The sequence below is a fragment of the Pedobacter zeaxanthinifaciens genome (assembly GCF_003313335.1).
Taxonomy (GTDB): Bacteria; Bacteroidota; Bacteroidia; order Sphingobacteriales; family Sphingobacteriaceae; genus Pedobacter; species Pedobacter zeaxanthinifaciens.
In genome coordinates, this window is sequence record NZ_QMHP01000001.1 from 114777 (window position 1) to 345462 (window position 230686).

Sequence of the window (230686 nt, forward strand, 5' to 3'; positions counted from 1 at the left end):
TACGTTGTTGAACTACATTTATTTCCGTTATGCAGAGGTATTACTAAATTATGCAGAAGCGCAAAACGAATACCTTGCCGCACCAGACGCAAGTGTGTACAATGCTTTGGTAGCCATCCGTCAAAGGGCAGGTATAACTAAAGGAAGCGGTATTTACGGCTACGGTTTAAAAGATAACATGACAACCGCAGAAATGCGTGAAGTAATTAGACACGAACGTGCCATTGAACTTGCTTTTGAAGATCACCGTTGGTATGATATTATGCGTTGGAAAATTGGTGCAACTACCATTGGGGTTCCAATGAAAGGGGTTGATGTGGTAAAAAATGCCAATGGTACTTTTACTTACAACTTCATTACGTTGGGCAATAACTTCCAAAAAACTTGGACCGAAAAGCAGAATCTGTATCCAATTCCTAGAACAGAGATTTTCAAAAGTAAAGGTGTGCTTACCCAAAACCCAGGTTGGGAGTAGCAGTTCATTAAATTTTACGCAAAAGATTTTATTCGATCATGAAATTATCAAAATCAAAATATATAGTTTGCCTTCTGTTTTTATGGATGGCGGTGCTTCAGGCTTATGGGCAAAACCCAGATGAGCAAATAGCTGTAAAAGCAAAAGTTTTGGATCAGGACAATAAGCCGCTTGCCGGAGTGGTAGTAAGTATCCAAGAAGATAAAAAAAATAGAACGGTAAATACCGATGCTAACGGTGATTTTAGTTTAGATGCATCTACTAGTGATGTACTGGTGTTTAAAATGGTAGGTTATGGCACTTTAACAAAGCCAGCTGCCGAAATTAACAATAAGACATTGATGCTTAAAAAGACATTAGTTGACGCAGGTGATGACGACCTAGTTTACATCCCATTCGGTGTACGCAAAAGGAGAGAAGTATCGGCATCAATTAGTACTATCACTGCAGAGCATCTTCCTCAAATTCCTTCATCATCGTTAACTAACGTTTTTACTGGTCGCCTTGCGGGCTTAAACATCTATCCAAGTGGCTCACAACAGCCAGGTTATGATGTTTCCAGCTTTTTAATCAGAGGCCGTTCCTCTTATAATAGCAATCAAGAACCATTAGTTTTAGTTGATGGTATTGAGCGGAGTTTTACTTCGATGGACCTAGGCGAAATTGAAAGTATCAGCGTGTTTAAAGATGCGGCTACCCTTGCTTGGTATGGCATGTACGCTGCAAATGGAGTAATTTATGTAAAAACTAAAAGGGGAAGCGCAACTGCAACTAAAGTAACATTTGATGCGCAGGCTGGCTTACAAGCTCCAATGCGTATCACAAGTCCGCTGGATTCATACACCTACGCAACGTTGTACAACGAAGCGTCAATTAATGGTGGTGGTACCGCGTTTTACGATGCTACAGCGCTTCAAGCATATCAAACTGGTTCCGATCCTATCAAATATCCAAACAATAATTTTGTGAAGGATTTTACCAAAGCCGTGGCGCCAACACAGCGCTATGTAGCAAGTGTTTCTGGTGGTAACGCCTTTATCAAATACTACACTTTGCTAAGTGCCTATCAACAAGGCGGTTTTTACAAGGGTGGATATAATGAAACCTACGATGCAAATACCAATTTTACAAGATATAATCTTCGTACTAATATCGATTTGCATGTCAACAAAAATTTAGATGTTGCTTTAGATATTGGTGGTAGAATCACCAACCTTACTTTCCCTAACCAAGGAACTGCGGCATTCTTAAATGCAGTTTACAGCACACCTGCAAATGCGTTTCCAGTAATTAATCCTGATGGTTCTTATGGTGGTACATCTATTTTTCAAACAAGTAATCCTAAAGCCATGTTAGAGGCTCGTGGAGCAAGTACTGATTTGGTGAGGAATATGATTGCTACTATCAGCGCCCGACAAAAAATGGACGGAATTTTAAAAGGATTATCGGCAGAAGTATTTTATGCCTATGATATTTCTGGAGCTTATCGTTCGGGTTTTCAGCAAACTTACGCTACCTCTGAGTTATTGCCTACAGGCTTGTACGCCACTTACGGCACAGCTAACAAGGTAGATTATTTACCAAATAGCTTTTCAGGAAATGTTCGAAAAAGCGAATTTTGGGCTGGTTTTGATTATGATCGCACTTTTGGTAACCACGATATTAAATTTAGTGCCCGTACATCCAGACAAATTTACGCCACTTTCGGTAACCTTGATATAAGAAGAGAGGGGCTTTCGGGCAGGTTAACTTACGGTTTCAAACAGCGTTACTTTATGGATTTAACTGCAGGCTATTCAGGTTCTGAAAACTTTGCAGTAGGCCGAAGGTTTGGGTTCTTCCCGGCGGTATCGGCAGGCTGGATTGTATCAGACGAAGATTTCATGAAAGGTAGCGCATCATTTCTAGATTTATTGAAAATCAGAGGCTCTTACGGTTTGGTAGGAAATGATGCTATAGGTAGCGCCAGACGTTTTGCATTCAACGATTTCTTTGCAAGAAGCACTACGGGTTACACTTTTGGTACAGGTTACAACGGCGTTGGCGGTTCAGGACAGTTGGCCTTGGCTAATCCTTATTTAACTTGGGAGAAAGCTCGTAAATCAAGCATCGGCTTTGATGCCAAAATGTTCAAACAGTCAGTTGCTATCAGTGCCGATTATTTCCACGAAAACAGAAAAGATTTGGCAACAAGCTCTTTATTGCCAAATATTTTAGGTCAAACTTTAATTTTCGTGAATGAGGGTGAAGCATCTTATAAAGGTTTCGAAGCAGATATTCATTACAACAAAAAGCTAGGAGCAATAAACCTTAATGTTTTTGGAAACTATACTTATCAGGTGAGTAAAATTTTAGCTATTAATGAGGCAGCTAATTTACCTGAATATCAAAAGTCTTTGGGTCGTCCAATTACAAGTGTAATTTCTCCTGCTGCTACTGCTAACTCTAGTGCGGGTTACATCAACAGTATGTTAATTTCCAATGGGATTTTTAAAACGCAAGCTGAAATTGATGCTGCACCTGTTCAATTGTTTTCAAGGAGTGTAAAACCAGGCGACATCAGGTATGTTGACCAAAATGGTGATGGTATAATTAACGATTTGGATAGGGTTAAAACTGATTTTAACTTCGTTCCTAAATCTGTGTTCGGTTTTGGAGCCGGCGTTTCTGTTAAAAATTTCGATTTAAACTTTTTGCTACAGGGTACGTTGGGTAGTTCTATCACCATACAGCAATTGGTTAATGCAGGTAATACTAACAATGGTTTCCTAAATCAATTTAGTGTAGATAGATGGACGCCAGAAAATCCTAATGCGCCTTTCCCTAGGTTATTACTTTCAGATAGGGGTAACAATACGGTAAATTCTGATTTCTGGATTAGATCAGGCGATTTTTTAAGGCTTAAAAATGTGGAGCTTGGTTATACTTTGCCAAGTGCATTAACCAAGAAGTTAAAACTGCAGCAATTGAGATTTTACGTTGGTGGTTTAAACCTACTTACTTGGGATAAGCTAGGCAATTTACCTATTGATCCTGAGTTGCCTGAATCGGGTTACAACTCATCATACCCATACATGAAGATTTATTCCTTCGGTTTAAACTTGAAATTTTAATTATTGAAGAACATGAAAAAAAATATATGTTACGCATTTTTTGTTGCGATGCTGGTTACAACAGGGTGCGAAAAGGATAAATTCTTAAAAGATGGATCATTCAGCGGTACTAATGATATTACCGAAGCTCAGCTATGGGCAAATCCAGACTATGCAAGAAACTTTTTAAACAACGTTTATTCTACACTTTCAGATAGATACGATTTGGGTGATGGTGCTCTGCTGGCTTCGGCTACTGACGAGGCGGTAAACTCTAATTTGAACTCAGGGATAAACACGTTTACCAATGGAACTTGGAATGCGGCAAGAACAGTGGACGATGTTTACACGGCCATGTACACCGGCATAAGAAAAGCAAATATGTTTTTAGAGAAAGCCAATGGCAGTGCAATTATCCCTATTGACGAGGTTTTGCCAGCCAACGTAGCTGCTAATCAAACCTATGATGCTCAAATTCAACGCTTACTAGGGCAGGCTTATTTTTTAAGAGCATTTTTTGAGTTTGAATTACTTAAACGCTATGGCAGTTTTGTAATTGTAACGCGTACTTTAACTGTGAATGATGAGCTGGATTTGCCAAGAAATACTTTTGACGAATGTGTAAAGCAAATTTCCGATGATTGCGAAGCGGCAATTTCACGACTACCACTTTCGCCAACTGAATGGAGAACGGTAGACCGTGGAAGGGCAACGCAAACCGCCGCAATGGCATTAAAAGCCAGATTGTTGTTGTACGCAGCAAGTCCGCAATACAACCCATCAAATGATTTAAGCAAATGGCAGGCAGCTGCAGATGCAGCAAAACGCGTAATGGATACCGGAAAGCATGGCATTTATTCCTCTTATCCTAATATTTGGCTTTGGAATACTGGAGGGGCATTCAACAATGAAACAATTTTTGCTACGGCTACATTAAACACCACGTCAATTGAGCAAAACAATGCACCTATAAGTTACGATGGTGCTAATGGACGCACCAATCCAACGCAGGAGATGGTGGACGCTTTTGAAATGAAAACTACCGGCCGTCCAATTGCAGATGCGGCTTCTGGTTATAGTGCGGCCAATCCGTACACCAATCGTGATCCTAGGTTAGGCTTTTCTATTTTGTTCAACTCTGCTTCAGTTCAACCAGCTGTTGCTGCAAATAATTTTAAGTCTAAACCAGTGGAAACTTTTGTGGGCGGTAAAGACGGTTTGGGCTTAAATGTTAATGCTACAAAAACTGGCTACTATTTAAGAAAATATCTTAGCGAAAGTGCATCTTGGGCGGGTACTACTACCAATATCCGCAGACCATGGATTTTCTTCAGATATGCTGAAGTGCTTCTAAATTATGCAGAAGCATTAAATGAGGCGCAAGGTACGGCAGCATTAACTCAAATCTTGTCTAGTATCAATTCAATACGAGCTAGGTCTGGGGTGGCAATGCCAGCATTACAAACCACCAACCCAACAGGCAATGGTTATGTTGCGCCTACTCAGGCTGAGTTGCGTAAAAGAATTCGCAATGAACGTAGGGTAGAGCTTTGCTTTGAAGAACACCGCTTTTACGATGTGCGCAGATGGAAAGAGGGCGAAACTACCTTTAACGGTCCGGTTACAGGTATGAGAATTACAGCAAATAGTCCAACTACATTTACCTATACCCGATTTACGGTTGACAATCGAGTGTTCTCAGCTAAAAATTACTTGTACCCAATTTCACAAAATGAATTAAACAGAGCACCTAAGTTGGGACAAAATCCAGGTTATTAATGTTAATTTAATTTGTAGATGTTTCATCTAAAAATGATAAAATATAGTCATGTATTTGACAAGCAAAACAGCTAGTCGATTTTCATACCTCGGTTAGTTGTTTTTGGGGCATCCGCAAGGATGCTCCTTTTTAAAACTTATAGCGCCCAAAACCAATTTTTAAAACGATAAAGTAAAATTCTTGAAAACAAATATTCTCCTTATTCTTTTCGTACTTAGCTTTAAACCCTTATTTTCTCAGCAGAAAGTTCATACGAGTTCTCGTACAATTGTATCGATAAATAAAGATTGGCAATTTGCTAAAGATCCAAACGCAAAAGGAAGCACACAGTTGAAATATGCTTCCGTAAATATTCCGCATACTTGGAATGCATTTGATGTTTTAGATGATGAACCCGGTTATTATCGTGGAATTGGCTACTATAAGAAAAAATTAATAGTACCGTCTGGTTGGAAAGGCAAACAAATTTATTTGGATTTTGGTGCGGCTAATCAAGAAACAACGGTAATATTAAACGGAAAGGTAATAGGGAACCATAAGGGTGGATATACTGCTTTTATGGTGCTGTTAAACAATTTAAAATTCAATGGGAACGATGAATTGATAGTGGAAGTGGATAACAGCTATAATGAGCATATCCCACCATTAACAGGCGATTTTACTTTTTTCGGAGGCATTTATAGAGATGTTAAATTAATTGCGGTAAGCAAAGCTCATTTTGCAGACGAGAAATACGGCAGCACAGGTGTATATGTAGCTACAACTGACGTAAGTGATGAAATCGCCACAATAAACATTAAAGGCAAGCTAAATAATTCGGCAGATAAAAAAACACTACTAATCACTTCGCATATTTTAGATGCAAAAGGAAAGACGGTTGCATATACCAAGCAAACTAGCAACGCAAACGCAGGTCAAAAAATTGATTTCGAACTTCCATCAGTTAGCTTAAAAACACCAAATTTATGGTCGCCCGAAAATCCTTACCTATATCAGGTAACTACCAAATTAGCCGATGCGCAAACAGGGCGAATTTTGGATGAAGTGAAAACCGAGATTGGTTTGCGTTATTTCAGTTTTGATGCAGAAAAAGGTTTTTTTCTCAATGGCAAATCGGTAAAGTTAATTGGTGCAAGTAGGCATCAGGATTTTGCAAAAATGGGTAATGCAGTTTCAGCTGCTTTGCAGGTGAAAGATGTAGAGTTGCTTAAGCAAATGGGAGGTAACTTTCTGCGTGTTGCACACTATCCGCAAGATCAAGCGGTACTAAACGCCTGCGATAAACTGGGAATACTAACTTCTGTTGAAATTCCAATTGTAAACGAAATTACCGAAAGCCAAGCGTTCTACGACAATTGTAAAAACATGCAGTTGGAAATGATCAAACAAAATTTTAACCATCCGAGTGTGATCATTTGGGCATATATGAACGAGGTACTTTTGAAAATGCACTTTGGTAAGGAGCCTGATAAAAAGAAAATCTACCTTAAAAACATCGAAAACTTAGCGCAACAACTAGAAGATTTAACAAGAAAGGTTGATCCTAGTAGGTTCACCATGATCGCTAACCATGGTGATATCAATGGTTACACCAATGCAGGTTTAACAAAAATACCGATGATTGTTGGCTGGAATTTGTATCAAGGTTGGTATGGAGGTAAAATTGAAGATTTTGGTCCAGGTTTGGATAAAATACATGCAGCAATGTCTGATAAACCGATAATTGTTACCGAATACGGTGCTGATGTTGACCCTCGCATACATGCCGAAAATCCTATCCGTTTTGATAAAAGTTTGGCTTACGGCATAAAGTACCATCAAGTATACATCAATGATATTTTAAAACGACCTTTTGTGGCCGGAGCAGCTGCTTGGAATTTAGCTGATTTTAGCTCCGAAACTAGGATGGAAACCATGCCATCAATTAACAACAAAGGATTGCTTACACTGGATAGGCAACCAAAAAACACGTATTTCCTTTATAAAGCTTTTTTTAGCAAAACTCCTTATTTAAAAATTGGAGATGGATCTTGGAAAAACAGAAGCAGCTTAACAAGTAAGCAAACCATCAGTGTAATGAGCAATTTAGATAGCGTGACATTAGTGGTAAACGGAAAAAGATGGCCTAAAAAAGCAGTGATAGATCATGTGGCCGCTTGCGAGGTGGAGCTTAGATCGGGAAAGAATAGTATTGAAGCAATTGCAAATCAAAACGGAAGTGTTTTTCACGATCGTGCTGAAATCAATTTCGTTTTACAACCAAACGATTTTTACAAAGGCATTAGTTCGCTTAATTTATTAATGGGTTCGCAACGCCAATTTACTGATGATAAAAATCTTGTTTGGTTACCTACCGAAAGCGTTGACCAATTAGGTTGGGGCAGCATTGGAGGTGAAGCATTTAAAATTAAAAACAGCGGGAGGCAACAGTATGGCTCTGATAAAGACATCAAAGGGACGCAAAATGACCCTGTTTATCAAACACAATTAGTCGGCATCAAAGGGTATCAAATCAATGCTCCTAAGGGTAAGTACGAAATTACCTTGCATTTTGCAGAACTGATGGGTAATGGCATCCAAACCGTGTTGCCCTACAATTTGGATAGTTTAATTGCCGAGGGAAAAGAGGTACCGCCGCAACGCATTTTCGATGTTTATTTGAATGATAAGCCGATTATCAAAGGTTTGAACTTAGCTGCAAAATATGGTGTAGCTCGCAGTGTACAAATGAAATTTGAGTGTATTGTTAGTGATGATAAAGGTTTACGGTTAACTTTTAAAGGAATTGCTGGTCAACCTGTGCTGAACGCATTGCAAGTTAGGAAACTATGATAACATGCTTTAAACTACAACGATTAAAGGTAATGAAGCTTGTGAAAATTTTAACGGCATGCTTGGTTATAGCAATAGCTATTGCAGCTAAATTTCCAGAAAAGCGGAAATTTAATCCTGTTGTAATTGGTTATGTGACAGGTTATAACGGTTTGGTCGATCCCAATAAAATAAGTGCTGAAAAGTTAACGCACATTAACTATGCGTTTGTAAACATAAAAAATAATCAAGCTTTTTTGGATAACGCAAAACGAGATTCTATCAACTTTGTGCGTTTGAATTCACTAAGAGAAAAAAATCCTTCACTTCAGCTGCTAATTTCTATCGGTGGTTGGTCATGGAGCGAAAACTTTTCTAATGCAGTATTAACGGATTCGTTGCGCAAGGTTTTTGCAAAAAGCGCAGTAGCGATTATTCGTAAACATCAGTTAGATGGTGTTGATATCGATTGGGAATACCCAGGTATGCCAGGTGAACAGGGAAATGTGTACAGGCCGCAGGATAAAGAAAACTACACCCTAATGTTTGCAGAGTTACGTAAGGAACTTGATCAGTTGGAAAAAGAAACAGGGCATAAAAAGCTGCTTACAACAGCAACGGGAGGCTTCCCTTATTTCTTGCAAAACACTAACATGGCTGAGGCTGCCAAGTTTTTGGATTACATTAATTTGATGACCTACGATTATTATTCCGATAAAAAAGCAAAGCACCATACCAATCTCTACCATTCTAATGCATATAGTCCTGATAACTCTGCCGACAATGCCGTTAAAGCGTACCTGAATGCTGGTGTTCCTGCTGCTAAACTTGTAGTTGGAATTGCATTTTACGGTCGTAACTTCAAATTAAAAGCTAATTCATTGAAAGGCCTGGGCGATACCATTGCGTCTAGCGCAAATAGCTACGGGAAAGGCTATACTTTTTTAAAAGATAGTTTAGTGAATAAAAATGGGTTTGCAGCTTACCGCGATGAAGAGGCTAAAGCACCATTCCTATTTAATATAACTTCAAAGGAATTTATTTCCTATGACGATGAGTGGTCTGTAGCGCATAAATGTCAGTATGTACTTCAAAACCAGCTGGCGGGGGTGATGTTTTGGGAATATGGTGCGGATGAAAAGGAATATCTTTTAAATCAAATTGTTAAAAGTTTTAAATGAATTTAATCACTTATTTAGTAGGGAGTTGGAAAAAAGAAAATCAGTTTTAATAAGGCTTTCGCAAACGTTTCCGTGATTTTTTAAAATGCAACTGTTTGCTAAGCCAACTGAGTTTCGTAGCTTCATAGCTTGTAATTGGTTAACCAAATATATTTTTATGTTCAGAGGGGTCAAAATAGTATTGCTATTCTTGTTTGCTATAACTTTTAGTTCATCGGCACAAACAACCAAACGGTTAAACACTGGTTGGGAATTTGTGCGACAAGATTTAGGCGGAATTTGGGAGGCGGTGAGGCCTGTAGGGAAAGGGAATCCGGAGGAACTTCCATTTTGGCAAGCGGTGAATTTACCGCACTGTTTTAATGCAATTGATGCAGTTGATCCTGATGTGAACTATTACCAAGGACCAGGCTGGTACCGCACCACTATCGATGTTGAAAATCCTTATGCTAATGGCCGTACCTTGCTCCATTTTGAAGGAGCGGGACAAAAAACAGAAGTGTACATTTATACCACCAAAGTAGCTGCCCACGTAGGTGGTTACGATGAATGGACTGCCGACATCACCGAAGCAGTAGCCGCGTTCAAAAAATCACCCATATTTAAAACGCAATTTAAGGGCAAAATTCCTGTAATTATCCGCTGTGATAATTCTCGTGATTTAGAAATGATGCCGTCTAGTCTTTCCGATTTTAATGTGTATGGTGGTATTTATCGTTACCTCAATTTAGTTTACAATCCTCAGTTGGCCATTGATAAAATATTTGCCCATGCCACAGTTGATGCCCAAGGAAAACAGGGTAAAGTAAGCTTAAAAACTCGCTTTTTTCCAACAGATATAACGGCCAACGCTGTGGTTAAAATTAGCTTAATAGATCCGCAGGGCAAATCTGTTTTTAACGCTAGCAAAACTATTGACAGCTTCAATGGTGATATCAGCTTAGATGAGATTGCTATCAAATCTCCAAAACTTTGGTCTACAGATTTGCCTCAGCAGTACGAATTGCGCTTAAGTGTTGATGCCAACGGGCAAACTTTTAATGCTACTCAAAAAATCGGTTTCCGAAACTTTGAGTTTGTTAAAAAAGGGCCTTTTATGCTCAATGGAAAGCGTTTGTTGTTACGTGGTACGCATCGCCATGAAGACCACGCCGGAGTTGCCGCGGCCATGACCGAAGAAATGATGGTGACTGAAATGAAGATGATGAAGGAAATGGGAGTCAATTTCATTCGCTTAGGCCATTATCAGCAATCTCGAATCATACTTAATTTATGTGATAGTTTAGGGATTGTAGTATGGGAAGAAATTCCTTGGTGCAGGGGTGGTTTAGGCGGAAAAATTTACCAGGAACAGGGCAAAAGAATGCTGACAAATATGATTGAACAGCATTACAATCATCCATCCATAATTATTTGGGGTTTAGGGAATGAAAATGATTGGCCTGGAGATTTCAGTGAGTTCGACAAGGAAAAAATCAGAACTTACATGAAAGAATTGAATAATCTTTCACATCAGTTAGATCCATCTAGGAGTACCGCAATAAGGCGTTGTGATTTTTGTAGAGATATTGTCGACGTGTATTCTCCATCCATTTGGGCAGGTTGGTACCGTGGAGTTTACACAGAATATAAAGACGTTTCAAAGGCTGAATTTGATAAATCGGATAGGTTTTTACATGTAGAATGGGGTGGAGATAGCCATGCCCGTAGGCATTCTGAAAATCCAGATAATGCGTTAATGAAGATTAAAACTGGTGGTGGCGCCGATGAAAGAGCGGGGGATGCCTCACTTTATGGTGGCGGTGCAAGGGTAAGTAAGGATGGCGACTGGAGTGAAAGTTACATTGCTAATTTGATTGATTGGCACCTAAAAGAACAAGAAACCATGCCTTGGCTAAGTGGCACAGCTTATTGGCCATTTAAAGATTTTAGTACGCCAATTCGTCCAGAAAATCCAGTGCCTTATGTGAATCAAAAAGGCGTGGTGGAACGTGATTTCACCAAAAAGGAGTCTTACTATATTTTCCAATCGTATTGGACCACTCAGCCTATGGCACACATTTATGGTCATAGTTGGCCGGTGCGCTGGGGAGCTGATGGTGAAGAAAAAATGGTGAAGGTATATTCTAATTGTGATGAAGCTGAGTTATTTATCAACGGTAAAAGCTATGGCATTAAGAAACGAAATAGCCAAGATTTTCCGGCTGCGGGCTTACGTTGGGCAGTGCCTATGCAAAAAGGAACTTACCAAATCAAAGTGGTAGCGAAAAAAGGCAAGGTTGTAGTTACCGATGAAATTACACAGGAATACCAAACTGAAAAATGGGGAAAACCAGCAAAATTAGTACTTCAAAAAATAGCTGATGAAAACGGATTGGCAACCATAGAAGTTAAGGCTTACGATGCCGACGGAGTACTTTGTTTAGATGCGGCTAATGAGGTGAGATTTAATTCAGTTGGCGATGGTGAATTAATTAAAAACCAAGGTACATCAACTGCTTCAGCTAAAGTGCAACTTTACAATGGTAGAGCTACAGTTAAGTTGAAAACTAATGCAGCCAAAAACGTAGTTTCAGTTAGTGCTATAGGTTTAAGCACTCAGTTTTTAGTGGTAGAAAAATAAGTTCAGATAAGGAAGATAAATGGCATGAAAAAACAATATTTACTTTTGGGGATTTTGCTGTTAACAGTTTGCAATACTTTTGCGCAGCAGTACTTCAAAGCACAGGCAGTTACAGCACTTAAAGATCAAATATTAACCGAGGCCAACTGGGCTTTGAAGCAACAACCGATTACAGTTACTGCAAGTACCTCGCCCTACAGCAGCGGTGGTAAGCATGATTTTTTTTCGGAAGGTGATTATTGGTGGCCAAACCCTCAAAATCCAAACGGGCCTTATGTCACTAGGGATGGAGAGACCAATCCGAGTAACTTTGTTGCGCACCGCAAGGCGATGATCCGCTTTAGTGAAATTATTGGTGCTTTAGCTTCTGCCTATCAAATTACTGGCGACGAAAAATATGTGAAGCACGCATTAGCGCACTTAAAAGCTTGGTTCGTAAACCAAGAAACACTGATGAATCCTAATTTGGCATACGCTCAAGCAGTACGAAATTTATATACGGGCAGAAGCTGGGGAATTATCGATTCCATCCATTTAATGGAAGTAGCGCAGGGCGTAATAGTGATGCAAAAAGCGAAATCTTTCAATAAAAATGACCTACAAGTAATTAAAAAGTGGTTTGCCGACTATATCCTTTGGCTCAACACCAGTAAAAATGGAATTGCGGAAAAAAATGCAAAAAATAACCACGGTACTACATGGGGAATGCAAGTTGCTTCGTTTGCAAAGTTGGTAAATGATCAACCTATGCTTGATTCATTAAGGATGCGTTACAAAACCATTTATCTGCCTAATCAAATGGCTGCAGATGGTAGTTTCCCGCTAGAATTGGCGAGAACAAAACCTTATGGTTATGCCATTTTCAACCTTGATGCCATGGTGATGTTATGTCAACTGTTATCTACACCAACTGATAATTTGTGGACTTACCAAACAACTGACGGAAAATCAATTAAAAAAGGTATCGATTACCTATATCCGTATATTGTAGATAAATCGAAATGGCCATTAAAGCCCGATGTAATGTACTGGGAGTATTGGCCGGTAGCACAACCATTTTTATTTTTCGGAGCTAACTATTTTGGGCAGCAAACTTGGTTCGATACTTGGAAAAGCCTCGATTTAAAACCTACCAATGAAGAAGTAGTAAGAAACCTTCCAATCCGACATCCCATAATTTGGCTATAAGATGAAGTTGAAATCTGTTTTTATCGCTTACTTGCTCATGCTTATACATGGTCAACTTGCTGCGCAACAATGGCAATCGAGTTTTGTGAAGATTGATGATAATGGTAAGCTTACTTACATTGCTGATAGCAAAGGGGATATCATTCCTGATTTTAGTGCCGTTGGTTATCATCAAGGCGCAAAACCAATCCCTTTGGTGAAAGTAATAATGGAAGTTAGTCCGTCTGGAAATAATCATCAACAGCAAATCCAAGATGCAATTGATCGCGTAGCGAAGTATCCGCTAGATCAAAATGGTATAAGAGGCGCAATTCTTTTAAAGAAAGGAACTTATCAAATTCCAGGTGCCATTAATATCAACACTTCGGGCATTATTTTAAGGGGAGAAGGCTTATCCACTAAATTGATAGCCACAGGTGCAGGTCAGCGTAAGTTAATTAATGTGAATGGCAACGGAAAACCCAAAGAAATACCCAATACACGAACAAAAATTACGGATAATTACGTTCCCGTAGGAGCTAAATCTTTTCACATAGAAAAGCCAAGCAACTTTAAGGTAGGTGATGCGCTAATGATTTACAGACCAGGAACCGATCAATGGATTAAAGATTTGAAAATGGATCAAATTGATGCTAGAGAAGGTACGGTGCAATGGAAAGCTGCTGATTACGATCTGTTTTTTGAACGGAAAATTACTGCCATTAAAGGTAACGAGGTGTTTTTGGATAACCCTGTAGTAATGGCTATGGAAACGCAGTACGGTGGCGGTGAAGTTTACAAATTTACTTTTGATGGAAGAATTAATGAGGTTGGCATTGAGGATATGCTGATAGAATCTGAATATCAAAGCGACACTGATGAAGACCATGGATGGGACGCAATCTCCATGAACAGGGTGGAAAATGCTTGGGTTAGCAATGTGAGCAGCAAATATTTTGGATACTCCTGTGTTAATTTGGGAGGCATGAGTAAGCAAGTTACAGTTAAGCATTGCACCTCTCTATTTCCAAAATCCAAGATTGAAGGTGGCAGGAGATATTCCTTTAATAATGATGGTCAGCTAAATTTAGTGATGAATTGCACTGCTGACGAAGGTAGGCACGACTATGTTACCGGTGCAAAAGTAATGGGGCCTAACGTGTTTTATAATTGCAGGTCAACACATGCAAAAGCAGATATTGGGCCGCATCATCGCTGGGCTGCAGGCACACTCTACGACAACATTACTACCGATGGTGAAATTAACATTCAAGACCGCGGTAACTGGGGTACAGGACATGGTTGGGCGGGTGTAAACCAAGTGCTTTGGAATTGCATTGCTGCAAAAGTCACTGTTCAAAACCCGTATGTGAGTGGTAAAAATTATGCTATCGGCGTTACAGCGCAAAAAACAAATGGCCGCTTAAGTGGCAGGCCTGATGGCGTTTGGGAAGGTCTAAATCAAAAAGGTACACTAATGCCAAAATCGCTATTTGAAAAACAAATGGCTGAGGCTGGTAAAAAAATACAACCCTAATTAACAAACTAATAAAAGCTAGCGCTAACCAAATAAAATTAAATCATGAAATTTAAAATTACGACTGCATTACTTTTAACCGTTTTAGGTGCTCAGGCACAAAAAGTTGATGTACCTACATCTTTTAAAAATGCAGCAATACAAACTGGTATTTTAATAAAGAACGTAGATTCTGCAAGAAAAGAAAAGCCAAACTTCGTATCTCCGCGAACGGTTGAAAATGGTAAGTTGAAAATGGTGGTGTCTAGAGATTGGACAAGCGGTTTTTTTCCAGGGGAGCTTTGGTATTTCTACGAATATAATAAGGATTCAAAGTGGCTTGAGCTAGCTAAAAAATATACTGAAGATATTAAAAAGGAGCAATTTACCACTACTACCCACGATTTAGGTTTTATGATTTACTGTCCTTTTGGTGCGGGATACCGTTTAACTAAGGACACCGCTTATCGTTCCGTGATCGTTCAAGCGGCAAAATCTTTATCCACTAGGTTTAATGCTAAAGCTGGCGTAATTCGCTCTTGGGACCACAGCGGAACCAAATGGAAATATCCAGTAATTATTGATAACATGATGAATTTGGAATTGCTTTTTGAAGCGAGCAAATTTACCGGCGATTCATCTTTCTATAAAATTGCGGTAACCCATGCCAATAATACCATTAAAAACCATTACCGCCCAGATTTCAGTTCTTTCCACGTGGTTGATTACGATACGGAGAACGGCGGCGTGTTGCAAAAAACAACCGCTCAGGGCTATGCTAATGAATCTTCGTGGGCTAGGGGACAAGCTTGGGGACTTTATGGTTTCACTTTATGTTATCGATATACTAAAAATCCAGTTTATTTGGCTCAAGCTGACGCAATTGCTAAATATATCCTGAACAATAAAAGCACCCCAGCTGATGGCATTCCTTACTGGGACTATAACGATCCTCAAATTCCTAATGTTTCAAGAGATGCTTCGGCAGCAGCCATCACCGCTTCAGCACTTTACGAATTGGCGAAGTACAGTAAAAATGCTAAGACTTATAAAGCAGCAGCTGATAAAATTCTTTACTCGCTAAGTACGGCCTACACCAGCAAAATTGGTGATAACTATGGTTTTATTTTGGAGCACAGCACCGGACATAGGCCAAATAACTCAGAAATTGATGTGCCAATTAACTATGCTGATTACTATTATTTGGAAGCACTTTTAAGATACGACGGTAAGTTTAATTTTAAATAGTTCATTGGTTCATTGGTTCATTGGGTTCATTGGTTCAATTGTTCATTTGTTCACTACGAGTGGTTTGACGTTGAAAATTTGCTAGGTCTAAAGTAGGGAAACTTAATGCCGTTCCTATTTTCACTCGTATTGAAGATATTTTAGACCTACTTTTCCATAAACAACCTTTTAAAAGCTAAGTTTAATTGCTATAAATTTTTATTGTCGGATAAACAAGACATGAATTTTGAACTGACACATTAAGGGGTAGCCAGTAAATTTACACTCGTCATGCTGAATTTAGTTCAGCATCAGCTTTTACATGTTTATTAGTCGGCCCATAATTAAAGCACTTCCATCGTAAATCGCCATTCTCTCCCTCTAAGGGAGAGATGCCCACAGGGCAGAGAGGGTATATGCTAAAAAACAACATCAACAATCTCTCTCACTTCCACGAAATAATTACAAAATTCAAGCATTTAATTGCTGTTAAATGCGAACTTTGCGCCCTTAATAAAACATAACACAAAATGAAAAGAGTTGTAGTTACTGGTTTGGGAACTATCAATCCATTGGGGCATAACATTGCCGATTTTTGGGAAAATATTGTTAACGGCAAAAGTGCTTGCGCCACAGTGACAAGATTTGATGCTTCGCGTTTTCGTTCGCAAATGGCCTGTGAAGTAAAAAACTTCAATCCAGCGGATCACCTAGATAGAAATGAAATTAAGCGTACAGATTTGTTTACGCAATACGCATTATACGCAGCCGCACAGGCTATTGAAGATTGTGATATTGATTTGACTACTATTGATCCATTTGATTTCGGAGTGATTTGGGGCAGTGGGCAAGGCGGTATGCAAACCTTCGAAACGGAAGTTGAAAATTACGTCACCGGCGATTATAACCCTAGGTTCAATCCTTTTTTTATACCAAAATTATTGGTTAACATGGCGTCAGGATTGATATCTATGAAATTTGGCTTGCAGGGTATTAATTATACGCCGGTATCAGCCTGTGCAACAGGTAACAATGCCATTATGGATGCCTTCAATTACATCCGTATGGGCAAGGCGAAGATGTTTGTTACTGGCGGTTCAGAAGCAGGAATTACACCTGCTTCATTTGGTGGTTTCGCTGCGCTAAAAGCAATGTCGCATCGAAATGATGATCCTGAAACTGCAAGCAGACCGTTTGATCAAGATAGAGATGGTTTTGTAATGGGCGAAGGGGCAGGGGCGCTGATTTTGGAGGAGTACGAACATGCAAAAGCTAGAGGCGCAAAAATCTATGCTGAAGTAGTAGGCGCTGCAATGACCGCCGATGCTTATCACATCACCTCACCACATCCTGAAGGTATTGGTGCTGCTAAAGCGATGAATTTAGCCTTAGAAGAAGCAGGCATCAAACCTGAAGAGCTGGATTATTTAAACTTACACGCTACATCAACTCCTGTGGGAGATTTGGCAGAGCTTAATGCAGCTCATTTGGTTTTTGGAGCATCTGAAAATTTGCATATCAGCTCAACAAAATCGATGACAGGTCACCTATTAGGTGCAGCTGCAGCAATTGAAGCTATTATTGCCATTAAAAGTATCAATGATAATATTGTTCCACCAACAATTAACGTAAGCAATCCTGACCCTGCAATTCCGGCAGGTATGCAGTTAGTTTTCAATCAAGCAGTGCGCAAAGAGGTTAAAACTGCTATGAGCAACGCTTTCGGGTTCGGCGGTCATAACAGTACTGTTGTTTTCAAAGAGTTGATTTAAGATTCAGATAATACAAAAAACACGAAAGCCCCGAGTGTACATCGGGGCTTTCGTGTTTTATAATGGATGTGAAAACTATTATTTCACACCATGCATTAATTTCTTCATTAGTGGTGTAAGCAACATGATAAACAAGCCTAACCCAAAAGGAATTAGTGTAAAGATTAAGAAGAAAGTCTTCATCGAATACTGTGCGGTAATTTCATCAATCATACCACCCATTTTTCCAGCAATTTTATTTCCTATCGCAATAGCTAAATACCAAATACCGAACATGATAGCAATCATTCGGCCTGGTACAAGTTTACTTACATAAGATAAACCAACTGGAGAGATGAAAAGCTCACCTAACGTATGGAAAAGATAGGCTAAAATTAACCAAATCATACTTACTGAGGCTACTTTTGCTCCCGGAGGAATAGCACTAGAACCATAAGCCAATGCAGCAAAACCAATTCCAAGTAGGATCATACCAATTCCATTTTTGATAGTAGCAAATGGAGAATACTTGCTTTCCCAAAGCTTAGATACTATTGGCGCTAACGAAATAATAAACAGTGAATTGAGTACACCGAACCAAGTTGCTGGTACTTCAGCTTTTACATCTGAATACTGCTCTTTAAGCATATAGATTACCAAGCCCCAAATGATCACGAAACCAAAAGCCAAAATGATATTTCCTAAAGCGAACCTTGAAAAAGTTTTGGTGAAAAGCTTAAACAGCACAAAGGAAATGATAATTAAAGGAACAACTGTAATTAAAGTATTAGCCACATTGAACATCAATTTCTCGTTACCCTCTAAAATTCTTGCTGTATAATCCTTGGCGAAAATGGTCATTGAACCACCTGCTTGCTCGAAAGATGCCCAAAAGAAAATGGTGATGAAAGCTAATATAATTACAGCAACCATCTTGTCTCTTAGAATAGGAGTGTACTGGCTGATTCTCTTAATCAATACGAAAATAAATAAAACCAGTGCTGCTAAAATGGCAAAGTTACTACCTGATAGGCCACCTACATTAAAATCAAAGAAGTTAACCGAGGTAATTTTTGAAAGTGGATCGTTAATGGTCCAAAGTAAACCTACTACAGAAATAATTGAGATAATAGTAATGTCGAATTTAGAGAAAGGATTTCTTGTAGCTTCTTCTGGACTTTCGTTTTCGTCAATTACTTCGCCTTTTTCTGGTTTAGTGCCAATATCGCCAAAAATGTTTCTGGTAAAGTAAAACTGAAGCATTCCTACCAACATGAAAATTCCGGCTAAACCAAAACCATAGCTCCAACCCCAATTCGGACTTTCACCGATGTATCCGCATAGCAGCATACCTAAAAAAGCACCAGAGTTAACACCCATATAAAAGATGGTGTAAGCGCCGTCTTTCTTTTCAGGATGCTTTTTGTACATGTGTGATAAAATTGAAGTCATGTTTGGTTTGAAGAAACCATTTCCAACTACCAAAAGGGCTAAGCCTAAGTACATGAAAATTGGGCTAAACTCAAGTGCCATTGATAAGTGACCTAAGGTCATCAAAAGTGCACCAACAATAACCGCAGATCTATAACCTATGATTTTATCTGCAACATAACCACCTAAAATAGGGGTTAGGTACGCCAATGAAGTGTAAGAACCGTAAATGGCTAAAGCAGTTTCTCTAGGCCATCCCCATCCTGGGTTGGCACCCATTACTGATGAGGTAAGGAACAAAACTAATAAGGCCCTCATCCCGTAATAGGAAAATCTTTCCCACATTTCTGTGAAAAAAAGCACAAAAAGCCCCGCTGGGTGACCAATCACTCGGTCATTGAAAAAATCATTATGATTTTTTGCAGTAGTTGTTTGCATAAAGTTATTTAATAAGTTAGTCTTAGTTTTTTATAAAAAAAAATTGAGTGCAATATAGCCTAATACATTCATATTTCCTCAAAAAATTAATGTCGGCCTTTTTGGAATAAGGTAGTTGCTTTTCGTGGTGTGCTGTACAATTCGTCTAAACTTGATGCATCGTTTCGCAGCTCTACATTCTCTTTTAAATATAGTCGCTGGTAACTAATGGTGTAACCATCAAAGCTCGAGTCCGATACGTAATACGCTGCATTGCCTTCCATATTCGCTTCGTAAGGTGCAAGATGATCGAAAACAATCATATTCACCTGCTTATCAAAAGTCAGCGTCATAGAATTTTGCTTGTTGTATTCGAATACAATTCTGTTTTTATTAGCCGCTTTTTTCTTTACCTCAAATATGTTTTTGCCGAACACCGCGTCCTCTTTCTCAAATGAAAGTACCTCGATGACCTTCTTTGTGGTTTTTTCATCGTTACCTTTCCAGCCCAGTAAAATGTAGTAAGGATTTTTTCCAGGATAAGTAACTGGAATCATTTCGTAATAACGTGCGCCGTACCATTTTTTTTGATTGGTAACTAAATTATCATCACTAAAATTTTTACCATCATCATTTAATGGAATCAGCTTCAATGAACCATCTTTAGTGGCCATTTGTATGGTGCCATAAAATTTATAGGTGCCATCGGTAAACGGTACCGACCATGTGATGATCCGGAAAGATTGATTGGGTGCGGTTAAAATGGAAACGTTGTTTACAAGCGAATCAAATTGATACTGGAAAGAATGCGGCGTTTTTAAAGCGCCAATTAGCTTTTTCACAAACATCGTATTGTACGCCATTCTATCCACGTCATCTTTAACACTTACTGTCGAATCACTATATGCCGATAAACTGTCTTGTAGTAAATTCAGCTTGTCAATGTTGGCCGCAGTAAGCGCAGTTTGCGCCCTTAAGCCAACTAAGGGTAGGTGCAAAAAGATAATCAGTACAAAAATGAAGTTCGAAAAGATGGTACGCATTTAAAATCGTTAACGAAGATTTTCCACAACTATTGCGCTAGCGCCGCCACCGCCGTTACAAATGCCGGCAACGCCTATTTTACCATTGTTTTGTTGTAGCACAGCAAGCAGGGTAACTACAATTCTCGCTCCCGAAGCACCAAGTGGGTGACCGATAGCAACAGCACCACCGTTAACATTCACTTTTTCCCCATTTAAACCAAGCGCTTGGTTGTTGGCTAATGATACTACCGAAAATGCTTCGTTGATTTCAAAATAGTCTACTTGCTCTTTACTGATATTAGCTCTTTGTAAAGCCAAAGGGATAGCCTTTGATGGAGCGGTAGTAAACCATTCTGGCGCCTGTTGTGCATCGGCGTAGGCTAATATTTTTGCTAGTGGATTTAAGCCCAGTTCAGCCGCTTTTTCTGCACTCATTAATACCAGTGCAGCTGCGCCATCATTTAAAGTTGAAGCATTGGCGGCAGTAACTGTACCGTCTTTTTTAAATACAGGTTTTAATGTTGGTATCTTGTCGAATTTTACGGCAGCAGGCTCTTCGTCGGTATCCAATAAAGTGACATTGCCTTTTCTGTCTTTAATTTCTACCGGAACAATCTCCACTTTAAATTTTCCTTCACTTTGTGCTTTTTGCGCCCTTTTATAGGATTCAATAGCAAAATTATCTTGGTCTTCGCGACTGATCTGGCATGTTTCTGCACATAGTTCTGCTGCCGATCCCATATGGTAGTCGTTGTAAACGTCCCAAAGTCCATCTTTTACTAAGCCATCTGTAATTTGTCCGTGCCCTAGTCTGTAACCGTTTCTGGCCTTGTCAAGATAATAAGGCACATTGCTCATACTTTCCATACCGCCAGCAACTACAATGTCATTTTGCCCCAAAGCAATACTTTGAGCAGCTAACATAATTGCTTTCGTTCCCGAAGCACAAACTTTATTGATGGTTGTTGTGGGTAAATCTGGCAGTCCAGCAAATTTAGCAGCTTGTGTTGCCGGTGCCTGTCCTAGGTTTGCCGATAAAACATTGCCCATATAAACTTCCTGAATTTGATTTGGCTCAACACCTGCTTTCTCTAAAGCGCCTTTAATGGCAATGCCACCTAATTGTGTCGCCGAAAATCCTGATAGCGAGCCGCCAAAGCTGCCAATAGGCGTCCTAACCGCCGATACGATAACTACTTCTCTCATTTGTAATGTTTAAAATATATTTGGTTGGCCGCAATTTAGGGATATTTGCGCAAATTAAACCACTTTCTTGAGTGATTATTGCAATTGAATTAGTAAGCATCAAGCATCTTTTTTGCTCACTTTTCTTTTTCTAGCCTTTAAAGCTTCGTTAAGTAAATATTCAATTTGCCCATTTGTACTCCTGAATTCATCTGCCGCCCATTGCTCAATTTCTTTCAGCAAAGCTGGATTAATTCGAAGTGCAAACGCTTTTTTATCTTTATCTGACATCAGTCTCAATCATTAATAGTTGATGTTTTTGCTTTAGCGTTTCTAAAGATTGGCGAAGTTGTTCTTTTTTTGCTGTGCTAAAAAGTAGTTTTTTTCCATTGTTAAGTACAATTTGAAGCCCTACTGAATCTCCATCAAATAGGAAGGCCTTGTCATTCCACTTAAACCAAAGTCGATAACGGAATCCCCATCCGCCGTATTCTCCCAAAGCGTCATAATGTCTTAAATAGGCCTTTTCAATTTCATTCCAAGTAATTTTTTTAGTTCTAGAGAAAGGCCAATATTTATAAGTAATCCCGTCGTTATTGATGTATAACAGCAAGTAATTTTGGTTGATGAAATAAGCCAAAAGGAATATAAATATAACTACAATAATAGGTAGGTAATAGATTTGTTGGAGTTCCACTAAGCTCATGCCGGTATCTCCCAAAAAACTAATACTTAAAATAATGATGGCCTGTATACCAAATAAGATATACAGCCACCATAAGTTGAGTTTTTGTTTTTCTTCGAATATCATTAGTTATATAAAGTTCCTGCATTAACCACAGGCTGTGCATTTCTATCTCCACATAAAACTACCAATAAATTACTTACCATGGCAGCTTTTCTTTCTTCGTCAAGATGTACAATTTCTTTTTCCGATAAGCGCTCCAACGCCATCTCCACCATACCAACCGCACCCTCTACAATTAGCTTTCGAGCTGCAATTACCGCTGCCGCCTGTTGTCTTTGAAGCATTGCGCTGGCTATCTCTTGCGCATAGGCCAAATGAGAAATTCTCGCTTCTATCACGTCAATTCCAGCTCTCGAAAGGCGTTCGTTAAGTTCTTCTTCCAATAGCGAATTTACTTTCTCCGCACCATCTTTTAACGTGATTTGGGCATTTTCGTCCTCCAAATTATCGTAGGCAAAGCTGTTGGCTAAATGCCTAACTGCCGCTTCGCTTTGTATGTTTACGTATTGCAAGTAATCTTCTACAGCAAAACTGGCCTTGGCGGTTTCGTTCACCTGCCAAACTATAACTGCAGCAATTTCTATCGGGTTACCCATCTTGTCGTTCACTTTCAGTTGCTGGCCGTTCAAATTTCTTGCTCGTAGCGATAGTTTTTTCTTTGTAGTAAGTGGGTTAACCCAAAAAAAGCCGTCTGATTTAACCGTGCCAACGTATTTCCCAAATAAAGTCAATACTTTCGATTCATTTGGGTTTACGATAATCAGCCCTGGTAAAACTAGTATAAAATCAAGCGTTAATAGGATGGCACCAACAGCAAATTGTTTGATTGCCAATAGGTATATGCCGGCAATAAGTAATACAATGGTGATGGCTAAGGTTAAATAGCCTGAAGGTGGTTTGATAATTTTTTCTGTTTGCATAATGATATTATTTTGATATCAATTTTAAGAAGAAATTTTCAGATATCCAATAGTTTATGGCGTAATTTTTAACTGTCAAATTTTAGCTTCTAGGCTATTGCCGAAATAAATGTTAATTTTGAATGAAACTAATGCATACTACAATTGGCAAAAATTAAAAAGAACTCACACAAAGTACTGTATCGCAAATATTCATCTAACTTTAAATATGTGATGATGGTAGTTTGCGTGCTGGTTATTACCCTTTACTTACCAAAACAGCCTAGGTTCAGATATGAATTTGAGAAGGGCAAAACTTGGTTAAATAAAGACTTGGTATCTCCATTTAGTTTCGCTATTTTAAAAACACCACAGCAAATTGCCGCTGATAAAAAGTTAGTGATAGATAACATTCTTCCCATCTATCAATATAATGAGGAGGTTTTTAAAGATCAAAGTGATGCTTATTTAAGTGAGTTTGATGTGAAGTGGAAATCGAATACGTTAAACGATGCCGAAAAAGAGATTAATCGACAACGATCTTTGGATATCCTTAAACTAGTTTATAATAAAGGTATCATCGATGTAAATCCTAAGCATCAAAAAAAGGAGCGCTATTATGATTTCTCGTTGTTAAAGAACAATGTTTCTACTAAAGTAAATTCGCAAGATGTGTTTACGGTGCAAAGTGCATTGGCTTTTCTAAAGGAAAACTTCAAATCTGGTGATGAAAGTATCAAAAAAACGGTGTTTGATTTAGCCGAAAGCCATATTAAACCCAATATCAATTTTGATGAATCGCTTACTGCAACCGTACAAGCCAATGCATTGAAAAGCATCTCTACCACTAAAGGGATGGTACAAAAGGGAGAGCTGATTGTTGCTAACGAAACTGTAATTGATGAGGAGGTCTACCAAAAATTGGTTTCATTCAGAGAAACTTACGATGCGCAAACCAAAACCGTAGGGGATGATAAGCTGGTATTTTTTGGGCAAGTTTTGCTAGTTGGATTTATTGTTACATTATTAATGGTGTTCTTATTTCTTTTTAGGAAAGATATTTATGCCGATAATAGACAATTGTCGTTGCTGATTTTGGTGATCACTTCCATGTTGCTGGTGCTCACTTGGGCTATTAAGTTCAATCTTTCTAACCTTTATCTTATTCCCTTCTGCATCGTTCCAATTATCATCCGCATTTTGTTTGATACCCGTTTAGCGCTTAACCTGCACTTATTGGTGATTTTAATTGCTGGATTTTTTGTGCCTAACAGTTTCGAATTTGTGTTTTACCAAACCACTGCGGGTATGGTAGCTATTTACAGCATTAAAAATTTGGTTAAGCGAGAGCAGTTGTTAATTTCTGCAGCATTTATATTAAGCGCTTATTTCATCTCGTTTTTAGGTATCACTTTGTTAAGGGAAGGCTCATTAACTGATATCGAATGGACCAATTTTTTGCCTTTCGTTTTTAGCGTACTACTATCATTGCTGGCTTATCCATTAATTTATGCATTTGAAAGGGTTTTTGGTATCACTTCTGACGTTGCGTTAATTGAGCTAACCAATACTAACAATAAGTTGCTAAGGGAGCTGGCTTTTAAGGCGCCAGGTACATTTCAACACTCGCTTCAGGTAGCTAATTTGGCCGAAGCAGCGATCTTTAAAATAGGCGGTAATGCGTTATTGGTTAGGGCGGGGGCATTGTACCACGATATTGGTAAAATGGAAAACCCTCAGTATTTCATCGAAAACCAAACTGGCGTTAGTCCACACGATAAAATGCCTTATGAACAAAGTGCGCAAGTGATCATCAGACACGTGCATAAAGGCATTGAAATCACTAGAAAAAATAAATTGCCAGAGTCGGTAATTGATTTCATCAGGACGCATCATGGCAACACAAGGGTAGATTATTTCTATCAATCGTTTCTTAAAAATTCACCCGAAAAGTTTATCGATGAAAACATTTTTCGTTATCCTGGGCCTATTCCTTTTTCTAAAGAAACCGGTGTTTTAATGTTGGCAGATTCGGTTGAAGCGGCATCAAGAAGTTTGAAAAATCCGGATGCTCAAAACATCAATGACCTTGTTGAACGCATAATTGACTATAAATTGGAGCAAAATCAGTTAGATAACTGCGATTTAACGTTAAAAGATTTAGAAACTATCAAGTTGATATTCAAGACGATGCTAATGAGCATCTATCATGTTCGCGTAGATTATCCAAAAACAGTGTAATTTTTTTTTTGCAAACATCAATGAATTGCTATATTTGCAACCTCGAAACGCAGTAATGCTGATCGAAAGGAGAGGTGCCTGAGAGGCCGAAAGGAACAGTTTGCTAAACTGTCGTACTGGTAACGGTACCGCGGGTTCGAATCCCGCCCTCTCCGCAAAACAAAGGTGATACCACCATCGGGGTGTAGCGTAGCCCGGTATCGCGCCACATTTGGGATGTGGAGGTCGTAGGTTCGAATCCTGCCACCCCGACAGAGACAATTTAAAAGTCGATTAAAACCCTTCAGATACAACATTTGAAGGGTTTTTTGTAAAATTCTATTTCAAGTAATTTCAAAGAAAATCAAGTTTATCATAAATAGCTGGCCTTCAAGTTAAGTATCATTCCTTTTGAATTTCTGATAGCAATTTATGCCGCTAATGCAATTCAATAACTGAAACCCGCCATTCACTTGTTGAGTATGCGGATTGAATGGTTTTTTGTATTTTTATTGCTAAAGCCATGAAGAATTGAACCGCACTAAAATCCATTTCTGCTACAGCGCTATGCTGCTATTTTATGTTCTCCTGCCTTTGCTGGCTCATGGGCAGGCCAACGGTTTGGTGGATACACTTTTAAAGAGACTTGAAAAGCCAAACCTGCCAGATACGGCGAAGGTAAATGCGCTGATTAAGTTGGGCAGTGCCTATTATGGTGCCAATCCTAAAAAAATGTTGGATTTTGCGCAACAAGCAACCTTACTTGCCGAAAAAGTGGGCTACCAGCAAGGGCTTGCTCAGGCTTACCGCCAATTGGGTATTGCCCAGTACACCATGGGTAATTTTGAGGCGGCTGAAAAGGGCTTTTCCAGCTCCTTGCTGGTTAATAGAAAGATGGGTGATCAAAAGGGTATTGCTGCCTGTCTCTCCAACTTGGGAAGTGTGAACATGGTGAGGAACAATTATCCTGTGGCACTAGACTATTACCAAAAGGCCATTCGTATCTCAGATGGGATGAACGACCAGCTGTCCAAGGGCATTAGCTACGGGAATATGGGTGTCATCTATAGCGAATTGCAAGATTACGACATGGCACTCAAACATTTTCAAGGGGGACTGGCTATCCATCAACAGATAAATTACGGCATCGGTATCGCTACTGCGCTCGGTAATATTGGCAACGTGTACTTTAAGCAGAAGAACTTTGCCAAGGCACTGGATTTTTACCAACAGTCCCTTGATAGGAATATAAAGCTTGGCTTAAAATTTAATGTTGCAAGGGAATATGGAAACCTAGCCAACACACAAACCGAATTACGGGATTATGACAGTGCCTTTGAAAATTACGCAAAGGCTTTGGAAATGAACGAAGACCTGAAGAACAAAAAAGGTGTCGCCGTAAATTTGCAGGGTATTGCCAACTACTATTTTCTTACCAGAAACTATCAGCAGGCGATCAACTATGCATTGCGAGCAAACGTGCAATCGGAAGAAATCAATATCTTCGATGTACAGAAAGAGAGTTTCAATACCTTGGCGGACAGTTACGAGAAGTTGGAGAAAGCCGATAGCGCTTATTACTACTACAGAAAATTTGTTGCTGTTAAGGATAAGATTGAGGGTGATGCCAATCGCAAGCAGGTGACTCGTTTACAACTGAAATATGAGTTCGATACTAAGGAGGAAAAATATAAAACTGCACAGCTTTTGGCAAACGAAAGGCTAAATCAGCAACAATTAATGCTATCGCTTAACCAAGCCAAGCTGATTGCCAGCAATAAGGAACGTGACCTGGTAAGGCTCAACTACCTTAAAACGCAGGCAGAACTCCAAAACCAAAGACTACAGCAAAAAGCGCAAGATAAGCAGCTGACCTTGGTACAAAAAGAAAAGGCCATACAAGAGCAGCGGGCCCTGTCTTTGCTGCAAGACCAAAAGCTGAAGGCATTGCATATTAAGCAGCTATGGTTGTACGGTATCATCGCTATTATTGGGGTAGTTGCCGTGCTAAGCTTCGTCATCCATAGATTGCGTATTGCTTCGCTAACCACTAAAAATGAGCTCGGACAGCAAAAGGCCCATCAACTACAGGCTGAAACACAGATGAAAAGTGACCTTAGGGAAGCCGAGATGCAAACCTTACGTTCGCAGATGAACCCGCACTTCATTTTCAATACCCTCAACTCAATCAACAGTTATATCATCCAAAGTAGGAGCGAAGCGGCCAGCGGCTATTTGACCACTTTTTCTAAACTGATGCGCAATGTGCTGGAACTCTCCAGAAATAAGTCAATTACGCTTCAGGCCGAACTGCAGACGCTTGAGCTCTACCTGCAATTGGAGGCATTGAGGCTGGAAAATAAGTTTTCCTACACCATCGCTTTGGCAGATGGTATGGAAGTGGAACTTCTCAGGATTCCGCCGCTCATCATACAACCTTTTGTAGAGAATGCCATTTGGCATGGGCTGCACAATAAGGCAAATAGCGGCCATCTACTTATTGGTATTAGTGAATTGGACGATGGACTCATCAAAATTGTGATTGAGGATGATGGTGTGGGGAGATTGGCCTCCTCCAAATTAAAACAGGGACAAAACAGCCATAAATCCTATGGGATAGATATTACCATCCACCGAATCCGAATGCTCAACGAAGCAAATCAGGTGAAGATCATAGATTTGTACGATCAAGAAAAAGCCGTTGGAACGAGAATAGAAATTTTTTTAAATACCTGACCCTAATGATCAAAACCATTATTGTTGATGACGAAAAGCATTGTATCGTAACGCTTACCCATCTTTTGGAGAGTTTTTCCGATGTGCAGATCGTGGCCAGTACGCAAGATAGTACCCAGGCAGCATCGCTTATTAGCAAGCACAGTCCCCAACTCGTGTTTTTAGATATCGAAATGCCTCAAATGAACGGTTTTGAAGTCATCGGTCAATTTCCATCACCTGATTTTAAAGTGGTGTTCACTACAGCTTATAACCAATATGCCCTTCAGGCCCTTCGGCTCAATGCTTTAGATTATTTGCTGAAGCCGATTGATAGGCAGGGCATTGCGGAAGCATTGGACAAATTTAACAAACACGAATTGAGCATCAACAATGATCAGGTGAAGAACCTGCACCTGTTTACCAATGGCAAAATGCAGGACACCATTGCCCTATCTACCACTCAAGGTTTATTGTTTGTTAAAATTGAGGATATCATGTATTTGGAGGCAGATAGCTGCTATACCCACATCGTAATGAATGATAAGTCAAGACACTTGGCCAGTAAAACCATGGCGACCTTTGAGGAAGTATTGACGGATGATCCATTATTTTTCAGGGCGCATAAGTCGAGTATAGTTAACCTGAAATACATTAAGCAATACATAAGGGGCGAAGGTGGAGACCTCATTATGCAGGATGGAAAAGCCATTGCCCTAAGCCGTAACCGTAAACAGGATTTTTTGGGATTGTTCAAAAAAGTTTAAATGGTGGTTGGCAACAGCAAATCAATAGGATTTATTACACTCGTTGTTGGTCTCGCCGTAATCCTGTTTTGGGGAGCAAATCTGTATAAAATCTGTTTACTACCCTTTACGGGCGTAACGGCCAATGCAAAAATAATTGGCTACAAAGTAAGTAGCAATGGCGCACGTAAGGTACAAAAGCCATCATCTGCCAAAAGATTTGCTTCGGGCCGCAGTCCGTTTTTTAGTTTTGTTGCAGCCAAAGGCGATACCGTGGTGAGCTATAGCGATGCGCCCCAATTATTCATCCTGTTTAATTATCATATAGGCGACGAGGTTACCATTGCCTATAGTCACGGAGCGCCAAATAAAGCCGTAATTGTAAATTGGCGAGAGTTTCCAGGTATTTTGCTAATGTTGGCCTTTGGTTTTTTGCTTTTGTTTGTTGGTAAAGATTATTTGTTTAAATAACCGAAGTGGTAGGTATATCGAAACCATCTTTTTATTGCTTCACACTTTATAAACTGCTTGTTGTCTGACGGTAACTAACGCCAGAATACGCATTTCAATAAGCCAATTTCGCGGTTTACTTACTAGCGTAAATGTAACTCATTTTAGTGGGCATCTTTGATAAAAAATATTGAGATGCAACGTTTGGCACTTATTTTATTCGTTTGTTTGGGTACGTTGGCATGCAACACGCCTTTTTACAGCACCGTAAATAACATGGCTGGCCAGCCTGCAACGTTGACCTTAAATAACGGGCAAATCCTGCATGGAAAAATCAGTATAAATTCTTTTGACAACTACAGTACTGTTAGCCATGTTGCTTTTGCAGAAGGTGTAAGTAGATTGTACGAAACCTATCGCTTAAACGACATTCGGTTCCTATTTGTGAACGGCAGCAGCTACAATGTGAGAAACCTGAAAGGGAATGAAATGTGGGGAGGTAACGCCCTGCGTTTCGTAAAGGAGCTTACACCGGCCAATAGCAGTCTGCAGTTGTTCGAAAATGAAGTGCTATGCAAAAGTGCCGACGGAACGCTGCACAGGGAGCAGCAGCTTTTTGTGCAATTACCGGGCAACGAATTTGAGGTGTACAATGCACAGAGTGATAAGTTTATCCCCAATTTTGATGTCAAGGTGCCAGCTTTTCTTGTCGCTTGCCAATCGCTTTGCGAAAAAATAAACGCTAAAAATAAAGACTTTTTCTATGCTTTCGTCAATCAGGGCGAAACCCGCCGTAAGCAGGTATGGATGAATATTGTTAACGCTTACAACCAATGTCAATAGCTTTTGTTATGAAAAAAAACTTCCAATTATTTTACGTTATTGTTTTGTTGATTACCACAGTAGTTTCTTGTAAAAAAAATGAAACGGTAACACCCAGTCCTGCACCACAGCCCACACCCATATTAAGCGAGGCAAAACAGCTGACTACCTTCGGTTTTTCCAAAGCAGACAATCCCAGTTTAAGTATAGATGTGGCAGCTGTAGTAGATGAAACAGGTAAAACGATTAAAGCTACTATGCCTTACGGCACTGATTTATCTGCACTAAAGGCCAGCTTTACGATTTCTGCCAAGGCTACGTTAAAGATTGGAGGCGTTGTACAGGTAAGTGGAGCTACAGCTAACAGTTTTCTACAAACACTTACAGTAACTGTTACTGCCGAAAATGGTACAACACAAAATTACACCATTGACATATCGGTTGCTCAACCACCAGCGGGAGGCAGCAATATCGTTGTTAAAAGGGAAGAATTTGCCCCGGGGCCACCGGTGCAAACCATACCTACTTTAACGGCAGATTATACTTACAATACATCAAATTTGCTCATAAGCTACAAGGACAATTATGGTACCTATTTATTTGACTATGATGCCAATGGGTTGCTGAAATCGCAAATTGTGAAGGACAACAATGGCAATACCAGCAACACCTATACCTATACGCTGAATGCGGCAAAACAAGTAACCATCATTGCTGGAACATATGGGCAAACCTTGGAAAACTTTACCTATGGTACTTCTGGAGCGCTAACCAAGTACACCAAGAGTTATTACGGTGTGGTTAAGGATACTTACGAATACACCACCGACAGTAAAGGGCGGGTAAAAACGGCAAAATATATAAGTGCTAATGATGCCGCAGGAACCTATACGCTGTACAATTATGAGTATTTTGATACCATTTATGATCCTGATCCAATGATCAGTGTGTTTATCAGGCCTGGAGTTCTTTACGGCATCGAACCAGCAACGGGCAAAGCTTATGCACTTAAAAGCTACAGCTCTCAGAAATACGATTTAAACGGCGCCATAGGTAGCAATACCACAAGAGTTTATGCCTATACCACCAATACCAATGGCTACATCGCCAGTTTGCCCGATGGCAGTGGGGGAGCGCTTTACAAATATACTTTTAAATAAAACTTAAATTTTAGTACAATGAAAAAACTATGCTACATTATGATCTTTTGGCTTGCAACAACAGTTGCGGTACAGGCACAAACTACGCCAGTCCAATCTAAATCTACAACGCCAAAAACCGTAAACAAAGATGTAAAGAAACTTGAAACGAAAAGTTCAAAAGCAGAAACTTTGATGGAGCGGGAACAAGAAGAAAAGAAAACAGAGGAGCAGGCCAAACCTAATCCTATGAAGTCAAAAGGTGGCGAAAAATCCTTAAATCCTCAGCCATTTCCACCGGCAAACGCTCCAGCAAAAAAAGTTCAAAACAGTAAGGTTAATAATTAGGCAGCAAAAAAATGAATTCAACATCAATAACTATACGTAGTTTAATACTGTCTGTGGTACTTTTTTTTACAATTTCGAGCTGTAAGAAAAAAGATGATCAAACTCCCGCTGCTAATTATCCGGAGGAAAATCCGCTTACTGCGTTTTTGGCTACCACAGGCCTGAACCAAAATAATGTTTCCTTCACCAACCCTACTTCTTTTGAAATGGGCTTTGGTTTTAAGCCAAAGGTTAAAGGCGTAATCAAGGGAATCACGGTAAAATTACCTTATGTAAATAGCTCGCTAAAGGTAACCATTTGGGAAAAGGCAACTGCAAATGCCATTAAAACGGTTTATGTAAATGTACCTAATGCCGATCAGGAAGTAAGCGTGGCCATTGCTGATTTGGAGCTGGTTAAAAATGCTGAATATGTTCTGTCCATTAATTCGAACAAGTTCTACAACCATAGGCGTACAGACATTGCCACAATAGTTTACCCTGTAGATGCTGGAAACATCAGCATTACAGGTTCTTACACCAGTAGTACAAACCCCGTAACCATTCCTTCAAATGTCCGTACAATAGAATTTACCGGCGACTACAGCTTTATTTTTAAGCAGACGGAATAGTACCAAAATCTTGCGAAGATGAAAAATAGCATAAATTGCCTAACCCTGTTAATACTTTTAGGCACAACACAAGTTTACGCACAAGCGGATATCCGCAAGAAAGCGGCAGTAGAAATCACAGCTGTGATGCGTAAAAAAGCTGACGCCGTTGGGATGCGGCCAATGTACGAAAGTGCCTTGGAAGCAGATAATGGCTACATCTATACTAAAAAAACGGCCCTCGACCAATTAAGTACCGATGCAATTTACATGAGTAAGGCAAAAAACATTCCCTTTGCTGTATATGGTGCCATTGCCTTAAAATACAGCGAGTTGGGTGCCATCCGCTCAGAAATTGGTTACCCGCAAATGGATGAGGTTAAAATGAAAGACGGAGCCTACCAGTTTTTTGAAAGGGGTGCCATTTATTGGAGTCCAAAAACCGGAGCCCACGTGGTCCGTGGAGATGTATTACAGCGTTACATGAACGAAAAATATGCTAATGGTTTTTTAGGATTTCCCACTGAAGATCTTAAAATTACGCCAGATGGTAAAGCCGCCTATTGTTATTTTGAAGGTGGTTGTATTTATAACAACAAAAAATATGGAGCGTTTGTGGTGGCTGGTGGAATTTTGCACAGGTGGAGTGAAGAACGTTACGAACGTGGTTTCTTGGGCTATCCGATTGCTGAGGCTAGGGCTGCTAGATTAGGCAGCAAAACAAATGAAATTACCCACTGGAGCCAAGAATTTGAGGGCGGCATGTTGGTGGCTAAAGCCGATGCTTCCCAAGTGCTGATGGTGCCCGGTATGAACATTCAGAACCCCAAAGACTTCCCTGGAATTTATGCCACCTACCGTGCCATGGGCGGCGTGGGAAGCTGGCTGGGCTGCCCCGTAGAAAAGGCCATACACGGCAGTGGCGTTTGGCTCCAACAATTTATGAGGGGCTACATTTACCGCAAAGATAATGATGCCATTGGTTACACCATTCGCAAAGGGCCCATTTGGAACGAGTTTGCAAAAAGAGGTTGGGAAAAAGGCTGCGGATACCCAACTGATAATGAAGTGGTGAAAGGAAATACCACTTATCAGGTATTCAGTAAGGGAACTATTTATTATTTAGGCGATGTAGCCCAAACGCTATGGAAAGAAGGAGACAACGGGCAGTGGTATCTTGACGGTAAGGGTAATAGCAAAGGTGCCATCTCCACTTATTAAAATTAAAAAATGAAGAAAAGCAAAATTCTTTTTTTGGCGAGTTTGGCCATTGGCCATTTCGCCCTAGCACAGAATAAAATCGATGCAAATTATAAGAAACCATCACTGGGCGGCAAAACCAACACAATCATTGCTAAAGTTCCATTTAATAGGGAGTTGATGATTAAGGTCTACGGTAAAAGCGAATCTGAAAAAGTTTTCGACAGGTGCCAAGCTGAATATGATGCTTTTGACCAAAACGGGGATGAGGTGTGGATTTATTCAGACGAGTTTTTCAACGGAGAAAAGAAAATTTTAAAAGTGGGCGATTATACGCTGTTGGGCAGTGCCACCACTAGGGAACTCGGTTCTAACTGGAACGACCGCATCAGCAGTATGCTTATTCCGCTTTCGCTAAAAGTGACGATTTTTATGGACGATCAATTCAAGGGATTGACCACATCCACGTCCGGCTATGGCGTTACCAGTATGGAAACAGGTGCTATGGGCTTCAAAGGGGATTACTATAGCTTCAAATCAGGGGGTAAATATAGTAAGGGCGGATTGTATTTTGTCGGTAGTCAGCCAGGTGCTGATTGGATCCTAGCTAATGATAACATTTCCAGCATCAAAGTTTATCGCTAAGCTGATGAACAAGGTATGGTGGCCGGCAATGTTACTTTTGCTTTATGGTACAGCTTGGTCGCAAACAAGTATTTGGAAAAAGTATGGGATGGACAATACCCAGTTCTATTTTGTCAAGTTACCGAACGGTGTCGATAACCATTCACTACAAGTGCATATAGTGAGCGCTTCAAACAAAAGACTGCCGAAGCAGATGTACTTTAATGGAGAGCAAATAGCGCAACAAAACCAGTTTATCCACATAGATAAGCAAACCAATATGCTTTATGGCCAAAGGCTGCCTTTCTTTTTTCCTGCAAATACATGGATATTCGCATTTAATTATTCCGATAATTTTTTATTAGTGGATAACGATATTAAAATCAAGATCACTACGAAGAATAGGGGATTAAGCGAAAGGTGGAAACTGCCGGCAATGTTTGACATGCGGCCCGATATGGTGCTTTCTATGAAGAAATATAACTCATTGTCACCAAATGAGCTGTCAGGAAAATACATACCCACCTTATCGCTGCAAAAAATAACCGAAGCTACTTTTTCTGATACTACCTTGGTTTACAATATTAAAAAGATACCAGTTGGAATAAAAATGATCTGTACCGGTATAAATGCCCAATCCCATTCTACTCAGGAGTTTGAGGTTAACGGTGCGCTACTTTATAAAAATGAGCTGTTCTTTTACGTGCCGTTACCAACTGTAACTAAGCCGTTGGCAAAATATCCAGACCAATGTAATGGCAAAATGACCGATGTAGCTGGCAACATTGGCTTTGCTAGCGGTTGTATCACCGGCAACGGAAGTGGGAAATGTGCGGGTATTTTGCAGCATGAAGCTACAAAGAGATATAGGGTTTCTATTATCTTAGAGCCATAAGCTAATTATGCGCCGTCTGCCATAGAATTAAAGTTTGCCGTTCCACGTACGAAAGCTTTTTAACAAGGTTTGTTATCGCTGGATACTTGGTAAATTTAGCTATATTAGATTGATGAAGGTGGAAGTGCAACTGGGATAGATGGATAAAAGCACCAATGACTTAATGAAACGGTAATGTTGTTAAAAGAGATCAAACCGAGCCCGCAGGTAGCTGAATTTGTCAGACTATACCGCATCATTGATTTCACATTTCCTGACAATGGGCCTATTCCTCCAAAATTGTACACCCCCAGACCAGAGCATTGCCTGCAGTTTTTTCTAACCCCTACCAACATTGATGTGATCGGAAAGCATACCAGTATTCAGCCAAAAAATGCATTACTTTCCGGGCAGCATACTTTTGTGAATAGCAGGACGGTATACAGGAATTTTCTGTCGCTACAGGTTGTTTTTGTGCCAGGGGCACTGTATCGTTTGTTTGGCCTTTCTGCAGTTGAATTAACAGATCACTTCATCGAGGCTGAGGATATTTTTGGCCTTGCAATAGAAGAAATAACACAGCGCCTTTACGATGCTGCCGGCCATCAGGAGATGATCGATATTGTTGAGGAATTCATCATGAAATTGGCCAGAAATACTAAACGTGTTGTTGCAGCTATTGATTTGGTTGCCCAACAAATGCTTAGTCTAGGTAGTTCGCTGGATGATTATGTCTCTGCTGCATTTCTTTGCCATCGCCAGTTTGACCGTCAGTTTATCAGAGGAATGGGGATTACGCCCAAGGAATATTTGAGGATCGTAAGGTTTGACCAGGCCTTCAGGATGAAAAATGCTTCGCCGCAAATGAGCTGGTTCAACATTGCCATCGCCTGTGGCTACTATGACTACCAGCATCTCAGTAAAGATTATAAGTCTTTTACCGGATATTCCCCTTCCAAATTCTTCGCCATGGATTCTCCCGAACGACAACTTGGATCGGAAGAGATTTATTAATGTCCATTTCTTACCACTAAGTTGATGGGTGGATTTTCGACTTTTATACCATCAAATCACAAACATGATGAAAAGGAGAAAATTTCTATTGCACAGTTTGGGTGCTACCATGCTCTTTATGCCTGGAAAATCAGCGTTGGCAAAATTTAGGTCTGATAAAGTACCGTTTAAGGTGTCAGCCGGTAGGGGACGTTTTAACGAGTCGTTCTTATACAAGGGCAAACATCCAAATGATATTAAGATTTCCGGTAAAGACACTGACGGGAAGTTGGCCATGTTTGAATACATAGGCTACGATAAGGTTGGTCCCTCGTTGCATGTTCATTTTGACCAGGACGAGGTTTTCTATGTAGTTGAGGGAAAATATCGGTTTGTAGTGGGGAAGCAAACCATTTTAATGGATGTTGGAGATACTATTTTTTTGCCGCGTAATGTGCCTCATACCTGGATACAACTGACCGACATAGGAAAGCTAGTCTACTTTGTACAGCCGGCGGGCAAAGCGGAAGAGTTTTTCAGAACGATGAATAACCTGAAGCAACAGCCTTCCAAAGAGGAAATTGATAGGATACATGAAGAATGCGGGATGAAAGTTGTAGGGCCACCCCTAAAACTATAGGCTGTAAAAAGTAGTATCACTGTTGATCTCCATCCACAAAAAATCGCATTTTGATAAGCCAAAGTCGCACTTGACTTATTGGAACTTTTGCTTATTAAAATGTGGTGTAGATTAGTAATACAAATTTAGGCTGCGGTATGATGGTATGTTAAATTAACTATCATTTCATAAAGCTAAATGTTGTCGAAATCTAAATATATAATGACATGAAGTTCAGTACCTCTTTGCTCTTATTGCTGTTAATTGTGAACTTTTCTTGGGCACAAAAAAAATGGTTCAGTCTTTATACTGATAGTGCGGTAGAGATGACTGCCGCCACGGCGATGACCAAAAAATTTCTGGCCGATGTTCAAAAGGTTAGCCCTGGGACGAATATAAAGGTTGTCCCCATTTTAAACACCACACCATACCTGATTTACTATGACGGTGAAAAGGGAACGGTAAATCTACCAATTTGGGGTAAGGTAATTGATCCAATAAAGCAGTTTTTTTTCAAATTGGGCGGTAGCGAAACGGAAGGAAAGCGAATATTTGGGCTGTTTTTTAATGGGTTTTACCTTCCTCACGAACTTGGCCATGCCTTGCAATATACGGTGAAAGGTAAGTTTTCGTCGCCGTATGAAGATGAGGTTTTCGCTAACCAAATTGCCATATTGTGGTGGCGCAAACAGGGCCGACACAAAGAATTGGAACAATGTTACCAATATGCCAAAAAAATGTATGCCCAATTGCCGAATCCGGTTCCGGCAGGGCAGCGGATAGAAGAATATTTCGGTAAAAATTATGAGGCGGCCGCAAAGGATCCATTTGTTTATGGTTACATGCAGTTTGGGCAGTTTATCAATGTGTATGAAGATCGTTCGCTGCCCAATTTTGACAGTTTTTTGCAGCAGTTCTTGAAACAACAAAGTAATATTAGGTAAGATGAAACGCTTGTTGTTTACACTCACCATCGCTCTCTGCGCCCAAATTGCCTTTGCGCAAATTGCCAAACCAGTGGTTTTGCCCCAAAAGTTAGTGTTAGAAAATCCGGAGATTATCAAATTCAAGCGCCTAAAGCCCGAGGGCGAGGCTTGGTTTTACGAAAATGCCAATTATCAGGGAAAGAAATTCATCCTAAAACGTGGATTATATACCCTCAAAAACCTCGGTATAGATGCTAATGATTTTTTCTCTTCAGCAATTATACCCCAGAATTTGAATGTATTGGTTTTTGAAGATGATGATTGCTTGGGAGATAATTATAGTCTACAGAGCGATATCGTTTATGAGCTTCCAAGTCCGTCCACATTCAATGCTAATTTTGAAAGGGTACTCATCAAAAGCGGAAAAACGACACTGAACCAAGAATTAAGTGGCTATAAAAATATCAACGACAAAATCAGCTCTATTTTGATCTGGTCCGAACAGGATGAAGTGGTGTTTTATTTTGACTGTAATTATAGTGGCACCAAATTATCTGTAAAACCGGCCAATACCAGATTTACAACGAGCTCATCAAGCGCCTATAATTATGCCTCAGGGGTATGGGGGTATAACAATTTGCATAATCAAAGCTTGGCAGATCAAATCAGTTCATTTCAATTGAAAGGGATGGTAGAAAGTGTAACCATTTATTCCAGTGCAGCATATAATGTTAAAGATGGTGGTAAGCTAAAAACCATTAGGACAGACGTTCCCTGCCTAACCGATTTGAGTTATACTACTGAAAACAGCCTATTTGTAGGTAATTCCAATTGGAACGACAGGATATCTTCGTTCCGCATCCACTTAAAGCTTGGACCTGTCATTATTGAAAATTAAGTATAATCGTTAAAATTGAATTGTATGAGAATTTTGATCACTGCCTTTTTATTCCTCTTTTTGGTAAGGGCCCAAGCTCAGGACAAAGCTAAAAGCATTGCCGAGGCTCAAGCTAAGATGCAGGCGTTGGCGGCAAAAATGCAACAGTCTCCCATAAAAGCAAAAGGCAATATCACGTACATTGTAAATGGAAAAACCTACCGGGTAACCAACGGTATCTCCACTGCAATCATTAATGGTGAAATTGGAGATATTTCCGATGATAAGCATACCATAGTCATTGGCGATGGCACGGTACGCCCCTTCAAAAAAATGCGCCCCTACAATTGCAAGGTGTTACAGGTAGTGATAGATGGACTGCCATATGCCAAGCGCAGTAAGTCCAATACGGCAACGATTACTTTCTACGACAGAAAATCCATCAAAGGGAATTTTTCAGGCTCCGTATACAATGAGCAGACAAAAAGAACATATGTGGTCTCTGGGGCTTTTGAATTGCACCACATCACGGCAATCTAAGATTGGCCCGGCATTAAAATTCCTGAAAATATATAGTTTTTCTCACTGCTTCTTACAGGTTCAGTCGCCGATAAAGCTTGCCTGAAATATCATTGGGCATTTGCGGCTATGTTGGGTCATTCCGCTAAAGTTGGATAGTGTGGTTTATTAACGGTTAAGCTGTTCATAAAAATTAGGTAGTAACGTTTTGAAAGTATGCTATTTATCATTTTTTTTAAAAACTAATTCAAGTATTAACAATTAAAAACGACAAATAATTCTATCACGGGAAAGTATAAAAGTTAGGTTTATTGGTTGATATAAAAGTCCCACAGTTTTAATGCCGTGGGACTTTTTAGTGTTTACTGTCCGCTAACAGTTTAATTTAATTCCTCATCATTAAAAAACCTTTTCTTTGATCACCTTGCTTTTTCCGTTGATATTGATGGTTACGCTTAGTAGGCCTTTTTCCAAATCACAGTCTTTATTTTTAACCAAGCTGATTGCGGGAACTTGATCACCTTGATAAGGGTACATGATGCTGATGAATTGGCTATCGCTTGTACTTTCCTTTACTTTTTGGAAGCTAAGTGCAGGTCTGGGCATCTCTTTTTGGTAAAAATAAGATACTTTGGTTTCCTCCTGTATCAACTTACTTTGGCCGTTAATATCTAAATTTTGGATGAGCAGATTGTTTCCATCTGCATAATTCGTGTTAACAGCTCGCTTTTGTACGTTGTAATACGGTTTGCTGTCCTCTTTTAAGTGGAAGTGTTGATCCAAGGTTCCAGTAGTGCTCCCTTTTGCAATATCCACAATGATGAAATACTGTTGGTCTATAAATAAAACCGTTCTTTGGTGTTGAAGCGAACTGTAACTTGGGTTATTGTAGCTAAGTATAGTTAGGTTAGGCTTGCTTTCCCATTTCAGCAATTTAGCATCGGTGATGCGCATATTTTGATTATCAAGCGTAAGGGTGTTGTGCACTCGGGTTTGTCTGAACCAATTACGTTGCTTCGTGATTTCTGCATCGCCACTGTACACAAAGCAACCTGCATCCGGTGTGAAATTACGACCCTCTTTCCAGAGTTCGAAAGTGCCGTTATCGGGTTGGGCATGAAACTCTCCGGGAGGACTTGCTTTTAATACCATTACCGTTGACTTGTTGTCCCAGCCATTTCTAAAGGTGTAAAATCCAGCGTTGGTTAAGCCTTTTGATAGGAAATTAGGCTTTTTTCCCTGTTCTCCTTCAGTAGCAAAAAAGCGGATACTTTCGTTAGCTGGAAATGCTTTGCTCCATGAGGCAAACTGTTTTTTTCTAGCTTCCTTTTCCATCAGCCACGAATCGCCGAACATGGGACTATTGTAATCTGGAAAAGTAAAACTGATAAGCGCCATGATCATATTTTCGATGGTTTGGCTATAGCTGGCTGGAAATTCTGCTTCGAGCTTCGACATTTTTGCCGCATTGTAAGCCTTTAGGAAAATATCTATGGCTGCCGCGTGGTAAACTGGCGATAGCTCAAACTGTACACCATCGGCATACACCTGTTTTTTTATTTCGGTGTTTAGCACTGCAATTCCGCTTTTGCGCCATTGTTCGGCATCGTTAAATTCTGGAAAGAATGCGCCGGCAAATAAAACCCGTTGTGCCTCAAACAAAAGGTGATTGCCTTTATCGGAATATCTAGGAGGGATGTAGGCTGCCTGTTGATGGTAGCTATTTAAAAACTCCATTAAGAAAGCAGGTGTAAAGCTAGGCGAATTGAGGAACAGGTTGAAGGTTCCGGGTAGGCTTTGCACACGTTCCGAAACTTCCAACGGTCGCCAAGCAAACTTGTCATTATCTGAAGATAAGCCGAGCGGATTTTTTCTGTTCCAATCACGGAATTGAAAAATCCATTCTTTGGCGTATTTTTCATCGCCGCTGCTGCGGTAAGCCAATCCCATGGGCTGCCACCAGGTTACACGGTGTAGCTGCCAGCGCACCTCATTATCTTTTACGGGCCAATATTGCCAGTTGATATCCTTGCCATAGTCGAAAAAGCCATAACCTTTTTGAGGTTGAAACTGGTGCAATAATGCCTTTTCAGCTTTTTCCAGATTGGCCTTTCCAATATCCTTGCCCCTGAATCTTGCCTCTTCGCCCTGGTTAAACTCTGGATGTTTGATGCTTTTTCTATGACGGAAATAGCTGAGTAGGGCAGTTGCCGCATTGTTATAATCGCCGTTGGTATAATATTGATTTACTTTTTCCAAGCCTGGGTAGGAGAGATTGAGCAGTTGGAAGCTTTGCTTGGTGATGGGAGCTTCCTGTGCCTTTGCCATTTGTAGGCAAAAGATAAATATGGTAGCGATTTTAATGATCGTTTTCATGGTGCTACAGGGTAGTTTTGAGGTGCTTGGTTTGGCCGTTGATGGTGATATTGACATCAATTTGCCCTTGATTGTAGTTGTTGCCTTTGTTTGCTGTAAGGCTAACTTTTGGCGCAGTTTTTCCCGAAAATGGATACACTATGGTGATGAAATTGGAGGTTTGCTCAGTGTTCTTCTGCTTTTCGAATACAAAAGCTGGTCTGGGCGTTTCCACCTGATATTGATAGGAAACAAAGCTTTCCTGCGGCGCAAGGCTTACAGCATCTTTGTTCAGGTTTTGTATCAATAGGTTATTTCCATCAGCATAGGTGGTGTAAAACAGTTTGTTCTTTTCATCGGTAACTGGCTCACTTTTTTCCTGAAGATTAAAGTGTATACCTAATTTACCTGTAGCAGAACCTACCGCCCTGTCGATAATTAGGAAATAAGTTTGATCTATAAACAAAAAACTGCGTTGATGGCTAAGCGTTTTGTAGCTAGGGTTAGTGTAGGAGAGTAAGGCTACATTATCGTTTGGTTCCCATTTTTGAACCTTGGCATTGTTTTCTATGTTCTCATCGTTTAGTGTAAGTGTTTGATGTGCTTTAGTGGACCTATACCAATCACGTTTGGCATTTTCTTGATCGCCCACGTTGGCATAGATGAAACTGCCGGCATCCGGAGTAAAATTTCTGCCTTTTACCCAAAGTTCAAAATTTCCGTTATCGGGATGCGAATGGAAAAATGCAGGTGGTCCTATCTTAATTTGCATCACTGTAGCTTTTTGATCTAACCCATTTCTAAACGCATAAAAACCAGCGTTGGGTAGGGCGGTCGACAATTCTTTTGGCTTCTCTCCCAATTTACCATCGCTTGCGAAATAGGCTATTAGCTGGTTGTTGGGGAATACACTTGCCCATAATTGATAATTTTTGAGCATGGTTTCTTTATTGGTAGCAAAAGAGTTTCCGTAAAGTGGATAGGTATAGTCTGGAAAAGAGTACTTATGCACTGCCATAACCATTTTTTCAATGGTATTGCGGTAACTTTCTGGAAATTCGCTAGCTATTCCTAGCGTTTGTGCCGTTTTTAAAGCGCTCAAAAAGGTTGCAATGGTACCTATGTGATAGGATGTAGATAGTTCATATTGCATGCCGTCCGGTAGCGCTTGTTTTGTAATTTCCCTGTTCAGTACCGCTATACCGCTTTTGCGCCATACAGGAGCCTCTTTAAATTCGGGAAAATAGCTGCCAGCATACATCAAATGTAGCGCTTCATAAAGGAGATGGTTGCCCACATCCGAATAGTTGTGGATAACATAGTTGGCCTGCTCGTGATATGATTTTAGGAACTGCATCAATACGCTAGGCGTAAAGTTGGGCGAGTTCACAAATTGGTTGAAATAGGTGGCCCAATGGTTCAATCTAAAAGACACCACAAAGGCTTTCCAGGCAAAATCTTTATCATCTGCGTAGGCGCCCTGCGGATTTTTCTTGATGTAATCCAATAACTGGAAAACCCATTCTTTCGCATATTTTTCATCGCCCGTACCTAAATATGCTGGTCCTAATGATTCCCAAAACGCGGTACGGTGCAAAAAAGTAGTTAAAATTTGATCTTTTACTGGCCGATATTGCCAGTTGATTTCTTTGCCATAGTCAAAAGTAGGATAGCCGCGGTGTGGCTTAAATTTGTGCAACAAAATATCATCCGCTAGTTGTAGTGTATTTGCGTTCGGTTTTTTAGCAGGATTAGGCTTTAGTGCCTCCTTTTTATTTTGGTAATAAGCTAAAAGCAAAGCTGCAGCCTGCTCGTATTTGCCGGAGCTTACCGCTGCATCTACTTTCTCCAAGCCTGTATGCTTTAAATCGATGAAACTAAAATCATCCTTAGTGATGGTGTACGACTGTGCATACAAACTGGCACAGCTTGCAAAAACTAAGCATAAGAGCGAGATTAATCTTTTGAATTGTGGGATAATTTCCATGCCCATGATGATTTGATGTGCTAAATTTTCTTGATTTCCCTGTAACGTTTTAGCGCTTCAAGATAGTAATAGTCTGCGTAATCTAGCGGAGTGTCAATTTCCGAATTGTACAGCATTGCTCCGGTGCTATGTTTTAAGATGAACAGCCCATTTGTGCCAGGTTTTGCCAAATAAGCATCAGAGGAAAGGGAAGCCAATATATCTTCTGCATAATCCAGATATTTTTGTCCGTCTTTCACTTTAGTACTTAGCTCAAGCAAAGCTGATGCAATTACAGCTGCCGCAGATGCATCTCTAGGTGCTCTTTCATCAGTGTCGAGTGCATTGTGTACATCGTAGTCCCAAACTGGAATTTTGTCCTTAGGTGTTCTGGGATGATTCATAATGAATTTGGCGATGTTTTCAGCCTGAGCCAAAAATTTAGGATTATTGCTGTTGGCAAAGCACATCGTGTAGCCGTACAGCCCCCAAGCTTGTCCTCGAGCCCAAGAAGAATCGTCTGTTAAACCCTGATGTGTGGCTTTGCGATAAACCTGTCCCGTTTTAGGGTCGTAATCTACCACATGATAAGAACTAAAATCTTTCCTAAAGTGGTTTTTTAAGGTAGTTGAGGCATGTGCGTTGGCTACTTTTGCAAAATTTTGATCCTTAAATTGGGTGGCTGCCCAATAAAGGTATTCCAAGTTCATCATGTTATCGATGATTACCGGATATTTCCATTTGCCGAAATCCCAAGAACGGATGGCGCCAACTTTAGCATCAAAACGTGCCGCAAGGTTTTTAGCACCATCTTTCAATGCTGGCAAATAGGCTTTATCGCCAGTAATACGGTAGGCGTTACCATAGGAGCAAAACAGCATAAAACCTAGGTCGTGTGTATCTTTAATATATCGGATAGAATCCAATGCCAAGGTGAATTGTTTTGCTGCAGCTTCCAGCTCTTTGTTGCCCGTTAGTTCGTAGCCGTACCATAAGCTGCCCGGAAAAAAGCCGGTAGTCCAATCTTTCACACCAACTATACGTACGGTGCCATCGGGATTTACCGAACGTGGATTTTTGCCGGGTTGATAAGTTTGTGCCGCTTTAGTAAGTTGGTAATTGATAACTTCTGTAGTTTTCTTTAACCACGCCGGCGCTGGTGTTTCCTGTTTTTTGGCACCAAAACTAAGGTTGCCAAATAATAGGCTAAAAGCTGTGGCCAATATGCAAAACTTCTTTTTCATGAATGCGCTGAGTTTATATTTTTATTTGGTGATTTTTGAATAGTGAAGGTAGTTCAGAAAATTAGCGACGGCTTTTAATAAACGTTTTAAATATTTCGATTTTGATTAATTACGACGTTTATATTTTACCTTCAGATTTGCTATCTGCGCTGCTTAAAGAAAGTCCAAAGGCTATTTTTGATTTTTTTTACGTTCATCAAAACTTAAAGTATTTTAACTGAAAATGAAATATTGGCTTATTACTTCTGCCTACATTCGTTTTGCTAACTAATCAAATATAAATTGCACCAATAGCTAAAGTAAGTGGGTTTGTGTACCGCATTAAATACTTCGTTTGATTTTACTAATGCACAGTTCAACACCTACTTTTGCACATATTTGGTGAGCAATAATTAAAATTGAAACCTAACTAAACTTAAGGATGAAACAAGCTTTATTATTGATGCTGTTCGCTTGTTGGTGTGTAAATATTTACGCACAGGAGCAAACGGTAAAAGGAACGGTAACCAATTCGCAAAACGAGCCTCAAGTTGGTGCAACCATTTACGAAAAGGGTACCAACAAAGCGGTAATTGCTGATGCTAATGGTAAATACCAGATTAAGGTAAAACCAACGGCAACTTTGGTGTTCTCTTACCTCGGTACCAAATCAGTGGAACAAGTAGTCGGTAATCGCACTACCATTGATGTTAAATTACTTGATGATCAGAATAACCTCAACGAAATTGTAGTGTTGGGCTACGGCCAGGTGGTGCAACGGAAAGATTTAACCGGAGCCATATCTTCCGTTAAAGGGGAGGAGTTGGAAAAAGTTCCCGTGCAAAATGTAGCTCAGGCTTTGCAAGGTCGTATAGCTGGTATGCAAGTGGCCATGCCTGATGGTACACCTGGCGCTACGCCCAGTATCGTGATCCGCGGGGGAACTTCAATTACGCAAAGTAATGAGCCCCTATATGTTGTGGATGGAGTACCGCAAACCGATGGGCTGGCTTTTCTTGATCCTATGGATATCGAAAGCATTGACGCACTGAAGGATGCCTCTGCCACGGCGATGTATGGCGCTAGGGGAGCCAACGGAGTAATATTAGTAACCACCAAACAAGTAAAGGAAGGCAAGGTAACGATCAATTATGATGGCTACGCCGGCACAAAAAACATCACAAAGTTTTTGGATGTGATGAATCCACTTGATTATACCACAATGCTTTACGAACGCTCATTAGGCGATGTGGCGAGGATGGCAAGGTTTACCGCCAACTACGGTGCATTTGATCAGTTGAACGCTAATTTTGGAAACAAACAGGGCATTAACTGGCAACAAGAAACGCTTGGTGGTACAGCCATTAACCAATATCATAAAATCAGTTTTGCCGGTGGGAACAAAGAAACCAAGTTCAATTTGTTCTATGTTTTAAATAAAGATGATGGTTCGTTGTTAAATAGCGGCGCCGACAAGCATATTGCCAAGTTGAGCATCAACCATAATGTGAGCAAGAAGTTTGCTATCGCTGGAATTGTTAATTATTCCAACCAAAAAATTACTGGATTAGGTGTTCAGGAGGGCGGCGTAAGAACGAGTATCATCCAATCGTTGTTACAGTATAGGCCAGTTATTGGATTAACTGGATCAGATCAGGATTTGGTTGATTTTGAACTTGATCCTTTGGATCCTAGCGGTTCAGCCGGAAGTGCCTTGTTCCAAAGCCCAGTGGTTACATTAAATACGCAAAGACGAGAAACAATCATTAGTACCTTAAATGCCAGTGCTACTGCACAATATAATCTTACTAAAAAATTGGTATACAAAGGTTTAGTTAATTACACACAGGCTGATAGAAAGGCAAAGGCCTTTAACGATGCTTCCTCTATTTTGGCAATTCGTACTGGTGGCGCTTTTGGAAGTGTGTCGGATCTAAAGACTAACAGATTTAACTACAACAACACTTTAAGTTATAACGATACTTTTAACAAAGCGCACAAGCTTGAACTGGCAGTTGGACAGGAATATATCTATGGCTATTCGGAAAGTCTATCTACCGGTGATATCAAAGGTTTTCCTGTGGTAAATCAAGGATGGAATAATCTATCACTAGGTACCATTGCTGCCATTCCAAGCACTTTTGCTGAGGATGATAAATTGCTGTCGTTTTTTGGAAGAGCGAATTATAGCTACAAAGGAAAATATTTACTCACAACCAGCTTGCGTTACGATGGGTCTTCCAAGTTTGGCATTGATAGCCGATGGGGATGGTTTCCATCTGCGGCATTTGCGTGGAGGGCCATCGAAGAAAATTTCGCAAAGCAAGTTAAACCGCTTTCTGATTTGAAATTACGCTTGAGCTATGGTGAGGCAGGTAACAACCGAATTGCAAATTACGCTGCCTTGGGTATTTTCACCAATGGTGTTTATCCTTTGAACAATCAGGTGGTGGTAACCGCTTATCAGCAAAATTTGCCTAACCCAGTACTTAAATGGGAGGCTGTACAATCTTTAAATGCGGGTATCGATGTTGGATTTTTAAAGCAGCGCATCACCTTAACTGCAGATTGGTATGATAACCGTTCGAAGGACCTACTTTACCAATCGCGTATTCCGGCAAGTTCTGGCTTTGTACTGCAACTGCAGAATATTGGTACAACCAGTAGCAGAGGTTTGGAATTTACACTCAACACAGCCAATATCAAGAAGCCAGATTTCACTTGGAACACTAATTTCAACATCGCTTTCAACAAAACAAAAGTGTTGAATTTAAGTGACGGTGAAACATCCTTGCTTACTACCAGCTACACGGATAAAAGCGACTTTATTTTGAAGGTGGGTAGACCTGTTGGTATCATGTACGGTTATGTACGTGATGGCCTATATCAGGTAAGTGATTTCGATTACAATACCACCACAAGTACTTACACCTTAAAATCGGGGGTGGTAAGGGATGCCGAGGCTAATGCACAGCCGGGCTTCATCAAATTTAGAGACATTAGCGGTCCCAATGGCGTTCCAGATGGTATTATCGACCAATATGACCGAACAGAAATTGGTAATGCCAATCCTAAATTTACCGGCGGTATCAATAACACATTCAGTTACAAAGGATTTGATTTGAGCGTGTTCTTGAATTTTAGCTATGGCAACGATGTGTATAACGCTAACGTGTTGCACAATGCACGTCTGGATTTAGAGTATCCGAACTCCTTGGGACAATTTGCCAACCGTTGGATGAGCATTAATAGCGCAGGTGTAAGGGTAACAGATCCTGTTGAACTCGCAGCTTTGAATCAAGGAAAAACCAATCCGGTTTACAATGGAAACAGCACTGGTCGTTTGTATACGGATATCATTGAGGACGGTTCTTTTCTTCGTATCAACAACGTCAGCTTAGGTTATAACTTTAATAAGAAATTATTGAATTCCCTTAAAATTAGTCGCTTAAGAGTTTATTTGACTGCTTACAATTTACATGTGTTTAGTAAATACTCCGGATATGATCCAGAGGTGAGCGTAATCCGCACCGCTTTAACACCAGGTGTTGATTACAGTGCCTATCCGCGTGCCAAATCTTTCGTAGCAGGAGTTAACTTATCTCTTTAACCAAAAATCGAACAAGCATGAAAACTAAGATATTTCAATTTAAGGTAATTGCTTTGGGAAGTGTAATGGCACTAATGGGCGTTACCTCTTGCAAAAAAGCATTGGATGTAAATCCATATTCCACTTTTACGTCCGCTAACTTCTTTAATGATCCCAATGAGGCCTACATGGCTACTTTGGGTGTTTACGAGGTGATGTCGTCATTAGATACGTATGGCTGGTACATCCCACAGGTAATGGATAACGACACTGATATTGGTCAGGTAAGCGGAGACACCTCCGATGAATGGCGCATGGTGCCCCATTACAAGGGAATTCCCACTACCAGCATTTTTTATGCGGTTTGGAACTCGCTGTATAAAGGCATAGATAGAGCTAACGTGGTGATTGAGAAAATACCTCAAATGAAACAGTTTACCAACGGCACCGCATCGGAGAAAGTAGAACTTAATCGAATGCTTGGAGAGGCTAAATTTTTGAGAGGCTTCTATTACGCTGAATTGGTACGTTTATGGGGCGATGTACCTTTTAAAATTAAAAGTTCGCAAACCGGCGATGACCTAAGGCTGGGCCTGACTGATAGGTACGAAATTTACAAGCAGGTTATCAAAGACATGACCGAGGCAGCAGACTTACTCCCTGCTACTTTGTCGAGCAACGAACGTGTTAATAAATGGGCGGCCAAGGCCATGTTGGCAAGGGTAGCATTATTTGCTGGCGGATATTCATTAAGGGCGGATAAAACCATACAAAGGCCAGATAATTATCGAGAATACTATCTACTAGCACAACAACAGCTTAACGATGTTATTGGTAGCAACCTGTACAAGCTTAATACTGATTACGCACAGGTTTTCAAAAATCAGTGCCAGCATAAATTGGAGCCTACCGAGAATTTATTTGAAGTTGCTTTCTACAATCCGTCAGGCAACAGGGGAAACTCTTCCTATATCGGTATTTGGAATGGTGTACAAACCACAAACGGTGTTTACGGTGCGGTTGCAGCGAGGTGTTTGGCTACAAGGACTTTCTATAACAGTTTCCAAGCTGGCGATACCAGAAGAGATTTTTCTATTGCTACCTACAGTTTAAGTGCCACAGGAACTAGGACACCACTTACCGGGAACCAAGATCAAAATTGGACTGCAGCGAAATGGAGCCGCGAATATCAAGTAAATACCACCACAACAGAGCGACAATATACGGCCATCAACTATGTGGTTTTGCGTTATTCGGATGTATTGCTGATGAGGGCAGAGGTGGAGAATGAACTGAACAACGGTCCTAACCTCATAGCTTACGATGCAATTAATGCAGTGAGAAGACGTGGCTTCGGTAAAGATCTGTACGGCAATCGAGTGAATTTAACCTTGGCTACGGCTGGTACGGGTTACACCACTGCACCAACGGTCACCATTACTGGTGGCGGTGGTGCTGGTGCAACAGCTACTACAACAATTTCCTCTGGTAGGGTTACGTCAATTGTGATGACCAATTTTGGCTCGGGGTATACTTCTGCACCAACCGTAAGTATCACCGGAGGCGGGGGTAGCGGGGCAACTGCAACAGCGGCTATCATTCAAACGGATTTGCCAACGGGATTAAATAAAGCCGATTTCTTTACTGCCGTGTTTAATGAACGTGCTTTTGAACTTGCTTTTGAAGGGATGCGACGTTCGGATCTGATCCGTTGGAACATGCTAGCTTCTAAAATCAAGGAAACTAATGATGCTTTGAAAGCTTACCGTGCAACCTATTTTTATGTTGCTTCTACCAATTTTATAGCTGGCAAGCATGAGCTTTACCCTTTTCCACAAAATGAATTGGACGTAAATAAAAACATCAACAGACAAAATCCAAATTACTAACCTAAATCAACCAATGATGAAAAAGATTGTATTCACATGCTCATTGCTAATAATGGCAGCCATTGCTTCGGCACAAACTAAGCCCAAGCCGATGAAAGAACTCCGCGATTCGATGTTTACCGTAATGAAACTTTCTGATGAAAACCGAAAAGCAATGCATGAACTAATTGCAGAAAGCGGTAAGGGGCAAAAAGCCATTAAGGAAGATACTTCTCTATCGGATGAAGAAAGAAAAGTGAAGTTGGTAGAATTCTTAAAAAACATAAGGGAACGAGAGAAATCGCTACTTACAAAAGAACAACAGGAAGCTTGGAAGAACTTTGGAGAAGAGCTTAAAAGAAAGCGCAATGCTGGATAGTGCCGTTAATCCGTATGGAATATGAAAAAATCATCTTACAGAATAGCTATTTACGCCTGCTGCTGTGTTTTACTATCTACAGCTTGCAGTAAGCGTAAGGAAAAGTCTATTTCAGAACCAACTAGCCAGCCGGTGGTAACACCAAAAGTGGTCAATACGGACACGATCTTAAATGTCACTTACGAGAATGGTGAGCTGAGTTCAGGTATTGCAGGTGTACGTGGAACGGTAGCTATTGCCCCAGATGCCGCTTACCTTATTTCGCCCGGTAGGACAGGCAACAAGGCTATTGCGCATAAAGTAGTTTTGGGCATAGCGGGATATTACTCTGCAGAGGCATACCGTAGTGAAGCGGATGCCTTAGAATATGAACCTGCATTATTTTTTCCTGGTATGGAAAGGCGTTACGAGTTTAGCGTTTATCTAAAAGATTGGGAACAATGGAATGCTGACAATCCGCCATATGGTGATAATATTTTCCAGCTAAAAGTAAGTGGTGGAGATCCGGTTCCCGTGAGGATATTAACGAGAAGAAATACGATTGTGGTCAGATACGACGCTAGCGGTAATGCGGTACTCATCAATGATTTTAGACCACAGATTAACAAATGGATAGATTTTAGGATAGACGTTAAATGGACCTTGGACAATACAGGATATTTTAAAATCTATTCCAAATATGAGGGAGAACAAGATTTTACCTTACGTTTCCAAAACTTGGATGCCCGAACGTTTACCGGAAACCAGTTGGCCAATGGGCAAAAGGGATATATCAAGTGGGGCGTTTACAGGGAAGCTGGAACAGATGCAAACGATAATTTGATTACTACGGACAACGTACTTACTAGAATCGCTTATCATGATAACATTAGGATCATTAAATTGCCGTTAAATTAAGTGTTTATGGGAAGGACTAGGTTTTTTAACATTTTTTTATGCGTCATCTGTTGTGTTTTTACTTTTTTGTGCCAAGCACAAGAACGTCCAAATATTCTCATCATTATGACCGACCAACAAACGGCTGATGCGATGAGTATTGCTGGAAATAAAGATTTGAAAACCCCGGCAATGGACAAATTGGCCAAAAATGGAGTTCGTTTTACGAAAGCCTATTGTGCCCAGCCTTTGTGTACGCCATCGCGAACGGCCATATTTAGCGGAAAAATGCCATACGAAACGGGATTTGTAGGCAACGCACCCGAAAAGGATGGGCAATGGCCAGATAGTTTGCTGATGATGGGCAAGATATTTCAACAGGGCGGATATCAAACTGGTTATGTTGGGAAATGGCATCTGCCTGTGCCGGTAAAAAAGGTAAGTCAGCACGGCTTCAGCTACATAGAAAACACCAACTTTTTAGATTACAACGATGGCGCTACCCCTTCATTTTGCGCAAGGTTTATCAAAGAAAATGCGAAGAAGCCGTTTTTGCTGGTAGCTTCGTTTTTAAATCCACACGACATTTGCGAATGGGCAAGAGATGAGGCTTTAAAAATGGATGTTTTGGAAGATGCACCTCCGCCCGAACAGTGTCCCGCTTTGCCTGCTAATTGGCAAATTCCTGCTAATGAACCCCAAATCATCCGCCAACAACAGCAACAAGTGGGATTACGTACCTATCCATCAGTAAACTACAGCCCCGAGAAATGGAGACAATACCGCTGGGCTTACAATCGTTTGGTTGAAAAAGTGGATCAATACATCGATCAAGTACTCTATTCACTGAAAAAATATGGGGTAGAAAAAAATACCATCATCATTTTTACAGCCGACCACGGAGATGGCTACGCTGGGCATAGCTGGAACCAAAAGCAAGTGCTTTATGAGGAAGCCGCCAAGGTTCCTTTTATCATTTCGAAAATGGATGGCTCAATTGCTCCACATACCGATGATATGTTGGTTTGCAATGGAATAGATATTATCCCTACCATTTGCGGCCTAACGGGGGTGCAAAAACCTACGTATCTTAAAGGATTGGATGTAAGCCAGCGCATCGCCGAGCCTGCTAAACAATTGCGTGATACTTTGGTGATAGAAACAGACTTTGCCGATAATGAGGAGCTTTTGGGCATCAGTGGTAGAGCTGTAATTACTCAAAATTTCAAGTATATCGTTTATAACAAAGGCGTAATTAAGGAGCAGCTTTTTAACTTAAGTGACGACCCTGGAGAGATTACAAATTTGGCGGTGCTAAACAGTCAAAAACGAAAACTACAAGAGTTGAGAAACTATTTGAAAAAGTGGTGCAAAACTAATGGCGATTCATTTATCAACACCATCAATATCAAAGGGTATTAACTCAATTAAATTTCATTATTCAAGTTTTAGTAGGATGTCTTTAAGCAATTAAAGTCATTTTTTATTGCGTTTTTGAGCTTTAAATGCAGTATTAGACAAAATTGAAACAAGTTTGTACAAAATCGAAAGCATTTCCATTGGAGGTTCTGCAACTTGCTGTATCAAATTTTTTAAACCTTAACGTATGAAAAGAATTTTACCGATTATTTTAGCGCTGTTCCTATCTGCAAAAGTGAATGCGCAACTAAGTGCCAATAATGTAGTGGTATTGAAGTTGACAAGTTTGTCTGGATACGGCAGGGTTGCTACCGTCAGCTTGGAGGAATATGCTACCGCAGGTGGTACTGTGGTGTCGTCAACCAATATATCCAATACAGGTGGAGGCAATGATTTTTATTTGCCTTACGGAGCCGTAGGCAACCAATGGAACGGCTACATCAACCTCTCTTCCGATAAACAGCTAATTACACTTTATGGTTACAACACTTTACCGACTTCAACAGGAAATACGGAATTGCCAGCTGTTAATGCCCCAAATAGGACATTTGTAGCAATTAATGCCGCTGGCAACATTAAAAAAGTTATTACGGATGCCCACAGCTTGGCAAATGTTAACCGTGGCGCCATTGCTTATTCTTTAGGATCAGGTAACTATGGCGTTTATTTGTATGGTCATGGTTCTGGTATTAAGTATGCAACATTTGATGCAAACGCAACAACTCCAGCACTATCAACCGCAATTCCGATAAGCACCCTCAATACGTTATCGGCAAAAATTTACGAGGATAAATTGTATGCCACCAGCCAGGTTGCGGGTGCAAATCTAGGGCTTAATAGTTTCGATACCAGTTTGCCAACGGCTAGCGCTACAGCTTCGCAAGCATTAAATTTAACCGATTCACACGATTTCATAACCTTTAATTTGGGTAACAATATCAAAGTGATGTACGTTGCGGTTGCTGCAGGTTCAGGTGCAACAGGATCTACAGCTGATGGAGTTTTTAAATATTATTCTAACGATAATGGTAGCACTTGGACGGCAGCCGGAAAGGTGAACGGAAATAGTTCAACACCAGCAGATAATGGCTTCAGGGGACTAACTGGTAGGTTAGAAAATAACAAGATATCTTTATATGGAGTGACATCGGGCAACAGCCAAAACAGTTTAGTTAAAATCGTAGATAATGTGGCCTATAACGCTGCTATAAGCGACGCTAACGCTACAGTAAATATTTTGGCTACTGCACCGAGCGGATCAGGATTTAGGGGTGTGGCATTTACGCCAGGAAGTATTGTGACCTTGCCGGTGAGTTTCAATAATTTGTCTGCAAAGTTATCAGGTGCTGGAGTTAATATAAGTTGGTCAACGGCTAGCGAAACAAATAACGATCATTTTGAAATAGAGGCATCAACTGATGGCAAAACTTTTAAAAAAATCAAAACGGTAGCGACTAATAACGGAAACTCTTTAGTTGCCCAATCTTACCAAACTTATGTTGCTATCAATGATGTGGCAATAGTGTTAGCATTTCCATTACTTTTAGTTTTTGTTGGCTTTAAATCCTTCTCTCGACGCCGTAGAGCGGCAATGCTGTTCATTGGAATGTTGGCTTTGGCAAGCAGTTTTGTGGCCTGCCAAAAGGAGAGTGAGGCGTTAATTTCAGAAACAGATCAGCTAGGCAACAGTATCATCAACGGCCAAAAGAAGATATATATTCGAATTAAGCAAGTGGACAAGAATGGCGAGTTCAGTTACTCGGATGTTGTAGTAGCGAAATAAGTTGCGCTATTAATAAGTACTGGATACTGTCTCCACCTGTTGGAGGCAGTGTTTTTTGTTTAGGGTTTTACCCAAAAAGCGCTAATGAGTGTTGATTTGAAGTTAAGGATAAAGGAGCAGTTACACATGTGTAATGCTTAAATACAAGAAGTTTAAATCGTAAATAATCGTTAATTTGCTAAATTTAACTGGTTAATGAAGTTGTCGAGGCTTAATTTGTCGAATTTGCCGAAAGTAGTATTGTTCTGCTGCTGTGTTTTCCTTGCCCAAATTTTAAATGCCCAAGATAAAAAGTTCAGGAATATCTCCGTAGATAAAGGCCTGTCGCAAAGTACTGGATTTACCATTGCTCAAGATACCTTGGGTTTTATTTGGGTTGGAACTCAAGATGGTCTTAACCGGTATAACGGCAATGATTTCAAGGTCTATCGTCCGATAAAGGGCCAACCTCGAAGCCTGCAATCGTATTACATTAGAAGCCTACATGTAGATCAACATGGTTCGTTGTGGATTGGTGGTAACCAGGGAATCAGCAAATACGATTACAAAACTGATAATTTCGTTAACTATAAATTGCCTAAAAGCGTAGGAGAGTGGTATATTTCCTCTATTGCAGAGGATAAGAATGGTGTTATTTGGGCGGTTTCCATTTCTGGAGATATCTTTAAGCTCAACATCAATGAGCAGCAGTTTGCAAGACTCAACGTTAACACCCTCGATCAAGGCATCAAAAAAATAGCTTATGTAGGCGTGTGGAAAAGCCAAATCCTTTTAGGCACGGATGTAGGTTTGTTCTCGCTATCTAATCAGAAAAATTTAAAAAAACTAGATATTGGCAAGCCCCGTCCATTCATCAGTGATGTGTTTGTTAACCACCAATATTTGTGGATCGCTACCGAAGGTGATGGATTAATTAGATATGAGCAAAAAAGCGGTAAACTGGATTTTTTCGAGAATAACCCGCTTAAAAATAGCGTTGCCGATAATAATATCCGTTGTATAAGTAATGACAGAGATGGAAATATTTGGCTCGGCACTTTCAAAGGGCTGTCAATACTTAACGTTAAAACACTCTCGTTCGATAATTACCAGCATCAAAGCTCACAACCATTTTCTATCGGACAAAATTCCGTTCGATCTATTTTTAAGGATAAACAGCATGGCATGTGGCTGGGTACCTATTATGGTGGTATTAGCTATTACCATAAAGACGATATCAAATTTAATTTGTTGAGTCAAAATACCGGAAAGTTGGCCTTAAATGATGAAGTGGTTAGTGTAATAAAGCAAGATAAAGCTGGTAATTTCTGGATTGGAACCAATGACAAGGGTTTGAATTATTGGAACAGATCAAAAGAAACGATTTTATATTTTACTTACAAACCAAGCAATGCCAACAGTTTAGCTTCTAATAATATCAAAGCAATAGCGTTTGACAATAGCGGGAATGTGTTGGTTGGTACGCATAATGGTGGTTTAAATTTGTTAAATCCCCAAACTGGAAATATCAAGAGGTTTTTGCATAATGCCAGCAATCCCAATAGTATAGCCGGTGATTTGGTGTACAGTTTACTGAAAGATGCGAAGGGAAGAATATGGGTAGGCACACGTTCCGGGTTGGATGAGTTTATGCCCAAGGAACAGAACTTTAAGCATATCACTATCGATAGGGCAGGTAAACGTCTAGTATCTGATGACATTACGTATCTATATGAAGATAGTCAGCACAGGATATGGATAGGTACCACTAATGGCGTATCACAGTTTTACCCCGATAATTTGCTGTTTGGAAATATAGAAGAAAGCGCACTGAAAGAGGAAGTGGTTAACTGTATAGTGGAGGATGCTAGGAAGCGAATTTGGATAGGAACTCGCGGCGGTTTGTGGCTTTATGAAGAGAAACGCAACGCTTTCGTACCTTTTAAAAGCAGAAATGATTTTGTTAAGGGAACAATCTATGGCATTTTGCCAGACGAGATGGGTAACCTTTGGATATCAACCAACAGTGGTTTGGTAAAGTTTAATCCCGATACTAAATACAGCCAAACCTTCTACGATAGCGATGGATTACAGAACAACCAATTCAATGAGTATGCTTTCTGTAAAGCAAACGACGGAATGATGCTCTTTGGAGGAATCAAAGGTCTGTCGTACTTTTACCCCAATAGTTTAAGGCAGGCTGAAATTCCCATTAAATTGTACTTTACTGGCGTTGAGGTGTTCAATAAGCAAGTGGCGGCTGATGATGGCACAGATGTATTGGCCAATCATGTTGATCAGGTAGATGAGCTTCGCTTTGCTGCCGATCAAAAGCAGTTTAGTATTTCGGTTAATTCCTTCAACTATATATCGCCAAATAGAACGCTTTATTATTACAAACTTTTAGGTATTGATAAGGATTGGCAACGAGCTGTTGGACAAAAAATTAGCTATAGCAATTTGCCTGCGGGGCATTACGAGTTGGAAGTTAGGGCCGAGGGGCCTAATGGAGAGCGAAGCAAAATCAGGAAAATTGCTATTGTGATTTCTCCCCCTTGGTATAAAACAGTTTGGTTTTACCTATTCATGGTAATGTTGCTGGGCTGTGCTGGTTATTTTGCCTATAAAATTTTAAGGGAGCGCATTAGGGCAATTAATCAGTTAAAATTGGAACGATTGGATAAAGAACGTGCCAAGGAAATCAACCAAATTAAAACGGATTTTTTTACCAACGTATCTCATGAACTACGTACGCCGCTTACACTGATATTGGCACCTTTAGAGGAACTGATGAACACGCCCAAAGTGGACAAGCCGATCAAACAAAAATATGAGTTGATGTTTGCTAACGCTAAACGCCTGTACCATTTGGTCGATCAGCTTTTTGAATTCCGAAAAACCGAAATGGGAACTAGGAAATTGCGTGTTAGTAAAACTGATTTGGTAAGTTTCTTGGCCCAGATTTATGAATCGTTCAAGCCATTGGCTAACCGAAAAAATATTGGCTTTAGTTACCGATTTGATGTAGCGCAACTTTCTTTCTTTTTTGATGACGATGCCCTAGAAAGAGTGCTTTTCAACTTGCTTTCCAATGCTTTTAAATATACTAAAGACGGAGGTAATATCGTGATCCAAGTTTCAGCTGAGCAAGGAAATGCAGTGATAGAAGTGGTTGATAACGGTTTAGGCATCAAAGCAGAGGATTTGGAAAAGGTGTTTGAAAGGTTTTACCAAGTGAACGGTACAGAAACTAATTTAGGCTCCGGTGTAGGCTTGGCATTTACAAAAAGTTTGGTTGAACTGCATCATGGCACTATTTCGGCCAGTAGCGATGGGAAAACAGGCAGTGTTTTTACTGTGAAGCTGCCTTTGGCCGATGTTCATTACAGTGATGATCTTAAACTGGACAGTGAATTAGCGCAGACGGTGGAGGCCGATCAGCAACAAATAGAAGCCAATGTTTTGGACGAAAGAAATGTTGATGCAGCTGAAAGTTTGCCGCAAAAGCTGAAGCTTTTAATAGTCGATGATAATGTCGATATCGTAAATTATCTGAGAGATTTTTTTGAGCTACAATATGATGTAGTTACTGCTTACAATGGCAAAATGGGAATTAAAGCTGTTGAAGCTGAATCGTTTGATCTCATCATCAGTGATGTCATGATGCCGGAAATGGATGGTTTGAATTTCTGTAAAAGAGTGAAGCAAAATATCAATACCTCTCACATTCCATTGATTTTGTTGACTGCAAAAGCAGATACCAGTCATCACATTAAAGGATTAGAAATGGGTGCAGATGATTACCTCACTAAACCTTTCTCGGCTGAATTGTTAGCTGCAAAAGTCGAAAATTTGTTGCGCTCTCGTAAACGTCTAAAGGATTATTACCTATCAAATAAGGCTTTGGTGCCAGAAAATATAGCTTTTAATACGTTAGATGAGGAGTTTTTAAAAGAAGCAATCGAAATTATAGAGAAACATCTTTCGGATTCTGATTTTTCAGTAGATAAATTCAGCAGGGAGATTGGAATGAGCAGGTCAAATCTTTATTTAAAGCTAAAGGCCATCACCGGGGAATCGGCAACCGATTTTGTAAAACGTATAAAATTTAGCAAAGCGGTGGAGTTTATGAAGTCGAATCGTTACACCATGGCACAAATTGCATATATGTGTGGTTTCAATTCGCCCTCTTATTTTTCTACAGCATTTAAGCAATATTTTGATTGTATGCCAACCGAGTATTTGGAAAAGCTAAAGCAGAAGGAGTAAATAGTGAAAAAAGTAACATTAAAGCAACTGGCGCAAGAGCTCAATTTGTCCGTATCTACTGTTTCCAGAGCACTTTCGGATGATTATCAGATCAGCCCGGAAACTAAGCAACTGATTAGGGATCATGCCGAAAAAAGGGATTATAAAGTAAACCTTTACGCTAAATCATTACGAGAGGGGAAAACAAGGACAATTGGTGTGGTGGTTTGCAGTATGCGAAAAGCCTTTATGAATCAAATCATCAATGCAATGTATGATTACTGGCATGAAAAGGGCTATCAGCTTTTGGTGTTGCAAAGTAGGGGAGAATATGCAACCGAGCAAAAGTGTATCAAACGTTTATTAGATATGGGCATTGATGGACTGTTGATATCGCCAAGCTTTGACGGCGCTAATGTGGCGTACTTAAACGAGCTGATTAGTAAACGATTACCGATTGTAGTATTTGATAGGGTTGACAGCAAATTAAGAACTACACAGATAACGTCAAATAATTTTTTGGGTGGACAAATCGCTGCAGAGCATTTGGTAGGCCGTTCCTTTACAAAAGTATTGGTAATAGGTATCAAAGATGCGTGGTTAAGTGGGGAGAGAATTAAGGGTTTTTCAGCATATATGGATGCAAAAGATATCAATAACTATCATTCTTTATATATAGAACTTAGCAGTGGCGAACAATTGCTCAAGCAGGTCATCGATACCTTTTCTCATGAAATTCAAATCGATAACTACTCTTCCATCTTTACCACCACAGATACCTTAACGCTAACTGTAATAAGAGCAATGAAGCGTTTAGGCTTAAATGTACCTGTACTTGGATTTTGTAATAGTGAGCTTTCAGACATCATTTATGGTAAATTGATCAGCATCGTACAACCAAGTGACGCCATTGGAAAGTTAGCATCCGAAAAACTATTTGAAGCGATTAAGAAGGAAGTAATGCCAGAAGAGGAGATGATTTTGCTGGATACTAAAATACTAGAAAACTAATTGCTGTAATTTTTTGCGGATGTGTTTTGTTGGCTGATACTGCCGCTATTTAAAATGTGGTGTAAATGCTATTGATCAAAACTGTAAGTGGAAATACGTTTCCTAATGGCGAATGTCTTCCAACTCATTTTGGGGAGGCTGTTCTGTTTGTTTCGTTAAATTTTATAGGAGTTTGATTAGCATATATTTCTGAAAAACTGACTACCCAAACAGCTGGCGAAGTTGCGCCAAATGTGATATAGGCACTATAGACATTGTATTAAAAGTAATGATTTAAAAGTAATTTCTTGAAAGATGTTTCCTCGTCTGTAACTATTTTTGATAGGAATGGAAATGAGGTTAAACTTCCTTTGCTACTGGAAGCGATACGTGAAAAGTTGAGCCAACACCTAGTTCGCTTTCAGCCCATATTTTGCCATCATGCCTTTTGATGATTTCGGCAGATAAATAAAGTCCTATTCCGAAACCGGAGATCTGTTTATTATCCTTATTATCTACCCTGAAAAATCTATCGAACAACTTAGAAAGTACGTCCTTTGCAATTCCTTTTCCTTGGTCGCTAATGCTAAAGTATACATTGCCTTCCGCTTGATTACAGCTTGCCTTTATTATTGTTCCAGCCAGGGAATATTTCATTGCATTTCCAAATAAGTTAGTTAATACTGTTCCTATTTTATCACGGTCGGCATTTAACAAAACTTCGCCATTAGGTTCAAATATAAATTGATGGCCCTGCTGACTGTAGGAACTCACCTCAGCGATAATCTCGCTCATCAGCTCATTGGCATTGAAAGTGCTTTGCTGCAAGTGTATTTTTCCAGAATCCAATCGTGAAACATTTAAAAACCCATTAATTAGGGCACTCATTTTTCCAATCTGATCCAGTAATTTGGACGAAGCATCGGCCGTAAAAACATCTTCGTTTTTTCCCGCTTTCAATTTCATCAGCTGTGCATAGCCTTTCATTGATGTGAGCGGCGTTTTCAATTCGTGACTAACCATTGCAATAAAATCATTTTTACGCTGGTCGTCTTCTTTTTGTTCCGATATATCAAGTATGGTTCCAATGGTACCAGTAACTTCGCCTGTATCGTCTATTTCTACTTTTCCAGTAGTATTTAGCCATTTATACTGGTCGGTTCCCCAAACTTTAATACGATAATCTTCACTAAAAGATCCTTTAGTTTGATTTGCCTTTGCAATAGTCGCTAATACACGTTCTCTGTCCTCTGTTACAATGAGTTCAGCAGCTTCGTAGTAATTAAACTCTACGTCATCAGGTATTCCGTGTATGCGTTTTGCATTATCTGATATATGAAGTTCGCCAGTAAGTATTCTAGCTCTCCAAATCCCCATGCCGGCAGTATCCACCGCTAGTTGAAGTGTTCCTGTAACTTTCTCTAGCGTTTTTCGGGCATTAACCTGCGAACTGATGTCCGAAGCCACAGCCATCATTCCGTTGATTCTACCTTGTTCATCTCTCAGCGGCTCAACGGTGAGGTTAATGTATATGGTTTCCATTTGCCCATATCGTAGCAACTGTACGGGCAGTTCTCCTGATACAAACCGCTCTCCAGTTAAATAGACTTGATCCATCAATTCTCTAAAGCCTTGGTTGTCAAGTTCTGGTAAGGCTTTGAATAAGCTTTTATTAGCTACCTGATCAGCAGTGCGACCCCAATATTCAAGCATCCTAGCATTGGCTAGTTCGATAATATGTTCCGGACCACGATATATAGCAATGGCCACCGGTGCTTCTATAAACAAACTACGTAAATGGGCCTCGGTTTTTCCTCTTGCTGCGCTTATTTTTAACTGTGCCTTAATCTTAGTCAACAGCTCAGCAGCAGAGAAAGGTTTTACCAGGTAGTCATCTGCGCCTGATTCGAGCCCGTCAATTTTCGATTCTTCACCAGCTCTCGCCGAAAGTAGGATTACCGGTGTGTTAAATATTTCTTCCCTTGATCTTAATTCGCGTAGAAATTGCTTGCCATCCATTACTGGCATCATCACATCGCTAATCACTAAAGCTGGCTTTACTTCGGCTACACGCTCTAGCGCTTGCTGGCCATTTTCGGCAGTAAATACCGTAAAATGTGGCGAAAGCAAACGCACCAAGTACTCCCGCATGTCGCGGTTATCATCAACAATTAACAACTTCAGTTCTGTTGCGTCTGTTGTTTGTTCATTTTCTATCGATTGGGCATTTTCATTTTGTCCATTTTCGCTATTGTGCAAAAGGCTTGCTGCTTCATTTAAAAAAGCACCTCGCAAATCCGCTGAACTAGCAATATCAATGGTTTCGAGTATCTGTTCTTTTGGAAGATGTGCTTTACCCAAAGGAATCTCAACCGTGAAAGTACTCCCTACATCTTTTGTGCTTGTTACGCTAATTTTTCCGCCATGTAAATGCACTAATTCATTAACTAGTGAAAGTCCAATTCCGGTGCCTTCGTGTGTACGTCCGGCCGAGTTTTGCACCCTATGAAAACGCTCAAACATGTGAGGAAGCTCTTTCTCAGGGATGCCAACGCCGGTATCAACTACTTGCAATACCAATTGCTGGTCCTTTTGAAACAAACTGACTTTAATGCCGCCTTTTAATGTATATTTGAAAGCATTGGATAAAAGATTCAATACAATCTTTTCCCACATTTGCCTATCAACGTAAGTTTGCCCAGATATTTGTTCGCAATTAACCTCCAATTTCATTTCAGCTTTTTCAATAATCGATCTGAAACTACTAGCTAAATCTGCGGTGAGTTCGGTTAAATTTAAGGGTTGATAACTGGCTTGAATACGTCCAGCTTCAACTCTGCTATAATCTAATAAGTTGTTTACCAGTTTTAAAAGACGAATTGCATTACGATGCGCCGAATCCACAGAGTCACGCAGCGGAGCGGGTAATGATTTTGCCGCTTGCAAATCTTCCAAAGGGCCCAACATTAGCGTTAGCGGCGTTCTAAATTCGTGACTTACATTGCTGAAAAATGCAGTTTTAGATCGGTCGATAGCTGCTAAAGCTTCAGCACGTTTTTGCTCTTGCTCGTAAGCGTACACATTTGAAACTGCGGTATTATAGGTGTTTCCCAACAAATCGTAAAAACCTAGGTAAGCTTGGTCAAGCGCTCTTCTGGAACTAACACCGGCTACTAAAAATCCAAAAGGTATTTCTTGTCCGGGAATGTGGATGGGTATAAGTAGCGCAGTATTCGGCATTTCTGGATAAGGTTCGCAAGAAAAATCTCCAAATCGATCGCCTAAATCACTAATTGCAATGCTCTCTTTGCTTTTAATCAGCTGCTCAAGTGGCCAACTTTTTTCGTTAGGATGGGATAAATCAATTGTTGGCACCGCTAACAGGTGAGCATCGGTTGTGCCAGCACTGCCAATTAAACTTGCTTTTTCTTCAGTAGCATCATATTTGTAAAATAGGATGAAAGGCAGGTCAAATAAAAATTCTTCGTACTTACCTTGTGTTTCTGAAGCAATGTCTTCAATGCTTTTGGCGTTGCCAATTGCTGCACCTAACTCTCTAAGCACTTGCGTACGACGGGCGCTAAGCATTTTATCGGTAGTTTCTGTAATGGGATGGAATATGCCACCAACGCCACCACTTTCATCTCTAATTGGGGCGAAGGAAAAAGTCATGAACGCTTCTTCCAAATAGCCGTAGCGTTGTAAAAACATCCGCTGGTCGTGTATGTATGTGCCTTCGCCTTGCTGGCCGCGGGTAAATTTATCACCAACAACTTCCAAGGCAGATTCCCAGCAGATGCGAAAGTTCATTCCCATTGAATGTGGATGCATGGAACCGCATATCGGTCTGTAACTATCGTTGTAAATTTGAATGGTTTCTGGCCCCCAAGCAATTAAAATAGGAAAGGTAGAAGAAAGACAGAGGCTCACCGAAGTTCTTAAACTCTGGGGCCAAGTTTCTATAGGTCCCAGTGGCGTTTTCGACCAGTCCATCGTTCGGATCAATTTGCCCATTTCCCCTCCGCCGGAGAGGAATTGTTCGGTCGATTCGGTTGCAAGTAAATTCATCGTTTTCCTAAAGAGGTAAATATAGACTTATTTCCGTTAATCAGAGCTAAAGATTGTAGTTGTAACGGTTTTAATGCATGCGTTTTTGTGCAGATAGAAGAATTTTAGTAGAGGTCATTTCGATAGGTGTGGAGTAGCTATTCCGTGTGGATTTTTTTAATAGATGGTTTTTGCGAAATAGTTCATTGAATCAATTAAGGAGACGGTTAAACCATCTCCTCAATGCGGTTTGTTAAATTGTTCTGGTTTTGAAATCGTTAGCAGCCGATCTAGCTTTTTCTATCCATTCAGGTGCTCTATCCTTAATTTCGTCCAGTTTTGTTCTACCCAAAACATCTTTTTTTGTCAAATATTTCACTGCGCCATATACCGCGGCGCCAATGAGTGCTGTTCTTATAATTCCCATATCTATTCTTTTTATTTGTTAACACCTGCAAATGGTTTTAGTTTGATAAACCTTAATTCTCATCCTTAAAATCAAACTTTTCTAAATGGCGGATGTTCAACAATAAAATGGAGTGATGGAAGAAACAAATTTATTTTCGGTGTTAAAAGGCAAAACAGTGGTTGTTACCGGCGCTTCTAGTGGTGTTGGGTTGGCAACTGCCGAAGCATTTTCAAAATATGGTTGCAAATTAGTGCTTGCCGCAAGGGGCGAAGCTGGCTTAGCACTAGCCGAACAACGTTGCACTGCTTTAGGTGCTATGGTGTTAACCGTTGCAACAGATGTTTCTGACTATGTTGCGGTGCAACATTTACTAAGCCATGCTTTGGCTTTTGGCGGTAAAATTGACTACTGGATAAATAATGCGGGAGTTATGGCTAGTGGCCGTTTCGAGGAAATACCCATTGATGTTAGCCATCAGGTAGTGAAAACTAACTTGCTTGGCTATTTGAATTGTGCTCATGCGGTACTTCCAATTTTTAAGCAGCAAGGATTTGGGGTATTGGTAAATAATGTTTCTATAGGTGGTTTTATGCCTGCGCCTTACAGTGCCGTATACTCTGCCACTAAATTTGGTATCAAAGGCATGATGGAGTGTATACAGGGAGAAATTTCAAATGAAGAACATATCCACGTTTGCAATCTCTATCCGCAAATCCAACGCTCTACAGGCAACATGCACTCTGCTAAATATTCAGGTTTGGATTTTAAAGTTCCGCCCTTTGCCGCTGATCCAAAAGACACCGCACAACAATTACTTAAGTTGGCAGTGCATCCAAAAAAAGATAAATTCCCAGACTTTAGTTCGTGGGCAATTAAAACGCTGCATGATTTTTTTCCTAAAGTGATTGTAAATACGGCTTCAGCAGGAATGCGTTTAATGATGAAAATCAAACAGTCGGCTCCAAATAAAGGCAACGTTCTTGAGCCGTCCAACTATCCGCATCGCATATACGGTGAAACGATTATTCCAACGCCTTCTAAAACTACGAAAACAGCATTAGGTTTTGGGGTGCTGCTCGGAGTGGCGTTAGTAGTATTATCAGGCAGAAAAAGCTAACAATGATGTAGATAGCTCCCTTATTTCATTATGATTTACAACTTATTTGTTTAAAATAGCCATCGATTTGCCTACCTTTATCGCTGGTTAATTGACTAGTATTGTTTAGCATTTTACGCTAGTCAATTGCTTGTGTGCTTCATTATTAAATAGAAATCGGTTTGTCGTTGGTAAAACTATGGGAACGCCTGAGAGGGCCTAGTACTGAATTCCCTTTAGAGAAAAGGATATTGAATTCGGGTGGGCTGTTTTCAATGTGTACCTTGCTGATTTTTGTTGTGTATGATTCGTACGTGGTGGTTTTACCAGAACTTGCCATTGCATCTTTCATTGCCTTTTTGCTACAGCTTTTCCTCTATTATCAATCACGCTTTCGTAGGAATTTTGCATTTGCTCGCTATGGCTTCACCGTTTTGAGCTATATCTTCTTAGCTATCAATTATTACTACGGAGCAGGAATTGATGGGCCATTATTGTTTAGCTTCTTCTTAAGTTTAATTGTAATCATTTTTATTCATAGGACGCACCGTTATATTTACTTGCTGCTTCATGTTTTGGTAATTTGGAGCCTGTTGTATTTTGAATACCGCTATGGTGTACCGAAAGTTTACCATAGCCCCGCTGAGCGTTTTTTAGATATTGCCTGCATTATTGCGATCATGCTTTCACTAACCTATATTTTGGTTGGTGGCGTAATCAGAAGCTATAATAAGGAACGCCGTTTAGCTCAAGAAAGGGCAGAAGCGCTCCAACTGCTACATCAAGAAAATAACCGACTTTTCTCTATCATTTCTCACGATTTACGTACCCCGCTCAACAGCATTCAGGGATATTTGGAGCTGCTTAGAAATCATTCTCTTACAGAAATGGATAGAAGCATGTTGGAAGGACAGTTGACGGAACTTACCAACGGCACCTCGGAGTTTTTAGGTAATCTACTAGCTTGGTCAAAATCGCAGTTGGAAGGCACAAAAGTACATTCGCTAACAATTGATCTTACGTCCCTGTTGGATAGTGTGTTGTCGTCCGTTTCGCCAATGGCTGCTAAAAAGCAAGTGCTCATTAAAAAGGAAATTTTGTGTACGCAATTAATTTCCGATTTGGAAATGACTAGGATCGTTTTACGCAATTTGCTTACCAACGCCATTAAGTACAGCAAACCAAATGGAGAAATTGTAATTAAAAGTTGGGAAGAAAAAGAATCTTTCATACTATCCATACAGGATTTTGGAACTGGAATAGCAATCGAGCGACAAAATACCATATTCAAACATCAAGCACAGAGTGTTCCTGGTACAGCTAACGAATCGGGCGTTGGTTTAGGATTGGTATTATGTGCAGATTTTGTTGCCCTGCAAAATGGTAAAATATGGTTTGAGAGCGAATTAGGTGAAGGCACAACGTTTTTCATGGCGTTCCCGCTGAAGTAGTGCTTGCCGTTAATTATGGTTTTCCGCAATCACGATTATTTTCAATCGACACAATTACGGATAATCAATTCAAAAGAACATCTGCAACTAAGGTTCTTTACCTTTTACAAAACGATTATTCTGCTAAGTATTTTCGTTTGTATTCCAGTGGTGTTATACCCGTTACTTTTTTAAAATGTCTGTAAAAATTAGAAACGTTGTTAAATCCACATTGGTAGCAAATCATATTGGTGGGGTGTTTGTCTTCAACAAGTAACCTGCAAGCATGACTTACCCTAATTTCAATTAAAAAATCGTAATAGGTTTTTTTGGTCATCTGTTTAAAGTACCTACAAAATGAAGTTACACTTAAGTTGCTGATAGATGCTACCTCCTGCAAATTGATTTCCTTTTTGAAATTGGTGAGCGTGTAATTGTAAACTTTGTTCAGTCTAATTACATCTGATTCATCTGATTGATATTGTACATGACCTGGATTTAAAACCGTGTAATCATCTGCTTCTGCCAAAAGTTTTAAAATAGAAAGCAGTACAATCAAGCGATCTAAATTCTCGGTATCTTTTGCCTGCAACATCAATTTTGCTAGTTGATCCCTATTTTCTCCCTTTAATAGCATGCCTTTTTTGGCCTTCTCAAAAAGTTTTGGAATGGGGTAAGCTTCCGGTAGGTTCAAAATATCCTTACCTAAGCAATCTGGTAAAAAATGAATTACGATAGCTTCTACCTCGTGGCTAGGGTTGTTCTGGAAATATTCATCACTACAACGCCAGGTGTGCGGCAAGTTTTCCCCTAACAAAATGATTTCTCCCGAAGCAAAATTGCTAATGTTGTTTCCAATAAATCTTACACCTTCTCCGCGTATCACATAGTGCAGTTCCAGTTCTGGGTGGTAATGCCAAATTTTTCCGAAATTCTCTTGAATATCGTGCCTAATGCTAAAAGAATTTTGTAGGCCTACAGGTACTTTATGAAAATGCGGTTTCATAATGGATACAGTATTTGGTTCAAATATTCCTTAATTATAGCTAAATAATTTCGGATAATGCCAAAAACAATGTTTATGATGATAATATCCTATAATAAATTGGCAATAATACGGAACAAACGTCTAACGCCAACCATCATATTTGTAAAACAAACTTATTACAACCAAATATATTTCGTGCTGGGTTAATGCCAAATCGCCAACCCTAAATTGCTTTGGTTTAATATAGTTTCAGGTTTTAAGTTAAACTATGCTCAAACTATTAATATAAACAAATGAATAAAGAGATTTTTCTGGTAGCCAGTGGCGACTTAAGGATTGCGGCTAATCAAAATTGCTGGGAAACTCAGCATCAAATGGAACTTACTTTATCCGAAGTGCTTTCTAACTTAGGTTGCACCATTAAAAGAGCACATGCTTATGATCCAGTAAAAAAGCATGGCTTTATTGATTCCCAGCGCATGGGAATTGAGGTTTTTAAAACTATAGATAAAGATGCGCCACTCATTGTAGCTGAAAGTGTTTGGCAGTATAGCCATCACGTGTTGGCGGGCTTAACTACGCATCGAGGTCCTATTTTAACTTTGGCAAATTTCAGCGGTCAATGGCCGGGTTTAGTGGGGATGTTGAATTTAAATGGTTCTTTAACTAAAGCCAATGTGAAATACAGCAGTCTTTGGAGCGTTGATTTTAAGGATGATTTCTTTTTAAATGGGTTAAAAAGCTGGCTCAATACAGGTGAAATTCAACATCCTGAAACTCACGTTGCATCATTTTCATCAGTAAAAATTCCTTCGTCAGATGAAAAATTAGGTCGTGATTTTGCTGCAAAACTGAAAGATGAAAAGGCAATTATGGGTGTTTTTGATGAAGGTTGTATGGGCATGTTTAACGCCATTGTACCTGACGACTTACTGCACAACACGGGGATTTTCAAGGAACGCCTCAGCCAATCTACATTATATGCAAAGATGCTGACAGTAAGTGATGCCGATGCCCAAAAAGTATTGGACTGGCTGCTGGATAAAGGGATGAAATTTGATTGGGGAACAGATGAGGCTACTGAACTTACGAAAGCGCAAACCTTAACGCAGTGCAAAATGTATGTTGCAGCTTTACGTTTAGCCGATGAATTTGGCTGTGATACAATTGGCATTCAATATCAACAAGGTTTAAAGGATTTGGCTCCGGCTAGCGACTTGGTAGAAGGCCTGCTTAACAACCAAGATAGACCACCAGTTTTTGATGAAAATGGTAAAGAACTTTACGCAGGCGAAGCACTTCCGCATTTTAACGAAGTGGATGAATGTGCTGGAATAGATGGTTTGCTTACGTATAAATTATGGCGCCAGCTTGGTATGGCTGCAGAAAATACGTTACACGATTTGCGCTGGGGCGAAAATTTCAAAAATGAGCAAATTGATGATTTCGTATGGGTTTTTGAAATTTCTGGTGCAGCTCCACCGGCGCATCACGTTGGTGGTTATGCAGGTTCTGATAGTATCCGACAGCCGGCAATGTTTTTTAAACGCGGAGGTGGCTCTTTACGTGGTGTTGCTAAACCAGGTAATTTGGTGTGGAGTAGGGTTTATGTAATTAATAACCAATTGCATTGCGATTTAGGTGTAGGCAAAGCAGTGGCATTACCAAAAGAAGAAACCGAGCGAAGGTGGAACGAAACAAATTATCAGTGGCCAATAATGCATGCTACTTTGGATGGTGTTTCCCGCGACCAAATGATGGCTAGACATAAGGCCAATCACATACAAGTGGTGTACGCTACCGATGAGGCTAGCGCCCACAGGGCCTGTAGAATTAAGGCCGCCGCTTTGGAAGAGCTTGGAATTACCACACATTTTTGCGGTGCGGTAGATGTTGAAGGATCAAAATTCAATTAAATGGATGCTGAAAAATATGTAATTGGTTTAGATTTCGGAACTGATTCGGTGAGGGCTTTATTGGTAGCTACACAAAGCGGAGCCGAAATTGCCTGCGCTGTTAGCTTGTATCAACGATGGGCTCGTGGGGAATACTGTATTGCTCAGCAATCTCAATTTAGGCAGCACCCTTTGGACTATATCGAAGCAATGCAAGACGCTATTGGAAGTTTACTTATTCAAATAGATAAATCTTTGGTAAACAAAATTATAGCTATCACTATCGATACTACAGGTTCAACTCCTTGTGCTGTGGATGAAACTGGTACGCCATTGGCTTTACTGCCGGATTTCGCTACTGATCCTGATGCGATGTTTATCCTATGGAAAGATCATACTGCGCTAAAAGAAGCAGATGAAATCAATGCTTTGGCTAAGCATTGGGAAATTGATTACACTAAGTATTCGGGAGGTTTGTATTCGTCAGAGTGGTTTTGGTCAAAGATACTTCACGTTACTAAAAAAAACACTAAAGTAGCTGCGAAGGCATTTTCTTGGATGGAGCATTGCGACTGGATGCCCGCTTTACTTACCGGAAGTAAGCATGTGTTCAATGTAAAAAGAAGTCGTTGTGCTGCGGGTCATAAATCCATGTGGCATGCTGATTTTAATGGTTTGCCAAGCAAGGAATTTCTTTCGAAACTGCATCCATCTTTGGGGCAACTAAGGGATCGGTTATATCAAGAAACCTATACTGCCGACCAATCCGTTGGTCATTTATCTCAAGAATGGGCATCGAAATTAGGTTTGCCCGCTACGGTTAAAGTTGGTGTTGGCGCTTTAGATGCCCATTTGGGCGCTGTTGGCACAGGGATAGAGGCCTATAGCTTAGTAAAGGTGATGGGTACTTCAACCTGCGATATGGTGGTGGTGCCAGCTGATGAGTTTAGTGGTTTAGTGCATGGCATTTGTGGCCAAGTAGATGGTTCTATCATCCCAAATATGTTGGGTATGGAAGCTGGTCAATCGGCTTTTGGTGATGTATACAGCTGGTTTAAGCAAATTTTGGAATTTCCTACAAAAGAAATTTTAAAGGACATGCTTACCGAAGATCAACTAAAGCAGGCTAGTGAAGCAATTTTGCCTAAATTATCAGCCCGAGCCGCCGAAATTCCTGTAACTGTGGACGATTTGGTGGCTTTGGATTGGGTTAACGGTCGTAGAACTCCAGATGTAGACCTCACCAAAAAAGGGGCTTTATTTGGCTTAACTTTAGGAACCACTGCACCGCACATTTTTAAGGCTTTGGTTGAAGCTACTGCTTTCGGTTCCAAAGCAATAATGGATAGGTTTCTAGCACAGGGTGTTCAAATTAAGCAAGTTATCGCTCTAGGTGGGATCTCAAAAAAATCAGCTTACGTTATGCAAACCTTGGCCGATATATTAAATGTTCCCATTAAAGTAGCCACTAGTGAGCAAGCTTGCGCATTAGGCGCTGCAATGTACGCTGCTGTGATTGGTGGGTGCTATAGCAATATCAAAGAGGCGCAGTTGGCAATGAGTTCTGGTTATGATCAAGTGTATTTGCCTCATTCTGATAAAGTAGCCGTATATCAACAGCTTTATCAACGGTATTTAAAATTAGGAGAGCTGTAATGTTGGCAAAGCTCCAGCATCCGCCGGGGCAATTTGCAACTTACCTAAACTAACAAACTATGATTTGTTTGCGTCTTTTACAGTTGGCTGCTGACGTTTATGTAGCTTTTCATGTTGATGTTCATGTTTACACCCTGTATGCATAAACGTAAAAGAAATCAGCACCACCGTTAGTCTTAAATATTTCATGATATAATTATTGTAAATGCGATATTTATCAGTCTCTTATGAAAACGGATCATGATAAATTAAAGGACGGATTTTTAAGCTAGTTAAGCTTGTACAAATGTAAGCCGCAATTGAGGAGGAGCTTTATTTGTAGATTTTACAAGTGAATATTTGCCTACCATCGCATCTACTAAATAGCGCAAAGTAGTGGAAGATAATGTTGGCGTAATAATCGATGGTGCGAAGTCTAGCCTTACTTCTTTGCTTTTAATGTGCGTAAGGTAATCACATACCGAACAATACTGTGTTTTAGTAATCGATTTTGAGCTGGCAGTTGTTGGATTTACATCGTCCTCATGCGAATGCAGCATTTGCGTTATAGGAATCAATAACAGCAAGATAGTCAGCATGTAGCAGCTTACTTGCCAAATACAGCACTTCACATATGTTGCTTTCGATTCCATTAATGCTACAAAGTTGCAATAAAAATATCGAAACACGAAGTATTTTGTGTCTTTTTATTGAAGTAGATTGTAAATCTTACCATTGCAGAAGTTACAACCTAACTATTTCTTAAAATAGAGCTCAGGAAAAATCTTATTCCTGTTCGGTATTTGCTGATTTTTTCGTGGTGCGTGGCTTGGCAGCCTTTGCTTTAACATCCTGTTCTTCAGGTTTGGTATCATTTGCCACCACTGGCGCTTCAGTTACAGGCTTAGCTGTTTTTTCAATTTCTTTGGCGAAAGAGGAGGCCGCCTTTTCGATTAATTTTTTAAGCTTTCTGTTAGGTTCTGCAAAGGAAGAAATTAAGTTACTTAGGTCGTTAACTAAATTGGCTTTAACAGCTTTTATTGATTTTTTACGATTGGCTTTAAGCTGTGCTTTTTGTTTGTTTTTCTTCATGAAATTGCTTTTTCTGCAAAACTAGGGCATTACGAGGTTAAGTGTATATTATCATTTTGTTAATGTTAACTATTGCTGTTAACATAAAATTGATATAGGTAGCTGCCTAGCTATAAAACTAGTTTCTTCAGTATTTAACTAACGCAATAATGATATCAATCACTTTTTGGTGTGACCAAACAAAAGAAAAAAAGTGGGCTACATCAATATTTTTGGCGAAAACTATAATTCATTTATGCCGCACAAATTTCACATTCCAGTTTTAGGTTTAGGTTTTTCGATAGATACACCCTTAAAAGTAGCCCGTTACGGCATTTCGTCTGTGGTTTCTATCGTTGATGATGAGCTAACGGAAAGGATGCGCAAATATCATTCAAAGCTGAATGGTATTACTTATAGCGCAATAGAAAAAAAGGAGAAGCAGTTCAGGACCAAACGTATCACGGCTTATTTGAATCTTTTACATGATTTGATTGACGAACAATTTGAAGACCTCAAGCAACAAGATTTTATTGAAGGTAATGATATTTGCAGGTATTTCGAATTGCTACCTATGGCCTCACAACTCAGGCAGGGATACGAATTGATGATGGAGTACCCGGAAGGTGAAAGCAAAAAGATATTTCAGCAACTATTACGTTCCAAAATGGTAAAAGGTAGTATTGATGTAAATATCATGGCAAAAGTAGATAAGCTGAACTTTGCCAAAGGGGAATACCTTGGAGATGATCAAACTGATGCGCTTGCAGCTTTAAAAGGATTTGCCGAAAGCAAGCTTAATGGTGCTGTGGTGCTATCTGCAGGCATGAACCCAAAATTGTATGCCTTTATTGAAAGATTTAAAGCTTTTTATCCTAATGATAAAGCTGAGTTCGATAAGCGTATTATACTTAAAGTCAGTGATTTTAGGTCTGCATTAATTCAATCTAAGTTTCTTGCAAAAAAAGGGCTTTGGGTGTCCGAATTTCGTATCGAATCAGGTTTAAATTGTGGTGGTCATGCCTTTGCTACGGATGGTTTTTTACTGGGGCCAATATTGGAGGATTTTAAATTCAATCGTTTAGCGATGCAAAAGGAGCTTTTCGAGTTATACCAAAATGCGCTAAAACAAAAGCAATTGGACGTAAAGCAAGCTCCGCATCAAAAAATAACCGTGCAAGGCGGAATTGGTACGGCGGAGGAAAATGAGTTTTTACTTCAACGTTATCAACTGGATGCTACCGGATGGGGTAGTCCGTTTTTATTAGTGCCTGAAGTTACCAATGTGGATGAACAAACGCTTAATCAGTTGGCTAAGGCTACGCAGGACGACTACTATTTGAGCAATTCATCTCCGCTAGGTGTGCTTTTTAATAATTTTAAGCATGCAAGTATGGAGAAACTTAGGCTAAAACGTATTGCAGAGGGCAAGCCCGGTAGTCCATGCACTAAAAAATATTTATGCAATAACACTGAATTTACCACTGAGCCCATCTGTACCGCCTCCAAAAAATACCAACAATTAAAAATCAATCAGTTACTTTCCTTCAATTTAAGTTCGGAAGAATACCAAGAACGATTTGATCAAATTACTGAGAAAGTGTGCTTATGCGAAGGTTTGTGCACCTCTACTTACATTAAAACACATCAACTCAAACAAAAAGAAAGTACCGCGGTAGCGATTTGTCCAGGGCCAAACTTGGCTTTCTTTAACGGTATCTATTCATTAGACGAAATGGTGAATCATATCTATGGCAATGCCAATTTATTGGAACACATCGATCGTCCACATCTTTTTATTAATGAATTAAACCTATATATCGATTATTTAAATGATCAAGTTAAAATTTATTTAAAAGAGGTTAATGATAAGAAAATTAAATATTTGAATTCATTTAAGCAACAACTTGAAAATGGCGTAAGCTATTATAAAAATTTGTTTACCGACTGGCCAAATACTGATTTATTAACACAATTGTTTGGAGCAGAACAACGACTTCAGAATATCAAGATTTAATGTTTTTTATAATGGCTTTTGTAAAATACTTAACTTGCCATGGTAAGTTGCACATCATTAAGTTGTATCCGCAGATGGTAACTCACACTTTTAAACTAGGAGCTGAATAAATTTATCTGATTGATGGAAAGAGCCAAACTGTTAAATGCTATTATCGAAAACGCTATAGACGGAATTATCACTATTGACGAGTTCGGTATTATTGAACATATTAACCCATCGGCTTTGACATTATTTGGCTATGATAGAGAAGAGTTGATCGGTAAAAACGTGTCAGCATTGATGCCACAGCCAGATCAGCAGCGACATGACCAATACATCGCCAATTACAGGCACAGCGGAAATGCTCATATTATTGGCATAGGCAGGGAGGTGCAGGGGCAACGTAAAGATGGTTCTATCTTTCCTTTCAGATTGGGTGTAAGTGAGGTGAAATTTTCTGATCGGAGAATATTTACGGGCTTTATTCACGATTTAAGTAGGCAGAAAGAAGATGAGCTTAAGATTAAAAGCTACACCGAAGAACTGGAGCAAAAAATCAAAGAGCGTACGCAGGACTTGATTCGTTCCATCAATGAACTGGAAACAGCCAAGGAACACGTGAGTGCTTTATTTGAAAAAGAAAAAGAACTTAATCAGTTGAAAACGAGGTTTGTATCTATGGCTTCTCACGAGTTCAGAACTCCGCTAAGTTCAATCCAACTTTCGGCCTCGCTAATTGATAAGTACAGCTCCAAAAATGATGAAGCAGGTGTAAATAAGCATACTTCAAAAATTAAAAATGCCATCAACAACCTCACCACTATTCTCAATGATTTCCTTTCATTGGAAAAATTGGAGGCCGGCAAAGTTGAACCAGCTGCAAATTGGTTCGATATGATTTCTTTTGCGGAGGAGATTGTGGAGGAAATGCAATTGATCAGCAAGCAAAATCAGCTGATTGTGTACGAACACAAAGGCACAAGCGCACAGGTTTTTTTGGATCATAACCTCTTGAAAAACTGTATCATCAATTTAATTTCCAATGCAATAAAGTATTCTGGAGAAAATACCATGATCCAGTTTAACAGCATTTTAACCGCTCAGGAACTTACCATCGAAGTAAAGGATAATGGCATTGGAATACCGGAAATTGATAAGGCGAATTTGTTTGAGCCATTTTTTAGGGCGCACAACACGGGAGATATTCCCGGTACGGGACTGGGCCTAAATATCGTAAAACGTTACGTAGGGCTTATGAACGGTACGGTAAGTTGCCAAACCGAACAAAATAAAGGAACCACATTTACCTTGAATTTTAGTTTTAACCATTAGCAATTAACGCATGAAAAAGGTTTTAGTAATTGAAGATAACGACGATATAAGAGAAGGTACGGTAGAGGTTTTAGAACTTGCAGGCTATGAAGCCATCGCTGCAAAAAATGGAAAATTAGGGGTGGAGTTGGCTTTAAGTTCATCTCCGGATATCATTTTATGTGATATTATGATGCCAGAATTGGATGGTTACGGTGTGCTTTATCTGTTGAGCAAAAATCCAAAATTAGCAAGCATTCCTTTTATATTTATGACTGCAAAAGCGGAAAGAGCCGACATGCGCAAGGGTATGGAAATGGGCGCTGATGATTATTTAACTAAGCCTTTTGACGATTTAGAGCTTTTTAATGCGATAGAAAGTAGGCTGAAGAAGAAAAATCAGACTGTAGGTTTTAAAGCAACTCCTAAAGATATACAGAGCATTTTCGCAGAACTAAAACAAAAAGGTAAGCAGCGACATTTTGCCTCCAAACAAGTGATTTATGTAGAAAATGATGAGCCTAATTATCTTTACTTCGTTAAAAGTGGTCAGGTAAAAACTTATCGTAGGTTTAAGGATGGTAGGGAACTGTCGTCGAATATTTTTAAGGACGGAGATTTTTTTGGTTATGAAAGTTTGTGCTGTGGTGTTGCCTATGCTGATAATGCCGCCACGTTAGCCGATACTGAACTACTTCTCATTCCTAAGGTTGATTTTATGGATGCACTATTTAACCATCAGGAAATGGCTACGGCCTTCATCGAGTTGTTATCTGGAAATATTCGCTTTAAGGAAGATCAAATGCTGAAGTTGGCTTACTTTTCGGTACGCAAAAGGGTGGCAGAGGCTTTGGTACAGCTTGGTAGAAAGTTTACTAAGACTGGGGAAGACAGTTGTACTTTAAAGATATCTAGGGATGATTTAGCTGCATTTGTGGGCACTGCCAGCGAAACGGTAAGCAGAATGTTAGCTGATTTCAAAGAGGAAAAACTGATTGAGAAACATGGTAACGCAATCTACATTGTATCAATTGATAAGCTTAGTAAAATTAAGCAGTAGTTGTTTAGTTTAGTCCGGAAGTCTGGAAGTCTGGAAGTCCGGAAGTCCGAAAAGTCCGAAAGTCCGGAAGTTCAGTGCTGCCTTTGTATCGCTATGATTAAGATTTTAATGCTGTTTAAAATAAGAAGCGCTCAAATTTGATTGCTGACAAATCAGAGCGCTTGCTAATTAATTTCCCGTTGATACTTCGCCAGGGCGTGTACTTTGCGTTCCACTATCTGTTGAAGCTGCGATGAGCTTGGCTGCCATAGCCCGTTGGTGTTGTACATTAGGCAAGCTTGCATCCGCAAAATTCTTTAATTCTACGGTCTTTAAATGCGAACCTTCTTTAAATACAGTAGTAAATGTCGCTAACATTTGATTGATTTTCTGCAAACTTTGTTGATCTAAAGTTGGCGATGAAAGCTCCTTCAATGCACTTAATTCTTTTTGTTGAGCTTCTGATAGTTTTCTCTGCATCAATAAACCCTCACTTTTTGCCATTTTTTCTACACTGCTCACTATTGCTTGATAGTTTGTTCCAAGTTGATCGCCAAACTTCCTAAGTTCGCTGTTTTTGCTTTGAGCGGTAATAGCTGCCAAATCAACCATGTATAAACTGTGCGAGTAGCTTGACAAAATGAAAGACTTTTCTCGTCCATCCATATCAACCTCTGCGGTATTTACCTTGGCTTTTGTGCTGGCATCAATAACTGAATCCGATGCTTCCGAAGAAGATTGGTCATAAGATCTTTCTGCAGGAGTGCAGGAAGCAATTGCTAGGCAACTCGTGAGTGCCAAAACTGTAAATCTGCTAAAATATTTCATAACGGCTGTCATTTATTAATAAACTTATAACCATTTAAATCTCTTTTAGTTGAATAAATCTGAACTTTTATTAACAATTGAGGAAAAAGCAAAATTTTAAAACAAACGATGCCAGTTTGCGATTAATTAGACATGAAAAAACATCCTCACGCTTTAGCATTAACGCTTTTATGTGTAATGCTTTCTTTTGTAATCTATTCCTGCGGTAATAAGAATGCTGAATTTGCTAAGTTGACATCAAAATCTACCGGTAATAAAGTTTTTAAACAAATGGATCCCGAAGTGCTCGCTGAAAAAATTAAAACGAAGCAGCAGTCCATGAAAAAAAACTTCCGCAACCCTAAGTTTATGCAGGCTTACTACGAGCAACAGGAGTTCCAGCCGGTAATGTTGCAAAAGGTATTCGCCGAAAAACAAATGGATAGCCTAATGGCAGTTTTAGATAGCGTTGGCAATCATGGTTTATCGCCTAACATGTTTAATGCTGCTAAAATTCACGCTTTATACAGCGATATGAAAGACAATAAAAAGATAGCGACTGTAGAACAGGCTTACGCTTCTGTAGCGGAGTTAGAGCTTTTGTTGGCAGCGGCTGTAAGCGATTATAGTGATGTGATGCAGTTTGGAGCAATTAGTCCGAGGAGAATTTATGCGCAGTATTACACGGAAACTAAGCGCCCGGATGAGAAAAGTTTTACAGCTACGCTTGATGCAAAAGATACGAAAGCATATCTGGATAGTATTCAGCCTAAAGCAGAACCATATTTGGCTATGCAACGTGAGCTAAAGCGTTTATCAACCGAAACAAGTGCTGCTAATGAAGAAGCGAAAAGAATTTTAATAGTAAATTTGGAACGTATGCGCTGGCAAAATAAGCCAAGCGGCGATAAATATGTTCTGGTAAATATTCCTGATTTTACGTTGGATGTAATGGAAAAAGGAAAATCTGCTTTAAAAATGAAAGTTTGTGTAGGAGAGGGACGAAATAAAGATTATGCCGATAAATTGGTCGAATACGATGAGAGTGGTGTGAAGAAAGACAGGCCATTTAACAGAGAAACGCCACAGCTTAATAGTTTAATTCATAGTGTGCAAGTTAATCCAGTGTGGAATATTCCGCAGAGCATTGCCTCCAACGAAATTTCAAAATACGCAGCAGCGGATCCTTATTATCTTTCCAATAACAACATCGATGTTTATCAAGATGGAAAAATCGTGGATGATCCAGAAACTATTGATTGGTCGGAAGATGGTGCTGCGAAAAAATACAGTTTCAAACAGCGCCCAGGAGATGACAACTCGTTAGGTAAGATTAAGTTTCTTTTCAACAACCAAAGCAGTGTTTACTTACACGATACGCCAGCTAAGAAAGCCTTTAATTTGCAGGTGAGGGCAGTAAGTCATGGTTGCGTACGCGTAGAAGAGCCAATGAAACTAGCACAAGCGCTTTTTGGAAATGGAAATCAGTATCAAACTATCCAAAATGCAATGCAAACAGGACAACCGCAAGCTAAAGATATTGCCCTGCCAAACAAAGTTCCGGTGTATTTAACTTACAACACGTGTTGGTTAGATGAGAGCGGGAAACTGCAGTACCGCAAAGATGTATACGGTTTGGATATTGTATTGTACACGCATTTGCAACGATTGGGCTAACATTTGCTAACCCAATCGCTTACGGTTAATCAAAATTGTTAACCTGCATTTGATCGTTAGCAAAACTGGCAGCTAAAGTTTCATTAAGATATTTAGAATGGTATTTTTCATCTGTTTTGTTGATGAAAAGTACCGTTTTATCTTCAATAGTCTGGATCACTTTATCGGCTACTTCGGGTGCTACTGCAGGGCAACCTTGGCTGCGACCTAATCTGCCTAACGCTTTAATGGTACCTTCACTAACGTAAGCAGCACCATGTACTACAATGGACCTACTACGGGCGTTGGAGTTAAAGCCCTCATCTAAACCATCTAATTTTAAAGATTTGCCGTGTACACCGTTGTAAACTTCTCCGGTTAGGTAAAATCCTAAACTACTTGAAAATGAATTGTTAATGTTAGAAAATGCATTAGCCTCATCACCACCACTGTTTTGCCCGTGTGCTACCCAAGTGTTTAATAGCAACGTTTTGTGTTGCAAATCAATAATATAAAGTCTTTTTCTGGTGCTCAACTGGTCAAAATCCGCAATCGTTAAAATAGACTTATGAGGCACCAAGCCCAACTGCCTTAAGTTGTAGAAACCTGTAAGTGCTTTCTCAAATACTGATAATGCCAGCCCCTTTTCCTTCAAATTTAAGTCGGTGTACAAGCTATTGATGTGCGTATTATAAACGCTATCTGCAGAAATAACCGTACCAATAACCTTATTAGCTGGAGGTGCCATTTCAGTTTTACTAGTGGCCGATAAAAAAAAGAAAATTGTAATGCCTAAAAAGCCTAATCCTAAAAGTGATTTCTTCACGTTGTTCCTTATAATGATTAGGTAATATATTGGGCTATAGGCTAAGGGGGTTTAAATTATATCTTACAAAGATAAGTCTAATACTCGTTTTCGGAGTAATTACTTTTGGATTGTTGCCTAAAAATGACATTAGTGTTTGATGTTAATAACCTTTAATTGTATTTCAATTTAAATGCTGTACATTGCCTTACGAAGTGTTGCTTTTATCGTGAAACTTCGAAAACAATATCATAACTTAAATGTTATGATGTCAGACACTTATGAAGCAGAAGCGAATATTGATTATTGAAGACGATCCGGATATATTGGAAATCTTGGACATCATCTTTGTAGAAGACGGCTATGAGGTAATTACTAACTCAAAAGGCCTTAAGACCGATGAAATAGCGGTTATTAACCCCGATTTAATTTTACTCGACGTAAGAATTAGCGGCTTCGAAAAAACCGGAGCGCAACTTTGTGCGGAATTAAAATCGTTGCCTCAAACCAAAGGCATGCCTGTTGTGTTATTATCAGCCGAAAGGGATTTGGCACGATTGGCAGAAGAAGCGCATGCTGATGCGATGGTGAATAAACCATTTGATATTGAGCATTTGTTACTCACAGCAAAGCAATTAGTGAAAGCCTAGCGTTAAATTCAAACACTTAAAAAAATAAAATTTAGCACAACTATCTGAATTATGAACGTGGATTATGAAAAAATAGAGCGTTTTTTTATAACGCATCTAGATATGATTTACTGTACAAAATCCCACTTAATCGTACATTTACCTGAATTATTAGAAAAAGCCCACTATCCGGAATTGAAGACTTCTATTTTGCAAACGTTAGATAACGTACAAACGGAGATGTCTAAAATGGAGGTGATTTACGCCTTGCTGGACTCAGCTTACACAGAAGCAAACGCAAAAGGTGTAAAGGGTTACATAGCTGACACATTTGCCACCATTGCCGAGCAGGGACAGGATAAGGAATTGAGGGATCTCTCTATTCTCTTTTACCTTCAAAATGTTGAAAGCTTGGAGATGGCTACTTTCCAAACGCTTCAAATGGCGGCTATAAAGCTTAAAAATAGGCAAGTAGTAACGCTATTAAAAGAAAACTATGAGGAAGCTAAGGCTAACCGAACTTCACTGTTGTTGGTAGTGAGTAAGTATATTACATCGGGAGAAGAATAGAGGCCAATTAAAATTCGCCTTTTACGCTACTGCTCAAATCGAACATTAACCATTGCCGGCTTTGTACAAGCTGGCTTTTGTTTTTTATCAGGTTTAAAAAGTCTTTTACGCCCACTGGTTCATTTCCATTGCCGTGTATTAAAACAATGCTGCCATTTTTAGGCTGATTGCCTTTGGCTAACCAAGCATCGCTGCCTATGGGCAATAAGCCCAAGGTGGTAATTTGTTTCACAATGGCGCTATCCGAAACCAAGCCTGGAAACCTGAAAAATATAGAGGGTATCATGCCTTTCTCTAACAGCAATTGCTCTAATTTCAATACCTCGTTATGGATATTGGTACCTGGTTTTAATAGGAAGTTTTCGGTTAATGGAACTTTTGGATCGTAATAGTGGCTGTAAGTATGGTTAATCCATGTCACTTTGATAAGTTGCTTTTGCTGCAGCTCATTAATCCATTGTATGTCATTTTCATGTTGTAGCAAAAATTTTCCGGCTATAGATAAACCAATGGGCACTGGCTTTTCGATACTAGCGAAGGAGCTAATTAGTGCATTAAAAATACTTCGGTCCAAAGGTTTATGCGATGGACATAAATCAACAGTTAAAGTAATTCCTTTTTCCGCCGGATATCCGTGAGTAATACCAGCATCTTGTATTAAAAAAGACTGATTCTCAACATCAATTAAAGCTTTTATAAATGGTGTATTTGGATAGGTATATTTTAACTGCTGCCAATAACTTGAGCTAAATTTAACGTTAGCCGAATCTAAAATTGTAGTGTTGAGCGTGTTTACATCAACCGCAAGGAATTTTGTTTTGCCTTGTTGCCTAAATTTCCTCAACAAGATAAAATCGCTTTTAGCAAATGACGCTTTGCCGATAAAAACGCTATAGTTCTGAATGGCTACTTGTGCATCGCTCTGTTGAGCAAAGCAAAAAAAACTCATAAGGCATAATAACAGTTTTCTCATTGCATTCATTGAGCGTATAAATCAGAACTCCCAAATCTAATATTTTAGGATAATCATTGCTTAAAAAAATTGCGTCACTCAGAATTTTAGAAGTCTTTAATCCTTAATTCCTGATGAAAATCATTTTTTAGCATAATGATGCTCAAGCCTCAAAGCAAAAAGGCAAGGTAGTTTTGTGATATATAAAAGAATTTCATGAAGGCTATCGCATATAATATTAAACCTGAAGAAAAAGAATGCTTGGTGTTGGCTAATCATAAAAAACATGATATCACTATTATAGCCAATAGTTTAAGTAAAGAAACTTTGCCTTTTGCTCAAGGTAAGGAAGTGCTAATTGTGTTTAATGAAGATGTACTTGACGCAGATTTGATTTTAGGCTTAAGGACTTTAGGGATAAAATACATTGCTACTTCATCTTTTGAAACTCAACATATTGATTTAACTGCAGCAGGTTTGGCAGGCTTTAAAATAGCAAATGTTCCGGTAGCTAGAGATGGTTCCAATTTGGCAATGGAGAGGATGCAACAGGTAATTAAAAATCTAGATAATTGGGCGGCTGGAAAATGTGTTGGCAAGGCCTGTTGTTGTCCCAATGATTGTGGCGCAGCAATGAGGAAAGGAGCGGACGATGGCCAGCACTGAGTTATTAAAAAAATACAATGTAGCAGCTCCACGCTACACCAGTTATCCAACAGTGCCTTACTGGGATAACAACCAGTTTAACGTGACACAATGGAAACAACGATTGGTTACTGCCTATGGCTTACACAAGCAAGAGGGCATCAGTTTGTACATACATTTACCATTTTGCGAAAATTTATGTACTTATTGTGGTTGCAACACCCGTATCACCAAAAATCATGGTGTTGAATCTCCGTATATCACTGCATTATTGCAAGAGTGGAAAATGTATTGCGACTTACTAGGTGAGCGCCCAAAAATTAAGGAAATACATTTGGGAGGCGGTACACCAACTTTCTTTAGTCCGGATAATTTGAAGCATTTATTAGCGACTATTGCGGGCGGAGAGCGATTTGATGATGGGGCAACCTGCTCTTTTGAAGGACATCCCGATAATACAACTGCTGAACATTTGCAGGTTTTATATCGATTGGGCTTTAAACGGTTAAGCCTGGGCATTCAAGATTTTGACCCAACAGTACAATTCATGATTAACCGTTATCAAACACCTTTGCAGGTTCAAACAATTACCGAATTGGCTAGGTCGATAGGTTATCAGTCTGTGAATTACGATTTGATTTACGGTCTTCCTGGGCAGCGTAAAGAAGGTTTGAAAGCCACCATTGAGGAAGTGACCAAGCTTAACCCTGATAGAATTGCATTTTATAGTTATGCTCATGTGCCTTGGATAAAAGCTGGTCAGCGTCATTTTACAGAAAACGATATCCCGCAAGGAGATGAAAAATTTGCTTTATATGAAACTGGAAGACAAATGCTGGTTGAAGCAGGTTATGAGGAAATTGGGATGGATCACTTCGCTTTAAAAACAGATAGCCTATATATTGCAAGTAAAGCAGGTAAGCTACACCGCAACTTCATGGGCTATACCGACCAGCATACGCCAATCTTATTGGGTTTGGGCGTTTCTTCCATCAGCGATTGCGGAACTGCTTTTGCACAAAATGCCAAAACTGTGGAGGAGTACAAAAAGATGATCGCAACTAACGAATTGGCAGTTCAAAAAGGGCATTTGCTTAGCTTGGAGGATCTTCAAATACGTAAGCATATCTCCAACTTAATGTGTCAAAACCAAACTGTTTTTGATAGTGATGTTGATGCCGCAGTACTCAACCGCCTGCAACCAATGATTGATGATGCATTGGTAAGCATAGATGCACAAAAAGTCACTATTAAACCAATGGGTAAATCCTATTTGAGGAATGTATGCATGGCTTTTGATAGCAGGCTTTGGGAACAACAGCCAAAAACGCAACTATTTAGTACAGCCATTTAAAGTAACAGCATTTTGTTTCATCAGTTTGTTGTCAGTAGCAATCAAAAATTATAGAAAGGAGCCCATTACATGAACCATTCAGCGCTTACCCACCAAAGTTCAGTTTGCTACCATTGTGGTGATCAGTTATCTACTATAAAATTGAGCTACGATGATAAAGATTTCTGTTGCGTAGGCTGTAGAAGTGTGTATCAGTTACTTTCTGAAAATAACATGTGTAATTATTACGCATACAATGATACTCCGGGGCAACGCGTAGCCAACAGTGGTCATTTCGAATACTTAGATGAGGAGAGTATCATTACACAGTTAATCAATTATAAAGATGAAGACAATACCATCGTCACTTTTTACATTCCATCTATCCACTGCAGCTCTTGTATTTGGTTGCTGGAACATCTCTATAAAATAAATGCTGCTATTTTTAGTTCTCGTATAGATTTTTTAAAAAAGGAAGTAACCATTAGCTATAAGCACAAGCAAGTTTCTTTACGTGAAGTGGTACAAATACTGAGTAACATTGGATACGAGCCTTTAATCAGTCTGCAAGATGTAGTCAAAGAGAAAAGCAATTCGGTAAACAAGCAATTGATTTGGAAAATTGCCATTGCCGGATTTAGCATGGGCAACGTGATGCTGTTTAGTTTTCCAGAGTACTTTGGTTTATCTAATATAGAAAAAGAGTTTCAGCAGCTTTTTGCTTGGCTAAATTTGGCGTTTTGTATCCCTGTTACATTTTATTGTGCTAAAGATTACTTTACATCGGCTTTTGCCAGTTTAAAACAACGCTACATTAACCTAGATACGCCACTTGCGCTCATCATAGCAGTGCTTTTTATACGTACCGCTATTTCAACACTATTGCATACAGGTCCGGGTTTTGCAGATACGTTAACAGGACTGGTTTTTTTGTTGTTAATGGGGAAATGGGTAAAACAGCGCACTTATCAGCATATTTCGTTTGATAGGGATTACCGTTCGTACTTTCCAATTGCCATTACTACCTTGAAAGATCACCGGGAAAAACCGGTAGCCATTAGTGATATAGCCGTTGGGGATCGGCTGTTGATACGCAATGGCGAATTAGTTCCAGCTGATGCCATATTGATGAAAGGTGATGCTTGGCTGGACATGAGTTTTGTAACTGGCGAAGCCGCACCTCAGCAGAAAGTTTTGGGTGAAATGGTGTATGCTGGCGGTAGGCAGATGGGGGAGGCAATTGAGTTGGAAGTCATCAAGCCGGCTTCGCAAAGTTACTTAACTGGATTATGGAATAAGGATTTTTACAAGTCCGATTTAAAGAAAAAGAGTTTTAATGATCGCATTGCAAAATATTTCAGTATTGGTGTTTTTGTAGTTGCTTTCGCGGCTACAGCTTATTGGTTATGGCAAGGCGATAGCACCAAAGCATGGTCGGCTTTTACCGCGGTAATTATTGTTGCCTGCCCTTGCGTTTTGGCCTTAAGTACGCCATTTACTTTGTCCGCAATTTTATCAGTTTTCGATAAAAAAGGCTTCTACGTTAAAAATACTGACGCTGTTGAGCAGTTGGCCGATTTGGATACCGTGGTTTTTGATAAGACTGGAACATTGACAAGTACACATCAATCTGCTATTGTTTTTAGTGGAAATTTAACGGAAAAAGAACAGTTGATGGTTGCTTCGCTGCTGTATAATTCCTCGCATCCTTTAAGTAGGCAGGTCTTTAAAAGTTTAAATCCTTACCGAATTTATCCTATTGTTAAATACAACGAATTATTGGGTAGGGGTATTACAGGAGTGATAGAAGGCAGTGTAGTTTATGCTGGCAGCGTAAGGGGACTAGCGCAGCCGATAGAAAGCAAAGAGGAAGCAGGCGTACATATTGCTATCGATGGCGTTTACAAGGGTTGTTTTTCTATTGACCAACAGTGGAGAGAAGGTATATTTCCGTTGATTAAATCTTTGGAAGATAAATATCAGTTAAAGGTGCTTTCTGGAGATACCAATAAAGATGAACAGATGCTGAAATCGATCTTCAGCGCTGATGCCAAGATGGCGTTTAACAAAAGTCCGCAACAGAAACTGGAAGCGATTAAACTATTACAGCAACATGGCTCAAAAGTAATGATGCTAGGGGACGGATTGAACGATGCTGGAGCGTTGAAGCAAGCAAATTTTGGGGTTGCAATTACTGATAACATTAATAATTTCACGCCAGGTTGCGATGCGATATTAAGTGGAGATCACATTGGTTTGTTACCTCGTTTTATTGAATTGAGCAAGGATGGTTTGAAAACAATTAAAATCAGCTTTGCTATAGCCACTGCATACAATTTGATTGGGGTTTACTATGCGGTACAGGGTACACTTTATCCTTTAGTTGCTGCGGTTTTAATGCCAATAAGCACCATTACGATCATCAGTTTTACAAGTTTTGCCACACGATATTTTGCAAGGAAGAATGGGTTGAGGTAGTTGTTAGGTATCAGGAGTCAGGGGTCAGGTATCAGGAATTAGTGGTCAGGGGTTAGGGAATAGGTATTAGGTATTAGGTGTCAGTAACTAAAATTGACTAATGAACTAATGAACCAGTGAACCAATTAACTAATGAACCAGTGAACTAATGAACTAATGAACCAATGAACTACTCCGTCTATCCAAAAATTTATCCCTGTCCTTTGTTCTAACCTCGGACTTCCCGACTTTTCTGACTTTCCGATTCTTCAACTTCCAAACTAAAAAACTAATTAACCAATCACAAAACAACCAAAAAACATGAACATACTTTATTTTTTAGTCGGATGCAGCGTTACCATGGCGCTCATCTTCTTAGGCGCATTTTTTTGGTCGCTCAAAAGTGGTCAACATGATGATGTATATACACCAAGTGTACGTATTCTTTTCGACGACGAAACTGATATTCCTGAAAGTGATAAAGATCATATTTCCGACTAACGCTTATCATCAGCTTTGCTGTAGCGCTAGGATAACTTTGTTTCCAACATAACAAATCTATTTCTAATCATTATGCAGCTAGAAAAATTTACTTACGACAACAAAATTGTACGAAATTTCGGTATTGCTTCCGTAGTATGGGGCATTATCGGGATGTTAGTAGGATTAATTGTTGCCATGCAGTTGTACAAGCCCGAACTTAACATGGGCAATCAGTACACCACCTTTGGTCGTATTAGGCCGCTACACACCAATGCCGTAATTTTCGCTTTTGTGGGTAACGCTATCTTTATGGGCGTTTACTATTCGCTACAGCGCCTATTAAAAACCCGAATGTTTAGTAACGTGCTCAGCAATATCCATTTTTGGGGCTGGCAGTTAATTATTGTTTCTGCTGTAATTACTTTGCCTTTAGGAATCACTTCATCTCATGAGTATGCTGAGTTAGAATGGCCTATCGATATAGCGATTACCTTAATTTGGGTGGTGTTCGGCATCAATATGTTTGGTACCATCATCAAACGTCGCGAAAGGCATTTATATGTAGCCATTTGGTTCTATATTGCCACTTTCGTAACCATTGCAGTATTGCATATTGTAAACTCATTTCAGCTGCCTATATCTTTCTTAAAAAGTTATTATGTGTTTGCCGGAGTGCAGGATGCCTTAGTACAATGGTGGTACGGGCATAATGCGGTTGCTTTCTTTTTAACAACACCATATTTAGGGATGATGTATTACTTTCTTCCTAAAATGGCGAATCGCCCAGTGTATTCATATAAATTGAGTATCCTTCACTTTTGGTCACTAATCTTTATCTACATCTGGGCTGGCCCACACCACTTGCTATATACTTCCTTGCCAGGATGGGCGCAATCACTAGGTGTAGTTTTTTCCATCATGTTAATTGCACCGAGTTGGGGCGGCATGATCAATGGCTTGTTAACCTTGCGTGGAGCTTGGGATAAAGTGCGTGAAGATGTTACCTTGAAGTTTATGGTGGTGGCACTTACTGCTTATGGTATGGCCACTTTCGAAGGTCCAATGCTCTCCCTTAAACAAATTAATGGTATTGCCCACTTTACAGATTGGATTGTAGCCCACGTACACGTAGGTGCGCTTGGTTGGAACGGTTTTTTAACCTTCGGCATTTTGTATTGGTTAATTCCTCGTATCTACAAAACAGAGCTCTACTCTAAAAAATTAGCTGGCTTCCACTTCTGGATTGGTACGCTTGGGATTTTGTTTTACGCTATTCCAATGTACTGGGCAGGTTTTACCCAAGGTTTAATGTGGAAAGAGTTTACTTCAGAGGGTTTGTTAAAATACGCCAACTTTTTAACTACTACACTGCAAATTATTCCAATGCATATTTTACGCTCTATTGGCGGTGCACTTTATTTGATAGGTGCAATTGCGATGACCTACAACCTTGCAAAAACAATGTTGAAAGGAAAGCTAGTAGCCAATGAGGAAGCGGAGGCAATGCCTTTAGCGAAAGTGGTAGTTGACGAAGATGCTGCGGATAGAAAATGGCACAGAATTTTGGAACGCAAGCCAATGAAATTTATGGTGTTGTCTTTGATCGTAATCTTAATTGGTGGTATGGTCGAAATGATGCCGACTTTTACTATCGAAAGTAATGTGCCAACCATTGCTAGCGTAAAACCATATACGCCGTTAGAGTTGGAAGGTAGAGATTTGTACATCAGAGAGGGCTGTGTGAATTGTCATTCGCAAACTATCCGTCCGTTTAGATCGGAAACTGAGCGTTACGGCGAATACAGCAAAGCAGGGGAGTTTGTATACGACCATCCATTTTTATGGGGTAGTAAACGTACAGGACCTGATTTACACCGTATTGGTGGTAAATACTCTAACGCTTGGCACTACAATCACATGATGGATCCAACTTCAATGTCTCCAGGTAGTATTATGCCTCCTTATCCTTGGTTAATTGCCCAAAAATTGGATGTAAGCCAAACGCCTGCTAAAATTAGAGCGATGCAAACTTTAGGTGTGCCTTACAGAGAAAATTTTGACGCAGTGGCTGTAGCTAAATTAAACGCTCAGGCTGAAACCATAGCGGAAGACCTAAAACAGAATAACATACAAGTGAAAAGCGACAGAGAAATTATAGCGCTAATTGCCTATCTGCAACGTTTGGGTACCGATATCAAAGCAAATAAAACAACTATTCCTTCTAACCAGTAAAATTATGTTCAAGCAAATAAAAGACCTAGCCGGAGGTGAGTTTTATCTCATCTTATCTCTGCTCATATTCATGGCTTTCTTCATTTTGGTAACAGTATATCTATTGAAAATGAACAAACAACATCTAGTTGAAATGAGTAATCTCCCAATTAGCGAACCTCAAAATAATGGTTATGAAGAAGTTTAGTTTGATGATATTTTTTGGCTTGCTGGCTATTAACGCTATTGCTCAAGGCGGTGCAGCTGCCAGCGCAACAGGAGAGGCGGCGCCAGTTATTCCCGAGCCATCTTTAGGTGTGAGCACAACAGAATTATTGATCATCACTTTGTTGGTGTTCTCCATTATCCTGCTTTTTGTGGCCATCACACTTTACAATAGTTTTAAAGTGATTTATCAGGAGCGAATTAATCCAACGCCTTACAGATCAAAAGAACAGCAATTGCTAGAGTATGAGGATTGGAAAAAGCAAAATGGCAGCCGCCCTAATTTGTGGACCAAGCTTTTGAGTTTAAAGCCACTATCGGCTGAAAAGGATTTAGAAATTCCGCATACTTACGATGGTATTAAGGAGCTTAACAACCCTGTTCCTACTTGGTTTAACGTACTTTTTTATGGTACCATCATCTTCGGAGCAATTTATCTGTACTATTATCATTTTAGTGACCGCGGCCAACGACAAGACGATGAATATCAAACTGAAATGGCAAAAGCTGCTATTGAAAAGCAGCAATTTTTAGCTAAGTCTGCTTCTTCGATTGATGAAAATTCGGTTAAGGTAGATCCTGCACAAATTGCTACAGGTAAAGGTGTATTTGATGCGAATTGTATTGCCTGCCACGGGCAACACGGCGAGGGCTTGGTTGGTCCAAATTTAACCGATGAATTTTGGTTACATGGCGGTAGCGTGAAAGATATCTTTAAAACCATTAAATATGGCGTTCCAGCAAAAGGCATGGTAAGTTGGGAGAAAAACATGAGCTCTTCTAACATCAGTGCTGTAGCTAACTACATTTTATCGCTTCAGGGTTCTAAGCCGGCAAATGCTAAAGCGCCACAAGGTGAAAAATACGACCCCGCTGCTGCTGAAACTGCCGCTAATTGATATAGCTAAATAGAATTGAAATCGAATAATAGGTAAAGTGATGGCAAAATCTGAACAAAAAAGCAAAGAAAGTCAAAAGATTTTAGGCCGAACATTTCTATATCCGAAGAAGCCGCAAGGTACTTTGTATAACAAAAGAAGTTGGTTCAGTTATAGTTTATTGCTGTTATTGTTTGCCAGCCCATTCGTGAAACTGAATGGCGAACAACTGATATTGCTCAATCTGTTGGAGAGGAAATTTGTTTTCTTTGGATTGATTTTTACACCTCAAGATTTCTATCTTTTTGCATTGGCAATGCTCATTTTTATGCTCTTCATTGTATGTTTCACGGTGGTTTTGGGTAGGCTGTGGTGCGGTTGGGCCTGCCCTCAAACCATTTTTATGGAAATGATTTTTCGGAGGATTGAGTACTGGATTGAAGGCGACGCCAACCAACAGCGTAAGTTAGATGCACAAGCCTGGAACTTCGAAAAAATTTGGAAAAAAGGGATAAAGCATTTGTTGTTTCTATTGATATCCTTTTTAATTGCGAATACCTTTTTGGCTTATGTCATCGGTTCGGATAAACTTTATCTTATCATCACAGAACCTATTAGTGAACATGCTAGCGGTTTTGTATCTATATGGATTTTTACCCTAGTTTTTTACGGTGTATTTTCCTATCTGAGAGAAGTGGTGTGTACCGTAATTTGTCCATACGGTCGCTTGCAGGGAGTATTGTTAGATAACAAAAGCTTAATCGTTGCGTATGATGAAGTTCGTGGCGAGCCAAGAGGTCATCTTCAAAAAAATGAAAGCCAAAATTTAAAGGGCGATTGTATAGATTGTGGTCTTTGTGTTCAAGTTTGTCCAACAGGCATAGATATTAGAAAAGGAACACAGCTGGAATGCGTTAATTGTACAGCTTGTATTGATGCCTGCGATGAAGTAATGCTCAAAATCAATAAACCCAAAAAGCTAATTGGATTTTACACACACGATTTCATTACCAAAAGATCGCGATTTAAAATTGGAGCTAGAGGAATTGGATACGCTGCGGTATTATTTGTAGTGATGATGGTTTTTTCTTCGCTTGTTTACAAAAGGGAGGCGGTTCAAACTACCGTACTTCGAGCAAGCGGAACTTTGTTTCAAAAGCGCAAAGATGGGAGCATCGCTAATTTGTACAATGCTGAATTAATTAATAAAACCAATAAGGATATCCGATTCATACTTCGATCGGCCGACAAAAATGATCAGATTGAGTTGATTCAAGCTGATACTTTGCTGCCCAGGGAAGGAACGGCAAGATTGACCTTTTTTCTCATCAAACAACCGAAAAACATTAAAGATTTTAAAAGTAAGATCGCTTTTGAAGTGCAGGAAAACGGTATAACAGTCAGCAAAGCGAGTACTACGTTTTTTGCACAACCTTAAATATACAATTAGCTTCGGCGTAAATAATTCAACATGAATTGGGGAACAAAAATAGTTTTAGGGATGGCGGCTTTCATGTCGTTCATTATTGGCATGGCCATTTATATGTTTAATAATTATGGTAAAGATGCGCTTGTAGAGGACGACTATTACGAAAAAGGTATCAACTATGATAAGGAATTTAATGCCAAAACCAATACGCTGAATGACCAGGCAACACCAGTTATCGATATTACTAAAAGCCAGCTGATCATTAAGTTAAAAGATAGTGCCAACTACGATTTGGCGCTGATGAGGCCTTCGGCGAAAGCAGCCGATATTCATAGTAAAGGACATACCATTGGAGAGGCGAATTTGATATTGATTGACCTAACAGGAATGAATAAAGGGCTTTGGCAGTTGAAATTAGCTTGGACTGTTGGCGGCAAAGACTACCTATTTACCAAAGAAATTACGCTATGAGCTTTATGCCACTTGCTTTTTTGATGGGTTTTTTAGGAAGCTTACACTGTGCCGTAATGTGCGGCCCCATTGTATTGGCTTTACCATTGAGCAAAAACAACAGGTGGCAGCATGTGTTTCAAATCTTGCTTTATCAACTAGGTAGGATAAGCGTTTATGCCGTATTAGGCGCTTTTGTTGGGTTAATTGGCGATGCATTTCATGTGTTTGCCAAACAGGAGGTAATCAGCTTGATAGTAGGAATTTTACTTGTAACATTTACCCTGTTGCAATGGAGCGGCGGCTACATTTCGTTTTTTCAAAAGATACAAGCTAAGATGGTAAAGCCTTTGAGTAAGCTAATGGGTAAGGTGTTTCATTTCCCCATGTGGGGTTTGCTAGCAGGCATGCTTAATGGTCTAATTCCATGTGGAATGGTGTATTTGGCTTTGGCCACAGCACTCAATTCTTCGGGCTCACAATCAGCTGCTTACTTTATGCTTTTGTTTGGTTTGGGCACTACACCGCTAATGCTCGCCATTTCAATTAGTGGAATTTACCTGAAGAGATACTTGCGCTTTAACAGTCAAAAATTAATCCCTTGGTTTGCTATTTTTTTAGGAGCTCTGTTTATTCTGCGTGCTGCAAATTTGAATATTCCATTTTTATCGCCACAAACACATTCTACATATGGTAATACCGCAAATTGCGGTTAGTACAATTTTAATTTTGCGTATTTATTTTAGTATTAATACCATTTAGTGGGTATTTTTCTTTTGATACTTATTTGTGATATTTGCTCATATGTTGAACAAAATTAAATTCATACTCTCACTGCTATTTGTCTTCATTAGTCTTTTATCTTGCGATAAAGAGAACATTAATAAAGAAAATGGTCAATACGCAATTACCTTTAATTACGTGGGTACACAACACCTAGAACTTTTGGTTTATGTTGATGGTCAATTGTCAGGTTCGTTTTTTCCAGCTCCAAATGTGGTGCCCAGTTCTACCACCGAGTGTAGAGATTTAAAAGACCCAGATAAACTCACTAACGTTTACGTGATTAAAGATGTTACAAAAGGTGAGCACACCATTGAACTAAGAAGCAAAAGCGATGAATTAATTACAACGCTACAATTCGAAATGCTTGATAGGGAATGCGTGTTCCAAAGCTTCAACTTAGTAAAAAACTAACGCTAATAATTTTCTCGCTATCTAAATCTATGTAGTATTTAATTACAGTTGATTTAATGCCTCAATTAATTTTATATTCCAAGCGAACCAGAATATTTGCTCAAAAGTTCTTTTAACTCGTTGGGATAGAGCGGTTTTTTAAGTAGCTTAATTACAAGCGGGTTAGCTTCTGCTTTTTTGATGTCGCCAAAATCCAGTGTTGAAGACAAAATGGCGAGTTTGCAAGTGTCAAGGAAGGCTTTTGGAAATTTCTTATAGATTTCTAAAAATTCAAAACCATCCATTTCAGGCATTTGGATATCCAATAAAATAAAATCAGGCCACTGTTCAGGATTGCTTAGGTTTTTATTGATGTAAGCAAGTCCTTCTTCGCCCGATTGGCAAGAAATAATCTCATCGAAAAAACCAGATAAGTTGATGATCCTATAATGTATCTTTAAATCAATCTCATTGTCATCAATCAGCAGCACTTTTCCTGTTCTATTTGGCATTGGGTATTGTTATTTTAAAGGTGGTACCATTTTCTATATTTGAGCTTACGTTAATATTTCCGTTAATTTTATTCAATGCTTCTTTAACAATAAATAGGCCTAAACCGCTTCCGTGGTGCATTTTGCTTTTGAAAAACTGAGTAAATATTTTTTCCAAATGCTCCTTAAGGATGCCCATACCGTTGTCGTTAATTTCTATTTGCGCTTCATGTTCATCCACTTCTATGTGAATATTAACGGTTTTATTGGGTTCGTTAGTCTTTTGATATTTAATGGCGTTGGATATCAGGTTGCTAAGGATGACCTCAATTCTAAACGCATCCCCAATAAACCTTACATTTTGGTTGATACTAACGTTAAAGTTGGTGTCTTTGTCCGAAAAACCATGTAGTTCAACCAGTTCGTTAACAATGGTAGCAAAATTAATCTCGCTATGGTCGGGCACATCTTTAGCGTTTTTATAGTACTGCAGCGTTTTCTGGATATAGTAATCAAGTTTGTTGGAACAGGTTTCTATTAATCCCCAATACTCGCCACTGGAGTCGTACAAACCTTCCATTTTAACCAAGTTGATGATACCTATCACTGAAACCAATGGTGCTCTTAACTCATGCGAAATACTATAAATAAAACGGTTAAGCTCATCATTGGTTTTCTGCAGCTCAACCATCTTGTTGCGTAAATCTATTTTCGCTCTGTAAGCGTCGTAGGCATTTTTTATTGAGTTGTGAAGTTCCAAATCATTCCAGGGCTTGGTAATGTACCTGTAAATATCCCCATGGTTAATGGCATCAGCTAAGGCTTCAATATCCGTATATCCAGTAAGTAAAATACGGATAGGATCGGGGTGGGTATCTACAATGCTCCTAAAAAATTCCACACCCGTAGTGTTGGGCATTTTCTGATCGGCAATGATCACATGAACATCAATGTTTTGAAGTATGAGCAAACCCTCTGCCGCCGAAATAGCGGTATAGATTTCGTACATACGCCTAAAACTAGCACGGAAAGCCTGAAGGTTATTTTCCTCATCATCTATGTATAAGACGCGTACGGTAGGAGTGCTCATCATAATGTTAGTTATGGTATATTTACATGCAAGGTAATAATAAATTCAGTACCTTTTCCAACTTCAGAAACAACTTCTATATGTCCTTTGTGTTTTTCAATGATACTAAACACAATAGACAAACCTAATCCTGTGCCTTCCCCAATATCCTTGGTAGTGAAAAATGGTTCAAAGATGCGATGTTTCACTTCTTCGCTCATGCCCGTACCGCTATCCTTAATGCTAATGAAAACTTGTTGGCTATCATACCAACTGCGTATAGTTAAAAATTCTTCTTGGGCCTGTACTTCTTTACTCTTTATAGCCTGCACCGCATTAGAAACCAAATTCATAAATACTTGGTTAATTTTGCCTGGCATGCACTCTACCTTTGGTAAGTTCCCTAGGTCTTTAATTACCACCAAATTGTCGGGTAGGGTATTTCTAATTAACACCAAAGTAGATAACAGCCCTTCGTTAAGGTCAATGGCTTTCATATCGGTTTCATCCACACGGCTGAAATTCCTTAAACTCCTAATAATTTCTGCTGTACGCTTCGCTCCCTCGCTAATACCAGAAAGTAATGAAGTAATTTCGTTGTTGATAAAGCCTAAGTCAATCTGTCGTTTATAGGCATCAATTTCATCAAACTGTTTTTTAATATCACCTTCAAAATCAATCTTTTCATATTTGCTAATGATGTCTTTCAAATCGTCGATATCCAATTGCAGTGGCTTCACATTCGAAGTAACAAAATTAATTGGGTTGTTGATTTCGTGTGCAATACCCGCCGTAAGCTGACCAAGAGCCGCCATTTTTTCGGCATCTACTAGTTGCGACTGTGTTGATTTCAGATTGTTAAGCGTTTCGTTTAGCGTGGTATTTGCATTTTCGAGTTCTTCCGTACGTTCTCTAACTTTTTTCTCTAATATGATATTTTGTTCCTTAATTAACTTCTGGTTTTCTAAAGATGCATTCAAGGCTTGCACCTGTGCCGTTTCATTTTCTTTCTTGAAGTAATTAATTTTATCCGCCAAAGCAAACGAGAGCAACATTACTTCAATTGCTGATGATAATTGGAGTAAATATGTGGTAAACGTATTGTAAGGCATAATGCCGTAGTCTTTTAACACAAATAGAATTGCTCCAACAAGTAAAATCGACCAGGCTAAAAGATAGAAGCCTGCGGGTTTAAAATGTTTCTTGAAATACACATAGTAGGAGGCATACATGGCAATACCAGCTCCAAGCAGCGTAAGTATTTGCATTAAAATGAAAGTGGCCGTGCTACCAATTACTAGCAATGCACCAATACTGATTACTACCAAAATCAAATAAACCTTGAATAGCTTATGTGAAAATGGTGAGAAAAGTTTGGTGTTTAAAAATGAAATGGTAAACAAGCAGGCAAATACTAAGCCCAGCAACGAATACAGCACCACAGAGTTTTGATTCATGAAGGAATCTGCTTCCCACATATACCTACGCCCGTAGCCTTGTATTGAAATTTGAGCTAACCAGGTGAAAAGGATATAGAAAACGTAAAAAATATAGCTTCTGTCGCGTACAACGATGAATAAGAATAAGTTGTATACGAACATTACGAGCATTATACCGGTATAAATACCAAAAATGATATCTCTTAATGCATGCTTTTCAAGTAATTCGTATTCTTTTTTTACAGAAATTTTAGTGATGAAAACCTCGTGTGGCCTTAATCTGAGATACAGTACATCGCTTTTATTTAACAATTTTGGTAATAGGAATGAAAAACCTTGACTGTTTTTTGCCGTACCATTGTTATACAAATCGAAAGACCTGATCAGCGAATCTTTTTGTCCAAATCTTTTTAAATATAACTTCGCTAGCTGAAATCTAGCTTGATCAATAGTTAACAATTCATTCTTGAAACCAAGAACGTTGTTGGGTACAAGCTTTATCCAATAAGTATGGTCACTCGTGCCAAAATTGAGTATTTCTGTTTTTATTTCGGTAAAAGGAGAGTTAACAATTTGTTCAAAGGTTTTTGAATTGCTCTTATCTTCCAGGTAATATGTTTTAAACAAGCTTTGAGTGCTGCGCTCAGCAAAGCAAATGCTGCTGTAAAAAAGCGCTATACTTAAAAATAGGTATCTGATTATGGCTTGCTTCATATTCTTGATAGGTCAAAGACGAGTGTAACATCGGTGCCAATTTTTGATACTACCTGTTTGGTTTGGACAATGTCGTTTCTCATGGTTAGAATATTTGTTTTTTCAGGTTCGAGCGCCAAAGGTAAATTTACGATATCGTGGTTAAACATCACAGTGGCCGTCATATCGTCTTTAGGATAGTAGAATTTGCCGTTGTTTCCAAGTTCCTTTACAGGTTCAAATCCGCCACGTACTACATTTCGGTAAGTAGCAGGAGCAGCAAGGCCAAATAATGTTTTAAGGTTCATAAATTGGGCATAAGCTACACAGGCTGTACTCAGGTGATTGCTACCTACGCCTAAACCAGCAACTTCAAACGAGTTCCAAACACCTGCAACTTCACCAGTTCCGCCGTCGGTATAGTCGTCAACCATTTGATAAATTTTTTCATCCATGTAGCCAACCGCATCTTCAATTGGAAGTCTGTTGATACGATTTGCCCTATGAATTCTTCCGCCACCAACAGCTTTTCCAGTATCTCCATCGGTTACCAGCATAACATAAACGTCGGGGTTCAGTATCCAGTCGGCTTTTGCGGAAGTAATTTGGGTAATTCCGAAAATTTCCAATACCCGTCGGTGGCCATCCATAAAATTAATACAAGCTTCTCTATCATCAATAGCTCTAAAGGCTGTAAAATTGATGCGCTTTATTTCTGAGTTATGCCCTTCCAATGGAGAAAATTTTATCGTTTGACTTTCTGATGGTTTTTTCTGGAGATGCGCTAGCCTTAAAAATTCTAAACATAAACATAGAAACAGAATTTTCAGGCTTGTCAAATATAAGATTAAACTCGTTTTCTGCGTTGGTTAAATACAACTTTCTTTCTTCGGATAAAGTTGCGCTTTTTTCTACAGTATTTTTATAGAAAAATAAAAGAGGGACATTAACCGGGTGGATTTGAAAATCTGATGCAGTGGCGCCTAACCACATTTTTTCAGCTGCTATGCCACACTTGATCCAAGATTGCACCTCGTTGTTTGGCATACAAATTAATCCAATTGCCGATGAACTCATGAACTGTTGCGTTAGCAATCTTCCAAACGCACCGCCGCCTTTTATCTGTTCCAAAAAGCTAATCATCCGTTTGTCTTGTAGGAGCCTAATTCCGTATTGGTCGTTAATTCCTAAATCGAGTGTATGTATGCCAATACCGTCCTCAGTTTTAGCAACCTCATCAGGTGTCCAGCGCATTTCTTTTACAATGAAATCTTCATGCGCTTGCGGAATAAACATCCTAAACAAATCGGTAGTGGTCGCTATTTCTGAAAGCCTTTTTATCTTTGCCGCATCTTGGATAAATGTAAGCGATGCGCCTTCGGTTTGTTCAACTAAACCACAAAGGTAAGCCATTTCTTCGTTTGAAATTTCAGTACGCGGAGGGCTTTTCCTGTTCGTATGCCTAAGTGGGATTTGTTTTTCTAGCAACTTCTGCTCTTCCGTAGCTTCTGCTCCATCAGTGAAGGTGAAAATAGCGAGGTGTTTCGGCGCAAATTGCGGCGTTAGTTTCCAATGCACTTCTAGTTTTTGTACACTAGCTGCCAACAATAAATTTTCAATGGCTGCACCTATGGAAGTATAGGACGAAATAAATTGCGGATCTAAATAGGCAGCGGCTGTATTTTCATCTAAAAATAAATGCAGTTTCTTATCTTGATAATGCCAACGCCAAGGTTGGTTATTGCCTCCTGACGGTGCTTTTTTAACCGCATCAATAAGGTAGTAAATCTGCTCATCGTTTAATTGCTTTGCTGCAGCTAAGTCTAAGTCTTCAAATTGATGCTCACTAACGAAATTGATGATATCAGAAGCACTTAGTGGTGGGGCAGTGTGTGTTTCTGTAATACTGTTATTTTCCTCCTCTGGATTTGTAATCATTTCATCTAAATCCAAGAAATATCTTCCTGAAACTTTAAGTGTGTTAAGGAGGATTTTTCTTGACAAATCTGCACTAACGCCACCGCCAAACGTTACTGCACTTGCTAGCTGTGGCCATGTTGATATAGAGCTCATCAACTCAACCGCCGAAGCTTTCATACGGGGTGAAAGTGTTTCGAACCCTGTTACGGCCGCAATGTAAGGTACTTTTTCATCGAAGGTTTTGAGATGTTTGAACTTGCTCATGTCCAAATGGTCAACCATTCCGTGTAAAATTGGCCGATTGGGTTCTAGGTCAAAACGCTCAATGTCAATTGTGCCTCTGTCGCTGCCTTCCATCAATACTGGTATTTGAAGGTTTCTGGCAGCCTCTCTGGCACTTATTTTAATGTCAAAGCTGTCACACTCATCAATAAGTAAATCGAGTTTTCCATTCTCGGTTAAAAAAGATTGGATGTTATCATCAGTAATGCCTTCATCAAAACATACGACATTTAAAAATGGATCAATTTCTGCAATTTCTCTTGCTACAATAACCGTTTTTTTAACGCCTATATTTTGTACACCAGTTCTTATTCTGTTGATGTTACTTAAGTCTAATTCATCAAAATCAGCAATGCGGAGTTCGCCAAAACCGCGTTCCATAGCCAAAGTAAGTGAAACTGATTGTCCCACGGAAAGTCCTATAACGCCAATTTTTTTGGTTGATAAGAGCTCTTGCTCGTCTTGAGTTATTTTATGCTTGTTGCGATTGGTCCTAACTGTAATGAATTCTTCTTGATCTAAGATATGGACCAGCTTATTTGCCCAAGGGTAATATACCCATACGCCGTATTCGTTGCTGTTGCCGATTTTTTCTATTGCCATTTTTTCAAGCTCTGCCTTGGGAAGCATTGCGTTTAATGGCTTAGTACATTTGATAAGTTCGGTAACTTGATTTTTTATCGTGTCGAAAACCTGTAAATTATCAGCTTTTGATAGGAGGTTGTTAAATGTAGTTTTATCGTCACTGTTCGACAGTCTCAGTATAACCGGTTTATAAAGATTCTGTGTTTCTTTTGTTTGGATGATTAGAGCGTTCAGGTGAGAGCTTACAGCGTCTGTGGTATACATTTTCGTATTCTAAAGATGAATTTTTCGGCATAAAAAGTGGTTTTCCATAGTTAAAACACTAAATTAGTTTTTTAGAATTACAATAAAAAAGTATTTTTAACTTTTTATTACTTGAAAAATGACAGCGAATATCCTTTACGTTGATGATGAACCACATAATTTAAGTGCCTTTGCGGCTACTTTTCGTAGATTGTATAAAGTTTTTACAGCAGAGTCTGCTGATGAGGGCAGGAAAATTTTAGATACAGAAGATATACAGGTGGTAATTACCGACCAACGCATGCCTAAAACCACTGGTGTAGAGTTTTTAGCTTCGATATTAGAGAACCACCCTGATCCCATTAGAATGATTTTAACGGGTTATACGGATATAGATGCTGTAATTGACGCAATTAACAAAGGTCAAGTTTATCGTTACATTCAAAAACCTTGGATGGAGGAAGATTTACGTATTAATATAGACAAGGCTATCGAGATTTATACGCTCAGAAAAGAAAATAGAGAACTTACTGAAAAGCTTTTAGTTGCCAACCAGCAGTTAGAGTTTATCGCTCGTCAAAATCTATTATCTTAGCTCTTTTAGGTGGATTTTACTTTGCCGATACATTTCATGCATTTACCGATACTATACCGTCTTGAGCAAAATATCTAGTTAACTTCATGCTTCTCCTAGGTTTCTACCTCTTTATGTTTTCAATTTGAAATGAAAAACAGATTTCTGCTCATTGTATTAGGCTATTTTCTTTTGGTCAATGCACACCTTTTTGCACAAAGCACTTCTAATAAAGGCACCGATTTTTGGGTGGCTTATACTGGCCACATTGATGGCTTGAATTCTAGGATGACTTTGTTCCTATCATCCGATGTAAATACTACCTATCAAGTTAAATCTGGTAACGTGGTAATTTCAAGTGGGTCAATAACTGCAAATGTGGTTAAGCCTGTCTTTATTGATCCAACGATATACAGTGTTTATATTGGTAGCTCGGATATCCTAGAAAGCAATAAAGGGATTAATGTCACCAGTGCTAGTGCAATTTCACTTTACTGCGTAATATCAAACAACGCTCGTACAGGCTCAACCTTGGTGTTGCCAACTTCGGCCTTAGAGCAAGAATATTATGTTTTTTCGCAACAAAACACAGGTAGTAGTAACCAGGCTGTCTATTCGGAGTTTACCATAGTAGGCATTAAAGATGGGACTACGGTAGAAATTACTCCAACTCAGAATAACCGGAACGGCACAAGAGCAGCCAATACAAAATTCAATATTACATTAAACAAAGGGGACGTTTATCAGTATCAGGCAATCAATGATTTAACAGGTAGCCAGGTGAAATCAATAAGCGGTTGTTCGCCCGTGGCAGTTTTTTCTGGTAACTCTTGGGCTGCATATTGCGAAGCAGGCAATTCACGCGTTGCAGCGGGTAGCTTTAGTCCAAATGGCGGTGATAACCTGTTTCAGCAGTTATTTCCCGTAACTGCTTGGGGACGTAATTTTGTATCGGCACCTTTTTATAATACGCTTAACGGCAATACTGATGTCATTAAGATTATTGTTGCAGAAGATAATACCACGGTTACTGTAAACGGCAGTACTACCGTCGCTAATGGCACGGCTTTATTAAATCCATATAGAAAAGGTAGTGTCATCACTTTTTACAGTACATCGCCAAATGTAATAAAGGCAAGTCTACCGATAGCGGTTGCGCAATATCAGACATCTCAAAATTGTAACCTAAACAATGCTGCTACTTCGGGTCAGGGAGGCCCTTATCTTGGAGATCCAGAGATGACTATCCTAAATCCAATTGAGCAAACTTTGAAAGATATTGCTGTTTATTCTAAGCTGAACAGCGTTACTGGGGTAAATACTAATATTTCTAAATATTACCTCAATATCATTATCAAAACAGTGGATATTGCGGGATTTACGCTTGATGGAGCTACCATTGTTAGTCAATTTATGCCAATTGCTGATGGCGAATACAGTTATGCTGTGGTGGATGTAACTAATTCTGGAGATCAACATCGGTTGATAGCGAGTGGTGGTTTTGTGGCTATAGCTTACGGCTATGGGCTGGTGGAATCGTACGCTTACTTAGCCGGAACAGATTTAAAGAACTTAAAAAGTAATATCCAGGTATTTTCAAAAGGAAGCAGTATCGCATCCACTAATTTTTGTTTGGGCACTAATTTTGATTTTGTTTTACAACTTCCTTATGTTACCGATAAAATAACGTGGACACTCAATAACGGTGCTAAAGTTGATATAGTGAATACGCCTTCTTATACCACAAAAGTGGAAGACGGACAGACATTTTACCTTTACAACTACTCACTTTCTTCGGCATTTTTCCCAAATTCAGGAAACTACGTATTGAAAGCGTTAATTCAAAAGCCCACAGCGGCAATCTGTGCAAACGACGAAGAGCTATTCACCACATTCGATGTGTTTTCACCTAATTTCACATCACAATCAGAAGCTTGTGTAAATACAGATGTTCAATTCACAGACTCGTCGCCGCGTACTGGGGGAAATATTAAAACGTGGAGTTGGGACTTTGGCGATGGTGTAATAGATAACAATCAGAATCCAAAGCATAAATTTTCAACCCCGGGCGTAAAAACAGTTAAACTTACTGTTACTACAGATTTAGGCTGTAATTTAACTGCTACAAAAACATTAACGGTCATTACAGCTCCTAAATCAGCTTTTACTGCTGTAGGTCCGTTCTGTCCGGGGGCAACTATTCAATTTAATAATGAAAGTACCTTTGTAAACTCGAATATTGTAAGTAGAGTCTGGGATTTTGGAAATGGTGCGCCAACATCCACCGCTGTATCTCCGACTGCCGTTTATACCACCGCCGGCACATATAACGTAAAATTAATTTCTACCTCTTCAAGCGGTTGTGCTGATACATTAATAAAGGCAATTACCATTTATGAGATACCGGAAGTTACGTTTAATGATCCTGGTTCGTGTGTTAATGACGTGGTAGCATATCAAGGAGTAGCAGTTAAGGGTACAATTACTTCTTGGCTGTGGGATTTTGGGGATGGTACCAACGACATATCTCAAAAATCTTTGCAGAACCCGAATCACAAATATACTGCTCCGGGAACTTACACAGTTAAATTAACCGCAAGTTCTGATAAAGGTTGTCCGGTGACTTTCTCCAAACAGATTTTAATTAGTGGTAGTAATCCAAATCCAATATTCGAGGTTAAAAATGCGAACACGAAATTATGTGCCGCTGTAGATGTTAGCTTTGAAAATAAAAGCACCATTGGTTTTGGAAATATTACTAAACTAGAATGGATATTTGACTATAAAGTTGGAGGCGCCAATACTGTCGAAGTTGATAATGCACCTACTTTCGGAAAAATTTACACACATCAATTCCCGAATGCAGCCAGCATCACAAACTATAAAGTGGTGCTACGTGCTTATTCCGGTCAGCAATGTGTTGTTGAGTCGGCTCCGGTTACAGTAACCATTTATCCAGCGCCAATTTTAAAGTTCGACGCCATTACCTCGTTATGCGAAAATGATAATCCAGTGCAGTTAATAGCGGTTGATGAAAATAGTTTAGCTGGTAATTTTGTGTTTTCGGGAACAGGCGTTACTTCAAATGGCATCTTTAGTCCACGCGTTGCAGGCCCAGGTAATTTTAATATTAAATGTACTTACAATGCCAATGGTTGTACAGCCGAAAAGAATATTAATATCACGGTAGATAAATTACCTGTTGTAACTATGCCGCCGGATATGGATATTTTACAAGGCGGGCAAAAACAAATCGCTGCATCGGCTACTGGGGCTAACTTAAAGTTTAAGTGGTCGCCATCTGAAGGGTTGAGCGCCGACGACATCATTGATCCGATTGCCAAACCTACCAAAACAACTAAGTATACTTTAACTATAACTTCAAATAGTTGTGATGTGGTTTATGAATACTTAGTAACCGTACATGAAGAACCAGTTATCCCTAACGTATTTAGCCCTAATGGCGATGGTAAAAATGATACTTGGAATATTAAGTATTTAGAGACACTCCCAAATGGAATAATTACTATATTTAACAGGTACGGACAGAAGGTGTTTAATGCTTCCCCGTATAACACTCCTTGGGATGGACGATTTAATGGTACAGATGTTCCTGTGGGTGTTTATTATTACATTATAGAACCGAACAACGGAAAGAAAAAATACACAGGATCGCTCACCGTCTTAAGATGATACGTTTAGGATTTATTATTGGTATATTATTTTGTACGAACATAGTTTTCGCTCAGCAAAGACCACATTATTCGCAATATCTACAAAATATGTCGGTAATTAATCCTGCTGTTACGGGTTTAAATCAGGGAATGGACTTACGACTTGGCATTAGAAACCAATGGCAAGGTTTAAAGGATGCTCCTAAAACTGGCTATGTGACGTTTAGCATGCCTGTTTCTTTTGGTGGAGATATGGCTAACTACAGAGCAAGTGATTTGGGAGTTCCAGAGCCTGCTACAAAAGATGATATGTTTGACTACACTGCTTCAATGCCACATCATGCTTTTGGAGTATTGTTTTTGAACGATAAAACTGGCCCGTTAAATAGAATTACCGCTAATTTAACTTATGCCTACCATTTGGCACTTGGCGACAGAGCAAACATTTCAGTTGGCATTGGAGTAGGAGGAAGTAGGTTAGGCATCAATTCTTCGAGCTTGTTGTTTGAGGAAGAAGGAGATCCCACCGTGGGAGGCTCTGGTGAAATTAACAAATATGTACCTGATTTAAATGCTGGCCTATATTTTTACGGACCAACTTTTTACGTAGGTGCTTCTATGCAACAAATTATAAAAAATAAAATTGCTTTTGATGGTGATTTTAATGTAGGTAAGGAAGTTGCTCACTATTTTTTAACGGTTGGAAATAAATTTTGGATTAATAATGATTTTTCGGTTACTCCATCTGTTATGCTTAAAGTAGTTAATCCACTACCTAAAGCATTCGACCTTAATTTAAAATTCGCCTACAGAAATAATTTTTGGATTGGCGGAGGATATAGAAAAAATGATGCTTTTTTTGGTAACTTAGGCTTTAATGTTGCTAATACTGTTGGGGTAGGATATGCTTACGATTATACTACCTCAGAATTAAATACTGTTTCGACCGGATCACATGAAATAACCTTGAGAGCTTTGTTTTAAATATTAATTAGTGCCTATGAAAGTCTACCTATCTTTCGCACTCTCACTTTTTTGCTTTTTGTCCAACGTCAGCGCCCAAGGAACTTCTAATAAAGGCACTGATTTTTGGCTTATGTACGGAGCGCATGTATCTAGCTACTCGGGAAATAGCCCGCAGAAGATGTCTATTTATGTAACTTCAGACGTTTCTACCACGGGTAAATTGGATATTCCGGGCATTAGTTATACAACTAATTTTTCTGTTAACGCCAATCAGGTTACGGTAGTTGATATTCCTCTCGCCGCCTATGTGGGTGGTACAGAAGGCAAATTTAACAAGGGAATGCATCTTACCTCGGTAAAACCTATCGTCGCTTATGCGCATATTTACGATTCTTCTGTTTCGGGAGCCACGTTAGTACTTCCCACTAATACCTTGGGTAAGGATTATTACTCGCTCAACTTTACTCAAAAATCAAATTCGTTAAATGCCTATAGTTTTTGTTCTATTGTAGCTGTTGAGGATAATACCCAAGTGAATATTACACCGTCTGTGCCTACACAAGGTGGCTGGCCAGCGGGTGTACAACAAACTATTAATCTTAATAAAGGCGAAGTATATCAAATATTGGGCTTAGAGAATTCTAGGGTTGATTTGAATCCAAATGGAGCTCAAAGAAATTGGTCAACAACAGGTGGCGACTTAACAGGTACAATTATTAAGTCGGTTGCAGCAAATGGTCAGTCGTGTAAAAAAATCGCAGTGTTTTCCGGTAGTACTAAAATATCTATCAGTTGCGTTGCTACTTCTCCGGGTTCTGCAGATAATCTTTTCCAACAAGTTTATCCAACCGCTACTTGGGGTAAGTCATTTATAACGGTTCCTTCAAAAAATAGGAATTACGATATCTACAGAATCTTTAAAAGTAATCCGTCGGCAGTGGTGAAACTTAATGGGACAGTTATTCCAAGCGCTAATTTTGTTAATAACTTTTACTATGAATTTGCAAGCCAAAACACAAACTTTATTGAAAGTGATAATTCCATACAAGTTGCTCAGTATCAAGTAACCCAAGGTAGAACAATTAATTGCACAACTTTTCAGACCGATGTTGGCGATCCTGAAATGATTTACCTTAATCCACTTGAACAAACGCTGGATAAGATTACAATGTATTCAAGCTCCTTTTTTGCAATTACAGCCCATTACATCAACGTAGTTATTAAAACAAGTGATGCGCCTAGTTTTACGTTGGACGGCGTAGCCAAAGGGGCTAGTTTTGTTCCTGTGCCACAAAAGACTGGTTATTCTTTTGCTCAGTTAAATGTTACTTCCGGTACGCATACGCTGCAGGCTAATGGCGGTTTTAATGCCATAGCGTACGGTTTCGGTAATGCCGAGTCATACGGTTATGCTGCCGGAGCAAGTTTAATTTCGCCCGGCATCGAAGTTTTTAACGGAAGTTTAAATGCTGCTAATAAAAAAAATATGGGCTGCGTAAACGCTACGTATGATGTTTACGTTTCCCTGCCTTATCAACCTTTATCGATCAAAATAGATATTGATAATGGTCAGCCAGCTGCTAATGTTCCTTTGCAGTTAACAGATACCTACACTAATAACGATATTCTTTACTATAGATATAAAGTGTATGATCAAATTAGCTTCGCAACCGCCAAAAAATATGTAGTAAAAGTAACGGCCGAAAAACCCATATCTGACGGATGTGGTGCGGTTGATGAACTTGAATTAGAATACGAAATTTTAGATAATCCAAGTTCGCAGTTTGACATTTCGGCTGGAGCTACTTGTGAAGACAAAGCAGTTACCTTTACTGATAAAAGCCTTGCTAACGGAAATACAATTGTAAAATGGTACTGGGATTTTGGTGACGGAAAAAATGAAGTGAGAACTAGTGCAACGCCTTTTACACATAGCTATGTTCCTGGCAACTATTCCGCAAAATTACTTGTAGAGAATCAATCTGGATGTTTATCAGAAGCGATAACGAAAGATATTAAAGTTTACAACTTGCCAAATCCTACTTTTTCAACTACAATGCCCTTATGCGAAAGTCAAAGGGTAAGGTTTATTGATCAATCTACATCTGTTGATGGCACAATTACAGCCTGGCTGTGGGATTTTGGAGATGGTCAAACCTCAACAGAGGCTAGCCCTGCCCATACATTCTCCGGTGCTGGCAATTACGCCATAAAATTAACAGTAACCACTCAAAATGGATGTGAAAAAAGTATTGTAAAAAATTTATCCATCAGCCCTTCACCTATATTAGATTTTGAGTTGCCCGACTTATGTTTGGCTGATGCAAAAGCAACGTTTATCAATAAAACTACTATTTCTGATAATAGTGTATTGAGTTATGTTTGGGATTTCGGCGATTATTTAGCGTCTCCGGCACACCCTAATGTGTCGTCGGCGGTTAATGGCCAACATGTGTATACCGCAGTAGGGATTTATCAGGTAACGCTAACAGTTACTACAGTAAATGGCTGTGTTAGCGTCATAAAAAAACAATTTCGAGTAAATGGTAGCATTCCTAAAGCTGGTTTCGAAGTAGTTAATCAATCTAATTTGTGTAGTAACGCTCCGGTTAGTTTTTTGGATAAAGCAACAGTTGATTTTGGTGAAATAACCAGAATTGAATGGTATTTTGACTTCGCAAACAAAACTACCCCCGATATAGTTGATGACAATCCGCAGGTAAGAAGTGCAAATTCGCAATCCTATTTGTTTAAATATCCAACCTTTAGTAATTCGCCTAGCAAAACTTATTTAGTTAAGATGGTGGTTTATTCGGGAGGTTCATGTGTTAGCGAAGAAGTCAAATCTATTACCATTTATCCAGAAGCTGTAGTTGATTTTTCTTTAGAGTCTTCGTGTTTAAAAAACGGTACGGCTGTGTTCAATAATACTTCATCATATATCAATAATAATGCTACTTTAACCTATAAATGGGATTTTGGAGATCCTGATGCCAATGCTCAAAATCCAAATACTTCTAGTGCTAAAGTGGGTGAACACAATTACATCAAGGCGGGGAGGTATACCGTAAGCTTAACGGTAACTACGCCTTTAGGCTGTGATAAAACCATCACGAAAGAAATTGTTGTTGATGGTGCTCTTCCCGTTGCTGATTTCACGGTGCTAAGTCCTGATGTATTATGCGTGCAGTCTCCAGTACGTTTTGAAGACAACACGAGCATTATTTTTGGGAACATCACTAAAATTGAATGGTATTACGATTTTGCAAATAATCCAAGCCAAGTAGTAGTCGATAATTCACCAGGAACAAGTACCAACCCTAAAATCTATAGTCATCAATATCCAATATTTAGCACGCCGCTTACCAAAACTTATACGGTAAAAATGGTTGCCTACTCTGGAAATACTTGTGTATCTACGGTAGAAAAAACAATCACATTAAACGCAATGCCTGAAATTGATTTCACGGCGATAGCTGAAATTTGTTTGGAAGCGCCAGAAATTCAACTAACCGCACAAGAAAAAAATGGGATAAACGGCACTGGCATATTTAGCGGAAAAGGTGTTAGCGCTAACGGTATATTCAATCCTTCATTAGCGGGCATCGGCTCACACGACATTACTTATACCTTTTCTTCCGAAGGTGGTTGTAGTGTTCAGGCTACACAAAAAATTACCGTTAACCCTACACCTATAGTTGATGCAGGTGAAGATAGAATGGTGCTGGAAGGCGGACAAATTAGACTTAATGCTACGGCCACCGGTGCTGCTAACTTAACCTACAAATGGACACCCTCTCTCGGCTTAGATAGAGACGACGTGTTAAATCCAATAGTAAAACCTACCGATGATATGATGTATACACTTACCGTGAAAAGTGACAAAGGATGTACGCAGTCCGATGTTGTTTTTGTTAAATTACTGCGTAACTTAGATATTCCTTCTGCAATTACGCCAAATGGCGACCAAGTTAACGATGTATGGAATATCAAATATTTGGATAGCTATCCTTCCGTAAAAGTGGATATTTACGATAGGACCGGACAAAAGGTATTTGAAAGCAAAGGCTATCAAACACCTTTTGATGGAACTTATAAAGGTAATCAGTTGCCGGTTGGAGTTTATTACTATATTATCAACTTAGTTGGTTATGGCAAGCCAATAACTGGAACATTAACAATCATCAAATGAGATATTTTAAATTCTTATTTACTTTATTGACCTTGATGATAGGTGTGGCAGTGATATTGAAAGCACAGCAACGGCCGCAGTACACGCAATATGTGTTTAACAATTACTTGCTTAACCCAGCTTTAAGTGGTACTGAAAATTACACCGATATCAAGGTCGGCCATCGTTTGCAGTGGAGCGGTTTAAAAGACGCCCCCCGAACTTCATTTGTATCTGCGCATTGGAGTTTGGGCGATAAGTACTTATGGCAAAATCCTTTATCTCTCCCAGAAAAAGGGGATGACCCGATGAGCAAAAATTACATGCAAAATTACACCTCATCACCAGCACACCACGGTATGGGCGTAATGGCAGTGTCAGATAGGGCAGGGCCTCTGTCTAGAATTGATGCAGGAGTAAGTTACGCCTATCATTTGCAACTTAGCGGTACCAGTAATTTGGCCGTAGGCACATATGTCGGTTTCAGTAGAATTTCACTCGATGTGAATGCTTTACAACTAGAAACGGAGGCGGATCCCGCACTTACTAACGTTATTGAGTCGCAATTTAAACCAGATGCCTCCATTGGGGTATGGCTTTATGGTGCTAGGTTTTTTGCTGGGGCTTCCATTCAACAAATTATTCCGCAAACATTGGCCTTCACCAAAAATTCAAACTATACACAAGGAAAATCGGTGCCGCATTTTTTTGTAACCTCAGGATATAAATTATTTTTAGATGAAGAGGTTACCTTAATACCTTCGTTTATGGCTAAAGGCGTTTCTGGTTTGCCTATTTCGGTAGATTTGAACGCTAAAGTTTCCTTTAAAGATAAAATATGGATAGGAGGAAGCTATCGAAAATCTGATTCGTTTTCGGCGATGGTGGGTTTTAACTTTAAACAGTTTGCCAATCTTACCTATGCGTATGATTTAACTACCTCCGAAATCAGAACGGTATCTAACGGTACCCACGAAATTGTATTGGGCATACAGTTAAATAGCGTTTATCAGGTATTTAGCGGAGGCCGTACTTGGCGATAACTACACAGGTGAATATTACAGTTCTTTCCTTAATCGGGCAACTGGGATATTCATCTGTTCGCGATATTTTGCAACCGTTCTTCTTGCAATGTTATAACCATGTTCTTTCAAGATTTCGGTCAAACGTTCATCTGCTAAAGGTTTACGCTTGTCTTCTTTGCCAATGCAGTCTTCCAAAATTTTCTTCACTTCTTTGTTGGAAACTTCTTCGCCACTTTCGGTTTGTATGGCTTCAGAGAAGAAAGATTTTAACAGAAACGTACCGAATTCAGTTTGCACATATTTAGAGTTGGCTACCCTTGAAACGGTAGAAATATCCATATCGATTTTATCGGCAATATCCTTTAAAATCATCGGTCGCAATTTGCGCTCGTCACCACTCAAGAAATAGTCGTATTGGTAGTGCATTATAGCGTTCATTGTTTTTAATAGCGTTTGCTGACGTTGTCTAATCGCATCAATAAACCATTTTGCCGAGTCCAACTTCTGCTTAACAAACTGCACTGCTTCCTTCATTTTTTTATCCTTTTGGGAAGCTTTTTCATAATGCTCAAACATGTCCATATACGAGCGACTAACGCGTAACTCCGGAGCATTTCTTGCATTTAATGTGAGTATCAAAACGCCATCATTATTGCTGATATGGAAATCTGGAATAATTTGCATTTGCTTCGTAGTAACTTGGTTTGAATCGCCAGGTTTGGGATTTAAACGCAATATTTCAGCTACTACCTCTTTCAATTCTTCACTATTTAAACCAACTGCACGTTCTAGTTTATCATAGTGTTTTCTAGTGAATTCATCTAAATGATGCTCCACAATGTCAATTGCTTTTTTAACCAACGGATTGCTGGTGTCTTTACGCTTCAATTGCAATGCTAAACATTCCTGTAAATCTCTGGCTGCAATTCCTGGAGGGTCAAAACTTTGGATGAGCTTGAGCATTTCCAATACGTCTTCTTCTTCTACAATTACATTTTGCGAAAAAGCCAAATCGTCAATCATTGACGTGATTGGTCTCCGTAAATAACCATCATCGTCCAAACTTCCAATAATCTGTTTTCCAATTACAAAGTCCTGATCTGAAAGTGGAATCAGATCTAATTGCTGTTGTAGGCTTTCGAAAAAAGTTGTTTCAATGGCAATAGGCGTTTCTTTTTTTTCCTCATCATCATCGCCATTGCTGTAAGATGTGCTGTAGTCGTTAGTGTTGTCATCTTGCAGATAATCATCCACATTGAATTCATCTAAACTAGTATCTTCGCCGGCGTCACCATCAAAGTCATCTCTTTCATCATTCAAATCATCATATTCTCCTTTTGGTTCATCTAACGATATAAGGCTAGAGTCTTCCAAAGCCGGATTTTCTTCCAATTCTTCTTTGATACGGGTATCTAACGCAACGGTAGGTACCTGCAACAACTTGATAAATTGAATTTGTTGTGGAGATAGTTTTTGTAATAACTTTTGCTGAAGATGTTGTTTTAGCATAAATGGGAATAAAAGAGTTTTCAAAAATAAACAAATGCTTTATAATTTTGTTGGTTTATTTGATTAATTAATGTTCTTTTGATTAAGTTTATACTTACTAAATTTATCTTTTTACTTAAAAAACAGGCTTATGGGATTTGTTAAAGAATTTAAAGAATTTGCAGTTAAGGGCAATGTAATGGACCTAGCAGTAGGGGTAATTATCGGAGGTGCCTTCGGTAAAATAATTGATAGCGTAGTGAAGGATTTGGTGATGCCTATTGTTTCAGCAATTATTGGACAGCCTGATTTTAGTCAGCTTTACTTGGTGCTGAAGGGCAATGTGCCAGCTAACATGCCTTTAGAAGAAGCTAGAAAATTACCTGAGACTGCCATTTTCGCTTACGGAAATTTTATCACCGTTGCTATTAACTTTTTCCTTTTAGCACTAGTTATTTTCATTATGGTTAAAGGAATTAATTCTTTGAAACGTAAAGAGGAAGCCGCACCATCTGCTCCGCCAGCGCCTTCAAAAGAACAAGTTTTGCTTGCAGAAATTAGAGACTTATTAAAAAATAAACAATAACATTTTTCTTTTGACCGATGTATCTCCGTGCATCGGTCTTTTTTTATCATCAAACAAAAATGAATTAATGAAAAAAATATTATTTCTATCACTCTTCCTATTTGCATCTGCTACCTACGCTCAAGACAAAAAAGAACAGGCATTGCTAAATGCAGTAGAAAAATTGAAAGAAGCAATGGTCAGCGGCGACAGGCAGGCGTTGGAATCCATCGCAGATGCTGATTTAAACTATGGTCATTCCAGCGGCAAAGTAGAGGATAAGGAAACTTTTGTAGAAACTATTGCCAGTGGCAAATCTGATTTTGTAACTATCGAACTAAAAAATCAAACTTATAAAATTACAGGAAAAACAGCGATTGTTAGACATCAACTGCATGCTAAAACTAATGACGGCGGCAAACCCGGCGAGGTTCACTTAGGAATCATGCTGGTTTGGATCAAGCAAGGAAAAGATTGGAAATTATTGGCTAGGCAAGCTTATAAGTTGCCATAACTACCTAATAAATAGCGAAGTGTCCAATACTTTCTTTTCAAAGTCTTCAATTGGATACTTCGATTCTATTATTTTAAGCAACATTTCAGTAGCCAATCGTCCAATTTCGTAAGCTGGCTGCCTTACCGAAGTAAGTGATGGGTTGAACAAATCCAAAGCATCAGAGTTGCTGAAACCTGCTATAGCCATATCTTTTGGCACTTCTATTTTAAGGTTTTTAAATACGCTTAAACATCCTGTACTGAGCCTATCACCAGCAACAAAAATTGCATTTGGCTTATCCTTTAAGGCCAATAGTTCTTTAATGGCGGTTTCAGTTTCTTCATAAAGCATGCCACCATGCGGGCAATATTTTACGTAGTCTTCATTAAATGGAATCCCGCTATCCGCCAGTGCTTTTTTATAGCCACTTAGGCGTTCAATGCTAATAGAAAGATAGCTAGAACTGGTTAGATGAGCTATTTTTTTGTATCCTGAATTAATGAGGTATTTGGTAGCATCATAAGCTCCTTTTTCGTTGTCTGCAATTACCTTATGGGTAATGATTTCATCCGCAACTCTGTCGAAAAACACAATTGGCAAACCTTTATCATGTAAATTTTTCAAGTGGGAGATATCGGAAGTTTGAGAAGATAATGATACCAATAAACCATCTACTGATCTAGACGCCAAGTGATTAACGTTGATTACTTCTCTATCATATGATTCGTGTGTTTGAGAAATGATAACATGGTAACCTTTGTCATACGCAATAGATTCAATACCATCTATAGCTTGGGAAAAATAGCTATTTGCTACCTCACTCACTACTACACCAATAGATTTGCTTCTGCGTTCTTTTAAACTTAACGCTATAGGATTGGGCTTGTAACCTATTTGTTTGGCATAATCGGTCACTAATTTTTTGGTGGCCGGACTAATTTCGTAAGTGTCTCTTAACGCTCTGGAAACCGTAGAAGTGGATAGTCCAAGGGCTTTAGCAATATCTTTTATGGTAACGGGCTCAAACATGTTTGTAGTGTGTTTTTACGTAAGTGGCTAGCTTGAATATGTATTTCAAAAATAGCACTATTTATCTATACTATTAAAGATATAATTTTTACTTGTATTTGGCAACGTTGTCGGGAACGATTGCATAAATTTATACCGGGCGTTTCGTGCTATATCTTAAAAAAACGTTGTAGAATTGTTTTAGGAAGGCCCTAGGCCTATCTGCATATAACCAAATTTTTAACCACATTGTATGAAAAAATTCTTGCTGTTTTTTTGTGTCTTAGCTATTGGCGTTCAGCTGGTGCAGGCACAAACAAGGCCAGTAACGGGAAAGGTAACCGAAAAAGCTACCGGATCGCCGCTTCCTGGTGTAGCCGTTACCATTAAAGGAACAAAAAATGCGGTATCCACCGATGCCAATGGTATTTATAAAATTAGTGTGCCAAGTTCTGGTAGCACTATTTTAGTTTTTAACTCTATTGGATTTGATAACCTAGAAATTGCTGTAGGCACAAAATCACAGGTTAACGCCTCATTGGAGGAAAGCTCAACTACACTTAGCGAAGTTAAAATTGTAAACATCGGTTATGGGACGGTAAAACGTGAGGCATTAACCGGCGCTGTAACTTCTGTGGGAGCGGCAACAATTGCTGCTGCGCCAGTGGCTTCTGCTTTAGAAGCTATCCAAGGTAGGGTAGCGGGTGTTAACATTACCTCAACAGAAGGTTCTCCGGATGCTGCTTTGAACGTTCGCGTTCGTGGTGGTGGTTCCATTACGCAAAGTAATGAGCCGCTTTACATTGTAGATGGTTTTCCTGTTACTACAATTGCAGATATTGCTCCGCAAGATATTGAAAGCATAGACATCCTTAAAGATGCTTCTGCAGCGGCTATCTACGGATCTAGAGGTGCTAACGGGGTGGTTTTGGTAACTACCAAAAGTGGTAAAGATGGAAAAACAAATATCTCTTATAACTTATTTGGCGGTTATAGAAAAATTGCCAAAACGTTAGGCGTATTAAGCCCTTATGATTATGTTACTTGGCAGTACGAAAGAGCCCTATTAGGAGGTTCTTTAAATGATTACACACAGTATTTTGGCAATTATCAGGATATTGATTTGTACCAAAATGTTCCGGCTAACGATTGGCAAGACTTAGTTTTTGGCAGAACCGGAAATACTATCAATAGCAACTTAAGTATCATGGGCGGAAGCGATAAAACTAAATTTAGCTTAAGCCACAACTTTATTAAGGACAGGGCTATCATGCAACTTTCCGGCTATGAGAGGCAAAACATCAACTTTAAATTAAACCACAAATTATATAAAAACCTGACTTTAGATTTTGGCTTGAGATATTCTGATACCAAAACTAACGGTGGTGGCGCTAACGAAGTTAGAGAATTCTCGTCAGCAGATTCACGTTTAAAGTACGCCATGCTATATCCGCCGTTTCCGGTACCAGGTTTAACCACTGATGATAGTGATCCCGACTTTCAATTATACGATCCTTTAGTGGCTATTTCAGATAATGACCAATATGTACAAAGAAAACAGTATAACATCAATGGATCTTTAACTTATGATATTTTATCAGGTTTAAAGTTTAGAACCGATGTTGGTTACGATGGTGTTAGAAATGATCAAGATCGTTTTTACGGAAAATCCACTTATTATGTGCGTAATTTCCCAACAGGCGACAACGCTGGTAAACCGGCCTTAATTTTAACAAATGGTAACAGGGTATCTTTCAGAAATACCAATACTTTAAATTACAATTTCGAAAAGCTATTAGGCAAAAACCATAACTTAACGGTATTGTTAGGTCAAGAATTTCTTAAAACAGAAGAAAATACACTTACCAATGTGGTACATGGTTTCCCTTCAACCTTCAGCTTTGCTGATGCCAGAGTATTAACTACACAAGGTGCGGCTAATTCAGTTGACCACCGTTTTGCCAACGACTATAAATTACTTTCATTCTTTGGTAGAGCTAACTATGATTATAAAAGTAAGTATTTGTTGAGTTTGGCAATGAGGGTTGACGGTTCATCGAAATTTGCACAAGGTAACCAATGGGGATATTTCCCATCAATTTCAGGTGCGTGGAGAATTATCCAAGAGGATTTCATGAATGGTACTAAATCATGGCTATCTGATTTGAAAATTAGGTTGAGTTATGGTGCTGCTGGTAATGATAATATCCCAGTAGGTCAAATTAACCAAACTTTCGAAAATAACACCACTACTTGGATCAATGGCGCTACTAGTTTTTGGGGTCCTTCGAAAATCATGGCTAACCCAGATTTGAAATGGGAAACAACCGTTTCTAGAAACGTAGGTTTAGATTTTGGATTTTTAAAGAACAAAGTTACTGGTACTGTTGATGCCTACATTAATAGAACTAAGGATTTGTTGATGGAATTTGCTGTTCCGGGATCAGGCTACAATACGCAGTTTAGAAATATTGGTGAAACTCAAAACAAAGGTTTAGAGCTAAGTTTAAACTACAAAGCAATACAAAATAAAAACTTTGATTTATCATTCTCTGGAAACATTTCATTCAACAGAAATAAAGTAATTTCAATGGGTTCATTGATCAATTATCCGGGTAACTCTAACTGGGCTTCAACTGAAATCAGTACAGATTACCTGTTAATTCCAGGAGCTTCAATTGGAAGAATTTACGGTTATAAAAATGCTGGACGTTACGAAGTTTCAGATTTCTCAGGCTTTAACTCAGCAACTAATACTTGGACATTGAAACCAGGTGTTGCCAACGCAAGTTCGGTGATTGGTACCGTTAGGCCAGGCTCAATGAAATTGGAAGACTTAAATGGAGATGGTATTGTAAATTTAAGCGATAGAACTTTTATCGGAAATACGATGCCATTACATACTGGTGGTTTTTCAATCAATACAAGAGTTTATGACTTCGACTTTGCTGCTTACTTTAACTGGAGCTATGGCAATGATGTTTATAATGCAAACAAAATCGAGTATACTTCTACAAGTAAGTACAAATCAAGAAATATGATTGATATTATGGCTACTGGAAAGCGTTGGACTAACTTACGTGCTGATGGTACAATTAGTAATGATCCAGCAGAATTAGCGGCAATGAACGCTAATACTACAATGTGGTCGCCGTTTACTAGAGCTTATGCATTAACAGATTGGGCAGTTGAAGATGGTTCTTTCTTGAGATTATCTACCGTGACTTTAGGTTATACCTTACCAGCTCAAATCTCTAATAAGTTAAAAATGAAGAAACTAAGAGTTTATGCTTCTGGTAACAACGTATTTTTGTTGACTAACTATACTGGATTTGATCCAGAGGTTTCAACAAGAAGAAGTACTGGTTTAACACCAGGAGTTGATTACTCAGCTTATCCAAGAAGCAGGTCTATAATTTTTGGTTTAAATGTTGGCTTTTAATTGAAATAGAACGATGAAAAAAATTAATTATATACTATTATTTATTGCGTTTAGTTCAATAATAAGTGGATGTAAAAAGGCATTAGATGCTCCGGCAAAATCGGCCTTAGAAGAATCAGTAATATTTTCGACGCAAAGTTTAGCGGAGGGTGCTGTTACGGGTATATTACAAGCTTTTGCTGAAACTAACTCTTACCGTGGAAGATATATTGTTTATTATGGAACTAACACCGATAGTGAAGTAATAAGTAGCATTAAAACCGTAGGCGACGATAAATCTAGATTGGCCAATTACAATACCAATGTAAATAATGGTCAAATGAATACGGAGAACAATGTTTGGGCAATGTTATACTTGGGTATTGAGCGTGCTAACTTAGCTATCAGAGGTTTAAGAGCTTATGGTAATGTGGATTCAAACCCGCAGATGGCTCAGCTTTTAGGTGAGGTGTTAACATTAAGAGCTGTGATGTACAGCGATTTAATCAAAGCTTGGGGCGATGTTCCTGCCAGGTTTGAACCTGTAACAAGTGAAACCATTTACACGCCAAGAACAGACAGAGATGTAATTTACAAGCAGTTATTGGCAGATTTAGCTGAAGCTTCCAATTACCTGGCTTGGCCGAACGCAACGAGCAGAACAAGTTCGGTAGAACGTGTAAGCAAAGCATTCGCTAAAGGCTTAAGAGCTCGTATTGCTTTAATGGCAGGAGGTTATGCGTTACGTCAAGATAAAACCGTTCGTTTAAGCAATGATCCAGATTTGGAACGTACAAAAATGTATACCATTGCAAAGCAAGAGTGCTTGGATATCATTAACAGTGGTACAGTAAGGTTATTGCCTAACTTTGAAACAGTTTTCAGAAATTTAAATCAGGAAGTACTTACCGCTGGACAAGAGTCAATGTGGGAAATTCCTTTCAGCGAGGGTAGAGGTAGGGTAATTTTTGATATGGGAGTTAACCATGCTAAAATTGACAAGTACACTGGACAAAACAAAGGTGGTACTGTAATCGCTAACCCTGCAATGTGGTACGAGTTTGAAAAGCAAGATACCAGACGTGCGGTAAGCATTACACCTTACGGATGGGATAGTGATGGAACTGCAAATACAGCTTTCCAAGTGACATCAACATTGGGTAAAATGTATTTAGGTAAATACCGCTACGAGTGGATGAAACGCAGAGTAACTTCAACAAATGATGATGGTATCAATTGGATGTACATGCGCTATGCCGATGTATTGTTAATGGCTGCTGAAGCAATTAACGAAATAGATGGTCCAACTGCTGCTGCCCCATATCTTAAACAAGTAAGAGACAGAGCGTATGTAGGTAATACTGCCTTATCTACAGCATATATGGCTACAGTTACTGGTTCAAAAACTGCATTTTTTAACGCTATCGTGAAAGAGCGTTCGTTAGAATTTGTTGGTGAAATGTTAAGAAAACAAGATTTGATTCGTTGGAATTTGCTAGATAGTAAATTAGCCGAAAACAAAAAGAACCTAGAAGATCTAGAATTGAGGCGTGAAAAATATGCCAATTTGCCTGCAAAAATTTACTATACTTTAAATGGCGAAAATTTAACCATTTACGGACTTGATTTTGGTGACACAGATGCAATTGGTGCAGCTGGCGGATATGCTTCAAATAAAACTTGGACAATGTCTTCGTCTTCTGATGCAACTACTTTTTGGAATGCGCTTAGCCAAAATCCACAAAATCAACCTAGTAAACAATCTTATTGGCCAATTTGGCAAACTTTCCTCGATTCATCGAATGGAACGTTAAATAATAATTTCCTAGGGCTTTAATTTATTCGGCAATGAAAAAAGAAATTAAAAAACTATTTATATTTTCTTCGCTTTCGCTGGCATTAATTGCTGGATGTAAGGAAAGTGAACTAGAAGAAATCACTACCCTTAAAACGGATAGAGCGTTTTCTGCAACTGGCTTAAGTGCTGTGGTGGTTAATAAGGTAAATGTTAGGCTTACTTGGAATAAAGTATCCAACGCAGCTTCTTATGTAATTGAAGTGTATGATAATGCCAACTTAACTGGTACGCCTTTCAAAACAGTTTCGGGCGTTAGAGCTGATCAAATACCTTACACCGTTACTGGCTTAGCAGGTAATGTTCAGCACTCTGTACGTATTAAATCAATCAGTGCTGATGGTGCTGCTGATTCCAAATGGGTTAGTACAACCTTCAAAACTGATCCGGAACAAATTTTAAACCCGGTAAATTTGGGTGATATCACTTCCAACTCTACCAAAGTGACTTGGCCAGCCGGTGAAACAGTAACCAGATTAGTGTTTACGCCAGGCAATATTGCCTATACATTAACCGCAACTGATATTGCAAATGGAAGTGCAACAGTAACAGGCTTAACCCCTGAAACACTTTACACAGTTGCTATTTTTAACAATACTGTACAAAGGGGAGCAGTTAATTTTACTACAGGAGTAGATGTAAGCACGTTCACACAGGTAACCAATGATTTGGAATTAGCTAACGCTTTAGCTGGAACCGGACCTGTTAAAATTGCTTTGTATCCAGGAACTTATACGCTATTGGCTGATATTACAGCAAATAAAAACATTACCATTGTAGGTACAAATGCTGGTAACAAACCAATAATTAACAGAGCGGTGTTTAAATTGGAAAACAATGCAAGTTTAACTTTAAACAATGTTAAGCTTGATGGTAACCAAGCTACAAATACCAATCAGTTGATTATTTACAATGCTGCTTCTGCAGGAACTTATGGCGCTGTATCTATTTTAAATTGCGAGATGTACAATTATGCAAAAGGTTTAATGTACATCAATGTGGCAGCCCTTGTAGAGTCGGTAACTATAGAAAATAATATTTTTAGAGATATTAATGTTAGCGGTGCATCGTTTGTGGATATGAGAGCAGGGTTTGCTAAAACGTTTACGATGAAAAACAATACGCTGTATAACTTTACTACTACTGATGCGCAACGAGATCTGTTCAGGATAGATGCAACAACAAATTTTAGTACACAAACAGGTAATAAGTTTACAATTGTAAATAATACTTTCAACAATGTAATGAATTATACAGGTACCAGATATTTGTACAATAGGCTAACTACTTTATCTAACTATTTCAATAAAAATATCGTTGCAAATAGTCAGGCTTATTATACTAATCAAAGTGCTACCGCTTTAACAGAGCTGTTAAACAATAACTATTTCAATGCTGCTAATTTCTACGAAAGCACAACAACTTCCGCTAAAAATGATGCTGCAGCTAATGGTTACACCAAATTAGATCCAGGATTTACTAATGCCGCCGCCGGCAACTTTACCATTTCCAATGTTGATTTAAAAGCCAACGGAATTGGTGATGTAAGGTGGAGATAATGAACAAATAATTTAGATGGGGCCGACAAAGCCCCATCTTTTTTTAAAGCTTTTTTTTATGATACGTCACTTTCTGTTATTTTCTTTCATTTTCGTAGCTGCATTTTTTCAAGTTTCCCAAAATAAAACTACGGTATTTATCATAGGTGATTCCACCGCCGCTAACAAGCTTACCACCGCTTATCCAGAAACAGGTTGGGGAATGCCATTTTCTTACTTCTTTGATCAAACAGTGGAAGTAAATAATTTGGCTAAAAATGGTCGTAGTACCCGTACTTTTTTAAGTGAAGGTTTATGGAATACGGCGCTATCTACCATGAAAAAAGGAGATTATGTGCTGATCCAATTTGGACATAACGATGAAAGTAAAGAGAAAACCGACCGGTATACCAGTCCTGATCAATACAAAGAAAACCTAACTAAATTTGTGAACGAGGCCAGGGCTAAACAAGCCACTCCAATTTTAATCACGCCTGTTTCTAGAAGGAAGTTTGATAAAGATGGAAATGCTTTAGAAACACATAAAGAGTACACTCCATTGGTTAAAGAAATTGCTGCTAAACTTAATGTGCCTTTAATTGATTTAGATGAAAAAAGCCAAAAATTGTATCAGCAGTTTGGTGAGGAAAACTCTAAACTACTTTTTCTGCAATTGCAAGCTAATGAACATCCAAATTATCCTGAAGGTAAAATAGATAATACGCATTTTAATGAACTTGGTGCTCGTAAAATTGCACAGATTGTGCTTCAAGAAATTAAGAGCTTGAATTTGCCTTTGGCTCAACACATTATAAAACCAATTGTGAAAAAGTAATGCGAAGTAAGTTGCTCATTTTTTTGATTGCCTTGCTGTTTAACTACTCAATTGCGCAAGAACCACGAAAGCAGCCCGCGGCCACCTTTGATTTTGTGGTGGCGCAAGATGGTTCCGGCAATTTCAAAACTGTACAAGAAGCGTTAAATGCAGTGCCTGATTTCAGAAAAGTAACAACAACAATTTTTATCAAAAATGGCATTTATAAGGAGAAATTGAATCTATCTAACTCAAAGCAAATGGTTACCCTAATTGGCGAGAGTGTAGAAAATACCGTGTTAACTTATGATGATTGGGCTCAAAAAAAGAATATTTTTGGAGAAGAAAAAGGCACTTCTGGTTCGTCGAGCTTTTACGTTTACGGGCCGCAATTCACAGCTCAAAATATCACTTTCCAAAATTCTGCAGGTCCTGTAGGGCAAGCGGTAGCGCTGTTTGTTGCTGGCGATAAGGCTCGTTTCATTAACTGCAGAATGCTAGGTTTTCAAGATACGCTTTACACCTATGGTTATGGCAGTAGGCAGTATTACTACAAATGCTACATAGAGGGTACAGTAGATTTTATCTTTGGCTCATCTACGGCAGTATTTGAAGAATGCGAAGTTTTTGGTAAAACTGGTGGTTATTTTACGGCAGCCTCTACACCAGACAGTATTAAATATGGCTACGTCTTCATCAACAGTAAGTTTACTGGAAGTGCAGCTGAAGGTTCTTTTTATTTAGGCAGACCATGGCGTCCTTTCGCTAAAACGGTTCTAATCAATTGTGAACTTGGTAAGCAAGTTAAGCCCGAGGGATGGCACAATTGGAACAAGCCTGATGCCGAAAAAACATCATTTTATGCCGAATATAAAAGTAGAGGTGATGGTGCAAATAATGAGGCTCGTGTAAAGTGGGCTCATCAATTGACTGAAAAAGAAGTGAAGGATAAATTTACTTTGGATAAAATCTTTAACGGTTGGAAACCTATTGATTAACTACTTTTTACAATCTGTTTGAAATGAAAAAGCTAACCCTAATTATATACTTGTTATCAACTTTCGGATGGTGTGTTGCACAGGATTACCCGAAAGAACTTTCTGTAGCGCAAGATGGTACAGGTAATTATAAAACCATACAGGAAGCGGTAATGGCTGTACGAGATTATAGCGATCAGCAAGTTACCATCTTCATTAAAAAAGGAACTTATAAAGAAAAGCTGGTTATCCCTGCGCAAAAAATTAGAATTAAATTAGTAGGTGAGGATAAAGATCAAACAATCATCACTTTCGATGACTATTCTGGAAAAGGGTCAATCAATACTTATACCTCTCATACTGTTTTAGTTCAGGGCAATGATTTTGTGGCAGAAAATTTAACCTTTCAAAACTCGGCGGGACCAGTAGGACAGGCCGTAGCTTTACATGTTGAGGCTGATCGTGTGGTCATCCGTAACTGTAAGATATTAGGCAATCAAGATACTTTATTTTTATCGGCAGATACTAGTAGGCAATACTACGTCAATTGCTATATTGAGGGCACCACAGATTTCATATTTGGTGCAGCTACCGCAGTGTTCGAGGCTTGTCACATCCATAGCAAAAAAAATTCTTACATCACGGCGGCTTCAACCTCTCCGTATCAGGCATTCGGCTTCGTATTTTTTGACTGCGAGTTAACCGCCGATACTGCATTTAAGAAAGTTTATTTGGGTAGACCATGGCGTCCTTATGCAAAAACGGTGTTTATTCGTACCGAAATGGGCGACCATATCTTACCGCAGGGTTGGAGTCCTTGGAATAAAACAGAAAATCATAAACAAACGTACTATGCTGAGTATGGTTCTTACGGACCTGGCTTTGTTAAAGAACAACGTATTGAATGGTCTCATCAGCTCACTAAAAAAGAACTGAAAAAATACACAGTAAAGAACATTTTTTCGGGAAATGGCCAATGGCTTCCCAATTAATCTATAATTATTAAGATGAAAATAAATCAGAAATATTTGCTTCTAGCAGCCTTTGCGTTGTTAGCTTGCTCTAAAAAAAGTACTACGCCTACAGGTAATGACAATGGTGGCAATACCAACGGAGATAATAAACCGGTTCAGGTACAGGAAACTGCCTACGCTTTTCCTGGTGCAGAAGGATTTGGTAAAAATACCACTGGTGGTAGAGGTGGTAGAGTAATTAAAGTTACCAATTTAAATGATTCGGGAACTGGAAGTTTAAGGGAAGCCCTTAGCGCTACTGGTGCTAGAATTATTGTATTTGAAGTTTCTGGAAATATTGTACTTAATAGCAGATTAGTCATCAATAACGGAAATGTAACCATAGCAGGGCAAACCGCTCCGGGAGATGGTATTTGCATCCAAAACTATGAGTTAAACATCAATGCTAGTAACGTAATTGTACGCTACATGCGCTTTAGGTTAGGTGATGTAAATGTGGCTACTATTGAAAGTGACTCGTTTTGGGGACGTGGGTTAGAAAATATCATGATTGATCATTGCTCAATGAGCTGGTCTATTGACGAATGTGCTTCTTTTTATCACAACAAGAACTTTACTATGCAGTGGTGCATGATCACTGAAAGTATGAATAACTCAGGACACTCCAAAGGTGCGCATGGGTACGGGGGTATTTGGGGTGGTTCTCCTGCAACATTTCACCATAATTTGTTGGCTCACCATACCAGTCGTAATCCTAGGTTTGATGGTGGATTAAGATACAGTAACGGCAGTGGTACAGGTGTTGGTCCTTTTGGTCCAGACAAGGTGGACTATCGCAATAATGTGATTTACAATTGGAGCAGCAACAGTGCTTACGGCGGTGAAAACGGGGAGTACAACATGGTAAACAATTATTACAAAGCTGGACCTTCAACTCCTTCAAGTAAAAACAAAAGAATAATGCAGGTTACCAAAGATGTGACCACTGGTGCTTCTAATCCAGCTAGTTACGGCGTTGGTTACGGTACCTTTTATATCGATGGTAACTATGTAGATGGCAACCCGACAGTTACTGCTAATAACTGGAATGGTGGCGTAGATTATGATTCGGGCATTACGGAAACTATGGTACGTAAAACAGTGCCATTTGCTAACTCTGAACTAACAGCGCATACCGCACTGCAAGCTTATGAAGCGGTTTTAAATTACGCAGGTGCTTCCTATAAAAGAGATGCGGTAGATACTAGAATAGCTAGTGAAGTAAGAACTGGAACAGCTACTTACAAGGGTTCTATCTCTGGTTTGTGGGGAATCATTGATACGCAAAAAAATGTTGGAGGGTGGCCATTATTGAGCCAAACAGCAGTTTTAAAAGATACCGATGGTGATGGAATGCCTGATGATTGGGAAATTGCGAACAAGCTTGATCCGAATAAGGCAAACGCCAATGGTAGGGATCTAAGCTCTGCTTACGATAATATCGAAGTTTACCTTAACAGCTTGGTGAAGTCAATTACAGAAGCGCAGTATAAGCCTTAAATTTAATGTGCTTTAGGAAGCTAAAACTACTTTTTTGCTCCATTTGGTGTGTGTTTATGTTTATTGCGATAAGCAGTGGATCTAATGCGCAACAGTTGCCTTATGTATCAAAAGTTTGGGTTGCTGATCTCGGTAATGGGAAATATAAAAATCCGGTAATTAATGCGGATTATTCTGATCCAGATGCAATCAGGGTGGGAGATAAGTTCTACATGATTGCATCGAGCTTTGATGCTGTGCCTGGTCTTCCCATTTTAGAATCAACAGATTTAGTAAACTGGCAACTAATTGGTCATGCACTACATCGGCAAATTCCTATTGCTCATTTTTCTAAAACACAACATGGTAATGGGGTTTGGGCTCCGGCTATCAGGTACCATAATAAGCAATTTTACATTTTTTATCCCGATCCTGATTTCGGGATTTATATGATTAAGGCCAGTAAAATCAACGGGCCCTGGACTAAACCTGTTTTGGTAGAGGCCGGCAAGGGCTTAATAGATCCGTGTCCGCTTTGGGATGAGGACGGAAAAGTGTATTTAGTGCATGCCTACGCTGGCAGCAGAGCGGGCATCAAGAGTCTTCTGGTTATTAAGCAACTAAATGCTACTGCTGATAAAACCATTGACGAAGGTAAAATTGTATTTGATGGCCATGAGCAAGATCCAACCTTGGAAGGGCCTAAACTATATAAGCGCAATGGGTATTACTATATTTTTGCTCCGGCTGGTGGCGTGGCTACAGGCTGGCAGTTAGTACTTCGTTCAAAAAATATTTATGGTCCTTATGAGCGTAAAGTGGTGATGGATCAAGGCAAGTCGCCAATAAATGGTCCGCATCAAGGGGCTTGGGTAAATACACCATCGGGAGAAGACTGGTTTCTGCATTTTCAAGATAAAGATGCTTATGGTCGAGTGGTACATTTACAACCAATGATATGGCGCAATAATTGGCCAGTTATTGGAGTAGACAAAGATGGCGATGGCGTAGGAGAGCCCGTTATGGTTTATCAAAAGCCAAATACCAAACCAAGCAGAGTGATGACAACAGTTGAGAGCGATGAATTTAATGGTTTAAAATTAGGCCTACAATGGCAATGGCAAGCTAATCCTGTGGCTACTTGGCATTTTATAAATCCGAGCAAAGGAAGCTTAAGATTGTATACTGCTAAAGTTCCAGACAGCTCAAACAACTTGTGGAACGTGCCTAACATACTGCTGCAGAAGTTGCCAGGTGATGAGTTTACGGCAAGCACCAAATTGTCTTTTACGGCTAACCCGAAATTAGAAAACGAGAAAATTGGTTTAACGGTTTATGGCTTAAGCTATGCTTATTTAGCTGTTAAATCTAAAAAAGATGGTCTTTACCTCGTATACGCTACATGCAAAAATGCCGACAAAGGAACCCAAGATAAAGAACAAACCTTGGCCAAATTAACAAGTGCTACAATTTATCTGCGTGTTAATGTGAGGCTCGGTGCAAAATGCCAATTTGCTTACAGTACCAATGGAATCGACTTTGTTTCGATAGATGAAATCTTTGAAGCCACGCCGGGTAAGTGGATTGGTGCCAAGTTAGGTTTGTTCGCCATTCGTGATCAACAAACTAACGATAGCGGTTATGCGGATTTCGACTGGTTTAGGATAACAAAGTAACTTTCCCTATTACTGGTTGTCAATCTTTTCAAGCAAAATATTTCTCAGGTTTGCACCTAACACTGAAAGAAACTGATATCCAGTTTTACTTTCGATGGTTTTGATATTTGTTCTGTAGTCTCTCCAGTTGCTGCCCACGGAGTTTTCGTTAGGTATAAATACGGCAATAATTCTTGTATTGTTATTGATTCTGCTGAGGTCGTCATCGCCCAAAGGCAACACTAAAATAATTTTCCAAACGGCATTAGGTACGGTAATTTTCCCCGATTGCAAACTGTAAGTAATTCCTCCCTGGCTGCCTGTTCCACCGCTTCCAAAAGTACCAGAAATGATATAAGCTTCGTTGCCCGCTTTAACTAAGGTTCGGGTATAGTCTTCCAAGTTTGCCCAAACAACTTGGTTGTTCCTCGGTGCTTGCGGCACCATGTTAGTCATCAAAAACGTAGCCGAATTAGCTTCGGTAGTTGAAGTCCGATCTGCAGAAGGGCACATGTGGCCCCTGTCAAATCCAGAACCAGAATAGCTGCTGCTTTGTACAATAAACCAATTATTTGGTAGCAAGGTGTTTGCTCTAAAGTCGTCTTGTCGTTTGGCGGTACCTAAATCTTTTTCTTCCAAATGCCAGCTAACCCAATTAGGAATTCCCTTACTACTGTTGTAAGAGCTTATGTAATACGGTTGTTCTAGCAAATAATTTTCGAAATTAACTACATCATAAGTGGCATTGCTAGGATTGCCAAGTAAAATGTGGTTAACGGTTTGGTTGCTAGCTGAGCCTTGCGAACCTGTTGTTAATCCCGTTACTAAAAAATCGTCGATGTTAATTCTGTTTGAATTCCCATCAACCTTTAAGATTTTAAATCTTATTTCTCCGGAAATATTTAGCTTTAATTCCAGCTTATTTAGCGATACGTTATTTGCTAATATTGTATCACTTAGGGCTTTCCAATCATCATCTCCGGCTACGCTATACAAAACAATAAACTTACCGTCCGCATCGTCTCCATATTTCGCATATTTTAAGCTTACATATTTGATAGTGGCGGAAGTTTTAAAGTTGCTGTAGATATAACCATTATTTCTTAGTCGGACCGCATTCAAACCATTTTTAGCATCGCCAGCTAAATTTCCAATCAATGCATCGTTAAAAATCCAGCTCCCCGAATTAAGTTGCACTTCAGCTTCTGAATAAGATGATTTAGTTCCCTTTTCAAAATTTTCGTCAATAATTTGAATAGGGGAACTCTCATTTACAGCAGGATTTTCATCTTTTTTACAAGCAATGCCGTTTAAACTAAGTAAGGATAAGATGGTAATATAACCGAAGAATTTTGCTTTCAACATCTAGTAACTTTTCTTGAATAGAGTTAGCATAGATGTGGGCTAAAACTAATAAAAAGTTTGGAATTATATGAGCTTTTAATGTACAACCTATCGCCTACAAATAAGCAACTTGTAACATCCGCTTTACATGCAACAATTTGGGAACGTTTGCACAGTTATTTTCGAGCTTTTAGTTCGTTTAATGGCCTAAACTGTGTAGACTTGTTATTGAATGTTGCTAGGCAATTTAGTTTTGAATAGTCAATTTTTATGATGTTACGATACCTATTAAAAACGTAACGTATTAAACTAACCAATATAAATACATGGATAAGAAGAAAATTGTAGCTTCCATTTTTGCATTACTCATTGCAGTACCAACTATAGTTTCGGCGCAAACCGCTAAAAAACCATATTCTTTTAACAATTTACCGGTTATTGCTAAAACTTCTTTCAAGAAGGATACTTTTAATATTGTTAATTATGGCGCTAAAAGTGATGGGATTACATTGGTAACAAAAAATATTAATGATGCCATTACAGCTTGTAATAAAAAAGGTGGCGGCGTTGTGCTGATTCCTAAAGGGCTGTGGATTACCGGTCCAATAGAGCTAAAGAGCAATGTGAATTTGCATCTGCAGAAAAATGCTATGTTGCAATTTACCCGCGATTTTAACCAGTATCCCCTAGTTAAAAGCAACTGGGAAGGTTTGCCGCAAATGCGTAATCAATCTCCGCTTTGGGCAACTAACCAAACCAATATTGCGGTTACTGGATATGGTATCATCGACGGCGGTGGCGATGCTTGGCGAATGGTGAAAAAAAGCAAGTTAACCGAAACGCAGTGGAAAACATTAGTGGCATCTGGAGGGGTGCTTTCTGAAGATAAAAAAACGTGGTATCCCTCACAAAAGAGCTTAGAAGGTTCAAAAATCAAGGGTAATCCTGGAGAAATTAAAGCAGATAAGGATGCTGCTTATTATGAATCGTTAAAAGATTTTTTCCGTCCTAATTTATTGGTATTTACATCTTGTAAAAAAGTACTATTGGAAGGCGTTACGTTTCAAAACTCGGCAGCTTGGAATATTCACCCATTAATGTGCGAGGATTTAACAGTGAGAAACGTGTACGCAAAAAACCCTTGGTATGCACAAAATGGCGATGGTATTGACATCGAATCTTGCAAAAACGTACTGATAGAAAATAGCACTTTCGACGTAGGCGACGATGGAATCTGTATTAAATCTGGAAGAGATGCTTGGGGACGTAAAAGGGCAATGCCTACAGAAAATGTCATCATCAGAAACAGCACAGTGTATCACGCACATGGTGGCTTCGTTATCGGTAGTGAAATGAGTGGTGGCGCAAAAAACATCTTCGTTTCCGACTGTACGTTTATTGGCACCGATATCGGATTGCGTTTCAAAACTACCAGAGGTAGGGGCGGCGTTGTAGAGAATATTCACATCAAAAATATCAACATGATGGATATTCCGGGCGAAGCCATATTGTTTGATATGTATTACGCAGCCGTGGATCCGATTGCCTTAGTAGGTGATCAGCGTGAAGCGCCAAAAGTAGAAATGTTGCCTGTTACTGAAGAAACACCTGTATTTAAAGACTTTTTTATTGATAACGTAGTTTGCGATGGAGCGGATAAGGCCATATTTGTACGTGGCTTGCCTGAAATGAGCATCGCTAATATCAATCTAAGTAATATTAATATCAAAGCTGCTAAAGGTATTGACATTCAGGAGGGTAAAACAATTAATTTAACTAATATTAAACTTACCATTGAGCATGGCAATCCTTTAATTAACATACAAAATGCAAATGGTGTTAATCTAAAAAACATCAGCTACAATAGCGCCGATTTGTTGTTCAGAATCAGTGGTGATAGAAACAGCAATATTAAAACTACTGGATTAGACGTTTCTAAAGCGCAAAAACAAGCTGAATTTTTAAATGGTGCTCAAGAAAAATCACTTCAAATCGCTAAATAATGAAAAAGCTTTTTAAACACGGAGCAGTTGGAGCCGCTTTTGTTGTCGCATCGTTAAATGCTGTTTCGCAAGTGAAACCTACCTTGCCGCTTTCTCAACAAATGGCGTCTACGGTGATGGAAATCTGGAAAGATTCACTGAACCTTAACCCAGAAGTGCCCAAAAAAGTTAAATGGGCTTACGATCAAGGTGTAGTTTTAGAAGGAATAGATGCCATTTGGCGTAGAACTGGCAATGGTGAATACTTTAAGTACATGCAAAAAAGCATGGATTTTTTTGTAACCAAAGAGGGCAATATCGAGCGTTATAAACAAAGTGATTATAATATCGATAACGTTAAAAATGGAAAAATCCTGCTCGATTTATATAAAGTAACTGGTCAAAAGAAATATTTTACTGCTGCTACAGCGTTATGGGAGCAGCTAAAACAACACCCAAGAACCAAAGAGGGTGGTTTTTGGCACAAAAAGGTTTATCCTTACCAAATGTGGTTGGATGGGCTTTACATGGGACAACCCTTTTACGCGGAGTATGCTGCTCTTGTGAAAGATGATAAGGCTTTTGATGACATTGCAAATCAGTTTGTGTGGATGGAGAAACATGCAAGAGACTCAAAAACTGGTTTACTTTACCATGGTTGGGATGAGTCGAAAGCTGAAGCTTGGGCAAATAAAACCACTGGTCAATCGCCAAATTTTTGGGCAAGGGCCATGGGTTGGTACGGCATGGCTATGGTTGATGTATTGGACAACTTCCCTCAAAATCATCCAAGAAGAAAAGAAATTTTAGCAATCTTGGGCCGTTTTGCTCAAGCAGTACAAAAAGTTCAAGATCCAAAAACAGGCTTATGGTTTGATGTTTTGGATAAACCAAACGGGAAAGGAAATTACGTAGAAGCTTCTGCCTCTAGCATGTTTGTATATACTTTCGCTAAAGCGGTTAGAAACGGCTGGTTGCCGGCAACTTATTTCAGTGTTGCCGATAAGGGATACAACGGCATTAAAAAGCAGTTTGTTGAGCAGCGGGCAGCAGGTCAAGTTAACTTAAAGGGAACAGTGGAAGTTTCCGGATTGGGAGGCAAGCCTTACCGAGATGGCAGCTACGAATATTATGTGAGCGAAAAAGTAATTACCAACGATCCAAAGGGAGTTGGTGCATTTTTACTTGCTGCTAATGAGATGGAAATAGCACAAACGCCTAAAGTTGGCAAAAATAAAACTGTAGTTTTAGATTCATATTTCAATAATGAAGTAAAGAAAGATCAAAGTGGCAATGATCTTTCTTGGCACTACAAATGGGAAGAGCGTGCTAATGGTGGATTTTCCTTTTGGGCTGAGCAATTCGAAAATTCAGGGTTCAAAACCAAAACTTTATATCAGGCACCTACTTTAACCAATTTAAAAAACGCTGCCGTTTATATCATCGTTGATCCTGATTTCGAAAAAGAAAATCCGAAGCCAAATTTCATTTCTTCAACGGATATTCAACAAATTTCTGCTTGGGTTAAAGCAGGTGGCGTATTGGTTTTAATGGGGAATGATGCAGCAAATGTAGAGCTAGAAAACTTCAATAAGCTAGCTAATGTATTTTGTGTTCATTTTAATGGAGATAGCAAGGGGACCGTTCCTGTACCGACAAATTTTGAAACAGCAAAAGTGGTGGTGTCAGCTGGAAATAGCATTTTCAAACCTAAGGATTTATTTATCAAAGAGTACAGCAGCCTCAAGTTAACAGGAAATGCCAAAGCGGTGTTGAAGGATAAAGACGGAGATAATGTAATGTCGGTAACTAAATTCGGTAAAGGTACCGTATTCGTAATTGGCGATCCATGGTTATATAACGAATATGTAGATGGACGCAAAATACCTGCGAATTACGAAAATTATCAAGCTGCTCAAGAATTAATTAATTGGTTGGCAAAACAAACCATCGACAAAAAATAGTAGTCGCAAGATCTTTAGCAATGTTTTAGCCAAACTCAAAACAGCACAACATGAAAAATATCATTTATATACTAGTAGTTTGCATGCTTGCTTTAAGTAGCTGCGCAACAGCGCAAAATGTTTCAAAATCAGATGTTAAAACAGATAGCATTGCCGATAAAATGTTGGTTTACCAGCTAAGCAATGGTGGTTGGCCTAAACAGTTAGAGGATAAAAGCGTTGTGAAATATGAGTATCCGCTTACCAAGGAATTGCTTTCGAAAATTAAAGCAACCTCTCCGTTGCATGCCACTATTGATAACAATGCAACATCTAGAGAAATTAATGCGCTGGTTTTAGCTTATAAAAACACCAATAATCCTGCTTATTTAAAGGCAGCGGAAAATGGAATAGAATATTTGTTAATGGCTCAATATGCCAACGGTGGGTGGCCGCAATATTATCCTGATAAAAGCAGTTATAGGGCAGAAATTACCTATAATGATAATGCAATGATTAACGCATTAACGGTAATGTTAAATATTGTTGATAGAACTAATGGTTTTGAAGTAGTAGATGCCAAATATATTCCCAAAGCAGAAAGTGCCGTAAAACGGGGCATATCTTGTATCCTGAAAACCCAAGTTGTACAGAACGGCAAAAAAACAATTTGGGCTGCACAATATGATGAAAATACATTGCAACCAGCTAAAGCAAGAGCTTTTGAGCCAGCGTCATTAAGTACAAGTGAATCTGTTGGTGTGGTTCGGTTTTTAATGAAGCTTAAAAATCCATCCGTTGAAATTAAAGACGCCATTAAAAATGCAATTGAATGGTTTGAAAGCACTAAAATAGTTGGCTTTAAGTACGATAAGATTGGCGACAAGGATAAAGGCCTGGTGCCTAACGCAGAAGCCGTAAGCTGGGCAAGATTTTACGATTTCAATACCAATAAGCCAATTTTTGGTGATAGGGACAATTCCATTAAAGATAGGGTAGAAGACATCAGTCAAGAACGCAGGAACGGTTATGCTTGGTATGGTACATTTGCTCAAAATTTATTAGCTAAAGAATATCCAAAGTGGTTAAAGGCTAATTAAATTTATTAAACATTATAAACTTAATTAATATCATAAAAACCAGACTTAAACTAAAGTCTGGTTTTTTTGCTAATTGACTTGCTATTGCTGTATCATCTCTCTTTTTTAAGTATCAGCTTTTACAAGTTCCATTAATGTATAATCTTAAAGCGAACTTTCTTAATTCATTTTACGTAATGCTGCGAGTGTATAATTTACACTCAACTATGCAATTGTAACAGATTTGTTCAGTTTTTAGTACATTTCATTTCAGTTGTGCCATCTACTCAAAACATCGTTGATTTAATTGTTTTACTCTTATAAGTTGTTGTTTGTTAGTTTTTTATAGATGTCTCCTTTAAACTATTTCGTCAAATGGCATGTTGTTTGAACTTTAGCCTGCAGTTGCAAGCATCAACTAGCAACCCATAAAAATTAAAACGACTATCAAAAAATTAACAAAAAAAACAATGAAAAAGTATACTAAATCAATAGCGGCTGCAGTAGCTGCACTAGCTATTTTCGTAACAACAAATGTTAACGCTCAAACTGCTTCTGAACCTACAAATCCTTCACGTCAGAAATTAGGTATCGGATTAAATTTAGGTGTGCCAACTCAAGACGGTTATAGTTTTGCAATTGGTGGTGATATCCGCTACCAAGTTGATTTGGACAGACAATTATCTATTCCAATTACAGCTGGTTACACTAACATCTCTCTTAAAGATGAATTTGGCGGCGGAAGTTTTGGATACATTCCAGCAAAAGCAGGTTTAAAATATTTCTTTAGTACTTCTGGTGCTGGTGCTTATGCATTAGCTGAAGCTGGTGCTGCTTTCGGTACTAACAAAGGTGCAGGTACATCCTTTGTATATTCACCTGCTGTTGGTTACGCTTGGGATAATGGTTTCGATCTTGGCGTTAAATATGAAGGTTTAGCTAAAGACGGAATGAACAACGGTTACGTTGGTTTACGTTTAGCTTATGGGTTCAAACTTTAAGCTTTAGTTAACAAATTATAATCGTAATATAATATTACTTAGCTCCGATAATTTTATCGGGGCTTTTTTTGTGTTTTTAGAATAATAAATGCTATTTTGACCACAAAACAGAACATATACGACAACGGTGTGCTCTACCAAATATCTAGTTAAAATTAACCGCATATGAAAAGTAAAAAATACATTGTTTTGGTTTTGCTGGCTACATCAGCCTTATTTGCGTGTAATAGCAATAACAAAACCATCGAGTTGCACGACAGTACTCAAGTAGCTAATGCTGGTGATACAACTGTTGCTACTGATTTGGCGTTTAAAAACGATACGCTTAAAAATATTTACGCAAGTTATACTAATTTGAAAGATGCGCTGGTCGCTACCAAGGCCAGTGAGGCTAAGTTGGCCGCAAATGGTTTAGCCACAGCATTAAAGGGTTTTGCAGGTTGCGAAAGTGCAGCAAACATAGCCAGTAAAATCAGTGCTGCTACTGATATAAAAGTACAACGTGCTGCATTTAATGATTTGAATGTAGAGTTAATCCCAGTGTTTAAACACGCTGCGCTAACTGCTGGAACTATTTACGTTCAGCATTGCCCAATGGCAAATAACGGCGACGGTGCCGACTGGTTATCCTCAGCTAAAAAAATACAAAACCCTTACTATGGCGATGAAATGATGGAGTGCGGTAGAGTAGCGGAAGAAATAAAAGGTAAATAGCCTGTATTAAAAGTGCATTAGAATTGTTAAAATATATGTAACAAGTCTATAATTGTACCGGCCAAATTTTAATAAAAGAAAATAACTACTTATAATTATATAAAATTTTAGATATATGTCAACTACTGCAGAAATTAAGATAGACGGACAAACCTACGAATTTCCGGTAATCACTGGAACTGAGGGAGAGAAAGCTATTGATATTTCAAAATTAAGAGACCTTACTGGTCACATTACGTTAGATTTTGGATATAAAAATACAGGTTCTACCAAAAGTGCGATCACCTTTTTAGATGGTGAGCAGGGAATCTTAAAGTATCGTGGATACCCTATTGAAGAGCTTGCCGAAAAGGCTTCATTTTTAGAAGTTGCCTATTTGTTGATTTATGGCGAACTTCCTTCGGCAGAAACTTTGGAGAAATTCCAAAAAGACATCAGCATGCATACCTTGATTCATGAGGATATGAAGAAATTTTTTGATGGTTATCCGTCAAAATCGCATCCTATGGCGCAATTATCTTCATTGGTATGTTCATTATCTACATTTTATCCTGAAAGTTTAGAAGCCAACCAATCCGACGAGGAGAAAGATCTTACTATCATTAAAATGTTAGCGAAGATGACAACCATCGTGGCTTTCATTTATAAAAAATCATTAGGTCACCCGCTAATCTATCCAAAAAATAAATACGATTACATTACCAATTATTTGTGGATGACTTTCGGTCAGCGTACCGAAGATTTTGAACCTAATCCAGTGGTGGTGAGTGCAATGAACAAATTATTGATTCTTCATGCTGATCATGAGCAAAATTGTTCAACATCAACAGTAAGAATTGTAGGTTCATCAGACTGTAACTTATATGCGTCAATTTCTGCAGGTATTTCTGCCCTTTGGGGTCCATTACACGGTGGTGCTAACCAAGCTGTAATTGAAATGCTAGAAAAAATCAAAGCTGATGGCGGCGATACAGATAAATGGATTGCTAAAGCTAAGGACAAAAATGATCCTTTCCGTATGATGGGTTTTGGTCACCGTGTATACAAAAACTTCGATCCACGTGCTAAAATCATTAAAAAAGCTTGTGATGATATTTTAGAAAGCTTGGGAATCAACGATCCAGTATTGGAAATTGCTAAGAAATTAGAGCAAGCAGCACTAACAGATCAGTATTTCATTGATCGTAAATTGTACCCTAACGTGGATTTCTACTCGGGCATCATTTACAGAGCACTGGGTTTCCCATCTGAAATGTTTACCGTACTATTTGCATTGGGACGTCTTCCAGGATGGATTGCGCAATGGAAAGAAATGAGAAGTAATAAAGAGCCTATCGGCAGACCGCGTCAAATTTACGTTGGCGATGTAGATAAGCACATGTAATACAAGAACTCTCTTTACAACCAAATATAGTTGTTTAAGCCGGTGGATACCGGCTTTTTTTATGCCTTAATTTGGGTTTTAGAAGTGTAAGTTAGGTTTTCATATCTTCCGATAGTCCCGCTTTTCCCTACAATCTTTTTGGTAGGTATTACTATTATTTCACGTAGTAAATAGTTACCTGCCCAATACGTTATTCAAAACCTCAGCAATAACAAAAAGTATTTTCGGTACAATCGGGCTTAAATTGCAAAGTCCCTGCTAGTTAATTAGCACGTTATCAGCGCTTCCTCACCTTAACTCGTTAATGAGACATCGTTTTATATCTACGTTCGTAGCAATATAAGTCGCAAAAGCCAATAAAACTATGTTTTAATACAAGATATTATCCGCCGATAAAACTAATAGCGATAATACCTAGGAAGCAAATGGTCAACAAAATACTGTAGCAAAATCCTAGGAAGAACACTTTCAATACAGTGATCCATCTGCTGCTACCGTAAAAAGTTCGTAACGATCGATAAATATACCAGACGATATAAATTAAGCCTGCAAATTGTAGCCATGAGCTGATGTCCAAAACAAAACCGCTGAGCCAGCTGAGTGCCTTGATCAAAATAAAGCTTAAAAATAAGGCCGAGTGTGTATGAAAAGAATAAATTAGATGTTCATAATAAAATCTATGCTTCCTAACGTACACCAACTTTAAAATCAATGCAAATAAAGGCAACAATACGAACATCATTTTAGGAATGAATTTGATAATATCCTCTTGAATTTTCTTTTTAGGATCCGGATAATTATTAAACTGTATACTCTTTTTAGTAAAATAGTTTACAATGAAATTATCTCGTTTTTCTTTTGGTAAAGCACGTTGTTTCTTTTCATAGTCTTCTACCGTTTTCTCTTCGGAAAACATATCAAAATTTCCTTTTTTAAATTGAGCGGAGTCAATTTTTAAAGATGCATGTCCGTTAGCCTTAATTTCTGCTTTAACTTCATTGATGATACTGTCTTTTTTTGATCTACTGATTGGTAGATATCTCAGTATTTGTTTAACATCGGCAACATCATCAATTTCAACTGAATCTTGTTGTATCTCTTGAGCAACCTTAGCTACTGATTTTTCTTCATGTTTCTTTTTCTCGCTGCCACTAAATATCAAAATGAAAAATACGATACTGATGAAAATGTAAAGCTTTATTGGATGAAGAAATGACACCCTTTTTCCTGCCACATAATCTACCGTAAGCTTTCCAGGTTTAAAAAGTAGCGGTTTAATAGTGCCGAAAAATTTGTGCTCAAAGTGGAAATAATCTGCAATAGCATGAGTAATCATGTGCAGCGCATCTTCTTTCAACTCAATGTTTTCCTGTCCACAATGCGGACAGTAAGTTTCTTCAACGTCGTGACCACAATTTAAACAGTTTTTCTCTTTCCTAAGCTTTACGGATGACATCGGAACGTAATGATAATATTAGTGACTTATTTTATTGATTGCTTCTTCTTCGGCTCTGGTATGTTTGTGCTTAAACATTACTGCAAAAAGCACAGTTATAATTAGCGCATAAATCGTGAATGACAGCCAAATGTGTTGCCAGTCTTTCATGAATAGGGCATTATCAAAACTACCGTTGGCAGACATAGTAATGCCTTGGCTTTTTATGAATGAAAGTAAGTGTGTATTATCGGTGCTTGAATCAACATAGCTAGCAACTTCATTTACATTGGTAAAAGATTTTGTAAAGTATTTATCAATCATCCAGCCCGAAATTAAGCTTCCGAAAACGGCACCAAAACCGTTAGTCATCATCATAAATAAGCCCTGGGCAGATGACCTAGTTTTAGGGGTAGTGGAAGTTTCAACGAATAAGGAGCCAGAAATATTGAAAAAATCAAATGCCATACCATATACAATACAAGAAAGAACAATCATCCATAAATTACCTGAAGGATCACCATAGGCGAACAAGCCGAAACGGAAAACCCAGGCTAACATGGCAATAATCATTACTTTTTTAATTCCAAAACGCTTAAGAAAAAATGGAATAGCCAAAATGAAAAGCGTTTCCGAAACTTGCGATATGGACATAATAATGGTAGAATATTTTACTACAAATGAATCAGCATATTTTGGAAAGTGCTTAAACTCATCTAAAAAAACATCTCCATAAGCGTTAGTAAGCTGTAATGCGCCTCCTAAAAACATAGAAAAAATGAAGAAAAGCGCCATTTTATAGTTGGCAAAAAGTTTAAATGCACTTAAACCAAAAGTTTCCATGAAAGTTGCTTTTTCGGAAATTAACTTTGAGGGTTTACATTGAGGTAAACTAAATGCATAGATGCCAAGCGCTAAAGCACCTGCACCCGCAATATAAAATTGATAAGCTGATGCCTTACTTCCAGTAAGGTTAGTTACCCACATAGCTACGATAAAACCAATCGTCCCCCAAACTCTTATAGGAGGAAAATCCTTTACTACATCTAAATCACTTGATTTAAGGGTAGTGTAAGAAATCGAGTTACTAAGGGAAATGGTTGGCATGTAAAAACACATGGCCAGTAGCATCGTCCAAAAAAATGAATTGGGGCTTTCCACTTGCGGGATATAAAATAGAACAGCTGCGTATAAAATGTGAAGTATGGCATAAAGTTTCTCGGCATTGATCCATTTATCAGCAATAATCCCGGTTAGGGTAGGCATAAACAGAGATGCAAAGCCCATAGTGGCGAAAATGGCTCCAAATTGAGTTCCGTCCCATTGTTTGGTGCCAAACCAATAGTTTGCGATAGTAATTAGCCAAGCGCCCCACACAAAAAATTGCATGAAGCTCATGATCGTTAAGCGCAGCTTTATATTCATAAATAATTTTATGTTTTGGTTGTTAGTTTTAAAGGTTTGAAGATAAGGTTTTTTTTAAAATTGACACAGATGCGTAACAATTATTTGAAATGGAAAAATCCATTCTTTGCCAGCACAAGGAATTTTTAAGATAGTTTGATAAACCTTTTGATGAAAACGACCGAAAATTTAAGGACTAAATAAAAAATGCAGGTTATTTACCTGCATTTCTTCTATTAATTTCATCTCGTATTCTTGCTGCCTTTTCATAGGCCTCATCAGCAAGTGCTTTTTCGAGTTTGTTATGTAACTCTTCAATAGTTAAACTTTGATAGCCCGATACTGGGGTAGGTGCCGGCGCACTTTCTTCAACGGAAGAACTACTGCTGGTAATACCTTCCATATTTTCTAAAAACAGGAAATCATTACCTTCTATTACAATACCAGCAGAAGCCAGTATAAATTCATAAGTGTAAATCACCGCGTTGAATCTAACAGCAATGGCTATTGCATCCGACGTACGGGCGTCAATTTCAATTTGTTCGCCGTCTTTACTACACATCAATTTGGCAAAAAATACACCGTCAACCAAATTGTAAATCAGTACTTCAGTGATTTCTACCTGATAGGCTTGTGCAAACGACTTGAATAAATCATGTGTAAGCGGTCGGGTAGGAGACATTTTTTCAATTTCGATGGCAATAGCCTGTGCCTCAAACGCTCCAATAATGATTGGCAATCGGCGCCTGCCATTAACTTCTCCCAACACTAATGCATAAGCTCCAGATTGTGTTTGGCTATACGATAGTCCTACTATATCGAGTTTTACTTTCTTCATAGTTGATATTGCAACCTGGGCTGCTAATAATAAATTAACAGCCCAAGCAGCAGATATGTTTACCCTTTGTGTGCTTTTAAAGCCGAAATAATTTTTGGCACAACCTCAAAGGCATCACCAACTATACCGTAGTCAGCTACTTTAAAGAAAGGAGCTTCTGGATCTTTATTGATTACTACAATTACTTTAGACGAGCTAACGCCAGCTAAGTGTTGGATAGCGCCCGAAATACCAATAGCGATGTATAAATTAGGGCTAATAGCGATACCCGTTTGTCCTACGTGTTCTGAGTGTGGTCTCCAATCAGCATCTGAAACTGGCTTAGAGCAAGCTGTTGCTGCACCCAATAAATCGGCTAGTTCTTCAACCATGCCCCAGTTTTCAGGTCCTTTTAAACCTCTACCGCCAGATACTACAAGTTCTGCATCAGGAAGCGATACTTTATTGGTAGCTCTTACTATTTCTTTAACTATCGCAGCTAAATCAGTTGATTTTACTTCAGGGCTAAAAGCTTCTATAGTAGCCGTAGTTGCATTTTCTTTAACACCAAACGAGTTAGGGTTAAGCGCAATCACTTTATTTGCTGAAGTTAACGTCGTAATAGCGAAAGCCTTGCCAGAAAAAGCAGTTTTTTTAACTGAAAAACCACCTTCATTTGTCGGTAATTCAACAGCACCATCAATTAAGCCTGCTTTAAGTTTTACCGCAATACGTGGTGCTAAACCTTTGCCCGAAAACGAGTTAGATAAAACAACAATGTTTGCACCTTCCTTAGTAGCAGCTTCGGCAATTACCGCTGCATAAGCTTGGTTCACAAAATTTTGAAGTTGGTCTGTCTCAACTTTCAATACTTTGCTTGCACCATATTTTCCAAGTTCATTAAGTTCACTTTCTGCTACATTGCCAATTGAAATGGCCGTTAAGCTAGTTCCTTGCTGATCGGCAATTGCTTTTGCATAAGAAACTGCTTCATAAACAGATTTTTTGAACTTTCCTTCAACTTGTTCTACATATACTAATACTGACATGTTAATCTATTTGAAATCTCCCGAAGGAGAATGTTTGATACTTAGTTAATTATTGATTTTCAATTCGGTCCAATTGATTAAATCACTTTTGCTTCACTGTGCAACAAATCAATCAATTGCTCTGCACTTTCAGCAGGAATCAGCTTTACGGCGCCACGAGGTGCAGGAGTTTCAAACTTTGTGATCTTGCCAACTTCTTCTACCGCAACAGCGTCTACTACTTGCAAAGGTTTTGTTCTTGCCGACATAATTCCTCTCATATTTGGAATTTTAGCTTCAGCGGTTCCTTCTGCGCAGCTCGCTACAAACTTTCCACTCACGCTAACTACTTCTTTTCCACCTTCAATTTCTCTTTCAATGGTAGCGGTGTTGCCGTCGTAATCTAATTTTTTAATGATGGAGATAGAAGGGATGTCTAACAATTCGCCTACCATGGCAGCAACCTGCGAACCGTTGTAATCAATTGATTCTCTACCACATAAAATCATGTCAAAATCATTTGATTTCGCATAAGCAGCAATTTGATTTGCTACGAAATAAGCATCTCTAGGAGCTGCATTTACCCTAACTGCATCGTCAGCACCAATTGCCAACGCTTTTCTGATGGTCGGTTCAGTAGCAGCTTCGCCAACGTTAATTACGGTAACTGTACCCTTTCCGCCTTCACAAAGCTCAATAGCACGGGATAAGGCAATTTCATCATAAGGATTTACAATATATTGCACTCCGGCTGTATTGAATTCGGTATTGTCGCCCGTAAAAGTTATTTTTGTGGTGGTGTCGGGAACATTACTGATACAAACTAATATTTTCATAATACTTAAGTTAAATTGTTATGCTTGCATAATATATTTGCAATGTTATAGAATCTAAATCTATTTTCATAAAATTATTTAGAATTTATAAACAGATGATTTTTACGTTTGAAAGAACACCTTTGCAGATTATTATGTGGTTAAAATAAATTATACAAATTTAATTAAAAAAGCAGGGAATTAAAATGCAAAACCAGCGATTATCCAAATTGTTTGAATTTTTAGAAGCCGATCCAAACGATAGTTTTATCCTATACGCTATAGCAACCGAGTATAACGTATCTAACGATACTAGCAATGCTTTAAAATATTATCTTCAACTGACAGAAAAACATCCTGACTATGTTGGTACCTATTATCACTTAGGTAAATTGTACGAAAAATTGCAGCAAAAGGAAGAGGCAATTAGAATTTATCAAATAGGTATGCAGGCTGCAAGAAATAAAAGAGATATGCATGCGCTATCGGAATTGCAAGGCGCTTATAATAGTGCCGCTGGTTTAGATTACGAAGATGATTAGAAAGACACAATAGCTAATAATCAATAATCAAATTCCAATCATCAATGGACGATGAGCAATGATCGATAACAATAATCAATAATCAATAATCAAATTCCAATTATCAATGGACGATGAGCAATGATCGATAACAATAGTCAATAATCAATAATCAAATTCCAATCATCAATGGGCAATGAGCAATGATCAATAGCAACAATCAATGACTAATGAACTAATGAACCATTGAACTAATGAACCAATTTCAAATCTAATTCCCTTGGCTAAACGGCAATTGTTTTTTTTAAGAAACGTGTTCTTTTTTACCTTCACAGCATTTGGAGGTGCACAAGCACATTTGTCGTTATTGCTGCGCTATTTTGTAAATAACATCAATTTCGTAACCGAAGAGGAATTGTTGGAACTAAATGCTTTGGCACAGGTTTTACCGGGTCCGGCATCTACTCAAACTTTGGTTGGTATCGCTTACAAAGTAGGGGGCTTGAAACTTGCCATTGTCACTTTTCTTATCTGGATTTTACCTTCAGCGGCATTGATGACATTAGCCGCAGTTTGGTATTCATTATTAGACCAAAAGCACAAATTTGTAGAGATATTACAGTTTATTCATCCTATAGCGTTGGGCATTGTAGCGTACGGCGCTTTTAAATTAGGCCGAAAAGTACTTACCAATCAAGTATCTGTTTTTTTGGCTTTTGGTGCTTTGGTAGGTACGTTGGTGTTAAGGGAAGCCTACGTTTTTCCTTTAGCAATATTGATCGGAGGAATGGTGTCTTCTGCAATTGGTACGCCACACGAAGAAACCGAATTACGAGTGCGTTTATTTGCCAATGTCAACCCAAAAAAGCTCAGCTATTTTGTCGGTGTTTTACTGCTAATGGCAATTTTAGGGGCCATCATCAATCGTACATCACCTTTTAGTTTACCTATTAGGTTATTTGAAAATTTCTATCGCAACGGCATCTTTATTTTCGGAGGCGGACAGGTATTGGTACCTATGATGTTTACAGAATTTGTACAGATGAAGCATTACCTCGGTCAAACAGATTTCCTATCAGGTTTTGCATTTCAACAAATATTACCGGGCCCTACCTTTTCGTTCACTAGTTATATTGGTGCTTTGGGCATGAAGCATGGAAATTACGGTGTGGGCGGACAAATCATAGGTGGTATTTTAGCTGTTTTAGGCATCAACTTACCAGGATTAATTTTGGTGCTCTTCATCGTACCTTTTTGGAACGATTTAAAGAAAATTTCGAGAATAAAACACTCACTCTCTGGTATTAATGCGGTAAGTGTGGGTTTTATTATTGCCGCTTTTTTAATGTTACTCGCTCCAGTTGGGTTAAATTGGTTGTTTTTAGCAATTGTATTGGTGACTTTTCTAGTGCTGAATTTCACGAAAATTAGCCCTGCTTGGGTGATCATGGCTGGCGTAATTTTAGGATATATAATTTGATGTGGTATTAGTTTATCAGACTAACTAATATCGATTTAAAAGTAAATGAAGATGAATAAATTTGTTAAGGAAGAAGTTAGTTTTTTAAGAGGAGCTAGAACTCGTTGGCAGGAATTGAAATATGTTTTAGGTGTAGTTTATCAGTTTTACAAAGGATTTAGGAAACTACACTTTGTAGGGCCTTGCGTCACCGTTTTTGGTTCGGCACGTTTCAAAGAAGATCATCCATATTATGAAATGGCTAGAGAAGTTTCTGCTGAAATTTCAAAATTAGGCTTTGCCATCATGACTGGGGGTGGCCCTGGCATTATGGAAGCTGGAAATAGGGGAGCTAAAGACGCAGGCGGTTTATCGGTGGGTTGTAATATCGTTTTACCGCATGAACAACATGAAAACCCATATTTAGATACGTCCGTTAACATTGATTACTTTTTTGTTAGAAAAGAGCTTTTGAGGAAGTATTCGTATGCTTTTGTGGTGTTACCGGGAGGTTTTGGTACGTTAGATGAATTTTTTGAAACACTAACATTAATTCAAACTGGAAAGGTTGAAAAATTTCCTATTGTGATCATGGGAAAAGAATTTCATCAGCACATTTACGAACATGTGCAACTCATGATGAATCAAAAAACAATTAGTCCGGAAGATATGGATTTGCTTTTGTTTACTGATGATGTAAATGAAGTGGTTGCACACATTAGGAAATTCAAAGAAACTGCGCCAATATTTAAGCTGAAGTCGCCTAAAAAAGCTTGGTGGATTTTTGGTGAGCAAAAACCGGACGCTAAGGCGAGCTAGTTTTGATCAAAAAACTCTTTTTCCAGAAACACGAAGCAATCTAAAACGCTAAACTTGCCATAGCTTAAGGATTGCTTGGTGTCTCAAAATGATAAATCTCTGTTAAAATGGTGGCTCGTCGTCTGGCATATCGTTCATGCTAGACGGTCTGATGATGATGTTTCCAGGTCTGTCGAAACTTTCAGAAGGCATCATGGCGTTATCGCTTCCAGCGGAGAAGCTTGATGGAGGCAAGAAGCTATCTTCTAAATCTGCGAACTTAACATATTTACCGATAAATCTTAGCGGCACAATTCCAGTTTCACCGTGACGGTTTTTACCAATAATTACCTCTCCAACACCTGCATTTGAACGGCCGCTTTCATCTTCCATAATACCATAATACTCAGGTCGATACAAGAAGAGTACCATATCGGCATCCTGCTCAATTGAACCAGATTCACGTAAATCGGATAACATTGGTCGTTTACCGTTTTGTCCAGGTCTACTCTCCACCGCACGACTTAACTGCGAAAGTGCCAGCACCGATACGTCTAATTCTTTCGCTACTGATTTTAATGCCCTTGAGATACTACCGATTTCTTGCTCACGGTTACCGCCGCCTTCGCCTTTACCATGCATTAGCTGTAAGTAATCGACAATTACCATTTGTATATCGTACTGGGATTTCAATCGACGACATTTTGCTCTAAATTCGAAGATATTAAGTGCGGGCGTATCATCAATCAACAAAGGGGCTTCTGAAAGCCTACCAATTTTGCTGTGCAATTGTTGCCATTCCCATTCCGCCAAATTACCTTTTCTAATTTTCTCTTGCTCAATTTCGGCCTCGCCAGATATTAAACGATTTACCAACTGCACCGAAGACATCTCCAGTGAAAACACCACAACAGGTTTTTGGAAATCAACAGCGGCATTACGGGCGCAACTTAGTACAAAGGCCGTTTTACCCATCGCTGGACGAGCCGCAATGATCACCAAATCTGATTTTTGCCAACCACCAGTAACACGGTCAAGATCTGTAAATCCCGATGGAACTCCCGTTAAACCATCGGTTTTGGTTCTGAGTTCTTCTAAGGATGCTAAAGACTGTTTAATGATATCATCCATTTTTTGTGTATCTCTACGCAAGTTATTTTGGGCAATATCAAAAAGATTCTTTTCGGCCATATCCAATAGGTCGAAAATATCAGTGGTATCTTCATAGGCGTTTTTAATAATTTCCGTAGAAATTCTAATTAACTCCCTTTGAATGTATTTTTGAGAAATAATGCGGGCATGATACTCGATATTGGCAGCTGAAGTAACCCTGTTGGTTAGGTAAGTTACATAATAAGCACCACCAATCATTTCTAAGCTACCGCTGCTTCTCAGCTCGGTAGTTACTGTTAAAATATCTACTGGTTTTGATTTTTGAAATAGCTGCTGGATAGCTTCAAAAATCCGCTTGTGCCTGTCATCATAAAACAATTCAGGTTTAAGTACATCAATTACGGCAGATAGTGCATCTTTTTCCAGCATCAAAGCGCCTAAAACAGCTTCTTCTAAATCTGTAGCTTGCGGCTGTATTTTATCCACAGTAGCTATTGTATTTGATAGTCTATTTTTTCTGGCTGATAATGAAAATTTGTCCTGTCCTTTTTGTCCGTTCTCTGTACTCATGAAACAAAAGTAAACAAAACCACAGGTTTTTGTTTGAAGAAGTTATTAGTCGTTTGTCAACAAGTTGACTGCTAAACTGATGATTTTTTTTAGTATATTATAAATACACAATAAGTTGTAAACAATTTGATGTTGATAATAATACTGTTTATGAGTGCCACTAGAACAATACGAAATGCCCATTATTTCAACTAATATCGTTCAATAAAAAATCATTCAAACAAACACTATTTAATTGGTTACTTTTGCAGTTCAATAATTGATATGGATAATTTTAAAAGACCACAAAGAAGAGAGCGTTTTAAAGAGAATAATGAATTCGTTTTTGGCATTAGGGCGGTAATTGAAGCGATAAAAGCTGGTAAAGATGTAGAAACGATTTACGTACAACGAGGCTTGTCAGGAGATTTGTTTTTAGAGCTTAAAGCTTTATTGTCGGGGTCTTTAATTCCGTTGAGTGTGGTTCCTGTTGAGAAGTTGAACCGTATGACGCAAAAAAATCATCAAGGTGTGATTGCCGTTATATCACCAATTACGTATCAAAATATTGAAGATCTTATTCCAGCAATTTACGAAAAAGGGGAGACGCCACTGATATTAGTGCTTGACAGCGTAACTGATGTTCGAAACATGGGAGCAATTGCTCGTACGGCTGCCTGTGTTGGAGTTCATGCCATTGTAGTGCCATTAAAAAATGCGGCTCAAATTAACGCAGATGCGATTAAAACCTCTGCGGGAGCGCTGTTTTCAATTCCGGTTTGTAGACATGCTAATTTGCATAAAACCTGTTTGTTTTTGCAAGACAGTGGTTTGCAAATTGTTGCATGTACTGAAAAAACCAATGACTTGATTTATGTTCCAGATTACAAGCTTCCAACAGCTATTGTAATGGGTTCTGAAGATGAAGGAATATCAAATGACTTGTTGAGGGTAGCAAATTATTTGGCTAAAATACCAATGGCTGGCAGCATCGAATCTTTGAATGTTTCTGTAGCAGCGGGTGTAATTTTATACGAGGCTGTAAGGCAGAGAGCATAAAAATAGGGCTTTATCAAAGAACTTTCAGCATCTAAATTGACTGAAAAGCAATTGATAAAGCCCTTTTATCTTCGGTTAAATGAATTTTCCGCCAAATTTGCCTTTTACATCTGCGACAATGTTTTTTACATTTTGTTCTTCTGCTCTAGGGCAAATTAGTAAAGTGTTATTTGATTCCACAACAATGTAGTCGTGTAGGCCTTGCAAAATCACTAACTTTTCTTCCGGAACATTCACCATGCAGTTAGAAGAATCATACATCATTACCTGTTCAGATGGGATAACGGCATTACCAACATAATCTTTTTCTGCCATTTCGTAAATAGAAGCCCAAGTTCCTAAGTCCGACCAGCCAAAATCAGAAGGTAGTACATAAACGTTATCCGCTTTTTCCATAATACCGAAGTCGATAGAAATGTTGGTGCAAAGCTGATAAGCATTTGAAATAAAAGCTTTTTCGTTTTCTGTATTGTACGAATTTTTACCACCAACGAAAATTTCATGCATATCGGGTAAATGTTTTTGTAAAGCTTTGTTAATGGCTTTTGCCGACCAAATAAAAATGCCTGCATTCCATAAGAAATCGCCGCTCTGTAAAAAAGATTTGGCTAATTCCAAATTGGGTTTTTCAGTGAAAGTTTTTACTTTGTGTATATCGTTGTCTTCAAGTAAGGTTTCATCTGCATATTGTATGTAACCGTAACCCGTGTCTGGTCTATTGGGTTTTATACCTAAGGTAATTAAGCAATCGCAGGTTACAGCAACTTCCATGCATTTTTCAATAGCGTTGATAAATGCAGGCTGATTAGCTATGGTGTGATCTGATGGAGCAACTACAATGGTAGCATCAGGATTTATTTCTGCTATTTTGGAAGCGCCATAAGCAATACATGGCGCAGTATTACGCATCATCGGCTCTGCCAAAATTTGATTATCCATCATATCAGGCAGCTGCTCTTTAATTAAGTCAGTATAAATTTCGTTGGTAACAATGAAGATGTTCTCCGGAGGGCAAATATTTAAAAATCGCTCGTACGTACTTTGAATAAGCGTTTTGCCTACACCAAAGAAATCTATAAATTGTTTAGGGAATTCGGTTCTACTTACCGGCCAAAAACGGCTTCCAACGCCGCCCGCCATTATTAAAGCGTATTTATTTTTATTCATGCTTGCCGCAAATATATACTTTTATATGATACCCTCTTGTAACAGATCGTGTAAATGGACCAAACCAAAATATCGATCATCTTTAGTCACTAAAATTTGAGTAATATTATTTTTTTTGATGATTTCTAGGGCCAACAATGCTAATTCGTCTGCATCAATTTTCTTTGGATTGCTGTTCATCAGATCTTTAGCAGTTATATTTTCTAAGTTCGTGTGGTTTTCCAACATTCTTCTAATATCGCCATCGGTAATTACTCCCAAAATATCATCACCATTGCTAACAACAACAGCGCCCAAACGGTTTTTGCTAATTTCAACAATAATATCTTTTACAGGCGCACTAGCTGATACAGAAGGTTTTTCATTTTTAGCAGCTAGGTCACCGGCTTTTAAATACAGCCTTTTGCCCAAAGAACCTCCCGGATGATATTTGGCAAAATCAGACGATTCGAACTTTCTTGCTTGTAGCAAACAAACCGCCAACGCATCGCCCATGGCCAACTGCGCTGTAGTACTTGTTGTAGGGGCTAAGTTATGCGGACAGGCTTCTTTGTCTACTGTGGTATTTAAAATGAGATCTGCCTGTTTCGCCAAATCAGAATTTACATTACCCAACATGGCTACCAACTTATTCCCAGATAGCTTAAGAAGCGGTGCAAGTAATTTAATTTCTGGCGTGTTTCCGCTTTTAGACAGGCACAATACGACATCATCTTTTTGAATCATACCTAAATCGCCGTGTACCGCATCTGCTGCATGCATAAAAACAGCTGGTGTTCCAGTTGAATTAAAAGTAGCTACTATTTTTTGAGCAATGATGGCACTTTTACCAATTCCAGTTACTACAACACGTCCATCACTGTTTAAAATAGAATTCACTACCGCTACAAAATCATCGTTGATATAGTCAATTAGGCCAAAAATGGCAGCCGATTCTAACTTCAAGGTATTGATAGCTGAATCAATTATAGATTTTTTACTTTCCAAAGAGAATTTATTAGTAAATTAATACTTTAATTACTGCAAAATTATGTTATTTTGAACAATAATAGCACACAATATTCAGCAAAGGAAATGGACGTCAAGAAGTCTTTATTTGATAACCTTCAAACTTTTTTCGGTTTCGACAATTTTAAAGGGGATCAAGAATCGATCATTACCAACATATTAGAGGGGAAGAACACATTCGTAATTATGCCAACGGGGGGTGGCAAATCCATTTGTTATCAGTTACCTGCTTTAATGAGCGAAGGCACGGCGATTGTAATTTCGCCACTTATCGCGTTAATGAAAAACCAAGTAGATCAAATTAGAGCTTTTGGTGGTAGCGATAGCATCGCCCACTTTTTAAATTCATCTTTAACTAAATCGGAGATTACTCAAGTAAAGACAGATTTACTTAATGGTAGCACTAAATTGTTGTATGTAGCTCCGGAATCGTTAGCCAAACAGGAAAATGTTGAGTTTCTACGCTTGCTGAAACTTTCTTTCGTAGCGGTAGATGAGGCACATTGTATTTCTGAATGGGGACACGATTTTAGACCAGAATATAGGAAGATTAGGCAGGTGATAGCGGGGTTGGGAGATAATATTCCAATCATTGCGTTAACGGCAACGGCCACGCCTAAAGTACAGCAAGATATCATTAAAAACTTGGGGATGATGGACGCTACTTTGTTCAAATCATCTTTTAACAGGCCAAATCTGTTTTATGAGATTCGCCCTAAAAAAAATATTACCAAGGAAATTATCCGCTACGTTAAATATAACCCTGGAAAATCTGGAATTATTTACTGCCTAAGTAGAAAGAAAGTTGAAGAAGTTGCTGAAACTTTAAATATCAATGGCATTAAAGCGTTGCCATATCACGCTGGTTTGGAGCCTAAGGTACGAGCCGAAACTCAGGATAAGTTCCTGATGGAGGATGTAGAGGTGATTGTAGCTACAATTGCCTTTGGTATGGGGATCGATAAACCTGATGTGAGGTTTGTAATTCACCACGATATCCCAAAAAGTATGGAAGGCTACTATCAGGAGACTGGTAGGGCAGGTAGAGATGGTGGTGAGGGAGTTTGTGTTGCTTTTTACTCTCAAAAGGATGTAGAAAAACTGGCTAAATTCATGAAAGACAAGCCTGTTTCTGAAAGGGAAATTGGTACGCAAATTTTGAAGGAAGTAATTGATTACGCCGAATCATCTGTTTGTAGAAGAAAGCAAATTTTGCATTATTTTGGTGAAAACTTCAATGAGACAGGCTGTAACTGCATGTGTGATAACTGCAAAAAACCTAAGCAGCAGTTTGAAGCTGAGGAGCAATTATTAACCTTGTTAAAACTAATAGAGAGCACGGGCGAAAAGTTTGATGATGCGCACTTGCTTAATATTTTTCTGGGTTTAGAAACAGCGCAAACCATTGCTTACGAACATAGTAAATTGCCAGAGTTTGGTTCAGGTAAAGCTGATGGTGAGCTTTTATGGAAATCATTGATTAGACAGGCTGTTTTAAATAATTTCTTGGCCAAGGATATTGATAACTACGGTTTACTGAAATTAACCAAGCTTGGTAGGGAGTTTATAGAAAATCCATATAGCTTAAAATTCATTTTGAATGAGATTTTGGAAGCCGGAAATGATGATGAGGAAGAAGAAGTTAAACAAGGTACTGGTGCGTTAGATACGCAATTGCTTCAGCTCCTGAAAGATCTGAGAAAGAAAATTGCCAAGCAGAAAAATGTTCCACCTTTCGTAGTGTTTCAGGATCCATCGTTGGAAGAAATGTGTACGCATTATCCAATCACCAATGATGAATTGAAGCAAATTTCGGGTGTTGGAAATGGTAAAGCTTTTAAATTTGGCGGGCCGTTCATTGAATTGATCAAAAAATATGTAGAAGATAATGATATTGATCGTCCGGTGGACATGGTGATTAAAACTCAAGCCAACAAATCGGCCTTAAAAGTATCTATTATTCAGAATATCGATAGGCAAATTGGATTGGAAGATATAGCCCGTTCTAAAGGAATTACCTATAATGATGTGCTTAAAGAGGTAGAAGCGATTGTAAATTCTGGTACTAAACTTAATCTTACTTATTATATCGATGAAATGATTGATGAGGATAGGCAAGATGAGGTGTTTGACTATTTTCAATCTGCAGAAAGTGACTCTATTGATGAGGCATTAAAAGATTTAGGTGAAGCTGATTACACTCGGGAAGAAATCCAACTGATGCGCATCAAATTCATGAGTGAATTAGGAAATTAACGCTGAGATTCCGGTAATTTAAATTCCAAACTGTAATAATCAATATCCAATAGTTAAATAGTGATAGGCGTAATCCATATCCGCAACTCGATAAAATGATAAACTACTTAGATAAATTAAAACATACTGATAGCAACAATTTCTTTTTAATGGCTGGTCCTTGCGCCATAGAAGGAGAAGATATAGCGCTTCGCATTGCGGAGAAAATTGTGACAATAACTGATAAATTAAACATTCCTTATATTTTTAAAGGCTCTTATCGTAAAGCAAATAGGAGTAAAGGAAGTTCATTTACAGGCATTGGCGACGAAAAGGCGCTAAAAATACTAGAGAAAGTTGGTAAAGAGTTTAACGTACCAACGGTAACAGATATCCACGAGAGCGCAGAGGCAGCAATGGCGGCAGCTTATGTGGATGTGCTTCAAATTCCAGCATTTTTATGCCGTCAAACTGATCTTTTGATTGCTGCAGCCGAAACTGGAAAAGTTGTAAACGTAAAAAAAGGCCAGTTTTTATCAGCAGGATCAATGAAGTTTGCAGTGGAGAAAATCCAAGATGCTGGTAATAATAAGGTAATTTTAACCGATAGAGGAAATACTTTTGGTTATCAGGATTTGATTGTAGATTATCGCGGTTTGCCAGAAATGCAAAGCTTTGGTGTGCCAGTTGTGATGGATTGTACACACTCGTTGCAACAGCCTAATCAAAGTAGCGGTGTAACTGGAGGTAAGCCTGAGCTGATTACTACTATTGCTAAAGCGGCAATTGCTGTAGGTGCTGATGGCTTGTTTATTGAAACCCATCCAGATCCAGCTAATGCGAAATCAGACGGTGCCAACATGTTAAATCTGGCTTTATTGGAAGATTTATTAGTCAAATTAGTTCGAGTTAGACAAGCAGTGATTTAACGAAGAGATGTCAAAGGCTATTTTTTTATCTGCACAATGGCGCAAGTTAGCATTGGCCAATTACGAGGTTGATAAAGAAATTTTACTTAAATATTTACCTCCATTTACAGAACTAGATGATTGGAACGGAAGGTTCTATGTAAGTTTGGTAGGTTTTATGTTTATGGATACCAAACTCAGGGGTTTTGGTATCCCATTTCATGTTAATTTTGAAGAGGTCAATTTAAGATTCTACGTTAAGTTTAAAGAAGGTACGATTTGGAAACGAGGCGTTGTTTTTATCAAAGAAATTGTTCCCAAGCCTGCAATTACCTTTGTAGCCAATACGGTTTATAAAGAAAAATACCAAACTTTACCAATGAAGCATGCTTGGCAGCATACTGAAGAAGCTTTATCAGTTGCTTACTACTGGAAGCTTAGGAATTGGAATAAATTCGCAGTAATTGCAAGTCCAGTTTGTAAGGATATGGGTGTTGGAAGTGAGGAAGAGTTTATAACCGAACATTTTTGGGGCTATACCAAATTAGCGCCTAACTTAACCTCAGAGTATCAAGTTGAGCATCCAAGATGGCAAACTTATCAGGTAAGGGAATACGATATAGATGTAGATTTTGAGGCCAACTACGGAGAAGATTTTGCTATGCTGAACCATCAAACTCCTTCTTCTGTAATGCTAGCGGAAGGGTCTCCAATTAATGTATTGAAAGGTAGTAAGATTAGGTTTTAAATTCTATAATAATCTGCTCTCCAATTTTTGATCAGCAGCTTAATTTCCTTTGGACTTAGCTTCTCCCTTAAAGCTTGATCTGTTAAGGCTACAAATTCTTCGTCACTAGCAAATCTCAATGCTAATATTTGTCCCATCCTTAATTCAGTTGGTAAGGCTTTTCCAGTAAGCATGAAATAGCGTAACCTTTCTTCGGCCCTTGCCGCTCTATCCTGTACTCGTAACGAAAAATATCTCGCAAAAAATAATGCCACTATTAATAGAAGGAAACCAATAACCATTAAACCGTGAGTAAAATCGCTATGCTTTAAAAAGGCATATACTGCGCAACAAAATGCTAAAAACGTAATGGGTACCGCTACAAAATGGTACGCGGGGTTAAATCGGATATGATTTTTATAGTTTTGCTCCATTATATGTTTATATGTTGATGATTAAAAATTCTGTTCTTCTATTTTTTTGTTTACCATCGTCGGTTGAGTTGTCAAAAGCGGGTTTTTCTTCACCATAACCTTTGTAAGTGAGTTGTTTTTTATCCACGCCATTGTTAATCAGGTAATCATAAACTGCCTTGGCTCTGTTTTCAGACAATTTTTGATTTGCCTTGTTATCACCAACGTTATCAGTATGTCCTTGTATTTCAATTACTAAGTTAGTGTTGTTTTTCAAAACATCCGTTAAAATATTAAGCTCCACTAGTGAGGCCGGTAATAATTCCGATTGATTGGTGTCAAAAAATACATTGTTCAATTGAACTTTGCTGCCAATTTTGAATTTCTCTAATAAAATTTCTAATTCAAAAGGTTTGTTGGCGTCGGCTGGTTTAATATCGAGATGTTTCGAATACAGTAAATACCCTTCTGTGAAAACGTTGAACGCATAATTTTCATTTGCAGGCATTACGGCCATAAAATCTCCGGTTACTTTATCGGTAATTTCATTATAGGCGGCAAGTTTATTGCGCAAATTAATTACCAAAACAGAAGCTTCCAAAGGCATTTTAGTTTCGCTATCCTTTACAATGCCTTTAACGTAAGTAATTGGTTGCGGTTTAATTGCATCAGGCAACTTAAATCTATAAATATCTACATCTCCAAAACCACCATCTAAATCCGAAGAAAACAAGCCTTCCTGTCCATCTGCACTTACTATGAAACCAAACTCGTCGTTAAAAGTGTTGATAGGGTAACCTAAATTAACTGGCTTTGAAAAAGAGCCATCGGGCTGCAATCTACTCATGAAGATATCTTTTTGTCCAAGTCCAGGCCAACCATCTGACGAAAAGTACAAGGTTTTACCGTCTGGGTGAATGAAGGGCGTAGCTTCATCATAGGGTGTATTTATGGTTGGTCCTAAGTTAGTAGGAGTTGTCCAGTAACCTTCTTCATCCATTACCGATTTCCAAATATCGTAGCCACCAAAGCCTCCGGGTCTGTTGCTTAAAAAGTATAAAGTACTGCCGTCGGCGCTAATTGCCGGTTGAGATTCCCATTCACCAGTATTAATGGTTTGCCCCAGGTTAATAGGTTTGCTCCAATCATTTCCCTCTCTCCGGCACACGTAAATATCGCATCTGCCTAAGCCGTCAGGTCTATTGCAGCCAGTAAAAAACAAGTATCTTCCATCGGGAGATAGCGATTGCGCTCCCTCGTTAAAATTCACGGTATTAATGTTGTCACTTAACGATTTTGCCTTTTCCCAGTTCCCGTTCTTTTTTGCTGAAGTATAAAAATCTTCGTTTCCTTTGATATTTCTGGTAAAGATGATGGTTTGGCCATCTGCCGTTAAAGCAGGGAAATAGTCACGGTATTCGCTATTTACATAAAAACCCATATTGAAGGGTTGGTAAGGCACAGCATTTTTAATGGCATTTAGTGAAAAATCGCAATCAATGATGTATTTTTTAGCCTTATCTAAAAACTTTTGATCAACGTTAACAGCTTTTGCTACAAAATTTTGGAAACTTTCTTTTGCCTCTCTATAATCTCCAGTTTGCAATTCAGTTTCACCAAGTATAAAATAGGTATTTGGACTTTGTACGGGTGCTGCTTTAATAGCTAATCTATAATTTTCCTTAGCCTTTTGAATGTTTCTAATCCGTTTGTAGATATCTCCAAGCTGTAAATAAGCTTGTTGAAATTTTGGATCGGCTTTTACAGCATCATTCAAATTTTTTATGGCTTCATCAAAAATGTTTTGTCGCACAAATTGCTGTGCGTCTTCATAACTGTTTTGAGCTTTTTTAACGGTCGATTGCGCAATAGCACTTGCGCTGTATAGCAAGATAAAAACAACAAAAAAGTATCTGCACATATTTAATAGTTAATTAATCTGTAAAAGTTCGAATAAAATCCGAGTAGCAATTTACAAACAATTAAGCAATTAACCGATGAGCCAAATTACGGGATATTTAAAAATTTATGAGTTTGCAGCGAAATTTCCCATTTGGGGTTGGCCATTACGTAATCTACAATTAGCGGAGTAACGGTTTTGGCTTTAGACCATTCTGGCTGTAAGTAAAGTTTGCAGTTTGGACCAACCATTTCTGCGTATTTCTCCGCCCATTCAAAATCACTTTTATTAAAAACAATCACCTTTAACTCGTTGGCAAAAGGAGCAATATCTGGCCTGGGCGCTTTGAATTTTTTGGGAGATAAACAGATCCAATCCCAAGAACCAGAAAGAGGATAGGCGCCAGAAGTTTCAATAAACGTAAGTATGCCTTTTTCCTGCAAAGATTTTGTGAGGTAATCTAAATTATAAATCAATGGCTCACCTCCCGTTACCACCACTGCTTTTCCGGGGAAAGTATTTGCTTTAGCCACAATGTCGTCAGCTAAAGTTAAGGGGTGTAACTCTGCATCCCAGCTTTCTTTCACATCGCACCAATGGCAACCTACATCACAGCCGCCTAGTCTGATAAAATAAGCAGCTTTGCCGGTATTGTAGCCTTCGCCCTGTATTGTGTAAAATTCTTCCATTAAAGGAAGTAAAGTGCCGTCTTCTGGAATATGATGTGCCATAAATTAAGGATGCAAAGGTAAGTAATTATGCTACAATCTACTAATATCTGTATCTTGTCAAAGTAATTTTAGCAGCGATATGAAATGGTTTAAATTGGATGCGGATTTGCCTGAGCAGGATTTTATTAACGTATTTAAGGTAAATGGAAAGAAAATTTGCTTGATCCGAAACCAAGGTAAGCTACATGCTGTGCAAAACAGGTGCCCTCACGCGGGAGGAATTTTAAGTAAAGGTTGGTGTAAAAATGGAAATGTCGTTTGCCCTATACACCGATACGAATATGATTTAGAAACTGGGAGAGGTGCAGCAGCGCAAAGAGATTATATTGATATTTACCCTGTAGAGGAAAGGAGCGATGGCATTTACATTGGTATGAAGGAGAGTTTTTGGAAGAGATTGTTTAGTTAAGCAGGTAATCTGAAAAGAAACGTTCGCAGGAAAGTACTTCTATTTCTGAAAAATGAAAATCTTCGGTATCTTCAGTGATGATATACTTACATTTAACCGACTTTGCAGCGTAATATTCCAATCCATCTTCAAAATCATTAATTCTTTTGTTAGAAATGGTATCAATTACTCCGTTAGCAGTATTGTCTGCAATTCTGATGTATTCACATAGCGTAGTGATTTTTTGCTTTGCCGAAGCTTTGTTTTTCTTTTCTGCAAAATAGAAAGCAATTGCCAAGCACATAGGAGAGGTGTAAACTTCAAATTTAGGGTGGCTCGCTAAACTTAATATTCTTGAAGAATAATTAAATAACGGGAATTCTTTGTTTAATACTGAAATTAAAACATTGGCATCCAGAAAAATCCGCGTCATTTTACTTGGATTTTTTAGCGTTAAAAAATTCGTCTTTTAAATCTTTACTAGAAGTTTTCGGAGTTCTTTTATATTCTACTTCACCTTCGGCAACTTTACTTACCCACTCACTTATAGGGAAATCTTCTAACGATTTATATTGTGCAGAGGTAACTTGGGTAAGTAAAAACTCAATTAAACGAGATAAGCTGATGTTGTTTGCAGCAGCGTATTTCTTTGCTTTTTCAACTACATTTTGATCAAAACTCAATGTTAATTTGGTATCCATCTTTTACCTCCTTTTACAAGTAACATCACAAATGTATATGCTTTACGTGTAATAAAAAATAGTTATACGTATTTTATTCCTGTAAAGAGTAAGGAATTTATAAGTAGATATCGATATAACTACCTGAATAAAAATAGTTATAAACTAATATTTAAAAGTGTCTAGGTGCTGAAGGATATTGATTAATAAATTTCTTTTCTAGCCGATGCTAATGTATTCTTCAATAATCCAACGATAGTCATCAATCCAACACCTCCTGGTACAGGGGTAATGAACGAAGATTTAGGAGCTACATTATCGAAATCTACATCGCCGTAAAGCTTAAAGCCAGATTTAGTTTCTGTTGAGGTTTCTCTGTTGATACCTACATCAATTACAATGGCGCCTGGTTTCACCATATCTGCTGTGATAAAGTTCTTTTTACCAATTGCCGCAATGATAATGTCCGCTTGTAAAACTTGTTCCTTAAGATCTTTGGTTTTGCTATGCGTTAGCGTAACGGTACAATTCCCAGGGTTTGCGTTGCGAGCCATTAAAACACTCATCGGGCTACCCACAATGTTACTACGGCCAACCACAACACAGTGCATTCCAGTAGTATCAATGTGATATGCCTGTAGCATTAGCAAAATACCATAAGGCGTAGCAGGAATGTAGCAAGGTAAATTACGCATCATCCTGCCTAAATTAATAGGATGGAAGCCATCCACATCTTTCTTAGGATCAATAGCTTCGGTAACTTTTTCAGGATCAATGTGTTTTGGCAAAGGCAACTGAACAATTAATCCATCTACATCCGCATCTGCATTAATTTCTCTTACTTTTTCCAAAAGCTCGGCCTCAGTAACGGAATTATCGTAACGGTATAAAGATGATTTAAAGCCTACTTTTTCGCAGTTTTTCATCTTGCTGGCAACGTAAGTTTCGCTACCTCCGTCGTTACCAACTAAAATGGCCACCAAGTGAGGTTTTCTGCCGCTATCAGCAGTAAATTTAGCTGCTTCTTCCGCTATTTCAACTTTAACTTTTTCTGATACGTATTTTCCGTCGAGTAATTGCATTGGGTATTGAGTATAGCGTAATGAGTATTGAGGTAAGCGTTCTGCAAATCGCAATACGCAAATCTCAATACGCAATACTAGTTAATCTAATTTTAAAACTGCCATGAAAGCACTTTGAGGTATTTCAACGTTACCTACTTGGCGCATACGTTTTTTACCTTTTTTCTGCTTTTCTAATAATTTACGCTTACGTGAAATATCACCACCGTAACATTTAGCGGTTACATCTTTACGTAAGGCACTAATGGTTTCGCGGGCAATAACTTTAGCACCAATTGAAGCCTGTATTTTAATCTCAAACTGTTGGCGAGGCAACAACTCTTTCAGTTTTTCGCAAATTTTCTTACCAAAATCGTAAGCATTTGAACGGTGAATAAGTGATGATAACGCATCTACAGGCTCTTCGTTCAATAACATATCCAATCTTACCAAGTCAGATTTACGGTAACCAATAGGGTGGTAGTCAAAAGAAGCATAACCTTTAGAAATCGTTTTCAGCTTATCGTAGAAATCAAATACAATTTCGCCCATTGGCATTTCAAAAATCAATTCAACCCTATCCGCAGTTAAATAAGATTGATTAACAATGATACCACGCTTTTGAATACATAAGCTCAACACCGGGCCAACAAATTCAGCTTTGGTAATGATGTTCGCCTTGATGAAAGGTTCTTCTACATAATCCAATTTACTTGGATCCGGTAAATCAGAAGGGTTGTTTACGATAATCAAATCACCTTTGGTGCCGTATGCATTATAAGATACGTTGGGAACCGTGGTAATTACAGTCATATCGAACTCACGCTCCAAACGTTCTTGGATAATTTCCATGTGCAGCATTCCCAAGAAACCGCAACGGAAACCGAAGCCAAGCGCCGCAGAACTTTCTGGCTCAAAAACTATGGAAGCATCGTTCAACTGCAATTTATGCATCGCCTCTCTCAGTTCCTCGTAATCTTCTGTATCAACGGGGTAAATACCTGCAAATACCATAGGTTTTACCTCTTCAAATCCCTGAATGCCTTCTTTAGAGCCGTTTTCCACTGTGGTGATGGTATCACCAACTTTTACCTCACGGGCTTCTTTAATTCCAGAAATGATATAACCTACATCCCCAGTTTTTACCGAACTCCTAGGTGCCATGTCTAACTTCAGGATACCCACTTCGTCGGCAATGTACTGTCTTTCTGTATTGATAAATCTTACCTTGTCGCCTTTTTTAATTTCGCCGTTTACAACTTTGTAGTAAGCAATAATGCCTCTAAATGAGTTAAATACACTGTCGAAAATTAAGGCTTGCAACGGTGCTTGCGGATCGCCAACTGGCGCCGGAACACGTTCAACAATTGCCGCCAAAATATCGGGAATTCCCATTCCGGTTTTACCCGAAGCAGGGATAATATCTTCTCTCTTACAGCCAATTAAATCAATAATTTGATCTTTAACTTCCTCTGGCATAGCGCCAGGTAAGTCCATTTTATTTAAAATTGGAATAATTTCCAAGTCATGTTCTAAAGCCAAATAAAGATTAGAAATGGTTTGAGCTTGAATGCCTTGCGACGCATCTACAATTAAAAGTGCACCTTCACAAGCGGCAATGGAACGAGAAACTTCATAGGAGAAATCCACGTGGCCTGGCGTATCAATCAAGTTGAAAACATACTCCTGTCCATCCAGTTTGTAGTTCATTTGTATGGCATGACTTTTAATGGTTATGCCCCGCTCACGCTCCAAATCCATGTTGTCCAACAATTGCGCCTGCGCTTCACGCTGCGAAATGGTATTGGTATATTCTAATAAACGGTCGGCCAAAGTGCTCTTACCGTGGTCAATATGTGCAATTATGCAGAAGTTACGTATATTCTTCATCTTCGCTGCAAAGATAGCGTTTTTAAGCAAATTTAATTATAGTAAATTGTTGGACTAGAAAAGCAGTTTCCGGAGCTTTTCGGTATCGAAAGTCCGGCTATACACTTCAATTCCCGATTGAAATCGGGAGATTTTCGTTGCTATCCGGTTTATTTTACATCAGCCTGTACTACTTAGATGATAGATATAGTGTTAATCAACTAATTTCATCCTAGAGAATGGGAAGCCATTACAACCTTTCTTCGGATTTTTCCTGTCAGCTGCCGCGGTCTGTTCTGCTTCTTGTGCATTTTTCGCTTGGTAAGCAGTTAAGCAAAAACCCCATATCCAAGGCTGCATGCTTTCAAATTTCATAAAATCAATGCGGGTATATTTATTTTCATCCGAACGATGACCGCTTCCGTTTTTAGCAATCACATACTGTTCAGCAAAATTCCATTTAATGATGTGGTACTTGATATTTAGATGCTGAACCCAAAGCGTATCGTTTATGGTGTATTTGATCCCATAGTCGTCAATAAAATTTCCTTTCAAAAAACTCGAAGATATGGCTTGGCCAAAGCTATAAAAACTACTAGCAAAAATTAACAATACAGTAAATAAGAATATGTTTAAGTTTTTCATCTATAAGTTTTTGAGTATTTCAATCAGTTGTTTTACTTTAAATAAATCAGTTTGCTCATGGCTAAATTCATCTAACGTGTAATCACTCATTTTGCTATGGTCATTTTTAAACTGCATGTTACTTTTCGCTGGAGCTTTTGCTGTAGTATGGAAACACTTTGCCTGGGTGATTGCTGCTATTTCTGCTATGTTTTCTGCATTGATCCCAGCTCCGGGCATAATTTCAATTCTGTCTTTTGCTTGTGTAATCAAACTAGCAATTTCCTTGGCTCCAGAGTGAGCGCTTGCCTTACCGCCCGAAGTTAACACTCTTACAAACCCCAAAGTGATTAAATCCTCTAGAGATGATGCCAGATCATTTGTCATGTCAAAAGCTCTGTGGAATGCCACTGGCATGGGCTGGGCGGCAGCAATTAGCTTGGCACAGCGTTCTTTGTCAATACTTCCATTAGCAAGAAGTATTCCCGTAACTATACCATCGCAACCTATTTTTTTACAAAAGGTTATGTCATTTAAAATTGTTTCAAATTCAGCGTCAGCATATAAAAAATCGCCACCTCTCGGGCGGATTAAGGGCCATACAGGTATCGTTAAATTATCAACACACCATTTAATTTGACCGTAACTCGGAGTAGTTCCCCCTTCAGAAAGATTAGTACAGAGCTCTATGCGATGTGCCCCGGCCTGTTGTGCTACAATTGCAGATGTTACTGAATTAGCACAGATTTCCAGTTGATACATTAGTAATAGCTTTTACCCTTGATAACTAAGTCTTGCTGTTTACTGTCGCAAACGGCATACGTGAATCCCTTTTGTATGGCGTAAGCACCGTATTCACCTTTTTTGTTGAGGGCCAGGAAACCTACCTGCAAATTTTTAGTGCTTTCTTTCTTCTTCTTAATAATACGCATCACCGCTTCTTTACAAGCCTCTTCAGGGGGATAGCATTGACGCATCAATTCTACTACTAAGAAAGACCCTACGTTACGCACTACTTCTTCACCAACTCCTGTGGCCGTAGCGGCACCAATTTCATTATCAACGTAAAGTCCAGCGCCAATAATTGGGCTATCGCCAATACGCCCGTGTAGCTTATAGGCCATTCCGCTGGTAGTACAAGCTCCCGATAAGTTACCAGCATTATCTAAAGCCAACATTCCAATGGTATCATGATTGTACTGATTTCCTGGCAGTTTTTCGGGCGCTGCTTTATCGTAAAGTTTGTTTTCAATGTTGCTTATAGGTTCATATTTGGATGTTTTAAGCCACTCTTTCCACGCTTTTTTGCTGTTCTCGGTCAGTAGGTCTTCCTTTTTAAAGCCTTGTTCCAAAGCAAACTGCAATGCGCCATCTCCAGCAAGCATCACGTGGGGAGTTTTTTCCATCACCAAACGAGCTACAGCTATAGGGTGCTTGATATTTTCCAACGCAAGTACAGCACCGCAATTGCCTAAATGATCCATGATACATGCATCAAGCGTTACAATGCCATCTCTATCGGGTAAACCCCCATAGCCTACAGATTGGTTTTTGATATCGGCTTCTGGTACTTTTACGCCAGCCTCTACCGCATCTAAGGCTTTACCATTATTCGATAATATCTTCCATGCATCGGCATTAGCGGCAACACCAAAATCCCAGGTAGAAATTACAATGGGTTGATTCGTATTGTTACTAGTAGCTAAGCTATTTTTACTGATTGCGATTAGCGCACCAGATAACGCAGTATCGCGAATAAATTTCCTACGGTTGTACATTGCTGATCAATTAACTTCAAAATCATCGGCATCTTTCAAAAATGGGAATTGTCTTCGCACTTTTTCCAATTCCGCATAGTTGATACTAAAAGTATACAAATCCTCATCTTCCGGTTTGTAATATACGGTGTTGCCTTGTGGGTCAATACACATGGAATGTCCACTATGATACACTTGATTACCATCATGACCAACCCTGTTGACTCCAATCACATAGCTTTGATTTTCGATGGCTCGGGCGTGAATAAGCGTACGCCAATGCGATGAACGTTTGTCGGGCCAGCTGGCTACAAGTAAAAGGATGTCGTAAGCACCTTTTTTATTGCGTAGCCACACAGGAAATCTTAAGTCGTAGCAAATTGCCAGCCTTATTTTCCAGCCTTTTAACTCTACTGTAACAGGCTCTTTTCCTGCTGAGAAATATTTGTCTTCATCACCTAAACCAAATAAATGATGTTTGTCGTAATATGCATAGGTGCCATCAGGTTTTACCCAAACCATTCTATTGTAGCAATGCCCATTTTCCTTGATCATGAGACTTCCGGTAACTACACAATCATAATTTGCAGCAGTTTTTTTAATCCACTGCATGGTTTTTCCGTCCATTTCTTCGGCTAACTCGGTACGCATAGAAAAACCAGTATTGAACATCTCTGGTAATACAATTAGGTCTGTTTTTTCTCTAACGCCACCCGAAAGGCGTAAGGTTATATTCTGTAAATTCTTCTCGATGTTTTCCCAAAATAGATAGGCCTGAAATACAGTTATTTTCAGGTTTTGAATGTTAAGGTAATGTGGTTCCATGAGCGAATTTTTATCAACTTAAAGTTATTAATTTTTTAACTGCTTTTTCTAAGGTAGCGTCTTCTTTAGCAAAACATAGGCGTAAAATATGATCGTCTTTTCCTTTGGTGTAAAAAGCGGAAAGGGGAATAGTTGCCACGCCAAAGTCGGCTACCAACCTTTTTGCAAAGTCGGTATCTTTTTCGTCGCTGATTTGGCTGTAGTTAACACACTGAAAATAGGATCCTTTACAAGGTAGCAACTCCAATTTAGTTTCTTGAAGTAATTGTCGCAAAAAATCTCTTTTCTTCTGAAAAAATAGAGGTAAGTTCTGATAAACGTCCGCAGACTTTAAGTATTTGGCAATTCCTACTTGCATTGGTGTATTAACGCTAAAAACATTGAATTGGTGTACCTTCCTAAATTCAGCCATTAGTTTAGCAGGTGCCAAACAGTATCCAACTTTCCAACCAGTAGCGTGCAACAGTTTTCCAAAAGAGGCGACGATGAAGCTCCGTTCTGCCAATTCGGGGTAAAGCGCAACACTTTGGTGTTTTTCCTCATCAAAAATGATATGTTCGTATACTTCATCGCTTAAAATGAGCACGTCTGTATCTTTGGTAAGTTTAATTAAAGCATCGATATCCTCTTTTTGCAGTATGCTACCGCTGGGATTGTGAGGCGAATTGATGATGATCATTTTAGTGTTGGCAGTAAACAGTTTTTTTACCATTTCCCAATCAATTTTGTATGTGGGGGCTGCTAACTCAAAAGGTTTAACCAAGCCACCAAGCAACTTAATTGCAGGGGCATAACAATCGTATGCTGGCTCAAAAATAATTACTTCATCGCCAGCATTTATAAAGGCGTTGATGGCGGTAAAAATTGCCTGTGTGCCGCCTGCTGTAATGGTAATTTCTGTGTCTGGGTGATAGGAAGCGTCATAAAAGCGCTCCATTTTCTCAGCAATTAACTCTCTTAGCGCCAACAATCCAGGCATCGGTGCGTACTGATTAAAGCCTTCTTGCATGGATTGATGAATGTCGGCAATTAATTTTTTATCAACAGGATAGTCCGGAAAACCTTGCGAAAGATTAATTGCTTGATGATCTTCAGCCATTTTAGACATTACTGAAAATATCGTTGTGCCAACCGTTGGCAATTTAGAGTTAATGATCATTTGCTACGAAAATAATAATTTATCGTATTGAATTAGCTAAACATCTTGCATAAAGTAATTGAAAATCGGCATCACAATAAAAATTACTAAGGCACTTGTCGATAATTATTTTTTACTATTTTAGTTGGCTATGACATTTAAAACCAAAGAGAGCAGATTGTTATTGATATTGGGTGCATTTTTCGTTGCCAACACGTTGATATCAGAGTTTATTGGCGTTAAAATATTTTCTGTAGAGGGCGTTTTAGGCATTAAGAAATTTGATATTAATCTATTTGGCGTTCCAAATCTTTCGTTTAATATGTCGGCCGGTGTAATTACTTGGCCCATTGTTTTTATCATGACAGATATCATTAACGAATACTTTGGCGTTAGGCAAGTTCGTTTTTTATCTATTTTAACCGCTATTTTAATTGGGTTTGCCTTTTTAGTTTTATGGATGGCCATGAGGTTACAACCTGCTGATTTTTGGTTGACACAAAAGGTGGATGGTCAGCAATTGAATATGCCGAGGGCTTTTAACGCTATTTTCGGACAAGGCATGTGGATTATTGTCGGTTCAATTACGGCCTTTTTAATTGGTCAAATGGTTGATGTATTGATATTTCATAAAATCAAGAAATTTACTGGCGAAAAAGCACTATGGTTGCGAGCAACAGGCTCTACTTTGGTTTCGCAGTTAATCGACAGTTTCGTGGTTATCTTTATTGCGTTTTACCTTAATCCGACCTACCATTGGAGTTGGCAAATGGTTGCTGCCATTGGTTTGGTGGGCTACACTTATAAGTTTATTGTAGCATTGTTAATGACACCAATTCTATACGTTGTACATACCATAATCGATAGGTATTTAGGTAAAGATTTAGCACACCGCATGATCAAACTAGCAGCAAGGGGATAGTTTAATGCAGGAGAAAACCATATTAGCTTTAAATTTTATCAGAAATGTAGTTGCTAAGCTACCTGATACCCTCGAGAAAATATGTTTTGATACTCCCGCTTTTTACGCTGGTAAGAATATTTTCGCTAGGTTAAAAGAAGACGAAGAAAATTTGGTGATTTATACTGAAGAGCGGGAAAAATGGATAAATATCTCTCCCGATACTTTCTTCATCACACCTCATTATCAAAACTACAAGTACATGTTGGTTAATTTGGATTTGGTGGAACCAATAATCTTAGAAGAACTACTCATCACTGCTTGGAAAAAACGCACTACCAAAACCTTATTAAAACGATATTTATCTCAATAAAGCAGCTTTAAGATACTTCTTTTATCATAGAGCTCGTAAATACTACTTAGCTATCGCATTCGGGTTTAAACAAATCTTTAGCTTCTGCGTTTATACCAAAAACGCAGCGTAATATGAACGATGACATAAAGCAGTTCCTACTTGGTGGCGAAGGATGGATTTTCATTCCCGAAATTATTCTACGAACCTTCATTATGTATGCCGTGATACTAATAGGCTTACGTGTTTTAGGTAAACGAGGAGTAAAGCAACTTTCTGTATTTGAGTTGGTAGTAATTATAGGGTTGGGTTCAGCAGCTGGTGATCCAATGTTTTATAAGGAAGTAGGCGTTTTGAATGCGATTATTGTTTTCACGGTGGTAGTGTTGGCGTATAAATTCACTTCACACTTGGTTAGTACAAATAAAAAAATAGAAATATTATTAGAAGGAGCATGTACCTGTCTTATTGAGCATGGAAAATTTACGCTTGATAGTTTTAAAAAAGAATCTCTAGCACAAGATGAGTTTTTTGCTGAGTTGAGATTAAAGGGTGTTTCTCATTTAGGACAGGTTAAGCTGGCTATCTTAGAAACTTCTGGCAGTATTAGTTTATTCTATTACCCTGATGACGAGGTGAAATATGGTTTGCCAGTTTTACCTGCGTTATTTAGCCATAAAAAGCAGGAAATTAAATATAATGATTACTATTCTTGCAGCTTTTGTGGAAACACAGAGTTAATAGCTCCAACAAAAAATCACAATTGTAAGTACTGTAATAGAAACGTTTGGGTAAAGTCAATCAATGTAGTTAGAGTTACATAATACAATAATATTGTTTGAAAGTGACGTTTATTTACAAAAAAATGCAGTAACTTGCGGCTTAAATGTATTGGGGTTTATGGTGTTTTATTTGTTGTATTACGGGATAGAGAGCTTTAAGTTTAAACAAAAGGATTTTGAGGAGCTGTTGGAGCAAGCTAAAAGCCGTAATGGGAAGTTGAATATTACTGGGAAGTTGATCTATTGTGAGGGAACATTTATACAGGTTTTGGAGGGTAAAGAACAGGATGTAAAGAACGTTTACGCCTCTATACTTCGTGACCCAAGAATGGTGGCCACAAAACTGGTTACCGAGGGCAATGTTAAAGCAAGGCACTTTGAAGGTTGGAACATGGATTTTAAAGAAATTTCATTATCGACTATTAACGACTTTGAAAATTGTACACATCCGGACGTTGCAGATTACATTAACAGTGCGCCAGCGATTAAGCTGTTGAAACTACTTACAAAATAATTTTCTTATTGTAAGCTGTTTGAATTAGCTGTATTTCTTTCAGAAAACTTATAATTTCAGGTTGTAATTTAGTACCTATTGGGTTTGAAATCTTTAATTTAGTTATAAATTAGAGTATGAAAACCAATTATATAGCCTTGTCGGTGCCTATCTTTTTTATCTTAATAGGGATAGAACTCGCTTACACGTTTTATAAAAAGCTCAATTATTATCGATTAAATGACTCCATAGCCAATCTCAGTCAAGGTATTGGCTCCCAATTAGTAGGCCTTTTCATGAAATCTGTGCTTTTTGTTGGCTACATGTACATCTTCCAACATTGGCGACTTTTTGAAATACCTAACACTATTTGGACGTGGATCGTACTTTTTATAGGGGTTGATTTTTTTTACTACTGGTTTCACCGTATGAGCCACCAAATTAATGCACTTTGGGCGGCGCATATTGTTCACCATCAATCAGAAGAATATAATTTAACCGTTGCACTAAGGCAATCGTGGTTTCAGGGATGGTTTTCATGGGCGTTTTATTTACCGCTGGCACTTATTGGCTTTGATCCAATTATGTTTTTAACGCTCAGCTCTTTCAACACGCTTTATCAATTTTGGATTCACACCCGTACCATAAAAAGCATGGGTTTTTTGGAATATATCCTTAACACACCTTCGCATCATCGGGTACATCATGGCTCAAACCCGAAGTACATTGATAAAAACCATGCGGGTACTTTGATCATCTGGGACCGACTTTTTGGTACTTTTCAAAAAGAGGAGGAGGAAGTATACTACGGTATTACCAAGCCGTTGGCCAGCTGGAACCCGGTTTGGGCTAATTTACATTACTGGAAGGATTTGATTGAAACTGCTAAAAAATCCGAAAATATTAACGATAAAATAAGAGTGTTTGTTAAGCCTCCGGGTTGGTTTCCAGCTCAGCTGGGCGGTTTTCAGGCTGCGCCAGAAATAGATGCCGTAAATTATAAGAAGTTTCACACAGAAAGCAATTTAGCAGCAATAGGATATGCTATACTCTTGTTCCTTTTGGCCTTGGGATTGGGTTCTTACCTGCTTTTTTCATTTGATAAGCTATCATTAAGTGCCGATATATTAATTGCTACTTTTATCATCATTAGTTTGCTCACCTGTGGCGCTTTGCTGGAAAAAAAGCGTTGGTTTGTTGCTGCAGAAGCGGTTAGATTTTTACTTGGGTTTGCTACCATTTACACCTTATATCATCAAAAGTTCAATCCGGTGTATTTGGGCGTATTGTTAATATTTCATGTTGCCATGCTTATCTATTATTTTCTCATTAAATCTAGCTACCGAGATGTTTAGTAAATACCCACAATTTAGCTTTGCATTTGCTATTATATTTTTTGCCGACCTCATTGCAACCACCAATGATTTTTTCACGGTTAGGTTAGTGACTAAGCCGCTAATCACTATTTCTCTAATCTTATTTCTCCATTTTATTATTAAACGTAAAAGCAGGTTCACTAGCAAGGTCATGATAGGTCTGCTTTTTTCGTTGATTGGAGATATCGCATTAATGTTTGCAGCGAAAGATTCCAATTTTTTTATGTTGGGATTGGGTGCTTTTTTAATCGCTCATATTTTCTACATTGCTGCTTTTTACTTAGATAGCACCAATAAAATTGAAGTGCACCGCCGTTACATTACACCTATTTTTATGGTATTTGGGTTTTACTGTTTCTCTTACTACTACGTTTTGAGTCCATACCTGGGAGAGTTGAGTTTACATGTTCTATTTTACGCAATTGCGATTGCATTGATGGGAATTATGGCCGCATTAAGGTATGGCAAAACCAATTTTAAAAGTTTTTCTTGGATTTTAACTGGTGCTGTCCTGTTCATCATTTCCGATTCCATACTAGCGTATAATAAGTTCGTAGAGCCATTGGAAATTGGTGATATCCTAATCATGTCTACTTATATGCTGGCTCAATTTTTAATTGCAATGGGTACGGCAGAAAGAAAATATGTGAAGAAGAATTAGGGGTTAGGCATTAGGGATCAGGGATTAGTTGCTAGGGGTCAGGTATTAGGTGTTAGTTGAACAGTTTAAACGATTAACCGAATAAACAATAAAACAATTAACCGAATAAACAATTAACCAGTTAACCAACTAACTCCAGTTAACCAATTTCAACCGAGAATTATCTTTCTTTTTCTTTGTCTAGTACAGTAAATGTTTGAACTAATCGTTCGCCATTTTGATCAATTAGGGTAAGTACATGTTTACCAGGTTTTGGACTTAAGGCCAATTGATGATAGCTTTTAGTTGAACCAACATAGGTTTCGTCGATATGCCAGTGAATGGTAGCCCCGTGATTGCGATGGGCAGCATTAAAAATAACCTTTCCTCGGTTGCCATCAATCTCTAACGGGATATATACTGCTGCGTTGGGCTTCGGGTAAATCATTTCCATTACCTGAACATTGGCGTTATCGCAACCTGGCATAAAAGGAGGCAGCGGCCTGTAACTTGCATTTTTGGTTTGGTAGTAATACTCGATGGTTGGCGGCAATACGAACCAACTTTGATGCTTCATTTGGGCAATGCTATAACATTGATTGCTAACTTGATATTGTTCGCTAGCATCTAAATGTATCATTTTATGATAAGGGCAGAGCGAAGTTTTTTCGCCCATAGGCGATACCCATTGCATTGTCTTATCCGTACAGATAGCAGAAGCTTTATAGCCACTCTGTTTACAAACCAGTATCTTCTTCAGTTTGCTTTTAGGTATGGCAAACCATTTTGACGTAGGTAATAACCTAAAAATATCAAACATTAAGGGTGCTGCCGCTTCTATACCCGTTAATCCAGGTCGGCCTTCACCATCAGCGTTACCTACCCATACGCAAACTACAAAGTTAGGCGTTAAGCCAACCGCCCATGCATCGCGGAAGCCAAAACTTGTACCCGTTTTCCATGCAATGCGTTGCGAGGATGAAAATTGTTGCCAGAGGCCTTCATCGCCGGGGCGCATCACTTCTTCCATTGCATTAAAGGTAGCCCAAATTGATCCGTGGTCAATTAACGAAGTTGGTTCAATGATTTCTTCATGCTGCCCTTTATCTTTCACGTAATAGGCAGGTGCATAATCTGTTTCGTTGTAGTTGCCTTGATAGTTGTTATAATGATTTAAAGTGCGGGCCATTCCCAAATACGCATTGCACAAATCCCACATGGTTACTTCGCTTCCGCCAAGAATTAGAGAAAGGCCGTAATGATCGGCAGGTTGGTTTAAGGTGGAAAAGCGGAACTTCTTAAGTTTATCATAAAAACGTTCGTACTTGTATTGTTGCAGCATTTTTACTGCGGGTATGTTGAGCGATCTGCTTAAAGCTTTATCGGCAGGTATAGCGCCATCATAACCTAAATCAAAGTTCATTGGCGTATAACCACCAATTTGCGTTGGCACATCTGGAATGAGTGTTTGTGGTAAAATGAAGCCATCGTTCAGCATGCTGGCGTAAAGTAATGGTTTTAAGGTGCTCCCCGGACTTCTTCTGGCACTAATCATATCTACGTGACTTTCCATTTCACGTTGCTGGGGTAGGTAACAATTACCAATGTAAGCTGCTACGCTACCGTCTTTCACATTTAATACCAAGGCCGCTAAGTTATTGATGCCGTTAGCTGCAAATTTTTGGTGGTATTGACTGATCATACCGTTCAGTTCTTTTTGTAAATGTGCATCAATGGTGGAGGTGATTTTTGTGCTGCTCACATTTAACTGCTTGCTTTCAGTTTTAAACCTGTTTAGTAGATGTGGCGCCTGTTGTGGCAATGGCATAGGTGTAGTTGGAATGGGCTCGGCTTTAGCTAACTGTGCCGTGGGCCGATCAATGATGTTGGCTGCCACCAGTTTATCAAGTAAATTATTGCGTTTGATGATGAGTTTCACTGCGTTTTTGCCTGGGTGTACCAACGAAGGGCTATTTGGCAGTACAGCTAAGGTCGCCATTTCGCCCCACGAAAGGTTGTTGGCAGGTCTGCCATAATATCGCCAGCTGGCTGCTTCTAAACCTACTACATTACTTCCAAAAGGGGCATTTGCTGTGTATAATGCTAATATTTCCTTTTTGGAATAGGCAACTTCTAGTCGCATGGCAAGCAGCATTTCAATTGCTTTTTGAAAAACATTTCGATTTTTTTTGCGAGAAAGTCGGATGACTTGCATGCTCAGCGTACTTGCGCCACTAGTTACCGTTTTGGCTCGCAAATTCGCTTGTATGGCTCTGCCTAATGCTAGGAAATCTACACCAAAGTGCTGATAAAAACGCTTGTCTTCAAATGTTAGAATACATTTTTCGAACTTCTCCGGCACACTGTCTGCCACTGGGAATCTCCACTGACCATCATTTGCAATAGATGCGCTTAACAACTCTCCGTTACTGGCTTCGATGACGTAGGAGGTGGGGGTGATGAATAGTGGACGTGGTAAGGAAAACCAAAAGCAAAGCAATGCCACTAAAAATAGTGCATCCGTATAAATAATTTTTCTGATTTGCTTACTCATTCGTTATTTGGCCATTGATATAACCACCTAATTTTTATCGCTATTTAATTCACTTTAAAGCTTAATACACACGTAAGAAATTGCAAATTATTCAAATGCAGTGGTAACAATTTCGACGCCTTTTTGATATAGTTAAAAGGAGCACGAAATATGGAAAAATTATTTACTTTTTTGAAATTCTCGGCAGGTTTTATACGCTTTGTACTCACTAATGTTTGGCCTAGGGTTTAAGTAATCAGGGGTTAGGACTCAGGGGTCAGGGATCAGGTATCAGGGATCAGTAGTTAGGGATTAGTTGCTAGTTATTAGTTGCTAGGTATTAGGTATTAATTTGGGGCTGCATTTTTAGTTTAGGGTTATGAGTGATGAGAAGGAAATTTGTTGATTGGAATCTTTAATTTATCCTCAACCGTTACCTTCCATCGATAACTCATAACCCGTAGCTATTTCATTTTTCCACTATTTTATTATTTGACCACTTCTACCCAATAACCTGCTTTGGCTGCTGATATATTGTTATCATACATGGCCTCGCATTGTACATTGGATAGATAAAACCTTCCTAAGTACGCAGCATTTAGCAATACCCTATATGTTTTTGTTTCGTTTTCACGCAAGTTGAAGTAAGTAAACACCCTATCATCCCTAATATCTTGATAATCATAAGTTGAAACGGTGAAAGCTCCCTCATTATCATTCAACCTTGTATTGATAATTTCCCAACCTGACGGGAAAATTTGAGTGAGTGCCATTTGCTCATACAATCCTTTATTGCCCGTGTTTTTCACCGTCACTTCAGCATAAAAATCCTGGCCTTGTTTTAAACGGGTAGGGTCTAACGACTGGCCTTTCATGTTTTTGTAAGTTACCTGCATTTCTAATAATTCCGGGTGGTTAGGTAAGAAGTTGTTCTGTCCAGTAGCCGGACGACCCTGAACAATCAGTCGAACAAACAGAACGCCGCCACTTTTGTTGGTTACGCTAGCTGTGTTGCCTTTAAAACTGATAGGAGTAGTGCTGTAGAACTGATTGTTAGTTATTCCAGCCTTTTTGCCATCAAGCAGGTAATGGAAGTTAAGTTGTCGGCCAGCTTTTTGTGTACCGCAGAACTTGGCAATTGCCAATAAGCTGTAAGCCGTAGTTTGTGTGCTGTACCACTCATCTTCACCTAACTTAGCTGCAACTTTGCTGAGTAGTTGTGCTGCTCGGCCTTTTTGTCCCATCAAGGTTAATGTTTCCATGATCATAGCTTGATCTCTTAAATCAGAACCGTAGGTGCCGCCAAGTTGTTGGTAAGGAGTAATCTCAGTATTCAAACCTTTTATAAGACCATTGGCTGCGCCGCTTTGCCCTGCCAATTGATACGCTGCTGCCAAGCGCCATTTAGCAGCCTCACTTAAATATTGGAAGGCTCTTAATCTGTTCATAGCGGCCATTTCTGGTTTTTTAGCCAATGCTAATACGTACAATCGGTAAGCCTGATTTAAATCGCCACCGTAGAAATTCTCGGAATTTGGCGTCCAGTTGTTGGCTTTGTTTTTAAGATAGCGTGTTAATCCATCAAATAAACCAACAGGAAGCGCATAACCAGCATCCTGAGCTTCAATCAAGAAATGCCCAGCATAATTTGTTCCCCATTCATCCGCATCTGCGTTGCCCGGCCAATACGCTAAGCCGCCATCGGTAGTTTGGAAACCTTTGAGCTTATTAATGCCCGCTCTGATATTGCGTTCTATTTGTGCTTTTTTCTGTTGGTTCAAATCGGCTAGCTTATCTAAATGCAATTGAGGGAATACACTAGAAGTAGTTTGCTCCACACATCCATGAGGATATTGAACCAAGTAACCCAACCGTTTTTCCAAGTTAATAGGAGGGATAGACGAAACCTCTAAGCTACCGCTGTTAGTACCAGAAGTTCCAATTGCCGCGTAAGTGGAGCTCCATGTTTGGTTGGGCTGCACTACACCAGAAATTACATTGGTAACTATCGGATTTGGATTTCTAATATCCAACTCCACATCTGAGATAGTTCGCTCTGATCCACTTTGTGCAATAATTTTAATTTTAGCTATCCCAGTATTATTTGGCGCAGTAACATTGAAGTAAGTAAGTTGATCGCCAGCTTTGGCAAAGGTTAAGTTTTGTTTATTGCCCGAGTTGATTTGTAAGTTGCTGGTTTGCAAGGTTACGCTAACATTGCGTAGGTTGTTGTTTGTGGCAAAAACGTTCACCGGTAAGGTAAAGGTTTCGCCAGGCCCAATTACCCTAGGCACTGAAGCTAAAAGCATGATTGGTTTTTTAACCTCAACCGATTTCTCCGCATTGCCATAAGCACCATCGGCACCAGCCACTACCATTACTTTTACCGCACCAATATACTGAGGCAGTTTAAAGTTATGTGTTTTCTTTTCGCCTTTGGCTAATTGAAATGGCCCCATGAATTTTACCACTGGCTTAAACCTGTTAGCTTTGGCCGGATTGATGTTTTTATTTACTGCACCATCACCACCAATACTTAAAATGCGTTCCAAATTGCCGCCCCAGGCACCAAGCACCTGATCAAACAAGTCCCAAGTTTTAACACCTAATCCTTCTCTTGCATAAAATGAAGCATGAGGATCTGGCGTTTTAAATCGGGTAAGGTCAAGTAAACCTTCATCCACAATGGCAATGGTGTAAGTCATGGCTTTACCGTTTGCCTCGCTAATGGACAAGCTACTTTGCACCTCTGGCTTAAGTTCTTTGGCAATAGCAATCTGTGGTTTTAAAATCGTCTCCGGATTTTCGATGCTTAATGGAATAGCACCGTACATGCGTATAGGCATGTCGTTTACCGTTTGACTATGTGGTTGTAGCAAAGTCACGTTGGCGAAAACGTTTGGAGTCATGTTTTTTTCCGCTTTGAACCTAATTTGCGTTTGGCCTTTCTTGGTATCCGCCCAAAATGATTTAATTACCCTACTGCCATTTTCAATGGAGATAAATGCCCTGCCATTTTCAGGAGTTGGTACTGTTAAAGTTACCTCATCGCCTACGTTGTATTTGGTTTTATCGGAGGTGAAAGATAGCATGGAAGCTTCTGTAGGGTTGTTTCCCTGTTCACGTTGCGACCATCCCGGCCAGTCAATATACACCTCTTTGGCTGCAAAATGGCCGCCGCCACTTGCATTGCCTACCACAATTAAATAACGTCCCCATTCAGGCTCATCTAGTCGTAAATCCCACTTGGCCCTACCATTAACCATTTCTACCTGTGTGGCTCTAATGAGTTTGTTGTATTCGTTCTGTGTGAAATTGGCATAGTTTTCCTGATTGTTTTGTTCCCACCACCAGCGCCATTGCACTTTGTACAAAGCAATCGTTACCGTTTTGTTGACATTTAATAAAGCACCATCTCTATTCACATTTACAATATCAATTTGATGGTTTTTACCCGTTACCAGCATCCCCGTCAACTTATCGCCCTGCGGTGCTTTAATGCCAAAATAGTTGTCATAAACATGGTAAGGAATGCTGAAATTATCGATGCTAAAATTACCTCCCGGTTCGAAAATTTTAGTGGTAATATTGGCCCTTAAAATACCCGGAGCCGCCATGTTGTCGTTTAAATTGGTATTCACAACCGCTACACCAGCGTCATTAAGTGTGCCTTCAAATACGGTTTTCAACTGATTGTCGAACTGTACAATAGGGTTATCGAATACATAATCCTTAAAGTTAGGGAATGTCGTTTCTCCCTTGCTTAAATTGATATCAACCTTAGCCTTTAGGTTTTGTGCCGGAGTGCCAAATAACCATTTTGCAGCTAAAGTTGCTGTTGAAACCCTGCCATTTCCCAAATATTTTTTCCCACCTAAATCAAAATTGATTTTGATACGGTTAGGAGTTACGGTTTCTATCTTTAAGCTTTTAGTGAAGGTAGCACCACCCGCTTTAAATTTCGCTTGCCAAGTGCCAGTAGGGGCAGTACTTTCGGTAGCGGTTTTAAAAGTGTAAAATCCATTTAATGGTTTATTATCTGTTTGTTTTTTGATTAACTGCCCTTTAGGATTGTACAACTCAAACACCACGGGATAGTTGGCCGGCAGCTTGTTCAGCTTATCTTCCAAAATAAAGGAAAGATACACGCTATCCCCTGGTCGCCATACGCCACGCTCCCCGTAAATAAATGCCTTAATGCCATTTTGAACAATATCGCCACCTACATCAAACCTTGAGAGTGGCAAGGAATTGCCATCGTCCAGTTTCAAATATCCACGTTCATTACCGTTTTTTGCCACCAATAAAAATGGCTTTCTTTTTAGGTTGAAACTAGCCATGCCATCACCATCCGTTTTTACGGTGGTTAGTACCTGTTTTTGATAGTCTAACAGTTCGATGCTCACGCCACTTAACGGCTTTGCAGATAACAGATCAGTAGCTACTACCAGCATGCTTTCGTCATTTCCACGTTTGGCAATTAAGCCGATGTTAGAAGATAGCAGATTTCGATGTGCCCATCTTTCGCTGGTGTAATAAGATGGTGTACAAGGATCGTCCTTATCGTTCCAACTGTAATTTCTTGGATAGTAATTTTGGTAGTTGTTCCAAAAGTCATCATCCTCATCCAGTTTTTCACCATAATCGTAACGCTCACCGTCGTCTTCTTCATCAGCATTGTTTAGCGTTTCATCAGTGCGAGCAGCGCAATTAAACAAGCTATACGATTGCTTGAACATGATGCTTACGCGATACATGGCGCCGGGTTCTGTTTTAATGAGTTGATCTAAATCGAGTGTAAAACGATTTTTTTTATGCAGATCCAAGGATTTATCTTCGCTTAAGCTGATGGTTTTTTGTAAGATAGGTTTGGCTACACGTCTTAATTCATTGCCATCTTTGTAATTGTTCACTTGGAAAAACTGCGGAATATTATCTTGATAGATTTTAATGATGGTAACATCTACCGCTTTAAGGTTAACCGCTTCAAAAGGCAAAACCAACTTACCAGAATTTGGTAAAATGGTGCCCGTTCCTGCAATGTTAACTGCTGGTTTCTTGTTTTCAAAAATGAGATTAGCAGATTTTGCTGCTTCCAAGCTTTTACCATTGATATTAGTAATGGCATTGCTCACAATAACGTTGTAATTGCCTTCTAAGGCGTCAGGAGCATACACTTTAATCTGGCTTCCATCAATCGTAAAACGTAAATCGTTTAGTTGACCAACGGAAATTAATCCAGCCAAATCCTGTGTTACACTAACAGGTTCCGAACATTGAATCAATACGTATTCTTCCTGTTCCTGTATTGCTTTAATGGCAAGTACTTTAAATACATTTGGCGCCGGAATTTCAAGCGTTACTTCGCCTTTGTTATCATCGGCATCTATTGCTTCGCCGTTCCATTTTAACGTTAGCGAATTATTCGTTTTTTTAATGCTGTCGATAGTAAAAACTGAGGTTTGCTTTTGAGGGTTATGCGTCCATTTGATGCGCAATTGTTGCGGCGATTCTAATTTTAGCATTTTTTCCACGTCCCTCGTATCTTCCACATCAGCAGTGGTGATTTCTCCACTGAGTTTCATCAAACTTAGCGAAGTGTTATTTTGTGATACCAAGCCGTTTTCTTTAAACGCAATTCCGGGCTTAATCACTTTAAAATCAAATTCAAATTCTTCCAAGTCGTCTTCTACCGGGAGGATTTCTGATAAATTCAGCGTTGCTTCGTATTTTTGGTCTGGCTCTAGATTTTCATCTGGCCTAAACTCTACGGTTTGCGCATCTATCCAATAGGTTTTGCCTTTAATACTAGGGGAGAAATCGAAGAGCGTTTGTTTGGTCTCACCTAAATCGGTAGTATTTGTAACTGAATTGGCCAAGTGTACCCTGATGTAACTTTTTTTGGAGATGATCCCAGAGGTATAAGCATCAATGTATTTTGCAAATTGACCGTGGTCTTGCTTCTTATCCTTTTTGAGTAAAAAGTAACCTGAAACAATGGCGATTAATACGAGTGTGCCAATGATTATAGCTTTGGCAGTTGGGCGCTGGAGAGCGTTTTTAGAGGAGATTTGTTGGTTCATACGCTAAATAGACTTTAGATAATGAAGATAACGAAAAAACTTTCTTTTTGTTGGCGATAGCGCTGAATTGTTTTAATATGGTTAATTGTGGAGATGGTTAATCGGTTAACTGTTAATTTGGTTGATTGTTGAGTTGGTTAGTGCTGGTTATCTGGAAATTTTGGCGGGGATTTTCGTAGGCTGTTTTGGAAAACATTTAAATTAACTGATCATTTGGCTTTTTATTTTTAGTGATTGAAGTTACCGTATTGGTATGTATTATTGCGAACCTATCAATTGTTGGGATTCTGCACAGTACTGATAAGCTGCGTAAATGTTTGCTATTATTAAAGTAGCGGCAAAACAGTGTTATGTAGAGGTTTTTATAAAGAATCAGTATGTTTTGTAGGAAATATTAAGCTTAACTGATATGAACATAAACTAGTGAAAATACAGTTGAATTCTGCCAAAAATGTACGGTAATATATGAAGCGGAGTATGTATTTTAAGTTACAGTTGAAAATATAAAATACTGTAATAAAGATATATAATTGATCTACCAAAATATATCTTAATCTTTTCAGCATTAAACACGAAAAGTAAATTTATTGAAAAGATAGTATATTTGTAGACCAAACACTATGAATAAAATCAAGCGTCTCTCTCTACTTTTTGCCATTTTACCATTTCTTATTGGGATAAGTTATGCTTTAGAATTACATATTGCACACAAGAAGGCTGTAGCTGAAAAAAGGATAAAGGAAAATAGCACATTAGTTATTGCTAAGCGATGTTTAGCTGGCGACATCGTTGAACTTTACACATTCGAAGCAGGAGCTTATGAATGGCAAAAAGACGGAAACAGCATTGGCATAACCTCTGATACCTATAAACCAACCACTTCTGGAACTTATAGGATTTTAAAAGATGGCGAAGTAAGTAATGAGATTACAATTACCTTTGATGCACCAACGGCAAGTTTTTCCCATAACGCAACAAATAATGCTTGTGGCGCAGAAACCGTAACTTTTACCAATACATCTACTAATGGCGAGAGCTACTTGTGGGAGTTCGGCGATGGACAAACCAGTACAGCTCAGAATCCAACACATACTTTTACTGCGAGTTTAGGTGGCGGTACCCAAGAGTTTAAAGTTAAACTTACTGTAACGAGTAGTGTTTGTAGAAGTGTGACTTCTACTGAACAGGTAATTAGTGTAAAAAAGCTACCACGAGTAAGTGTAGCTGATGTTAATGTTTTTAATGCATTCAGTAATTGCCATAACAATCCTACTAACAGTAATCCAAACTATACATTATCAATTAATAATACTTCTACTGATAAAACTTCTATTACGAGCTATACTATTGATTGGGGCGATGGAACTATTCAGACAGGCGTAGATGATGTGTCTTTTCCTATTTCGCATACCTACACTCGTTTAGATGCTTTTCCGCTGAAAGTAACTGCTTATGGTAGTAACGGCTGTGTAAATACGTTTACTCAAACTGTAGCTAATCAAAGTAATCCAGCTGGTAGTTTGGGTACAGATGGCGGTACTACTAATTTATGTGCTCCGGCTAAAGTACCTTTTGTTATTAGCAACTGGAAAGACAACTCCCCCGGAACAACCTATGTGATGGAATATGGTGACGGTTCTAGTGAAACGTTCTCACATCCTTTAAACTCTACTGGGCAAGATTTTAGAATAGAGCATATATACACACGTTCTTCTTGCCCAGAGAAGACATTTACAGCTAGATTATTGGTTAAAAATGCTTGTGATATTACACCATATACTGCAGGTAATATTCAAATAAATATTAAGCCCGTAGCGGATTTTACAGTAGACTCTAGAGTTATTTGTTTGGGTAACTTTGTAAGGTTTACTGATAGGACTCAAAAGGGTGCGTACGGAAATTGTTCCAATTTGACAGTATATAGCTGGGATTTTGGCGATGGTAATACGAGTTCTGCCGAAAATCCTACACATACTTATGCAGCGGCTGGCGAATATACAGTAAAACTTAAGACTTCTAATCCATGTGGTGATACGGAAAAAACTGAGAAAATCTGCGTAAACCCAAAGCCAATAGCCAGTTTTACATTACCTACAACTGCTACCTGTGCTCCTTATACACTGCGGCCTACCAACACTTCTAATTCACCTTTGCCAAATTGTGGCAATAACACTTACACGTGGCAACTAACTAGAACGGGGAGTACGGCAGACTGTGATAATTTCGGCTCATTTACGACACAGACTTCAACGTTAGAAAACCCAACATTTAATTTAACGCAGCCGGGTGTTTATAGTTTGGCGTTAACTACCACTAATGCTAATGGTACAGGTTGCTCAGTTATTTCAGCCCCACAAACCATCACTGTTAAAGCGCCGCCAACCGCTGCAATTAGTTCTACCATACCCGCAACCATTTGCGAGGGTGCAAGTATCAACCCAACGGCAACCGTTAAGAATTGCTGGGGTACTGATCCAGTAAGTTATGAATGGGAGTTCCCTGGAGCTAGTACAGCAAGTTCTGCTTCAGCTAATCCCACTAACATTGTTTACCCTACAAAAGGAAATTACCAGATTAGGCTAAAGGTAAGTAACGAGTGTGGTTCATCTACGATTTACACTAAAAATATCACAGTCAATGAAAAACCAGTTCTAAATACAATTGCAAATATTGTTGTATGTAAAGGTGCTTCCGTTCCGGCAACTGCTTTTAGCACCAGTACGAGTGGTGGAGCCTCTTACACGTGGACCAACAGCAATACTGCTATAGGATTAGCTACGTCAGGTAATAGTAGCAGTCTGCCCGCTTTTACGGCAACAAATACGGGCACAGCGCCTATTACCGCTACCATCACAGTTACACCTAGAACTACTGGAGGCAACAGCTGTACAGGTGAAGCCAAAACCTTTACCATTACCGTTAACCCAGCTGTAGCTGCTGCAAATGCGGGAGCTGACCTCAGCTTATGCAATGTTACGAGCACGCAATTAAGCGCCGCAGTTGCACCTACTGGCGGCGTATGGTCTGTGGTAAGTGGAACTTCGGCACTTACTTTTGATGATGCCACAAATCCCACGGCAACCATAACCGGATTAGTAAACGGCGGTACTTATCTTTTGAAATGGACGGTGCAAGGTTATGCCCCTTGCGGTAATTCAGAAGACACCATGACCATTACTGTATCCCCTGAAACTGTAGCAGGTACCACCAGCGGGGCAACAACTTATTGCGGTACTTCAACCGCTGGTACGGTTACCTTATCTGGCCATGTTGGTAGTATTTTACGTTGGGAGCAATCTGCAAACGGCACCACTTGGTCTAACGTCAGTCCACTTAATCAAACGCCAACGTTAAATTACAATAGTTTAACTGCTACTACCCATTATAGGGCAGTCGTAAAAAGTGGAAGCTGTAATATGCTCTACTCTTCGCCTACTAAAATTGAAATATTGGCCAAACCTGCTGCTCCTTTAGCCACTGCAAATTATATATATTGTTTAAATGATGTGCCAACAGCTTTAACCGCAACAGGTACCGACTTAAAATGGTACAGCGCACTGCCCATAAGTAGCTCAAATTTGTTGGCGGGTGCACCAACACCTATTACTTCAGTGGCTACCACTTTAACCTATTATGTTACTCAAAGTGTTAATGGATGCGAGAGTAATCATACCGCTATTTCGGTAAAAATTAATCCAACTATTACTAACAATATTGCCAGTGCAGACCAGACCATTTGCATCAATGGCACTCCAAGTTTGTTAACAGGGCAACTTCCCACTGGTGGCTCTGGGGCATATAGTTACCAATGGGAATCTTCTACAGATAACCTTAATTTCGTTCCCATTGTTGGTGCTACCGGGAGAAATTACCAACCAAGTGCGTTGGCGGTAACTACCTATTACCGCCGCATAGTAAGCAGTGGTAGCTGTAACTCAACTTCTAATCAAATTGCCATTACGGTGCAAGGTACTTTGGCCAATACCGATATCAATGCTAATCAAACCATCTGTTATAATTCAGTTCCTTCGCAATTAATTGGGCAAGTACCTACAGGAGGAAGTGGTAGTTTTACCTATCAATGGGAAGCATCCACCAATCCGTCGACTAACGGATTTAGCAATATTATTGGTGCCACAGGGGCAGATTACCAGCCAGGCAATCTTACACAAACAACCTATTTTAGGCGTAAAGTAAACAGCGGTTCTTGTAGTGCCATTTCTAATACAGTAACTATTGCTGTTATTCCTCAATTTAATTTAGTACAAAAGCAGAATGTGGTGTCGTGCAATCAGGCAGCGCAAAATAGCATTGTGTTTACTACAGATTTCGGCAGTGCCAACATCAGCTATGCTTGGGAAAATGACAATCCTTCCATCGGGTTAGGTGCTAGCGGAAGGGGATCGTTACCGGCGTTTACAGCTAATAATACTACAAAGGCTCCTTTGGTGGCAAACATTTCTTATAAAGCTATTTATACGGAAGCTCCTTTAACTTGCGATGCAACTCCCAAAGCATTTACCTTTACCATATTACCTACCATTAATGTTACCACTGCTTTAAACGACCGAACTTTGTGTACGGGGCAGGCAACCACGGCGGTATCGCTAACTTCGGATGCTGTTGCTTTTGTTGGTGCTACGGTAAAGTATCGTTGGTCGTCGGATGTGGCTATTGGTTTAAGTAATGGGGAGGGACTGGCGATACCTTCATTTACCACTTTAAATAGTAGCAGCAACCCTATTACTTCAGAAATAACAGTAGTACCTATCTATACCTATGCCGGTAAAACTTGCGAAGGTACGCCTAAAAGTTATCGAATTACTGTAAATCCAGCAGCTAGGGTAGACTTTTCATTGCCCAATCAAACTATTTGCAGCAAGAGTACTACCGCGGCGGTAGATCTAAGTAGCATTACAGCTAACGTAGATTTGGCTTGGACAGCTCAAACTGTAGCGGGAATTGTTGGAATGGCAACTAGCGGCACTAACCAAATACCAACGCAAACCTTAATAAATAACACCAGTGCTCCAATTACAATTATTTATAAAGCTAAAGCTATCACGCGTGGCGATGCTAATTGTGAAGGTGTCGAAACCGAATATCGCATTACCGTAAATCCAATTCCAACGCTTACTGCAAATCAAATCAACCAAACAATTTGCAGTAACCAAAGCACCAACATCATACTAGGTAGTAATGTGTTGGGTACACAATATTCGTGGTCGGTAAGTGCGAATCCCAATGTAACTGGTGTTTCAAGTGGCACCGGTGCTAGCATTATTCAAAACTTGATTAATACTTCAGCAATCCCACAAACAGTCACGTATACCGTAGTTCCAACCTTTGAAAATGCGTTGGTAGCTTGTCATGGCGATGCCTTGGCAATTGAAATCACGGTAAATCCATCGCCTGTAGTTAGTTTCTCTGGTGGTGATCTTAGTATTTGTTCTGGAAAGACAAGTCCAGCTGTGACCTTAAGTAGCAGCACACCCAATGCGCAAATCACTTGGACCGCAAATGTACCTGTTGGAATTACAGGAGTAGCTACCTTATCGGGTACCAATACAATTCCAACTGAAACCTTGGTGAATAATGCCAACGTGCCTTTAACCATTATCTATACTGCTTCAGCTAAAACAGATGATGCCAATGCTTGTGCTGGTAGTACAGCTACCTATCGTGTAACGGTAAATCCGGTAGCGAGATTAATCAATACCAATTTAGCTCAAACTGTATGTGCTGGTGGAAGAAACACAGCTGTGATATTTCAAAGTAATGTAGCTAATGCTAACTTTAGCTGGACGGCCACTGCCAGCTCTAACCAGCTTACCGGTTTTACTACTAGTGGAAATGGCAACATCCCTGTACAAACTTTAATGAATAGCAGTACACAGGTACATAAGATTACCTATACAGTTAAACCTATTGCTTATGGGTGCGAAGGTCAAACAGCTACCTATGAAATTGATGTTTATCCGTCCCCAATGTTTACAAGTAGTACCTTGGCTACAGAAATCTGTAGCGGTAAAACTTTTAGATATACCCCTGTCAGTTCTACGTCGGGTGTAACCTTTAAATGGACCAGAGCTGCCATCCTAGGTATTAGTAATGCAGCAGCTAGTGGTATAGGTATAGATGCGGCTGGAAGCATTAGCGAAGCGTTAATAAATACCACCGTAAATCCAATTGATGTGGTTTATGAGTACGAAATGAGTATTAACGGATGCACTAGTGGAAATAAAATTACATTAGTAGTTACGGTTAATCCGCAAACTACAGCCAATTTCGGTTTGTCGGCTATCAATGGCTGTGCACCTTTTAATTTGGTTATTTCAAATTTAAATTCTAGAGCATTAGTAAGTACCTACGCGGTAGATTTTGGAGATGGTTCTGCAATAGAAACTTATAATGATACACGAGACATTACCCACACTTACCAGAATGGCACTAACCAGCCAAAAATCTTTTATATCACTATTACTACCCGTAACGAGTGTGGTGAGTCAATTTCAAGGCCTTATGAAATTAGGGTACAGCCTCAAAGCGTGTTCTCAAAATTGGTTTTAGATGCCACGCAAACCTTTGGCTGTGCGCCATTGGTAGTCAATTTTACGGCAGCTAACCAATCTACAGGAGGTAATCTCTATACTTGGGATTTTGGCGATGGTTCACCCACTCGTCAAACAAAGTCCGTTAATGAAAATTTAAGTCACACGTATAGCACTCCTGGTGCTTATCGAGTAACTTTAACCGCTACCAACGGTTGTTCTACCATCAGCACCACAGAAGAAATTACAGTTTACCCACAGGTGATAGCTAATTTTAATGTAAATCAGCCGCAAGATTGTGTGGGTGCTGAATTTACCTTCACTAATTTATCTGGTAGTCAATTTACCTCTGTTTGGGATTTTGGAGATGGTACCACCAGTACCGAAGTTAATCCTAAACACAGTTATACCACCTCAGGTGTTAAAATCATTACATTAAGAGCCACCCAAGTGTATCCGAATGGCGGTTCTTGTACAGCCATTATTAGCAAAACAGTAAATGTACTTGCTGCACCTAACGCCACTTTTACTACCAATGCGGGTACACTTAACTGTGGTCCGTTTGTTTTACGAGCCAACGCTACAGGAAATAACGTTGTGAATGTAGAGTGGGATTTTGGCGATGGTAGCCGTGCTACAGGAATAAACGTTAATCATACTTTTGTTAGGGTGGGTGATTATACCGTCACTGCGAAGGCCTACAATGCGCAGGGGTGCACTAATACAAGCTCGCAGTTGGTGAGGGTTAGCGAAAGTCCCTTGGCCACCTTTAATCCTTCTATTACAGAGATATGTGGTACTACAGGCAATGCCAGTTTTAGCAATCAAACAACGTATGGCGGTACTGATGTGGTCACTTATAAGTGGTGGGTAAATGGCGTTCTCGTATCTAATCAGAGAGATTTAACCCATCGCTTTGTAGTCCCTAATGGCGCATCGCTTCCATATCAATTTAAGATTAAATTAGAAGCTAGCAATATGGTGGGTTGTACCACTAGCCAAGAAAAAATATTGCAGTTTAATCCATTCCCTACCGCAATTTTTAGTGTTGCGCAAGTTAAAGGTTGTGCGCCTTTTAAACTGACTGTCAATAACCAGTCTACTTATGCAGACATCTTCGAGTGGTACTTGGATGGCAGGTTGGTGTCTACCGAAAGAAATCCAGATAACATTATTTTGACTGACTTCGATAAAAGATATCAACTCAAGCTGATTGTCAAGAATAGATATGGTTGTGCCGCAAGCGAGCAGGTTTTGGAAATAGCTACTCATCCTTATTTAAAGGCATTATTTACTTTAGGAAACGATTTAAGTTGTAATGGAATTTTAGATGTACAAATTATCAACAATAGTATTGGCGCTACTACCTACACTTGGGATTATGGTGATGGAACACCAGTTTATATAGGTATTAATCCTGTGCATAGCTATGGCAGGCCGGGAGCATATCAATTAAAGCTAACGGTAAGTAACGGCTTTTGTTCGGATACCCAAATTAAAGAAGTGAGGGTATCGAATGCACCTAGAGCCGCCTTCTTAACCGATGTAAATAATGGTTGTAACCAATTGAGTGTTAGATTTAGGAATACTTCGGTAAACGCTACCAGTTATTATTGGGATTTTGGAGACGGGAGTTTCTCTAGAGAAGAAAATCCGGTACACCAATACATATATTCCAGTACGGCTTATACAGTAAAACTGATTGCAAGTAATGCTTTCGGCTGTACAGACGAAACTGTGGTTAAGCAAGCCATCAGCGTGTTTCCTCCTCCGCAGGCCAATATTGAAATTACGCCCAACAAGATCATTAAAGTGCCAGATTACAGTTTTACCTTTAAGGCAACAAGTGCCGAGCAGATTATCAGTTACAGATGGGAGTTTGGCGATGGTACTACAGCAGACCGTAAAGAAATCACACATAAGTATGATAGATTCGGCACCTACAAAGTGAAACTGCATATTACTAATGGTAGTAACTGTGTCAATACCATAGAAGACGAGGTAACCATTATTGATTTCCCAGGCTATCTATACATCCCAAATGCTTTTGAACCAGAAAATTTAAATAACGATTTAAAGGTTTTTAAAGTGAAAGCAAGTGGCTTGGCTACCTATAATCTTAAAATTTTTAATAAGTGGGGGCAGCTGATTTGGCAAACTAACAAGTTAGATCAAGATGGTGTCCCAACAGAATATTGGGATGGCATGAATGGCGATACATTATTACCGTTAGGGGCTTACTACTGGCAAGCAGAAGCCACTTATATCAACGGCGGCGTATGGAAGGGAATGAAATATGGTAACAAGGCAGAAACTAAAACAGGGGTAATTCATTTGATTAGGTAATGAAAGCGATATTTTTCAGATATTTTATAGTCAGTGTATTTTTAGCTTTGCAGTTAGTTGCTGCCAAATCGCAAGACATTATCTATTCTCAGTTTTATAATGCTCCAGGCTATTTAAATCCAGCGCTAAGTGGCGAATTTGAAGGCGATATTCGTTTCAATATGATCTATCGTTCGCAATGGACCAAAATACAGGGTGCCCTAGATAGTTATACGTTTTCGGTAGATTATCAATTGCCTGTTTTTGGTGGAGGCATTGGTTTTATCGCCAATAAATCAACGGAGGGGACGGCTTATCTTGCCAAGCTGAATTTAGCTACTATATTATCTTATAACGTAGAACTTAACGATTACAGCAGACTGTCTTTTGGTTTACAGGCAGGTATCATCAATCGTCGAGTTGATGAAAGTAAATTGCTCTTTGCAGATCAAATAGATGATAGAGGAATAATTGGCGGTGGCGCATCGTCAGCTTCTATATTTACCAATAATAGCCGAAGCTTTTTTGATGGTGGCGCTGGTGTTAATCTGGTAACAGGCAATTTTATGCTAGGGGCTTCGGCACAACACATCAACCAGCCTAACGAGTCGTTTACCGGGCAGGTGGCTAAACTGCCCATGCGCTACGGTTTCCATACCAGTTATTTAATCAGCTTAGATCGGTATGGAGAAGATTTGCCAGCTATCATCCCCTCTCTGGTGTTGTACAGACAGGACAAAGTTAACTCGGTAAGTGCAGGTTTTCAATATAAAACTAATGCAATCAATTTAGGAATATGGTATAGGGGAGATGGTAAACAGCATGATGCCATCGTACTTTCCGTAATCTTAGATCTATTTAAAAAAGGAGAAAAGGCCAGTAAATTTAGGCTAGGTGTTAGTCATGATGCGACTACTTCTAAATTGAATTATACCAGCACCGGCGGAACGACCGAGGGTGCTTTAGTTTTTGAAGCCGAGATACCGGGCAGGGCAGAAGCAAGGTATCTTAGAGAGCGTAGTAATAATTTTAATCGTTGTTATAAGTTTTATTAAACAGTACCTGTTATATTTTCCCAAATGTTTGAAGGCAATTGAAATGGTGACGTTGTCTTTTAATATGCTAAATATAAATATTAGGAAAGCTAACTTTTCTAGTCTTTCAAACCTGCAAAACTTAATATATTTACAAAAATAAGCATCCAAACTTCAAGATGTATGAAACAATGGAAACGTATAATATTGATTTTTTTACTCTTTGTAAGCTGGTCAACGGCTTACGGGCAAACAAATTTTAATATGCTAGGCCTTGGTCAGAAAATAAAAGATGGCGATAGCTTATTTCTATCCTACAAAGAAGAAGGCAGAAGCGTTTTCCAAACGGCGATAGCTTCGAACGGAAAATTTACGTTCACAGGTTTTATAAAAACTCCCGTTAAAGCTAATCTCTATCGAAACCAAAACCCAAAATATGCTGATTTTATTAATGATTGGGTAGAAGTTTACATCGAACCCAGTATAATTAAAGTAAATAGCTTAGACACCTTATTAAATGCAGTTGTAAGTGGAACACCATTGAATACAACCTTACAGCTATTGCAAAATAGGTTAAGCAGTTTAAAGGAAAAAATGAGGAAAATAAAAGATCCAGAACTTTTTACTGATGAGGAAAAAAAAGATACCGCATTGCTAAATCATAGTAAAAGAGCAATTGAGCAAAACTTTTATGAAGGCACGGAAATTAAATTGGCTTTTGCCGCGGATTATGCTAACTCTCAAGTTAGTTTAGATTTGTTAGAAAGCCTATCGAGGATTAATAGCCATATTTTTAAAGTGGAGAAAGTATACTCCATGCTTCCGGAACATTTTAAACGCTCAGCAAAAGGCCTTATAATTAGCGAACGAATTAACAAGAAAAGGCAAGTAATGATTGGATCAAAAGCAATAGATTTTACCATGAAAGATAGTGATGGGAAAGTGATCAACCTAGCCTCACTTAAAAGTAAATACGTACTTCTGGATTTTTGGGCCTCATGGTGTGGTCCTTGCCGGGAGGAACATCCAAATCTGATTGCGGCTTATGAAAAATACCGATCTAAAGGCTTCACTATTTTAAGCGTTTCTATAGACACAGAAAAAAGTAAGTGGGTTGAAGCTATTGGAAAAGATAAGCTTACTTGGACACAGGTTGCTGATTTGAAGGGAAATAAAGGTGAAGCGTATCTAAAATACGGTATAACTTCTATTCCCGCTAACTTTTTAATTGACCCAAATGGAATAGTGATTGCAAAAGACCTAAAAGGTGAAATCTTGAAAAGTAAATTGGCTGAACTGTTTGAAGGTGGTAAGTAATTTGATAGCAATTAACAATTATCAGTTAGCAGTTGCCATTTAGCAATGAACAAAACAATTAAGAATAATCAGGGATCAGGGATCAGATATTAGGGGTCAGTTGGAAAGAGTATTTCGATGGGCTCAACGTGACAATGGAGGGAGTAATAACCAATAATCAACTAGCAGTAATCAGGGATTAGGGATTAGGTGTTAGTTAGTAATACCAATAATCGATTACCAATAAACTATTGAACTATACAACGAACCAACCAAACAACTAACCACTAATCAACAAAACAACCAACTTACCTAATCATCACCCCGGGTTTGTTCAGTACCGGAATCCTTATCAAATTGTCATCTACAATACTTTCTGGAAGAAAAATGAATTTCTTGTCGTAAATGGTGCCGTCGATGTAGTAGCTTAGCCAATACTCGTTCGTTAGCCCGAATACGGCAGGATCAATAGCTTCCACGCCGGCGGAGCCTTGGGCAGGCACATCTCCAATGAAATGCCTCAATAAAGAGGTTTTTACCTGCTTGCCATCTTTTTCGCCGTAGCCTTTTGAGGTAATGAGTACGTTGGTGATGGGTACGTTTTTCAGGTTTACAAGGTATACCGTCCAGTTTTTTACTTCTGGCGTTTCGCTCATTAAAACCACCGCAATGGCTACATCTTCAACTATGTTTTCTGGTAAGTCTGCTTTCATTTTTATACGTTTCGTCATTCCGAATTTATTTCGGAATCGTAATGCGATAAAATATAGAACCGTTAATGTTTAATGTTCCTTAAGATTCCCGCCTTCGCGAGAATGACGGAATTATGAACGGGGCTGCTACTTTTTCTTCGCTACGGCTTTCTTTTTTGCAGGGGCTTTTTTCTTGGCTTCAAAAGCATCTGGTTTTTGTGCTACAATTAAAGCTTTCACCTCATCCAAAGAAATACTTGCCAATTCTTCTGCAGTGTATTTTTGTTTAGTAGAAGGGTTGTTACCCAACTTCAGCATATCTTTGCCAAAGCGGATGAACGGTCCCCATCTGCCATTTTCAATAGCGATTTTTTCTGCTTCCCACTGCTGGATGAAACGGTTGTTTTCCTTTTCTATCTTTTTGCTAATCAACTCATCGATATCTTTTTGAGAAAGGTTGTCGAAGTTGTAAGCTTTAGGCACATTGATGAACAAATCATTCCATTTAATAAAAGGACCGAAACGGCCTTTTCCCTTCGTAACTGGCATATTTTGGTAATGTGCCACAGGTGCATCAGCATCCACTTTTTCGCTGATGATGGCAATTGCACTGTCGTTATCTATGGTTAAAGGATCTACGTTTTTAGGAATCGAGATGTAAGCATCGCCCCATTTCACATAAGGTCCAAAACGGCCTAAACCAACCGAAACTTCTTTGCCCTGGTAATCTTCCAGTTGGAAAGGGAGTTTAAATAAGTCTAAAGCTTCTTCCAAAGTGATGGTACCTACCGATTGCGTTTTGGTTAAGCTAGCATAGCGAGGTTTTTCGTCATCATTATCGCTCACTTCGCCAATTTGCACCAATGGCCCAAAACGGCCAATTTTGGTGTATACATTTTTTCCACTTGCGGGGTCAACACCTAGTAAACGCTCACCAGTAGCTCTGTCAGCCGTTTCAATGGTGTTTTCCACTTCGGTATGGAAAGGTTTGTAGAAGGAGTGAAGCATATTTGTCCATTCCTGTAAACCTTGTGCTATTTCATCAAACTGCTTCTCCACTTTGGCAGTGAAGTTAAAATCTACGATACCTTTGAAGTGCTCCACCAAGAAATCGTTCACTACTTCGCCAATATCAGTTGGGAATAATTTGCCTTTTTCGGCGCCGGTGATTTCCGTTTTTTTCTGTCTGCTGATTTTTCCGTCAGCTAATGTAAATGCCGTAAAATCTCTTTGCTTGCCGTCTCTATCTTCCTTCACCACATAACCTCTGTTTTGAATGGTAGAAATGGTAGGGGCATAAGTTGAAGGTCGGCCGATGCCCAACTCTTCCAGTTTTTTCACCAAGCTAGCCTCGGTATAACGTGCTGGTGGACGAGAAAAACGTTCGGTAGCCAACATTTCTTTCAATTGTAATGCTTGGCCAACGCTTAACGGGGGTAATAAATTGCTTTCGTTTTCATCCTCCTCGTCATCTGTCGATTCCAGATATACTTTTAAGAAACCGTCAAACTTCAACACTTCGCCTTCGGCACCTAGGGTTTCTTTTCTAGTGCTGATTCCAATATCTACGGTAGTTTTTTCAAAAACGGCTTCGCTCATTTGCGATGCGATGGCACGTTTCCAAATCAATTCGTATAAACGTGTTTCTGATGCATCACCATTGATGGTATGTTGTTCAAAATAGGTAGGGCGGATGGCTTCGTGAGCTTCCTGTGCACCTGCAGATTTTGTTTTATATATTCTTTGGTGATGATATTTTTCGCCATAAGCGGATTTAATTTCGGCAGCAGCGGCGGCAATGGCAGTTTCAGATAAATTCACGGAATCCGTACGCATGTAGGTAATTTTACCATTTTCGTAAAGTCGCTGTGCAATTTGCATAGTCCTCGCTACCGAATATCCTAGTTTTCTAGAAGCTTCCTGTTGTAGGGTAGAGGTGGTGAAAGGCGCTGCCGGATTTCTTTTGGCAGGTTTCACTTCCAAGTTATTCACCTTGAAGTTGGCACCAATGCAATCCTGAAGGAATTTTTCTGCTTCCTCTGCTTTTTCAAAGCGTTGTGGCAATTCTGCTTTTACCGTTTCACGACCATTCCCGGTAGTGAATTGTGCGGTAATTTTAAATGCTGCCGTAGCTTCAAATTTATTTACTTCTCTTTCTCTATCTACAATTAAACGCACCGCTACTGATTGCACACGGCCTGCAGAAAGTGAAGGTTTTACCTTTTTCCACAATACTGGAGATAGCTCAAAGCCCACCAAACGATCCAACACCCTACGAGCTTGTTGGGCATGCACTAAGTTATAATCAATGGTTCTAGGGGTTTCTATCGCTTTTAGGATAGCAGGTTTGGTGATTTCGTGAAATACGATGCGTTTGGTATTTTCGTGTTTTAAACCTAAGGTTTCAAATAAGTGCCAAGAAATGGCTTCTCCCTCGCGGTCCTCATCGGATGCTAGCCATACAGTTTCTGCACCTTTTGCTAGTTTTTTTAACTCTGATACTACCTGTTTTTTATCAGCTGGTACTTCATAAGTCTGCGAAAAATCATTGTCCACATCTATTCCCATGTCGCCCTTTACCAAATCACGAATGTGGCCATAGCTAGATTTCACTAAAAAATCTTTTCCAAGATATCCTTCTATGGTTTTCGCTTTTGCGGGAGACTCAACTATCAATAAATTTTTTGCCATTAACTAGGGATTTTGTGCAAATAAAACTATAATATCCCCGAATATCAAAATTGATGTCGCTTTTTTTTGTTCGAACTGGCAAAATGTAGCGTTGGATTTAGGTATTAGTGGTTAGGTATCAGTGGTTAGGTATCAGTAGTTAGGTATCAGTGGTCAGGTGCCGTGTTAATTGGTTAATTGGTGAAATCAGTGATTAGGTATCAGTGGTCAGTAGTCAGGTTAATCGGTTAACTGGCGAAATCGATTATTCGTTTAATTGGTTAAGTGTTGATTACTGGTTTGGTTAGCTGGTGAATCGGTTAATTGGTAACTGTTAATTTGATTAGTCGTTTATGATTTTCTAATCCCTGACCCCTAATCCCTACTTCCAACTTGCCACCTGCATTCTGTATGCGTAGCCTCGTCTAATTTGTCCGTTGTTGATGTTTTTATCTACCGCTTTCACTTCTTTTTTAACGAGGCCGATGTGCTTAGCATAAATCTCCGAGTAAATATCTTCCCTAATTAGGTTAACTTCTTCGTATTGCTTAATGCTAATGGTAGAATCCAAGGTTTTAGCACCTATAGTAAGCGGAACATCCATTGCCGTAATTTCGTGAGTCCATTCCCCAAGGTTATTATATACGTTGCCGTTCCATCTGGCCTGCAACGTAGGGGGAAATACCAATCTCACATACCTTCTATTATCTAAATATTCCTCAGCTCGGTTATTGACTATCTTTTTGGCAATCACTTTTTGAAAAGTCCAGTCCTGGGTTCCAATTTTTTTATATCGTTCAATTCTAAAAGCCTCGTTGCCTTGTGCATCTATAAAAGTATTGGTAACAGTATCTTTCAGTTGAAAATTAAAGGTAGTAACTGAATTATTGAAATCGCTGTAAACGGTGGAATCAACGTTATAAACTACTACTGACGTTAACTTTAATGGAAAGTAAGCTAAATTCATATCGGGCATGGGCGCATTTTCCGATTTATTACACGAAAAGAATGCAACTGCACCCATCATTACTACATATATTAACCGCTTGAATTTCATTATATCAAAGATAGAAAAAGCATCAATATATTATCTCAATGCCTCAGTAATTTTATCTTGGTTAGCGATGTGCTCCACCTGTTTAATTATTTTACGAGTGTGATTATCCAGTTCTGAGGCGCTATTGTTTAAAAAATTGATCAGTTGTTTCAGCTCTTCTGGTAATTGTTTTTCCTCGCTGAGCAAGTGCATTAAGCCTAAAATCTGGCTAATTGGCTGTCGCATTTCATGGCTAATGGTAAATAGCAAATTCTCTAACTCGTTAATGCGCTGTTCTTTTCTAAACTCTGCATTTTTCTTTTCATCAATTACCGTTCTCACCGAAAAATAGCTTTCTTCAGATGCTGCACCATGGATAGGGAATATAATCGTATCTACCCAATAATATCTGTTGTCTTTAGTTTTATTCCTGATTTCGCCCTGCCAAATATTTCCGTTGGAAATGGTCTTCCACATCTCTTTAAAAAAACTGCGGGGGTGCAAGCCAGAATTAATGATGTTATGATTAGCACCCACTAATTCATCGACTGTATAGCCAGAAATTTGACAGAATTTTTCGTTGGCATATAAGATGATACCTTTTTTATCGGTAACGGAGCAAATAACATTACCATCTTGTTGCCGTGCAATGTTTTGGAGCAGTAATTTCAATTTTTTACAGATTTGGTTATCAACTAGTTTAAAACATAAACGTTGTAATGCGAAACTATGAAAAATGATTTGCTTGCAACAACAACGAAATTTAATAGAAATGTAAAATCCTACTATTTTGTTAAACGACATAGTAAATTTGACGCTTGCTATTCTCTATATTCGTAGAAAAAAATAAGAATTATGATTAATGTACTGCTTTTATTTGTGGGATTGTTTTTGAATACCAATCCGCCTAAAGATGTTTACGGTTTTTCATTTAAAACGTTAGATGGTAAAGAAGTGAAGCTATCTAAATTTAAAGGAAAGAAAATATTGATTGTGAACACCGCGTCTAAATGTGGTTACACCAAGCAATATGAAGATTTAGAAAAACTACACAAACAGTATGGTAAGGATGTTGTGTTAATTGGTTTTCCTTCGGCTAACTTTGGTGGACAGGAATTGGGAACCAACGCTGAAATCAAAGAATTTTGTTCTAGCAAATTTGCTACTACTTTCTTAATCGCTGAGAAAAGTGATGTGAAAGGAACTGGCATTACGCCACTTTTCCAATTTTTAACGTCTGCTCCAAATCCAGATTTTACTGGCGACATTAAATGGAATTTCGAAAAGTTCTTGATTAATGAAAAAGGTCAATTGGTACACCGCTATCGTTCTGCGGTTACTCCGTTAGACCAACAAATTGTAAAGAATTTATAATAGTACTTTAGTTTTTTAAACGCCAAAGCTGTCTCGAAGTGCCAAGGAAAAGGCTTTTGAGGCAGCTTTTTATTTTTAGTAATGAATTATACGCCATATCTTATCCTACTAGTATTTTTGATTATTGCCTTGTATTTTATTCTCAGAAAAAAACAAGCAAAGGTTGTTGCACTATCAAACGAAGAAAAGAAGTTACTTGCAACTCACGTTACTTTTTATGCTGAGTTAAGTGCCGACCGAAAGCAGCTTTTTGAAGTAAAGCTTTCCAAATTTTTAGGTGGTGTAGCCATTGAAGGTGTGGGTACTGAGGTTACCGCTTTGGATCGGCTGTTAGTTGGTGCAAGTGCTGTAATCCCAATTTTTGGATTTAAGGATTGGGAATATCAAAATTTAGGTACGGTAGTGCTTTACCCCGATACGTTTAATAAGGATTTTGAATTTGCCGAAGGGGAACGTAATATTTTAGGGATGGTAGGGGACGGTTATATGAACGGACAAATGATCTTATCGCAATCTGCTTTGAGGCATGGTTTTTCAAAAAGCGCAGGAAATTCGAATACGGGTATCCATGAATTTGTGCATCTCATTGATAAATCTGACGGTGCAACGGATGGAGTGCCGCAACATTTAATCAAACATGAGTATGTGATGCCTTGGGTGAAGATGATGCATCAGGAAATCCAACGAATAGAAGATAATAAATCTGATATTGACCCATACGCTACCACCAACGAAGCGGAATTTCTTGCGGTAGTTGCCGAATATTTCTTTGAAAATCCAGAACGGATGAAAGATAAACACCCAGAATTATATCAAAACTTAAGTTCGTTATTTAAGCAAAAGCTTTAGTTGGTACATTAGTTCATTGGTACATTGGTTCATCAGTTCATTGGTTCACTAGATCATTGGGTATTGTTTAACTTATTATTGATTATTGATTATTCGCTATTGTTTAACTGATCATTGGTTATTAGCTCATTGGTTATTGTTTAATTGATTATTGGTTATTGTTTAACTGTTCATTGGCTATTAGTTCATTGTTGTTTTGTTGTTACTAATTAATTTAGTATTATTGCGGTATGGATAGCCCTGTTAAAACTAAAACTCTAAAATCCGTAGCAACACAATATGCCGTGGTGGATATTGAAACCACTGGTGGGAGTGTATCTAACAGTCGCATTACAGAAGTGGCGGTTATTTTACACGATGGGCAGCGTGTTACTAAGCGATGGAGTAGTTTGGTAAATCCTGAAATGCCAATTCCGTTGCACATTACCGCATTAACTGGAATTGACGAGGAAATGGTGGCTACTGCACCTACCTTCGCTGAAATAGCGGAACAACTAATAGAATTACTTGCTGATAAGGTTTTTGTAGCACATAATGTAAATTTCGACTATTCATTTTTGCGAGGTCAGTTGGCGGCTTGTGGCATACAGTGGAACGCCACTAAACTTTGCACAGTAAGATTATCCAGAAAGTTATTGTCTGGTTTGCCATCATACAGTTTGGGCAAGCTTTGTGCCGCTGTAGGTATTGAGCTGAAAGATCGACATCGTGCTTTAGGTGACGCCGAAGCAACCGCTCATCTTTTCACTTTATTATTGGAAAAAGATGAACAACAGTTGATCAGGGAGATGGTACTTAAAGCTTCACCGGAGCAACGCTTACCAGCAAATGTGCCTTTAGCAGATTTTAAAGCGCTACCCGATAGTCCAGGAGTTTACTATTTCCACAATAAAATTGGCAAAGTTATTTATGTGGGCAAAGCCGTTAACATCAAAAAACGGGTAGCCTCTCATTTTACAGGTAACGATTCAGGGGCTAGGCGACAACATTTCTTAAAGGACATCTTTCATATTTCCTTTGAAAAATGTGGTTCTGAGTTAATGGCCTTGTTGTTGGAATGTACTGAAATTCAGCGTTTGTGGCCCCAGCACAATCGTGCTTTAAAACGATTTGAAGCCAAGTTTGCGCTGTATCATTATGTGGCGGTAAATGGTTATAGTTATTTAGCGGTAGGTCGTTTAACCAAACAACAGCCACATGTTAAAACTTTTGATAGGGAAATAGATGGGTTGAATTTTTTAGCTGAAATCACCAATAAATTTCAAATTGACCAGCGATTTTGCAGGTATGGAAAAGCTTCGGTACTGCGTAGTGACGAAAATTTGCCAAGCGTGGAAAGTCACAATGCGGCAGTTAATAGCTTATTGGAAGATATCCTTACCGAACAACCAAGTTTTGTGATTATTGAAGATGGCAGGAGTAATGACGAGTTGGGCTGCGTATATGTAGAAAAAGGAAATTTTTGCGGTATGGGCTATTTAACCAGTGACGTTTCTTTTTCTAGCTATCAGGAAGTTAAAGAGCATATTACCACTTACAAAGGGAATCATTACATGTTGCAATTGGTGATGAGCTATGCGCAGCGTTACCCTTCAAGAATTAAATGGTTGGGGTAGCTTGTCTGTTATTTCTACTTACTAGGTAATTATCCCTATTATTCTTTTTGCGAATATAATTTTGTGTAATCTTTTCTATATTAGGACATTGAAGTTTACTAAATGAAAAGGTATGTTTTGTGCTTAACAGCACTAATTTTTAGTTTAACTGTATTAGCTCAAAATAATGAACAACAGTTAGAAAAAATCAAATCGCTTTTACATAAGGCCTCCGCTGTCCCTTCTCGTGATACTACCAATACTAAAATATATCTTAACGAAGCAGAAAAGCTAGCTATAGCAATTAAGAGTGATACGAGCTTATGCCGCATTTATAATAATTATGGCATTATGTACGCTAAATTGGGAGCCGCCAACAATTCATTGACTTATTTTGAAAAACAACTATCGGCGGCTAAACGTAGCGGAAACCAAAAGTTTGTTGCCATCGCTTTGCGAAATACCGCCAATATTATTTCAGATATGGGTGATAATAAAAAAGCGATTGAAAGATATCAACAAGCTTATCAAATTGCTAAAAATAGCAATGATCCAAAGGAGCAAAGTGCTAATCTAGTAAATATGGGTATGGTTTATATGACGCAAGGGAATTATAATACTTCCATGCAGACATTACTCTCGGCGCTAGATATCAATGAAAAAACCAAAAACTTGCCTGAAGTAGCTTATGTTCAATATGTTTTAGCAGCGTTATATAATCGAATGAAGAACTTTGATAAGGCCTTGGAGTTGAACTTTCAGGCCCTTGAAAGTTTTAAAAAGCTAAAAGATGAGCACACTGTTGCCGCAATTAGATTCAACATTGCTACCATTCAAATAAAGCGTAAACAATTTGCCGAGGCAAAAGAAAATTTACTTGCTAACATACCATATTTTGAAAAGATCAATAGTAAAGATAGGTTAATGAAAACGTACGGTCAGTTGTTATTGATTGCAGACCAACCTGGAAATGAAAAGGAGGCCGAAAAATATTTGAGGTTGGCATTGCAGTATGCTGTAATGAATGGTGCGATAGTAAATGATGTAACAGTGCTCAATAATCAAGCAAGACTAGATATTATTGAGAAGAAATTTAGCGCCGCAGAGCAAAAATTAGACAAGGCACTAGCGCTTGCTTCTAAGGCGAATCAGTTTTTAGAAGTGTTAAATGTACGCAGGAATAGAATTATTTTATTTCAACAAAGTGGACAGGCGGAGAAAGCGACTGTGGAACTGGCAGAGTATGATTTAGCCAAGGAAAAGGTGCTTAATGAAGAAAATCTTGCAAAAATTAATGAGCTGAGGACAAGTTACGATACCGACAAGAAAGAAAGACAAATTGAATTGTTAAGTAAAGATAATCGGATTAAAAGTTTGGACTTGCTAAACAGGCAATTGCAGCTAGATAAAAGCAATGCCTTTATCAAACAACAGGATCAACAGCTTAAAATTAGTCAACTGGAGCTCACCAACAAAAATCAATTGCTTGCCAATCAGCAATTAGATGCAGAAAAGAAAACACAAAATATCAAATCGCTTCAGAAACAAAGTAGAATACAAAAGCTTGAGCTTCAAAATAAAAATTTAGAAGTAAAGCAGCGCAACTTGGCAATTGGTTCTTTATTGATGGCATTTATTGCTGTAGGTGCCATTTCATTTTCTTACTATAAACGCAATAAGCTAAAGCAACAAAATTTACTACAAGCGGAAATCTACAAACAACAGGAAATTGCAACGCGGGCTGTATTTGAAGGTGAGCAAAACGAAAGGATTCGGATTGCTAGAGATTTACACGACGGAATAGGTCAGATGCTTTCAGTAGTGAAAATGAATGTTTCTACCTTAAACTCAGCGGATAAAACGGTAGACAATACTTTGAATTTAGTAGATAAAACTATTGACGAATTGCGGTCTATTTCACATAACTTAATTCCTGAAGCATTAAATTTCGGGCTTTATGCTGCGTTGGAAGATATTTGCCAAAAAATTAATGATACTGGCAAAACTCAGGTGAACATTCACGTTGCCGAAAATGTGCAGCATATTAATTTAGCGCAACAAAATAAGCTTTCGGTTTACCGTATTGTACAAGAGGTCCTCAACAACATGGTTAAACATGCCAATGCCTCACAAATTAATGTTGATATTACAAAAGGATCATCCAATATGCTTATTGCCATTAGAGATAATGGGGTAGGATTTGATACCGCTAGAATAGATGATTCAAAAGGTATAGGCTGGAAAAATATCTCTGCTAGGGTGCACCTGCTAGATGGAGATATGAACATTAAATCCGAGAAATTATTAGGTACCCAAATTGAAATTAGTATTCCTGCTTAAATGGAAATTGAAAAAATAAATATTTTGATTACCGATGATCATCAAATGGTGATTGATGGACTAAAAATGATGTTAGACGGTGATGTTTACCAAGTAATTTCTGAAGCTAATAATGGGCAGGAAGCTATAGATTTAATCCAAACGCAGCCTGAACAGTATCATTTATTACTTACTGATATTAGCATGCCATTGTTATCTGGTACAGAGCTTTGCAAAATGGTCAAATCTCAATTTCCTCATATACAGGTATTGGTGCTATCAATGTATAACAATGCACAGGCGGTTAAGGAAGCGGTATTAGCAGAAGCTGACGGGTATATCTTAAAAAATTCAGGGCGTACTGAGCTCCTTCAGGCGTTGCACCGAATCACTAATGGCGGAACTTATTTCTCACAGGATATTGTGCCAATTATTTATGGGCAGTATCAAAAGCAGAAGGTTAAGGACGAAAAACTTAACGTGCTTTCGCCCCGTGAGCGGGAAATATTATCCCTAATTGTAAAAGAATTTACGAGCGAGGAAATTGCGGAAAAGCTATTCATTAGCAAAAAAACCGTAGACAACCACCGCCAAAACTTATTCGTTAAGTGCAACTGTAAAAGTACGGTCGGACTAGTTAAATATGCGCTAGCCAATGGTTTAGAATAGACTATGGGTATTTATACCTATTAAAATGAGTTTTTGTATCTATTGTTTGCCTTAGCGTTGATTTTCAACTTTGTAATGGCCATTTAAAATCAGGCCTTTACGTAAAAATGAAAACGAAATTGATCAAATTCTCAATGGTGATAGCATTATGCATTTTCATCATTTCAGGATGTAAAAAGGAAACTGAAGCTGAAACAAAAGCAGCTTTGGAAGGCAGTTGGAAAATCAGTAAGTATGATGGGCAAACCCTTCAGTCGCCAGCTTACGGCACCTTTATAGCCACTTCAACCTCAAGCACTCAAGGAAAATCAGATTTAGTGCTTTCTTTCAATGGCACAACAACCAGTAAGGAAACAGCTTCTTTTGTAGTTACCGACAACAACAGCAAAGTTACCTTCACCAAAACAGATGGCAACTTCACCGTGCTTAGTGGCGGCGGTACCTGGACTATCAATGCAATCAGCAGCAGTAGTTTAAAAATGACTAGCCAGTACGGTTTGGTGCTCGAAATGACAAAATAATTCCATCATCTAAATTCTCTTTTCATGAAAAAACTATTACTAACTTTTGTGCTGTTGACGTTGTTGGATGCTACTTTTGCTCAAACCAACACTGCTTGGAGCTGGTTTTCCACTTCGGGAGTGGCCAGTAATGCTCCGGGTAGACAGCTGGTAGACATGACCACCGATGGTAACGGAAATGTTTATGCCATAGGCCGGTTTATGGGGACGCTCACCGTTGGTGGCCTCAGTGTAAGTACATCTGGCGATGGTACAGCTAATGCAAACTACGATGAAGATGCCTTTGTAGTGAAGTACAATGCTGCAGGCGTAGCGCAATGGCTTAAGCGACTAGGAAAGGTTGGTACTGCCAATAACGAATGGGCTTCAGTAATTACCGTTGATGCTAACGGAAACACTTACGTTGGCATCACTAACGGCGGGGTATCCATAGGTGGCTTAAATTTTTTAACGAAGTTTGATACCAACGGTAATCAGTTGTGGAGTGCCTGCGACTATTCAATTTCTGGAGTAGCGGTACGCGGAAATGCAGTTTGGGTAACCGGAAATAACCAAATCAAAAAACTCGATTTGGATGGCAACGAACAATGGACCGTAACCAATGCAGGAGCTGGAGCTGCCGATAACTTTGTAGATACAGATGGCAATGCTTATGTCACCACTTATGCCTTAGGGTCTTCTTCTGGAACTTTTTTGGGACAAAATTTTACCGCAACAGGTTTGGCCACTACCTATATTGGAAAAATCAACAGTAATGGAGCGGTGCAATGGATACAAGAAATCAAAGGAAGAAGTGCGAGTTATTATACCGTTGACAAAAATGGGAGAAGCTACATTTGGCTGGTAGGTGGTTTTGGGGATGTGTTTCAGGGCATCTCAACCAACAATATATCTGGATTTTCTTATTTCGAATTGGATAATGCTGGTTCAGTAGCAAGGTATTTGAAAAACACACCTTACAAAGGGGCTTTCAAAGTTAGAGATGATGGCATTTATAGCTATTCGCTAGAAGTTGGCAATCCCACCCCAAGAGCAATTGCTTATGGCGATTACTTCGTTAATGCGCCAACTGACCCTACAGTGGCCATTGGCATAGCGATAAAATATAATAAGTCTACTGATGCCGTTGATAAAATAGCGACGCTTGAGCTGAAGGGTGGTGCGTATAATCCGGGACAAGTTTTAGTGGCTCAATATGCTCAAAATTCAAAAATGATGATTGGCGGTTGGTATGGTAGTTCCTTGAAGCTAAATAACAATACCTATGCGGTAGGCACTAGTTCTGGAAATACGCCTTCGGATTTCTTTTTGGCACAATGTGATTTATCTCTAGTACCAGCACCAGAGGTTACAAACTGGACTGGCCAGGCTAATGACGGTAACTGGGACAACGCCGCCAACTGGAGCAATGGCATACCTAATGGTACGAAGAAAACTGTATTGCCTAGTGGTTTAACGAATTACCCCACAACTATACCTGCAAATGCCGCTCCAGCTAAACTTGAAGTGGCATCAGGAGCAAGGGTACAGCTTCCACTCAACTTTTCTGCGCCATTTGGTATTGTAAATAATGGCACTATTGAAATTACTACTGCTGGAACGTTTACAGGCACATTTAACAATGTTGCGCCTACTGGCACTGGCAAAGTGACTATTAAAAATGCTGGCGTTACATTTTATTTTTCATCGGCCTTTAACCAAACATTGGAGTTAAACTTTAGCGGTACGGCTACTACCTATGGCGGCACTATCAACGGTGATTTGATATTAACCAATGGCTCGCTCAACCTTGGTTTCGAGTTATATCCGCTGATTGTGAACGCTATTGTGGGAGGTTCGGAAACAAGTTATGTCATGGGAAAAGTAGCTTCTAAAGTAACGGCCAACGGTAATTATAATTTTCCAATAGGTACTAGTGATCGATATGCACCAGTAACCTTAAAACTAAACAACGTTACCGGGCCAACAACTATTGCTGCAAGTTTTAGTAAAACAATTAATGGCAGTGCACCTAATGTAACTGTAGGAAGTAAACAGGTGAGCAGTTTGCTAAATGCCGGCATTTGGACAATTACACCTGATGTTGCATTAACAGCAGGCAATTATACCATTGCGTTAACAGGCAAGGGCTATACTAACGGAGCGGCAGATGTACGCAATTACGTGGTGCTGAAAAGAAACAATTCTTCATCCGCTTGGGGATTTTTTGGAGAGAATGGAACTTCAACGGAAGTGAACCGACAAGTAACCGCTCAAGCTGGAAAAATTAACGGGTTTTCCGATTTTGCAATTGGTATTGCTAACGGCGCAGTGCCATCAACTTTGCCAGTTAAACTGATTGATTTTCAGGTAAAAGCATCGCTATCATCAGTTATGCTTAATTGGAAAACCGCAACCGAATTGAATAACGATAAATTTTTGATTGAAAGAAGTGCTGATGGGATCAATTTCGAGCAAATTGCAACACTGAAAGGAAATGGCACTACCAATCAGCTAGCCAATTATAACTACGCTGATTTAAAGCCATTAGTAGGATATAACTACTATCGTTTAAAACAAATCGATTTTAACGGCGATACCGATATCAGTGAAGTAAAAATCGTAAAATTCGACCTAGGTGCTGATCATCAGTTTTCAATTTTTCCTAATCCTGTTAGCGATTTCTTTAAGGTGAGCTATTCGGGCGTGCCTGCGAAACTTGCTCAGTTATTTGATTTTTCTGGTAAAAAGTTAGTAGATATTGTGCCTGTTGCTAATCAATTTCATATTCCAAGCCACTTGAGTAATGGACTTTACTTAGTGAAAGTCATTTATCAAGATCAGCGAGTAAGTGAACATAAATTGATCATTAAAAGGTAATTTAGTAAAGCTGTTGAAGTGAAGAAGTGGCATTAAGCTATTTCTTCACTTCTTTTATTTTCCAACAGGTTGGAGGTATTTTATTGCCTCAGGACCTTGTGTAATCCCATAAATAAATGCTGCAATGGCAACTACTACCATCAAAATAAAAAAGGCTACTGAAACCAATCCTAAACTTGCTAATACTTTCCAAATAATTTGCTTTAACGGTTTATGAATATAAAATCCTTTAAAAAACCAAGTTAGCAAGAATGGTGTAAGTATAAATGAAAGTGTACTTATGGAACTTACTAGATTTGTATTGTGTCTAACGGCAAATAGTATCGGATAAACAATTACGATAGTCATGATATTATAAGCCGCAAGGATATAAGCGTTCATTACGATATGCTCGTAATAGTTATTTTTCCAGTTATGAAATGCAATCCAAGTACTTAGTGCAAAAACCGGAATCATGGCCAACATAATGAATGAATTATAGCTAGTGACGAATGACATATAATCATTCATAAAAGCCGAATTCATGTGCTGACCTTCGTAAAGCTCACGCATAATTTTCGCAAAGCCGATGATTTTGAAAGAGATGAAGGCAGAGATACCACTCAACAAAAACGCTAATAGCATTGGCTTGTAGTGATTAACCCTGTTGCCGTCAATAAATTCTTTAGCGGTTCCACCTGGGCTTTTGATTAGCTTTTTTACAGTGTAAAGGAAACCTTTGTTCGTATGAATCAGTAAATACTGAATTTCGTCAGTTACATATTTTTTATCGATCCTTTTGAATCTCTTCTGTCCGCAATGCCTGCAATAATTTTCATCAATAGTATAATCGCAGTTTAAACAGGTTTGTTCCATAAACTATTAAGGCTTGTTTGTTGGTATGTTTAATAATTAAAAAAGGATTTGAAGTAATTCAACCTCAAATCCTTTCAAAATTAAACAAAAAAGTTGTGATATAAATGCGGAAATTATGCGGATTTTATGCTATTAGATGAATTTATCCATGATATAACCGAATTTTAAATCGGCTATTTCTCTATTTCCTTTAAGCTGTTCATTTTTTTATAAGCTAAGAAACCTTTAATATCTTCAAAGTGTTCGCGAACTCGTTTATTTCCAAATTCAAATACTTTTTCAGCCAAGCCATCTAAGAAATCTCTATCGTGAGAAACCAAAATGAGTGTGCCATCAAAATCACGTAGGGCATCTTTAATGATATCCTTTGTTTTCATATCTAAGTGGTTGGTAGGCTCATCTAGTATCAATACATTTACCGGTTCCAACAAAAGTTTGATCATCGCTAAACGGGTTTTTTCCCCTCCAGATAATACTTTTACTTTTTTGGTGGTATCATCGCCGCTAAACATAAATGCACCCAACAAGTCTTTGATTTTCACTCTTACATCGCCTACGGCTATTTGATCAATAGTTTCGAAAACGGTGAGTTCGCCGTCCAATAAGGCAGCTTGGTTTTGCGCAAAGTAGCCGATTTTTACGTTGTGGCCAACTTTTAATTCTCCCTGATAGTCAATCTCGCCCATAATTGCTTTGATCATGGTTGATTTACCTTCACCGTTTTTACCTACAAAGGCAACTTTCTGTCCACGCTCAATTACCATAGCGGCATTTTCGAACACCACATGGTCGCCGTAAGCTTTCGTCAATCCCTCTACAATTACTGGGTAATTTCCACTGCGTGGCGAAGGAGGGAACTTCAAGCGTAGGGCAGAGGTATCCACTTCGTCAACTTGTATCACCTCCAATTTTTCCAACATTTTTACCCTCGATTGCACTTGAAGCGTTTTAGAGTAAGTGCCTTTAAACCTGTCAATAAATTCTTGATTATCGGCAATAAAACGTTGTTGTTCCTCGTATGCTTTCAATTGGTGTTCCCTGCGTTCCTGACGTAACTGCAAGTAGTGGCTATACTTCGCTTTGTAATCGTAAATACGGCCCATAGTAACCTCAATGGTACGGTTGGTAATGTTGTCTACAAAAGCACGGTCGTGGGAAATTACAATTACAGCCTTAGCAGAATTGATCAAAAAATCTTCCAGCCATTGGATACTTTCAATATCCATGTGGTTGGTAGGCTCATCCAGTAAAATCAAATCTGGCTTTTTCAACAGGATTTTTGCCAGTTCGATACGCATCCGCCATCCACCTGAAAACTCTGAAGTTTGACGTGTAAAATCAGAACGTAAAAATCCTAAGCCTTTCAGTACCTTTTCTACTTCAGCATCATAGTTCACCTCTTCCATGGAGTAAAACTTTTCGCTCAGTTCAGATACTCTTTCAATCAACTTCATGTAATCGTCCGAATCGTAATCTGTACGAACATTGAGCTGCTCGTTCAAACTTTCTAATTCGTCACGCATTTGGTATACTTCGTTAAATGCTTTAGAAGTTTCTTCAAAAACCGTTACTTTATCTTCAGTAAGCAAATGCTGTGGCAGGTAGGCAATTACGGCATCTTTAGGACCTGAAACGTGGCCAGAAGTTGCTTTGCCAACGCCAGCTATAATTTTTAACAGTGTGGATTTGCCAGCACCATTTTTGCCCATCAAAGCAATTTTATCATTTTCGTTAATAGAGAAAGAAACATCGCTGAAAAGCGTTGTTCCACCAAAAGATACGGAGATGTTATTTACGTCGATCAATGTCTGATTTTTAAAATGAGCCGCAAAGATAGTAGAATTGTGATGAAGATGGAAGGATTTGGCGCTATCTGTCGCCGCACTTTACAGGTTAAATAGAATGAAGACGGCACGACATGTCTTTCATTCTCACGAGCAGCTTTCAACTCGTAACGCACAAACCCAAGAAAAAATGTAAATTTGAAATACTTAAAAACCTTTATATGCTGTTCCTACAAAAATTAATCCCCGCATTTGCCCGAATTTTTATGATTGCATTGCTACTGAGCTCATTTATGGCGAATGCTCAAACTAAGAAGATTGTTGCTGTTTCAAAGAGAGATACTGTAAAGATTATTCCGAAAAGCGAATGGAACGGTGTGGAGGGACGGCCCTACAAACAACATGTTCCCGTTCAAATTACGGTACACCATGAAGGCGGAAAATTGTTGACGATTAATGATGACGCCAAACAACGACTAAAAAATATTCAGACTTGGGGCATGGGACCAGATAGAAAATGGGCTGATGTGCCTTATCATTTACTCATAGCTCCAGATGGAAGTGTTTTGCAGGGCAGAAATCCATTAACTGTGGGAGAAACCAACACCGAGTATGATCCAACTGGACATTTGCTGATTTGCTTTCTTGGAAATTATAATCAGCAAAAATTAGATGAAAATTTACTCAAAGTATTGGTAAACTTATTGGCCGATCAATGTATTAAATACAATATCTCTCCTAAAGAAATTTCTACGCATCGGGATCATAGTACGCAAACTACTTGTCCAGGTGATGATATTTATTCCTACTTTCAAAATGGCTATATCGTAAAGGAAGTAAGCAAGTTGGTAAAGGAAAAGTAAATTGCTAGTTGATATCAATTTCGCTACGCTTATCTTTTTTTATGGAAACTTTAGCGCTATTACATCTCCTTATAAAATGAGTTGATGAATAACAAAATTACTTTAGATATACCGCAGCCTTGTAGCCAAGCATGGCATGAAATGAAGCCAACTGCAATAGGTGGTTTTTGCCAACAATGCAATAAAGATGTAATAGACTTCACCAAAATGACTACCGCTGAATTGCAGCGCTATTTCGCTCAAAATCGAGGGGAAGTATGTGGCAGGATTGATGCGGGTCAAATGGCGCAATTGAACCAGCTGCCAACCGTTGACATTGCTGCCCAAAGTAGGTTTCAATATAAATGGCTTTTAGCTTCAGCTTTTACACTTTTTGTACATAGCAGTGCGAATTCTCAGCAGCCTGTGTTGAAGGAACAATCGCCAACTCATTTGGTAGAGCCCGGTCACTTAGAAAAAAAGAAGTTTACGTATCCGGGCGTATATGAAGTGAAAGGCATTGTGAAGGCAGCAGAGGATCAATCGCCAATACAGCAGGCAAGTGTTAAGGTAGTGTCTACAAATCAAGGCATGGTTACCGATAGCTTGGGTAGGTTTAAGTTAATGATAAAGGGAGAGCTCAACCAAAAACTGAAGTTACAGATTAGCTATTTGGGTTATGCAACGCAAGACGTAGAGGTTGCGCTAGGCCATAATAAGGAGTTAGTTGTAGAATTGTTTCCAGATAACTTGCTGATGGGTGAGTTTGTAGTTGTCGGATATCAGTCGAAAAAGTCATCTGTTTTGGTGGGTAGTATAAGGTACGTAATTAAAAAAAGACCGTCTTTTTTCAGACGGGTAATCAATTATGTAGGTGGTCTTTTTCACTAAGCTTTTTCAATCATTTTAGCCAATTGTTCCACTAATTTAGCTTGAGCCGAATTAATTTTAGTCATCGCTGTCGCTTCATCAAACCATTCACCACGATCCACTTCTGGTACTTGCAGCATCTTTCCGCTTTTGGGTGGCCAAGGGATTTCTATGAGGTTGCTATTAATGTGGTTTGCATCAATATCACCTTCCACAGCCCAAGCATAAATTACCTTACCTGATTTTAATTTCACTGGCTCTAGCGGGATGAAATAACCATCAATCTTTTGTCCGGTTTCTTCTTCAAATTCACGCTTGGCAGCATCTAATGGATTTTCTCCCATTTCAAATTCTCCTTTTGGGATCGACCAAGCGCCTTCGTCTTTGTTTTTCCAAAATGGACCGCCAGGGTGAACCAAAAAAACCTGCAGTTGCGTTCCAATAGTTCGGTAAAGTAAAATTCCAGCGCTAGTTTTCATCTAATCATTTGCTAAGTTCAATCCAAACGGGAGCGTGGTCACTCGTTTTCTCCCAGCCACGTACATGTTTGTCTACGCTAGCAGCTTTAAGTCTATCTTTCACTGGCGGACTAAGCAAAAAGTGGTCAATGCGTAGCCCAGCATCTCTGCCATAAGCATTCCTAAAGTAGTCCCAAAATGTATAAATTTTCTGTTCAGGATAAAGTATTCTTATGGCATCTGTCCAACCTTGCGAAATCAGTTGCTGGAAAGCTGCTCTGGTTTCTGGCCTAAATAAGGCATCATCAACCCAACGTTCTGGTTTGTAAACGTCCAGTTCGGTAGGCATCACATTAAAATCGCCTATCAATAAAGCTGGAACTTTTTTATCAATAAGCATTTTTGCGTGTTGCTGTAACCGTTCAAACCACCTCAATTTATAATCGAATTTTGGCCCAGGTGCAGGATTTCCGTTAGGCAAATACAAGCAGCAAATTAACAGGTCGTGAACAAATACTTCAAGATACCTGCTTTGTAGATCCTCATCGTCACCTGCAAGTCCTCGTTGTATTTCTTTCATTGCTGGATCTTTCGACAAAATTGCTACACCATTCCAACTTTTTTGCCCATGCCAAATCGCATAATATCCAGCCTCTTCAATGGCTTGTAGAGGGAATTTTTCTTGTGGTGCTTTGAGCTCTTGCAGACAAACGACATCAGGTTGTGTTTCATTTAACCAGCGTAAAAGTACCGGTAGTCGTCCATTTATTCCGTTTACATTGTAAGTTGCTATTTTCATACCTTAGTTTTGAACAGGTGAAAGATAAGTATTGTTTGTTATGGAGTTATTATCACTGCATCATCATCACTAATCTTACTCGTCAAATTTTAGATGTGCTTAATCCCGAAACTTTTTCTACCTTAGTGCTCTATTCTAATCGTACACCCTTAAGTGTCGTCATAAACTGGTTCGGACGTCTTTAAGCAATATCATTGCAACCTGAATCAGCAAAAATAATGAATATCATTTATCAATTGTTATCGGAACGCCTGGCGTTTGCCGAATTTAATTATTTGTATCATATCAATATCGGAGAGGGATTTTTGAGCCTGCATCAATGCATTTGCTTTGCGGACCTATCGGTACTGAACGAGCACTGTAGAAATAGCCTGGATACAGAAAGTCTGAATTAAAAAAAATAAAATTGACGTATTTCACTTATCAAGCAATCATTTAGCCCCTTTATGTTGTTATTAAAATTATCATGGAAAACAGAGAAACTATAATTGCAGGGCTTTTGGAAGTCAATTCGGATATTTTCCTTCAGGCAATGGAAGGCTCAGGTAACGGTATTGTGATTACTGACAATCGTTTGCCTGATAATCCTATTATTTATTGTAATGAGGCTTTCGAACAGCTTACAGGCTATAGTTTTCAAGAAATTATAGGTAGGAATTGCCGTTTTTTACAAGGAGAAGTCACTCAAAGCACTGCTCGAACAGCAATTGCAGAAGCTATTGTTAAAGGGGAAAAAGTAAGCGTTGACATTAAGAATTTCAAGAAAAATGGGGAGATGTTTTGGAATCATCTTATTATCGCCCCTTTGAGAGATTTAAACGATAATATCATTCATTTTATTGGTATACAAGAGGATATAACCGAAATGATTACCGCTAAGATGGCGCTGGAAGCAGATATTGCTCACCGTAATTTACAGTTACAAGCCAGTGAGTTCTATCTAGATAGCATTTTTGAAACCATTAGAGAGCCAATGTTGGTGCTTGACGGTCAACTCCGAATTGTATCAGCAAATACACAATTTTGCAAAACATTTGAATTGAGTAATGAGGAAATTTCAGGTCATCCGCTGACTGAAATTAGTGGCGGCGCTTGGGATATTCCAGCTTTGTTGGAATTATTGAGAAATGTGTTGCCTACTAAAAATCCTTTTGAAGGTTTTGAAATGCAGCATGACTTTAAAAACTTAGGCCGTAAAATTTTGCTATTGAATGCAAGGCAGGTACACCATCATGGCATTAGTCAGGACAGGATTTTGTTAGCGATGGAGGACGTTACTTTACTTCGGATTAACCAGCAGCGAAAAGCAGACTTTATTAGTTTGGCAAGCCATGAAATTAATACACCACTAACCAGTATGAAGGGTTATCTGCAGCTGCTGCGCAGAGAAGTGGCAAAAAGGGGCGACGAAGGATTGAAGGGCTCTTTGGAAGCCGCCTTACGATCTGCTGGAAGGCTTGAACAAACGACGAGTACGTTATTAGAAATCGCAAAGTTTCAATCGGGTAGCGTTAGCAAAAATTTACAGTCCTTAAATGTGGATCACTTTGTGAAGCAAATAATAGATAAACTACAGCCTAGCTATCAAAATCATCAGCTGGTGCTGTCTGCAAACTCAAATACCGAACTCAACATATTACCAAAGCATTTGGAGCAACTGATGTTTAACCTCATTGATAACGCGGTGAAATTTTCGCCTGATGCCAACAAAGTAGTTATCGAGGTGAATAAGGTAGCGGATAACGTTGAGATTAGGGTGATAGATAGTGGGATAGGGGTTTCAACTGAAGATAAAGCTTTAATTTTTCAGCAATTTTACAGAGGTTCGAACGTAGATGCGAGGTTTCAAGGTTTAGGTATAGGTTTATACTTGTGTAAGGAAATTGTTGACCAGTTAAAGGGAAGTATCGATGTTCGGCCTAATGAAACCCAAGGGACTTCGTTTGTAGTGACTTTGCCAATTTCCGAAAGTTCAGATATTTAATTAACCGCTTAATTACCAACTAATTGGTATTTTTCTTGATTGTCTGGTTCCTTAGCTTTGATATAGCTAAATATTAAGGTTATGAAAAATCAAGATTTAACTGAAGAAGTAATTGTCATTGCAGCAAATGATGCAATTGACGATTTTGCTATTTTCCGCGAACCCACTAACGGCACTGGTAAAGGCGAAGATTTACGCATTGAAGAAACTGTTTATCGAACGTGGTCGGGAGTTTCAGGTTGTGGTGCTGAAAGTGAAAAGACACGTCAGGTAAAGGCAGCCTATGAAGGTTGGGTTTCAAACAAGTTATTTGAATACAGGCACCTAAGGTATAAAACTTACGGCCATGGCGAAGGTCAAATAAGAACTAGCTCAAGCCAAGAACCTTGGCCAAGTAATCGTAGAAGTTGCCGTGGCTCACTGCAGTTACCGTGCTATATCATTTTTGAACAGCCTTAAAAGCAAAACACCCCGATAAATTTCGGGGTGTTTTGTTTAAAAGTCTAAATATCAAATTTTTATTTTAATTTGCTTGATGGATCTTTTAGGCCAAATATTATGGTTCGCTATTTTTCTAACCCCTTTAATAACTATACCTATTGCTTGGCATTTGGTTAAAGGGAAAATCATCTACCGTATATTGCTAGCTATCGTCTTAACGATAATTGCGTCTTTTATCCTCTATATGCTGAGTTTAGCAATCCTCTTTAGAAATGGGCTGGGACCAACTTAACGCTTAATCCACTTTGGTTTAATATTTAAGCGATTTTAGGATGAAAGAATTTTGCTATTTGCTAAATCCCCAATCACTAATTTATGTTAAACTAAAAAACCTCCGCCCAATAAATCGTTGCCTTCGTAAAACACTGCCGATTGCCCTGGTGCTATTGCCGACACGGCGTGGTCGAAAACTACCCGCATATTATTGCCTTCCTGCACAATAGTGCTTAAAGTTCCAGCATCTTTGTAGCGTATTTTTGTAACTACATTATCCAAAGGTTGGTTTACATCGGCATACTTAATCAGGTTAACGTTTCTCACCATCGCCTCTCCACGTTCCAACTCATCGGCCCTGCCTAAAACAACTGTATTGCTTTCTGGCAAAATTTGAGTCACAAACATCGGTTCGCCAAAAGCTACGCCAAGACCTTTGCGTTGACCGATAGTGTAGAAAGGATAGCCTTTATGCTGTCCAATGACCATGCCCTGGGTGTTCACAAAATTACCTCCAGCAACACGATCCTCTAAATCTTCCACTTTGTGTTTCAAAAATGCTCGGTAGTCGTTATCTGGCACAAAGCAAATTTCGTAGCTCTCACTTTTTTTAGCCAGCTCTTCTTGTCCCATATCCAAGGCCATTTGCCTAATTTCAGCTTTGGTAAAACTTCCTAATGGAAATTTGGTACGGGCTAAGTTTTCCTGAGAAACGCCCCAAAGTACGTATGATTGATCTTTGTTTTCGTCTTTGCCTTTCGAAATTACATAGCGCCCATTGTCCTGTAAACGGATGTTGGCATAATGTCCGGTGGCAATAAACTCACAATCTAATTTGTTGGCACGCTTGAGTAAAGCTTCCCATTTGATATGTGTGTTGCAAAGTACGCAAGGGTTAGGTGTACGACCAGCCAAATATTCATCTACAAAATTGTCAATTACGAAATCTCCAAATTCGTCGCGAATATCCAAGATATAGTGAGGAAAGCCATAATTTACCGCCAAAGTACGTGCATCATTGATGCTGTCTAAGCTGCAGCAGCCGGTTTCCTTGCTATTACTGCCCGATGTGGCGTAATCCCAAGTTTTCATGGTTAAGCCAATTACCTCATAGCCTTGTTCATGCAGCATTACTGAAGCTACCGAACTATCAACCCCGCCACTCATGGCTACTAAAATTCTACCGTGTTTGCTCATTATTGTAAATCAGATTGCAAAATTAAATAAATACTTTAAAAGTGCTTCATTGTGGTAGTCGTGCTAATGTCAAATGTGGGTGTTGAACCTAGCAGTCGAGTTTTTTATTTACTAGTGGATTTTCTAATGTGAAGCACGGTATCAAGCAATGTTGTTTCTGCTGGACCTAAATCTTTCCCTTTTACAAGTTGGATTAAGGTTTTTGCAGCCAACTGCCCAATTTCCCGGGAAGGCTGATGTACCGTACTTAGCGATGGATTTAATAGTGGAGCTAAATCGGAATTGCTAAAGCCCAGTAACATAATGTCTTCCGGTACCCGGTAGCCATTTTGGTTTAAATAGGCCAGCGCTTTGGTGCTTAGCATATCGGTGGTGGTAAAGATGGCATCAGGTTGCTGTTTTAATAAATGGTCCATCGCTTTTGCAATATTTACATCTATATTTTCAGCATCCGATGTATTGCAAAACTTAACCAATTCTTCTTTATAACTCAATTGTGCATCTATTATGGCTTGTTTGTAGCCTTCAAAACGCTCAATAGTTAAAGCTAAGTTCGATTTACTATTCAAGTGTGCTATCCTTTTGCAGCCTTTGCTAATGAGGTGTTGCGTAGCTTCGTAAGCGCCCTTGAAATTATTTGCTGCAATTTTATGGGCATCTAATTCATTTGTAATGCGATCAAAAAGTACTACTGGAAAACCCTGTTGTTGCAATTCTGTCAGGTGGCTAAAATCGGTAGTTTGGTATGATGGAGAAATCATTATCCCGTCCACACCACTAGCATATAACAGGTTGATGCAGGCTTTTTCCTGTTCATAAGATTCCTTGCTCTGCATAATGATAATCTGGTAGCCATTGTCGTTGCATGCTTGGTCAATGCCGTCTAACATTTGGGCTACAAAACTATTATCAATGGAACAAATAACAACGCCAATAGATTTTGTTTTGCCTACTTTAAGGCTTCTCGCCATGCGGTTAGGTACGTAATTGTGTTCTTTAGCGTAAGCTAAAACCAATTTTTTGGTTTCTTCTCCAATTTCATGGCTGTCGGTTAGTGCCCTCGATACAGTAGAAACGGAGATGTTTAAGGCTTTTGATATGTCGCGTAGGGTGATATTGCTCATGCTGCTAATTCCAAAGTAAAGATACGCTTTATCAATTTAATAGTTGAAGTAATGGTGTGATTACTTGGTTATACGTATAGTTGTGTTTTGTAAAAAAAAACAGTTATTTATAGCTTTTAATTTGATGTAAATTTATTCGTTTAACATTTTAAAGGATAATTATTATTAAATGACACAATTATTTTATGCTGTTTTAATTTTTTAATAAAAATATTTTGATTTAAGTTATATATTTAAGATGTATTTTTAAAATGCTAGTATTTTATGACCGATTTCGACTTTTATAATGACTATAGTTTGATATCTGGTGTTTTTGATGAAATGAAAGGTGAGGATGGTGTGAGAAAACATTACGAATTATTTATGGCAGCTTTTCAAAACATCAATTCTGATGAGATGTCAATTAAAGATGAGCTAGCAAAAAAGTTGTTTTTAACGCAGGGCATCACGTTTACGGTATACAGTAGCGGGGAGGGCATAGAGAAAATTTTTCCATTTGATATTTATCCTAGGATTATACAGGCCGCAGAGTGGGAATTCATTGAAAGTGGCATTAAACAGCGATTGAAAGCACTTAATATTTTCTTGAAAGATGTTTATAGTCATCAATTTATCATCAAGGATGGTATTATTCCAGCTTCATTAATTTATTCGTGTCCTAATTATTTAAGGGAGATGATGAATGTAGAAGTGCCGTTTAATATTTACACACACATTAGCGGAATTGATTTAATCAGAGATCACGATGGATCGTATTATGTATTGGAGGATAATTTACGTACGCCATCAGGGGTGAGTTACATGTTGGAAAATAGAAGCATCAGCTATAGGCTATTCCCTAATCAAATTCCAGAAAATAAAGTTCGTCCAGTGAGCGATTATCCAGATTTATTGATGAAGAACCTATTGGCGTTGGGAAACCGACATACCAGCAGGCCTACCGTGGTTTTACTTACGCCAGGCATTTATAATTCTGCCTACTTTGAACATACTACTTTAGCCCGGTTAATGGGGATAGAGTTGGTAGAAGGTAGAGATTTGGTAGTAGATAACCATAAGGTTTATATGCGTACCACAAAAGGTTTAAAACGTGTGGACGTAATTTATAGAAGGGTAGATGACGAGTTTTTAGATCCGTTGATTTTTAGGCCAGACAGCATGCTTGGTGTACCAGGCATTTATCATGCGTATAGGAAAGGAAATGTAGCTATCATTAATGCTATGGGCAATGGCGTAGCCGATGATAAAGCGGTTTATGCCTATGTACCGGCAATGATTAAGTACTATTTAAACGAAGAGCCGATTTTAAAAAACGTACCAACTTTGCGTATGGAAAATGATGATGAAAGGGCTCATGCTTTAGAAAACCTTCATCAAATGGTAGTAAAACGTACCAATGAAAGCGGCGGCTACGGCATGCTAATTGGAAATACGGCTACGGAGAAAGAACTGAAGGAGTTTGCTGAGGAAATACAGAAATCGCCACGGCAGTTTATTGCGCAACCCATCATTAGCTTGTCATCTGCACCTTGCTATATTGATGGCAAATTACAGCCTAGGAGGGTTGATTTACGCCCTTTTGCATTGAGTGGCCCTGACGGAGTAGAGATTGTTCCTGGCGGCTTAACACGGGTAGCCCTAAAGGAAGGCTCAATTGTGGTGAACTCGTCACAAGGTGGCGGCAGTAAAGATACTTGGGTAGTAGATTAATGAAATTGTAGTATTGTAGAACCAACAATCTTTTTTTAAAACAGAGAAAATGCTGAGTAGAGTAGCAGAAAATATATTTTGGATGAGCAGGTATATTGAGCGAACGAACATGCAATTGCGTATTCTTCGTACTTATTATATCGCATCGCAGGATGGTGTTCCTTTTGTGAAATGGGATGAAGTTTTTAGGTATTACAACCAAGGTATGCCAGCCGAAAAAAGCATGAGTGCTAACCAGGTACTTAATTTTATTTTGTTTGATAGGGATAACGAAAGTTCAGTTGTAAACAATATCCTTAGAGCAAGGGAAAATGCTCGAAGCGCACAGGATCACATCACCAAAGAACTTTGGCAGTGTTTGAATGATTTTTATCATTTCATTAGAGATAAAAACCTACAACGTCAATTGAGTTTAGGAGACCCGGTTAGTGTGCTAGATCAGTTGATTAGACAGTGCATGCTATATTACGGAATAGTTGATATATCAATGTTTAGGAGCGAGGGATTCAACTACTTAAATACTGGAAAATATATTGAGCGTTTGCTGCAAATCATCAGTTCACTAAACATGCAAATTGTGCGTACCAACGGCGAAATTAAAGACAGTATGGATATCGTGAGCTGGCGGTACTTTTTAGTTTCGATATCAGGATACGAGTACTATTTGAAATCGCATTCAGGCACCGTTAACCCGGCGTTAATTTTTAAACAAGTGCTTTATGAAATGCATTTTCCGCATTCTATTGCGTACAGTATTTCGCAGCTTAATAGGTATGCACAACGCTTAAAAGCAGAAAGCTTAGAGGAAAGTTACGATAAACTTGAATTTTCCATAGGTAAAGCCGCCGCTATTTTGAAATATAATAGTCCCGGTTCAAATTGCGAAGCTCAATTGGCACTTTTACAATCCATCGAAAGTAATTTATTTCAAGTGGTTCAAGTTTTCAATGAGTATTATTTTGGTTCATTGGTTCATTAGTTCACTGGTTCATTAGTTCATTAGTTCACTGGTTCATTAGTTCATTCGACAATACAAATTATCACATCATCAAATTATCTAATTATCACATTATCGAATCGTCATATTATCTAATTATCACATTATCGAATCATCTCATTATCACATAAAACATGCCTACTTATCACGTTAAACATTTAACCAAATACACTTATCCTTCTGCGGTTACTGATAGCGCTAATCAAATTATACTTAGCCCAACAAGTACACAGTTTCAGGATATCATCAGTCATCAAATTAAGATTAGTCCATCAACTTCTATAGATAGCTTTTACGATTATTTTGGTAATAAAGTTGGCGTGTTTACCATTGTACAGCCACATACCGAACTTTCCATTTTAGTTGAGGCCGAAGTAAGCACAAAGCAGATTCCTCCGCCTAATGATTTTTGGCCAGCGAAAGCACAGTGGGAAAATCTTGCTTCCCTGCATCAGCATATTGATTTTTTAGATTTTATGAAGGCAAACTATGTTGCTGCCCTAACAGAAATCAAACAACATACCGACGAACTTGTTGATCAACAGCTTACTATCTTCCAGTTTGTAAACAAATTGTCTACTTATGTTTATGAAACATTAACCTATCAAAAAGGCGTTACCGATGTTGAAACAGATATCGATCAAATATGGTCTTTAAAAGCAGGCGTTTGTCAAGATTTTGCTCATTTATTGATTGAGATGTTGCGCATGTACAAGGTACCATCTAGATATGTGAGCGGTTATATTTGTCCAGCAGGTAACGAATTGCGTGGCATTGGTGCTACGCATGCATGGGTAGAAGCCTACATTCCTGATTATGGCTGGATGGGAATTGATCCTACTAACAATTGTTTGGTAGGCGATAGACACATCAGGATTGCATTTGGGCGTAACTTTAAAGATTGTACGCCAGTAAAAGGTACTTATAAAGGCTCCTCGGCCCATTCTTTGTCGGTGGCGGTAATTATTACAAATGAAAAACTAAAGCAGGAAGAAGAGGCAGTAGCGGTAGATAGTGTATATGTTAAAGAAGTTGAAGAGCCTGTAACCATTGTAAATTCGTACCAACGATTTATTGAAATGCAGCAACAACAACAGCAACAGTAACTTAAACCTTTTTAAGCTTGATGACCGACCTAGTTGTGGAAAACTGGTAGGCTTAAACTCTGAGAAATTTCGGATATTTAGCCTCCATTTTGTGAATATGAAGATCGTAATTGCCGAAAAGCCATCAGTAGGAAGAGAATTAGCCAAAGTATTTGGTGCCACTACTCGTAAAGATGGTTACATCGAAGGCAAGGGCTATTCATTTACTTGGGCTTTTGGGCATTTGCTTCAGCTGGCACCACCACAGGAATATGGTTTTTACGGTTGGCGTAAAGAACACTTACCCATGTTGCCGCAAAAATTCAAGCTATCTATCAGGAAAATAAAAACAAAAGATGGCATAGTAGAAGATCCGGGGGTGAGAAAGCAGCTGGATACCATAAAAATGCTTTTTGATCAGGCTACTGAAATTATTGTAGCAACGGATGCCGGGCGTGAGGGAGAACTGATTTTCAGGTACATTTACTCTTATCTGAAGTGTAAAAAACCTTTCAAACGACTTTGGATTTCATCTCAAACTGATGAAGCGATCAAAGATGGTTTCCGAAACTTGAAACCGGGTACCGATTACGACACATTATTTAGTTCTGCGCATTGTCGCTCCGTATCCGATTGGCTAGTGGGCATGAATGCGACACAGGCTTTGAGCATTTCCGCGGGCAATAGAAGCGTATTGTCGTTAGGTAGGGTTCAAACGCCTACTTTGGCCATGATTTGTGCCAGATACTTGGAAATCAAAAACTTCGTACCTAAAATATACTATCAAATTGGTATCCAGTTAGATAAGGAAGGAGTTCTTTTTAAGGCAATGTCCGTAGATAGTTTTGACGTTAAGGAGGATGGTGAAGCAGTTTTTGCGAAGGTACAGGATGTCGCTTCGGGCTTTAGCAATGGTGGACAAATTACTGATGTTGAGGCTAAACCACGTAAAGAGCCACCACCACTTTTGCACGATTTGAGCAGTTTGCAACAGGAGGCTAACAAGCGCAATGGCTTTACTGCCGATCAAACTTTAAGCTTGCTGCAAAACCTGTATGAAAGCAAATTGGTTACTTACCCACGTACGGGTAGTAGGTATATTGGCGATGATGTTTTTGCGACTGTGCCAGCATTGATTGCCAGCCTGAATGATCATCCTCAATTTGCAAGACAGGCTGCTTTTTTACAAGAAAATGCTTTGAATAAAAGAAGCGTAAACGCCAAAAAAGTAACTGATCACCATGCTATTTTAGTAACTGGTATCAAACCGGGTGGTTTAGGCAAAGACCATCAAGCTATATACGATTTAGTAGCGGGGCGCATGCTTGAAGCTTTCCATCAGGAATGTATTAAGGAAGTCACTAAAATTACCATCCAATCGGAAATTATTTTTGTGGCCAATGGTACGGTAATTCGTTCTGCCGGTTGGCGTTCTGTTTTTAACGAAGTAGATGACGAAAAGAAAGATGAAGATAACTCGGCTTTGCCTAAAGTAAAAAAGGGAGAGGCGTTGCCAATTGTTAATAAAGCATTGCTTGAAAAGCAAACTAAACCAAAAGCAATGTATAACGAAGCATCCTTATTAAAAGCTTTAGAAACATGCGGTAAAGAAATTGAAGATGAAGAATTGAGGTATGCAATGAAAGATAGTGGATTGGGAACACCAGCTACTCGAGCCGCAATCATTGAAACCTTGTTAACCCGTGAATACATCATCCGAGAAAAACGAAATTTAGTGCCTACGGCAAAAGGCTTGGCAGTTTACGAAGTTGTAAAAGATAAGCGTATTGCACAGGCAGAACTTACCGGCTCTTGGGAAAAACGTTTGGAAGAAATTAGGTCTGGTGCGTCGGTACAAGATTTTAAAACGGAAATTATTGATTACACCAAGAGCATCACACAAGAGTTGCTTACTGCAGGTGCAACAATATCCAGTCAATTAAGCCCTACCGCAGTAACAGCGTAATTTTACGGCTTATAACGTCTATATTTCATATCATTTTTCTTGCCTCAGTCTGAAACTGTCTAACACTGTCCATGGGTATCCACCAATTGGGGAAGCGCTGTATGAGGTATTTATTTTCTTCAAATGAATTTTACACAGTTGACTTACTATCAAAATTATATGTTTTCAATTACCTAATAATTGTTGGCAAATGCCATAGGATGCTTCCAAATTGAAAAAACTTTCCTTATGATATCTTGTTAAGCTTAATAAATAGTCAAATATGTTAAGCATTATCAGAGATACTCCACCACATGTATTCGGTGTAAGAGCCACCGGACAAGTTACAGCCGAGGACTTAAGAAGCGTATTGCTGCCAGGCCTTGAAGTGCTCACTCAAAAATATGATGAGATTTATTACCTATTGGTGTTAGAAACGCCGGTAGAAAATTTTACCGTAGGAGCTTGGTTCCAAGACATGATTGCAGGTTTGAAACATTTTACAAAATGGAAAAAGGCAGCTGTGGTTACGGACGAAAAGGCCGTCGAAAAATTTACTGATGCCTTCAGTTATATCGCACCTGGAGAATTCAAAGGCTTTGAGTTAGCGCAATTAGATGATGCGATTTTATGGTTACAAAAAAAATAAGATTATGCTACGTTGGATACGAAATACTACCGCGGGATTTGTGGGTGCAATTGCTCTAAATGCCATTCATGAGATCATTAGAAAAAATGTAAAAAATGCACCTCAAATAAATTTGTTAGGCGCCGAAGCTGTAAATAAAACGCTAAGCATGGCTGGAGCACATCCCATTCAACATCCTAATGACCTATATAAAATTACGCTTGAAACAGACATCATTGCTAACACCGCGTACTACAGCATTATTGGCGGTAAAGGAAAATATATTTGGCCAAAGGCGATAATAATGGGCTTAAGCGCAGGAATTGGCGCATTGAAAATGCCAGAGCCTTTAGGTTTGGACGATACGCCGGTTACACACACCAATACCACTAAGGCGCTTACTGTAGGATACTATTTATTTGGTGCTTTGGTAACTGCCGCAATGCTTAAAACAATTTTAAAACCCTAAAACACGATAAAAATGGAAAATTCAAAAATAAGTAGAGATAGCTCTAATAACACACAAGATACTGCTGAACACATTAAAACATTAGAAGGCAAAGAAGCGGTAGAGAAATTGAAAGAATTGGCAAAAGGTGCTGAAAACTGCTTTTTCTGTACAAGTATTAAAACTGGATTGCCTTTATCCGTGAGGCCTATGTCGGTATTGGACGTAGATGACGAAGGTAACTTGTGGTTCATGAGTCAAGCAGGAAGTGCAAAAAATCAGGAGATTGAAGCAGATCCTTTTACGCATCTATTCTTTCAGCACCACAAAAACTCTGGATTTTTGAATGTGTACGGAATCAGTGAGATTTTGGAAGATCGCAAAAAAATTGAAGAACTTTGGAATCCATTACTTAAAGTTTGGTTCCAAGATGGAAAAGACGACGAAAAAATCAGCGTCATCAAAGTATCGCCAACACATGTGTATTATTGGGATACCAAGCATGGCGAAGCCGTAGCATTCATTAAAATGGCAGCATCTATCATTACTGGTAAAACCATGGATGATTCAGTGGAAGGCGAATTGGATTTTTAATTAAAATTCACTAAATATTTCAAAGGAGCGGAGCTGATGGCTTTCGCTCTTTTTGTTTTAGGCTAATTCAAAATTTGTTTGTCAATGGCAATAATATAATAGTAAATTGCCTACATGAACCGTAAACTATTTTTAGCCAGTCTATCTGCGTTAGTTCCTACATCTTCTTTTTTGTATGCTTTTAATGGTGCAACTAAACCTAATGCTTCAAGCAATCAGGGTCTAAAGCACAAGCGTCCTCCTTATTTAAAACAGGGTGATATTATTGGCATTACGTGTCCGGCGGGGTACATTACGAAAGAGGAAATAGCACCAGCAGTGCAACAAATGGAAAGTTGGGGCTTTAAAGTAGTTTTAGGACAAACGGTTGGCGCCAGAGATTTTACTTTCGGAGGTACAGATCAGGAAAGGCTACAGGATCTGCAGCAAATGCTAAATGATCCAAGCATTAAGGCAATTATGTGTGCTAGAGGTGGATACGGTGCCGTTAGAATTGTTGATCAACTTGATTTTAGTACTTTTAAAATTTCGCCAAAATGGATTATCGGCTTTAGTGATATTACTATTTTGCATTGTCATCTTAACACGAATTTCAAATTTGCGAGCATACATTCAAAAATGTGCAACAGTTTTCCGTCTGATTGGGCTACGGCAGAGCCGATACAAATTGACACCATTAAATCAATTGAGAAGGCATTGAAAGGAGAGGAGTTGATGACTTACGATGTTCCTTTCCAGATCAACAATAGGTTAGGAGTTGCTGAAGGCGAATTGATAGGCGGAAATTTGCGATGCATAGAGAACTTATCAGGAAGCAAATCTGCAATAGAAACCGATGGTAAAATTCTATTTGTGGAAGATGTAGGCGAATACCTTTACAGTATTGACCGTATGTTTTTCAATTTGAAAAGAAGTGGTAAGTTGAATAAACTAAAGGGCTTGATTGTAGGGGGATTTAGGGTTAAAAAAGATGAAGATAATAGCGAAGGTTTTGGCCAAACGCTGGAACAAATTGTATTGGATAAGGTGAAGGAATTTGATTACCCGGTATGCTTTGATTTTCCTGTCGGTCATCAACGAGCTAATTTTGCTTTAAAGTGCGGCGTTAAGCACCAACTTAGTGTTGCATCAACTGGCACTCAGCTGAAAGAGCTGGCTTAGCCACTTTTTCCTGTATGTAATAAACAGGTGTTTCCTGCAAGCGGGAAGCAACAACAATTTCAACACCATCAGCCACTTCACTGAATAAATTGTGTACCAAATTTGGACAGTTGTTTTCTCTACTTAAGTGAGATAAAAACAAATGGCTCATCAACGGAGAGCGATGATTAAGAAATAAGTCAAGTGCCTTTTGGTTGGATAAGTGTCCGTTTCCGCTACTAATCCTACGTTTTAAAAAGTACGGATAATTTCCTTTAGCCAGCATTTCATCATCATAATTTGCTTCTAAAAAGGCGGCGTGGCATTGCTTGAAATGATAAATTAGATTTTCACAATGATCTCCAATATCGGTAAATACACCAACTTTAACCTGGTTGTAGCTTATGGTGAAACTATGTGGTTCGGCAGCATCATGTAATTTTGGAAAGGCAGTAACTTCTATGCCGTTAATTTGTATTGGCATCGTACTGCAAAACGGACGAACGAGGTGCTCGGGTAATAACTGTCGGCCGCTGGTGTGTGTTTTAGCGGTAATGTAAATTGGTAGCTGATGTTTTTTGGCTAAAACAGGTAAGCCTTTAATATGATCGCTATGCTCATGGCTAATAAATATAGCACGCACATTTTTGATATCTAAACCTAAACGTACCAATCTGGCCTCAGTTTCTTTACAACTTAATCCCGCATCAATTAAAATGGCATCGGTTTGGTTGCCGATATAAAAACAATTGCCATTGCTGCCAGTATTAAGAGAAGAGATATATAAAGCCATTGCTACAAATTTGAGCATTTTGTTTGGTTTGTTCCTTATAACTTTTAAACATTGGTGGAAACTAGTTGAGCTTACAAGTGTTTTCATTATAAAAACTAGGTTATGGAAGAGAAATTTAATAAAGCTACCCCTCAGCGTCCGGCTGGGACAAGGCTATTGGATGCTGAAATTGTACCCGTTGATATTGAAAAATACATTAGGGACATTGTCGCGGAGAGCGCTTATGAGCAAAATGGCAAGAATGCAATCACCGTTTTTAAGTCAGAAAAAGTAACGATTACGTTATTGGCGTTAAAAAATGAAGAATTTTTCCAATCGCTTACTAACGAGGCACATTCATTATTAAGTATACATGTTATCAAAGGTCAAATAACCTTTACTGTAGAGAATGATTCTATTTATTTATCAGAAAATCAAATAGTTAACTATCATTTAAATTTACCCGTTACGGCAAAAGCATTAGCAGATACGGTTTGTGTATTAACGGTAACCAAATAACGAGCGCTTTGAAAATGTGAATTGTTAAAAAAAATTGTACAAAAAACAGTGTCAAAAAATTAAAGAAATACTTGTTTATTCGGTTTAAGTGATATATTTGACCAATAAATTAAAATTATAACAATGGAAAAATTTGCAAAAGTTAAAGAAGTAGTAGCTGCTATCGAGGCAGACGTTGAGAAATTTTATAACGCTGGTAACTCAGCTGCAGGAACTAGAGTACGTAAAGCTATGCAAGATTTAAAAGGTTTAGCTCAAGAAATCCGTACTGAAGTTACAGAAAAGAAAAATAGCGCAAAATAATCATCGCTCAAAGTATTTGAAAAAGACCTTGTCAATGTGCAAGGTCTTTTTTTTGTGATAAAAAGTTAAAAAATGTTTTGTATAATTACTTCCGTAAAACGATAGAACAAGATGATAGCAGTACAAGTTACCTACACAATTAACGCTGATTTTTTGGAAGAGAACAAACGTAACATCGCTACCTTTTTGGCTGATTTTAAAGAACTGCGCAATAGCAAGTTTCTATATCATGTTTATGCAAAAGATGATGGTTTAACTTTTGTGCATGTATCAATGTACGAAAACGAAGAGATTCAAAATGAAGTGCTGAATGTACCTTCCTTTGTAACTTTTCAGCAGGAGAGAGATGAAAAAGGTTTAGTAGCTGCACCCGTTATAGAAAATCTTTCGCATTTGGGTTCATCTATTAGCATGGTTAAATAGTGTTATCGGGTAATCTGCGCTTCGTTGTAGGTTTTTTCTAACATAAACTTTATCGCATCCTTTATTTGGTTTCTTCCGGTTTCGCTGGTTAAATCAATTCCACAAAAAATTGTACCATTTACTTCTGTGGATAGGTTAAGGTAATATAAGCCAGCAACTATAATTGCGGCAATACCTCTGTATAAGTTGGTGAGTTCTCCAAAATGTGGTGCAATGATATGTTCAAAAAGCATTTCGCCGCTCTTTTCTTGCTCCTCGGCCAACTTTTGTAGTGATGGTCTTTCTTCAGACAAACGCCAAAGAAGTACTTTCTGGAATTCTTTATTCTGGAAAACGTAATCAAACTGCTCCGTAAGCATTTTTGTAACAAAAGTTTTACCGCCATCGTCTATCGTTTCCGGCACTTTATTTCCCTTTACATTGCTCCAAAAATCCTGCTGTTGTACGTATTCATCTAACAACTGATTCAATCCGCCAAAATACCTGTAAATTAGTTTTTTATCTAGCTTGGCTTTAGCTGCAATGTGATTTACCTTTAAGCCACTAAAACCTTTCGTGGTGATAATTTGTCCTACGGCCCGTAAAAATTTCTTTTTACTTTCCTCCTTATTACGTAACGATGTTGTGTTTTTCTCTTCTTTCATAAATAGTGCAGTAACAAACTATTGTTGCTTTTGCATAAAAAAACTATATATTTGTCACCTACTAGTGACCTTTTTATAGCGTGAAAATTGTGGAGAGGTCAATTGTTTTTATCGGCTTTTATTAAAATAAAATATTAGTAAATAGCGTCTCTCTTAATTAAGCCCGGCCCATCAAGCTGGGTTTTTTTAATTCAAATGACAAGCAGTTGATCAAACTCAGTTATCATATTACGCTAAAAAACTATGCTAAAATTTGCAGCGTCACAAATTTTAATTGCTATGAAAGTAAACTCAAAGAGGCGTAAACAGAGCGTTTCCATAGTAAAGTAGTTTAGGAACAAATATAAAAGAAACCCAGCACATTAGAACGAGAAAAGTTCAGGTGAATGATGTTACGATGTTGATTTTAAATAGTTTGTTTAGTTTCGGGTAAAAAGCTACGCCTAAAACACCAATTAGATTGATTTTGGATTAAGCTATTAATTTACGTATTGAGCAAGTACGGCATTCTCGGCGTAGCTTTTTGTTAAGGTCTTTCCATTTTTGTTGTATCCGCAACAACGTTATTGGTATCTACACGCATCGAGTCAGGACTTGTAGCATCAGATGTTCTACTTGTGCCACATGCTGCAACAAATAGGCCTAATGCAAGTATTAAAAATGTAAGCTTTTTCATCTTTATAATTTTTAGTTAAACACACTTTATATTACAACAAAGGATATCTTAATCAGTTTAATGGTCAAATACCTGATTTACATTAAAAATACTTGAGCTAATGCTAAACAAAAAGCGTAGTGTAAAAGAAAAAAATGCAAACCTGTAAGCCGGGTTCTGTTTTCCGATAATTCGGAACTTCTATCATTAATCTACTATAAACGTTGCCGCTTATCTCTAACGACCTACCCACTAACATCGGACGAGCAGCCCTTTATCCCGATAAATCGAAACGTTAGCCTATTTGGTCTTTCAACTCCCGGGGTTTACCAACCTTGCTATCGCTAACAAAGCTCGTGAGCTCTTACCTCACGTTTTCACCCTTATCCCAATACGAAATCGGGACGGTATATTTTCTGTGGCACTTTCCGTGATTCAGGTCTTCAATCCCAAACCCCTTCCCGTTAGGAAGCGAGATGCTCTGTGTTGCCCGGACTTTCCTCCTCAACTTCAAGCTGCGGCGATAGAACGGTTTGCATTTGTGGCAAAGGTACGCTTTTTATCCATTAAGCACAGCAACACAACATTTACTTATTGTTAGTTGAAAAAAGAACTAAAATTTAGTAGCATTGTGTTTTAAACCATCAAATTTAAACGCATGTTCAAAGACATTCTCTCCTTCAATGGCCGTATCAGACGAACCGAATTTGGATTAATTTATCTACTTTATCTTTTATGCCTACTCATTATTGGCATTATTTCTCAAAGTGGAAATGAAATGGCAGGATTACTGATCCTATTTCCGTTTTATTTACTAGTTGTGGCCGGTATAAAACGTTGCCATGACAGGGGTAACTCCGGTTGGTGGATGATTATCCCATTTTATGGATTTGTAATGCTTTTTGGAGATAGCGATTATGGTCCTAATGAGTATGGTGATAACCCAAAAGGACAAGGCAATGAGCCATTTATTGACCCATTTGCACCACAATATGACAAAGCAAAAGATGTATTTGCGGAAGAAGCACCTACTGACAATTATTTAAATCAATAGCTACTTTTTCATATTTGTACATGCCCTGCTTATTACCAAATGAATTGGTGATGTACACAATCACTTGCGCAACATCTATATCATGTAAATCTTTAAATGCCGGCATTTTTTCCTGATAGGTTTTGCCGTTAATTAGCATTGGCTGATTGGCGCCGTTTTTAATGTAGCAGGCTAATTGTTGTTTATTTGCTTTAAGAAACACAGTGTCGGTTAATGGTGGAGCTAATTCCCCCAAACCTTCACCATTTTTTCCGTGGCAATTTTGGCAACGAGATTCGTAAATATCTTTACCGTTAGATAAATACTTTGCCATTTCAATTTCATCAGCGCTTTGGCAAGCATTAATTATGGCCGCGATTGCCAAAAACAGAAGACTATACAGAATGACTTTTTTCATCACAAATAAGACTACTTTTCTGCCAATAAGATGTCCATATCAGCTTTAAGCTTTTCAACTTCTTCTGGTTTGGTACCGTCATAAGCGCCTCTAATATGTTTTTGTTTATCAATCAAAACTAACCAACCCTGATGTACATAGCCATCCGTAGCTGCGCTATCTTCTTGAACTGCAACTAAATAATCTTTCTCAGCTAAACCATAAACTTCTTTTTTATCTCCCCAAACAAATTGCCATTGAGGTACATCTACTCCCAGTTTTTGCGCATATCTTTTTAATACAGAAGGTTTATCGTACTTGAAATCTATGGTATGAGATAAAAACATCACATCTTTATTTCCCTTATATTTATCGAAGATGGTTTTCATATTGCGATGCATAATTGGGCAAATGGTGCTGCAGGATGTAAAGAAGAAATCCGCAACGTAGATTTTATCCTTGAACGTATCCTGATTAATGTAAACACTATCTTGATTTAAGAACCTAAAGTTGGGGATTGTTTTGTAAACCGTATCAATTTTTTCGTTACCATCAGCATCTTTAGTGATTTTTGCCTCTTTATCGCCATAAATAGGAAGTTTTTTATCTTGAGTACAAGAAAAAAGAAGTGCTGCAAGTACCGGTATCAATAAGTATTTTTTCATTTTCCGTTTATTTTAATGTTTTTAATTTTCCTTTTGCGATTCCTTTTTATTTAGAAAAGCATCAGGATTTTTATCAAATTTTAACTGACATCCTTTTGCGCAAAACCAGTATTCAGTTTTTTGATAAGTACTAATATGCTTCGCTGGAGATTTCACCTTCATTTTACAAACTGGATCAATTTTAACACTGTCTGTTAAAACCAACTGCTGGTTGATTTCTGTTGCGTTGCTCTTGTAAACTGAAGTGAAGCCTAGTGCAAAAATACAGATTATTAAAGTGGTTTTCATGTGTTATGATGGGTTTATGTAGTTTGAAATAAATTATTAGAAAACAATGAGATTGCATCGCTAATAAACGAAGCAATCTCTATAAAAAGCTAGTTAGTAAACGGTTTAGCCTGTTTAATAGCATCCTCCAGCTGTAGTTGTACTTTTTTAACGCTATCAAGCTGATCTGTAAAGTATTTTAATGCTTCCGCTTTGCTTCCTTTAAAATCAAGTTGAAAATTATGCATCCAGTCCATCATCTTTTCATCGGCCAAGTTAAGTTGAACAATAGCTTTATTGATTTCTAGCGTATCCGCTTCTTGCTTCATGCGCTTTTGTTCAAGTAGACTATCCAACTTGAACTTGGTTTTGTTGGCTTTTTCATTTACCGCCATGGCTTCGTTATGCAAACGATCGATAGTTTCTTTGATCGCCTCTTCATTATTTTGTTGTTGGCACGACGCAAAAATTAATACTAAGCCAACTATTAGGATATTTTTTATTTTAATCATGATTATAAAATTTTAAAATGGAACAGAGATGTGCAACATTAGCCTGTTGCCAGCTTTGGCCCGGTTGTTTGCCAGTTCTTGAGAAACCACATTTTGGTAGTTTGCGCCGAAGGAGAATTTGCTGAAAGCGAACTCCACACCTGTAACTAAGGAGGTAGAATATCCGCCAGAAACTGCTACTTCATATTTCTGATTTTCGACATCTTTTGTGGCTGTTTCGAAAAGGATGCCGGCATTTGGCGCAATGGTAAACTTGTGGAATAACCTAAACTTATGGTAAAGTAATGCATTTGTAGTAAGCTTATTACCATATCGATATTGGTACTTATTTGCTGTATTTACTTTGTAATTTAAGTTGACGTTAACGCCCCAATCGTTCAGCCTTACATCGTACGCGGCGTTAAAGGTAAAATCGGTACTTGCCGTGCCTAGTTGGAAGTTGTTTGGACTTTCTTGAATGGCAAGTCTTTCTCCGGGCTCATATTTACCAGTTGGCAACTTAATTCCTGCGCCTAACCATAGCGAATGCACAAGCAGTTTACTTTTTACCGTGGCACTTTTGGTAAAAACATTATAGTAACCCATTACGGCAATATCACCCAAACCGTTCTTATCACCATTGCCTGTTTGCGCTATTCGTTGATTGAAGTTATAAGGCAAAAACGCAAGTAACCTGAACTTTTTACCAAAATTCCAAGCTCCCCAAAGCTCAGCAGTTTGATAGGTTTCATCGGTAGTTAAAGGCGTTACGTTTGCGTACGGACCTAAATGCGTTTGTAATGTTTTGTGCTGATAACGTAAACCAATGAAACGCTTGTTGTACTCGGGCAAAATGCCGATGTAATAACTGCCAACGCCACAACCGCAAATATCACAGGCAATTGCCGTAAGTGGAGTGCAAAAAATGAGCATTACAATTAATTTTTTCCAGTTCATCATTGCTCGGCTAAAGTTTTATTGTTGATGAAATCTTCATCATTCAATGTGTTTAAAAATGCAGTTAGTTTATTTTTTTCGTCAGCAGTGATGCTAATTCCCCTTACACCATTTCTATTAAGCAGCGGGTCTAGATTTTCTGTTGGTTGCACTTCGGCGCTATAGTGTTGAAACACTGCATCAAGTGTTAAAAACCGACCATCATGCATAAAAGGTGCTGTGTACTTCAGGTTGCGCAACGATGGAACTTTGAATTTGTATTTGTCTGATGAAATTAGTGTAGCTCCATACAGTCCTTTGTCGTTAATAGCGCTTGGTGCCAAGCCATTGTTCCTAAACTCACCGTCAGTAAATAGCGGTTCCTTATGGCAGCTGCCGCATTTTTCCTTGAAAATTTCATAGCCCGCCAATTCAGTTGAGGTAAAACTTGCGTTAGCTTCCTTACGCATCACTTTATCATATTTTGAGTTGCTACTGATACACATGAGCATGAACTGCGACAGAGCTTTCATCAATCTTGCTGTGTTGATTTCATCAGTTCCGAAAGCCGCTTTAAACTGATTTTTGTAAGTTGAAGATGACTGTAGTTTGGTTAATACGTTTGCTAAACTTTCGTCCATTTCTTCGTGTGCGGTAATTGGGTTAATTGGTTGAAGATCAAGATCGAATATGCCGCCTCCCCACATGAAAGCCTTGCTCCAAGCTAAGTTCATGATAGGAGGTGAGTTACGTGTGCCCAAACGGTCTTCTATACCGTGGCTAACATCATGCCCATGCTGGGTAAAAGCCGAAGATTGAATATGACAGGAACCACAGCTAATGGTGTTA

At 38.9% G+C, this 230686-nt stretch carries 182 protein-coding genes, 2 tRNA genes and 1 other RNA gene (2 of these 185 only partly in view); 118 read left to right on the top strand and 67 right to left on the bottom strand.

From position 1 onward, the window contains the following. From DUT68_RS00485 to fabF, 10 genes are all read left to right on the top strand, one after another. Positions 1-475: the 3' portion of a RagB/SusD family nutrient uptake outer membrane protein gene (locus DUT68_RS00485; protein ID WP_113634766.1), read on the top strand. 1247 nt of this gene lie to the left of the window's left edge; 475 of the gene's 1722 nt are visible here — the last part of the coding sequence; its start codon lies beyond the left edge, outside the window; its stop codon occupies positions 473-475. Positions 476-513: 38 nt separating this feature from the next. Continuing rightward, a complete protein-coding gene (locus DUT68_RS00490; RefSeq protein ID WP_113634767.1) occupies positions 514-3588 on the top strand; it encodes a SusC/RagA family TonB-linked outer membrane protein in 3075 nt (1024 codons plus the stop codon). Between the two features lie 12 nt (positions 3589-3600). After that, a complete protein-coding gene (locus DUT68_RS00495; RefSeq protein WP_113634769.1) occupies positions 3601-5346 on the top strand; it encodes a RagB/SusD family nutrient uptake outer membrane protein in 1746 nt (581 codons plus the stop codon). A 181-nt stretch (positions 5347-5527) separates the two neighbouring features. Continuing rightward, positions 5528-8179, top strand: coding sequence for a glycoside hydrolase family 2 TIM barrel-domain containing protein (locus DUT68_RS00500; protein WP_113634770.1), 2652 nt, complete (start codon positions 5528-5530; stop codon positions 8177-8179). A gap of 32 nt (positions 8180-8211) precedes the next feature. Next, positions 8212-9339: a glycoside hydrolase family 18 protein gene (locus DUT68_RS00505; protein WP_113634772.1), complete on the top strand. Its 1128-nt coding sequence runs from the start codon at positions 8212-8214 to the stop codon at positions 9337-9339. A 157-nt stretch (positions 9340-9496) separates the two neighbouring features. Continuing rightward, complete coding sequence (locus DUT68_RS00510) at positions 9497-11962, top strand: glycoside hydrolase family 2 TIM barrel-domain containing protein (RefSeq protein ID WP_113635436.1); 2466 nt, start codon at positions 9497-9499, stop codon at positions 11960-11962. 24 nt (positions 11963-11986) lie between these two features. Beyond that, positions 11987-13150 (top strand): alginate lyase family protein, encoded by a 1164-nt coding sequence (locus DUT68_RS00515; protein WP_113634774.1) that lies wholly within the window; start codon positions 11987-11989, stop codon positions 13148-13150. A gap of 1 nt (position 13151) precedes the next feature. Beyond that, the gene (locus DUT68_RS00520; protein WP_113634775.1) at positions 13152-14666 is read left to right on the top strand and encodes a hypothetical protein; all 1515 of its coding nucleotides are present in this window, start codon (positions 13152-13154) and stop codon (positions 14664-14666) included. A 45-nt stretch (positions 14667-14711) separates the two neighbouring features. Next, on the top strand, positions 14712-15893 hold the full coding sequence (locus DUT68_RS00525; protein WP_113634777.1) for a glycoside hydrolase family 88 protein: 1182 nt from the start codon (positions 14712-14714) through the stop codon (positions 15891-15893). 509 nt (positions 15894-16402) lie between these two features. Continuing rightward, a complete protein-coding gene (fabF, locus tag DUT68_RS00530) occupies positions 16403-17644 on the top strand; it encodes a beta-ketoacyl-ACP synthase II (protein ID WP_113634779.1) in 1242 nt (413 codons plus the stop codon). Positions 17645-17722: 78 nt separating this feature from the next. Here the strand turns inward: fabF and DUT68_RS00535 are convergent, their stop codons facing one another. The 6 genes from DUT68_RS00535 to DUT68_RS00560 all read right to left on the bottom strand — a co-directional run bounded on the left by DUT68_RS00535 (position 17723) and on the right by DUT68_RS00560 (position 23349). Then, complete coding sequence (locus DUT68_RS00535) at positions 17723-19492, bottom strand: peptide MFS transporter (RefSeq protein ID WP_113634780.1); 1770 nt, start codon at positions 19490-19492, stop codon at positions 17723-17725. A gap of 86 nt (positions 19493-19578) precedes the next feature. Beyond that, positions 19579-20514 (bottom strand): hypothetical protein, encoded by a 936-nt coding sequence (locus tag DUT68_RS00540; RefSeq protein WP_237088223.1) that lies wholly within the window; start codon positions 20512-20514, stop codon positions 19579-19581. Positions 20515-20523: 9 nt separating this feature from the next. Then, a complete protein-coding gene (locus tag DUT68_RS00545) occupies positions 20524-21702 on the bottom strand; it encodes an acetyl-CoA C-acyltransferase (RefSeq protein ID WP_113634782.1) in 1179 nt (392 codons plus the stop codon). 99 nt (positions 21703-21801) lie between these two features. Further along, complete coding sequence (locus DUT68_RS00550; RefSeq protein WP_113634784.1) at positions 21802-21972, bottom strand: type II toxin-antitoxin system antitoxin; 171 nt, start codon at positions 21970-21972, stop codon at positions 21802-21804. Further along, the gene (locus tag DUT68_RS00555; RefSeq protein ID WP_113634785.1) at positions 21962-22492 is read right to left on the bottom strand and encodes a hypothetical protein; all 531 of its coding nucleotides are present in this window, start codon (positions 22490-22492) and stop codon (positions 21962-21964) included. Before DUT68_RS00555 ends, DUT68_RS00550 begins: the two co-directional genes overlap by 11 nt. Beyond that, complete coding sequence (locus DUT68_RS00560; protein ID WP_113634787.1) at positions 22492-23349, bottom strand: SPFH domain-containing protein; 858 nt, start codon at positions 23347-23349, stop codon at positions 22492-22494. The genes DUT68_RS00555 and DUT68_RS00560 overlap by 1 nt, the downstream gene beginning before the upstream one ends. Positions 23350-23493: 144 nt before the next feature. Between DUT68_RS00560 and DUT68_RS00565 the strand changes: the two genes are divergently transcribed. From DUT68_RS00565 to DUT68_RS00650, 18 genes are all read left to right on the top strand, one after another. Further along, positions 23494-25569, top strand: coding sequence for an HD family phosphohydrolase (locus tag DUT68_RS00565; protein ID WP_370738839.1), 2076 nt, complete (start codon positions 23494-23496; stop codon positions 25567-25569). A 68-nt stretch (positions 25570-25637) separates the two neighbouring features. After that, positions 25638-25724, top strand: a tRNA-Ser gene (locus tag DUT68_RS00570). A 23-nt stretch (positions 25725-25747) separates the two neighbouring features. Beyond that, positions 25748-25821: transfer RNA gene (locus DUT68_RS00575), tRNA-Pro, on the top strand. A gap of 258 nt (positions 25822-26079) precedes the next feature. Beyond that, positions 26080-28284: a tetratricopeptide repeat-containing sensor histidine kinase gene (locus DUT68_RS00580; protein ID WP_113634791.1), complete on the top strand. Its 2205-nt coding sequence runs from the start codon at positions 26080-26082 to the stop codon at positions 28282-28284. A 5-nt stretch (positions 28285-28289) separates the two neighbouring features. Then, positions 28290-29030 (top strand): LytR/AlgR family response regulator transcription factor, encoded by a 741-nt coding sequence (locus DUT68_RS00585; protein WP_113634793.1) that lies wholly within the window; start codon positions 28290-28292, stop codon positions 29028-29030. Next, on the top strand, positions 29031-29480 hold the full coding sequence (locus DUT68_RS00590; protein ID WP_113634795.1) for a DUF3592 domain-containing protein: 450 nt from the start codon (positions 29031-29033) through the stop codon (positions 29478-29480). It abuts the gene before it with no gap. A gap of 174 nt (positions 29481-29654) precedes the next feature. Next, positions 29655-30302, top strand: a complete 648-nt coding sequence (locus DUT68_RS00595; protein ID WP_113634796.1) for a hypothetical protein — start codon at positions 29655-29657, stop codon at positions 30300-30302. Between the two features lie 8 nt (positions 30303-30310). Further along, positions 30311-31441, top strand: coding sequence for a hypothetical protein (locus DUT68_RS00600; RefSeq protein WP_157960740.1), 1131 nt, complete (start codon positions 30311-30313; stop codon positions 31439-31441). 18 nt (positions 31442-31459) lie between these two features. After that, positions 31460-31768, top strand: coding sequence for a hypothetical protein (locus DUT68_RS00605; RefSeq protein WP_113634799.1), 309 nt, complete (start codon positions 31460-31462; stop codon positions 31766-31768). 11 nt (positions 31769-31779) lie between these two features. After that, positions 31780-32379, top strand: a complete 600-nt coding sequence (locus DUT68_RS00610) for a DUF4082 domain-containing protein (RefSeq protein WP_157960741.1) — start codon at positions 31780-31782, stop codon at positions 32377-32379. Positions 32380-32397: 18 nt separating this feature from the next. After that, a complete protein-coding gene (locus DUT68_RS00615) occupies positions 32398-33579 on the top strand; it encodes an LGFP repeat-containing protein (RefSeq protein ID WP_113634803.1) in 1182 nt (393 codons plus the stop codon). Positions 33580-33588: 9 nt separating this feature from the next. Further along, on the top strand, positions 33589-34203 hold the full coding sequence (locus tag DUT68_RS00620) for a hypothetical protein (RefSeq protein WP_113634804.1): 615 nt from the start codon (positions 33589-33591) through the stop codon (positions 34201-34203). Further along, positions 34169-35077 carry a hypothetical protein gene (locus DUT68_RS00625; protein WP_113634806.1) on the top strand — a complete coding sequence of 303 codons (909 nt, stop codon included), beginning with the start codon at positions 34169-34171 and terminating at the stop codon, positions 35075-35077. Before DUT68_RS00620 ends, DUT68_RS00625 begins: the two co-directional genes overlap by 35 nt. Before the next feature lie 174 nt (positions 35078-35251). Next, complete coding sequence (locus DUT68_RS00630) at positions 35252-36070, top strand: helix-turn-helix domain-containing protein (protein WP_113634808.1); 819 nt, start codon at positions 35252-35254, stop codon at positions 36068-36070. Positions 36071-36137: 67 nt separating this feature from the next. Then, on the top strand, positions 36138-36689 hold the full coding sequence (locus DUT68_RS00635) for a cupin domain-containing protein (RefSeq protein WP_113635440.1): 552 nt from the start codon (positions 36138-36140) through the stop codon (positions 36687-36689). A 206-nt stretch (positions 36690-36895) separates the two neighbouring features. Further along, a complete protein-coding gene (locus DUT68_RS00640; protein WP_113634809.1) occupies positions 36896-37612 on the top strand; it encodes a hypothetical protein in 717 nt (238 codons plus the stop codon). 1 nt (position 37613) lies between these two features. After that, positions 37614-38492, top strand: a complete 879-nt coding sequence (locus DUT68_RS00645) for a hypothetical protein (protein WP_113634811.1) — start codon at positions 37614-37616, stop codon at positions 38490-38492. 24 nt (positions 38493-38516) lie between these two features. Continuing rightward, positions 38517-39011 carry a hypothetical protein gene (locus DUT68_RS00650; protein WP_113634812.1) on the top strand — a complete coding sequence of 165 codons (495 nt, stop codon included), beginning with the start codon at positions 38517-38519 and terminating at the stop codon, positions 39009-39011. A gap of 378 nt (positions 39012-39389) precedes the next feature. Here DUT68_RS00650 and hepC (DUT68_RS00655) read toward each other — a convergent pair whose 3' ends face one another. From hepC (DUT68_RS00655) to DUT68_RS00665, 3 genes are read right to left on the bottom strand one after another with little or no spacing between them, the layout of a single operon-like run. Beyond that, positions 39390-41366: a heparin-sulfate lyase HepC gene (hepC, locus tag DUT68_RS00655; protein WP_113634813.1), complete on the bottom strand. Its 1977-nt coding sequence runs from the start codon at positions 41364-41366 to the stop codon at positions 39390-39392. A gap of 4 nt (positions 41367-41370) precedes the next feature. Further along, the gene (gene hepC, locus DUT68_RS00660; protein ID WP_113635442.1) at positions 41371-43332 is read right to left on the bottom strand and encodes a heparin-sulfate lyase HepC; all 1962 of its coding nucleotides are present in this window, start codon (positions 43330-43332) and stop codon (positions 41371-41373) included. Positions 43333-43352: 20 nt separating this feature from the next. Beyond that, on the bottom strand, positions 43353-44555 hold the full coding sequence (locus DUT68_RS00665) for a glycoside hydrolase family 88 protein (protein ID WP_113634814.1): 1203 nt from the start codon (positions 44553-44555) through the stop codon (positions 43353-43355). Between the two features lie 421 nt (positions 44556-44976). On the opposite strand from DUT68_RS00665, the gene DUT68_RS00670 reads away from it, so the two are divergent. The 8 genes from DUT68_RS00670 (at position 44977) to DUT68_RS00705 (ending at position 59686) form a co-directional block, all read left to right on the top strand. Then, complete coding sequence (locus DUT68_RS00670; protein WP_113634815.1) at positions 44977-48144, top strand: SusC/RagA family TonB-linked outer membrane protein; 3168 nt, start codon at positions 44977-44979, stop codon at positions 48142-48144. A 17-nt stretch (positions 48145-48161) separates the two neighbouring features. Further along, positions 48162-50012, top strand: a complete 1851-nt coding sequence (locus DUT68_RS00675; protein WP_113634816.1) for a RagB/SusD family nutrient uptake outer membrane protein — start codon at positions 48162-48164, stop codon at positions 50010-50012. A 13-nt stretch (positions 50013-50025) separates the two neighbouring features. Beyond that, positions 50026-50370 carry a hypothetical protein gene (locus DUT68_RS00680; protein WP_214608394.1) on the top strand — a complete coding sequence of 115 codons (345 nt, stop codon included), beginning with the start codon at positions 50026-50028 and terminating at the stop codon, positions 50368-50370. 21 nt (positions 50371-50391) lie between these two features. Continuing rightward, a complete protein-coding gene (locus DUT68_RS00685; RefSeq protein ID WP_113634818.1) occupies positions 50392-51267 on the top strand; it encodes a heparin lyase I family protein in 876 nt (291 codons plus the stop codon). 6 nt (positions 51268-51273) lie between these two features. Continuing rightward, positions 51274-52668, top strand: coding sequence for a sulfatase family protein (locus DUT68_RS00690; RefSeq protein WP_113634819.1), 1395 nt, complete (start codon positions 51274-51276; stop codon positions 52666-52668). Between the two features lie 184 nt (positions 52669-52852). Continuing rightward, positions 52853-54448 carry a hypothetical protein gene (locus DUT68_RS00695; RefSeq protein WP_113634821.1) on the top strand — a complete coding sequence of 532 codons (1596 nt, stop codon included), beginning with the start codon at positions 52853-52855 and terminating at the stop codon, positions 54446-54448. Between the two features lie 195 nt (positions 54449-54643). Then, positions 54644-58696, top strand: a complete 4053-nt coding sequence (locus tag DUT68_RS00700) for a hybrid sensor histidine kinase/response regulator transcription factor (protein WP_113634823.1) — start codon at positions 54644-54646, stop codon at positions 58694-58696. A 3-nt stretch (positions 58697-58699) separates the two neighbouring features. Further along, positions 58700-59686, top strand: a complete 987-nt coding sequence (locus tag DUT68_RS00705) for a LacI family DNA-binding transcriptional regulator (protein ID WP_113634825.1) — start codon at positions 58700-58702, stop codon at positions 59684-59686. A gap of 339 nt (positions 59687-60025) precedes the next feature. On the opposite strand, the gene DUT68_RS00710 is transcribed toward DUT68_RS00705, so the two are convergent. Beyond that, a complete protein-coding gene (locus DUT68_RS00710; RefSeq protein WP_113634827.1) occupies positions 60026-63733 on the bottom strand; it encodes an ATP-binding protein in 3708 nt (1235 codons plus the stop codon). A gap of 232 nt (positions 63734-63965) precedes the next feature. Next, entirely contained in the window at positions 63966-64139 is a 174-nt protein-coding gene (locus DUT68_RS00715) for a YtxH domain-containing protein (RefSeq protein ID WP_113634829.1), read from the bottom strand. A gap of 115 nt (positions 64140-64254) precedes the next feature. Between DUT68_RS00715 and DUT68_RS00720 the strand changes: the two genes are divergently transcribed. After that, positions 64255-65238, top strand: a complete 984-nt coding sequence (locus tag DUT68_RS00720; protein ID WP_113634831.1) for an SDR family NAD(P)-dependent oxidoreductase — start codon at positions 64255-64257, stop codon at positions 65236-65238. 161 nt (positions 65239-65399) lie between these two features. Beyond that, complete coding sequence (locus tag DUT68_RS00725) at positions 65400-66668, top strand: sensor histidine kinase (protein WP_157960743.1); 1269 nt, start codon at positions 65400-65402, stop codon at positions 66666-66668. Positions 66669-66783: 115 nt separating this feature from the next. On the opposite strand, the gene DUT68_RS00730 is transcribed toward DUT68_RS00725, so the two are convergent. After that, positions 66784-67653 (bottom strand): AraC family transcriptional regulator, encoded by an 870-nt coding sequence (locus tag DUT68_RS00730; protein ID WP_113634834.1) that lies wholly within the window; start codon positions 67651-67653, stop codon positions 66784-66786. A gap of 275 nt (positions 67654-67928) precedes the next feature. Between DUT68_RS00730 and DUT68_RS00735 the strand changes: the two genes are divergently transcribed. Continuing rightward, a complete protein-coding gene (locus tag DUT68_RS00735; protein ID WP_113634836.1) occupies positions 67929-69551 on the top strand; it encodes a fucose isomerase in 1623 nt (540 codons plus the stop codon). Further along, a complete protein-coding gene (locus tag DUT68_RS00740; protein ID WP_113634838.1) occupies positions 69552-71186 on the top strand; it encodes a ribulokinase in 1635 nt (544 codons plus the stop codon). It begins immediately after the preceding gene. A 272-nt stretch (positions 71187-71458) separates the two neighbouring features. On the opposite strand, the gene DUT68_RS00745 is transcribed toward DUT68_RS00740, so the two are convergent. Next, on the bottom strand, positions 71459-71818 hold the full coding sequence (locus tag DUT68_RS00745) for a hypothetical protein (protein ID WP_113634839.1): 360 nt from the start codon (positions 71816-71818) through the stop codon (positions 71459-71461). A 133-nt stretch (positions 71819-71951) separates the two neighbouring features. Next, positions 71952-72257, bottom strand: coding sequence for a hypothetical protein (locus tag DUT68_RS00750; RefSeq protein WP_113634841.1), 306 nt, complete (start codon positions 72255-72257; stop codon positions 71952-71954). Positions 72258-72492: 235 nt separating this feature from the next. On the opposite strand from DUT68_RS00750, the gene DUT68_RS00755 reads away from it, so the two are divergent. From DUT68_RS00755 to DUT68_RS00765, 3 genes are all read left to right on the top strand, one after another. Next, a complete protein-coding gene (locus tag DUT68_RS00755; RefSeq protein WP_113635444.1) occupies positions 72493-74253 on the top strand; it encodes a hypothetical protein in 1761 nt (586 codons plus the stop codon). 123 nt (positions 74254-74376) lie between these two features. Continuing rightward, the gene (locus tag DUT68_RS00760) at positions 74377-75567 is read left to right on the top strand and encodes a PAS domain-containing sensor histidine kinase (RefSeq protein ID WP_113634842.1); all 1191 of its coding nucleotides are present in this window, start codon (positions 74377-74379) and stop codon (positions 75565-75567) included. A gap of 10 nt (positions 75568-75577) precedes the next feature. Further along, the gene (locus DUT68_RS00765; RefSeq protein ID WP_113634844.1) at positions 75578-76606 is read left to right on the top strand and encodes a response regulator; all 1029 of its coding nucleotides are present in this window, start codon (positions 75578-75580) and stop codon (positions 76604-76606) included. Between the two features lie 168 nt (positions 76607-76774). Here DUT68_RS00765 and DUT68_RS00770 read toward each other — a convergent pair whose 3' ends face one another. Then, the gene (locus DUT68_RS00770; RefSeq protein WP_157960745.1) at positions 76775-77413 is read right to left on the bottom strand and encodes a DUF4142 domain-containing protein; all 639 of its coding nucleotides are present in this window, start codon (positions 77411-77413) and stop codon (positions 76775-76777) included. Between the two features lie 132 nt (positions 77414-77545). Between DUT68_RS00770 and DUT68_RS00775 the strand changes: the two genes are divergently transcribed. Continuing rightward, positions 77546-79069, top strand: a complete 1524-nt coding sequence (locus tag DUT68_RS00775) for a L,D-transpeptidase family protein (RefSeq protein WP_113634847.1) — start codon at positions 77546-77548, stop codon at positions 79067-79069. A 25-nt stretch (positions 79070-79094) separates the two neighbouring features. Here DUT68_RS00775 and DUT68_RS00780 read toward each other — a convergent pair whose 3' ends face one another. Beyond that, on the bottom strand, positions 79095-79874 hold the full coding sequence (locus DUT68_RS00780) for a murein L,D-transpeptidase catalytic domain family protein (RefSeq protein WP_237088225.1): 780 nt from the start codon (positions 79872-79874) through the stop codon (positions 79095-79097). Positions 79875-80134: 260 nt separating this feature from the next. On the opposite strand from DUT68_RS00780, the gene DUT68_RS00785 reads away from it, so the two are divergent. Together DUT68_RS00785 and DUT68_RS00790 are read left to right on the top strand one after the other, a co-directional pair. Then, positions 80135-80503 (top strand): response regulator, encoded by a 369-nt coding sequence (locus tag DUT68_RS00785; protein WP_113634849.1) that lies wholly within the window; start codon positions 80135-80137, stop codon positions 80501-80503. A 51-nt stretch (positions 80504-80554) separates the two neighbouring features. Beyond that, complete coding sequence (locus DUT68_RS00790; protein WP_113634851.1) at positions 80555-81052, top strand: DUF892 family protein; 498 nt, start codon at positions 80555-80557, stop codon at positions 81050-81052. A 7-nt stretch (positions 81053-81059) separates the two neighbouring features. On the opposite strand, the gene DUT68_RS00795 is transcribed toward DUT68_RS00790, so the two are convergent. Beyond that, the gene (locus DUT68_RS00795; protein WP_157960746.1) at positions 81060-82001 is read right to left on the bottom strand and encodes a polysaccharide deacetylase family protein; all 942 of its coding nucleotides are present in this window, start codon (positions 81999-82001) and stop codon (positions 81060-81062) included. Positions 82002-82220: 219 nt separating this feature from the next. Between DUT68_RS00795 and DUT68_RS00800 the strand changes: the two genes are divergently transcribed. The 11 genes from DUT68_RS00800 (at position 82221) to DUT68_RS00850 (ending at position 93312) form a co-directional block, all read left to right on the top strand. Beyond that, the gene (locus DUT68_RS00800; protein WP_113634854.1) at positions 82221-82670 is read left to right on the top strand and encodes a Rossmann-fold NAD(P)-binding domain-containing protein; all 450 of its coding nucleotides are present in this window, start codon (positions 82221-82223) and stop codon (positions 82668-82670) included. Continuing rightward, positions 82657-84003, top strand: a complete 1347-nt coding sequence (gene hemN / locus DUT68_RS00805) for an oxygen-independent coproporphyrinogen III oxidase (protein ID WP_113634856.1) — start codon at positions 82657-82659, stop codon at positions 84001-84003. The genes DUT68_RS00800 and hemN overlap by 14 nt, the downstream gene beginning before the upstream one ends. A gap of 69 nt (positions 84004-84072) precedes the next feature. Next, positions 84073-86460 (top strand): heavy metal translocating P-type ATPase, encoded by a 2388-nt coding sequence (locus DUT68_RS00810; protein ID WP_113634858.1) that lies wholly within the window; start codon positions 84073-84075, stop codon positions 86458-86460. A 300-nt stretch (positions 86461-86760) separates the two neighbouring features. Next, positions 86761-86940: a cbb3-type cytochrome oxidase assembly protein CcoS gene (gene ccoS, locus DUT68_RS00815; RefSeq protein ID WP_113634860.1), complete on the top strand. Its 180-nt coding sequence runs from the start codon at positions 86761-86763 to the stop codon at positions 86938-86940. Between the two features lie 72 nt (positions 86941-87012). Continuing rightward, positions 87013-89154 carry a cytochrome-c oxidase, cbb3-type subunit I gene (gene ccoN, locus DUT68_RS00820; RefSeq protein WP_113634861.1) on the top strand — a complete coding sequence of 714 codons (2142 nt, stop codon included), beginning with the start codon at positions 87013-87015 and terminating at the stop codon, positions 89152-89154. Between the two features lie 4 nt (positions 89155-89158). Further along, a complete protein-coding gene (locus DUT68_RS00825) occupies positions 89159-89341 on the top strand; it encodes a hypothetical protein (protein ID WP_113634863.1) in 183 nt (60 codons plus the stop codon). Beyond that, on the top strand, positions 89328-90257 hold the full coding sequence (locus tag DUT68_RS00830; RefSeq protein ID WP_237088226.1) for a cbb3-type cytochrome c oxidase N-terminal domain-containing protein: 930 nt from the start codon (positions 89328-89330) through the stop codon (positions 90255-90257). Before DUT68_RS00825 ends, DUT68_RS00830 begins: the two co-directional genes overlap by 14 nt. 40 nt (positions 90258-90297) lie before the next feature. Next, a complete protein-coding gene (gene ccoG / locus DUT68_RS00835; protein ID WP_113634865.1) occupies positions 90298-91674 on the top strand; it encodes a cytochrome c oxidase accessory protein CcoG in 1377 nt (458 codons plus the stop codon). A gap of 33 nt (positions 91675-91707) precedes the next feature. After that, positions 91708-92136, top strand: coding sequence for a FixH family protein (locus DUT68_RS00840; RefSeq protein WP_113634867.1), 429 nt, complete (start codon positions 91708-91710; stop codon positions 92134-92136). Further along, positions 92133-92831, top strand: a complete 699-nt coding sequence (locus DUT68_RS00845) for a sulfite exporter TauE/SafE family protein (RefSeq protein WP_113634869.1) — start codon at positions 92133-92135, stop codon at positions 92829-92831. Before DUT68_RS00840 ends, DUT68_RS00845 begins: the two co-directional genes overlap by 4 nt. Positions 92832-92919: 88 nt before the next feature. Next, positions 92920-93312 carry a hypothetical protein gene (locus DUT68_RS00850; RefSeq protein ID WP_113634870.1) on the top strand — a complete coding sequence of 131 codons (393 nt, stop codon included), beginning with the start codon at positions 92920-92922 and terminating at the stop codon, positions 93310-93312. A 71-nt stretch (positions 93313-93383) separates the two neighbouring features. Here the strand turns inward: DUT68_RS00850 and DUT68_RS00855 are convergent, their stop codons facing one another. The 5 genes from DUT68_RS00855 to DUT68_RS00875 are packed head-to-tail and all read right to left on the bottom strand — an operon-like array spanning position 93384 to position 100034. After that, positions 93384-93803, bottom strand: coding sequence for a response regulator (locus DUT68_RS00855; RefSeq protein WP_113634872.1), 420 nt, complete (start codon positions 93801-93803; stop codon positions 93384-93386). Beyond that, on the bottom strand, positions 93793-94875 hold the full coding sequence (locus DUT68_RS00860) for a hybrid sensor histidine kinase/response regulator (RefSeq protein ID WP_237088227.1): 1083 nt from the start codon (positions 94873-94875) through the stop codon (positions 93793-93795). The genes DUT68_RS00855 and DUT68_RS00860 overlap by 11 nt, the downstream gene beginning before the upstream one ends. An 8-nt stretch (positions 94876-94883) precedes the next feature. Then, a complete protein-coding gene (locus tag DUT68_RS00865; RefSeq protein ID WP_113634875.1) occupies positions 94884-97004 on the bottom strand; it encodes a sensor histidine kinase in 2121 nt (706 codons plus the stop codon). Beyond that, positions 97001-97717, bottom strand: a complete 717-nt coding sequence (locus DUT68_RS00870) for a hypothetical protein (RefSeq protein ID WP_113634877.1) — start codon at positions 97715-97717, stop codon at positions 97001-97003. The genes DUT68_RS00865 and DUT68_RS00870 overlap by 4 nt, the downstream gene beginning before the upstream one ends. Then, a complete protein-coding gene (locus DUT68_RS00875; RefSeq protein ID WP_113634879.1) occupies positions 97704-100034 on the bottom strand; it encodes an Rv1355c family protein in 2331 nt (776 codons plus the stop codon). Before DUT68_RS00875 ends, DUT68_RS00870 begins: the two co-directional genes overlap by 14 nt. A 118-nt stretch (positions 100035-100152) precedes the next feature. On the opposite strand from DUT68_RS00875, the gene DUT68_RS00880 reads away from it, so the two are divergent. From DUT68_RS00880 to DUT68_RS00900, 5 genes are all read left to right on the top strand, one after another. Further along, positions 100153-100608 carry a response regulator gene (locus tag DUT68_RS00880; RefSeq protein WP_113634881.1) on the top strand — a complete coding sequence of 152 codons (456 nt, stop codon included), beginning with the start codon at positions 100153-100155 and terminating at the stop codon, positions 100606-100608. Positions 100609-100737: 129 nt separating this feature from the next. Further along, complete coding sequence (locus DUT68_RS00885) at positions 100738-104280, top strand: PKD domain-containing protein (protein WP_113634883.1); 3543 nt, start codon at positions 100738-100740, stop codon at positions 104278-104280. Next, complete coding sequence (locus DUT68_RS00890) at positions 104277-105245, top strand: PorP/SprF family type IX secretion system membrane protein (protein WP_113634885.1); 969 nt, start codon at positions 104277-104279, stop codon at positions 105243-105245. Before DUT68_RS00885 ends, DUT68_RS00890 begins: the two co-directional genes overlap by 4 nt. A 16-nt stretch (positions 105246-105261) precedes the next feature. Then, positions 105262-109419 carry a PKD domain-containing protein gene (locus tag DUT68_RS00895; RefSeq protein ID WP_113634886.1) on the top strand — a complete coding sequence of 1386 codons (4158 nt, stop codon included), beginning with the start codon at positions 105262-105264 and terminating at the stop codon, positions 109417-109419. Beyond that, on the top strand, positions 109416-110441 hold the full coding sequence (locus DUT68_RS00900; RefSeq protein WP_113634888.1) for a PorP/SprF family type IX secretion system membrane protein: 1026 nt from the start codon (positions 109416-109418) through the stop codon (positions 110439-110441). Before DUT68_RS00895 ends, DUT68_RS00900 begins: the two co-directional genes overlap by 4 nt. Before the next feature lie 15 nt (positions 110442-110456). On the opposite strand, the gene rpoN is transcribed toward DUT68_RS00900, so the two are convergent. Next, on the bottom strand, positions 110457-111932 hold the full coding sequence (gene rpoN / locus DUT68_RS00905; RefSeq protein ID WP_113634890.1) for an RNA polymerase factor sigma-54: 1476 nt from the start codon (positions 111930-111932) through the stop codon (positions 110457-110459). A gap of 130 nt (positions 111933-112062) precedes the next feature. On the opposite strand from rpoN, the gene mscL reads away from it, so the two are divergent. Both mscL and DUT68_RS00915 read left to right on the top strand, forming a co-directional pair. Further along, positions 112063-112497, top strand: coding sequence for a large conductance mechanosensitive channel protein MscL (mscL, locus tag DUT68_RS00910; RefSeq protein WP_113634892.1), 435 nt, complete (start codon positions 112063-112065; stop codon positions 112495-112497). A 67-nt stretch (positions 112498-112564) separates the two neighbouring features. Further along, a complete protein-coding gene (locus tag DUT68_RS00915; protein WP_113634893.1) occupies positions 112565-112990 on the top strand; it encodes a nuclear transport factor 2 family protein in 426 nt (141 codons plus the stop codon). Here DUT68_RS00915 and DUT68_RS00920 read toward each other — a convergent pair whose 3' ends face one another. Beyond that, positions 112991-114001, bottom strand: coding sequence for a LacI family DNA-binding transcriptional regulator (locus tag DUT68_RS00920; RefSeq protein WP_113634895.1), 1011 nt, complete (start codon positions 113999-114001; stop codon positions 112991-112993). A gap of 232 nt (positions 114002-114233) precedes the next feature. Between DUT68_RS00920 and DUT68_RS00925 the strand changes: the two genes are divergently transcribed. The 8 genes from DUT68_RS00925 to DUT68_RS00960 are packed head-to-tail and all read left to right on the top strand — an operon-like array spanning position 114234 to position 126753. Further along, positions 114234-117422, top strand: a complete 3189-nt coding sequence (locus DUT68_RS00925; RefSeq protein WP_113634896.1) for a SusC/RagA family TonB-linked outer membrane protein — start codon at positions 114234-114236, stop codon at positions 117420-117422. 13 nt (positions 117423-117435) lie between these two features. After that, positions 117436-119238 carry a RagB/SusD family nutrient uptake outer membrane protein gene (locus DUT68_RS00930; protein WP_113634899.1) on the top strand — a complete coding sequence of 601 codons (1803 nt, stop codon included), beginning with the start codon at positions 117436-117438 and terminating at the stop codon, positions 119236-119238. Between the two features lie 11 nt (positions 119239-119249). Next, positions 119250-120815, top strand: a complete 1566-nt coding sequence (locus DUT68_RS00935; RefSeq protein ID WP_113634901.1) for a DUF4957 domain-containing protein — start codon at positions 119250-119252, stop codon at positions 120813-120815. Between the two features lie 58 nt (positions 120816-120873). Further along, a complete protein-coding gene (locus tag DUT68_RS00940; protein ID WP_113634903.1) occupies positions 120874-121629 on the top strand; it encodes a rhamnogalacturonan acetylesterase in 756 nt (251 codons plus the stop codon). Beyond that, on the top strand, positions 121629-122606 hold the full coding sequence (locus DUT68_RS00945; protein ID WP_113634904.1) for a pectinesterase family protein: 978 nt from the start codon (positions 121629-121631) through the stop codon (positions 122604-122606). Before DUT68_RS00940 ends, DUT68_RS00945 begins: the two co-directional genes overlap by 1 nt. Before the next feature lie 23 nt (positions 122607-122629). Then, the gene (locus tag DUT68_RS00950) at positions 122630-123577 is read left to right on the top strand and encodes a pectinesterase family protein (RefSeq protein ID WP_113634906.1); all 948 of its coding nucleotides are present in this window, start codon (positions 122630-122632) and stop codon (positions 123575-123577) included. 15 nt (positions 123578-123592) lie between these two features. Continuing rightward, positions 123593-125098, top strand: coding sequence for a pectate lyase (locus DUT68_RS00955; RefSeq protein ID WP_113634908.1), 1506 nt, complete (start codon positions 123593-123595; stop codon positions 125096-125098). A gap of 56 nt (positions 125099-125154) precedes the next feature. Beyond that, positions 125155-126753, top strand: coding sequence for a glycoside hydrolase family 43 protein (locus DUT68_RS00960; RefSeq protein ID WP_198659512.1), 1599 nt, complete (start codon positions 125155-125157; stop codon positions 126751-126753). A gap of 9 nt (positions 126754-126762) precedes the next feature. Here the strand turns inward: DUT68_RS00960 and DUT68_RS00965 are convergent, their stop codons facing one another. Then, entirely contained in the window at positions 126763-128097 is a 1335-nt protein-coding gene (locus tag DUT68_RS00965; RefSeq protein ID WP_113634911.1) for a DNA/RNA non-specific endonuclease, read from the bottom strand. A 305-nt stretch (positions 128098-128402) separates the two neighbouring features. Here DUT68_RS00965 and DUT68_RS00970 point away from each other — a divergent pair, with 305 nt between their 5' ends. The 6 genes from DUT68_RS00970 to DUT68_RS00995 all read left to right on the top strand — a co-directional run bounded on the left by DUT68_RS00970 (position 128403) and on the right by DUT68_RS00995 (position 136179). Continuing rightward, entirely contained in the window at positions 128403-130079 is a 1677-nt protein-coding gene (locus tag DUT68_RS00970; RefSeq protein ID WP_113634913.1) for a glycoside hydrolase family 28 protein, read from the top strand. Then, positions 130079-132022 (top strand): glycoside hydrolase family 88 protein, encoded by a 1944-nt coding sequence (locus DUT68_RS00975; RefSeq protein WP_113634915.1) that lies wholly within the window; start codon positions 130079-130081, stop codon positions 132020-132022. The genes DUT68_RS00970 and DUT68_RS00975 overlap by 1 nt, the downstream gene beginning before the upstream one ends. Before the next feature lie 50 nt (positions 132023-132072). Continuing rightward, a complete protein-coding gene (gene pelA / locus DUT68_RS00980) occupies positions 132073-133101 on the top strand; it encodes a pectate lyase (protein ID WP_113634916.1) in 1029 nt (342 codons plus the stop codon). Positions 133102-133550: 449 nt separating this feature from the next. After that, positions 133551-134081 carry a hypothetical protein gene (locus tag DUT68_RS00985; RefSeq protein WP_113634918.1) on the top strand — a complete coding sequence of 177 codons (531 nt, stop codon included), beginning with the start codon at positions 133551-133553 and terminating at the stop codon, positions 134079-134081. Positions 134082-134246: 165 nt separating this feature from the next. Then, the gene (locus DUT68_RS00990) at positions 134247-134795 is read left to right on the top strand and encodes a DUF3347 domain-containing protein (RefSeq protein ID WP_113634919.1); all 549 of its coding nucleotides are present in this window, start codon (positions 134247-134249) and stop codon (positions 134793-134795) included. A 115-nt stretch (positions 134796-134910) separates the two neighbouring features. After that, a complete protein-coding gene (locus DUT68_RS00995) occupies positions 134911-136179 on the top strand; it encodes a citrate synthase (protein ID WP_113634921.1) in 1269 nt (422 codons plus the stop codon). 382 nt (positions 136180-136561) lie between these two features. Here the strand turns inward: DUT68_RS00995 and DUT68_RS01000 are convergent, their stop codons facing one another. The 5 genes from DUT68_RS01000 to DUT68_RS01020 form a co-directional block, all read right to left on the bottom strand. Further along, positions 136562-137635, bottom strand: coding sequence for a DUF3667 domain-containing protein (locus tag DUT68_RS01000; protein WP_113634922.1), 1074 nt, complete (start codon positions 137633-137635; stop codon positions 136562-136564). 18 nt (positions 137636-137653) lie between these two features. Continuing rightward, a complete protein-coding gene (locus DUT68_RS01005; protein ID WP_113634924.1) occupies positions 137654-139039 on the bottom strand; it encodes a nucleoside permease in 1386 nt (461 codons plus the stop codon). Between the two features lie 193 nt (positions 139040-139232). Continuing rightward, the gene (locus tag DUT68_RS01010) at positions 139233-139856 is read right to left on the bottom strand and encodes a bifunctional nuclease family protein (RefSeq protein WP_113634926.1); all 624 of its coding nucleotides are present in this window, start codon (positions 139854-139856) and stop codon (positions 139233-139235) included. 59 nt (positions 139857-139915) lie between these two features. Further along, the gene (locus DUT68_RS01015; RefSeq protein ID WP_113634927.1) at positions 139916-140884 is read right to left on the bottom strand and encodes an electron transfer flavoprotein subunit alpha/FixB family protein; all 969 of its coding nucleotides are present in this window, start codon (positions 140882-140884) and stop codon (positions 139916-139918) included. Positions 140885-140961: 77 nt separating this feature from the next. Then, positions 140962-141699, bottom strand: a complete 738-nt coding sequence (locus DUT68_RS01020) for an electron transfer flavoprotein subunit beta/FixA family protein (protein ID WP_113634929.1) — start codon at positions 141697-141699, stop codon at positions 140962-140964. A gap of 185 nt (positions 141700-141884) precedes the next feature. Here DUT68_RS01020 and DUT68_RS01025 point away from each other — a divergent pair, with 185 nt between their 5' ends. From DUT68_RS01025 to DUT68_RS01035, 3 genes are all read left to right on the top strand, one after another. Further along, positions 141885-142220 carry a tetratricopeptide repeat protein gene (locus DUT68_RS01025; protein ID WP_113634930.1) on the top strand — a complete coding sequence of 112 codons (336 nt, stop codon included), beginning with the start codon at positions 141885-141887 and terminating at the stop codon, positions 142218-142220. Positions 142221-142479: 259 nt separating this feature from the next. Continuing rightward, positions 142480-143679, top strand: coding sequence for a chromate efflux transporter (gene chrA, locus DUT68_RS01030; protein WP_237088228.1), 1200 nt, complete (start codon positions 142480-142482; stop codon positions 143677-143679). A gap of 51 nt (positions 143680-143730) precedes the next feature. Next, on the top strand, positions 143731-144477 hold the full coding sequence (locus tag DUT68_RS01035) for an LOG family protein (protein ID WP_237088229.1): 747 nt from the start codon (positions 143731-143733) through the stop codon (positions 144475-144477). A 102-nt stretch (positions 144478-144579) separates the two neighbouring features. Here the strand turns inward: DUT68_RS01035 and dnaB are convergent, their stop codons facing one another. Next, entirely contained in the window at positions 144580-146139 is a 1560-nt protein-coding gene (gene dnaB / locus DUT68_RS01040; protein WP_113634933.1) for a replicative DNA helicase, read from the bottom strand. 264 nt (positions 146140-146403) lie between these two features. On the opposite strand from dnaB, the gene rlmB reads away from it, so the two are divergent. Then, the gene (rlmB, locus tag DUT68_RS01045; protein ID WP_113634935.1) at positions 146404-147177 is read left to right on the top strand and encodes a 23S rRNA (guanosine(2251)-2'-O)-methyltransferase RlmB; all 774 of its coding nucleotides are present in this window, start codon (positions 146404-146406) and stop codon (positions 147175-147177) included. A 75-nt stretch (positions 147178-147252) separates the two neighbouring features. Here the strand turns inward: rlmB and DUT68_RS01050 are convergent, their stop codons facing one another. Together DUT68_RS01050 and DUT68_RS01055 are read right to left on the bottom strand one after the other, a co-directional pair. Then, a complete protein-coding gene (locus tag DUT68_RS01050) occupies positions 147253-148344 on the bottom strand; it encodes a mannose-1-phosphate guanylyltransferase (RefSeq protein ID WP_113634937.1) in 1092 nt (363 codons plus the stop codon). A gap of 21 nt (positions 148345-148365) precedes the next feature. Then, on the bottom strand, positions 148366-149331 hold the full coding sequence (locus DUT68_RS01055; protein ID WP_113634938.1) for a KpsF/GutQ family sugar-phosphate isomerase: 966 nt from the start codon (positions 149329-149331) through the stop codon (positions 148366-148368). 87 nt (positions 149332-149418) lie between these two features. Between DUT68_RS01055 and recQ the strand changes: the two genes are divergently transcribed. The 3 genes from recQ (at position 149419) to DUT68_RS01070 (ending at position 153243) form a co-directional block, all read left to right on the top strand. Continuing rightward, positions 149419-151608, top strand: coding sequence for a DNA helicase RecQ (gene recQ / locus DUT68_RS01060; protein ID WP_113634940.1), 2190 nt, complete (start codon positions 149419-149421; stop codon positions 151606-151608). 95 nt (positions 151609-151703) lie between these two features. After that, positions 151704-152516 (top strand): 3-deoxy-8-phosphooctulonate synthase, encoded by an 813-nt coding sequence (gene kdsA, locus DUT68_RS01065; protein ID WP_113634942.1) that lies wholly within the window; start codon positions 151704-151706, stop codon positions 152514-152516. Between the two features lie 7 nt (positions 152517-152523). Beyond that, a complete protein-coding gene (locus DUT68_RS01070; RefSeq protein WP_113634944.1) occupies positions 152524-153243 on the top strand; it encodes a YqjF family protein in 720 nt (239 codons plus the stop codon). Here the strand turns inward: DUT68_RS01070 and DUT68_RS01075 are convergent. From DUT68_RS01075 to DUT68_RS01085, 3 genes are all read right to left on the bottom strand, one after another. Next, positions 153240-153656 carry a DUF6526 family protein gene (locus DUT68_RS01075; RefSeq protein WP_113634945.1) on the bottom strand — a complete coding sequence of 139 codons (417 nt, stop codon included), beginning with the start codon at positions 153654-153656 and terminating at the stop codon, positions 153240-153242. The genes DUT68_RS01070 and DUT68_RS01075 overlap by 4 nt on opposite strands. A 7-nt stretch (positions 153657-153663) precedes the next feature. Continuing rightward, positions 153664-155556 carry an OmpA family protein gene (locus DUT68_RS01080; protein ID WP_113634947.1) on the bottom strand — a complete coding sequence of 631 codons (1893 nt, stop codon included), beginning with the start codon at positions 155554-155556 and terminating at the stop codon, positions 153664-153666. A gap of 86 nt (positions 155557-155642) precedes the next feature. Next, positions 155643-156266 carry a 7-carboxy-7-deazaguanine synthase QueE gene (locus DUT68_RS01085; RefSeq protein WP_113634949.1) on the bottom strand — a complete coding sequence of 208 codons (624 nt, stop codon included), beginning with the start codon at positions 156264-156266 and terminating at the stop codon, positions 155643-155645. Between the two features lie 79 nt (positions 156267-156345). Here DUT68_RS01085 and DUT68_RS01090 point away from each other — a divergent pair, with 79 nt between their 5' ends. Continuing rightward, on the top strand, positions 156346-156675 hold the full coding sequence (locus tag DUT68_RS01090; RefSeq protein WP_113634950.1) for a Rieske (2Fe-2S) protein: 330 nt from the start codon (positions 156346-156348) through the stop codon (positions 156673-156675). Here the strand turns inward: DUT68_RS01090 and DUT68_RS01095 are convergent. The 9 genes from DUT68_RS01095 to DUT68_RS01135 all read right to left on the bottom strand — a co-directional run bounded on the left by DUT68_RS01095 (position 156668) and on the right by DUT68_RS01135 (position 164629). Next, positions 156668-157087 carry a PIN domain-containing protein gene (locus DUT68_RS01095; protein WP_113634952.1) on the bottom strand — a complete coding sequence of 140 codons (420 nt, stop codon included), beginning with the start codon at positions 157085-157087 and terminating at the stop codon, positions 156668-156670. The genes DUT68_RS01090 and DUT68_RS01095 overlap by 8 nt on opposite strands. Position 157088: 1 nt before the next feature. After that, complete coding sequence (locus DUT68_RS01100; protein WP_113634953.1) at positions 157089-157355, bottom strand: DUF6364 family protein; 267 nt, start codon at positions 157353-157355, stop codon at positions 157089-157091. Positions 157356-157537: 182 nt separating this feature from the next. After that, positions 157538-158416 (bottom strand): bifunctional 5,10-methylenetetrahydrofolate dehydrogenase/5,10-methenyltetrahydrofolate cyclohydrolase, encoded by an 879-nt coding sequence (locus tag DUT68_RS01105; protein WP_113634955.1) that lies wholly within the window; start codon positions 158414-158416, stop codon positions 157538-157540. Positions 158417-158497: 81 nt separating this feature from the next. After that, the gene (gene lepA, locus DUT68_RS01110; RefSeq protein WP_113634957.1) at positions 158498-160285 is read right to left on the bottom strand and encodes a translation elongation factor 4; all 1788 of its coding nucleotides are present in this window, start codon (positions 160283-160285) and stop codon (positions 158498-158500) included. Between the two features lie 192 nt (positions 160286-160477). Next, the gene (locus DUT68_RS01115) at positions 160478-160909 is read right to left on the bottom strand and encodes a hypothetical protein (RefSeq protein WP_113634959.1); all 432 of its coding nucleotides are present in this window, start codon (positions 160907-160909) and stop codon (positions 160478-160480) included. After that, positions 160910-161650, bottom strand: a complete 741-nt coding sequence (locus tag DUT68_RS01120) for a copper homeostasis protein CutC (RefSeq protein WP_113634961.1) — start codon at positions 161648-161650, stop codon at positions 160910-160912. Next, positions 161650-162666: a N(4)-(beta-N-acetylglucosaminyl)-L-asparaginase gene (locus DUT68_RS01125; protein ID WP_113634963.1), complete on the bottom strand. Its 1017-nt coding sequence runs from the start codon at positions 162664-162666 to the stop codon at positions 161650-161652. The genes DUT68_RS01120 and DUT68_RS01125 overlap by 1 nt, the downstream gene beginning before the upstream one ends. 6 nt (positions 162667-162672) lie before the next feature. Then, complete coding sequence (locus DUT68_RS01130) at positions 162673-163470, bottom strand: nitrilase family protein (protein ID WP_237088230.1); 798 nt, start codon at positions 163468-163470, stop codon at positions 162673-162675. A 13-nt stretch (positions 163471-163483) separates the two neighbouring features. Then, a complete protein-coding gene (locus DUT68_RS01135; protein WP_113634964.1) occupies positions 163484-164629 on the bottom strand; it encodes a methionine aminotransferase in 1146 nt (381 codons plus the stop codon). A gap of 130 nt (positions 164630-164759) precedes the next feature. Here DUT68_RS01135 and DUT68_RS01140 point away from each other — a divergent pair, with 130 nt between their 5' ends. The 6 genes from DUT68_RS01140 (at position 164760) to DUT68_RS01165 (ending at position 169173) form a co-directional block, all read left to right on the top strand. After that, a complete protein-coding gene (locus DUT68_RS01140) occupies positions 164760-165530 on the top strand; it encodes a queuosine precursor transporter (RefSeq protein WP_113634966.1) in 771 nt (256 codons plus the stop codon). Between the two features lie 4 nt (positions 165531-165534). After that, positions 165535-165882: a hypothetical protein gene (locus tag DUT68_RS01145; RefSeq protein ID WP_113634968.1), complete on the top strand. Its 348-nt coding sequence runs from the start codon at positions 165535-165537 to the stop codon at positions 165880-165882. A 113-nt stretch (positions 165883-165995) separates the two neighbouring features. Then, complete coding sequence (locus DUT68_RS01150) at positions 165996-166685, top strand: DUF421 domain-containing protein (protein ID WP_198659513.1); 690 nt, start codon at positions 165996-165998, stop codon at positions 166683-166685. A 10-nt stretch (positions 166686-166695) separates the two neighbouring features. Continuing rightward, positions 166696-167157 (top strand): BLUF domain-containing protein, encoded by a 462-nt coding sequence (locus DUT68_RS01155; RefSeq protein WP_113634970.1) that lies wholly within the window; start codon positions 166696-166698, stop codon positions 167155-167157. Positions 167158-167273: 116 nt separating this feature from the next. Beyond that, a complete protein-coding gene (locus DUT68_RS01160) occupies positions 167274-168491 on the top strand; it encodes a sterol desaturase family protein (protein WP_113634972.1) in 1218 nt (405 codons plus the stop codon). After that, positions 168484-169173 carry a lysoplasmalogenase gene (locus tag DUT68_RS01165; protein ID WP_157960747.1) on the top strand — a complete coding sequence of 230 codons (690 nt, stop codon included), beginning with the start codon at positions 168484-168486 and terminating at the stop codon, positions 169171-169173. Before DUT68_RS01160 ends, DUT68_RS01165 begins: the two co-directional genes overlap by 8 nt. A 160-nt stretch (positions 169174-169333) precedes the next feature. On the opposite strand, the gene pbpC is transcribed toward DUT68_RS01165, so the two are convergent. Together pbpC and DUT68_RS01175 are read right to left on the bottom strand one after the other, a co-directional pair. Continuing rightward, the gene (pbpC, locus tag DUT68_RS01170) at positions 169334-171706 is read right to left on the bottom strand and encodes a penicillin-binding protein 1C (protein WP_113634975.1); all 2373 of its coding nucleotides are present in this window, start codon (positions 171704-171706) and stop codon (positions 169334-169336) included. 467 nt (positions 171707-172173) lie between these two features. Then, on the bottom strand, positions 172174-177768 hold the full coding sequence (locus DUT68_RS01175; RefSeq protein ID WP_113634977.1) for an alpha-2-macroglobulin family protein: 5595 nt from the start codon (positions 177766-177768) through the stop codon (positions 172174-172176). A 620-nt stretch (positions 177769-178388) separates the two neighbouring features. Between DUT68_RS01175 and DUT68_RS01180 the strand changes: the two genes are divergently transcribed. The 3 genes from DUT68_RS01180 to DUT68_RS01190 all read left to right on the top strand — a co-directional run bounded on the left by DUT68_RS01180 (position 178389) and on the right by DUT68_RS01190 (position 188995). Then, on the top strand, positions 178389-186665 hold the full coding sequence (locus DUT68_RS01180; protein ID WP_113634979.1) for a PKD domain-containing protein: 8277 nt from the start codon (positions 178389-178391) through the stop codon (positions 186663-186665). Next, the gene (locus DUT68_RS01185) at positions 186665-187699 is read left to right on the top strand and encodes a PorP/SprF family type IX secretion system membrane protein (RefSeq protein WP_113634980.1); all 1035 of its coding nucleotides are present in this window, start codon (positions 186665-186667) and stop codon (positions 187697-187699) included. The genes DUT68_RS01180 and DUT68_RS01185 overlap by 1 nt, the downstream gene beginning before the upstream one ends. A gap of 243 nt (positions 187700-187942) precedes the next feature. Beyond that, the gene (locus DUT68_RS01190; protein ID WP_237088231.1) at positions 187943-188995 is read left to right on the top strand and encodes a TlpA disulfide reductase family protein; all 1053 of its coding nucleotides are present in this window, start codon (positions 187943-187945) and stop codon (positions 188993-188995) included. Between the two features lie 287 nt (positions 188996-189282). Here DUT68_RS01190 and DUT68_RS01195 read toward each other — a convergent pair whose 3' ends face one another. The 4 genes from DUT68_RS01195 to DUT68_RS01210 all read right to left on the bottom strand — a co-directional run bounded on the left by DUT68_RS01195 (position 189283) and on the right by DUT68_RS01210 (position 194044). Then, positions 189283-189687, bottom strand: coding sequence for a hypothetical protein (locus DUT68_RS01195; protein WP_113635456.1), 405 nt, complete (start codon positions 189685-189687; stop codon positions 189283-189285). Positions 189688-189813: 126 nt separating this feature from the next. Continuing rightward, positions 189814-192357 carry a type I DNA topoisomerase gene (gene topA / locus DUT68_RS01200; protein ID WP_113634983.1) on the bottom strand — a complete coding sequence of 848 codons (2544 nt, stop codon included), beginning with the start codon at positions 192355-192357 and terminating at the stop codon, positions 189814-189816. Between the two features lie 361 nt (positions 192358-192718). After that, positions 192719-193393, bottom strand: a complete 675-nt coding sequence (locus DUT68_RS01205; protein ID WP_157960748.1) for a hypothetical protein — start codon at positions 193391-193393, stop codon at positions 192719-192721. 30 nt (positions 193394-193423) lie between these two features. Continuing rightward, a complete protein-coding gene (locus DUT68_RS01210; protein ID WP_198659514.1) occupies positions 193424-194044 on the bottom strand; it encodes a PAS domain-containing protein in 621 nt (206 codons plus the stop codon). A gap of 183 nt (positions 194045-194227) precedes the next feature. On the opposite strand from DUT68_RS01210, the gene DUT68_RS01215 reads away from it, so the two are divergent. The 7 genes from DUT68_RS01215 (at position 194228) to DUT68_RS01245 (ending at position 203558) form a co-directional block, all read left to right on the top strand. After that, the gene (locus DUT68_RS01215; protein WP_113634988.1) at positions 194228-194746 is read left to right on the top strand and encodes a glutathione peroxidase; all 519 of its coding nucleotides are present in this window, start codon (positions 194228-194230) and stop codon (positions 194744-194746) included. 81 nt (positions 194747-194827) lie between these two features. Beyond that, complete coding sequence (locus DUT68_RS01220) at positions 194828-195595, top strand: M90 family metallopeptidase (protein WP_113634990.1); 768 nt, start codon at positions 194828-194830, stop codon at positions 195593-195595. 230 nt (positions 195596-195825) lie between these two features. Beyond that, positions 195826-197211: an exonuclease domain-containing protein gene (locus DUT68_RS01225; RefSeq protein ID WP_113634991.1), complete on the top strand. Its 1386-nt coding sequence runs from the start codon at positions 195826-195828 to the stop codon at positions 197209-197211. A gap of 102 nt (positions 197212-197313) precedes the next feature. Continuing rightward, a complete protein-coding gene (locus tag DUT68_RS01230) occupies positions 197314-199530 on the top strand; it encodes a tetratricopeptide repeat protein (RefSeq protein ID WP_113634993.1) in 2217 nt (738 codons plus the stop codon). Continuing rightward, positions 199531-200178 (top strand): response regulator transcription factor, encoded by a 648-nt coding sequence (locus DUT68_RS01235; RefSeq protein ID WP_113634994.1) that lies wholly within the window; start codon positions 199531-199533, stop codon positions 200176-200178. A gap of 134 nt (positions 200179-200312) precedes the next feature. Next, a complete protein-coding gene (locus tag DUT68_RS01240) occupies positions 200313-200699 on the top strand; it encodes a hypothetical protein (protein WP_214608395.1) in 387 nt (128 codons plus the stop codon). Between the two features lie 24 nt (positions 200700-200723). Continuing rightward, positions 200724-203558 carry a T9SS type A sorting domain-containing protein gene (locus DUT68_RS01245; protein ID WP_113634998.1) on the top strand — a complete coding sequence of 945 codons (2835 nt, stop codon included), beginning with the start codon at positions 200724-200726 and terminating at the stop codon, positions 203556-203558. A 54-nt stretch (positions 203559-203612) separates the two neighbouring features. Here the strand turns inward: DUT68_RS01245 and DUT68_RS01250 are convergent, their stop codons facing one another. Continuing rightward, the gene (locus DUT68_RS01250; protein WP_113634999.1) at positions 203613-204413 is read right to left on the bottom strand and encodes a DUF3667 domain-containing protein; all 801 of its coding nucleotides are present in this window, start codon (positions 204411-204413) and stop codon (positions 203613-203615) included. Between the two features lie 173 nt (positions 204414-204586). Further along, on the bottom strand, positions 204587-206218 hold the full coding sequence (locus DUT68_RS01255) for an ABC-F family ATP-binding cassette domain-containing protein (protein ID WP_113635001.1): 1632 nt from the start codon (positions 206216-206218) through the stop codon (positions 204587-204589). Positions 206219-206418: 200 nt separating this feature from the next. Between DUT68_RS01255 and DUT68_RS01260 the strand changes: the two genes are divergently transcribed. After that, positions 206419-207060 carry an N-acetylmuramoyl-L-alanine amidase gene (locus DUT68_RS01260; protein ID WP_157960749.1) on the top strand — a complete coding sequence of 214 codons (642 nt, stop codon included), beginning with the start codon at positions 206419-206421 and terminating at the stop codon, positions 207058-207060. Positions 207061-207144: 84 nt separating this feature from the next. After that, positions 207145-207930, top strand: coding sequence for a carboxypeptidase-like regulatory domain-containing protein (locus DUT68_RS01265; RefSeq protein WP_113635004.1), 786 nt, complete (start codon positions 207145-207147; stop codon positions 207928-207930). Here DUT68_RS01265 and DUT68_RS01270 read toward each other — a convergent pair. Next, positions 207927-208388 (bottom strand): NUDIX domain-containing protein, encoded by a 462-nt coding sequence (locus DUT68_RS01270; protein ID WP_113635006.1) that lies wholly within the window; start codon positions 208386-208388, stop codon positions 207927-207929. The genes DUT68_RS01265 and DUT68_RS01270 overlap by 4 nt on opposite strands. A 4-nt stretch (positions 208389-208392) precedes the next feature. Beyond that, a complete protein-coding gene (gene xth, locus DUT68_RS01275) occupies positions 208393-209166 on the bottom strand; it encodes an exodeoxyribonuclease III (protein WP_113635008.1) in 774 nt (257 codons plus the stop codon). A 466-nt stretch (positions 209167-209632) separates the two neighbouring features. Here xth and DUT68_RS01280 point away from each other — a divergent pair, with 466 nt between their 5' ends. Continuing rightward, entirely contained in the window at positions 209633-211150 is a 1518-nt protein-coding gene (locus DUT68_RS01280) for a PAS domain-containing sensor histidine kinase (protein WP_113635010.1), read from the top strand. A gap of 81 nt (positions 211151-211231) precedes the next feature. Next, positions 211232-211609 (top strand): hypothetical protein, encoded by a 378-nt coding sequence (locus DUT68_RS01285; protein ID WP_113635012.1) that lies wholly within the window; start codon positions 211232-211234, stop codon positions 211607-211609. 360 nt (positions 211610-211969) lie between these two features. Here the strand turns inward: DUT68_RS01285 and mnmA are convergent, their stop codons facing one another. Continuing rightward, complete coding sequence (gene mnmA / locus DUT68_RS01295; protein WP_113635015.1) at positions 211970-213061, bottom strand: tRNA 2-thiouridine(34) synthase MnmA; 1092 nt, start codon at positions 213059-213061, stop codon at positions 211970-211972. Between the two features lie 104 nt (positions 213062-213165). Beyond that, the gene (locus DUT68_RS01300) at positions 213166-214185 is read right to left on the bottom strand and encodes a LacI family DNA-binding transcriptional regulator (RefSeq protein ID WP_237088232.1); all 1020 of its coding nucleotides are present in this window, start codon (positions 214183-214185) and stop codon (positions 213166-213168) included. 264 nt (positions 214186-214449) lie between these two features. Here DUT68_RS01300 and DUT68_RS01305 point away from each other — a divergent pair, with 264 nt between their 5' ends. From DUT68_RS01305 to DUT68_RS01340, 8 genes are all read left to right on the top strand, one after another. After that, positions 214450-215895, top strand: coding sequence for a circularly permuted type 2 ATP-grasp protein (locus DUT68_RS01305; RefSeq protein WP_113635019.1), 1446 nt, complete (start codon positions 214450-214452; stop codon positions 215893-215895). A 49-nt stretch (positions 215896-215944) separates the two neighbouring features. Then, positions 215945-216874 (top strand): alpha-E domain-containing protein, encoded by a 930-nt coding sequence (locus DUT68_RS01310; RefSeq protein ID WP_113635020.1) that lies wholly within the window; start codon positions 215945-215947, stop codon positions 216872-216874. A gap of 152 nt (positions 216875-217026) precedes the next feature. Next, positions 217027-217998 carry a transglutaminase family protein gene (locus tag DUT68_RS01315; RefSeq protein ID WP_113635022.1) on the top strand — a complete coding sequence of 324 codons (972 nt, stop codon included), beginning with the start codon at positions 217027-217029 and terminating at the stop codon, positions 217996-217998. A 97-nt stretch (positions 217999-218095) separates the two neighbouring features. Further along, positions 218096-219943, top strand: coding sequence for a DNA topoisomerase III (gene topB / locus DUT68_RS01320; protein ID WP_113635024.1), 1848 nt, complete (start codon positions 218096-218098; stop codon positions 219941-219943). A gap of 262 nt (positions 219944-220205) precedes the next feature. Beyond that, positions 220206-220571 carry a SpoIIAA family protein gene (locus DUT68_RS01325; RefSeq protein WP_113635025.1) on the top strand — a complete coding sequence of 122 codons (366 nt, stop codon included), beginning with the start codon at positions 220206-220208 and terminating at the stop codon, positions 220569-220571. Between the two features lie 4 nt (positions 220572-220575). Then, positions 220576-221019 carry a hypothetical protein gene (locus tag DUT68_RS01330; protein WP_157960750.1) on the top strand — a complete coding sequence of 148 codons (444 nt, stop codon included), beginning with the start codon at positions 220576-220578 and terminating at the stop codon, positions 221017-221019. Positions 221020-221031: 12 nt separating this feature from the next. Next, positions 221032-221592: a pyridoxamine 5'-phosphate oxidase family protein gene (locus DUT68_RS01335; RefSeq protein WP_113635029.1), complete on the top strand. Its 561-nt coding sequence runs from the start codon at positions 221032-221034 to the stop codon at positions 221590-221592. Positions 221593-221706: 114 nt separating this feature from the next. Then, the gene (locus tag DUT68_RS01340) at positions 221707-222753 is read left to right on the top strand and encodes a S66 peptidase family protein (RefSeq protein ID WP_113635030.1); all 1047 of its coding nucleotides are present in this window, start codon (positions 221707-221709) and stop codon (positions 222751-222753) included. On the opposite strand, the gene DUT68_RS01345 is transcribed toward DUT68_RS01340, so the two are convergent. Then, a complete protein-coding gene (locus DUT68_RS01345; RefSeq protein ID WP_237088233.1) occupies positions 222710-223543 on the bottom strand; it encodes an MBL fold metallo-hydrolase in 834 nt (277 codons plus the stop codon). The genes DUT68_RS01340 and DUT68_RS01345 overlap by 44 nt on opposite strands. A gap of 84 nt (positions 223544-223627) precedes the next feature. Here DUT68_RS01345 and DUT68_RS01350 point away from each other — a divergent pair, with 84 nt between their 5' ends. The 3 genes from DUT68_RS01350 to DUT68_RS01360 all read left to right on the top strand — a co-directional run bounded on the left by DUT68_RS01350 (position 223628) and on the right by DUT68_RS01360 (position 224749). Then, the gene (locus DUT68_RS01350) at positions 223628-224023 is read left to right on the top strand and encodes a hypothetical protein (RefSeq protein WP_113635032.1); all 396 of its coding nucleotides are present in this window, start codon (positions 223628-223630) and stop codon (positions 224021-224023) included. A 123-nt stretch (positions 224024-224146) separates the two neighbouring features. Beyond that, positions 224147-224326 (top strand): histone H1, encoded by a 180-nt coding sequence (locus DUT68_RS01355; RefSeq protein WP_113635034.1) that lies wholly within the window; start codon positions 224147-224149, stop codon positions 224324-224326. A 111-nt stretch (positions 224327-224437) separates the two neighbouring features. Further along, positions 224438-224749 carry a hypothetical protein gene (locus DUT68_RS01360; RefSeq protein WP_113635036.1) on the top strand — a complete coding sequence of 104 codons (312 nt, stop codon included), beginning with the start codon at positions 224438-224440 and terminating at the stop codon, positions 224747-224749. Between the two features lie 2 nt (positions 224750-224751). On the opposite strand, the gene DUT68_RS01365 is transcribed toward DUT68_RS01360, so the two are convergent. The 3 genes from DUT68_RS01365 to rnpB all read right to left on the bottom strand — a co-directional run bounded on the left by DUT68_RS01365 (position 224752) and on the right by rnpB (position 226588). Further along, positions 224752-225393, bottom strand: coding sequence for a TetR/AcrR family transcriptional regulator (locus DUT68_RS01365; RefSeq protein WP_113635038.1), 642 nt, complete (start codon positions 225391-225393; stop codon positions 224752-224754). Between the two features lie 526 nt (positions 225394-225919). Further along, the gene (locus DUT68_RS18265; RefSeq protein ID WP_157960751.1) at positions 225920-226069 is read right to left on the bottom strand and encodes a hypothetical protein; all 150 of its coding nucleotides are present in this window, start codon (positions 226067-226069) and stop codon (positions 225920-225922) included. Positions 226070-226198: 129 nt separating this feature from the next. Beyond that, positions 226199-226588: RNase P RNA component class A (rnpB, locus tag DUT68_RS01370), an RNA gene on the bottom strand. A gap of 118 nt (positions 226589-226706) precedes the next feature. Here rnpB and DUT68_RS01375 point away from each other — a divergent pair. Next, positions 226707-227102, top strand: a complete 396-nt coding sequence (locus DUT68_RS01375; protein WP_113635039.1) for a DUF805 domain-containing protein — start codon at positions 226707-226709, stop codon at positions 227100-227102. Here DUT68_RS01375 and DUT68_RS01380 read toward each other — a convergent pair. From DUT68_RS01380 to DUT68_RS01405, 6 genes are all read right to left on the bottom strand, one after another. Then, complete coding sequence (locus DUT68_RS01380; protein ID WP_113635041.1) at positions 227077-227499, bottom strand: c-type cytochrome; 423 nt, start codon at positions 227497-227499, stop codon at positions 227077-227079. The genes DUT68_RS01375 and DUT68_RS01380 overlap by 26 nt on opposite strands. A gap of 11 nt (positions 227500-227510) precedes the next feature. Beyond that, on the bottom strand, positions 227511-228143 hold the full coding sequence (locus DUT68_RS01385; protein WP_113635042.1) for an SCO family protein: 633 nt from the start codon (positions 228141-228143) through the stop codon (positions 227511-227513). A 21-nt stretch (positions 228144-228164) separates the two neighbouring features. Beyond that, positions 228165-228431: a YHS domain-containing protein gene (locus DUT68_RS01390; RefSeq protein WP_113635044.1), complete on the bottom strand. Its 267-nt coding sequence runs from the start codon at positions 228429-228431 to the stop codon at positions 228165-228167. An 89-nt stretch (positions 228432-228520) separates the two neighbouring features. Then, a complete protein-coding gene (locus DUT68_RS01395; protein ID WP_113635046.1) occupies positions 228521-228922 on the bottom strand; it encodes a hypothetical protein in 402 nt (133 codons plus the stop codon). 12 nt (positions 228923-228934) lie between these two features. Further along, positions 228935-229858: a transporter gene (locus tag DUT68_RS01400; RefSeq protein WP_113635460.1), complete on the bottom strand. Its 924-nt coding sequence runs from the start codon at positions 229856-229858 to the stop codon at positions 228935-228937. Beyond that, a protein-coding gene (locus DUT68_RS01405) for a cytochrome-c peroxidase (protein ID WP_113635047.1) crosses the window boundary here: on the bottom strand, positions 229858-230686 show its 3' portion. It continues 212 nt past the right edge of the window; the window shows 829 of its 1041 coding nt (coding positions 213-1041); its start codon lies beyond the right edge, outside the window; the stop codon is at positions 229858-229860. The genes DUT68_RS01400 and DUT68_RS01405 overlap by 1 nt, the downstream gene beginning before the upstream one ends.

Coding starts and splice junctions, on each gene's coding strand:
- DUT68_RS00490 (WP_113634767.1), top strand. CDS start 514: ATGAAATTATCAAAATCAAAATATATAGTTTGCCTTCTGTTTTTATGG.
- DUT68_RS00495 (WP_113634769.1), top strand. CDS start 3,601: ATGAAAAAAAATATATGTTACGCATTTTTTGTTGCGATGCTGGTTACA.
- DUT68_RS00505 (WP_113634772.1), top strand. CDS start 8,212: ATGAAGCTTGTGAAAATTTTAACGGCATGCTTGGTTATAGCAATAGCT.
- DUT68_RS00510 (WP_113635436.1), top strand. CDS start 9,497: ATGTTCAGAGGGGTCAAAATAGTATTGCTATTCTTGTTTGCTATAACT.
- DUT68_RS00515 (WP_113634774.1), top strand. CDS start 11,987: ATGAAAAAACAATATTTACTTTTGGGGATTTTGCTGTTAACAGTTTGC.
- DUT68_RS00520 (WP_113634775.1), top strand. CDS start 13,152: ATGAAGTTGAAATCTGTTTTTATCGCTTACTTGCTCATGCTTATACAT.
- DUT68_RS00525 (WP_113634777.1), top strand. CDS start 14,712: ATGAAATTTAAAATTACGACTGCATTACTTTTAACCGTTTTAGGTGCT.
- fabF (WP_113634779.1), top strand. CDS start 16,403: ATGAAAAGAGTTGTAGTTACTGGTTTGGGAACTATCAATCCATTGGGG.
- DUT68_RS00535 (WP_113634780.1), bottom strand. CDS start 19,492: ATGCAAACAACTACTGCAAAAAATCATAATGATTTTTTCAATGACCGA.
- DUT68_RS00540 (WP_237088223.1), bottom strand. CDS start 20,514: ATGCGTACCATCTTTTCGAACTTCATTTTTGTACTGATTATCTTTTTG.
- DUT68_RS00545 (WP_113634782.1), bottom strand. CDS start 21,702: ATGAGAGAAGTAGTTATCGTATCGGCGGTTAGGACGCCTATTGGCAGC.
- DUT68_RS00550 (WP_113634784.1), bottom strand. CDS start 21,972: ATGTCAGATAAAGATAAAAAAGCGTTTGCACTTCGAATTAATCCAGCT.
- DUT68_RS00555 (WP_113634785.1), bottom strand. CDS start 22,492: ATGATATTCGAAGAAAAACAAAAACTCAACTTATGGTGGCTGTATATC.
- DUT68_RS00560 (WP_113634787.1), bottom strand. CDS start 23,349: ATGCAAACAGAAAAAATTATCAAACCACCTTCAGGCTATTTAACCTTA.
- DUT68_RS00585 (WP_113634793.1), top strand. CDS start 28,290: ATGATCAAAACCATTATTGTTGATGACGAAAAGCATTGTATCGTAACG.
- DUT68_RS00590 (WP_113634795.1), top strand. CDS start 29,031: ATGGTGGTTGGCAACAGCAAATCAATAGGATTTATTACACTCGTTGTT.
- DUT68_RS00595 (WP_113634796.1), top strand. CDS start 29,655: ATGCAACGTTTGGCACTTATTTTATTCGTTTGTTTGGGTACGTTGGCA.
- DUT68_RS00600 (WP_157960740.1), top strand. CDS start 30,311: ATGAAAAAAAACTTCCAATTATTTTACGTTATTGTTTTGTTGATTACC.
- DUT68_RS00605 (WP_113634799.1), top strand. CDS start 31,460: ATGAAAAAACTATGCTACATTATGATCTTTTGGCTTGCAACAACAGTT.
- DUT68_RS00610 (WP_157960741.1), top strand. CDS start 31,780: ATGAATTCAACATCAATAACTATACGTAGTTTAATACTGTCTGTGGTA.
- DUT68_RS00615 (WP_113634803.1), top strand. CDS start 32,398: ATGAAAAATAGCATAAATTGCCTAACCCTGTTAATACTTTTAGGCACA.
- DUT68_RS00620 (WP_113634804.1), top strand. CDS start 33,589: ATGAAGAAAAGCAAAATTCTTTTTTTGGCGAGTTTGGCCATTGGCCAT.
- DUT68_RS00625 (WP_113634806.1), top strand. CDS start 34,169: ATGATAACATTTCCAGCATCAAAGTTTATCGCTAAGCTGATGAACAAG.
- DUT68_RS00630 (WP_113634808.1), top strand. CDS start 35,252: ATGTTGTTAAAAGAGATCAAACCGAGCCCGCAGGTAGCTGAATTTGTC.
- DUT68_RS00635 (WP_113635440.1), top strand. CDS start 36,138: ATGAAAAGGAGAAAATTTCTATTGCACAGTTTGGGTGCTACCATGCTC.
- DUT68_RS00640 (WP_113634809.1), top strand. CDS start 36,896: ATGAAGTTCAGTACCTCTTTGCTCTTATTGCTGTTAATTGTGAACTTT.
- DUT68_RS00645 (WP_113634811.1), top strand. CDS start 37,614: ATGAAACGCTTGTTGTTTACACTCACCATCGCTCTCTGCGCCCAAATT.
- DUT68_RS00650 (WP_113634812.1), top strand. CDS start 38,517: ATGAGAATTTTGATCACTGCCTTTTTATTCCTCTTTTTGGTAAGGGCC.
- hepC (WP_113634813.1), bottom strand. CDS start 41,366: ATGAAAACGATCATTAAAATCGCTACCATATTTATCTTTTGCCTACAA.
- hepC (WP_113635442.1), bottom strand. CDS start 43,332: ATGGAAATTATCCCACAATTCAAAAGATTAATCTCGCTCTTATGCTTA.
- DUT68_RS00665 (WP_113634814.1), bottom strand. CDS start 44,555: ATGAAAAAGAAGTTTTGCATATTGGCCACAGCTTTTAGCCTATTATTT.
- DUT68_RS00670 (WP_113634815.1), top strand. CDS start 44,977: ATGAAACAAGCTTTATTATTGATGCTGTTCGCTTGTTGGTGTGTAAAT.
- DUT68_RS00675 (WP_113634816.1), top strand. CDS start 48,162: ATGAAAACTAAGATATTTCAATTTAAGGTAATTGCTTTGGGAAGTGTA.
- DUT68_RS00680 (WP_214608394.1), top strand. CDS start 50,026: ATGATGAAAAAGATTGTATTCACATGCTCATTGCTAATAATGGCAGCC.
- DUT68_RS00685 (WP_113634818.1), top strand. CDS start 50,392: ATGAAAAAATCATCTTACAGAATAGCTATTTACGCCTGCTGCTGTGTT.
- DUT68_RS00690 (WP_113634819.1), top strand. CDS start 51,274: ATGGGAAGGACTAGGTTTTTTAACATTTTTTTATGCGTCATCTGTTGT.
- DUT68_RS00695 (WP_113634821.1), top strand. CDS start 52,853: ATGAAAAGAATTTTACCGATTATTTTAGCGCTGTTCCTATCTGCAAAA.
- DUT68_RS00700 (WP_113634823.1), top strand. CDS start 54,644: ATGAAGTTGTCGAGGCTTAATTTGTCGAATTTGCCGAAAGTAGTATTG.
- DUT68_RS00710 (WP_113634827.1), bottom strand. CDS start 63,733: ATGAATTTACTTGCAACCGAATCGACCGAACAATTCCTCTCCGGCGGA.
- DUT68_RS00715 (WP_113634829.1), bottom strand. CDS start 64,139: ATGGGAATTATAAGAACAGCACTCATTGGCGCCGCGGTATATGGCGCA.
- DUT68_RS00720 (WP_113634831.1), top strand. CDS start 64,255: ATGGAAGAAACAAATTTATTTTCGGTGTTAAAAGGCAAAACAGTGGTT.
- DUT68_RS00730 (WP_113634834.1), bottom strand. CDS start 67,653: ATGAAACCGCATTTTCATAAAGTACCTGTAGGCCTACAAAATTCTTTT.
- DUT68_RS00735 (WP_113634836.1), top strand. CDS start 67,929: ATGAATAAAGAGATTTTTCTGGTAGCCAGTGGCGACTTAAGGATTGCG.
- DUT68_RS00740 (WP_113634838.1), top strand. CDS start 69,552: ATGGATGCTGAAAAATATGTAATTGGTTTAGATTTCGGAACTGATTCG.
- DUT68_RS00745 (WP_113634839.1), bottom strand. CDS start 71,818: ATGGAATCGAAAGCAACATATGTGAAGTGCTGTATTTGGCAAGTAAGC.
- DUT68_RS00750 (WP_113634841.1), bottom strand. CDS start 72,257: ATGAAGAAAAACAAACAAAAAGCACAGCTTAAAGCCAATCGTAAAAAA.
- DUT68_RS00755 (WP_113635444.1), top strand. CDS start 72,493: ATGCCGCACAAATTTCACATTCCAGTTTTAGGTTTAGGTTTTTCGATA.
- DUT68_RS00760 (WP_113634842.1), top strand. CDS start 74,377: ATGGAAAGAGCCAAACTGTTAAATGCTATTATCGAAAACGCTATAGAC.
- DUT68_RS00765 (WP_113634844.1), top strand. CDS start 75,578: ATGAAAAAGGTTTTAGTAATTGAAGATAACGACGATATAAGAGAAGGT.
- DUT68_RS00770 (WP_157960745.1), bottom strand. CDS start 77,413: ATGAAATATTTTAGCAGATTTACAGTTTTGGCACTCACGAGTTGCCTA.
- DUT68_RS00775 (WP_113634847.1), top strand. CDS start 77,546: ATGAAAAAACATCCTCACGCTTTAGCATTAACGCTTTTATGTGTAATG.
- DUT68_RS00785 (WP_113634849.1), top strand. CDS start 80,135: ATGAAGCAGAAGCGAATATTGATTATTGAAGACGATCCGGATATATTG.
- DUT68_RS00790 (WP_113634851.1), top strand. CDS start 80,555: ATGAACGTGGATTATGAAAAAATAGAGCGTTTTTTTATAACGCATCTA.
- DUT68_RS00795 (WP_157960746.1), bottom strand. CDS start 82,001: ATGAGTTTTTTTTGCTTTGCTCAACAGAGCGATGCACAAGTAGCCATT.
- DUT68_RS00800 (WP_113634854.1), top strand. CDS start 82,221: ATGAAGGCTATCGCATATAATATTAAACCTGAAGAAAAAGAATGCTTG.
- hemN (WP_113634856.1), top strand. CDS start 82,657: ATGGCCAGCACTGAGTTATTAAAAAAATACAATGTAGCAGCTCCACGC.
- DUT68_RS00810 (WP_113634858.1), top strand. CDS start 84,073: ATGAACCATTCAGCGCTTACCCACCAAAGTTCAGTTTGCTACCATTGT.
- ccoS (WP_113634860.1), top strand. CDS start 86,761: ATGAACATACTTTATTTTTTAGTCGGATGCAGCGTTACCATGGCGCTC.
- ccoN (WP_113634861.1), top strand. CDS start 87,013: ATGCAGCTAGAAAAATTTACTTACGACAACAAAATTGTACGAAATTTC.
- DUT68_RS00825 (WP_113634863.1), top strand. CDS start 89,159: ATGTTCAAGCAAATAAAAGACCTAGCCGGAGGTGAGTTTTATCTCATC.
- DUT68_RS00830 (WP_237088226.1), top strand. CDS start 89,328: ATGAAGAAGTTTAGTTTGATGATATTTTTTGGCTTGCTGGCTATTAAC.
- ccoG (WP_113634865.1), top strand. CDS start 90,298: ATGGCAAAATCTGAACAAAAAAGCAAAGAAAGTCAAAAGATTTTAGGC.
- DUT68_RS00840 (WP_113634867.1), top strand. CDS start 91,708: ATGAATTGGGGAACAAAAATAGTTTTAGGGATGGCGGCTTTCATGTCG.
- DUT68_RS00845 (WP_113634869.1), top strand. CDS start 92,133: ATGAGCTTTATGCCACTTGCTTTTTTGATGGGTTTTTTAGGAAGCTTA.
- DUT68_RS00850 (WP_113634870.1), top strand. CDS start 92,920: ATGTTGAACAAAATTAAATTCATACTCTCACTGCTATTTGTCTTCATT.
- DUT68_RS00855 (WP_113634872.1), bottom strand. CDS start 93,803: ATGCCAAATAGAACAGGAAAAGTGCTGCTGATTGATGACAATGAGATT.
- DUT68_RS00860 (WP_237088227.1), bottom strand. CDS start 94,875: ATGATGAGCACTCCTACCGTACGCGTCTTATACATAGATGATGAGGAA.
- DUT68_RS00865 (WP_113634875.1), bottom strand. CDS start 97,004: ATGAAGCAAGCCATAATCAGATACCTATTTTTAAGTATAGCGCTTTTT.
- DUT68_RS00875 (WP_113634879.1), bottom strand. CDS start 100,034: ATGTATACCACAGACGCTGTAAGCTCTCACCTGAACGCTCTAATCATC.
- DUT68_RS00880 (WP_113634881.1), top strand. CDS start 100,153: ATGACAGCGAATATCCTTTACGTTGATGATGAACCACATAATTTAAGT.
- DUT68_RS00885 (WP_113634883.1), top strand. CDS start 100,738: ATGAAAAACAGATTTCTGCTCATTGTATTAGGCTATTTTCTTTTGGTC.
- DUT68_RS00890 (WP_113634885.1), top strand. CDS start 104,277: ATGATACGTTTAGGATTTATTATTGGTATATTATTTTGTACGAACATA.
- DUT68_RS00895 (WP_113634886.1), top strand. CDS start 105,262: ATGAAAGTCTACCTATCTTTCGCACTCTCACTTTTTTGCTTTTTGTCC.
- DUT68_RS00900 (WP_113634888.1), top strand. CDS start 109,416: ATGAGATATTTTAAATTCTTATTTACTTTATTGACCTTGATGATAGGT.
- rpoN (WP_113634890.1), bottom strand. CDS start 111,932: ATGCTAAAACAACATCTTCAGCAAAAGTTATTACAAAAACTATCTCCA.
- mscL (WP_113634892.1), top strand. CDS start 112,063: ATGGGATTTGTTAAAGAATTTAAAGAATTTGCAGTTAAGGGCAATGTA.
- DUT68_RS00915 (WP_113634893.1), top strand. CDS start 112,565: ATGAAAAAAATATTATTTCTATCACTCTTCCTATTTGCATCTGCTACC.
- DUT68_RS00920 (WP_113634895.1), bottom strand. CDS start 114,001: ATGTTTGAGCCCGTTACCATAAAAGATATTGCTAAAGCCCTTGGACTA.
- DUT68_RS00925 (WP_113634896.1), top strand. CDS start 114,234: ATGAAAAAATTCTTGCTGTTTTTTTGTGTCTTAGCTATTGGCGTTCAG.
- DUT68_RS00930 (WP_113634899.1), top strand. CDS start 117,436: ATGAAAAAAATTAATTATATACTATTATTTATTGCGTTTAGTTCAATA.
- DUT68_RS00935 (WP_113634901.1), top strand. CDS start 119,250: ATGAAAAAAGAAATTAAAAAACTATTTATATTTTCTTCGCTTTCGCTG.
- DUT68_RS00940 (WP_113634903.1), top strand. CDS start 120,874: ATGATACGTCACTTTCTGTTATTTTCTTTCATTTTCGTAGCTGCATTT.
- DUT68_RS00945 (WP_113634904.1), top strand. CDS start 121,629: ATGCGAAGTAAGTTGCTCATTTTTTTGATTGCCTTGCTGTTTAACTAC.
- DUT68_RS00950 (WP_113634906.1), top strand. CDS start 122,630: ATGAAAAAGCTAACCCTAATTATATACTTGTTATCAACTTTCGGATGG.
- DUT68_RS00955 (WP_113634908.1), top strand. CDS start 123,593: ATGAAAATAAATCAGAAATATTTGCTTCTAGCAGCCTTTGCGTTGTTA.
- DUT68_RS00960 (WP_198659512.1), top strand. CDS start 125,155: ATGTTTATTGCGATAAGCAGTGGATCTAATGCGCAACAGTTGCCTTAT.
- DUT68_RS00965 (WP_113634911.1), bottom strand. CDS start 128,097: ATGTTGAAAGCAAAATTCTTCGGTTATATTACCATCTTATCCTTACTT.
- DUT68_RS00970 (WP_113634913.1), top strand. CDS start 128,403: ATGGATAAGAAGAAAATTGTAGCTTCCATTTTTGCATTACTCATTGCA.
- DUT68_RS00975 (WP_113634915.1), top strand. CDS start 130,079: ATGAAAAAGCTTTTTAAACACGGAGCAGTTGGAGCCGCTTTTGTTGTC.
- pelA (WP_113634916.1), top strand. CDS start 132,073: ATGAAAAATATCATTTATATACTAGTAGTTTGCATGCTTGCTTTAAGT.
- DUT68_RS00985 (WP_113634918.1), top strand. CDS start 133,551: ATGAAAAAGTATACTAAATCAATAGCGGCTGCAGTAGCTGCACTAGCT.
- DUT68_RS00990 (WP_113634919.1), top strand. CDS start 134,247: ATGAAAAGTAAAAAATACATTGTTTTGGTTTTGCTGGCTACATCAGCC.
- DUT68_RS00995 (WP_113634921.1), top strand. CDS start 134,911: ATGTCAACTACTGCAGAAATTAAGATAGACGGACAAACCTACGAATTT.
- DUT68_RS01000 (WP_113634922.1), bottom strand. CDS start 137,635: ATGTCATCCGTAAAGCTTAGGAAAGAGAAAAACTGTTTAAATTGTGGT.
- DUT68_RS01005 (WP_113634924.1), bottom strand. CDS start 139,039: ATGAATATAAAGCTGCGCTTAACGATCATGAGCTTCATGCAATTTTTT.
- DUT68_RS01010 (WP_113634926.1), bottom strand. CDS start 139,856: ATGAAGAAAGTAAAACTCGATATAGTAGGACTATCGTATAGCCAAACA.
- DUT68_RS01015 (WP_113634927.1), bottom strand. CDS start 140,884: ATGTCAGTATTAGTATATGTAGAACAAGTTGAAGGAAAGTTCAAAAAA.
- DUT68_RS01020 (WP_113634929.1), bottom strand. CDS start 141,699: ATGAAAATATTAGTTTGTATCAGTAATGTTCCCGACACCACCACAAAA.
- DUT68_RS01025 (WP_113634930.1), top strand. CDS start 141,885: ATGCAAAACCAGCGATTATCCAAATTGTTTGAATTTTTAGAAGCCGAT.
- DUT68_RS01035 (WP_237088229.1), top strand. CDS start 143,731: ATGAATAAATTTGTTAAGGAAGAAGTTAGTTTTTTAAGAGGAGCTAGA.
- dnaB (WP_113634933.1), bottom strand. CDS start 146,139: ATGAGTACAGAGAACGGACAAAAAGGACAGGACAAATTTTCATTATCA.
- rlmB (WP_113634935.1), top strand. CDS start 146,404: ATGGATAATTTTAAAAGACCACAAAGAAGAGAGCGTTTTAAAGAGAAT.
- DUT68_RS01050 (WP_113634937.1), bottom strand. CDS start 148,344: ATGAATAAAAATAAATACGCTTTAATAATGGCGGGCGGCGTTGGAAGC.
- recQ (WP_113634940.1), top strand. CDS start 149,419: ATGGACGTCAAGAAGTCTTTATTTGATAACCTTCAAACTTTTTTCGGT.
- kdsA (WP_113634942.1), top strand. CDS start 151,704: ATGATAAACTACTTAGATAAATTAAAACATACTGATAGCAACAATTTC.
- DUT68_RS01070 (WP_113634944.1), top strand. CDS start 152,524: ATGTCAAAGGCTATTTTTTTATCTGCACAATGGCGCAAGTTAGCATTG.
- DUT68_RS01075 (WP_113634945.1), bottom strand. CDS start 153,656: ATGGAGCAAAACTATAAAAATCATATCCGATTTAACCCCGCGTACCAT.
- DUT68_RS01080 (WP_113634947.1), bottom strand. CDS start 155,556: ATGTGCAGATACTTTTTTGTTGTTTTTATCTTGCTATACAGCGCAAGT.
- DUT68_RS01085 (WP_113634949.1), bottom strand. CDS start 156,266: ATGGCACATCATATTCCAGAAGACGGCACTTTACTTCCTTTAATGGAA.
- DUT68_RS01090 (WP_113634950.1), top strand. CDS start 156,346: ATGAAATGGTTTAAATTGGATGCGGATTTGCCTGAGCAGGATTTTATT.
- DUT68_RS01095 (WP_113634952.1), bottom strand. CDS start 157,087: ATGACGCGGATTTTTCTGGATGCCAATGTTTTAATTTCAGTATTAAAC.
- DUT68_RS01100 (WP_113634953.1), bottom strand. CDS start 157,355: ATGGATACCAAATTAACATTGAGTTTTGATCAAAATGTAGTTGAAAAA.
- DUT68_RS01105 (WP_113634955.1), bottom strand. CDS start 158,416: ATGCAATTACTCGACGGAAAATACGTATCAGAAAAAGTTAAAGTTGAA.
- lepA (WP_113634957.1), bottom strand. CDS start 160,285: ATGAAGAATATACGTAACTTCTGCATAATTGCACATATTGACCACGGT.
- DUT68_RS01115 (WP_113634959.1), bottom strand. CDS start 160,909: ATGAAAAACTTAAACATATTCTTATTTACTGTATTGTTAATTTTTGCT.
- DUT68_RS01120 (WP_113634961.1), bottom strand. CDS start 161,650: ATGTATCAACTGGAAATCTGTGCTAATTCAGTAACATCTGCAATTGTA.
- DUT68_RS01125 (WP_113634963.1), bottom strand. CDS start 162,666: ATGTACAACCGTAGGAAATTTATTCGCGATACTGCGTTATCTGGTGCG.
- DUT68_RS01130 (WP_237088230.1), bottom strand. CDS start 163,470: ATGGAACCACATTACCTTAACATTCAAAACCTGAAAATAACTGTATTT.
- DUT68_RS01135 (WP_113634964.1), bottom strand. CDS start 164,629: ATGATCATTAACTCTAAATTGCCAACGGTTGGCACAACGATATTTTCA.
- DUT68_RS01140 (WP_113634966.1), top strand. CDS start 164,760: ATGACATTTAAAACCAAAGAGAGCAGATTGTTATTGATATTGGGTGCA.
- DUT68_RS01145 (WP_113634968.1), top strand. CDS start 165,535: ATGCAGGAGAAAACCATATTAGCTTTAAATTTTATCAGAAATGTAGTT.
- DUT68_RS01150 (WP_198659513.1), top strand. CDS start 165,996: ATGAACGATGACATAAAGCAGTTCCTACTTGGTGGCGAAGGATGGATT.
- DUT68_RS01160 (WP_113634972.1), top strand. CDS start 167,274: ATGAAAACCAATTATATAGCCTTGTCGGTGCCTATCTTTTTTATCTTA.
- DUT68_RS01165 (WP_157960747.1), top strand. CDS start 168,484: ATGTTTAGTAAATACCCACAATTTAGCTTTGCATTTGCTATTATATTT.
- pbpC (WP_113634975.1), bottom strand. CDS start 171,706: ATGAGTAAGCAAATCAGAAAAATTATTTATACGGATGCACTATTTTTA.
- DUT68_RS01175 (WP_113634977.1), bottom strand. CDS start 177,768: ATGAACCAACAAATCTCCTCTAAAAACGCTCTCCAGCGCCCAACTGCC.
- DUT68_RS01180 (WP_113634979.1), top strand. CDS start 178,389: ATGAATAAAATCAAGCGTCTCTCTCTACTTTTTGCCATTTTACCATTT.
- DUT68_RS01185 (WP_113634980.1), top strand. CDS start 186,665: ATGAAAGCGATATTTTTCAGATATTTTATAGTCAGTGTATTTTTAGCT.
- DUT68_RS01190 (WP_237088231.1), top strand. CDS start 187,943: ATGCTAGGCCTTGGTCAGAAAATAAAAGATGGCGATAGCTTATTTCTA.
- DUT68_RS01195 (WP_113635456.1), bottom strand. CDS start 189,687: ATGAAAGCAGACTTACCAGAAAACATAGTTGAAGATGTAGCCATTGCG.
- topA (WP_113634983.1), bottom strand. CDS start 192,357: ATGGCAAAAAATTTATTGATAGTTGAGTCTCCCGCAAAAGCGAAAACC.
- DUT68_RS01205 (WP_157960748.1), bottom strand. CDS start 193,393: ATGAAATTCAAGCGGTTAATATATGTAGTAATGATGGGTGCAGTTGCA.
- DUT68_RS01215 (WP_113634988.1), top strand. CDS start 194,228: ATGATTAATGTACTGCTTTTATTTGTGGGATTGTTTTTGAATACCAAT.
- DUT68_RS01220 (WP_113634990.1), top strand. CDS start 194,828: ATGAATTATACGCCATATCTTATCCTACTAGTATTTTTGATTATTGCC.
- DUT68_RS01225 (WP_113634991.1), top strand. CDS start 195,826: ATGGATAGCCCTGTTAAAACTAAAACTCTAAAATCCGTAGCAACACAA.
- DUT68_RS01230 (WP_113634993.1), top strand. CDS start 197,314: ATGAAAAGGTATGTTTTGTGCTTAACAGCACTAATTTTTAGTTTAACT.
- DUT68_RS01235 (WP_113634994.1), top strand. CDS start 199,531: ATGGAAATTGAAAAAATAAATATTTTGATTACCGATGATCATCAAATG.
- DUT68_RS01240 (WP_214608395.1), top strand. CDS start 200,313: ATGGTGATAGCATTATGCATTTTCATCATTTCAGGATGTAAAAAGGAA.
- DUT68_RS01245 (WP_113634998.1), top strand. CDS start 200,724: ATGAAAAAACTATTACTAACTTTTGTGCTGTTGACGTTGTTGGATGCT.
- DUT68_RS01250 (WP_113634999.1), bottom strand. CDS start 204,413: ATGGAACAAACCTGTTTAAACTGCGATTATACTATTGATGAAAATTAT.
- DUT68_RS01260 (WP_157960749.1), top strand. CDS start 206,419: ATGCTGTTCCTACAAAAATTAATCCCCGCATTTGCCCGAATTTTTATG.
- DUT68_RS01265 (WP_113635004.1), top strand. CDS start 207,145: ATGAATAACAAAATTACTTTAGATATACCGCAGCCTTGTAGCCAAGCA.
- DUT68_RS01270 (WP_113635006.1), bottom strand. CDS start 208,388: ATGAAAACTAGCGCTGGAATTTTACTTTACCGAACTATTGGAACGCAA.
- xth (WP_113635008.1), bottom strand. CDS start 209,166: ATGAAAATAGCAACTTACAATGTAAACGGAATAAATGGACGACTACCG.
- DUT68_RS01280 (WP_113635010.1), top strand. CDS start 209,633: ATGGAAAACAGAGAAACTATAATTGCAGGGCTTTTGGAAGTCAATTCG.
- DUT68_RS01285 (WP_113635012.1), top strand. CDS start 211,232: ATGAAAAATCAAGATTTAACTGAAGAAGTAATTGTCATTGCAGCAAAT.
- mnmA (WP_113635015.1), bottom strand. CDS start 213,061: ATGAGCAAACACGGTAGAATTTTAGTAGCCATGAGTGGCGGGGTTGAT.
- DUT68_RS01300 (WP_237088232.1), bottom strand. CDS start 214,185: ATGAGCAATATCACCCTACGCGACATATCAAAAGCCTTAAACATCTCC.
- DUT68_RS01305 (WP_113635019.1), top strand. CDS start 214,450: ATGACCGATTTCGACTTTTATAATGACTATAGTTTGATATCTGGTGTT.
- DUT68_RS01310 (WP_113635020.1), top strand. CDS start 215,945: ATGCTGAGTAGAGTAGCAGAAAATATATTTTGGATGAGCAGGTATATT.
- DUT68_RS01315 (WP_113635022.1), top strand. CDS start 217,027: ATGCCTACTTATCACGTTAAACATTTAACCAAATACACTTATCCTTCT.
- topB (WP_113635024.1), top strand. CDS start 218,096: ATGAAGATCGTAATTGCCGAAAAGCCATCAGTAGGAAGAGAATTAGCC.
- DUT68_RS01325 (WP_113635025.1), top strand. CDS start 220,206: ATGTTAAGCATTATCAGAGATACTCCACCACATGTATTCGGTGTAAGA.
- DUT68_RS01330 (WP_157960750.1), top strand. CDS start 220,576: ATGCTACGTTGGATACGAAATACTACCGCGGGATTTGTGGGTGCAATT.
- DUT68_RS01335 (WP_113635029.1), top strand. CDS start 221,032: ATGGAAAATTCAAAAATAAGTAGAGATAGCTCTAATAACACACAAGAT.
- DUT68_RS01340 (WP_113635030.1), top strand. CDS start 221,707: ATGAACCGTAAACTATTTTTAGCCAGTCTATCTGCGTTAGTTCCTACA.
- DUT68_RS01345 (WP_237088233.1), bottom strand. CDS start 223,543: ATGCTCAAATTTGTAGCAATGGCTTTATATATCTCTTCTCTTAATACT.
- DUT68_RS01350 (WP_113635032.1), top strand. CDS start 223,628: ATGGAAGAGAAATTTAATAAAGCTACCCCTCAGCGTCCGGCTGGGACA.
- DUT68_RS01355 (WP_113635034.1), top strand. CDS start 224,147: ATGGAAAAATTTGCAAAAGTTAAAGAAGTAGTAGCTGCTATCGAGGCA.
- DUT68_RS01360 (WP_113635036.1), top strand. CDS start 224,438: ATGATAGCAGTACAAGTTACCTACACAATTAACGCTGATTTTTTGGAA.
- DUT68_RS01365 (WP_113635038.1), bottom strand. CDS start 225,393: ATGAAAGAAGAGAAAAACACAACATCGTTACGTAATAAGGAGGAAAGT.
- DUT68_RS18265 (WP_157960751.1), bottom strand. CDS start 226,069: ATGAAAAAGCTTACATTTTTAATACTTGCATTAGGCCTATTTGTTGCA.
- DUT68_RS01375 (WP_113635039.1), top strand. CDS start 226,707: ATGTTCAAAGACATTCTCTCCTTCAATGGCCGTATCAGACGAACCGAA.
- DUT68_RS01380 (WP_113635041.1), bottom strand. CDS start 227,499: ATGAAAAAAGTCATTCTGTATAGTCTTCTGTTTTTGGCAATCGCGGCC.
- DUT68_RS01385 (WP_113635042.1), bottom strand. CDS start 228,143: ATGAAAAAATACTTATTGATACCGGTACTTGCAGCACTTCTTTTTTCT.
- DUT68_RS01390 (WP_113635044.1), bottom strand. CDS start 228,431: ATGAAAACCACTTTAATAATCTGTATTTTTGCACTAGGCTTCACTTCA.
- DUT68_RS01395 (WP_113635046.1), bottom strand. CDS start 228,922: ATGATTAAAATAAAAAATATCCTAATAGTTGGCTTAGTATTAATTTTT.
- DUT68_RS01400 (WP_113635460.1), bottom strand. CDS start 229,858: ATGAACTGGAAAAAATTAATTGTAATGCTCATTTTTTGCACTCCACTT.